Here is a 228109-nt window from a genome sequence, read left to right as displayed (position 1 = left end):
AGCGCACGCCCGAAGCGTAGTTCAGCACGTCCCCCACGCTGACGGCGGCCTGGTCCTCGATCTGGGCGCGGGTGACCACGGAAATGGCCTGGGGCGTCTCGGCCAGGGGCGTGTCGGTCTTGGCGCCGGTGAGGGACCGGGTGGGGCGGTACCCCGTGGTGGGACCGGTGGCGGTCTCCCGCACCTTGGAGCCCTTCACCTTCACTTCCGCGAGCACCGCCTCGGCGCCCGCCGGGCGCACCTGGAGGGTCCCGTCCACCACCCGGCCTTCCAGCCCGCTGTTCCGCAGCAGGGCCCCCAGCGCCGCCTGGACCTCCAGGGTCCCGCTCACCGCCGGCGCCCTGCGCCCCTGCAGGACCCCCGGGGCCACCGCCAGCCGAAGGCCCGCCGAGGCGGCCAGCGCCTCCAGGGACGTGGCCAGATCCTGGGCGGGAAGGTTCACCGGCAGCGCTGCGGGGGCGGGAGCTGCCACCAGGGCCGCCAGGGGAACCAGGAGCCCCCCCGGCGTGCGGGAGGCCGAAAGCAGGCGGAGAACGGACGTGGGCATGGATTTCCCTTTCAGGCAGAGGTTCCCCCGGGCCCGGCGGGGCCCTTCGGGGGATGGGATGGGTGGAGGGGCGGGCGAGGAGTCGTCCTGGTTCCAATTTACAGATATTGAGTCTAATTCTCAATATTAAATATTGACCCCGTCCTCTTTTGATTTGCCCGTCCCCCCGTTGGAAGAAACCGCGCCCCCCCCTGCCCTTTGGCCCCTCCGGTCAGTAGGGCGTCTCCCCCGCCACCAGGCCGAACCCCGAAGCCGGGGCGTGGACGCCGTTCACCGTGGTTCCTCCGTTGTGGATGGCGGGGAACATGGGCTGCATGGTGGCCGGGAACCCGAAGACGGGCGTGGTGAGCGCATCCAGCCGGGCGATTTCCCCGGGGGCCAGGGTCACGTCCAGGGCGCCCAGGTTGTCCTCCAGCTGCCCGAGGTGCCGGGCGCCGATGATGGTGGACGCCACCCCCGGGCGCCCCGCCACCCACGCCAGGGCCACCCGCGCCACCGTGGTGTCGTGGGCCCCGGCGATCTCCGCCATCACGTCCAGGAGGGCGTAGGTCTTCTCGTTGAGGAAGGGTTCCAGGAACGGGCCGCGGCTGCGGGCCTGGGAACCCGCGTTGGTGCGGGTGTATTTCCCACTCAGGGCGCCGCTCTTCAGCGGCGACCAGGGGGTGATGCCCAGGCCGAACTCCAGCGCCAGGGGCACCAGGTCCTGCTCCACGGTGCGCTCCAGGAGCGAATACTCGATCTGCAGGCCGATGAAGGCGGACCAGCCCCGGAACTGGGCCAGCATGTTGGCCTGGGCGATCTTCCAGGCGGGCGTGTCGGAGACGCCCAGGTACCGGACCTTGCCGGCCTGCACCAGGGCGTCCAGGGCCGCCATGGTCTCCTCGATGGGCGTGTGCACGTCCCAGTTGTGCAGCCAGTACAGGTCGATGTAGTCCGTCTGGAGCCGGCGGAGGGAGTTCTCGCAGGCGGAGATGATGGACTTCCGGCCCGAGCCGCCGCCGTTGGGGTCGCCCGGGTAGAGGTTGCCGCTGAACTTGGTCGCCAGCACCAGGCGGTCCCGCCGGGCCGGATGGCGCCCCAGGTGGTCCCCGATGATCTTCTCGGAATGGCTCTTGGTGTAGAGGTTGGCGGTGTCGATGAAGTTCCCGCCCCGTTCGATGAAGCGGTCCATGATCCGCCCGGATTCCTCCACGGTCGAACCCCATCCGAGGTCCTCCCCGAAGGTCATGGCCCCCAGGCACATGGGACTTACCCGCAGACCGGAATGGCCGAGCGTCACGTAGTGGTCGAGTTGCATGGCGTGTCCTCCTTGGTTGGCGGGCGGGTGGCGGAGGCCGCCATCCCCCCTGGGATAGCGGCCAGCATACGGCGCGGGGCCCCGGGAAGCGTGCTTTTTCCCAAAAGCCGCCCACGGCTCGGTTAAGATTCATGGCATTCCAATCCATTCCATCTCCCCGGAGGAGCGTCCATGGGACCCCGCAAGGCCAACCTTTTCCCGATCCTCATGGTGGTCCTGGGCTTTGCGCTTGGGTGCGGGGCCGGTTCGATCTTCTGGCTGTCCCGGAACGCCCGTCTGCTGGAGTTGGAGCAGTTCAACCAGGTGAATCACCAGGTGCGGCTCCTCAGGCAGGTTCGGGACGGAAAGGGGGAGGAGGTCCGCAGGGAACAGGAGGCGGAACTGGCTGGCGCCCTGACGTGCATTGCGGTCATGAAGAAAGGCAAGCCCCTGACGCCTTCGCAGCAAGCCACCGTGATCCGGGCCCGGAACTACCTTGCCGAATCACCGCTCGGGGCGTTTCACGGTGACATGGACGCGGATATCCAGAAGCTGCTCGGAACGGCCCGCTGAGGCGCGGGCCCCGTTGGCGGCAAGGGCCGCATTTCACGCCATCGCGGCCTGCGGGCCGCGCGTCCGGATCCCAACCCCAAGCGCCGCGCCCAGAAGGAGGACGGCCACGGCGAAGGTGCTTCGCATGCCCACGGAAACGGCGCCGGGGCTGCCGGTTGCGACGTTGGCCGCGCCGGACGCCAGGGCGAAGATGGCGCCCATCAGGGAGGCGCCCGTGATGAGGCCGAGGTTCCGGGAGAGGCTGAGCAGGCCCGAGACCACGCCTCGCTGGTCCGGCGGGATCGCCGTCATGACCGCGGTGGTGTTGGCGGCCTGGAACACGGCGTAGTGCGAGGTTGTGACGCCGATGGGCAGGAGGTACCCGGCCAGCCCGAATCGTGCGGGCGAAAGGGTCAGCAGGGCCGCGCCGAAGGCCATGCCCCCGAGACCCACCCAGGTCATGCGGGATCCGCCGAAGCGATCCACCAACCGTCCCGCAGGAATGCCGCTCAGGGCCGCCACCAGCGGGCCCACCGAGAGGGCCATCCCCACCTGCGCGGCGTCAAGGCCGAGGGTGCGGGAGAGGTAGAACGGACCCACCACCAGGGTGGACATCACGACGGTGGAAACCAGGGCGCTCATGGCCAGGCCCGCGCCCAGGCCCGGCTCCCGGAACAGGGCCCGGGGAACCAGCGGCGTCTCCGCCCTGCGCTCGGTGGCGAGGAAACCGGCCAGCCCCGCGCCGGCGCCGGCCAGAAGCAGGGCATTGGTGAGGCCGATCCGTCCGTGGCCCTGGGTCATGGCCAGGGCGTAGGCCCCCAGGGTCCAGGCCAGGAGGGCGGTGCTGCTCCCGGGAAACCCCGGACGGCGCGCGCCGGAAGGGGCCGGGTCCGCGGGAAGGAAGCGGGCCGACAGCACCAGGATCGCCAGGCCCAGGGGGACATTGACCAGGAACATGGACCGCCAGCCGAACGTGGCCGTCAGGATTCCGCCCAGGGAGGGCCCCAGCGTGGTGCCAATGGCGGACAGGGTCCCCAGCAGGCCCATGGCGCTTCCCGTCCGGTCCCTGGGAACGGTGTCGCCCACGAAGGCCACGGTGAGCGCCATCATGAAGGCTGCGCCGAGGCCCTGGGCCGCCCGGGCCGCCACCAGGGCGGACAGGGTGGGGGCCGCGCCACAGGCGAGGGAGGCCACGGTGAACAGGCCGACCCCGCCCAGCAGCAGCCGCTTCCGCCCCAGCCTGTCGGCCAACCGCCCAACGCTCACGATCAGGGTGGTGATCACCAGCAGGTAGGCGAGGACGATCCACTGCACGGCCTGGAAGGAGGCGCCGAAGGCCCTGGCCAGCGCCGGCAGCCCGGCATTGGCGATGCTGGTGTCGAGGGAACTCATCAGCATGGAGAGCCCCAGGCCGGCCAGGGCCCCGCGGGCGGAAGGCGTCCAGGCCGGGCGGGGCGGATTCGGGGGGGAGGCTGGGGATTTCGGGTTCATGGGGACCTCTCTGGGGCGTGCCCGGACGGGCCGGCCCCTTCAAGGTGGCCACCGGGATGGCATGGCGGAAGGTGCACTGTTTGCAATTGAATCGTGCGTACGACGCCATCCAGGCCCCCCCGGGTCCCCGATCCCGCCCTTCGGGAAGGCCCGAAAGTGCTATGGTCTGCGTATGATCCGGCCGGACCTGAACCTGCTTGTCACCCTGGACGTGGTCCTGGCGGAAGGGAATGTCGCGCGGGCCGCGAAACGCCTGAACCTGAGCCCCTCGGCCATGAGCCGGGCCCTGGCCCGCCTGCGGGAGACGACGGGAGATCCGCTGCTGGTCCGGGCGGGCCGGGGCCTGGTTCCCACGCCCCGGGCCCTGGAACTCCGGGAACAGGTGGCGAACCTTGTGGAGGCCGCGGAAACCGCGCTCCGGCCCGCCTCCCCGCCGGACCTGCGCCGCCTGGACCGGACCTTCACCCTCCGCACCAGCGACGGCTTCGTGGAGAACTTCGGCCCCAGCCTCATCCGGCGGGTCGCGCGGGAGGCGCCCGGGGTCCGGCTGAGGTTCATGCAGAAACCGGACAAGGAGAGCGGCGGCCTTCGCGACGGCACCGTGGACCTGGAGACGGGCGTCCTCGAAGGCATGATCGGCCCGGAAATCCGCGCCCAGGCGCTGTTCAGGGACACGCTCATCGCCGTCGTCCGCCCCGGACACCCCTTGGCCAAGGGGAGGATGACCCTCGACCGGTATGCCCGGGGCCGGCACGTCTCCGTGACCCGGCAGGGCGTGGAGCAGGGCCTGGTCGATGATGCCCTCGCGGCGTGCGGAACCTCCCGGACGATCGCCGCCGTGGTCACGGGATTCTCCGCGGCCATCGCCCTGGCCCGGGATTCGGACCTCATCGCAACCGTGCCCGGCCGGCACACGGAGAACCTCCGGAAGGGGCTCTTCAGCTTCCCCCTGCCCTTTCCCACGGAGGAGATCACCGTGTCCCTGCTATGGCATCCCCGGAACCAGGCCGACCCGGCCCACCGGTGGCTTCGCGCCTGCGTCCTGGAGGTCTGCTCAGGGGAAGGCGGCAATCGAATTGCGTCCATTTTTGATGGGAAATAAGACAATCTGGCCAATGCGGCGAATGGGACCTACAATCTCCGCATGATCAGCGGTGATTCCCCCTACATCTGGCAATCCGGCGCCTGGCCCCACTGGCGCTTCGACCTGTCGAACCTCGCTGAACCCATGGCCCTTGCCAGCCGGGCCCAAGGGGCTCTCCTGGGGCGCCTGGCCGAGGCCGGAATGGGGGATCGTGACCGGGCCAGCCTGGCAACCCTTTCCGAGGATGTCCTCAAGACCAGCGAAATCGAGGGCGAGCGCCTCGATGCGCATTCGGTCCGGTCCTCTGTCGCCCGCCGGCTGGGAGTCGACATCGGCGCGCTCGCACCGGCCGACCGCAAGGCGGAGGGCGTCGTGGACATGGTTCTTGACGCCACGTCCAACGGCCAGGCGCCCCTGACCCGGGAGCGGTTGTTCGGCTGGCATGCCGCCCTGTTTCCCACGGGGTACTCGGGCCTTTCCAGGCTCCAGGCGGGCGCCTGGCGTGATGACGCCAAGGGCCCCATGCAGGTCGTGTCCGGTCGTTTGGGCCGGGAGCGCGTTCATTTCGAAGCTCCCCCCGCGCTGCGGCTGGACGCGGAAATGGAGCGGTTCCTCGATTGGGTCAACGGCCCGTCCGTGGAACCCTCCCTGGTTCGAGCCGGACTTGGCCACCTGTGGTTCGTGACCTTGCATCCCTTCGAGGATGGCAATGGCCGCATCGCACGCGCCATCGGCGACCTGCTCCTGGCGCGCGCCGAGGGCAGCTCGCGGAGGTTCTACAGCCTTTCGGCCCAGATCCACCGGGAACGGAAGGCCTATTACGCCATCCTGGAAAAGACCCAGCGCGGATCCCTGGACGTGACGGAGTGGCTCGCCTGGTTCCTGGAGACCCTGCTGCGGGCCGTGACCCAGGCCCATGCCACCCTGGACGCCGTCCTGGCCAGAAGCCGCTTCTGGCGGCACTGGGCCTCCCTGCCCTTGAACGACCGGCAGGCAAGGATGCTCAATAAACTTCTCGAGGGTTTCGACGGGAACCTGACCACCACCAAGTGGGCCATCCTCGCCAAGTGCTCCCAGGACACGGCCCTGAGGGACATCAACGACCTGGTGGCGAGGGGGGTGCTCCGCAAGGAGGAGGCGGGGGGGCGAAGCACAAGCTATGCGCTCAACCAATCCGATTGAGATTTCCGGGGTTAAACCCGCTCCGGATTGGCGCGCACACGGCCCTCATGGGCGTCAAATCAAAAACAAGGACGCCCCACCCTCCCCCGACCGCCCCAGGTGTACCCTTGGGTTACGCCGTGCGTCTGCCCACTTGGACCCTCCATGCTGATCACCGCCACGCTTGAACCCGGAAGCCGCAAGGCATGGCGCGACTGGCTTGAGCGCCACCACGCCACCGCGAAGGAGATCTGGCTCATCTTCACCAAGCGGACTGCTGCCGGTCCGGCCATCAGCTACCGGGAGGCCCTCCTGGAGGCCCTCTGCTTCGGATGGATCGACGGTGTCCGCCAGCGATTGGACGACGAGAAGTACGTCCAGCGCTTTACACCGCGAACCCGGCATTCCACGTGGTCCTCGGTCAACCTCTCCCTGGCCAGGGAGTTGCAGGCCGCAGGTCTCCTGGCGCCCCCCGGCCTGGCATCCCTCGATCAAGCCAAGGAGCCTCCCGGGGAAGCCACCGAACCCTTCCCGCCTGGCTGGTTCATGGCCGCAATCCAGGTTGACCCGGCAGCATCGATGAACTTCGAGGGGCTGCCCCCCTCCCATCAGCGCCGGTATGTGGGTTGGGTTTCCGCCGCCAAGCGTGACGATACGCGCCAAAGGCGGATCGGTGAAGCCATCGCCCTCCTGAGGGAGAACAGGCGCTTGGGCCTTGGCCCAGGTGAAGTCCGGAAATGATTCCCGATATTGGTGGAGGTGGCGGGAGTTGAACCCGCGTCCAAGAAGCGAGACATGGAGGGTCGTTACAGGCTTGGTCCGGATCGCGTGACCTCTGCGGGGAACCGGACAACCCCGATCGAGGACGTGCCCCCCAATCTCGGCTGCCGTCAGGGGGCGTCGCGGCAACCTATCCTGTCCTGTCGTCCGGCAGACCGAAGTCACCCTTTCAACAGTTTAACGAGCCCGCTACCAGGAGATCACGGGGACTCGCTCGTCCGCCGGTTAGGCGGCGAGGGCCAATTCAAAGTTGTCGTTGGCGTTTTTGTTTTTTATCGGCTTGATAAGGGGGCCAACCGATAAACCCCCGCCTGCGCCTCTCACACCTGCGGCAACCTGTCGAAACCAGTCACCCCCGGGTGGTGCGTCCCCTGTCGCCTCGCCCCGCGAGGTGCGGCTGACCGGGGTCCTGAGTATGAGACCTCCGCCGGGGGACCACAAGCGGCTAAGATATTCCTTTGGAGCCACCCATTGATCGGTCATTCCGGGAACGTTTTCGTCCTGTCCGCCCCGTCGGGCACCGGGAAATCCACCTTGGCCAAGCGGCTGGTAAAGGAACTCCCTGATCTTGATTTTTCCATATCCTTCACCACCCGGGCCCCCAGGGCCGGGGAGACGGACGGCAAGGACTACTTCTACGTGTCCCCCGCCACCTTCGACGAGATGATCCGCACGGGCGGCCTCGTGGAGTGGGTGGAGGTCTACGGGCATAAGTATGGCACTGGCAAGGAATGGGTTACGACCCACCTGGCGGAGGGCAAGGACATCCTCCTGGACATCGAGACCCAGGGGGCCCGCAACGTCCACGAGGCCATTCCCGACGCGGTGATGATCTTCCTCATCCCCCCCTCGGCTGCGGAACTGTCCAACCGGCTGAGGAGCCGGGGGCGGGACCCCGAAGCGGAGATCCAGGTGCGCCTGGATTATGCCAAGCACGAACTGTGCGAGTACCCCGCATATGACTATCTTGTAGTGAACGACACGCTGGACCGGGCCTACCGGGATCTCGAATCCATCGTGCTCGCCACCCGCCTCCGGCGGGAGCGGATGGGTGACACGGCGCAACGGATACTCGAAGGATTCTGAAGGGGCGCGAACATGGCGCGTTGGTTCAAGAGCAGCTGGATCTGGATGGTCATCGCGGTCACCGCGGCGGTCTACGCCCCGCTCGCGGGGCGCACCGGGGAGGAGAAGGCCCGCCAGAGGTCCCTCGACACCCTCACGGAGATCATGGGCTTGGTGCAGAAGCAGGCCGTGGACCCCCCCGGCCCCAAGCAGGTCTCGCACGCCTCCATCTCGGGCATGCTCCACACCCTGGACCCCCACTCCTACTACATGGACGAGTCCGAGTTCCGCACCATGCGCGAGGACCAGCGGGGCTCCTTCTTCGGCATCGGCTCCATCATCCAGCAGCAGCCCGACGGCGTGGTGGTGGTGAGCACGGTGCGCGGCGGCCCCTCCGAGAAGGTGGGCATCCGCGCCGGGGACTTCATCCGCGAGGTGGACGGCAAGAGCACCGAGGGCCTCACCAGCACCGCCGTGGTCCAGAAGCTGCGGGGCGACAAGGGCACCGTGGTGGAGGTGGCCGTGCAGAGGGCGGGCTTCCCCGGCCTCATCCGCTTCCCCATCACCCGCAGCGAGATCCCCTCCAACAGCGTCCAGTACGCCTTCATGCTCACGCCCACCACGGGCCTCATCGCCATCAAGGACTTCGGGGAGACCACCTCGGAGGAGTTCGAGAAGGCCGTGAAGAACCTCAAGGCCCAGGGCATGACCGACCTCCTCCTGGACCTGCGCAACAACGGCGGCGGCATGCTGGACGCGGCCACGGGCATCTGTCGGCAGCTCCTGGGCTCGGGTGAGCTCATCGTCACCCAGAAGGGCCGCGACGGCCGGGACATGCAAGAGACCCGCACCCCCAAGGGTTCCGTGCTGGACAACTTCCCCATGGTCATCCTCATCAACCGCGGCACCGCCTCGGCCTCGGAGATCGTCACCGGCGCCGTGCAGGACCACGACCGCGGCGTGGTGGTGGGCCAGACCAGCTGGGGCAAGGGGCTCGTGCAGGCCGTCATGGCCATCAACCGCACCCGGGGCCTGGCGCTGACCACGGCCCGCTACTACACCCCCTCGGGCCGCTGCATCCAGCGCGACTACCAGCACGGCATCGACGACTACCTGCTGCCCGAGGACACCAAGGAGCCCCTGGGCGACAAGGGCCCGGTGTACAAGACCGACCTGGGCCGCACCGTCTACGGCGGAGGCGGCATCACCCCCGACTACACCGTCGAGCAGGCCAAGCTCACCGCCTTCGTGGGCAACCTCCGCTTCCGCACCAGCGCCTTCTTCAAGTTCGCCGTGATCGAGAAGGAGAAGCACGGCATCAAGCCCCAGCAGGTGCCCGACGAGGCCCTCATGAAGGCCTTCCACGCCTGGATGAAGGAGCAGAAGATCGAGTGCACCGACGCGGAGTGGAACGACCCCGCCAACCAGGCCGAGATGCGCGACCAGCTGGCCATGGAGATGCAGAACGTGGCCTATGGCATGGAAGCCGGGTTCAAGTACATCTCCGGCCGGGATCCCCAGGTGAAGAAGGCCCTGGAGGTCATGCCCGAGGCGGCGGCCATGCTCAAGAAGAAGGTGCTTTCCATGAAGGACGGCAAGGACTCCCCGCTGGTCGCACGCAACTGATGCCCAAGCCCCGGGCCTACTCCCCGCTGCTGGACTCCCTCGGCCGGAGCCTGCGCTTCTTCTACCTGCTCTGGGGCGGCATGCTCCTGGGGACCCTGGCGGCCTACAACCGGGTGCGCCTGCCGGCCTTCATCTGGGAGTGGCCGAAGGTGGCCAAGTTCTGGTTCACGCCCCTGGGCCGGGGGCTGATGCTGGGCATCGGCCTGGCCATGGCCATCGCCGCCCTCATCGAGGTGTGGGAACTGGTGGACCGGATCCTGGTGCGCTTCCTCCACGACCATGAGAGGGAACGCCCGTGACGTCCTTCGAGGCCTTCGTCGCCAACCGGTACCTCCATACCCGCAAGAAGGGCGCCTTCGTGCGCGTCATGGTGCGGTTCGCGCGCTGGGGCATCGCCCTGGGGGTGTTCGCCATGGTGGTGGCCCTGGCCATCGCCAACGGGCTCCTGGAGGAGATCCAGGCCAACCTCTTCTCGGCCACCGGGCACTTCACCGTGGCCCACCTGGAGGGGGAGATCCCCGACACCCAGGCCGCCCTGGCCCGCATCCGCCGGACCCCCGGCGTGGTGGCGGCCAGTCCCATGCGCATGGACCACGGCCTCATCCGGCCCACCAATTCCGACGCCCCCCCTTCCCCGCTGCTGCTCAAGGGCGTGGACCCGGCCTCGGCCCACGGCACGTCGCGGATCTTCGACTCCCTGGAGCCCGCCCCGGTGGAGAACCTCAAGGAGGGCGAGATCCTCCTGGGCGCCACCCTCGCCAAGGACCTGGGCATCCGCGTGGGCGACCCCGTGGCGGTGGTCTTCATGCGGCTGGACCTGGGCCTCTCGGGCCTCCAGCCCAAGATGGCCGCCTACAAGGTGGCGGGCATCTTCAACAGCCACATCGGCGAGTACGACAAGGCCTGGGGCTTCATCCACATCAACGACTCCATGCGCCTGGCCGGAAGCGAACAGGCCGAGTTCATCGAGGTGCGCGCCGCCAGCATCGACGCCATCGAGCGCACCAAGCCCGCCGTCCTGGGCGCCCTCAACGGCGGCGGCATGGGACCCTGGCTCGCCCAGGACCTGCGCGACACCAACCGGGCCCTCTTCGCCGTGCTGAAGGTGGAGAAGTGGATGAGTGCCGCGATCTTCTCGCTCATCGTGCTCATCGCCGTCTTCAACATCGTGGCCAGCCTGGTGCTGCTGGTGACGGAAAAGCGCCGGGACCTGGGCGTGCTGCTGGCCCTGGGCGCGACGCCCCGGCAGGTGCAGCGGCTCTTCGAGCTGCAGGGCATCCGCATCGGGGCCGTGGGCACCTTCTGGGGCCTGGCGGTGTCGGTGCCCCTGTGCCTGGTGGCGGACCACTGGAAGCTGATCCCGCTGCCCCCGGCGGCGTACGACTTCATCACCTACGTCCCCCTGCGCCTGAGCCTCCTGGACATCGCGGTGGTGGCGGTCTTCCCGCTGCTGGTGGCCTGGATCGCCTCGAGGTTCCCCGCGCGGCGGGCCTCGGGCGTGGACCCCGTGGACGCCCTGCGGGCCGAGTGAGGAACCATGAGCCAATCGCTGCTTTTCATCGACACCGAGACCGGCGGCCTGGACCCCCGGAAGCACAGCCTGCTGAGCGTGGCGCTGGTGGTGGGTGACGCCACCGGGGTCGCCAACAGCCTGGAGATCCTCGTCCGCCACGAGCCCTACGTGGTCTCCGCCGGGGGGATGAAGGTCAACCGCATCGACCTGGTCAAGCACACCGCGGGGGCCCTGGAGCCGGACATCGCCCTGGGGGTGATGAACGTCTTCCTGGACCAGCACTTCCCCCACATCTGCAAGCCCATCATCCTGGCGGGGCACAACGTCGGCTTCGACCAGGCCTTCCTGGGCGCCTTCCTGGACAGCCTGGGGCACAGCCTGGAGCCCCGCTTCAGCCACCGCGTGGTGGACACCCACAGCCTGGCCGCGGCCCTGCGGGACGCCGGCAAGCTGCCCGTGGAGAACCTGAGCTCCACCGCTCTCTTCGCCCATTTCGGCATCGACGTTCCCGAGGAGAAGCGCCACACCGCCCTGGGCGACGCCCTGGCCACCTTCGATCTCTACTGGAAGCTCGTGGGGCTCATGCGATGACGGGAATGGCCCTTTCCATCCGGGATCTGCACAAGACCTACCTGGGCGCCGAGCACCCCGTGTTCGACGGATTCTCCCTGGAGGTCGAGCCCGGCGAGCTCTGCGCCGTGGTGGGCGTCTCGGGCGTGGGCAAGACCACGCTGCTCAACTGCGTGGCCGGGCTCGACCACTGGGAGGGCGGCACCATCGAGGCCGGCGGCCACCAGGTCCCCACGGGCCAGCCCGAGGCCTCGGCCCTCTTCCGGCGCGCCCACGTGGGCCTGGCCTTCCAGCAGCCCCACCTGCTGCCCGAGTTCACGGTGGAGGAGAACCTCCTCATGCCCATCCGCATCGCCGGGGACATCACCCCCGCCCACGAGGCCTGGGTGCGCGAGCTCCTGGCCACCGTGGGCCTGGCGGACCTGGGAGGGCGCCTGCCCAGCACCCTCTCCGGGGGCCAGGCCGCACGGGTCGGTCTGGCGCGGGCCCTGGCGCGGCGCCCCGGCCTGTGGCTCCTGGACGAGCCCACCGGGAACCTGGATCCGGCGACGGCGCTGGAGGTGTTCGAATTCCTGCTGAGGCTCCACCAGGAGCTCAGGCCCACGACGCTGCTGGTCACCCACAACATGGCGCTGGCCGAAAGGTGCGGGCGGATCGTGCGGCTGGGGCCGAAGGTGGTCGAGGGAGTGCGGTAGAATGGAACTGGAATCGTGAACATGGATCGATCCAACTATCCCACCCGCCTGCTCCGGCTTGAAGAAGAGGATGGCGACTGCAGGGTTGCCGGCACTCCCGAGGAGCGCGTGGAAATGGTCTGGCCGCTGACGCTGGAGGCCTGGGAATTCGCCACATGGAACCAGCCCAAGGGGGACGAGGATGAACCGCGACTTCGCCGAGATATTGGGCGCGTTGTGCGATCAGCGGGCTGAGTTCCTGCTGGTGGGCGCCTATGCCATGGCCGCCCATGGGGTGGTCAGGGCCACGGGGGACATCGATATCTGGGTACGGCCGACCCCGGAAAACGCGGAACGCGTCTGGGCAGCCCTGGAGGCCTTCGGAGCTCCCACCTTCAACCTCGGGAAGGGGGACCTCAGCACGCCAGGGATCGTTTTCCAGATGGGCCTCCCCCCTCGAAGGATCGATCTCCTGACGAGCATTTCAGGTGTCGAGTTTGGCGAGGCCTGGACCGGACGTCTGGAAATGATGATCGAAGGCAGGACGATCCCGGTCCTGGGCAGGGCCGATCTCATCCAGAACAAACGCTGCACCGGCCGCCCCAAGGACCTCGGGGATGCAGAACAGCTGGAGAAACCCTAGATCTCGGCGCTCCCCACGGCCCGCCCCTTGGACTTCCGCGTCTCGATGAGATCCGCCAGCATCACCGCCGCCGCCGCCGCGTCCAGCCGGGCCTTGCGGTCCTTGGCCTTCACGCCCCGGGCCGCCAGGAGCCGGTCGGCCTCGACGCTGGTGAGGCGCTCGTCCCAGAACACCAGGGGCAGGCCGGTGAGGTCCCGCAGGGCCTCCCCGAAAGCCCGGGCCAGGGGGGCGGTGGCGCTCTCGGCGCCGTCCTTGTGCAGGGGCAGGCCCACCAGGAGGGCATGGACGCCCTCCTCCTTCGCGAGCTTCGCCAGCCGCGCCAGGGAGGCGTCGCCCTGGTTGGGCCACACCTCGAAGGGCGAGGCGAGGATCTCCAGGTCGTCCGTGAAGGCGATCCCGATGTTCTTCGTTCCGTGGTCGAGGCCCATCCAGCGCATATGTGCCATCCTACATGCATGGAGCGGTTCCTGGACTTCCCGACGGCCCTAGGGGTCTGCCGGCTGCGGTGGACGGACCGGGGCGTGCGCTCCCTGACATTGGGCGTGGAGCCGGAACCGGGGGATCCGCCTCCGCCCTGGGTGGCTGATGCGGTGCGGGCCCTCACGGCGCACCTGGCCGGGGAGGGGGTCTCCCTGGACGGGATCCGGCTCGACCTGGAGGGACTGCCCCCCTTCCGGCGGCGGGTGATGGAGGTGCTCCTGGCCACGCGGCCGGGGCAGACCCTCACCTACGGGGCCGTGGCCCTCCTGGCGGGGTCGCCGGGGGCGTCCCGGGCCGTGGGGCAGGCCGTGGCGCGCAACCCCCTGCCCATCCTCGTGCCCTGCCACCGGGTGCTGGCCGCCGACGGCCCCGGCGGGTTCTCGCTCTTCGGAAGCCTGGAGGCCAAGGCGCGGCTTCTGGCGCTCGAAGGGGTGCGGCTCCGGCATAATTGACGCATGAAGCCCTGGCCCGACGACCTCCTGGCGATCCCCCACAAGCGGGACGTGCCCTTCTCGAAGCTCACGACCCTGGGCGTGGGGGGGATCTGCCGGTGGCTCTTCGAGCCCGTGGACGAGGCCCAGGCCCAGGCCTTCGTGAGGGCCTGCCGCCGGGAGGGCCTCCCCTGGCGGGTCCTGGGCGGCGGCAGCAACCTGGTCGTCCTGGGGGACATCGAGACCCCGGTGGTGCGCCTCCGGTTCCCCGGCGAGGTGCGCCGCGAGGGCCTGGAGGTGCACGCCCCGGCGTCCTACGGCCACATCCGCCTCAGCGGCGACACGGCGGCCATGGGGCTCACGGGGATGGAGTACGCCTCGGGCATCCCGGGGTCCGTGGGGGGCGCCCTCCACATGAACGCCGGGGCCTACGGCCGGGAGACGGTGGACGTCCTGGCCCGGTTCCGGTTCCTCACGCCCGACGGCGACCTGGTGGAGAAGGCCCCGGAGCCGGGGGAGTTCCGCTACCGGTGGAGCTTCCTGGAGGGGGGCCACCTGGCCCTGGGCCTGGTGGTGCGCCTTGCCGAAGGGGATCCCGCGGCCATCCGCGCCCGGGTGGAGGAATGCCGGGCGAAGCGCGGCACCAGCCAGCCCCTGCACAAGCGCAACGCCGGGTGCGTGTTCAAGAACCCCCCGGGCCAGAGCGCGGGACGCCTCATCGACCTGGCCGGGCTCAAGGGCTTCCGGGTGGGCGACGCGGAAGTGAGCCCGGAGCACGGGAACTTCCTGGTGAACCTGGGGGGGGCCACGGCGGCGGAATTCGGCGAGCTCATGGCGAGGGTCCGGGAGAAAGTCCTGGACGTCCACGGTATTGAACTCGAACCTGAGGTCGAGATCTGGTACACCTGACACCCATGCCCATGATTCCCCGCACCCGCCCGAAGCGACCCTGGATGCCCTGGGCCCGGGTGGGCCTCGTGGGGCTGCTGGTGACGGGGGCGGGCTACGCGGCCCTGGAACTGGGGCACAAGTACCTGGGCCTCCAGAAGCTCACCATCGAGCAGATCACCATATCCGGCTGCCGGGGGGAGCGCCTGGAGCAGGCCCAGGCCATCGCCGACCAGGTCTGCCTGGGCAAGCCGTTGTTCTGGTTCGACGCGGAAAAACTGCGGGAATCCCTGGAATCCAAGCGCTGGGTGAAGGGGCTCCTCATCCGCAGGGACCCCCCGGACCGGCTCAGCCTGGTGCTGGAGGAGCGCAAGCCCATCCTCTGGCTCGTCCGCCCGGAAGGCGTCTTCCTGGTGTCCGACGACGGCATTGTGCTGGATCGGCTCAATCAAGTTGATTTAACGCCCATTCCCGTCGTGGCGGATCCCAAAAGCCAGCAGGACGGGCCGATGGTCCAGCTGATCCGCACCGCCACGAGCCTGCGCAACAAACAGAAGGAGTTTTACGACCGCCTCACGGAACTGCGGTGGAGCGACCGGGGCCCGGTGGCCTTCCTGGAGGGCCTGGACGCCCCCATCTACCTTTCGCGCCTGGAACCCACGAAAAACATCCCCAATTTCCAGATGCTGTTCCTGAACGAGCTGTCCAAGAGGGCGGACGCGGGCTCCCTGCGGTACATCGATCTGAGGTGGGACGACGAGATCGCCGTGGGCGAACCTTCCGATTCCACGCCGCCCAAGGCCGTGGCCCAGCCCCGCTGAATTTTCAACCCTGTAAATCCAGTTCCCGCGCGGTTATGCTTGGGGTCAAGGAAACAGGAATACTCATGGTGCAACCTGCCGTTCTGCTAGGACTGGATCTCGGAGCCAGCAAAGTTGTCGCAGTTGTTGCAGTTCAGGAGGAGAACGGGCTCCTGAACGTCACCGGCGCGAGCCAGGCGAACCCCGAGGGGGGCATCCGCCAGGGCGAGATCACCGACATCAACCTCACCGTCACGGCCGTCACGCGCGCCGTGGAGGAGGCCATGCGCACCTCGGGCCAGACGCGGCTCGACGGCATCCGCGTCACCGTGGACGGCATCCAGTTCAAGGGCGAGAACCTGCGGGACTCCATCACCATCGCGTCCTCGGACCGGGTCATCACGCCCGGCGACAAGGACCGCGTCATGGAGCAGGCCACCAACGGCTGCAAGCTCGCCAAGGAGGAGACGGTCCTGCACCGCATCCCCCAGATGTTCCACATCAAGGGCCAGCGCGACATCAAGAACCCCGTGAACATGATCGGCGACACCCTGGAAGCGGAGGTGCGCATCATCGTGGCGCCGGGCTCCGTGCTGGAGAACATCAACCGCGCCCTGCACCTCTCGGGCCTCCAGGACGCCGCCCTGATGTACTCCCCCCTGGCCTCGGCCGAGGCCGTACTGAGCCGCGAGGACGCGGAGAACGGCGCGGTCGTCGTGGACGTCGGCGAGCAGCTCACCCACATGGGCGTCTTCCTGCGCGGCACGCTCTTCCATTCCGCGGTGATCCCCATCGGCGGCATGCACTTCACCAAGGACCTGGAGATCACCAAACACCTGGGCGGCATCGGCATGGCCGAGCGCATCAAGCGCATCTACGGCACGGCCCTGCCCACCACGGTCCCCGCCGAGGAGCACATCGAGCTCGAGGAGGAGGGGCGCCAGGTTTCCCGCCGGGAGCTGGCTGACGTGCTCCACGCCCGGGCCATCGAGCTCCTGAACATGGTGCTGGCCGAGATCGGGCGCTCGGGGCTCATCCACGAGATCCACGGGGGCGTGCACCTGGTGGGCGGCGGTTCGCTGCTGCCCGGGATGCCCATCCTCGCGCAGAACATCCTGGGACGCCCGCGGGTCGTCCTGGGCCGCGTGATCGGCGTGCAGGGACTTTCCCACGCCATCGCCAACCCGCTCTACACCAATGCCCTGGGCGCCGTGAAGGCCCTGCACCGAAGCATGAACGAATCCACCGGACGTCCCCGCGGGGGCAGTGGCCTATTCGAGAGGATCAAGCGATGGATCTGATTGGCGACCCCATGAGCGGAATCCCCTTCCTCCCCAACCCGGTCCACCTGCCCGGCGCCAACATCAAGGTGGTGGGGGTGGGCGGTGCGGGATGCAACGCCATCGACCGCATGATCCAGAGCGGGGTCGGCGGTGTGCAGTTCATCGCCATGAACACCGACCAGCAGAGCCTCGCCCAGAGCAAGGCCCACGTGAAGATCCCCCTGGGCCCCCTGAGCATGCGCGGGCTGGGCGCCGGCGGCAACGCCGAGCGCGGCGCCGTGGCCGCCGAGGAGAGCCGTGACGAGATCCTCGCCCAGCTCCAGGGCGCGGACATGGTGTTCATCACGGGCGGCATGGGCGGCGGCACGGGCACCGGCGCGGCGCCCATCGTGGCCAGCTGCGCGCGCGAATTCGGCGCGCTGACGGTGGCCGTGGTGCTCACCCCCTTCCGCTGGGAGGGCGTGAACAAGTCCGACAAGGCCAGCCAGGGCCTGGAGAACCTGCGGAACACCGCCGACACGGTCATCGTGGTCTCCAACGAGAAGCTGCTCACCCTGTGCGACAAGGGCGTGAAGATCAAGGAGGCCTACCGGGTCGCCGACGGCGTGCTCATCCAGGGCGTGCGCGGCATCACCGACCTCATCCTGCGCCCGGGCACCCTCAACGGCGATTTCGCCGACGTGGAGGCCGTGCTGCGCAACGGCCGCGAGGCCCTCATCGGCACCGGCATCGGCCGGGGCGAGGAGGCGCTCCTGGACGCCCTGCAGCGCGCCCTGGACTGCCCCCTGCTGGAGCGCGACACCCGGGGATCGGCTTCCCAGGTCATCGTCTCCGTCATGGCCGACTGGGACCGCGTGGAACTCTCCGCAGTGGAGACGGCCATGGGCTTCCTCAGCCGCCACTACCACGGCCTGGCCGACATCAAGCTCTGCCAGGTGGAGGCCCCCGAGCTGGAGGACCGCGCGCTGGTCACCGTGCTGGCCTCGGGCTTCGTGGAGACCAGCCAGGACCTGGACGTGGACGTGGAGGAGGCCCCCCAGGAGATGCTCACCTTCTCCGAGGTGCCCCGCACCGCCAACGGCGACTCCGGACGCATCTACGGCGAGGTGCCCCAGAACCCCCTGGACGCGCCGGTCCTGACCCCCACGCGGCTGCTCCCCCAGGCGCCCACGCCCAGTGGCGAGATGGCCACCCTCACCGAGGACCTGCACGTGCCGGCCATCATCCGCATGACCCAGGGCCGGCTCGGCATCGAATAAAGTTTTAATTGATTCCTGAATTGCGGAGCGCCGTCCCGGCGATCGCAATTCGCGTGTCACCAAGCGGACATTTGCGTCACATGAACGGAAGGATCCCATGCGGATCCCGGAGCAATAAAGGAATCATCCTTTCTCCGCCCCCTTCCGGAGTGACCATGACCATCCCCACCTTCCGCTTGGCGCGCCTGGGCCTCCTCTGCGGGGCCACCGCCTTCCTGGCCGCCGAGGCGCCCCGCCTGGGCCTTACGGCCGGCGCCGCCTGGCCCACGGGCCCCACCCGCGACATCACCACCAGCGCGGGCTATTCACTGGGCGCCTTCGCCGACTGGGAGCAGCGGCCGGGCCACACCCTCCGCCTCGCCCTGGACGGCAACTTCCACCCCCGCACCCGGGACCGGAACGTCGCCGACGGGACCTCGAGCCGGTCCCAGAGCCAGTCCCTCACCCTCAACTACGTGTTCAAGCCCCGGCCCGATTTCCAGGGCTTCTACCTCGTGCTGGGCGCCGGCGGCATGAACTACCAGAACCGCAAGGGCGACATCCTCGGCGAGACCGGCGTGAAGCTGGCCTGGAACGCGGGTTTCGGCGTGGACATGAACGAGAACTGGGGGGTGCTGGCCCGGTACCATTCCGTCACCTCCGACGGCCACAGCTACGGCACGGTCACGGCGGGCCTGACCTACAGGTTCTAGACGGCCTCCGCTTCTCGGCCGGTTGGAATGGTGGAATTGTTTCGCCCGAATGGAATGGTGAGGGAGCTTCAGGTAAAGAACACGTACGCCGAGCACGCCGAGGCGCAGAGTTACGCAGAGGTGGCTTCGCGACCCGATGTGGCGACCCATTCCGCCCAGGCCCTGTCCGCTGCGCGGACCGCGCCGTGGCCGGCGCGCGGCAGGGTGCTCTGGTCGGGCCTGGGCTCAGCAATCGGTTGAAAGGTCAGGTCAGGGAACGTTCCGACGACTGCCTGGGAGCGGAAGCAGGAGCCTGGATGGTTCCACGACCTTGGTGGAGTCGTCTAGCTCCGGGCCCAGGATTCAAGCGTCGACCCCTTGCCACGCCGGAATCCGGCATCCGACGCGTCGAGCCCAGGCCCGTCCAAGGCAGGGTGCGCTGGTCATCCGCAGGCTTGCATGCGGAAGGACCAGCGCACCCTGCCTTGCGCCGCGTGAGCGGCGCAGCCCGCGACAGCGGGCAGGGCCTGGGCGGAATGGGTCGGTACGTCGGGGTGCGAAGCTGCCTCGGCGTAACTCTGCGCCTCGGCGTGCTCGGGTCGGGTAGGCCCGGGGCGTTGCCGCCCCAGGCCCCCCTCAGATCCGGACGTGCCCGATTAAGGCATCCGGCTCCTCAGATCACGTGAGTAGCTGCGGGCATGGGCGTCACTGTCCGCTTCAGCCTTGGGGGCGGGAGCGGGAACCGCTTCAACACCTTCTCCATGGCCTCCCAGGTCAGGACTGCCCTTTGGGATCTCCGGCCCAGCCACTTCTTCCAGAGGTGACTCACCTCCCGAGCGAAGTTCCTGATGGATCTGAAGTTCCCCGTAATCCCGTAGTAGTTGTAGTGTCCGATTAGCTTCTGGCGCAGGGTCTTGTGCTGGTCCGAGAGCCGGTTATGCCGGTTCTTCTTCAGCCAGTCCCCTGTGGCCTTGATGGCGCGGCTGAACCGTTTCTTCGAGGTCTTCCGCTTCACCACCCAAGCCCCCTTGAGGGACTTGCCCCAGTAATGGGTGAATCCCAGGAAGTCGAAGTTGCCGGGTCCCCCTCCGGGGTCCCGCGGTTCCTTCGGTTTCCGGAACTCCACCAGCCGGGTCTTGTCCGGGTGGATCCTCAGTCCGAACCTTTCGAAGCGCTTCGGCAGCACCTCCAGGACTCGCCGGGCATCTTCCTCAAGGGCAAAGCCCATCACGAAGTCGTCCGCGTAGCGGACCAGAAAGGCTTGACCCCGCAGACGGGGCTTCACTTCCCGCTCGAACCATACGTCCAGCACTTCGTGGAGGTAGATGTTGGCCAGGGTCGGGGAGATCACACCCCCCTGGGGAGTGCCCGTTTCCGGGTGCGTGATGCATCCTTGGTCGAGAACCCCCGCCTTCAGCCATTTGCCGATCAGACGCTTTACCACTCCGTCCCGCATCCGCTTGTCCAGGATTTCCCGCAGGCAGCCGTGGTCCAGCGTGTCGAAATACTGCCGGATATCCACGTCTAGCAGCCACCCACCGCTCAGGTTCATCGTCTGCTGCCAGATCGCCTGCAGTGCCTGGTGCGCCGACCTCCCGGGCCGGAATCCATACGAGCAGTCCAGAAAGTCCTGCTCATAGAGGGGTTCCAGGAGCATGACCACCGCCCTCTGGAGGACCTTGTCCTCGAAGGTGGGGATGCCCAGAGGACGCTGGGTTCCATCCGCTTTGGGGATGTATACCCTTCGCACCGGAGGGGCCTTGTAGGGGTCGCCGGCTTTGGCTCGGTTCAGCAGGGATTGGAGATTTGCCTCCAGATTCTCCGCGTATTCCTGGGCTGTTTGGCCATCCACCCCTACTGCCCCGTCCTTACGGGTTTGCCGGTAGGCTTCCTGAAGCCATTCGATGTCCATGTGGTGGGACAAGCTGCGAATTGCCGCCTCCGGCATTTGCCGGGACAGTTCCGCTATCCGTTGTTGTTTCGTGCAGACCGAGCTGGGAGTCGATATTCCCATGGTCTTTCCCTCCAACGATTCCGTGATCTGGCAGCCCCTTGGCTCCAGCGGGTCCCTCGGAACGGTTCCCCACCTTCATCGCTACTACGAGCTGCTCCGACTCCCTGCCGCCCTTCCCGCCGCCGTCATTTGGTTCCGGCTGGCGGTACCGCCTTCGCATCCGGTTGTTCGCTCCTGATCGGGTCGGTGCCCCCCGTCCAGGCCAGGGTTGTTTGGATCGTGGCGTCCCCAACCACGGGTCCAGGCGGAAACGACAGGGCCTCCCAGGTTCCTGGGGGACCCCCTGCGGACATGCCCTGCTCTGCGACCCCGGCGGGACCTTTGAGCCAGGCCGTTGCGGCTCTCAGGTGCGGCCTTCCGTTCGTACGAAAACGTCGGCTCCCACGGTAATAAGACTTTCGAGGCTCGATCACACGGCCTATACGCTCGCTGTCTACGCTTCGAAGGGTGGGTCACCCCACCACCACGCAAGACTCGCTTCTGGCTGCTGGCCAGCTTTGCCAGATGGGGTTGGCTACCCATCGGGTCCCATTGCGAGGTTTCAGGTGATTAGGTCATCCGTCCTCCTCGCCCAGGCTTTGCCTGGCGCACCGTACGGGTCCCTTAACCTAAGTCACCGGATCGTCAAATCCAGCGGAGAAGGTTCCGATATTCCCATCGGCTTCCATCAGCCTTCCACCCGGTTCCCGCCCTGGCGCTTGGCGAGGTACATCGCGCCGTCGGCCCTGCGGATGAGGGAATCCATGGACTCCCCCTGCTCCAGCACGGCCAGGCCCACGCTGAGGCCCACGGAGACGTGGGCGTCGGCGGCGGGCACCGTGAGGGCGGAGGCGGCCTTGCGCAGCTTCTCGGCCACCTCCAGGGCGCCGGGACGGGCGGTGCCGGGAAGCAGCACCAGGAACTCCTCGCCGCCCCACCGGGCGCAGACGTCGTAGCCTCGCAGGGTATCGCGCAGGGCGTGGGCCAGGGTCACCAGGACGCGGTCGCCGGTTTCGTGGCCGTAGGTGTCGTTCACGGCCTTGAAGCGGTCCACGTCGGCCATGAGCACGGCCAGGGTGCCCCCTTCGCGCGCGGTCCGGACCAGTTCGGCCCGGAGGTCTTCCATCATGGCCCGCCGGTTGGGGATGCCCGTGAGGGAGTCGGTGCGGGAGGCCTGCTGGAGCACCTCGTTCAGGGCCTTGAGCTGGCCCTGGAAGCCGTCGGAGATGCGGGTGATCTTCACCAGGCGCCGCAGCAGGCGCAGGTGGGCGTCGCCCAGGCGCTCCAGTTCCGGCAGGAGCGGGTTGTCCCGGTTGGCCGGGTCCGCCCGCAGGTTTTCGAGGCGGCTGCGAAGGCCGGCGGCGTCGGGGTCCCGGTAGGGGAGCGGCCGCGACGGCAGATCGCCGACCCGGGTGAGGCGGAATCGGGGGTTCCCTTCCGTGGTGGCCATGGCGATCATCCTTCCGAAGGCATGGGGACGATGTGGAACGGCAGGCTGAGATCCTCCCGGAATTCCTCCGCGAGGTCCAGGGCCCGGTCGTTCTCGGGATCGTAGAACCAGGTGACCGACACGGCCCGGCCCGAAAGGTGGGCCTCCTCCATGGCGTCGAGCAGGTCCATCATGCATTTGATGCTGCTGGTGTTCAGGTAGGTCAGGCGGAGTTCCACGCCCAGGGGCCGGTCGTCCCGGGCCAGGAAGTCCTCCACCCACGCGAGGATCGGCTGGAAGAACTCGAAGGAGTTCTCGGGGTAGGATTCCCCGGCGAGTTCCAGGAGCCCGGCCTCCGCGTCGCTCCGGACCCGGGGGCTGGAGGCGGTGGCGGCGAACGTCAGGGTTTCGAGGGTCATACGGTCACCGTGAGCGAGAAGAATTCCAGGCCGGCATCCTCGGCCGCCACCGAATAGGACAGGGGCTCGGAGGCGGTGCGGGCCATGCGGATGAGGCCCAGGCCCGCGCCCAGGGCGCCCGGGGGGACCTCGGCGTGCAGGCGCTCCTTGTAGAGCGCCTTGAGGTCCGCGGGGGCCATGCCCGCCAGGGCATCCAGCCTCGCCAGGAGCCCGGGGGCGTCCTGGCTGCGGATGTAGTTGCCGCACCGCACCAGGTAGCGGTCGCCGCGGCGCCCGATGACGAGGACGCCCGTCTCGGCCTGGGCGCGTTCGGGGCCGGTCCAGTGGCCCTGGGCGGCATAGGCGGCCACGTTCTGCGCGGCCTCGATGAAGACGGTGAAGACGTCGGCCATGGCCGACTTGCGGACGGCCTCGGCTTCAAGGTGCCTGCGCACCGCCTTGCCCAGCTCCTCGATGATGCTGTGCCGGAAGGGGCCGTTGAAGGACATGAGGATGCCCTCCGAGGCAAGGAAACGCCTTATCTGGTCCAGGTCGCCCATGGTCTACTCCTCGGCGGGGCCGCTGCGGAACCCCAGGATGGTGATGTCGTCCCGCTGGGGGTTGGCCCCCTGGTAATCGGCCAGGGCCTCCGCCAGGGCCTCGCCCTGGGCGGCCATGGGCAGGTCCCGCAGGTCCTGGAGGAGCCTGCCCAGGCGGCGCCGGCCGAAGCCGAAGCTGAACCTGCCGCCGTGCTGGTCGAGGATGCCGTCCGTGAAGAGGTACACCACCGTCCCCGGCGCCAGGGCCAGCTCCTGGTTCCGGAAGGGGTAGTCCTCCCGGGACCGGCGGTACCCCAGGCTGTGGGGATCTCCCGCGTGCACGGCCAGCTCCTCCTCCCCGGGCCCCAGGACCCAGAGCGGAAGGCGGGCGCCGGCGAACACCATGCGATCCGGCAGCACCCGCAGGAGCGCCAGGTCCAGGCCGTTGTCCATGTTCCCCCCGCGCGTGGCGGGCCTGTCGTCACCCTGATGGAGCAGGCGCTTCAGGGACCCGTTCATCTCCCGCAGGAGCAGGGCGGGGTCGGAGGTGCCGAGCTTGGCCACCAGCTGGTTGAGGATGGCGCCCGCGCTCATGCTCATGAAGGCCCCTGGCACCCCGTGACCGGTGCAGTCGCCCACGGCCAGGAGGAACCCGCGCGCGTCGGGAAGGCAGGCGTAGAAGTCGCCGCCCACGATGTCCCGGGGGCGGAACAACACGAAATGATCCGGGATGTGGCGGGAAAGGTCCCCGGGCTTGGGCAGCATGCTCTCCTGGATCAGGTGGGCGTAGGCCAGGCTGTCCATGATCTTGCGGTTGGACTGGGTCAGCGCCAGGGTGCGCTCCTCCACGAGGCCCTCGAGGTTGGCGGTGTACGCCTGGATGGTGGCGGCCATGTGGTTGAAGGTGCTGGTGAGCTTCCCGATCTCGTCGTCCCGGTCCACCTTCAGGGTGATTCCGTAGTTGCCCGCGGCGATCTCCCGGCCGGACCGGGTCAGGCGGGCCAGGGGCTCGAGCACCATGCGGTTCAGGAGCCAGGACACCAGCGCGATGGTCACCAGCAGGCTCAGGGCCAGGAGTCCCAGGATGGGGAGGAAGCTGCGCATGCCCATCACCTGTGAGGGATCCACCAGCGTGAGGGTCACCCAGCCGATCTCTCGGATGTAGAGCGCCGAGGCCAGGTAGCGCTTGCCCTCCACGGGGAGCTGGAAGGACTCCAGGGCTGAATCCCCCTTCACCAGGCGGTCCAGACGCTCCCGCAGGAGGGTCCGGCCGGCGTCCGTGTCCACCAGCTGGTAGAGCGTCATGCGGCGGGACTCGTCCTTCATGCGGGCGTTGAAGTCCATGTAGCGGGCGCTGGGGTGGGCCTGGAGGACGCCCTTGGGGTCGACCATGATCGTCAGGGCGCTGCGGTCCCCGCCCTGGACGAGGTCCTTCAGAAAGGCCGAGAGGTCCACCCCGGTGCCGGCGAGGCCCACCTTCCGGGCGCCGTCCTTCACCACGACGTTCACCCAGACCTTGAGCACCCCCAGGGGCACGCTGGAATCCACGTGCAGGGCGAAATCGTCCACCTTGTCCAGGGTCTCGAAGAACCACTGGTCGTTCACGGCCCCCGGTTCGAGGGTGTACCGGGGGACCCGGGCCGGGGATGCGGCGTCGCCGTAGTAGTAGTGGCGGCTCCCGGCCACCACGAAGAAGCAGCTGCGGTCGGAGAACGACCTGCGGAAGCCCTCCAGCTCGGCCAGCCCCGCGGCCCGGACCCCGGGATCCGCCTCGGACCGGCAGAAGGCACGCATGGTTTCCGAGTCCGCCAGCTTGCGGGCCAGGGCCACCTCGCGGCGCACGGGGCCCATGAGGCGTTCCTTCTCCAACTGTGCATTCTTCTCCGCGAAGCGCTGGCCGAAGGCCCCGGAAATGCCCCGGGCGGCCCAGAGGAAGGCGAGGACGGAGACGAAACCCACCGCCAGGTAGATGCCGAGGATCGTCAGGATGGAGCGGACCTTGAGGCTGCCGAGGTTCATGAGGACACTATAGCAACCTGATGAAGCCGCCCGAGGCCATCTGGACGACCAGGGCGACAGTCCGTTCCTCCACCGGTTCGGCTGTGGCCCCGAAGCGTTCCCGCACCGCCCCGCACACCTCCCGCACGGTGCGCACACCGTCCAGGGTCTCCCAGATGAAGGATCCCGTGGCGTCCAGCCTCACCCGGAATACGGGCCGGGGCAGGAGCTTCTGGAACCAGCCCAGGCGCGGGCTGAGGAACTTGGGCCGCAGGAGGACCACCCGGCCCTCCCCGGTCGTCTCGGATTCCACGGCCCGTTCCGGAACCTTGGCCATCAGCTCAGAGGTGGTCATGGCCCCCATGGGGTCCTCCCGGGGACGGCGCCCCTAACGGCCGCGGGCCCCGGAAACCGGGACCCGCGGGAAGGAAAGGTTAAGGCTAGAAGTTCGCGCTGGGGGGCGCGGGCTCGTCGGCGGCGCCGGCGTTGTTCATGGGCAGCTTCACCAGGTAGACGGCGATGGCGGCCAGGATGGCCAGGCTCACCAGGAAGGTGATGGCCGGGGGGTTGGCGAAGATGATGTACTTCACCTCGAAGAACGTCAGGCCCGCGAAGAGCAGGCCCACCAGGGCCTCGCCCGCGATGAGGCCCGCGGCCACCAGCACGCCGGAGTTCTCCACCCGGACCTTCTGGGCCGCGTTGAGGCCCCGCTTCTCGGCCACCATCTCCACGACGCCCTTGACGCACCCGCCCAGGAAGATGGCGAAGGTGGTGCCCAGGGGCAGATACATGCCCACGCTGACCAGCATGGGGCTGCGCACCTGCATGAGGATGAAGGCGAAGCCCATGAGCATGCCCACGATGATCAGCGGCCACGCCATCTTGCCTTCCACGATGCCCCGGCTGAGCATGGCCATCAGGCCGGCCTGGGGCGCGGGGATGTTGGGGCTGCCGAAGCCGGCGTCCAGCTGCATGACGACCTTCTTCTCGTCGGCGGGAAGCTGGCGGAGCTCGGCGACGCTGTAGGTCTTGCCGCCGTAGGTGACGGAGTCCACGTGCCGGGCCTCGAGCTGGACGATCTGGGTCTCGGCGGCCTTCTTGATGTCGCCTTCGTGGAGGATCATCAGGGGGAGGAAGAGGACGACCGCGGCCAGGCCCACGCCCAGGATGTCGCCCATCTGCATGCGCCAGGGCGTCCCGCCCAGGATGTAGCCCACCTTCAGGTCCTGCAGCATCTCGCCGGCCACGGCGGTGGCCACGCACGCGATGGCGGCCACGCCCAGCACCGCGGCGACGCCCGCGTTGCCCTTCACGCCCAGGGCCACCATCACCAGCGCCGTGACCACCAGGGCCGACAGCGTCAGGCCCGAGATGGGGTTGTTGCTGGAGCCCATGATGCCGACCAGGTAGCCGCTGATGGCCGAGAAGAAGAAGCCCACAATGATCATCACGAGGGCGGCCACGAAGGAGACCATGAAGTTGACGTGGAAGATCCGCCAGGTGATGAGGAAGGTGGCCACGGCGGCGAAGAGGATGCCCATCATGACGTAGGAGAAGGGCAGGTCCTGGTTGACGCGGTCGACGGTGTGGCCACCCGCGGCGGCCTTCTTGACGTCGGAAACCGAGCGCGCCAGGCCGGTGGTGAGGCTCTTGCGCATCTTGAAGAGGGTGAAGCCGGCGCCCATGAGCATGCCGCCGATGGCGATGGGCCGCACGATGAACTTCCACACGGCCGCGGACAGGGCGAACCAGTCTTCCATGGTGGCGCCGTCGGGCATTGAGTAGGGGGCGATGAAGTAGATGATCAGGGGGACCATGAGGCCCCAGGCCATGACGCCGCCGGCGAAGTTCAGGGCGCCCAGCTTGGGCCCGATGATGTAGCCCACGCCCATGTAGGCCGGGCTGATGCCGGGGGCCGTGAGGTAGAGCCCGCCCTTGGCCAGGGCGGCCTTGCCCTTGCCGATGAGCGCGAAGGAGTTCTCCTTGAAGTAGACGAACCACTGCCAGGTGCTGGCGAAGAGCTGGACCTGGACCAGGGCCTGGATGACCGCGCCCACGCCCATGGCGGTGAACAGGGTCTTGGTGCCACCGCCGCCCTGGGCGCCGGCCTTGTGGATTTCCGCGGCGGCCACGCTCTCGGGATAGGGCAGCTCGGCGTCCTCGACCATGACCCGCCGCAGGAGGGCCACGAACATGATGCCCAGCGTGCCGCCCACGAACATGATGGCGCTGGAAGTGAAGTAGTTGGTCATGGAGAAGAACGTGGGCCAGATGCCGGAGATCACGAAGGCCGGGATGGTGAAGATGGCGCCCGCGGCCACGGATTCCCCGATGCTGCCGACGGTCCGGCCCATGTTCTCCTCGAGGATCGTGCCCTTCATGAGCTTGATCAGGGCCATGGAAATGACCGCCGCCGGGTAGGTCGCGGCGATGGTCATGCCCGCCTTCAGGCCGAGGTACGCGTTGGCCGCGCCCAGGACCACGGCCAGGACCAGGCCGATGAGCACCGCCCGGAGGGAGAATTCCCTCAAGTTCTGCTCGGATGACACATAGGGTTGCATGAGTTTCTCCTCCACTGAGGCTTTCGACAGGCCGCTGGTACTCGGCACGACACATGGGACGATGGGTTAGATTCTGCCTTGTTCCTTTGAAGTGTCCTATGGATTCCTTCCGGCTAGGCTGTAAGGCATGGAAAAAGAGAACCTGATCACAAGCCGGGCCAACCCCAGGTTCAAGACGCTCCGGACCCTTCCCTCGGCCGGCGGAGCCCACCGCACCCACACCCTGCTGCTGGGCGCCAAGCTCATCGAGGCCTGGACGGAGGGCCCCGAAGCCGGCCGCCTGCGGCCCGTCACCTGGCTTCGCCTGGAGGGCGCCCGGCCCCACCCCCTGGAACGCACCCTGGGAGTGGAGACCTGCGTCCTGGGCGACACCCTCATGCGGGACCTGGCCGATGCCGGCAGCCCCCCCGACCATGCCCTCCTGGCCGCCCTGGAACCCGCCCCGGAAGGCCCCCTGCCCGACCGGGTCATCGTGCCCTGGGGCATCCAGGACCCCGGCAACCTGGGCGCCATCCTCCGCAGCGCCGCGGCCTTCGGCTTCCAGGCGGCCCTCCTCGGCCCCGGCTGCGCCGATCCCTTCGCCCCCCGGGCCCTGCGGGGCGGCATGGGCGCCGCCTTCCTGCTGCCCATGCGCCGGTGTGATGCCCTGGACCTGGACGGGGGCGCGTGGCTCGCCCTGGACGGCGCCCCCGGGGCCCTGCCCCTGGAGCGGGCGCCCCTGGCGGGCCGGGTGCGCATCCTGGTGGGCAACGAGGGCCACGGGTTCGACGGCGCCGAACTGCCCGAAGGGATCACCCGCGTGGCCATCCCCATCCGCGGGGTGGAAAGCCTCAACGCCGCGGTGGCCGCGGGCATCGCCTGCTTCGAGACGGCCCGCAGGGCGGGCCTCGGGCGATGAAGGACGCGCTCCTCATCGCCCTGGCCTACCTGGCGGCCAACCGCTTCCCCATGGCGTCCGGCCGGGGGTACCTGGAGGCCTTCGCCGCCTTCCTCCTGCCCGCGCTGGTGTTCGCGGCCATCGGCCGCGGCCGGCGCCTGGCCTGGGTGTACCTGGGCCTTCTGGCGGGCACCGTCGGCGGCTTCCATTGGGTGCCCGAGGTCATGCACTCCAAGGCCCCCATGCCCATGGCCGCGGCCCTCGGGGTGGCCACCCTCTTCTTCGCCTACGAGGCGCTGGGGATACTGGCCGTGGCCGCCCTGGCCCGCTGGGCCTGGCGGCGGCGCCCCCTGGCCGGGGCCCTGGCCGCGGGCCTGGGCATGGCCCTGTGGCAGACCTACGCCTTCCACATCTACGACCTGAGCTTCGCCTCCCCCCTGGGCGCCGTGCCGTGGATGGCCCGCGGCGCCGCCTTCCTGGGCGCGCAGGGCCTGGTGGCCCTCCTGTGGGGCCTGGGGGCCTGGACGGGATTCCAGGCCGCCCGGGGCGCCGGCCCCCGCAGGGTCCTGGCGGCCCCCGCCGCCCTGCTGCTCCTCCTGGGCGGCCTGGACGCCGCCTGGTACCTCCTTCCCCGGGGCCCCCGCCTGGCCCTGGACGTGGTGATGATCCAGCCCAACTACCCGCCTGGGGAGCGCATGCCCGGCATGGAAGCGGACATGTGGCGGCGCACGGACGCCGAGTTGAAGCGGTCCGGCCTGCCCCGCCCCGCCTACGCCACCCTGGTCCTCTGGCCCGAAAGCTCCGTGCTGGGCCGCAACGACCTGGCCCCCGGAGGCCGCCTCCCCCAGGAGGCCCGCGACCGCGGCGTGGCCTGGCTCTTCGGCACCGAGGGCGGGCGCTTCAACCTGGTGCGCGGCGAGGCCGCGGGCCAGCCCAGCTTCATCCAGGCCAAGGTGTTGCCCATGCCCTTCGGCGAGCGCATGCCCGGTCCCCGCCCGGTGCGGGACTTCCTGGACCGCCACCTGGGCTTCTATTCCGCCGAGGCCGGCACCCTGGGCCCCGGGTCCAGCTTCCGCTTCCCCACGCCCCAGGGCCCCCTCACCGCCCATCCCCTCATCTGCAGCGAGGCCCTGCTGGAGCAGCGCGTGGCCGAAGGCCTGGCCGTGGCCGGGGGCCAGCTCCTCACCAACCACACCAACGACGGCTGGTTCGACCGCAGCGTCGCCACGGACCTCCATGCGGTGCAGATCCGCCTGCGGGCGGTGGAGGCGGGCGTGCCGCTCCTGCGGGCCACCCTCACCGGCAAGTCCGGCGTCTTCCGGGAGGACGGAACCTGGGAGCTGTGGGGCCAGCCCATGACCGAAGCCTCCCGCAGCCTCCACCTCGCCTGGCGCCCGGTCTCGACGCCCGCGCGAAGCCCCCGGCTGGCCCCCGCCATCCTCGGCCTCCTGGCCCTGGCCCTGGTGGCCGCCGCCTGGAATAAAAGAGAAACGAGACTGAATTGATCCCACTGTCTATCCTGGTTCCATGATTCCCCCCTGGTACACGGCCCCCCTCTTCCGCTCCCTGCAACCCGCCCAGCGCGAGCGGGTTGGACGCCTCGTGACCACCCGGATCCTGGATCCCGAGACCATGCTCTTCCTGGAGAACGAGCCGTGCACGGGCTTCTACGTCCTGGTGGAGGGCGCCATCCAGCTCACCCGCAGCAGCGACACCCCCGGCGCGCACCCCACCCTGGCGGTGGTCACGCCCGTGAACAGCTTCGGCGAGGCCGCGATGTTCGGGGGCGAGCTCTTCCCCGCCACCGCCACGGCCGTCAAGCCCTCCCGGGTGTACCACGTCCCCAAGGGCCCGTTCCTGGCGGCCATGCGCGAGGACCCGGACCTGGCCCTGGCCATCATCCACGCCCAGAGCGTGTGGCTGCGCAAGCTCACGCGCAAGGTGGAGCAGCTCACGGGCTCGGACAGTTCGGACCGCCTGCGCACCTGGATCCGGGAAAATGTTCCCGCCGGGGGGTCATTGGTGCTCCCGGTCACAAAAAAGACCTTGGCCGCTCAATTGGGGATGACCCCCGAAACCCTCTCCAGGAGCCTCAGAGCGTTGCAGGACCAGGGCGTTCTCCAGGTGGACGGAACGACCCTCACCCGGAAATGGAATGTGTAACGTTTATTAATTCATTTGTTTTTTAAGAAGACAAGCCTATCCTTTATTGAATAAGGATACGCCATGCTCTTCTCCACGGCTAGCGGATATGCACTCAGGGCTCTGGCAGCGATGCCGGAGGATGGAACGTACAGTCTTGCGAAGGACCTGGCCTCGCTGCTGGACCTGCCCGGTCCCTACCTGGCCAAGATCCTCCAGTCCCTGGCCCAGGAAGGCATCCTGCACTCCGTGCGGGGCCCGCGGGGAGGCTTCCGCCTGGCCCGGCCCGCCCACCACATCACGGTCGGGGAGGTGGTGGCCGCCCTGGAGGGCATCGAGACCATGTCGGGCTGCGTGATGGGGTTCGCCCGCTGCGACAACGAGGACAACCCCTGCCCCCTCCACAAGGCCTGGAACGAGGTCAAGGCCCACATGGACGCGTCCATGACCCACGTGACCATCCGGGACCTGCAGATCCTCGACATGCAGCAGCGCCGGGAAGTGGCGGGCAGCCGCCACTGACGCCTCCGGGAAACGAAAAGCCCCCTCCGGCGACGGAGGGGGCTTTTTCCGTTTCAGTGCGCGGCGGCGCGGTTCCGGCGGTGGGCCAGGGTGGCCCAGACGAGGAACGCCGTCTCGACCAGGGCGGCCAGGACCATCCACTTGACCACGGGGGAGTCTCCCATGCCGTAGGAGTGCATGCCGGTGGACAGGACGAAGTTCACCCCCAGGTAGGTCATGAGGATGGTCTGGAAGGCCACGATGCTCACGGCGGCCACGCCGAACGTGCCGATCTGGCGGTCCAGCTTGGCGTGGAGGATCGCCATGTAGGCCAGGAAGGCCACCAGGGACCAGACCTCCTTGGGATCCCACCCCCAGTAGCGCCCCCAGGAGGAGGCCGCCCACACCGATCCGGTGATGATGCCGGTGATGAGCAGGATGTTGCCGATGAACATGTAGTTGTACAGGAGGTCGTAGAGGCGGCCGGGCAGCTCAACGTTGCGGGGCGCGAAGATGGCCGTGCCGATCTGCATGTGGGCCACCACCAGGCCCAGGGCCAGCACCGCGTAGCCCACCATGATGATGGGCACGTGGATGGCCAGCCAGGGGGTTCCCGCTAGCACCGGCGCGATGGGATGGATGAAGCGGTCGATGGGCAGCAGGTCCGTGAGGGCCATGGTCAGGGCCGCCATGAAGGCCGCGTTGAGCACCACGACCCGGTTGCGGATGAAGGCGTAGGCGATGACGGCGAAGAGCCCCACCCCCCAGGCCAGGAACAGCAGGGATTCGTACATGTTGGCCGCCGGGATGCGGCCGCCCACGGCCCAGCGCAGCTGGATGCCCCAGGTCATGAAGCCGAAGCCCCCCAGGAGCAGCACGAACGCCGCACGGTCCAGGAGCCGGCTCCCCCGGATCCAGCCCGCGAGGCAGACCCCCAGGGAGCCCAGCAGGATGATCCAGGACCAGCGCACCGGGTTCAGGCGGTTGTAGAAGACTTCCCGGTCCATGGCCGCCTCGGAGGGCCACCCCTCCAGGCGCGGACCGGCCATGAGGGCGGCGTAGGCCTCCTCGGGATTGCCCTGCACGCCATGCCATTTGGCCTTTTCGTCCCCGGCGACGGGAATGGGCAGGATGCCATCGTTGAGGATCAGGCCCTGCATGGCCAGGAGCCGGCGCTCCAGGGCCTCGGCCTCGGCCAGGACCCCCGTGCGGGGCCGGTCCTGCATCTCCGCCAGGTGGACTTCCCTGCGCAGCTGCAGGAAGGACGGGTTGCGGATCAGGTCCATGAAGGCGGCGTGGCCGGTGCCCGGGGGCAGTCCGATGGCCTGGGCCAGCTCCGGGGAACCCACCTTCACATGCGGGGCGATGGCGGCCTCCCGGGGCTGGGCGATCCAGCCCGCGACGAGGGTGGCGGGGTCCTGGCCCTGCCAGCGGTGGGAGCCGGTGACGGTCCACACCTGCTCCCGGGCCAGGGTGTCCAGGGGCATGGTCCGCCCGTCGTGCTGCACCGGCATGCGGCGCAGGCGCTCCACGGTGGGGTTGGAGGCGGACAGGGCCGCGGAGGAGAGCACCAGGAGGGCCAGGAGGGCGTTGGCGCCCGCGGCACGGGCCTGGCCGAAGCGGGTGAAGAGCACCACGATCATGCCCGCGATGAGGGCGGCGTAGCCCGCGAAGACGATGACCTCTCCTGGATCCCGGGAAACGGAGAGGACGGTGGCCTCCCGGCCCTCACGCTGCTGGTAGCTGGACTGGTACAGGGCGTAGCCCCGGTACCGCAGTTCGTGGTTCATCCAGATGCGGGCCGGGAACGAGCGGCCCGTGTCCCGGTCGGTGATGCGCACGTGGCTGGCGAATCCCGCCGGGCGCATGGTGCCCGGGTAGACATCCACGACGAAGTCGTCCAGGGTGACGTTGAAGGGCAGCTCATGGTGGCCGCCGGGCTGGCCCTGGGGCGCGGCCAGCTCCACGACGGCCCCGGTCTGGCCCTCCCACAGGGAGAGCCGGCCTTCCACCTTCCCGAAGTAGGTGATGCAGGCCCCCGCGAAGATGAGGAGCACGGATGCGTGGGTGAGGACGAAACCCACCCGCTTTTTCGACCAGGGGAAGAGGTCGGCCAGGGACATGGCCAGGTTGAGGGCCAGCAGGCCCTGCAGGCCCAGGAACCACCAGGCGTAGTACACGAGCCTGCCCGCGGCCTCGGCCCCGGCGCGGGTTTCCACGATGGTGCCGGCCGAAAGTCCCACCAGGACCAGGCACAGCAGGATGACGGCGAGCCTCAAGGAGGCCAGGAATGCGAACAGTTTCTTCATGGAACCTCTCGTAGGCCTGCGGGGAGGCGGTGAAACAGCGAGGGACGTCTCTCCCGTCGGTTCAGTGGAGATTGGGCCTCTGCTTGGCGGTCACGCGGTCCTTCAGGGTCGCGTACTGGGCCGCGTCCATGATGCCCCTGGTGACGAGGTTCGCCTTGCTGAGGATGGGGCGGGCCTTGATGATCTTGTCGGCCTGCTCGGCGCTGAGGCCGGGCAGGGTCATGAGCTTTTCCTTCGTGGCCCGGTTGAGGTCCACCAGGAGTTCGCCCATGCGGGCGGCAGTGCTGAGCTTGGCGTGGGGCGCGGGCGTCGCGGCCTTGGCCTTGCCGGCCTTGGGAGCCGGCTGGGCCTTCCTGGGCGTTTCCTGGGCCGAGGCGGCGGTGACGAGAAGAAAGGCGGAAAGGGCGGCGGATCGCAGGTGGGACATGGGAACCTCGAGGCTAACATTGTCCGGCTCCGGCCTCCGGGGTGTCAAACCCGCCCAAGGCCCGTCCGGGGTGGTCATTGAAAAGGCCCGGGCGTTTTTGCGCCCGGGCCTCGGCCGTGCCGGAGGGGATCCCCCCCGGCGTCTACGTTACTTGTGGACCTTGACGGGATCCAGTTCGGAACCGGCGCCATGGCAGACGGCGCAGGACTCGCCGGCTACGTTCAGGGCGGTGCGGGCCACGCCGATCTGGCCGCCGTTCAGGGTCATGTGGGCCTTGGCGGGCGTGCTCTGGTGGCAGCTCACGCAGGCGGCGGTGAACGGGGTGGTCAGGGTGTCGAAGGCGTTCACGGTGCCGAGGGAAGCCTTGGCGGCCGCGGTGGTGGTGAGGGACGCGGGAGCGACGTTGTTGGCCATCTCGCGGGTCGCCAGCAGGTTGCCGGTGGGAACGTTGTAGCCGTTGTAGGTGTGGCAGCCCTGGCAGGTCTTGAGGTTGCCGGGGTAGCCAATGTTGCCGCCGTCGATGACGTTCACGGCGCCGCCGGAGAGGCGGTCACGCACGATCTTGAAGGAGACGGCGCGTTCCTTGCCCATGTGGATGCCGTGGATCATGTCCTTGAGGTTGTTGGAAACCTGGGGCATCTTCAGGCCGACCTGGGCGCCGACGACAACGGGGTTGCCCGCGACGAAGTCGAGCCCGGTCCAGGCCTTGAGGCTGGCCTTCTCGGAGGCGGAGAACTTGTTGGCGGTGTAGTAGTCGCTCAGGGCTTGGTCGTCCATGCCGCGGCCGGAGGTGACCAGGCCGGGGTTGTGGCAGACGGCGCAGGTCTGGACGTCGTAGACCCGGTTGCCGCCGTGGCCTTCGAACCACTCGTGGCAGTTGAAGCACTTGGAGGAATCCGCGGCGATGCGGCGGGCGGTGTCGCCGGTCACGGTCTTGGTGACGGCGATGGCGTGCCGGGCGGCGGCGGGGGCGACCTGCGTGAAGTAGCCCTGCAGGCTGACGGTGCGCATCTTGGCGCCGGCGGGGAAGGCCTTGGCGGCGACGATGTTGGCGGTGTAGTAGCCGTCGGCGTCACGGGCGGACAGGGTGCCGGTGGTAGCCGAATTGTTGGTGTTCAGGAGGCTGGCGATGGAGATCGTCGGCGGCTGGTAGTTGGTGGAGGCCTGGGTGAAGTCGGCCTTCAGGTTGTTGAAGTCGATGGGAGCCGCCTGGCCCGTGGCTTCGGGCATGGCCCAGCCCAGCAGGAAGGTGGGGCTTCCGGTGAAGCCGGTGAGGGGGTTGGCCAGGCCGGCGGCGGCGTCCAGGAAGGTGACCGGGGTGCCGTCCTGCTTGATGCGGAACTTGATGGTCATCGCGCCGCCCGAGGTGGCCTGGGTGACGGTGGCCACTTCATAGGTGAAGTTGGCCAGGCCCGCGGCGACGACGGGGTTGTGCTTGGTGACGTTCTGGGTCATGTGGTAGACCTTGATGTCGTCAGCCTTGTGGCACAGGGAGCAGGTGGAGTCGTCCGTGAGGGCGCCGCTGCCCACGTGGGTGGCCCAGTCCACGTTGTCGTGGCAGGAGCCGCAGGCGATGCGGGAGGGCTTGGAGGCGTAGTTCTCGGCCTGGGGCGCGTTGGAGTGGCACTTGATGCACATCTTCTGGCCGTTGTCCAACATGGAGTAGCCCATGGCGTTGGGCGTGACGCCGGCGTAGTTGTAGCCGGTCTTGGTCAGGGAGGAACCCTGGTGGATGCGGTGGATCATGCGGGGCATGTCGCCCTCGGAGGCACCGTCGATCATGTAGGTGCTGCCGGTGTATCCGCCGGTGGCCGTGGTGGCTTCGGCGCGGTCCCACTTACGCTGGTCGGTGTGGCAGACCACGCAGTACCCAGCCTCCTGGCGGGAGCCGCCATGGAAGGTGAAGTTGTACTGGTGGCATTCCTGGCACTTGGCGGTGGCGACCACTTCGCGGGCGGTGGCGGCCGGGGTGACGGGGGCGCCGGTGGCGGGAATGAAGTCGTAGATGATGTTCTGGGGCTGCTTGAGGTTGACCGCGGCGGCGACGGTGGCGCCGTCGGCGGTGTTGCTGCCGGTGCCGCGGGCGGCGCCGGAGAACTGGAACACGATGCGGTGGGTGAGGTTGCCGTCGTAGGTCAGGTCGCCCAGGTCCGCCTTGCGCTTGGTGCCGCTGTCGGTGGTGGCGTCAATGATGCCCTTGATGGCCGTGATGTCGCGGTAGAAGGTGTAGCGGTAGGTGCCGTCGCCGTTGTCGACCAGGGTGCCCTGGTTGTCGGTGGAGGGACGGGTGGGGGCGGGGGTGGCGGCCACGGTGGTGACGCAGTAGTTCACCCACTTGCTGGGAGCCTTGGTGGTGGCGTCCTCGGGCACGAGCTTGGCGATGGTGAAGGCCAGGTTCGGGTAGCTGGCGGCGAAGGCGGTGGCGCTCTTGGAGGTGTATCCGAGGCCGGCGATGCCGCTGCCGTTGGCGTCCTTCACGCTGAAGTTGACCACGGGCTTGCCGTTGGTGACCGTCGCGCCGGTGATGGCGATGGCGGGCTTCAGGTCGGCCCACTGGTCGGGGGTCAGGGACGAGGCGTTGACGACGACGGTGCCGTTGGTACCGTTGGTGCCGTTGGTGCCGTTCGTGCCGTTGGTGCCGTTCGTGCCGTTGATGCCGGCCTGACCGCTAGCACCGCGGCACCCGATGAGGGCCAGGGCGATGGCCGCTGTGGCGACCAGGGTGCCCAACCCCTTGAAAGGTTTCATTTCCATGCTACTTCCTCCTTTTATTAGCAATGGCGCTGGTTTCATTGACTTGCCGATGGTGTTGATGGTCTTCAAGCTTGCAGATTTTCAAGTCGGGCACCTCCCATGGGGGTCTGACGGAACGGTTCACGGGGCTTCTTCACGATGGACGACAGGGAATCAGAAGGACTTGGTGTGGCAAAGGGTGCCGTTGAAGCAGCCCGGCGTGGTCCCCGCGGGCGCGGGCGGCTTGGGGGTGATGTCCGAATTTGCGCCGAGGGCATGGCACTTGGCGCATTCGGCCGCATTGGCCTCGTCCGTCTTGTCATGGTTGGGCTTCAGGGCCGAGGTGCGGTCGATCCAGGGCTTGACCCCGTGGGGGGCCTTGGCGTGGCAGGACGTGCAGGAGGGCGTCACGCCCACCGGGTTGGTGTATTCGCTGCCGTGACAGACGGTGCAGGAGGCGAAGCCCGTGCCCTGGAAGTAGGCGCCGGTGCCGGGAGCCAACTGGGCGCCCGCGCGGCCGTGCTGCAGGGGATCCGCCCAGCCGGCCGGGTGGTGGGGGCCGTTGGGGTGGTGGCAGCCGAAGCAGCTCACGCCGGAGGTCCCGCCCGCCGCCGCCCGGTCCGTGGTGGAGCCGTGGCAGGGCTTGCAGCCGTCGGGGTTCTTGAGGTACTCGGACCAGTGGGAGGTCTGCCAGGAGGCCGGGTGCGCGCCCGTGGTGGGGTTCAGGGTTGCCGCCTTGTCGGCCGCGGTGCTGGAGCAGCCGATGATGGCCAGGGCCGCCACAGCCGCGAAGAAGGTCCCTACAATCAATCGATTTTTCATGATCAGGCCTCTACTTGGACTTGTGGCAAGCTGAGCACTTTTCGTTGTTGGCGCGGCCATGGCACTTGAAGCAGCCCGTGGGGTCGACCTTCCCGTCGATGCGGTGCAGGGACAGGTAGCCGGTCCGGTGGGGCGACAGGCGGTCGGGCCGGTTGCCCAGCTTGGTCGAAGGCAGCATGGCGGTCTTGCCGCCATGGCAGTCGGAGCAGAAGGACTGGGCGTGGCAGGACGCGCAGGTGGCGCCGTCCTGGGTGGCCTGGACCTTGTGGTCCTTGACGAAGGTCGTGGTGTGGTTGAGGGAGGCGAACGTCTTCTGGGTGCTCTTCACCCGCTCGGTGCCGTGGCACTCGGAGCAGTTGGGGCGCCCGGCGGAGAGCTCCTGGGGGTGGGTGGGGGCGAAGCTCGCTTCAGGCGAGACCAGCGCGCAGGCGGTGAGGAGCCCGAGGCCGAGGGCCGCCGCGACGAGGGCGAATTTCTTGAACATCACTTGCCTCCTTTACCGGCGAAGCCGAAGCGGAAGTCGGCCCGGAGGAGCCCCATCACCTGCTTCTTGTAGAGGGGCGTGTCCGCGAAGCTCATGTCGCCGGAGATCTTGAAGTTCTTGGTGGCCTGGTAGCCGACGGAACCCACGATCTCGGACTCGATGGCCTTGTGGTTGAGGTTCGGGTCGGAGCCGGCGCCGCCGTAGTGGAGGCGGATGGCGTCCAGGCTGGCGGAGAAGTTGCCCTTCTCGTACATCGCCCAGCCGCGGATCTCGCTGTGGGAGACGCTGTAGGCGGGGGTCAGGGAATCCACGAGCTTGACCTTGAAGGCGTTCACCTTGTGGTAGCCGCCGCCCAGGACCAGGTGCTGCGCCGCGAAGGTGAGGCGCCCGTCCAGGCCGGCCCGGGTGGTGTTGCCGTACGTCTCGCGCTTGGTGGTGCGCAGGTCGGCGACCAGGTTCAGGATCGCCAGGGGGCTCCAGGAGACGGAGATGCCGTTGGAGCTGAACTTGCCCTTCTCGTTCTGGTTGAAGAGGCTGGGCAGGGTGGTGCCGGCGTAGTAGGCGTAGAAGTTCCGCTGAAGGTAGGAGCCCGTGACGGAGAGGTTGTCCAGGATCCGGCCGGTGGCCTTGTAGTCGTGCTCGGCGATGTTGGAGCGGTCCTGGCCGGGCAGCGCGTCGGGGTGCTTGGCCACGTCGAAGACCGTGCGGCCGCTGAAGTCCAGGAAGGCCGCCGGGGTCAGGGTGAGGTCGGCGCCCACCTGCCGGCGGGTGTAGTCGATGGGGCTGGGGACCGGGAGGTCCTTGGCGGCGGTGGTGCCGTCCTGCAGGTAGGAGACGCCGATCTCGCCGACCTTGGCCATGCGCCAGCCCAGGCGGGTGCCGACGATGAAGTCGCGCTGGAAGGAGGGCTCCATCTGGGGCAGGCCGCTGAGGTTCTTGTAAAGGACCGGCTGGCCGCCGAAGACGGAGACCGTGAAGCCGTGCACCAGGTCCGTGCGCATGGACACGCCGTCCACCATCTCGTTGCCGATGCCCTGGTTCACGACGATCCGGCCCGCCTTGATCTCGGCGTTGGCGCGGTCGAAGCTGTACTGCAGGTAGCCGTAGGTCAGGTCGCCGGCGTTCTTGCCGCCGTAGGCCGACTGGTCCTTCAGGTCCGTGCGGCCCCAGCCGTAGAGGTGCAGGGACAGGGCGTCAACCCCGAGGCGGGTGGCGTCGATGCCCAGGAATTCCGTGACGGGCATGAGGGTGGTCTTGTCGAAACCGGGGGTGTCCTGCTTCCAGGTCTGGGCCAGGGTGGTGCTGTAGACGTTGATGTCCTGGGCGAAAGCCGTGGCGGAGACCAGGGTGGCGAGCAGGGCCAGGCGGGTGTGGTGTCTCATGACTGGCCTCCCCCCGCAATTCGCCGCAGCGGTGCGGTCGCTTCGACCATGGATCGCGTGCGCATTGAGGACCTCCTCCACTGAAGATGGAACGACGTGTTTCGAAAGCATCTGATTGGTATTCGGAAAACCAGATGGCTGGGTCCGAAGATCTGTTTTGAGAAATGCTACGGAGTCCCCAAAGGGGCCGCAAGGAAAGAAAAACCCGACAGAATCGCTTTGTTATTTGAATTTCCGGCCGTTTCCCCACGCCATTATTGGAGTTCAATTCTCCCCGGGCCCCGCATTGAAAACAGATTCCATGGTCTTTATTGGTAAATAACCGTGATCACACAGGGGGGATTTCCTTTGAAAGCCAAATCGGGAAAAGTTCCCTAGCTCACAAAATTCTTTTTTACGATTGTTTGGCTTGCATTTTCGAAGGCGTGTCAAATGCAGTGCCAGTCGGCCTGTGCGTCGCTTCACCTGTTTATTTATTAAAGGGGACCGGAATCCAAATTCTCATGAATACTACATGAACCAACAGGCATACGCCCGCCCGGTGACCCCGGTCACGTTCGGAGGGGGCCCGCCACCCTACTTGTGGTAGCTGGTGCCCTTCAGGATGGAGAAGGCCCGGTAGAGCTGCTCCAGGAACAGCACCCGGCTCAGGTCATGGGGAAAGGTCATGGGGCTCAGGCTCAGGTGCTCCCGGACCTCGGCCTTGAGGGCCGGGTCGAAGCCGTGGCTGGACCCGATGGCGAAGGCCAGACTCTCGCCCCGGTCCATGCGGACGCCCAGCCACCGGGCGAAGGCTTCCGAGGTGCGCGGGGGGCCCTCCGCGCTCAGCAGGACCGGACAGCGGACGGTGAGGAGCTGGGAGCGGAGGCGCTCCGCCTCGTCCCTCAGCTGGCGGGCGCAATCGCCCCTGCCCTCGGCCAGTTCCTCCACCTCCAGGCGGGCGTAACCTTTGAGCAGGGTGCGGTAGTGCTGCTCCAGCTCCCGGAGGGGCCCGCCCTTGGGCCGCCCAATTGTTATTAGCCGAATCGGATACAAAGGAATCCCGCTGGAAAAGAGGATCGATACCTCCCATAATCTACCAGTTCCATTTGGAGGTTTCATGTTCCTGAAAAACGTCTGGATCCCCGCAATCGCAGGCATGGCGCTCCTCGTGGGATGCGAGTCCAAGCCCGCCGACACCATTCCCAAGACCGCCCCCATGGCCGCGAAGGAGCCCCACGAGCTGCTGGCGCACTTCAAGTACATCGCCGTGCGCAAGGACTTCGCGGACATCCCCGTGATCGCCCCCCAGGACCTCGCCGGCCTCTACGGCAACGCCTGGTGGTTCCATAACCATGCTGGCCAGATGGACCTGACCCTCACCGACGAGGAGATCAAGGGGCTGGGCGTGGAGGAGGCCAAGAACCTGGGCTACCTCGCCGCCGGCGTCAGCATGGCCGGGATGCAGCAGGCCATGGACAAGCTCTCCGCCAAGCAGATCCCCGCCCTGCCCGACGCCATGCGGGGCGTCGACCTGCTCAAGGTGGACAAGATGCCCGGTGAGAAGGACAACCCCAAGGCCTTCGCCACCATGAACGGCCCCCTGCTCCGCCCCATGTACAACGCGGGCATCTACCGCCTTCTCAAGGGCGTGCCCGCCGAGCTCTGGAACGAAGTGGCCCTCATGAAGGCCACCCCCAACCCCAAGAACAGCCTCGAGACCGCGCTGATCCTGGGCTTCCAGGGCAAGCCCATCATCGAGATGACCGCCCGCCAGAAGGCTGACAAGACCTACGGCATCATCTACATCCACTACCTCGTGCAGCCCAGGGCCCTGGCCAAGGCCGTCCCCCCCGCGAAGTAGCCGTCCGGTTACCGAGGGCCCGTTTGTCACAGGACCATGACGGTCCTGGCCAAACGGGCCCTTCGTGTGTACGCGCTTCCAGTGCCGAAAGTCACGTACTGCCTCCGACCCTCTTCCAGCCCCTGACAAGGGAGCTATAGTCACTGCGTTAGGCCGTCGCGCCTAGGAACCATGGGCCTGCAGGGCAGGCACGGAAACCAACACACCCTCCAAGGAGTCGCCTTATGGCCGAGAAAGCCTTCAACCCGTTCGAAATGGCCCAGAAGCAGTTCGATGCCGTGGCCGAGAAGCTGGGCCTGGACCAGGGTAGCCGCGACTTCCTGCGCACCCCCGCCCGGGAGTTCCACTTCAACATCCCCGTGCGCATGGACGACGGGTCCGTCAAGGTGTTCAAGGGCTTCCGCGTGCAGCACAGCGATGCCCGCGGCCCCGCGAAGGGCGGCATCCGCTTCCACCCCCACGAGACCGTCGACACCGTGCGCGCCCTGGCCACCTGGATGACCTGGAAGACCGCCGTGGTTGACATCCCCCTGGGCGGCGGCAAGGGCGGCGTGATCTGCGACCCCCGCGAGCTCTCCGACCGTGAGCAGGAACAGATCTGCCGCGGCTGGGTCCGCCAGGTCTCCCGCAACGTCGGCCCCCTGCAGGACGTCCCCGCTCCTGACGTCATGACGCACGGCCAGCACATGCTGTGGATGATGGACGAGTACGAAATGCTCAACGGCGGCCGGTTCCCCGGCATGATCACCGGCAAGCCCGTGGGCATGGGCGGCTCCCTGGGCCGCACCGAAGCCACCGGCTACGGCGTGATCTACACCGTGCGCGAAGCCATGAAGGAGCTGGGCCTGGACATCAAGGGCGCCACCGCCTCCATCCAGGGCGCCGGCAACGTGGCCCAGTACAGCCTCGACCTCTTCACCAAGTACGGCGGCAAGGTCATCGCCATCTCCTGCTGGGACAACACGGACAAGGTCCCCTACACCTACCGCTGCAAGGACGGCATCGCCTTCGACAAGCTGATGGCCTCCATCGACAAGTTCGGCACCATCGACCCCGCCAAGGCCAAGGCCAACGGCTGGGAGCAGCTGCCCGGCGATGCCTGGATCGAGCAGGACGTCACCGTCCTCATCCCCGCCGCCCAGGAGAACATGATCAACGCCGAGAACGTGGCCCGGATCCGCCCCTCCGTCAAGGTCATCGCCGAAGGCGCCAACGGCCCCACCACCCCCGAAGCCGACGCCGTCATCCAGCAGAAGGGCATCTTCCTGATCCCCGACTTCCTCTGCAACGCCGGCGGCGTGACCTGCTCCTACTTCGAGCAGGTGCAGTGCAACATGAACTACTTCTGGGAGAAGGAAGAGGTCCTCACCAAGCTCGACCAGAAGATGACCAACGGCTTCAAGGCCGTCAGCGCCCTGGCCCGCGAGAAGAAGGTCTACATGCGCGACGCCGCCTACATGATCAGCATCAAGCGCGTGGCCGAAGCCAGCCACCTGCGCGGCTGGGTGTAGTCCACAACCGCTCCGCAAGGAACAGACGGCCCGCTTCGGCGGGCCGTTTTCAATTCAAGCCTTCCCCAAGGCCCTTGCTTGTTATGCCAAAGTACTTACATTGTTCCTCAGGGGTTCGTGATGCTTACCAAGGCGCTTGTCAAAGTGGGTAACAGCTATGCGGTCGTCCTCGACCGGACGCTCATGGACCTGGTGGGCATCTCGCCGGATGTGCCCGTGAACCTCCAGGTGAATGGGAGGACCCTCACCGTTTCCTCCAGCGCAGCTCCCGTTGCCGTGGACCAGGCCATCGACAGGGTGTTCACCACGCACCAGGAAGCGCTTCGCCGGCTTTCCAAGTGAATCCCGTCTTCCTGACCACGGACATCGTCCTCCGGATCCATGCGCGGAGCCTCGCCGAATTCGGCGGGCCGGCGGGAATCCACGATCCCGGGGCGGTGGAGTCGGCCGTCATGGCCGTCCAGAACCACTTCAACTACACCGGTGGGGATATCTTCGATCTGGCCGGGGTTCTGCTCTGGCACCTGGTGCGCGACCACCCCTTCGCCGACGGCAACAAGAGGGCCGCCCTTGCCTCCGCCCTTGTCTTCCTGGCCATGAACGGCGTCGACCTCGCCCAGGACGATGACCTTTTCGAACACCTGACGCTTTCCGCCGCCCGGGGCGAGATGGGAAAGGACCAGGTCGCGGAGACGCTGCGCAAGGCGAAGTCCGCGTGAACATCCCCGGGACAGGTAAGATTGAAGCCAAGCCACGCGCTATCCTGGCCCTGATGGGGATGTGAACCTATGATCGAAAAGACCTTCGGCCAGTCCCGGGAGCTCCAGGCCATCTTCGCCATCGCCGCGCTCCTGGCCCGGGAGGACCTCTCCCTCACCCAGATCCTCCAGGTGGTGGCCGAGGCCCTGCCCAAGGGGTTCAAGTACGAGGAGGTCTGCCAGGCGCGCATCCATTTCTGGGGCGAGTGCTTCGAGACCAAGGGGTTCACGCCCAGCCCCTGGACCCTCCGGGCGCCCATCGTGGTGCGGGGGGAGACGCTGGGCGAGGTGGAGGTCGTGTACCTGGAGAACCGCTCCTCCCGGGCGCCGGGCAACCCCTTCCACCTGGACCAGAAGAAGCTGGTGGACCTCACGGCCCAGAAGCTGGGGCAGCTGGCGGAGGTTCGCATTGCCCAGCACGGCGGCGAGCAGGTGCCGGCGCCGGCGTCCCCCGGGCCCGCCCCCAAGCCCGAATGGCGCTACCTCCTGGACCTGCTCACCGAGATCGACCCGGCCCTGCACCACCGGCTGATCCGGCGGCTCATGAACCACGCGACCAAGGTGGGCGTGCCTGGCGTGCAGAAGATGATCGCGGTGTTCGACCCGGCCATCTACGCCCAGGGAGAGGCCTCCTCCCACGGCTCCAACGCCCCGCTGCCCAAGCGGGACATGGCCACCATGGTCAAGACCTTCCGGGAGATCGAGGACATCGCCTCCATCGTGTTCCAGGACGAGGACCTCACGGCCCTGCTCAAGCAGTGGATGCGCCAGGACAAGCTGGGATTCCTGGCCATCGCCACGGAGAAGCGCGACATCCCCCTGGTGGAGATCACCGAGATCGTGGACCGGTTCTGCCGCGAGACCAACGAGGCGGTCCCCGCCCTGGCCAGCCAGGACGACCAGAACGTGCGGGTGGCGCTCATCCGGAGGTTCCTCACCGAGAGCCTGAAGTTCATCGGCATCGCCAAGCGCCACCTCTCCGTCTACGACTTCGGCAAGATCCTCAACCACGTGGTGGGCCCCGCCCAGGGCAACGGCAAGCTCGGCGGCAAGGCCGCGGGCCTCATCCTGGGCGCGCGCATCCTCAAGCGCATGGGCAGCGGCAACCCCCTGGTGGAGTCGGTGAAGACCCCCAGGACCTGGTACATCACCTCCGACGGCATCTACAACTTCCTGCGCCACAACAGCCTCGAGGACCTGTGGAGCCTCAAGTTCAGCCCGGTGGAGGAGGTGCGCCAGACGTTCCCCTACCTGGAGCAGGCCTTCAAGAACTCCTTCTTCTCGCCCGAGATGTTCCAGCAGGTCCAGTTCGCCATGGACGACCTGGGCGAGGGCCCCCTCATCGTGCGCTCCTCCAGCCTGCTGGAGGACAGCGAAGGGATGGCCTTCTCCGGCAAGTACCGCAGCCTCTTCCTGGCCAACGTGGGCAGCCGCGAGGACCGCCTGGAGGCCCTCATGGACGCGGTGTGCGAGGTGTACGCCTCCGTCTTCGGGCCCGACCCCATCCAGTACCGCGCCGAGCGCGGCCTCCTGGACTTCGTGGAGGAGATGGGCATCATCATCCAGAAGGTGGTGGGGCGCCGGGTGGGCACCTACTTCTTCCCGGCCTTCGCCGGCGTGGCCTTCAGCCACAACGAGTACCGCTGGTCCCCGCGCCTCCGGCGCGAGGACGGCATCGTGCGCATGGTGGCGGGCCTGGGCACCCGGGCCGTGGACCGCATGGGCACGGACTTCCCCTTCATGCTGAGCCCCGGCCAGCCCAAGATCCGGGTGAACGTGACCCCCGAGCAGGTGACGCACTACGCCCAGAGCCACATGGACGTGATCAACCTGGAGACCGGCCGCTTCGAGACCCTCGCCGTGAAGGACCTGCTCCAGGAGGCCGGGGAGGACTACCCGCTGCTCGAACAGATCGTCTCGGTGCTCGAGGACGGCTTCCTGAAAAAGCCCATGAAGGGCATGGTCAGCGCCGCCAAGGACGACCTGGTGGTGACCTTCGCGGGGGTGGTGGAGCGCACGGACTTCGTGCCCCAGATCCGGGCCATCCTGGCCATCCTCCAGGAGGCCCTGGGCACGGCCGTGGACATGGAGTTCGCCCACGACGGCGACAACCTCTACCTCCTGCAGTGCCGCCCGCAGAGCCGCATGGAGGATGAGGGCCACATGCAGATGCCCACCAAGGTGCCCTTCGACCACAAGATCTTCTCGGCCTCCAAGTTCATCACCAACGGCTACGTGCCCGGCATCCGCTACATCGTCTACGTGGACCCCGAGGAGTACCGCAAGATCCCCGACCTGGCCGACCTGCTTTCCATCGCCGACGCCGTGAACCGCCTCAACGGCATCCTGCCGCGCCGGAAGTTCATCCTGATGGGCCCGGGCCGCTGGGGAAGCCGCGGGGACGTGACCCTGGGGGTGGGCATCACGTACTCGGGCATCAACAACACGTCCCTCCTTGTGGAGATCGCCCGGAAGAAGGGCAACTACGTCCCTGACCTCTCCTTCGGCACCCACTTCTTCCAGGACCTGGTCGAGGCGAAGATCCACTACCTGGCCCTCTACCCCGACGATGAGGGCAACCTTTTCAACGAGGATTTCCTGGTGAACAGCCCCAGCGTGCTCACGCAGCTCCTGCCCGAGCACGGGCGGCTCGAGAAGGCCGTGCGCGTCATCGACGTGGAGCAGGTGTGGCCGGGCTGCCACCTGGAGGTGGTGATGGACGGGAACACGGACCGGGCCCTGGGCTACATCCGGTCTGGCCACGAATAGAGAAATCGTGATATCTTCCTGCTGTTTTGCGTCGACCCGACCGTCGGCCATTCTTGCGGAGATACCCACGTGCTCTACCGTGCTCACCTGCTGAGCCCAGAGGCCCCTGCGCGTCTGAAGGAGTTCGCCGACGGCGGGCTGCTCGTGGACGAGGCGGGCGTCATCGCCGGCGCCGGGCCCTTCGAGGCCCTGCGCGCGGCCCACCCGGGCGCCGAGGTGAAGGACCTGCGCCCCCACTGGATCCTGCCCGGGCTCATCGACCTGCATTCCCACCTGCCCCAGTTCGAGTGCGTGGCCCTGGACGGCCTGGAGCTCCTGCCGTGGCTGGAGACCCACATCTTCCCCGCGGAGTCCCGGTTCCGGGATCCCGACGCGGCCTCCCGGGCGGCACGGGACTATTTCCGCAGCCAGCTGGCCCTGGGCACCACCACCTCGGTGGTCTACCTCACGGTGCACCAGGAAGCCGCCGACCGCGCCTTCCGGGAAGCCGAGCGCTGCGGCATCCGCGGCGTGCTGGGCAAGGTGATGATGGACCGCCACAGCCCCGATTCGCTGCTGGAGGACACCGGAACCTCCCTGGCCCAGAGCGAGGAGCTGTGCCAGACCTGGCACGGTCGCGACGGCGGGCGCCTGGCCTACGCGTTCACGCCCCGCTTCGCACCGGTGTGTTCGCGCGAGCTCATGGCGGGCCTGGCCCGGGCCGCGGAACGCCACGGCGCCTACATCCAGACCCACATCAGCGAGAGCGTCGGCGAGATCGAGCGGGTGCGGGAGCTGTTCCCCGAGGCCGCCGACTACACCGCCGTCTACGCCGCCGCGGGCATGCTGGGGCCCCGCACCCTGCTGGGGCACGGGATCCACCTTTCCCGCGCCGAGCGGGACGCGATCCGCGGGGCCGGCGCCACCGTCGTGCACTGCCCGCGCTCCAACGAGTTCATCAAGAGCGGCATCATGCCGCTGCGCCGGTGGCTCTCCGAGGGCCTGTCGGTGGGCCTGGCCACGGACGTGGGCGGCGGCCCGAAGCTCGACATGTGGGGCGAGATGGCCGCGGCCTGCAATGCCTCCAAGACCCGCTGGGCCCAGCAGCGGCTCCAGGCCCTCCGCCTGGACGGCCTGGATGGCATCGACGACGCTCTGCGCGCGCGCCTCGCCCGGGCCCTGGACCTGGAACCCGACGCCCCGGTGACCCCCGTCGAGGCCTTCCACCTGGCCACCCTCCACGGCGCCCGGGCCCTGGGCCAGGAGGCCCGCACCGGCAGCCTCGACCCCGGCAAGGAGGCCGATTTCGTGGTGGTGGACCCCCGCCGCGTGGACCCGGCCGCGGCCCGCCCCGCGGCGCCCGCCGACGAGGTGCTCTCCCGGCTCCTGTACCGCTCCGACCCCGCCATGATCCGCGCCACCTACGTGCGGGGCCGTCTCTGCCACGCACTGGATTGACCGGATCAGAAGGACAGGCTCCCGGGACGCACCGGGCGCGTTGACGGCGCCGCGGACGCGGGCCGGGATCCCTGGGCCCGTTCCGCCAGGTCGCGCCCCACGGCCTCGATCACCTCGCCCCACGCCCCCGGGGCGGGCTGCCGGTAGAGGCGCATGGACGGGTACCAGGGCGTCGTGTCCCCCTGGACCATCCAGCGCCAGTCGGGAACCGCGTCCAGGAGCAGCCACACCGGCACGCCCAGGGCCCCCGCCAGATGGGCCGGCATGGAATCCACGGAGAGGACCAGGTCCATGGTGGCGAGGGCCGCGGCCAGATCCTCCACGCGCCGGCACCGCGGGGCCAGGTCCGTCACGCCGTCGGCCCCGGCGTCCCTTCCCGCCCCCTGCTGGAAACTGTGGAACCGCACCCCCGGGATTCCGAGCAGGGGCGCCAGGGCCCCGTAGGGGCAACTGCGTTCCCGGTCGCGGCGATGACCGGGATTGCCCGCGTGGATGAGTCCCACGCGAAGGCCGTCGCCGGGCCCCCGCCCCTGGGCGAACCGGGCCATGCGGCTGGCGTCTGCCTGGAGGTAGGGCACCCGTGCCGGCACGTTGCCGGGGCGCGTGCCGAGAAGCCCGGGCAGCGATAGCAGGTGGACCTGGACGTCGCACCCCAGGCCCGCGGGAATCGGGGCGCGCAGGTCGCCCTCCAGGACCCGGGTCGCTCCCGCCACGGGCTGGAGAACCTCCCCCAGTCCGGGCTGGACCAGGAACACCACCTCGCCGGCCCCGGGAAGGGCGGAAAGGTACCGGCAGAACTGGAGGGTGTCGCCCAGGCCCTGCTCGGCCAGGACCAGGAGGCGGCGCCCGTCCAGGGCCGCGCCGTCCCACTCGGGGGCCACCGGATCCCGGGGCGGGCAGCAGTCGGTGGCCAGGCGGGCCCGGTAGGCCCGCCATCCTTCCTCCCACTGCCCCAGTCGGAGGAGGGCGGTGGCGAGGTTGAAGCGCATGTCGGCGGACCCGGGGTCCAGATCCACGGCCCGCCGGTAGGCGGCCGCCGCCTCCCCATGGGCCCCCGCGCTTTCCAGCACGGCGCCCAGCGTATTGTGGGCCGCGGCGTCCCCGGGGGCCAAGGCCACGGCCCGCCGGCCCATTTCCAGGGCCTCGGCCGGCTCGCGGGCATCCAGGTGAAGGCAGGCCAGGTTGATGGCGGCGTCCACCAGCCCGGGATCCAGGTCCAGGGCCTGCCGGAAACGAGCCCGGGCGCCCGGGGCATCGCCCGACGCCAGGCGCGCCACCCCCAGGTTGAAGCGCGTCTGGGCATGGGAGGGATCGATGTCCAGGGCGTTCAGGTAGGCCCGTTCCGCTTCCCGGGGCTGGCCGAGATCCAGCAGGGCCCGGCCCAGGTTCTGCCAGGCGCCCGCGAACCCCGGCCGGACCGCCAGGACCTTCTCGAACAGCCCCGCGGCGTCCCGGGCTTCACCCTTCCCCAGGAGAAGGTTGCCGAGGTTGTACAGGGCGGGGACGCACCGGGGATCCAGCGCGAGCGCGGCGCGCAGGGCCCGCTCCGCGCCTGGCGGATCCCCCCCGTCCAGGCATGCCTGGCCGGCCTGAAGCCAGTAGCTGGTGTCCCGGAGTGGGTTGCCCAAGCGGATCCTCGGTCAAGGCGGGCTGCCTTCCCGTAAGCATCGCATGGCCGGACCGGAAACCGTTCCGCGCGCGTTCAGAGAGCCCGCCCGGATCCGGAAACGCCCGGGGTGCCCTCCATCCCGGTGGGTGCGAGCAGGGCCTTCCTGAGGACCGCCCTGCTGGCGCCGTCCGCGAACCGCCAGGGCCTGGCCTGGTCAGCGGGGGTGGCGAAACCGATGCCCAGGCGCGGTCCCGCCAGGGTGGGTCCAGCGAACCCGCCAGGGCGCAATTCCAGGCCACCCGGCGCTAGGAGGTCGTGGCCGTCGAAGGTCCTGTCCAGCCCCAGGGCCTGGGCCACCTTGCCCGGCCCCGCGCAGAGCCGGGGGTCCGCGGCCCGGGCTTTCCGCCGCTCCAGCACCGTTTCCAGCCCGCCGACCACCTCGGCGGCCCGGATGAGGACCGCGGAGGGTACCCCCTGGGGCCCCGTCACCACGTTGAGCATCCAGTGCACGCCATAGCAGAAATAAAGATAGGCCCTTCCGGCGGGCCCCCACATGGCGGCGTTGCGCCGGGTGAGGCCATGGCGGGCATGGCTGGCGCTGTCCTCGGCTCCGCCGTACGCCTCCACTTCGGTGATGCGGAGAACCACGTCCCCGTTCACCAGGAGCTGCCCGAGCAGGGACGGCGCTGCGATGTCCGGCGGTGCGATCAGGTCCACGGATGCTCCCTTGCGGGGGCCGGCCCGCCGACCCCACCCAGGCCCTACTCTACTTCCAAGGCCGCGCCCCGGTGGCCGCCGTTCCCGCGGGACATTCACCGCCGGACCGGGCATCCGGATCGGAAAATCCCTTGTCCCGCATGGAAATCCATTCAATCCTGGAAGAATTGGAAATTCGGAGCTGCCATGACAAAGCCGGTGTTCAAGAAACGCTTCCCCTGGGGCTGGCTCCTCCTGGGCGCCCTGGCGGTGGTGGTCGTGTTCGGCATCGTCTCGGCCCGCAACGCCCCGATGAAGCTGGCGGTGACGGTGCCCACGGTGTACCAGGCCGGGGAGCGCAACCCCGTGCTCACGGCCAGCGGCTACCTGGTGGCCCGCCACCGGGCCACCCTCTCGGCCAAGGTTCCGGGCCGCATCGACTGGCTGGGGGTGGAGGAGGGCAGCCGCGTCACCAAGGGGCAGGTGATCGCCCGCCTGGAGGCGCCGGACCTGCGGGCCAGCCGGGACCAGGTGGACGCCCAGCTCAAGCAGGCCGAGCTGGACCGGGACCGGGGCGAGGCCCTGGCCCGGGAGGGCGTGCTGGACCGGGCCTCCCTGGACAAGCTTCGCACCGCCTGCACCACCCTCAAGGCCCAGCTGGCCTACCAGGACGCCCTGCTGGAGAACATGGTCCTGAGGGCCCCCTTCACGGGCACGGTCACCCAGAAGCTCTCGGAGGTGGGCGAGACCGTGAGCCCCGGCAGCGCGGGCGGGGCCAACGCCATCAATGCCGTGGCGGTCCTGGCGGACCTCGCCAGCCTGGAGCTGGAGGTGGAGGTGAACGAGACTGGCCTGCCCCGGCTGCGCAAGGGCATGCCCGCCGAGATCCGGGTGGACGCCCTGGACGCCGAGCCCGGAGCCAAGCCCCTGCGGGGCACCCTGCGGGAGATCTACCCCTCCTCCAACCGCCAGAAGGCCACCGTCCTGGTCCGCGTGGCCCTGGTGGACCGGCACCCCATCCTGGTGCCCGACATGGGCGCCAAGGTCACCTTCATGGGCGAGCCCTTCGCCGCCCAGACCCTCTTCCTGGGCCGCGAGCAGATCGTGCGCCGCCAGGGCGGGACCTTCGTGTGGACCCTGGAGGGCGGGCGCGCCGCGCTGCGGCCCGTGGAGCTGGGGGCGGAAAACCCCGTGGGATTCCTGGCCAAGGGCATCCCCGCCAACCTCCCGCTCCTGGTCGTGCCCCAGGAGGTCAAGCTCGAGCCCGGCAAGCGCGTGGTCCCGAAGGAGCGCTGAGATGGACGACGTCAGCGTCCGGCTCCGCAGCCTGGCCAAGAGCTACTGGCGGGGCTCCCTGGAGATCCCCGTGCTCACGGGCATCGACCTGGAGATCCCCAAGGGGGGCTACTACGCCCTCATGGGCCCCAGCGGCTCGGGCAAGACCACGCTCCTCAACCTCATCGCCGGCATCGACCGCCCCTCGGGCGGGGAGCTGGAGGTGTGCGGGCACAGCCTCAACGGGCTCAACGACGACGAATTGGCGGGGTGGCGCAGCCGGAACGTGGGCTTCATCTTCCAGAACTACAACCTCGTGCCCGTGCTCAACGCCTACGAGAACGTGGAGCTGCCCCTGCTGCTCCAGGACCTGGGCAGGGCCGAGCGCCGGGACCGGGTGCTCCATGCCCTGTCCCTGGTCAACCTCACCGACCGCATGCGCAACTACCCCCGCCAGCTTTCCGGGGGCCAGGAGCAGCGGGTGGCCATCGCCCGCGCCATCGTGCACGACCCCGAGCTGATCGTGGCCGACGAGCCCACCGGGGCCCTGGACGCGAAGAACGCCGAGGAGGCCCTCATCCTCCTGGAGCACCTGAACCAGGAGCTGGGCAAGACCATCGTCCTGGTCACCCACGACCCCAAGGCCGCCAGCCACGCGCGGTTCCAGATCCACCTGGAGAAGGGCGTCCTGGACCGCACGGTGGAGGTGCATGACCGGCCCGTCCTGCCCCGCCTCCTGTCATGAAGTTCCTCACCCTGGTGCTGCGCTCCCTGTTCCGCTCCAAGCGGCGGACCTTCCTGACGGTGCTGAGCCTCGCGGTGTCGGTGTTCCTCATCGCGCTGCTGCAGAGCCTCCTGGGCACCATGGACGCCCTCACCACCTCCACCGGCAGCGGCACGCGGTTCGTCGTGCAGGACAAGGCCTCCTTCACCAACGTTATCCCCCAGGCCTACACCAACTTCCTGCGACAGCAGCCGGAGGTGGAGCGGTTCACCGTCCTGCAGTGGTTCGGCGGCGAGTACAAGGATCCCAAGAACTTCTTCGCCAACTTCGGGGTGGACCCCGAGTCCTACCTCCAGGTGTACCGCGAGGAGACCAACCTTCCGACCCTTCCCCTGGAGCAGGTGCGGGACTTCCTGAGGGACGGCAACGGGTGCATGGTGGGCCGGGCCCTGGCCGACAAGTTCGGGTGGAGGGTGGGGGACGTGGTCCCCCTGAAGAGCAGCATCTTCAACCTCACCGTGCGCCTGAACATCCGGATCATCTTCACGGGGCTGCGCAAGTCCGACGAGATGGTCCTGGCCTTCAACATCAAGCAGCTCCAGGAGGCGGTGCCCTGGATGAAGGGCAGGGTGGGCGCCATCACCGTGCGCGCCAAGAACCCCGCCGACATTCCCAGGCTCTGCGAGCGCATCGACCACCACTTCGCCAACAGCGCCCAGGAGACCCTCTCCATCACCGAGAACGCCTTCAACCTGAACATGATGAAGCTGCTCGGGGACTACTCCACCATGGTGCACTCCATCTCCGCGGCCGTCCTGGTGGCCATCCTCATCGTCACGGCCAACACCATGGCCATGGCCATCCGGGAGCGCACCACCCAGATCTCGACCATGCGGGCCCTGGGTTTCCGGTCCGGGCAGATCCTTTCGCTCCTCATGGCCGAGGGGCTCCTGCTCTCCCTTCTGGGCAGCGGGCTGGGCATCGCGCTGGCCACGGGCGTGGCCTCGGCCGCGGCGAAGGTGGCCGGGCAGATCATCCCCTGGATGGCCGACTTCATCATCACCCCCGAGACCCTGCTCCTGTGCGTGCTGATCACCCTGGCCCTGGGACTGCTCTCCACCTTCATCCCCGCCTACCGCGCCAGCCGCAGGCCCATCACCGAAGGGCTGAGGGCGCTGTGATCTGGTACCTCTTCATCCCCCTCGCCCCGTACCTGCTGTGGCTGCTTTGGGCCGCGGCCTTCCACCCGCTGCCGCTCACCTACAACTGGCGCTCCATCTGGCAGCGGTGGGCGGGCACCCTGTCCACGGTGGGCGCCATCGCCATCGTGGTGATGGTCTTCGTGGTGGTGCTCTCCATGGCCCAGGGGGTCTCCAAGGCCTATGTGCGCAGCGGCCGGGACGACCAGGTGATCATCATGCGCCAGAACGCCCGGGTGGAGATGATGAGCTCCCTGAGCCTCGCCCAGGCCCGGCTCATCCTCACCCATCCGCTCATCGCCCAGGACGACGTGGGACCCCTGGCCACCGAGGACATCATCGTGAGCAAGCAGGTGGCGCTGGCCGACGGTTCAGGCGCCATGAGCGTGACGGTGCGGGGCACGACCCCCGCGGGGATCCGCATGCGCAGCCAGGTGCGGATGCTCCGGGGCCGCTGGTTCACCCCCGGCCTTTCCGAGGCCGTGGTCCCCCAGAAGATGCTCAAGCGCTTCACCGGGGTGGAGCTGGGCCAAAGCTTCGCCATGGCGGGGCGCAACTGGAAGGTGGTGGGCATCTTCGACGGGGATGGCAGCGTCTACGACTCCGAGATCTGGACGGAGGTGGGCGACCTGCGCCAGGCCTTCCGCCGCTACGGCAACGACTCCTCCATGGCGGTGCGCCTGCGCAGCGCCGCGGACGTGCCGGCCTTCATCCGGGACATGGAGCAGGACGTGCGCCTCAAGCTGGAGGCCAAGCCCGAGCCCGCCTACTTCGCGGACCTGGGCGACGCCGGACGGCCCATGCAGGTGCTGGGCCAGATCATCACCCTGATCCTCACCGTGGGGGCCGTGTTCGCCGCCATGAACACGATGTACGCCACCGTCGCGGGCCGCACCCCGGAGATCGGCACCCTCAGGGCCCTGGGCTTCCGCCGCCGGGAGATCCTGGCCAGCTTCCAGTGGGAGGCCATCCTCCTCACGGCCCTGGGGGGCCTGGCGGGTGCCGGCCTGTCGCTGCTCTTCAACGGCATCCGCACGGGCACCGTGAACATGAACACCTGGTCCGACGTGAGCTATGCCTTCTCGGTGACCCCGGACCTCATGGCCCAGGGGGTGGGCTTCAGCGTCCTGATGGGCATCGCCGGGGGCTTCCTGCCTGCCTGGCGGGCGAGCAGGATCCCCGTGACCGAAGCCATGCGGTCTTGAATCATTTATAAAAATCTTTTAGACTATTCCTTGCCGCGCGTTGACGACATCAGCTTGCGAGGTAAACTGATCACTAAACGGGAGGCCCTATGGACCGTGAACTGCTAAAGGGGAGCACGCCGCTTCTTCTGCTGTCTCTGCTCACGGACGGCCCCATGTACGGCTACCAGATCATCGAGACGGTCAAACAAAGGACCGACGGCAGCTACACCCTCAAGGAGGGTGCGCTCTACCCGGCCCTGCACAAGCTCGAGGCGGCGGAGTTCATCACGTCCTACTGGCAGACCCAGCCCAACGGGAGGGACCGCCGCTACTACGCCATCCAGCCCGCGGGCGCCTCCTTCCTGGCCGCCAAGAAACAGGAATGGGGCCAGTTCGTGGCCATGGTGGACGGCTTCGTGGGGCCCCGGCCGTGAACCAGGCGCTGGCCTCCTACCTCTCCGAAGTGGAGAGGGGATTGGGGGGGCTCACCTCCAGCCGCCGGCGGCTGATCATCCGCGAGCTCGCGGCGCATCTCCAGGACGAGGCCGAGGCCCGCGGGGTCCACACCGAGTCCCAGATGGACGAGCTTCTCTCCGAAAAGGAGCCGCCCCGGGAACTGGCCTCCGAGCTCTCCAACGGCGAGGGCACCGACGCCACCCACCGCAGCGAGACCTCCCTGCTGGCCGGAGGCCTCCTGGGCCTGGCCACGGGCGGCTACCTCTTCCTCCAGGGCGGCTGGCCCTGGCACCTCAGCCTGGCCTTCTGCATGGCCCACGGGCTGGCGGTGGGCGCGGGCATCTTCATGGTGCGCCGGCGCTGGCAGCGCCTGGGGACCCAGGCCAGGATCCTCACGTCCCTGGTCTTCGGCACGCTCATGGCCATCCCCCTGGGCTTCACCAGCCTGCGGGGCTTCAATTCCAGCCGCCTGCTCTACGGGGCCTTCACGGGCTACATGCTGGAACGGCACTCGGAGCCCCGACCGGCCTGGCAGGCGATCCTGGAGACCCTGGGGTTCACGGTGCTGGACTACCTGGCCTACACCTTCATCTTCACCCACCGCAGGCCCTACAGCTGGCTGCTGGAGCTGAGCTTCAACTTCACCCTGGCCCTGGCGGTCCTGGTGGCCCTCCACCTCAAGCGGCTCCTTTCGGGACGCTGGCTGCTGGCCCCCCAGTGATTCCCGGTTGAGTTCCAAGGCGATCCGGGCTACACTTTCTCCCTTGTGCGTGAACAAGCCGCGTGCCGTCATGGCATCCGGTCGGTTCCAGGAGGCCCCATGAAGGACAAGATCCATCCCCAGCTCTTCGACGTGAACGTCCATTGCGCGTGCGGCAATGAGTTCATGACCCGCTCCACCAAGAAGGAGCTCCGCGTGGAAGTGTGCGCGGCCTGCCACCCCTTCTTCACCGGCAAGCAGAAGCTCATGGATACCGCCGGCCGGGTGGAGAAATTCAACCGCAAGTATGCCAAGAAGGAAGTGGCGGCCCCCGTGGCCGAGGCCGCTCCCGAAGCTGAAGCTCCGGCCGAAGCCAACCAGTAGCGACGACCTTTCCAGGAACGGGCCGATCCTCGGCCCGTTCTTTTTTTGTGGATGGGGGTGACCCATGCTCGACCAGCTCGAATCCCTCGATGCCAAGTACCAGGAGATCGAAGCCCAGCTCCAGGACCCCGCCGTCGTCAGCGACATGAAGCGGCTCCGGGAGCTCACCAAGCTGCGCTCGGAGCTCGAGCCCGTGGTGGAGGCCTGGCACGTCCAGCGGAACCGGCTGCGCCAGCTGGAAGAGGCCGAGCAGATCCTCGCCGACAAGGCCCAGGACGCGGAGCTGCGCGAGATGGCCGCCATGGAGATCCCGGAACTCAAGGAGGCCATCCAGTCCGGCGAGGCGTCCCTGCGCCGCCTCCTGGTGCCCAAGGACCCCAAGGACGACCGCAACGTCATCCTGGAAGTGCGCGCGGGAACCGGGGGCGAGGAGGCCGCATTGTTCGCGGCGGAGATCTTCCGGATGTACGTGCGCTTCGCCGAGCGCCGCGGCTACCGGGTCTCGGTGCTCAGCGAGAGCGAAGCCGACCAGGGTGGCCTGCGCGAGGTGGTGGCCGAGGTGGAGGGGGCGGGAGCCTACTCCCTCTTCCGGTTCGAGAGCGGGGTGCACCGGGTGCAGCGGGTCCCCAAGACCGAGACCCAGGGCCGCATCCACACCTCCGCCTGCACCGTGGCCGTCATGCCCGAGGCCGACGAGGTGGACATCGAGGTGAAGAAGGAGGACCTTCGCATCGACACCTTCTGCTCCGGCGGCAAGGGCGGCCAGAGCGTGAACACGACTTATTCCGCCGTGCGCCTCACCCACCTGCCCACCAACACGGTGGTGCAGTGCCAGGACGAGCGCAGCCAGCTGAAGAACATGGCCAAGGCCATGACCGTGCTGCGCTCGCGCCTCCTGGAGAAGGCCCAGGCCGAGGTGGACCAGGCCGAGGCCAGCCTGCGCAAGACCCAGGTGGGCTCCGGCGACCGTTCCGAGAAGATCCGCACCTACAACTTCCCCCAGGGCCGGGTCACCGACCACCGGGTCAACGTCACCATCCACCAGCTGGATTCCTTCATGCAGGGCCTGATCGAGCCGATCCTGGAGCCCCTGCGCGCGGCCCACGAGGCCGAACGGCTCCAGCAGCTGGAGGCCTGAGGCCGGACGGAGCCCGGCCAGGAGCGGCATCCTATATATAGGGAAGCAGGGACCCCGGTTGCAGTTTTCCCCGGCTCGCCTCACGATAGCTGGAACCCCCCGGACGATCCCATGGCCTCCGCATCCGCCCAACGCCCCCTGGACACCCTCCTGCACGAGTGCCGGAAGGTGATCGTGGGCCAGCCCCAGCTGCTGAACCGGCTCCTCGTGGCCCTGCTGGTGCCCGGCCACGTGCTCCTGGAAGGCCTGCCTGGCCTGGCCAAGACCCGCACGGTCAAGGCCCTGGCCGCGGCGAGCCGCATGCACTTCCGGCGCATCCAGTTCACCCCGGACCTCCTGCCCTCGGACGTGGTGGGCACCCTGGTCTTCGACCCCCGGAACCTCACCTTCGCGCCCAGGAAGGGCCCCATCTTCGCGAACCTGCTCCTGGCCGACGAGATCAACCGCGCGCCCAGCAAGGTGCAGTCGGCCCTCCTGGAGGCCATGGAGGAGCGCCAGGTGACCCTGGGCGAGGAGAGCTTCTCCCTGCCGGACCCCTTCCTGGTGCTGGCCACCCAGAACCCCCTGGAGCAGGAAGGCACCTTCCCCCTGCCCGAGGCCCAGATGGACCGGTTCCTCTTCAAGCTGCGCATCGACTACCCCAGCCTCCAGGAGGAAGGGGAGGTGCTGCGCCGGGCCGACGGCCACGAGGAGCCCATCCTTCCCATGACCACCGCCGAGGAGATCCTCCAGGGGGGCCTCCAGGCCCGCAAGGTCCGGCTGGACGAAGCCATCCGCACCTACATCGTGCGCCTGGTCCAGGCCACCCGCCCCGGCCACGGCAAGGCCTGGAAGGGCCGGGAACTGCTCCGGTGCGGCGCCTCCCCCCGGGCCTCCCTGGCCCTCCAGGCCGCCTCCAAGGCCCTGGCCTACCTCTCCGGCCGGGACCACGTGCTCCCGGAGGACGTGGCGGCCCTGGCCCCGGACGTGCTCCGGCACCGGCTCCTGCTCACCTACGAGAGCGAGGCCGACGGGGTCACCACCGACGACGTCATCAAAGCCCTTTTGACAGCAACACCCAGGCCCTAAAAAACCGGGATCGTCCGGCATGTGACCAAGCTCACGAGCCGGCCAGCGATTCTTTATTGTCCTGTTTTCAATATTTTGGCAAAAATAGGTTTCCACCAAAAAAAAAGAAAACGCGGTTGGGGAACTTTCCCTCCCGTGCTAGCATGGGTCACCCTACTTAGGTCACCTGATATTTTCCAATAATGGGCCGGGGAAAGACCCTGACGTCTTTGAACCCCCGGAATTAACCCCAAAAGCGAAGTGATATAACCACTTATCGCTAACGCTAACCCCAACAGGAGGATGCTCATGCATCGTAGAATCGAAAACTTCGGCCGTATCGCCGCGCTGATCGTCGTGGGTTCCGTGACCCTCGCCGCCCAGGGCACGCAGACGTCCAGTGTCAGCGGCAGCCTCGTCGATCAGAACGGGGCCGCGGTCGTTGGCGCCACCGTCAACCTCACCTCCGCCAGCCTCCAGGGCCCCCGCGTCCTGCAGACGGATGAGAAGGGCCGGTTCATCACCCGCCTGCTGCCTCCCGGCCAGTACACCATCACCATCTCCAAGACCGGCTTCCAGACGATCAAGACGTCCGAGAGGATCGGCATCGACCAGACCTACCAGCCCCGGTTCACCATGGCCAAGACCGCCGCTGCGGTCGTGGAAGTGGTCGCCACCGCCGCCGCCGTTGACCGCACCGACGTCAAGACCGCTTCTAACTACTCCCTGGACGCCGTCGACGCCCTGCCCAACACCCGCACGATGGAAGGCGTCGCCCTCCTGACCCCCGGCGTCACCACCGGCGTCGGCGGCCGCGTCCAGATCCGCGGCGCCATGACCTCCGGCAACCTCTACCTGCTGGACGGCCAGAACATCTCCGACAACTCCTACAACAACCGTGGCGTTCGCCTGATCGATGACTCCATCGAAGAGGTGCAGGTCATCACCGGCGCCATCTCCGCCGAGTACGGCAGCGTTGACGGCGGCGTGCTGAACGCCATCACCCGCTCCGGCGGCAACGAGTTCACCGGCCAGCTGCGCTGGGAGCTCAGCGACCAGTCCTGGAACGCCTACAACCCCGGTGAAGTGCGCGGCTCCTTCGCCAACACGATGAACGAAGAGAAGACCGTGTCCCTCTCCGGCTTCATCATCAAGGACAAGCTGTGGTTCTCGGGCAGCTTCTTCACCACCGACCAGACCGGCAGCGGCAACATCACCTACGACCTGGGCAACCGCAACTCCACGACGCTCACCGACCCCAATCAGCCCTACAACGCCCAGACCAACCCCTACCGCACGATCAGCAACAACGGCCCCAACGGCCTGAACGCCCCCTACATCACGGGCCGCAAGGAAATCCGCCGCCAGATCAAGTTGACCTACGCCCTCAACCAGAACCACACCCTGGTGGCGTCCTTCAACAACTCCCGCATCGACGACGTGAACCGCAACTACAGCGCCGGCGAGCTGGCCTCCCTGGTTCCCCAGGTCAGCACCTCCGAGTTCCTGAACCTGCAGTGGCGCGCCATCTGGTCCAACACCATCACGTCTGAAGTGAAGGTCGGCCGCAAGAAGCAGATGCTGTCCGCCGGCGCCGATGTCGCCAACGGCAGCCCCGTCTACAACTACACCACCGGCGGCTACTTCAACAACGGCATCTTCAACAACAACGACGGCGGCGACAACCGCGACAACAAGACCTTCAACGCCAAGGTCAGCATGTTCTGGGACGCCATCGGCAGCCACACCACCGACATCGGCGTGGACTACTACAAGGGCACCGCCAAGGCCCGTAACGAGCAGACCGCCACGGGCTTCATCTTCGGCGTGGAAGACCTGTCCCTGAACGGCGGCAGCGACCTGCTCACCAGCCCCGGCACCGGCAGCTGGGGTCTCCCCTCCGACGTGTGGGAATTCTCCTCCGGCTCCGGCGAAGCCAACAACATTTCCTACGCCCTCTTCGTCAACGACAAGTGGACGATGGACAAGCACCTGAGCTTCAGCATCGGCGTGCGCTACGACAAGTTCAAGGCCGAGAACGAGAGCGGCAAGTCCACCGCGGCCGCCGACGGCATCTCCCCCCGCCTGGGCCTGAAGTATGACATCCTCGGCGACGGCAACTGGCTCTTCAGCGCCGCCTGGGCCCGCTACAACTCCAAGGTGCTCGAAGGCATCACCAACTCGGTCACCCGTCAGGGCAACCCCACCGAGATCGATCACCCCTGGGTCGGCGGCGCCGGCATGCGGTCCCTGGCCGACATCACCAACCTGGCCAACGTCCGCACCAACTTCGACTTCACCCAGATCGCCTATTACAACGATCCCACCCTGAACGTGAAGCTGTCCGACAACCTGAAGGCTCCCACGGTCGACGAGACCCAGATCGCCGCCCAGTACTTCTTCAACCACCCCGCGATTGGCGCCGGCTCCCTGAAGGTCACCGCCGTCAACAAGAAGTGGAAGAACCTCTTCGACTACACCGTCGGCAACTCCGGCCACGTGCTCGCCCCCTCGGGCGACGACCTCTACATGCGCGTGTGGGAGAACAGCGACATCGCGACCCGCGAGTACAAGGGCCTCGAATTCGAAGCCACCCTGCAGAAGGACGAGTGGAACCTGGCCTACACCTCCACCTGGAGCAGCCTGAAGGGCAACTACGAGGGTGAAGCCAGCAACAGCCCCGCCGCCGGCGCCGGCCTGAAGAACTTCACCGTGCAGGACGGGGTCAACATGTATGACTCCAGCATCAACACCCCCTACGGCTACCTGCAGGGCCACGTGGCCATCCGCATGCGCGGCACGGCTTCCCGTTCCTTCGCCAATGCCTACGGCAAGACCACCATCGGCCTCGTCTACCGCTTCGACACCGGCGCGCACTACAGCAAGTCCCGCGCGATCTCTCTCGCCCGCTTCGCCCGGACCATCCCCGGCGCCGGCCTGAGCAGCCAGTTCGGTTCCAGCACCACCCAGTACGAAGGTGGCCGCCGCATGGCGGGCGTCCTGCCCTCCGCCACCTACCTCGATCTGGCCGTCACCCACGAATTCCCGATCTTCAAGGTGGCTGGCAAGACCGTGACCGGCTTCTTCAAGGCCAACATCGGCAACTTCCTGAACCACCAGCAGGTCGTTGGTGTTGATACCAACTGGGCAGCCGCCACCTCCAACCTGGCCAACCCCGCCCTGGACGGCCTGAACTCCCCCTGGGTTCCCGCCTCCTCCACCTACGGCAAGGCTCGCCGCATCGCCGCCGACTACGGCACCGCCCGCACCATCGCCGTTTCCACCGGTTTCCGCTTCTAGTTCAAGCTGAACCCACGCAACACGAAAGGCGCCCGGGAAACCGGGCGCCTTTTTCATCTAGACTGGAAACCCGCCCCTTTTCCTGAGGTTGGTCCATGACATCGCGCACCGTCACCCTGATCCACACCGGAGGCACCCTGGGCATGGGCCCGGGGGAGGACGCCTCCCTGGCTCCCGGCCCCTCCCTGGACCGGATCCTGGACCAGGTGCCGGAGCTTCGCGAGCTTTGCGACCTCCGCATGGTCGTGGCCTTCAACCAGGACTCGGCCACCACGGAGCCCAGGGACATCCTCCTCCTGGCCCGCCTCATCCGGTCGGAGGCGGCGGTGAGCGACGGCGTCGTCCTGATCCACGGCACCGACACCATGGCCTACACCGCCTCGGTGCTGGGCTTCCTCCTGGCGGACCTGGGCAAGCCCGTGGTGCTCACGGGCAGCCAGCGACCCCTGGCCTACGTGCGTAGCGACGCCCGGGGCAACCTGGTGGACGCGGTGACCCTGGCCGCCCGGGGCGTGGCCGAGGTGGGCATCTGCTTCGGGGACCACTGGCTGCGCGGCGTGGCCGCGGACAAGGTGAGCGTGCACCGGTACGAGGCCTTCGAATCCCCCAACCTGCCGCCCCTGGCGGAGTTGGGGCTCCACGTGCAGATCCACCCCCACGCGGGCGCCTTCCCCCGCCAGGTTCCCCCGGCCATCGGCCCCGCCCTGGAATCGCGCCTGGCCGTGTACTCCCCCTTCCCGGGCATGCCCTGGCGCGTGCCGGACCCGGACTGCGCCGGCGTGCTCATCCGCGCCTATGGGGCCGGCAACCTCCCCATGGACCGGCCCGACCTGCGGGACCTCTTCCGGCACTGTGAGCGTCAGGGCCTGCCGGTGGTCGTCACCAGTCAGTGCGCCTCCGGCGGCGTGGACCTGGCCACCTACGACCTGGGCCGCCAGGCCCAGGCGCTGGGCGCCATCTCCGGCGGGCGGCACACGCCCTGGGCGGCGCTGGCCAAGCTCTCCCTGGCGCTGGGCGCGGGTTTCGCCACGGACGAGATCCGGCGCGCCTTCGAGGCCTCCTGGGCCGGAGAGCCCGTCTGATACACTGGTCCTCTACCCTTGAGGATCCGCCATGCTCGACGCCGCCCTTCTCCGCAACGACCTGGACACCGTGGTGCAGGGCCTGGCCAAGCGCGGCGTGACCTTCGACCAGGAGACCTACCAGGGCCTCGACGCGGCGCGCCGGCGCATCATCCAGGAAGCCGAGGCCCTCAAGGCCGAGCGCAACCGGGTTTCGGACGAGGTGGCCCGCCTCAAGCGCGCCAAGGAGGACGCCAGCCACCTCATCGCCGCCCAGGCCGAGGTGGGCCGGAACCTCAAGGCCCTGGAGACCGCCGAGAAGGAGGCCGAGGCCGCGTTCAAGGCCTTCATGGCCACGCTGCCCAACCTGCCCCACGAAAGCGTCCCCGTGGGCAGGGACGAGCACGCCAACATGGAGATCAAGCGCTGGGGCACCCCCGCGGCCATGGAGAAGCCCCTGGATCACGTGGACCTGGGCACGAAGCTGGGCATCCTGGACCTGGACCGCGCCGCCAAGCTCAGCGGAGCGCGCTTCTCCATCCTCAAGGGGCTGGGCGCCAAGCTGGAGCGCAGCCTGGTCTCGTTCATGGCGGACCTGCACGCCCAGGCCGGCTGGACCGAAGTGCTCCCGCCCTACCTGGTGCTGCCGGAGTGCATGTACGGCACCGGCCAGCTGCCCAAGTTCGAGCAGGACCTCTTCAAGACCCACCGGGGCGAGGATCCCCTGTACCTCATCCCCACCGCCGAGGTGCCCGTCACCAACATGTACCGGGACGAGATCCTCCCCGCCGAACAGCTCCCCATCCGCCACTTCGCCTTCACGCCCTGCTTCCGCAGCGAGGCCGGCAGCTACGGCAGGGACACCAAGGGCATCATCCGCCAGCACCAGTTCCACAAGGTGGAGCTGGTGGCCTTCGCCACGGCGGAGCAGGCCGCGGACGAACTGGAGAACCTCACCCGGCAGGCGGAGCGCATCCTGGAGGCCCTGGAACTGCCCTACCGCCGCATGCTGCTGTGCAGCGGCGACATGGGTTTCTCCAGCCGCAAGACGTTCGACCTGGAGGTGTGGCTGCCCAGCCAGGACACCTACCGGGAGATCAGCTCGTGCAGCTGGTTCGGGGACTTCCAGGCCCGGCGCGCCAACATCCGCGCCAAGGCGGCCGGCGGCAAGCCGCAGCCCCTGCACACCCTCAACGGCAGCGGCCTGGCCGTGGGCCGCACCTGGGTCGCCATCCTGGAGAACTACCAGCAGCCTGACGGCAGCGTTCGGATCCCCAAGGCCCTGCAGCCCTACATGGGCTGCGACGTGATCCGCTAGCCGAGTACGATTAGCGCGGTATCCGACGCCTCCCGCACGGCGTCGGGCAGGAAGAAGTCCGCCACCAGCGGCGTGCCGGGCACCACGGCGTAGGCGGAGAAGTCGGTCACCCCCTCCACCCGCAGCACCTCCTCGTCGATGAAGAAGTTCCCCGTGCAGGCCCGGGACGGGCGCTGCAGGATCACCGCCGCGGCGTCCGCCATGATCTCGGGCTTCCGGCTGGCGTTGGCCAGGTGCTCCCCGCCCAGGAGGTTGCGCACGGCGGCGGTGTCGATGGTCGTGAGGGGCCACAGGGAGTTCACGGCGATGCCGTCCTTGGCCAGTTCCTCGGCCATGCCCAGGGTGCACAGGCTCATGCCGTACTTCGCCATGGTGTAGGCCACGTGGGGGGCGAACCACTTGGCCCGCATGTCCAGGGGCGGCGAGAGGTTCAGGATGTGGGGGTTGGGGGCCTTCTCCAGGTGGGGCAGGCAGGCCTTGGAGCACAGGAAGGTGCCCCGGGCGTTCACCTGGTGCATGAGGTCCCACCGTTTCATTTCGGTGGCCGCGGTGCCCGTGAGGGAGATGGCGCTGGCGTTGTTCACCAGGATGTCGAGGCCCCCGAACGCCTCCACGGTGCGGGCCACGGCGGCCAGCACCTGCTCCTCGTTCCGCACGTCGCCCACGATGGGCAGGGCCTCGCCGCCCGCGGCCCGCACCGCGTCGGCGGCGGAGTACACGGTGCCCGGGAGCCGGGGATGGGCCTCGGCGGTCTTGCCCAGGAGGGCAACCCGCGCGCCGTCGCGGGCCGCGCGCAGCGCGATGGCGAGCCCGATGCCCCGGGTGGCGCCGGTGATGAGGAGGGTCTTTCCGCCAAGGCTCATGGGGGCTCCGGTGACTGGAGCCCCGAGTATGCCCCGGGAACGCGGGAAATTCTATTCGAAGTCGGGGGCGTCCGGGACGTCGCTGCTCATGCGCTTGAGGGCATCCTCGTTCTTCCAGATGCCGCCGTAGCGTCCGTAGAGGGAGCTGAAGCCGGGGCGCTTGCGTCCCTGTTCGGCCAGGGTCACCAGCTCGGCGGTGAGCAGCTTCTCGGCCACGCCGGTCTGGAGGGACTCCACCAGGGCGCGCCGGGCCTCGAAGGTGAGGGCGGCCGCGGGAGTGCGCTCCTTGATGCGGGCGATCCACAGCTTGCCGTCGGGGGTCCAGCAGGCGGGGGTGACCTTGCCCGCGGGGGTCTCCAGGAGGGCCTTGCGGATGGCGGGGTGCTGGCCCAGCTCGGCCAGGCTCTGGATGGTGACGCCGTCCTTGGCCTCGGGCGTGCCCAGGGCCTTCAGGTCACCCGCGGCCTTGTCGGCCTTGGCCCTGAGGGCGACGCGGGCCTCCTCCAGCTTCCAGGCATCCAGAACCTTGGCCCGGATGTCGGCCAGGGGGGGCACGGCGACGGGGAGCTCCTCCTGCACGCGGAAGACGACGTAGGAATCGCCGGCCATGCGGATCTTGGAAACCTGGCCCACTTCCAGGGCGAAGGCTTCCCCGGCCAGGCCCTGGCTGCCGGGCAGCCCTTCCAGGCCCGCGGCGTCGGTGGCGGAAAGGGGCTTGCTGGTGGCGACCTTCATGCCCAGGTTCCGGGCGGGGGCGGTGAGGTCGCCGCGGTCGCCGGCGCGCTTACGCAGCTGCTCCAGCTTGTCCTTGGCCTTGGCGGCGAAGGCGTCGCGGGCGATCTGGGCGCGCAGCTCCTCCTTGACGGACTCGAAGGGCTTCTCGCGCCGGCCTTCCAGGCGGATGAGATGCACGCCGAACTGGGTCTTCACGGGCTGGCTGATCTCGCCGGGCTTCAGGGCCGCCGCGGCGTCCGTGAAGGGCTTGACCATCTGGCCGGGGGCGAACCACCCCAGGTCCCCGCCCTTGCCCTTGGCGCTGGGATCCTCGCTGTAGGCCTCGGCGGCTTTGCCGAAATCCTGGCCGGCCATGAGCTTGGCGCGCAGCTCCCCGGCCTTCTTGAAGGCCTCCCCGGCCTGGGATTCCGAATCGGCCTTGAAGAGGATGTGGCTGGCCTTGAGCTCGGTGTACTGCGCCTTGCGGGCCTCGTACAGGGCCTTGACCTTGGCGTCGTCCACGGGCGGCAGGCCCAGGGAGGCCTGGTCCACGGCCACGTAGGCGATGACCCGGCGCGGACCCTCCTGGAAGCGGGCGCCGGAATCCTTGAGGAAGGCCTGCAGCCGGGCCTCGCCGGGGTCCGGGACCGCGGCGGGATCGGGGGAGGCGGTGACGGCTTCGTAGCTGATCTTCTCGTTGCGGACCCGGTTCTCCAGGTCCACCCACGCCTGGTCGACGGGGACACGGGAGGCGGCCTGGGCCACCAGCTTGCGCAGGCTGAGCTCGCTGGTCAACTCGGTCTCCCACTGCTTGAGGGAGGTGCCGTTCTCGCGCAGGACCGCGTTGATGTCGGCGGAGGGCTTCAGCTGGCCGTTGTCGTTCAGGAAGAGGGGGATGCTGCGCAGCCGGGCTTCCAGGGCCGCGCGCACCTCGGCGTCGGTGATGACGATGTCGTGGCGCTCGGCCAGCTCCAGGCGGAGCTGGTTGCTGATGAGGCCGTCCAGGGCCTGCCCCTGCAGCATGGGCATGATGGTCTCGATATTGGCCTGCTTGCCCATGCGCTTGACGTACTGGGCGATCATGGAATCCACGTCCCGCTTCAGCACGTCCCGCCCGTAGACCCGCGCCAGGACATTGTCCGGCGCGCCAGCGTTGGCGCCGCTGGGCGCGAGGTAGGCCACAAGGCCTAGCAGCACCACCATCATGACCACGGCCATGGGGGTCTGGTTGCCTTTGAACACTTGGCGGAAATTGCGAAGCATGGGTTCTCCATGGGCAGGCCATAGGCCAGGATCTTCTAGGTTATCAAAGGAATGCCGTTTGTCCTAAACTGATTGACCGAGGGTGTCATGGCCGTGCGACCAGTACTCACCTGGGGAGATCCCAGGTTGAAGGTAAATTCAAGTGACGTGGGGGATTGGACGCCCGAGCTGGATCAGCTGGTGGCCGATCTCTTCGAGACGACGTACCACGAGGAGGGGCTGGGCATCGCGGCCCCCCAGGTGGGGGTGAACCTCAACCTCGCCGTCATCGACACCTCCTGCGGCGCCGATCCCGCCGCCCGGATCGTCCTGATCAACCCTGAGGTGGTGCGGGAGGAGGGCTCCCAGGTGGGGCCCGAGGGCTGCCTTTCCATTCCCGGCATCCACGAGGTGCTGGAGCGGCCCATGAAGGTATGGGTCAGGAACCGCACCCCGCAGGGCGACTGGGTGGAACTGGAGGGCGAGGAGCTCCTGGCCCGGGCCTTCTGCCACGAGATCGACCACTTGCGGGGCCGGCTCTTCGTGGAATACTTCGGACCCGTCAAGCGCCAGATCATCCAGCGGAAGTACGCGAAGTCGAGGGCCTGACCCGTGCGCGCGGCCTTCCTGGGAACCCCCTCGGCCGCCGTGCCCGCGCTGCGGGCCCTGGCCGGCGCCCGGGGCGTGGCCGCGGTGTTCTGCAACCCCGACCGGCCCCAGGGCCGGGGCCGCCACCTGGAAGCCCCACCGGTCAAGCGGGCCACCCTGGAACTGGGCCTGCCGGTGCACCAGCCCCTTTCCTGGAAGGACCCCGCCACCCGGGAGACCTGGGAGGCGCTGGGCGTCGACCTGGCCGTGGTGGTGGCCTACGGGCACATCCTGCCCCGGTGGATGCTGGACGGCTGCCCCCTGGGCGCGTGGAATCTCCACTTCTCCCTCCTGCCCCGCTGGCGGGGGGCCGCCCCGGTGAACCACGCCATCCTCGCCGGCGACCCGGAGACGGGGGTGGGCCTCATGCGCATCACCCCCGGCCTGGATGAAGGCCCCGTGCTGGCCCAGACCCGGCGACCCATTGGACTGGCCGACACCGCCGACGCCCTCCTGGACGCCCTGGCCCAGGATGCCGCCGGCCTGCTCCTGGAGCACCTGCCCACCCTGGAGGCGGGCACCGCCCACCCCGTCCCCCAGGACGGCGCGGGCGCCACCACGGCCTCCAAGCTGCACAAGGGCATGGCGCCCCTGGACCCCGAACTGCCCGCCCTGCGCCTGCACCGCCAGGTGAGGGGCCTCCACCCCTGGCCCGGCGCCGAGCTCTCCTTCCGGGACACCACCCTCAAGGTCTGCGCCGTGGGGGGCCTGCGCCCGGACGGAGCCCCGGCGGGCACCCTGGTCTGGAACCGGGACGGCGCCTGGCTCACCGCCGGGGACGGCACGGCCCTGGAGCTCACCCTCCTGCAGCGCCCGGGCAAGCCGGTGCAGCCCGCGGCCCAGGCCCTGCAGCCCTGGGGCGCCTCGGGATCGGGCTCTACACGCCGAACGGTTTGACCGCCTCGTCGAAGCGGGCCGCGAGGGTGTGGTCCTTCTCCGTCACGTGCCCGGCGTCGTGGGTGGTGAGGGTGATGCGCACGTAGCCCCACCCGAAGGCGATGTCCGGATGGTGGTTCATGGCCTCGGCGGGGGCCACGAGGCGGCTCACGATGTTGAACGCCGTCATGAAATCGGGGGTGCGGATCTCCCGCACGAGGCTGTTGTCCTTCTCGGTCCAGGTCATGGATCCTCCGGGTCGTCGAGTTCTTGTGAGGCGGCGGGGGTGAGAAGTTCCTGCACCTCCTGGGCCAGGAGCCAGTCCCCGGGAAAGTCCGCCAGGGCCGTCTGGATCTCCCGCAGGCGCCCGGGGGGGGCCTCCCCGCGCGTGCGCATGGCCCGCACCTCCCCGTAGAGGGCGGCGAGCTCCGGGGGCAGGGTCCCGGCCTTGCGCTGCCGCGCCAGACGTTCGGCCTCCCCCGGGGGGCCGTCGCCGAAGTGCCGGTCCCAGGCTTCGGGATCGGCCGGACCGCCGGCCACGCTGGGAAGTTTGCCGGCCAGGAAAAGCAGCGCGCGGGAGGGAAGGTCCACGGGCCCGGCCGCGGTGGATCCCTTGAGGTCGATGGCCTCGTCCCCGCCCGGCCTGAACCCGCACAACCGCACCCCACCGGGCAGGTCCAGGGCGAAGGGCCCGGAATCGGGCAGCGCCCCGGCGCCGAAGGCCACCAGCGCCTGCCCCAGCCAGGGAGGCCCCAGGGCCTGCCCGCCCCGGGAGACCAGCACCGGTCCGTCCAGGCCCACGATGCCCGCCACCCGGCGTGCCACCCGCCCGGTGATCTCCAGGCCCGTGTCCAGCACCAGGTGGTTGACGGTGCCCGAGCGCAGGGCCTCCCGCAGCCCGTGGAGACCGCCGCGCTTCCAGCTGAGCGTGGCCTCGAAGGCGTCCAGCACCTCGAAGAGGTGCCCGAAATCCCGGGCCACGTAGAGCCGGGGCTGCATGGTGGTGATGTCGAAGTCCCGGTCCACGCAGTCCAGGGAGAGGGGGACCTTCTCCACCTCCGGGGTGAGGCAGTGCGCCGCCTCGCCCAGGGAGCTGAGGATGCCGGCGCCGTAGATGCGAGGGTCCTCCAGGCTCCCCACGAGGCCGTACTCCGCCGTCCACCAGTAGAGGCGGCTGGCGCGGGCGCTTTCGCTCACGTAGGTCCGGCTGGCCTGGGCCGCCTCCAGCCGGGCCTGGGCCAGGGCCTCGTCCCCGGGGGTGCTGGCGGGGTCCTCCTTCACGACGCTGAGGTGGCGCACCGCCTCGTACACGGCCTGGTCCTCCCGGCTGGCGATGGCCTTGAAGCCCGCCACGCCGCAGCGCTTGACGTAGGCCGCGTAGTGGGGGTCGGCGAGGATGGGCGCGTGGCCCGCGCTCTCATGGACGATGTCGGGGGCCGGGGTGTAGGCGATGTGGTCCGCGGAGCGGATGTCGGCCGCGATGGCCAGCACCCCCAGGGACTGCATCTCCGTGAAGACCGCCGGGGGGATGAACCCCCGCACCCCCACGGCGCGCCAGCCGATCCGGGAAAGCCGCGCGTCCATCTCCTCCAGGCTGGGGATGGTTTCCACGCCGATCCCCGCCGCCGCGAGCCCCTCCAGGTAGCTGGGGTGGGCGCGGTCCTTGAGGTGGGCCGTGAGCCGCGTGAGGATGTGGCGCCACACGGCCTGGTCCCGGGGGGTGTAGTCCCCGTAGTCCTGGGGCACGACGTAGCGCGCCAGGTGGGGGGGGAGGAGCGTTTCGGGAGTGGCCATTGAAGCCTCACACTCCCTAAAGATAGAGTCTCAGGCTCAGGTTCGGGCCGGATTTCTCACTGCATCATGCGGGCCACGTCCCGGTAGTCCGGGTCCAGCCCGGCCACGATGCGGAATTCATCGAGGGCCTCGTCCTTGTGCCCCTTCTCCAGGAGCAGGACGCCCAGGTCGTAGTGGAGTCCCAGGGCGTCCTCCGGCGGGAAGCCCGGGGCGTCGATGCCCTGGCGGAGCCAGGCCGCGGCGGCGTCGGCGTCGTTCTGGGCCAGTTCGCAGATGGCGAGCATGGAGCAGCACTCCAGGGTGCGCTCGGGGTCGCGCATGGCCTTCTTGAACTCCTCGATGGCGGGCTCCAGCAGGAGCATCTCCTTGTAGGCGATGCCCAGGTTGTAGTGGGTGTCGTAGTCGTCGCCCTTGACCTGCTGCTCCACCCCCTCGCGGAAGGCGTTGAACAGCTCGTCCACGCTCTGGATCTTCTCCACCACGTTGGTGGCGTCGTGCATCTCCTCGCCTTCGCCGGATTCCAGGAGGGCGTCGCCCAGCACGTCGGAAAGGTCGAAGAAGGAGTGCTCGAAATCCTTCTCGGACAGCACCTCGGCCCCGGCCTTCTTGCCAAGGCGCTGCAGGGCGGTCTCCGCCTGGTCCAGGCGGCTGAGCAGTTCGGGGTGGCGGGGGTGGATCTGGAGGGCGCACTCGATCTCGATCTTGGCTTCCTCCGGGCTCCCGTAGTCCAGCTGGAAGTCGATGTCGGAAAGGGACGCGGCCAGGTCCGCGCTCACCTCCACGGGCTCGGCGGGGGGCGGTTCCGTGGGGAACGGCAGGGGCTCCAGCTCCAGGGGAGGCAGCTCCTCGGCGCCGGCGGCGGTGATCTCGGACCACTCGTACTCGGGCTGGCTGGGGTAGGCTCCGGTGGTGGAGGCCGGAGGCTGGGGCTGGGACTGGGGCTCGGGCGGGGGCTCCAGGGCCTCCCAGGCGGGAATGTCGAAGCCCGCCAGGAAGGGCTCGGGGGCGGGCGGAAGCTCCAGGGCCTCGATGGGCTGCACGGGCTCGGGGACCACGGGCACGCCGGCCCGGTCCAGGTCCAGGGCGATGGGGATGATCTCCTGGATGGGCTCCAGCTCCAGGGGGAGCACCGGCAGCTCCTCCACCGGCGCCGGCAGCGCGATGGGCGGGGCCACCGGGCGGGGCTGGGCCTCCATGAGGCCGAGGTTGCGCCGGTACAGGCGGGTGGAGCCGGGGAAGATGGCTTCGGCCAGGTCCAGGAGCTCCACCGCCAGGGCCTTGTTCCCCAGCTCCGCAAGCTTCTCGGCCTGCTTGACGTAATGCATCTGGACCTTGCTCAGGACCCCGGTGCCCCGGTGGATCTCGGCGATGCGCACGATGGCGTTGTAGTTGGTCGGGTCCAGGTCGAGGATCCGGTTGTAGGTCTCCTGGGCCCGGTCCATGAAGCGGTTCTTCAGGGCATGCTCGGCGTCCCGTTCCAGCTGCTGGATCTGCATGCGCCGGGCCACGTCCACGTCCGAGTGCTCGGAGGGGGCCTCGGCGCCGGGGCCGTAGGTGGCCGTGGGCGGGGCCGTGGAGGTCATGACCGCGGGGGCCTCGTCCAGGTCCTTGATGCCCATGCCGGTGAGCTGGGCGCGGAGCTGGCCCGCCACCTCCTCGTCGTCCTTGGACAGGGCGAAGGCGTAGGCCCGGCGCAGGTGTTCCACCTGCTCGACCCGGTTCCCGGACTGGTGGGCGATGTCGGCCAGCTGGATCCAGGCCTCGGCGTTGAGGGCGCCGTGCAGCCCGCCCCGCAGGGCCTTGGCGGCGGCCTCGCCCAGGCCGCGCCGGCCGAATTCGCGCCCGATGGGCTTGAAGAGCTTCAGGGCCTCGGCGACGTTCCCGCCCCGCACCATCTCCCGCAGGGCGCGCTCGGCCAGGACCAGGGACTTCTCGGGAAGCTGGGGCACCTCGCAGAGGGCCTCCAGGGCCCGGTCCGGCGCCTTGGACTGCAGCTCCACCTCGGCCAGCGCGTCCAGGAGCTCCGGGGAGCGGGGGTTGGCCGCGAGGCCCTCCCGCAGGTGGGCGGCGGCGGCGGGGAGGTCCTTCTGGATCACCGAGAGGCGGGACTGGGTGAGGAACACCTGGGGGGTGGACACCATGGTCTTGGCCCGCTCCAGGATCTGGCCGGCCTCCACGTGCATCTGCTCCAGGGCCAGGGCCTCGGCTACCTCCAGGTAGATGGCCGCGGCCTTCTCGCGCATGCCCTCCTTGTTGTAGAGGTCGGCCAGCTTCACCTTGTTCTTGAGGTTCTTGGGGTCAAGGTCCACGACCTTGGCGAACTCCTCCAGGGCGCGCTTGAGCAGGCCCTTCTTGGTGAAGGATTCCGCCACCTCGATGTGGATCTGGATAGCGTCCTTGACCATGTTGGTCTGGCGGTACAACTCGGCCAGCCGCTCGCAGATGTCCAGGTCCTCGGGCGCGGTGCGGTGGGCCTTCTTGAACACGGCGCTGGCCTTGGCGTTGAAGCCGCCCCGCTCGAAGCCCATGCCCGCGCGCTTGAACATGTCGATGGCTTCGGGGACCTTGCCGGCCTGCAGGTAGGCATCCCCCACCCGGTTCATGAGGTTGAAGTCGTCGGGCTTGTCATCGATGAGCTTGAGGAACTCGTCAATGGCGCGATCGAGCCGGCCCTGGCCCATGAAGGTCTCGGCCTGCTTCTGGATCTTGGCTCGGTCAATGGCCATTGCGCGCCTCTGGAATGCGGACCGGAAGGAACTCCCGGTGGCTCAAGGATGGATCAAGCGTTGAGGTTGCGCACCGTGAAAGCGTGCGGCAGGAGGTCGGCCAGGCTGTGGAGGGTCCGGTGGTGGCGGTTCACCAGCAGGATGGGCAGGTCGTCGGCGAACTCCGCCAGCACCTGGCGGCAGGCGCCGCAAGGGGGGGTGAGGGTGGGGGCCTCGGTGACCACCACCAGGGCCTTCAGCTCCCCGGGCTTCATGCCCTGGGCCACCGCGGCGCAAATGGCGGTGCGCTCGGCGCAGAGGGAGGAGGGGTAGGCCGCGTTCTCGACGTTGCAGCCGGAGACGATCCCGCCTCCGGCGCGGAGGAGGGCCGCGCCCACGTGGAAATTGGAATAGGGGGCGTGGGCATGCTCCCAGCCCTTCCATGCCGCCTCCACCAGGGCGTCCCATGCGTGGGACTGGGGGTCGTTGAAGTACATGTCCACCTCGATGCGAATAGTCAATTCATCCTAGTCAAATTCCGGCCCCCTGCACAGGCCTCCCGCCTGGGCCCGGGCCAGGGCCCGCCAGCAGCGGGTCGGACCCTCCAGTTCCACCCGCCCGTCCCGGCCCCGGAGGTCCAGGAAGACCTGGCGACGCTGGAGGCGGGCCTGGAGGACGCTTCCCGAGAGCACCTCCAGCTCCTTCTCGAAGGCCTCCCCCGGCCCCCAGGCCTCCAGATCCAGCCCCAGCCGCACCCCGGCGGGCGCCTCGTCCTCGAAGGTGCGCACCCAGGGCGCCCCCCGCTGGGCGGTGCGCTTCCAGTGCACGCGGCTCAGGGGATCCCGTTCACGGAAGGGCCGGGCGCCGTCCGGGCTGGCCGACCCGGGCAGGGACCGGGGCCGGCTCCGGTCCCCCTCCGCATCCTGGCGCGGGGGGAGGGAGCGGGGATGGGGAAGGATGAGGATGCGCTGCTCCAGGGGAAACCGCCAGGCCTTCTCCAGGAACCCGAAGGGAAAGGCCGTGCGGAATTCCACGGAGCGCAGCGCCGCCCAGCCCCTGCGGGCGGCCTTGACGTGGAGGGTGGCCACGGCCTCCCGGGCTCCCTCGCCGCCGGCCAGGAACCCCGGCTCGACCCGGGCGTCCTCCAGGTCCAGGTGGATCTCCACGCCCCGCACCCGGGCCGGGGCGTCGTTCCGGAACCGCACCCGCACCCCGCCCCGCACGCGGGCGAAGACGTTGCCTTCCTCCACCCGCAGCAGGTGGAGGCCCTGGATGGCGCGCCGGCTCACCCACCCCGAGGCCAGGAACAGCCCCAGCATCAGCGAGAAGACCAGGTAGAGGAGGTTGTTGCCGGTATTCACCGCCGCCGCGCCCATGCCCGCCATGGCCACGAGGTACTGGAATCCCAGCCGTGTCACGGAGAGCCGCAGACGCTTGTCCCGCCACAGGTCCATTCAGGTCTTTCCCCACGTGCCGCGCTTTGCCATTACCATGAACCAAGCCCACCCCAATTCAAGAATGACGCCAGGACATTGACCATGCTGAAAAAACTTTTCCGCTCGAAGTCCCTCGAATCCCTCCGGGCCCAGGCGGATGAACCCGAGCACCAGCTCAAGAAGAACCTCGGCACCTTCGACCTGACCATGTTCGGCATCGGGGCCATCATCGGCGCGGGCATCTTCTCCAGCATCGGCACGGCCGCGGCCGGGAACCTCGCCGACGGGCGCTGGCCCGCGGGGCCCGCCCTGGTCGTCAGCATCCTCCTGGTGGCCGTGGGCTGCGGGTTCACGGCCCTGGCCTACGCGGAGTTGGCGTCCATGATCCCGGTCTCGGGCTCGGCCTACACCTACGCCTTCGCCACCATGGGCGAGCTCATGGCCTGGATCATCGGCTGGGACCTCCTCCTGGAATACGCCGTAAGCAACGTGGCCGTGGCCATCTCCTGGGGCGACTACGCCCGCAGCTTCCTGGCCAACGTCCTGAACATCCGCATCCCGGGCTGGCTCGCCATGGACCCCAGGAGCGCCCTGTCGCTGGTCCACGGGACGCCGCCGGCCTCGATCTCCCACAAGCTCGAGGTGCTGGCCCAGGCCCGGGCCGGCCACCTGGACGGGGCGGCCTACTTCGCCAACTGGGACGTCCTGAGGGACGCGCCCCTGGTCCACGGTTTCCCGGTCACCATCAACCTGCTGGCGGTGGTCATCACCGTCCTCGTCACCTACCTGGTGTACCTGGGCATCAAGGAGAGCGCCCGCGCCAACGCGGTCATGGTGGTGCTCAAGGTGGCCATCCTCCTGGCGGTGGTGGCCATCGGCTTCCGCTTCGTGCACCCGGAGAACTGGCATCCCTTCGCCCCCCACGGCTTCAAGGGCATCCAGGCGGGAGCCGCCATCATCTTCTTCGCCTTCATCGGCTTCGACGCCGTGAGCACCACGGCCGAGGAATGCAGGGACCCGGGCCGCAGCCTGCCCCGGGGCATCCTCTTCTCCCTGGGCATCTGCACGGTCATCTACGCCCTGGTGGCCCTGGTGGTCACGGGCATGCTGAAGTACACCCAGCTGGCCGGCAAGGCCGACCCGCTGGCCTACATCTTCACCCAGAACAACATGGCCGGCGTGGCGGGCGTGATCTCGTTCGGGGCGGTCATCGCCACCACCGCCGCCCTCCTCGTGTACCAGGTGGGCCAGCCCCGCATCTTCATGGCCATGAGCCGGGACGGGCTTCTCGGCCCCTGGTTCGGGAGACTCAGCCGCACCCACCGCACCCCGAGCAACGCCACCTTCCTCACCGGCGTGCTGGTGGCGGTGCCCGCGGCGCTGCTCAACATCGACGAGGTGGTCGAGCTCACCAACATCGGGACGCTCTTCGCGTTCTCCGTCGTGTGCGGCGCGGTCATGATCCTGCGCCTGCGCCGGCCCGAGGCCCCGCGGCGCTTCCGCATGCCCTGGATCTTCGTGCTGGCCCCCGCCGGCATCCTGGCCTGCGTCTGGATCGCCAAGGGCCTTCCCTGGGTCACCTGGGTCCGGTTCGTGGCGTGGCTCGCCATCGGCCTCGTGATCTATTTTGCCTATGGCCAGCGCAACAGCGTGCTGCAAACTGGAGCCGAGGAAGCCTAGCCATGTTCACCGGTCTCGTACGCCATCTCGGAACCCTGGAAGCCCGCCAGCCCCGCGCCGGGGGGGCCCGGCTCGTCATCGCCGCCGCCCCCGAGCTCCTGGAACGGGCCGAGGAAGGGGCCAGCATCTGCACCAACGGCGCCTGTCTCACGGCGGTGGGCCGGGACGCGCGCACCTGGCAGGCCGACCTTTCCGAGGAGACCCTCCTGAAGACCACCCTGGGGCGCCTGGCGCCCGGGGCCATGCTGCACCTGGAGCCCAGCCTGCGCGTGGGCGACCCCCTGGACGGGCACCTGGTCTCGGGCCACGTGGACGGCGTGGGCCGGCTCCTGGAGCGCACCCGCGGGGAGGGGCTGTGGCGCTTCTCCATGCCCGCGGACCTGGCCCCCATGACCGCGCCCAAGGGTTCCATCGCCGTGGACGGTCTTTCCCTGACGGTGGTGGACTGCGGCCCGGACTGGTTCACCGTCGCCCTCATCCCCGAGACCGTGCGCCGCACGCGCCTGGAGGGAATGGCCGAAGGCGCCGAGGTGAACCTCGAGGCCGATCCCGTGGGACGCTTCGTGGCGCGGGCCCTGGCCACGCGGGAGACCGAAGGCAGGCTCTCCCGGTTCGCCCGGGACGGGTGGGGCTAGGCCTCATGAAGGAACTCCCGCCCATCCGGCGCCTGGCCCAGTCCCTCTGGCTCCTGACGGTCGTGTCCGTGGCGGGGGCCGTGGGGTTCCACCTGCTGGACCACGCGCGGTGGCTGGACGGGTTCTACTTCGCCATCACCACCCTGGTGGGGTTCCGCGACGCGCACCCCGCGGGGCCCGGGCTCAAGATCTTCACCATGGTCTACCTCATCGCCGGGCTCGTGGTGGTGGGCATGGCCTTTTCCAATCTCCTGGCCCTCCTGCTGGAGGGGGACCTCAAGGGGTACTTCCTGGAGCGACGCATGCAGAGACGCCTCAACGCCCTCAAGGACCACATCATCGTGTGCGGGTTCGGCAAGACGGGCTTCCAGGCCGCCTGGGAGCTCAAGCAGGTGGGGGTCCCCTTCGTCCTCATCGAGAAGGACGAGAGCAAGAGCCACAACGCCCGGTTCGAGGGGGAACTCTTCCTGGTGGGCAACGCCATGGACGAGGTGATGCTGGAACGGGCCGGCATCACCCGGGCCCGGGGCCTGATCACCACGCTCCAGACCGATGCCGACAACGTGCTGGTGACCCTCACGGCCCGGCAGATGAACCCGGCGCTCTCCATCGTGGCCCGCTCCACCAAGCTGGGCACCGAGAACAAGCTCAAGGCCGCCGGCGCCGACCACATCGTGAGCCCCTACGAGATCGGGGGCCGGCGCATGGCCTCCCTCCTGCTGACGCCGGACCTTCTCAACTACGTGGACGTCATCCTCGACAAGAAGCAGATGGAAATGGCCATCGAACACATCCTCGTGCGGCCCGAGTCCTTCCTGGTGGGGAAGACCATGCGCGAGGTGCGCCTGCGGGATCGCACCGGCGCCCTGATCGTGGGCATCAACCGCCCCATGGAGGGCCTGCGCTTCAACCCCACCGGCGCCGAGGTGTTCGAGGCCGGGGACGTGCTCCTGGCCATGGGCAGCCATGAGTCCCTGGACGCCCTGGTGAAGGTTTCCCGTGGCGTCTGAAACGTAACCAGCCCTTGCCGCACCCCTGGAACATGGCGTCCAACCCGCACCTGCTGATCGTCGACCTGGCCACCGTCCTGGGCGTGGCGGCCCTCACCACCCTGCTTTTCCGCCGCCTGCGCCAGCCCGCGGTGCTGGGCTACCTCCTGGCGGGCCTCATCGTGGGACCCCACGTCCCGGTGCCCCTGGTGGCCCACGTGCAGAACGTCCAGACCCTGGCCGAGCTGGGCGTGATCCTGCTGATGTTCTCGGTGGGCCTGGAATTCGATTTCCGCAAGCTGGCCCGGGAGGGGATCCCGGCCGTGTTCCTGGGGGTGGTCCAGGTGGGCCTGACCACCTGGCTGGGCTTCCTCGCCGGCCGCGGCCTGGGCTGGGGCCAGCGGGAGAGCGCGCTCACCGCCGCCGCCCTGGCGGTGTCGAGCACCATGATCATCGCCAAGGTCTTTGAGGAGCACGGCACCCGGGGGCCCTTCCGGGACCTGGTGTTTTCGGTGCTGGTGGTGCAGGACCTCTTCGCCATCCTGCTCCTGGCCGGGCTGGACACCTCGTCGGCGGCCGCCGGGGGCGTGGGCTGGGCCCTGGCGCGGGTGGGGCTCTTCCTGGCCGGCCTGCTGGGGCTGGGCGGGCTGCTCCTGCCCCCTCTGCTGCGCTGGGCCGCGGACCACGGCCGGGACGAGACCCTGCTCGTGGCCGCGGTGGGGGCGTGCTTCACGTGCGCCGTGCTGGCCTCCAAGTTCGGCTGTTCCCCGGCCCTGGGGGCCTTCGCGGCCGGGATGCTGGCGGCCGGAAGCCGCCGGGTGCGTCCTATCGAGCGCCTGGTGCTGCCCGTGCGGGACCTCTTCGGCGCCATCTTCTTCGTGGCCGTGGGCATGCTCATGGACCCGCGGCTCCTGGCCGCCCAGGCGGGCCCCATCCTGCTCCTGTCGGCCGTGGTGCTCCTGGGCAGCGCCGCCGGCGGCGCCCTGGGCGCGGCCGCCGCGGGGATCCCCGCCCCTTCCGGCCTCCGGGTGGGCCTGACCCTGGCCCAGCCCGGCGAGCTCTCCTTCGTCCTGGTGGGGGTGGGCGCCGCGGCCGGCCTACGGTTTCCCCAGGCCCTGCCCGTGGTGGTGGGGGTGGCCTTCGTCACGGCCGTGGCGGGGCCGTTCTTCTTCCGCCGGGGGGAAGCCATCGCCCGGGGCTTCGACCGCCTCATCCCCGCCCCCGTACACCGGTCACTCGTTCGGATCCACGGCTGGACCCAGGGCCTCCGTGGGCGCTTGCCCGGCGCCACCCCCTACCCCGCCGTCGGCTACCTGTTCCTGGACGCCCTGCTCTTCAACGCCCTGGCCATCGGCGCCATCCAGGTGCGCCACCACCCCCTGGCCACGGCCCACCCCCTGGCGGCCGGGGCCCTGGCGGCCACGGGCCTGGCCTTCCTGGGCTGGGCCCTTTACCGCCGGACGGGCCAACTGGCCGGCACCCCCGCGCTCCAGGGCGCCCTGCTCCTGGCCCTGGCCACCCCGAGCCTCGCCGTCCTCCAGCCCCTCCTTCCCCAGGGCCCCGCCCTGGCCCTGGCGGCGGGCACCCTGGTGTGCGTGGCCATTCTCGGCCGGATCCCCAGGCGAAGCGCCACCCTCGGCTCCCAGTGGCTCCTGGAGAGCGTCCGGCGCCCCTGGCGGGAGGCGCCCCCCGAGGCGGACCGGATCCTGGCCGCCCTGCCCCTCGCCCCCGGGTGCCCCTTCGCCGGCCGCCCCCTGGGCGACCTGGAACTGGCCCTGGAACGGGCCCCCAGCCCCGCCCTGGTCGCCGTCGAACGCGCCGGCCAATGGCTCCCCGCCTCCCCGGGAATCAAGCTCCAGGCGGGCGACCGGATTGCCCTGAACGGCACCCCCGCCGCCCTGGCGGCAGCCGAGGGTCTGCTCCGGGGCGTCTAGTGCAGGCCGCCGGAAATACATGGAACCATCTGCAATTCCAGGCCCCTATAAGGGGGTGACAGAGTGGCGCATGCGGGGTGGGTTCCGGCCCCAAATAGGGGAGGCTTTGGATATCGGCAAGAACCCGTTGTCTCGGAAGCCGGGTGAAAAGACGTATCGCCGAGGCGATAAGCATTTTCTCAAAACCTTCGACCAGATTGGATTCTGCAGAGCCAAAGACCCCTTACGGGGCGCGATGTGGGGACCCGAACCCTAGGCCCCCCGCTGCTCCATCAGGGCTTCGGACTTGCGCATGGCCCGCTGGGTGCTCCAGAAGCCCCACAGGGCGCCCAGGGCGCCGGTGGCGGTTCCGATCAGGCCCATGAGGGCGACGTTGCCGGGGGAGAAGAAGCCGAGCCTCGCCAGTTCCACCAGGAGCGGCGACAGGCGGCCCACGCCGTGGGCCACGGGCCACCAGAGGCCCAGCAGGCCCAGGACGGCCACCATGCTGGCCAGGAGGCCCAGCACGCCGCCCTCCACCAGGAGGGGCGTCCGGATGAAACCTTCGGTGGCGCCCACGAGGCGCATGATGGTGATCTCCTCCTCCCGGGTCATGATGCACATGCGGATGACGTTGCCGGTGGCGAACCCCGCGGCCACCAGCAGGAGGACGCCGAAGGAACTCAGGGCCGAGCGCACGAGGCGGGCGGTTTTCTGGAGGCCCTCCAGGCGCTCCTGGTCCACCACCACGTCGCCCACCCCGGGCAGGGTGCGCAGGCTCTCGCCCACCTCAATGGCCCTCCGGGCGGCCAGCAGGTCCTGGCGCAGGCTCAGCTCCAGGGTCTCGGGAATGGGCTCGCCCAGGCTCTTGAGCATGAGGCCGGCGTCGCGGGTGGTTTCCAGGAAGCGCCGGGTGGTCTCCTGGGAGGAGATGCGCCGCACGGAGGCGAAGCGCGGGTCCCGCCGGAGCTGGCTTTCGGCCTGGTCCAGGCCGCCGCCCTCGTTGGCGAAGACGGTGATGCGGGCCAGGCCCTCCATGCGCGAGACCCAGCGGTCCAGGCCCTGCACCACCAGGAGGCCGCCGCCGGCCAGGAGGAGACCCGAGGCCAGGGTGAGCACCGCCAGGAAGTGCTGGCCCCGGTGGCGGAACAGATCGTTGATCACGTCGCGCGCCAGCAGGCCCAGAAGCCGCAGGAAGACCATCCTACTTGCTCCCGTCCAGGGCCAGGCCCCGGATTTCCACGCCGGTGGGCAGGCGGTAGCTCACCGAGGCCGCCTTGGACGAAGGGCCCTTCCACACCCGCAGGAGGTTGGTGCCGGTGCCCGAGTTGGTCGTGGAGGAGGTGAAGTCCGCCCCCACCATCCAGTCCTTGATGCGGGCATGGGCGATGACGCGCAGTGCGGCCAGGGCCGTGGCCGTGTCGGGCAGCGCGTCGTAAGGGGCCTGGTTCATGTTGCCCACCGTGAACTGGCCCTGGTTGATGGCCAGCACCGCCTTGCCGGAGGCGATGGGCCGGGCCACGTAGAGCCGGTTGAAGGTGGCGTCGTACGCCATGGAGGCGTAGGCGGGGGTGGTGGAGCCGTCCCACAGGAGGGTGTTGGGGCCCACGAGCACCTGGGTGTTGAACTGGAAGGCGCTGCCCGAGGAGAGGCGGAGGCGCGGCCCGGTGTTCTGCACGCCCAGGGTGTCGGGCACCACCGAACCGCTGCGGAAGAAGCCCACGAGGTTTCCCGATCCCGCCGCCGCGATGGCGGCGCCGCCGGTGTCCTGGGTGATGGTGCTGTCCATGTAGGTGCCCGGGGGGGCCACCCCGCCGGGGAGGATGGAGCCGGGGTTGGCGATGGTCCAGATGCGCCAGGCATTGCTCGAGCCCGTCTCCAGCACGTAGAGGGAACCGGTGGAGGTGTCCATGGCGGCCTGGGAGAACACGGACGACGCGAGGCGGTCGCTGCTGCTGTTGCCCAGGGTGAAGCTGGCCACGTCCAGGGTCGACGTGAGGGTGCCGTTCTGGGTGCTGGCGTTGTTCACGCGCACGACGTTGCCGTTCTCGTCCACGAGGTAGAGGGTGTTGGCGCTGGGGTTCAGGACCATCCCCCCCCAGGCCAGCGTGCCCAGGTTCGTGATGACGTCGGCCTTGATGACCCGGGCCGAGGACGGGACGGCGCTGTCGGCCGCGAGGTTGGCGATGGTGTTGATGTCGTCCCAGGCCAGGATCTGGTGGCCGGCGTTGTCGTAGACGTAGAGCGGCGTGGTGCCGGTGTCGCCGGGCTTGGGGTCCACGCACGCCAGGGCGCCCAGGAGCGCGGGGATGGCGAGAAGGACCGAGGCGGTGCGGGATCGTGTCATGCGGGCTTCCGGGGTTGCTACTTGGCGAACAGGGCCTTGAGGTGGGCGTTGAGGTTCTTGACGGTTTCGCCGTCGCACCCGGCGTCCACGGCTCCCCGCGAGACGGCCAGGGCCAGGTTCTTCACCGCTTCCGGACCTTCGCCGGCCACCAGCTGCTGGTTGGCCTTCGCCTGGAGGCGGTGCACCATCTCGTGGTGCTCGGGCGGCAGGGCGCCCTTGGCCGTCTGGACGATGCGCTGGGTGAAGTTGGTGAGCTTGGCCAGGCGCACGGGGTCCTGGGCGGGAACCATGGGCCGGGGCGCGGCGGCGGGGGGCCGCAGCTCCACGCGCACGGGCATTTCGGGCTCCGCGGGCAGCGCCGGGGATTCCGGGGCGAGACCCATGGGAACCGTGAGCGGCGTGGGCTCCGGAACCGGCAGGGGCTCATGGACCGGCGCGGCTTCCGGCACGGCCGCGGGCTGGACCGGCGGCGGCAGGGGCTTTTCCGCCGCGGGCGCGGGCTTGCCGGGAACGTCCGGACGCTTGCCGCTGCGCACGCCCTTGAGCACCACGTGGCCGCCCATGACGAGTCCGTACAGGTCCTTGGCGATGTTCAGGACCGGCTTTTCCAGCACCTCGGCCAGCTCGGCGACGGTGTAGTACCCGGTGGCCAGGGCCAGGAGCCGGGCCTCGCGGGGGTTCACGCCCGAGGGGGTCTCGCCGGGAAGCAGCGTGGTGTGGGGGTGCAGGTCCAGGGAGGGGATCTTCTGGCTGATGACACGCCACTCGTCCATGCGGCGGTGCATCTCCATGAGGATGGAAGGGTTCGGCTTGGTGATGGTCACCTCGACACCGCCGTCGCTCTCCTCGAAGTGGTAGTGCCCGTCCAGCCACAGGGCCACCTCGTAGATGGCGTCCAGGCCCTCGCAGTCGTTGGAGACGGCGTGGACGATGCGGCCGTCCTTCAGGTAGATGCGCGCCTTGTGCAGCTCCTCCGCGATGTGGAAGCAGCCCGTCTTCCCGCCCTGGCTCACGAGCTGGATGATATCCGGCAGGGGCGCCTCGCGCATGGAACCTTGGATAAGACCCTGGGACATGGAGATCCCCTCTCTCATAAGTGTATGCTTGGACAAAATCCTAGCACGATCCCACGCCGGGTGGTCCCGGACCTTTGATGCCGTGAGCGTTCCGCAGGTTCCCCGGGGCCGGGGTTCACTTCTGAAATACAATCAGGTTTTCGGGATCCGCCGTGACCACACCCTTCTCATCCATCGAAACGGCCATCGAGGCCATTCGCCAGGGCCGGATGGTCGTCGTGGTGGACGACGAGGACCGGGAGAACGAGGGGGACCTCACGCTCGCCGCCGAGCACGTCACGCCCGAAATCATCGCCTTCATGGCCACCCATGGCCGCGGGCTCATCTGCGCGACGCTGGAGGGGCCCCTCCTGGACCACCTGCACATCCCCCAGATGGTCCAGGACAACACCAGCCCCTTCGAGACGGCCTTCTGCGTGAGCGTGGAGGCCCGGGAGGGCACCTCCACGGGCATCTCCGCCCACGACCGCGCGCGCACCATCAAGGCCCTGGTCGCCCCGGGCGCCAAGCCTTCGGACTTCGTCAAGCCCGGGCACGTGTTCCCCCTGCGGGCCAAGCCCGGGGGCGTCCTGGCCCGCACCGGCCAGACCGAGGCGTCCGTGGACCTGGCCCGCCTGGCGGGCCTGCACCCCTCGGGCGTCATCTGCGAAATCATGAAGGACGACGGCACCATGGCCCGGGTGCCCGACCTGGTGCCCTTCTGCGAGCAGTTCAACCTTCCCCTGGTGACCGTGGCCGCCCTGGTGGCCCACCGGTTGCGGGTGGACCCCATCATCCGCCGGGTGGGCACCACGGTGCGCGAGACCGTCTGGGGCTCGCTCAAGGTGCACCGGTTCGAGAGCCTCCTGGACGGCAGCCAGCACTTCGCCTACGTCCTGGGCGAGGTGGAGGGCGGTCCCGCGCCCCTGGTGCGGGTGCACCAGGAGACCCTCCCCGACGACCTGGACGGCTTCGGCAAGCTCATGCCCACGCCCTTCCACGAAGCCATGGACGCCATCCGCTCCGAGGGCCGTGGCGTGCTGGTGTACCTCCGCCGGCCCGGAACCGACCCCGAGATCCCGCCCCAGGCCCCCCTGAGCGACCGGGATGTGGGTGTTGGAGCCCATATCCTTGTATCCCTTGGAGTTAAAGAAATGCGGCTCCTGAGCAGGGCGGAAAAGAAGTATATTGGTCTCCGTGGCTTCGGCCTCGACATCGTCGGCCACGTTCACCTGGACGCCCATTGACCCGAACCCAATTCCTCCGAGATTCTCCGTTGTTCAGGGACCTGGACGGGACGGAGCGCGCCCAGGTCCTCGACATCGGCCAGGTGCGAAGCTACCGGGCGGAGGAGGTCATCTTCCGGGAAGGGGACGCGGGGGATGGGCTGTACATCGTCATCGACGGCTCGGTGCGCATTTCCAAGCACACGGCCACCGGCGAGGAGGCCCTGGCCATCCTCGAACCCAACGCCTTCTTCGGCGAGATGGCCCTGGTGGACTTCTCCACCCGCGCCGCCGACGCCGTGGCCAACGTCCCCAGCGAAGCCTTCTTCATCCCGCTCCGGGAACTGCGGACCCTCATCGAGGCCAACCACGGCATCGCCTTGAAGGTCCTCTACGCCCTCTGCGAAGTCCTCACCCAGCGCCTGCGCGACACCAACGAACGGTACATGACGGTGTTCACGCTTGCCCAATGGGGGGGAGGCATGACCCAGGACAACCTGTTTCCCATTCCATGAGCCGGACTCGGCCGGCCGCTTCTTGAACCATGAAGGAGATCCATGTCAGACCTCGTTAAGCACATCACCGACGCAGACTTCCAGCAGACCGTCGCCACGGGCGTCACCCTCGTGGACTTCTGGGCCCCCTGGTGCGGCCCCTGCCGCATGATCGCCCCCATCCTTGACGAACTGGCGGGTGAGCTCCAGTCCCAGGCCCGCATCGTCAAGATCAACGTCGACGAGAACCCCGTGGTGGCCGGCCAGTTCGGCGTCATGTCCATTCCCACCCTCCTGCTCTTCAAGGACGGCAAGAAGGTCGACCAGAAGGTCGGCGGACAGGCCAAGCCCCAACTCAAGGCCTTCATACAGCAAGCACTCTAAGAACTGAACCGCGCTGACGGGGAGCCCCCGTCAGCGCGGTTCCTTCTTGTTCAGGACCAGGCGGATCTCGTTGCCCTTGGGGTTGTGCACCACCTGGTCCATGACCAGGAGGATCAGCGGGAGACCCCGGCCGCACTGCCTGTTCAGGTCCACGTCGGAAAGGGTGGAGACGGTGGTCACGTCGAATCCCGGACCGGCGTCCCGCACGGTCACCGTGAAGCTCTCGGGCGTGAGGACGCTCTCCACCTCGATGAGCCGGTTGGCGTAGTGCGGATCGGCCAGCCGCTTCTGGAGCTGGGAGGCGTAGGCGTCGGTCTCCGCGAAGATATCGCCCTTCAGCCCGGAATCCAGTTCCAGGCACCCGTGTTCCAGGGCGTTGACCAGCGCCTCGTGGAAGGCCATGGCGATGACGTCCACGTTGGCGGCCTTGGCGAAGCCCATGGGCACGAGGCGGTCCGTGAGATGGGAGACCAGGCTGGGGATGTCCAGCTCCCCGGCCCGGCTCTGGAAGGTGCGCCGTTCCTCGGTCATGCCCCGCAGGCCCGATTCCGCCAGGCGGATCTCCCGGTGGAGGTCCACCAGGTGGAAGACGCTGTTGACCAGCTCCCGGATGGTCAGGGGCTTCTGGAACAGGTTGGAGGCGCCCATGCGCATGGCCCGGATGGCGTAGTCCAGGCTGGCCTGGCCCGTCATGAGCACCACCGGCAGGCCCGGCCGGGTGGCCTTCACGCGGTTGATGACGTCGAAGCCGTCCATGCCCTCCATGTTGATGTCGGAGATGACCAGGTCGAACAGGGGGGAGGCCGGGTCCTCCAGCAGATGGAGCGCGCGGTCCCCCTCCGAGAAGGCGTGCACCTTCATCCCGAAGTGCGTCAGGGCGTCGCCCACCATCCCGAGCACGGCCACATCGTCATCGATCAGGAGGACATTGGGGGGAAGCGTGGTCATGGGCAGTGCTCCGGTAAAGCCGACAATACCCTATCGGGGCGGGGGTAGGCAATTCTTGAGAATTGAAACGGTTTTTTCTAAAGAGCCCGCAAGCCCTTCGGGATAGGGCACCGGCTTGCCGGATTCCGCGGGTCGCAGGCATGCGCCCTCCAGCAGCTCGGTCGTTCGTTCATTCAGTCGCTCCAACGGGACGACCTCCACCAGGCCCGCCTCCCGCAGGGGCTCCACCAGGTCCTCGAAATTGGTGTAGCCCGGCCCCACCAGGGTGGGCAGGCCCATGCGGACCGGCTCGAGGGGATTGTGGCCGCCGTGCCAGGCCCAGCCCCCGGCCACCAGGGCCAGCGTGCCCTCCCGGTAGGCCGAGGCCAGGTCCCCCAGGGTGTCCAGGAGGAGGATGTCGCAGCTTTCCCAGGCGTCGGCCGACGGGGGCCAGACCTCCGAGGCCCGGCGGAAGGCCCTGCCCGCGAGCATCGCCGCGGCCTCCGGGAAGCGCCGGGGCTGGCGCGGGGCCAGGATGAGGCGCAGGCGGGGATGGCGCGCCCGGGCGGCCTCCCAGGCCTCCAGGACCCGCGCCTCCTCGCCCTCCACGGTGTTGCCGGCCACCAGCACCGGGCTGCCCGCCCAGGCCCGGCGCAGGTGCGCCCACCCCCCGTGCAGGGGGCGCGGCTGCGGCAGGTCGGCCTTGAGGTTGCCGCCCAGTTCCACCCGGGGCGCCCCCAGTTCCCGGAACAGCGCGGCGCTGGCCGCGTCCCGGGCGGCCACCACCGTCAGGCGCGAAGCGGCCCGGGCCATCCAGGGCCCGCCCCGGTCCAGACTGCGGCGGGTCAGCCTGCCGTTGACCACGCACCTGGGCACGCCCAGGGCCTCCAATTCCCGCAGGAGGTTGGGCCAGATCTCCGTCTCCAGGCTCACGAAGGCGCCGGGCGGAACCTTCAGGAAGGGAGCCAGGCCCTCCGGATCGTCCAGGGGGAAGGCGCCGCCCGTCACGCGGCCCGTGCCGGCGTCCCACCCCGGCAGGCGCCTCGCCAGGAGGGCCATGCCGTTGGCGGTGCCGGTGGTGACGTGCACGTGGTGCCCGCGCTCCCGGAGCACCGAGAGGATGCCCTCCGCCAGCACCAGCTCGCCCACGCTCACGGCGTGGAGCCAGAGCCAGCCTTCGGGAAGGTCGTCCGGCACCGTGGCCTCCAGGCGCAGGCGCCAGTCCGGGGGCAGGCCCCGGGAAAGCGCCCGGGCCGCGGCGCCCGCGAGGGCCACGGCCCCCAGATAGCTGCTGTCCACCAGGTCCATGGCTCCAGTCTGCCATGATTGACGCTGGCAACGAAAAGGTCGCAGATGCTCGAAGTCCTACTGGTCACAGGCCCCCTCGGTTCGGGAAAGACAACCGCCGTGAACCGGCTCCTCAAGGCCGAGCTCGCGCGAGGCGGCAGGGTCGCGGTGCTCATCAACGAGTTCGGCTCGGTGAGCGTCGACGGGATCCTCCTGGATGCCGCCCGGCCCGAACTGGCCGACATCGCCAACCTCGTGGACGGCTGCGCGTGCTGCAGCCTGAAGGCCGACGTGGTCAAGGTGCTGGCGGACTGGGCGGCCCTGCCCGAGGAGCGCCGCCCCGGGCGCGTGGTGCTGGAGACCACGGGCCTGGCCGATCCCACGGACCTGGTGGACCTGGAGGAGGATCCGGCCCTGGGGGGGATCCGCCTCGTGGGCTGCCTCACGGTGGTTTCCGCCCTGGCCCCCCTGGCGGACCTGGAGCGCAAGGCCCTCCTCCGGCGCCAGGCCGCGCTGGCGAGCCTGGTCTACGTGAGCAAGGCCGACGCGGACCCCAGCATGGCCGTGGCCTGGGAGAGCCAGCTCCGCGCCGCCTTTCCGGGCCACGCCATCGTGCGCACCCGCATGGGGGAGGCCCCCGCGGGCAGCCCCGACCCCTGGGAAGGCGTCATCCCCGGCGCCCAGGAACCCTCCACCGGACCCAGCTTCGCCCAGGCCCGGGCCCTCACCCTGCGCTGGGACCACCCGGTGGACCCCGAGGCCCTGGAAGCCCTCTTCCTGCGCCCCCCGGACCGGGGAGAGGTGCTCCGGGCCAAGGGGGTGTGCGTCTTCCAGGGCTGGCCCGCGCGCAACGACGGGAGCGACCGCTGGGCCTTCCAGCTCGCCGACGGGCGCCTGGAGATCACCCCCCTACCCGCCCTTGCCGGCGGAGCCCTCGCCCCCGCGGCCGCCGTGGTGATCGGCCTGGACCTGGACCATGCGGACTGGAGGCAGCGGTTGCGGGCCCTGGAACGCCCTCCCGCCGGCGCGCGGCGGAAGGTCGTCCTTTAGCCCCGGCGAACCGGCCCTTGCCCCGGGGGTCCCGGCTCGCGGAGAATGGACGCAGCCCATGTCCCGCCTCGCCCTCCACCTCACGCGTGCCCTGGCCTTCCTGGCCGCGGCGGGGGTGATGGCCGCCATCGCCAACCGCTTCGCACCGCCCAGCCGGAAGCTGGACTGGCTGGGCCAGGTCCCCGCCGTGTCCCTGGTCCCGGAGGCGGCCGCGGCGCCTGAAACTGCGCCGGATGCGAAACCGGAAGCGACGCCGGAACCGGCCACGTCCACGGTCCCTCCCGCGAAATCCCCCGCGCCGGCCCCGCAACCCGCACCCAGGACCCTGGACCCCTTCCAGCCGTCCTCCACCGCGGTGGTGCGCCAGATCGGCTCCGACGACGCCTGGGCCGCCTACCGCCGGCGGATCCCCTTCGTGGACGCGCGGCGCACCGCGGACTTCGAGGAGGGGCACGTGGCCGGGGCCTGGAGCGCCCCGGTGTGGGAATCCGACTGCGACCGGCGCATCACGGAATTCGAGGCCCGGGCCAACCCCGGAATGAAGGACCCCATCGTGCTCTACTGCGCCGCCGGCTGCGAGGATTCCAAGCTCCTGGCCGCCAAGCTCCAGGGGCTGGGCTACCGGAACCTCCTGGTCTACAACGAAGGCTTCCCGGACTGGACCGCCAAGGCCCGTCCCGTGGCCCGGGGGGCCCGGCCATGAGGCGAAGGCTCTTCCACCCCTGGCTCACGGTGAGGGTCCAGATCGCCCTGGGTGCCGTCTTCGTGGCCGCGGCCCTGCCCAAGATCGCCGACCCGCCCGGCTTCGCCAAGGCCATCTGGAACTACCAGCTCTTCCCCGCCTGGAGCGTGCAACCCTCGGCCCTGCTGCTGCCCTGGCTGGAGCTCCTGTGCGGCCTGGCCCTGTGCCTGGGCCTGTGGACCCGGGCCGCGGCGGCCTGGGTGGGGGCGCTGCTCCTGGCCTTCACCGTGGCCCTGTCGATCAACCTGGCCCGGAACCACCCCGTGGACTGCGGCTGCTTCACCACCCAGGCCGCGGCCCGCACCGTGGACGAGCGCGTGGCCGACATGCGCTGGGCCATCCTGAGGGACATCGGACTCCTGCTCCTGGCCGCGCACGCGCTGGCGGCGGGGGGCCGAAGGAACCAAAGCTCGTGAAGCTGGGGAAACCCTGATAGAATATAGGGTTCTGGGGGAAACATGCTCGGTGCCCAAAACGTGACCATGCGCTTCGGCGCGAGGATCCTGTTCGAAGACGTGACCACGACGTTCCAGCCGGGGCGCCGCTACGGCCTCACCGGCCCCAACGGAAGCGGAAAGTCCACGTTCATCAAGTTGTTCACCGGCGAGATGGAGCCGACCACCGGCATGATCCAGCGCCCCCGGAAGATGGGCGTCCTGGCCCAGGACCAGTTCGCCTTCGACGCCTTCCGCGTCATCGACACCGTCATCATGGGCAACAAGCCCCTGTGGGAGGCCCTGCAGGAGCGGGACCGCATCTACGAGAAGGCCGACATGACCGACGCCGACGGCATGCGCCTGGGCGAGCTCGAGGGCATCGTGGCCGACGAGGACGGCTACACCGCCGAGGCCGACGCGGCCATCCTCCTGGACGGCCTGGGCGTCCCCGAGGAATTCCACGAGCGCACCATGGGCGAGATCCAGGGCGGCCAGAAGGTGCGCGTCCTGCTGGCCCAGTCCCTGTTCGGGAACCCCGAGGCCCTGCTGCTGGACGAGCCCACCAACCACCTGGACCTGGACTCCATCCACTGGCTGGAGAACTTCCTGTCGCGCTACAAGGGGTCGCTGGTGGTCATCTCCCACGACCGCCACTTCCTCAACGCCATCTGCACCCACATCGCCGACATCGACTACCAGACCATCATCCAGTACACCGGCGGCTACGACGACATGGTCCTGCAGAAGATGCAGATCCGCTCCCGCCTGGAGTCCGAGAACACCCAGCGCGAGAAGAAGATCGCCCAGCTCAACGACTTCATCCAGCGGTTCGCCGCCGGCACCCGGTCGAGCCAGGTGAACTCCCGCCGCAAGGAGGTGGAGCGCCTGACCCCCAACGACCTGGCCCGCAGCAACATTCAGCGCCCCTACATCATGTTCGGCCAGAACAAGCCCGGGGGCAGGCACGCCCTGGAATTCGAGGACGTCTGCAAGGGCTACGACCAGGAGGATGGCCGCCAGGAGGTGATCCGCAACTTCACCGCCAACGTCGCCCGGGGCGAGAAGATCGCCCTGGTGGGCCGCAACGGCGCCGGGAAATCCACGCTCCTGAAGGCGCTGCTCGCCAACGCCCCCCAGGTCACGGAAGCGGACCGCGCCATCGACTCGGGCACCGTCAAGTGGGGCCACGAGGTGAACGTGGGCTACTTCGCCCAGGACTTCCGGGAATCCATCCCCGGGGGCTACGCCCTGGTGGACTGGCTGCGGCAGTTCGATCCCGACGCCCTCGTCGAGCAGATCCGCGGCGTCCTGGGGCAGATGCTCTTCCGGGGCGAGGAGGGGATGAAGCGCACCGAGGTCCTCTCCGGCGGCGAGGGCTGCCGGCTCATGTTCTGCAAGCTCATGCTCCAGAAGCCCAACTTCCTGGTGCTGGACGAGCCCACCAACCACCTGGACCTGGAAGCCGTCATCGCCCTCAACACCGCCCTGCAGCGCTACGAGGGCACCGTCATCCTGGTCACGCACGACGAGGACCTCATCGACGAGGTGGCCACCCGCATCTGGAACGTCACCGATGACGGCATCGAGGACTTCCAGGGCACCTACGCCGAGTTCCAGGCCAAGCACAGCTAGAGAGACGGAGATCCGACATGTGTGGAATCGTATCCATCTGCTATGGGGCCGAGAACCCCTGCCTGGGCCAGGAGGGCGGAGAGCTCCTCAAGCGCCTGGAGTACCGCGGCTATGATTCCACCGGCGGCGCCTTCGTGGACGCCGGCGGCGCCATCCGCCTCCTCAAGAAGGTCGGCGCGCCCAGCCGCGTGGTGGTGGACCTGGGCATGGACCGGGAGATGGGCCAGCGCTTCATCGGCCAGGTGCGCTGGGCCACCTACGGCGCGGTCACGGACGTCAACAGCCAGCCCCACCACGTGGCCTGCAAGGTCGAGATGGTGGGCGCCCACAACGGGAACATCTCCAACACCGACGCCCTGAAGACCTGGCTCGCCGAGCGCGGGCACCGGGTGGTCTCCGACAACGACGGGGAGATGATCACCCACGTGGTGGAGGAGTTCTACGCCGAAGCCCTGGCCGGGCCGGGCCCCGGCGGCGCCGGCGCCGTGCCGGAGGCCGCCGTGCGCCTCGTGGAGGCCGTGCGCAAGGCCGACGCCAAGGGCGAAGGCTCGTACGCCGCGGCCTTCTGCGACCCCCGGGTGCCGGGCGTGGTGGCCGTGAAGTCCGGCTCGTCGCTCTACGCGGGCCTGGGCACGGACGCCTTCGGGGAGTTCGTGGTGGTCTCCAGCGACCTCACCTCGGTGCTCAGCAAGACGCGCATGCTCATCCCCCTTGCCGAGGGGGAGGGCCTCTGGTTCACGGAACGGACCTACGCGGTCTTTCCCCTGGCGGGGCCCCTGGCCTTCTCCACGCCGCGCCCCAGGCGCTCCAAGCTCAACGTCCGGGACACGGGCCTGCGGGCCCCCTTCCGGTATTTCATGGACCAGGAGATCGCCTCCTCCCCGGAGAACCTGGAGGGGATCCTCCGCTACTACTTCACGGATCCGGCCACCGAAGGGCTCTTCCACGCCTTCGAGGAGCGCCTGGACCTGGGCAAGGCCCTGCTGGCCAAGGTGGGCGCCCTGCACGAGGCCGCGGACGAGACCGCCCTGGTGGCGGCCTTCCGGCGCCTGCGCGAGGACCCCGTGCACCAGGAGCTGTCCGCCTGGGTCCGGCCCCACCGGGCCACCCTCGCCCCCGCCGAACCGGTGTCCGACGAGCGCGCCCTGCTGGCCGACCTCCTGCGCCTGGAGCCCGGCGCCGGCGAGGACCTGGCCCTCTACGACCACCTGGTGGTGTGGAAGAAGCAGCGCCGGGTGACCCGCCACCTGCAGGACCTGGTCCACGCCATCCGCACCGCCACCGGGCGCGTCTTCCTGGTGGCCTCGGGCACCTCCCACCACGCCTCCCTCGTGGCGGCCTATTTCTTCAACAACCTCTCCGGCATCGGGGTGTTCCCCGTGAACCCCGGCACCTTCCGGTCCATGTACCTGAACACCCTGGCCCCCGGGGACCTGCTCATCGGCATCACCCAGTCCGGCGAGACCAAGGACCTGGTGGACATCTTCCAGGACGTGCAGGCCCGCATCCCCTCCCTGCGGCGCATCGCCCTGGTCAACAACGAGAACAGCCGGATCCCCCAGGAGCTCGTGGAGTTCTACCTTCCCATCCTCTGCGGCCCCGAGATCGCCGTGGCCGCCACCAAGAGCTTCCTCAACCAGATCGCCGTCCTCTACGTGATCGCCGCGTCCTTCTCCATGACCGATCGCAAGATCGCCGCCAAGCTCAAGGCCGCCGCCGACCTGGTGACCCGCACGCTGGAGACCTGCGGCCCCGCCGTGGAGGAGGCCGCCCGGCGCCTGCACCTGGAACCGTCCCTGCACATCCTGGGCACCGGCCTCATCGGCCTGGCCCGGGAGGGCGCCCTCAAGATACGCGAAGTGGTCCTGAACCACGCCGAAGGCTACGACGCCGCGGAGTTCAAGCACGGCCCCAACACCATCCTGGGCAAGAACACCCTGTTCTCCATCGGCGACCTGGCCGGCCTCCTGGAAGGCTACGAGGCCAAGCGCGACGGCAGCCCCTTCACCGGCGGCATGGCGGCCCTGCGCACCTGGCCCGAACTGGTGGAGGCCCATTTCTCCAACTACCCCCTCCTGTTCGTGTGCCCTTCGGACGAACGGGACGTGCGCATCACCATCAGCCAGATCCACACCCACAAGATCCGGGGCGCGGACATCCTCCTGATCGCCGAGAAGAACCCCGAACTGGCCATGGCCGTGGCGGGCAGGCCCTCCGGACAGGACCGCTACTGGTCCCAGTACCTGGAGGTGCCCGCCTCCTCAGACGCCAACCTGTTCGTCTTCGCCGCCTCGATCATCCTCCAGCGCCTGGCCTTCAGGATGTCGGTCCTGAAGATGGACTACCTGGACGAGCTGAAGGTGGTGGACCACGGTGTTCACCCCGACAGTCCCAAGAACGTATCGAAGTCCATCACAGTCGACTGATCAGTGCGTGTGCTGCTCGGCCTTCGGCTTGTCGCAGCAGGTCTTGCAGCCGGCCTTCTCGCAGGCCTTGTCGCAGTGGTGGTCGCAGGGTTTGTCGGCCTTGCAGCAGGTGGCCGAACAACACGTCTTCTTGGGGGCGTCGGACGCGGCGGCGGCGGTAAGGGTCAAGGTGCCCAGAACCAGGGATATGAGTAGTTTTGTCATCGTTGCTCCTAAGGGCCTTCTGGCCATGTGGGTTAGATGGGTGGAATCCGGTTTTATTCCCTGATTCCAATAGATGAATGCACGGCACCTTGCTTTCATAGGGATGTGACGGGGGTCATCAATCCCGCTCTCCACGCGGTCCCAGCCTTGACGGAGCGCTCGCCGAAGGGTGACCATCCCTCAAGAAGTCCTTACCCTTATAGGTGTGGAATGATCGAGAAGCTGGACTATCAATCGGCGGGATTGATCTCGGGCCTGGAGGTGCACCAGCAGCTCCTGACGGCCCACAAGCTGTTCTGCCGCTGCCCGGCCGGCCTCTACACCGAAACCCATGACGGGGAAGTGCTGCGCCATATGCGTCCCACCCTGAGCGAGCTGGGGGAGTATGACGGCACGGCCCTCATGGAGTTCAAGACCAAGAAGGAGATCATCTACCTCCTGAACCACCTCAACGTCTGCACCTACGAGATGGACGACACCCCGCCCTTCCTGGTGAACCAGGAGGCCATCGACGTGGCCATCGAGCTGTGCCTGGCCATGGGCATGGACATCATCGACGAGGTGCACATCGCGCGTAAGCAGTACCTGGACGGCTCCATCCCCACGGGCTTCCAGCGCACGGCCATCGTGGGCATGAACGGCGGGCTCCCCTTCAAGGGGCGGAACCTCACGGTGACCCACCTTTCCATCGAGGAGGACTCCTGCCGCGAGGTGAGCGACAAGGGCCACCGCATCGTCTGGCGCACGGACCGGCTGGGCATGCCCCTCACCGAGACCGTCACGGGCCCGGACCTGCGCTCCCCCGAGGAGGTGCGCGACGCCATCACCCTCTGCGGCCTGGTGGCCCGCAGCACGGGGCGGGTCCGCACGGGACTGGGCGCCAGCCGGCAGGACATCAACGTCAGCGTCCGGGGCGGCAACCGCGTGGAGATCAAGGGCGTGCCCAAGGCGGGGTACGCCGTCAAGCTCGTGCACAACGAAGGGGTGCGCCAGGTGAACCTCCTGCGCTTCCGGGACGAACTGCACCGCCGGGGCATGCGCGAGCCCTCGGACATCCGCACCTCCGCCTTCGACGTCACCGAGGTGTTCCAGGGCGTGGACCTGGGGTTCATGCAGCGGGCCATCCGCGGCGGCGGCCGCATCTTCGCCATCAAGCTCGAGGGCGGCCTGGGCCTGGCCCAGTTCCCCACCCAGCCCGACACCACCTTCCTGGACGAGCTGAGCGGGCGCATCCGCGTCATCGCCTGCCTGGACGAGGCGCCCGTGGTGCTCAGCGGCCAGCACCTGCCGGAATTCCCGGCCAAGCACCGGGTCCTGGACCGCCTGCGCCGCAAGCTGCGCATGGCCGAGAACGACGACTACTACATCGTCTGCGGCCCCGAGGCCGACTGCCGCACCGCGGCCGAGGAGATCCGCCTGCGCTACATCGACGCCCTCAAGGGCGTCCCCCAGGAGACCCGCCAGGCCATGGTGGGCGGCTTCACCACCTTCGAGCGGATCCTGCCCGGCCCGGACCGCATGTATCCCGACACGGACTCGCCGCCGACCCGCATCACGTCCGAGCGCGTGGAGGCCGCCCGCGCCCGCATGAAGCCCACCCCCTGGGAGCGCTTCCACCAGTTCGGCGCCTGGCGCGTGCCCCCCGAGACCACGGAATACCTCATCCGCAGGGGCGGCGTCGCCATCGTCGACGCCGTGGTGCGCCTCACGGGCGTGGACGGCCTGGTGGCCGCCGTGGAGATCGGCCAGCGGGCCAAGGCCCTCAAGCGCCGGGGCATCCCCATGGAGCGCCTGGGCGTGGGCGAATGGGTGCAGATCTTCGACCTCCTCACCAACGGCCAGATCTCACGGGAGGCCATCCCCGCCCTGGCCACCCACATGGCCAAGCACCCCGGCACCGGCGCCGAGGCCGCCATGGCGGCCCTGGGCTTCGGCGTCCAGCCCCGGGAGGTGTGGAGCCGCCAGATCTCCGGCCTGTCCATGGAGGACTACCGCATCGACCTGGGCGACTCGGACGGCAAGCGCCTGCGCTTCCTGGCCGGGCGCGCCATGAAGGACCTGCTGGGCAAGGCCCCCGCCCGGGACGTGGCGGACTACTTGAGGACCCGACTCACCCAGGAGGCCTCCCGATGAGCGTCAACGAACGGGACGACCGCTACCAGGGCTACCGCGGCCCCGCCCGCGCCGCCCTCGAGCAGTACGGCATCGGCGTGTGGAGCGAGGTGGAGGTCGTGAACGACCGGGGCTCGGCCTTCAAGGGCGTGATCCTGCCCCGCAGCGAGACCTTCGACGATCTCCACATCGTCATCAAGCTCGTCAACGGCTACAACGTGGGCGTGGTGGCCTCCCGCATCGCCTCCGCCCGGGAGCTGGGGTACAAGAAGGCCGTGTACAAGATCCCGGAGAAGGCCTTCCCGGTGGATTCCCGGAAGAAGAACGTCACGCTCCTGGGCACCGGCGGCACCATCGCCTCCCGCCTGGACTACCGCACCGGCGCCGTGATCCCCGCCTTCACCCCCGGCGAGCTGTACGGCGCCGTGCCCGAGCTGGCCGACATCGCCAACATGGACACCAAGAAGCTCTTCGGGGTCTTCAGCGAGAACATGGGCCCCGAGCAGTACATCGCCCTGGCCAAGGCCATCGGCGAGGAGATCAAGCGCGGGGTGGACGGCATCGTCATCGGCCACGGCACCGACACCATGAGCCACACCGGGGCCATCCTGAGCTTCATGGTCCAGAACTCCCCCGTGCCCATCGTCCTGGTGGGAAGCCAGCGCAGCTCGGACCGGCCCTCCTCGGACGCCGCGCTCAACCTCATGAACGCCGTGCGCACCGCCGCCGAGTGCGACATCGCCGAGGTGATGCTCTGCATGTTCGGGCCCACCTCGGACAACTACGACCTCCTGCACCGCGGCACGCGGTGCCGCAAGATGCACTCCAGCTACCGCAGCACCTTCCGCACCATCGGCGCCACCCCCCTGGCCACGGTGGCCCGGGAGCGCGGCGAGAACGGCCAGTATTTCAAGTACCTCACCGACGACTTCCTCAAGCGCGACAAGACCCGGGTCCCGATCATCAACCCGAGTTTCGAGGAGAAGGTGACCATCCAGTACTACTACCCCAACTTCAACCCCGACATCATCGACGGCCTGTCCAGTATGGGCTACCGGGGCATGGTCATCGCCGGCACCGGCCTGGGCCACATCAACAAGCCCCTGTACCCCGCCGTCAAGCGCGCCATCGAGAAGGGCATGACCGTGGTCATGACCGTCCAGACCATCTGGGGCTACGCCCAGATGTACGTCTACGACACCGGCCGCGACCTCCTGAACCTGGGCATCATCCCCATGGACAACATGCTGCCCGAGACCGCCTACATGAAGCTGGCCTGGGTGCTGGGCCAGACCGACGATCCCGCGGAGATCCGGCGCATGCTGCTGGCCCCGGTGAACCACGAGATCACGCCCCGGGAGCCCCACAACGGCTACCTGGTCCTCCAGGGCGGCCTGCCCGAGGTGGAGGCATTCATCGGCCAGCACTGGAAATAGCCGGGCAAGGTCAGCCACCAGATCAAAGGCCCGCCGAAGCGGGCCTTTGATCTGGTGGCGTTTCCCGGCGGGGCTACTGCGGGCCCTCGGCCGCACGCCAGGCGGGGTCGATGGTGGTGACGACCTGGGCCTTGGCATCCTTCATGAGGTTCTGGCTGGCGTCCTTGAGCTGCTCGCGCTTCCAGGCGCTGGGCAGCTGGGGCTTGGCCTGCTCGTAGGTGGGGAAGCCCTGGTCCTGGCCGGCGGCCTTGGCGCTGGCGGCCACCTTGTCGTAGAACGCCTTGAGCTGGGCCTCGGTGGGCTCGATCTTGGCGATGGCCTTCTCCATGAGGATCTGGCCGTAGGCGTTGGACCGGGCGGCCTCGATGAGGAGCCGGGCCTTGGCGTCCTTGTCAAGTCCCTGCTTCTCGGCGTACTTGATCATGACCTTCTGGTCCACGAATTCGGCCAGGAAGCGGTTCCGCTGTTCCTTCAGCGCGGGGCTGGTGAGGACCTCGTTCGCCTTGGCCTCGTCGCCCACGAGGGTGCGCACGGCATCGGAAAAGGCCTTCTCGGTGACCTTCTCGCCGCCCACGTTGGCCAGGACCTTGGAGGTGTCCTTGGAGACCTTGGAGCAGCCCAGGGCCGCGACCAGCAGCCCGCACATTCCCATCATTCGCGCCAGGCGCATATCCATGCTTTTCTCCTAAACATTTCAGTTCCAGAATGACATCGAAGGCATACCCTGCCTAGCGAGGATGCGACATGTCCCCCGGTGAATCACTCAAAGATATGAAACTCGAAGTATATACCGCCGCATGGTGCCCCGATTGCCGCCGCCTGGACCGGTGGCTGGACCAGGCCGGCGTGGCCCACGCCACCGTGGACATCGAGACCGTGCCCGGGGCCGCCGAACGGCTGGAGAGAGAGACGGGCAAGCGAGCGATCCCCTTCATCCTGGTGGACGGCACCACCTGGGTGCGCGGCTACCACCGCGAGCTCCCCCAGCGCCTGGACCCCGATCTTCTGGTCCGGGAGCTATTGGAGGCGGCGAAAGGTTGAAATCCATGCCAATCTAGAGGATTCCGTTGGAGTGATCAGTGCCTACCCCCTTCTCGAGTCAATTCTGGTCCAATTTGTTCACGTCGGATCTGGCCATCGACCTGGGCACCGCCTCGGTGCTGGTGTACACCCGCCAGGCCGGTCGGATTGTCGTTTACGAGCCTTCCATAGTGGCCCTCAACACCCAGACCCACGAAGTGGAGGCCGTGGGTGACGAGGCCAAGCAGCTCCTGGGCCGCACGCCCCAGGGGGTGCAGACCATCCGCCCCATGAAGGACGGGATGATCTTCGAGGTGGACGCCGCCGAGCGGATGCTGGCCGCCTTCATCAAGAAGGCCCGCCCCAACCGGGGCATCGCCCGCACGCGGATCGTGGTGAGCGTCCCCCCCCGGGCCCATCAGGTGGCCCGCAGGGCCGTCAAGCAGGTGTGCTACGACGCCAAGGCCGGGGAGGTCTTCCTCGTGGACCAGACCATGGTGGCCGCCATCGGCGCCGGCCTGGCCATCAACGAGAAGCGGGGCTGCATGATCGTCGATATCGGCGGCGGCACCACCGACGTGGCGGTCATCTCCTACAACGGAAAGGTCTTCGCGGATTCCATCCTGGTCGCCGGCGACGAGATGGATGAAGCAATCATCAAATACATCCGCGAGAAGTACAACGTGCTCATCTCCGAGGCCGCCGCCGAGGAAGTGAAGTGGAGCCTGGGCTCGGCCTACACCTCCGACAAGACCCGCACCATGAGCATCTCCGGCCGGGACCAGTTCGAGGGCCTGCCCAAGACCCTCACCCTCAACGACACCGAGATCCGCGAGGCGCTGGCCGAACCCATCAGCGCCATCATCGACCTGGTGCGCAAGGCCCTGAACGAGACCCCGCCCCAGCTGGCCGCGGACCTCATCGACCGGGGCATCTGCCTCACCGGCGGCGGTTCCAAGATCCAGGGCCTGGACGTGCGCCTCAGCAAGGAGACCCACCTCCCCTGCTACCGCGCGGAGAACCCCGAGACCGCGGTGGTGCGCGGGACGGCCATGCTCCTGGAGGACATCCCCTTCCTGAGGCGCATTCAAATCCTCGACTAGCATGTATCGCAGCGCCTGGGGCTGGAACCCGACCGGACGCAGGCGCTGGGCCATCGTCGCCCTCCTGCTGGGGCACGTCCTCTGGATCGCCCTGGGCCGGGGAACCTCCAACCGCTGGCGGCACCTGCTGGACCTGCTGTCGGCGCCCTCCCGGGCCGTATCCGCCCGGCTGGAAGTGTGGAAGGACAACCGCCGCCAGAAGGTGTCCACCTACCGGGAGGCCGTGGCCGAGGTGGAGCGCCTGCGGGCCCAGGTCGCCGCCTTCCGGGCCGAACGGGACGCCGCCGCCCCGCGCCTGGCCGAGGCGGAGGAGGCCACCCGGCTCCTGGGGCTCCGGAAGCTCCTGCCCCTGACCTTCCGCGCCGCCCGCATCATCTCCAACGTCCGCCGCGCCCCCTTCGGGGGCATGATCCTGGACCAGGGCGTGGACGGCGGTCTCCAGCCCGACCAGGGCGTCATCTGCCCCGAAGGGGTCGTGGGCCGCGTATGGGACGTGGGGCCCACCCAGGCCAGCCTCCTGCCCCTGGACGCCTACAACGCCTCCACGGGGGTCATGCTGGCCCGCAGCCGCGCCACGGGCGTCCTGCAGGGCCTGGGGCCCGGCAAGGCGGCCCTGCGCTACATTGGAAGCCAGGAGGTCGTGCAGGTGGGTGAGCCCGTGTACACGTCGGGTCTCGACCGCAACTTCCCCCGGGGACTCCTGGTGGGCTACGTGACCTCCGTGCGGCCCCGGGACACGGAGCTGCAGGTGGAGGTGGCCCTGTCGGCCCCCCTGGACCGGGTCTCGCTGGTGCTGATCCTGCCCCCGCGTCCCCAGCTGGAGCTCCAGCCGCCCGCGCCCGCGCCCCAGGACGCCAAGCCCGTGCGTAAATCCAAGGGGGCGAAATGAATCCGGCCGCCCCCATGCTGCGCAGGCACGCCATCGCCCTGGCCGCCCTGGCCGGCATCCACTTCACCGCCCCCTGGCCGGGCATCCAGACCATCTTCCACGTGTTCCTCGTGCTGGGCCTGGCCCCCGGATTCCCGACGCCCCTCCAGGGCCTCGGCTGGGCCCTGGCGGGTGGGTGGGTCCTGGAGGGGACCCTGCGCATCTACCCGCACCTGGGCGGCACCCCCCTGGCCAACATGCTGATCTGCCTCCTGGCCTACGGGCTCCTCCTGCAGTGGCCGCCCCATTCCCGCAACCCCTTCTGGGGCCGCATGGCGGCCCTGGCCATGCTCCACTGGCTGCTGGTCAACCTCCTGGTGCGCTTCGCGGCGGGCCCCCACGCCTGGGGCTTCGGATGGATCTGGGCCCTGGTCTCCATCCCCCTGTGGGCGACCCTCGCACTGAAGCTCCAACCCCCCATCCACCGGAGGTGAGCGGTGGAGATCCTGAACCGAACCCTCATCCACCGCCGCATCGCCGTGATGCGCACCGTCACCCTCTGCATGATCCTGGGCCTGGTGCTGGCCTACGGCTGGGTGCAGCTGGGCATGCGCCGGGAGATGCAGCGCCTGGCCTTCTCCCAGGCGGTGAAGACCCGCACCACCCCGGCCCCCCGGGGCATCATCTTCGACCGCAACGGCAACAAGATCGTGGACAACCGCCGGGCCCTGCACCTGGTCATCCAGCACGAGGACCTGCCCACCGACCCCGCCCAGATCGACGCCCTGGCCCAGAACCTCCAGATGGAGCCCGAGCAGCTGCGGCGGCGGATCCAGGCCATCCGCCAGGCCGCGGGCAACCGCATGCTCACCCTCGTGGACAACCTGGACGATTCGGCCCTGGCCCGGGCCGAGGTGCTGCGCGCGCGGTTCCCCTTCCTCAGCATCGAGGTCGCCCCCCGGCGCGTGTACCTGGGCCAGGAACTGGCCGGCCACGCCCTGGGCTACGTGGGTGAGGTCACCCCCGCGGAGCTGGAGAAGAACCCCGACCGCTACCAGCTGGGCGAGATCATCGGCCGCTCCGGGTTCGAGGCCTCGCGCAACGAGCGCCTGCGGGGCGTGGACGGCCAGCGGAAGATCCTCGTGGACTACCTGGGCCGCGAAGTGGCCGTGTTCGGCCTGAACGAGGCCAAGCCCGGACGCAGCGTCTACCTCACCCTGGACGCCGGCCTCCAGCAGACCCTCAAGGAGGCCCTGGGGGAGAACAACGGCGCCGGCGTGGTGCTGGACCTGCGGGACGGCGGCATCCTGGCCATGTACTCCAGCCCTTCCTACGACCCCAACATCTTCCTCAACCGGCTGACCCAGGAACAGGTGGACCAGTACTGGAACAACCCCGAGCGCCCCATGCTGGACCGGGTCACCCAGGGCCGCTACGCCCCCGGCTCCACCTACAAGCTCCTGGTGGCCCTCTGCGCCCTGGAGAAGGGGATCGTCACCCCCGAGACCACCTACCATTGCGCCGGCCACAAGGTCTTCTACAACCGCGACTTCCGCTGCGACGCCACCCACGGGACCCTGAACCTCGTCCAGGCCATCGCCCGCAGCTGCGACGTCTACTTCTACGAGCTGGGCATGCGCCTGGACGTCGACGACATCTACAACACCGCCGTCAAGTACGGCCTCACCGTCCCCACCGGCGTGGACCTGCCGCACGAGGCCACCTCCCGGGTGCCCAGCCGGGAGTGGAAGAAGCGCGTGAAGAAAGAGAAGTGGTGGCCCGGCGAAACGATCAGCGTCAGCATCGGCCAGGGCGCCAACAGCCTCACCCCCATCGCGCTGGCCAGGTTCTACGCCATGCTGGCCACCCGGGGCAAGCTGCTGACCCCCCACCTGCTCTACGGCATCCAGACCGGGGACAACCGGCCCATGGAGCTCTTCACCCCGCCCCCGCCCAAGGACACGGGCCTGGACCCGAAGATCCACGCCATCCTGGACGAGGGCCTCTACGAGGTGGTCCATTCGGGCACCGCCGCCTCCTCCGCCCTGCCGGGCGTGACGATGGTGGGCAAGACCGGCACCAGCCAGGTCACCACCTTCGTGGACAAGAGCCACTACGCCAAGCTCGCCAAGAAGTTCAAGGACAACGCCCTCTTCGCGGGCTACGCGCCCCGGGAGAACCCCCAGATCGCCTTCGTGGTGGTGGCCGAGAACGCGGGCTTCGGCGCCTCCAGCGCCGCCCCGGTGGCCCGGAAGCTCGTGGAGTACTGGTTCATCGACCGCCTCAAGAAACCCCTGCCGCCCCCCAGCGCGAAGATCCCCGACGAATTCACCCCGCCCCAGGCCCAGGAAGCCGTGGAGGAGCCATGAAGGAGCGCCTGCGGGCCCTGGACACCGCCCTCCTGTGGCCCATGGTCCTGCTCGTGGTCATGGGCACGCTCACGGTCTTCTCCGCGGGCCGCGGCACGGGCCAGGCCGGCCTCTGGGCCAAGCAGAGCCTCTGGAACCTCATGGGCTTCGCGGCCATGGCCTTCCTGGCCAGCGTCAATCCCAAGCGCATCTTCCGCAGCGGGTTCGCGCTGTACGTCCTGGGCATCCTGTCCCTGGCCCTGGTGCTGGTGGCCGGCCACCGCATCGGCGGCTCCCAGCGCTGGATCGTCCTGGCCGGCCTCACCTTCCAGCCCAGCGAACTCATGAAGTGGCTGACCCTGCTGTTCGTGGCCCACCGCCTGGGAACCCGCCAGCCCCAGGACCTCACCGCCTGGGACCTGGCCGGGATCTCCGCCCTGGTGTTCTTCCCCATGCTCCTGGTGCTCAAGCAGCCCGACCTGGGCATGGCCGTGAGCTTCCTGCCCATCCTGGTGCTGATCCCCGTCCTGAAGGGCCTCAAGGCCCGGTGGGTGCTCGTGACGGTGCTCCTGGCCTCCCTGGTGGGCTTCGGCGCCTGGCACAAGGTGCTCAAGCCCTACCAGAAGCAGCGCGTCCTGACCTTCCTGGACCCCAGCGCCGACCTCAAGGGCAAGGGCTACCAGATCAACCAGAGCCGCATCGCCATCGGCGCCGGCGGCCTCACCGGCCAGGGCTTCACCTCCGGCAGCCAGACCCAGCTCAACTTCCTGCCGGTGAAGACCACGGACTTCGTGTTCTCCGTCTGGGCCGAGGAGCGCGGATTCCTGGGGGTCCTGATGGCCCTGGGCCTCTTCGGGCTGGTGCTCGCGCGCATCCTCGACACCGCCATGGCGGCCCGCAGCGCCTCGGAGACCTACTTCTGCGTGGGCGCCGCGGGCATCATCGCCCTGCACCTCCTGGTGAACGTGGGCATGGTCATCGGGGTGCTGCCCAACAAGGGCATCGTACTGCCCTTCTTCAGCGCCGGGGGCAGCAGCACCCTGAGCTACTTCCTGGGCCTCGGGGTGGTGATGGCGGTGCGGCACCGGGCGCAGGTGAAATAGCCTAGAATTCAGCCATGACCGCCGATCCGCAGACCCGCATGAAGGAACTGGCCGCCCAGGTGCTGGAGCACCGCCGCCGCTATTTCGTCCTGGACCAGCCCGTGCTCTCCGACGCGGAGTACGACGCCCTCGAACGGGAGCTGCGCGACCTGGAGGCGCGGCATCCCCTGTTCGCCGACCCCAACAGCCCCACCCAGCGCGTGGGCGCCGCCCCCCTGGATTCGTTCCGCAAGGCCACGCACCGCACCCCCATGCTCAGCCTGGACAACACCTATTCCGCGGAGGATCTCGGGGAGTGGGAGGTGCGGGTACGGAAGGGCCTCGCCGGCCTCGAACCGCGCTACTCGGCCGAGCTGAAGGTGGACGGGCTCTCGCTTTCGCTCCTCTACGAGGACCGCGCCCTGGTCCGCGCCGTCACCCGGGGCAACGGGGACGAGGGCGAGGACGTCACGGAGAACGCCCGCACCATCGCCGACATCCCCCTCACGCTGCCCGGGGACGCGCCCGGCACCCTGGAGGTCCGGGGCGAGGTGTTCCTGTCCCGCCGCCGGTGGGAGGAGCTCAACCGCGAGCGGGACGCCCGGGGCGAGGCCCGCTTCGCCAACCCCCGCAACGCAGCCGCCGGCACCATGAAGCAGCTGGACAGCCGCATCACCGCCGAGCGCCGGCTCTCCTTCCTCCCCTGGCAGTTCCCGGGGGCGGCCCACCACAGCCGGGGCATGGACCAGCTCGCGGCCTGGGGGTTCAACCGCATGCCCGCCCACGCCGAGGGGACCTTCCAGGAGATGCTGGCGTTCATCGAGAGCCAGGCCCAGGCCCGGCTCCTGCTGCCCTTCGACACCGACGGAGTGGTCCTGAAGGTGGACGCGCTGGAGCTGCAGGAGCGCCTGGGCACCACGGACCGGGTGCCCCGGTGGGCCATCGCCTTCAAGTACCCCGGGCTCCAGGCCACCACCACCCTCCTGGGCATCACCTGGCAGGTGAGCCGCGCCGGCAAGCTCACGCCGGTGGCGGAGCTGGAAGCCGTGGAGGTGGCCGGATCCACGGTGCGCAGGGCCACCCTCCACAACGCCGATGAGCTCGCGCGCCTGGGGGTGCGGGTGGGCTGCCGGGTCTTCGTGGAAAAGGGGGGCGAGGTCATCCCCAAGGTGGTGGCCGTGGTGCCCGGCACGCTGCCCGAAGGCGCCCCCGAGCCCCAGGTGCCCGCGGCCTGCCCCGTGTGCGCGGGCGCGGTGGGCAAGGACTCCGACGAGGAGGTCGCCTGGCGCTGCCAGAACCCCGAATGCCCCGCCAAGATCACCGCCCGGCTCCAGCACCTGGGCAGCCGCGCCGCCCTGGACATCGAGGGCCTGGGCGACGCGCTGGTGGAACAGCTGGCCCCCCGCTTCGCCCAGCCCTGGGACGTGTTCACGCTCCTGGACGACCCCCAGCAGGGCCTGGCGTACCTGGCCGGGCTGGACCGCATGGGCGAGAAGAGCGCCCGCAACGTGCTGGAGGCCCTGGGAGCCGCGCGCACCAAGCCCCTTTCCCGCTGGATCCACGCCCTGGGCATCCCCATGGTGGGGGCCCGCACCGCCGAGCTCCTCGCCGAGGCCTTCCCCACCCTCGCGGACCTGTGGGGCGCCGAGGAGCAGCGCCTCCTGGCGGTGGAGGAGGTGGGACCCAAGGTCGCCGCGGCCCTCAAGGCCTTCGCCGCCCTGCATCCCGCGCTGCCCGCCCAGTTCGCGGCGCTGGGCATCGCCCCGGCCCCCAGCGCCCCCCGGGAGACCGCCGGGCTGCCCCTGGCCGGCGAAGTGGCGGTGGTCACCGGAACCCTGCCCACCCTGGGCCGGGAGGAGGCCGAGACCCTCCTCAAGCGCCTGGGCGCCAAGGTCACCTCCGCCGTCTCCCCCAAGACCACCCTGCTCATCGCCGGCGAGAAGGCCGGTTCCAAGCTCGCCAAGGCCCTGGCCCTGGGCATTCCCGTCCATGACGAAGCGTGGCTCCTGGACCATGCGACCATGGAACCCTGAGGCAGCCATGACGAACACCCCCCGCCGCATAGGCAAATTCGAAATCCTGGAAAGCCTTGGCGAAGGCGCCACGGGCGAGGTCTTCCTGGCCCGGGACAGCCTGCTGGGGCGGGAGGTGGCCATCAAGATCCTCCGCGCCGCCCCCGCCTCCCCCGACGCCCGGGACCGGTTCTTCCGGGAGGCCGAGGCCGCGGGCCGCCTCCACCACCCCAACCTCGTCGCCATCCACGAGTACGGCGAGGAGCAGGGCGCGCTCTTCATGGTCATGGAACACGTGCCCGGCGACGACCTGGGCAGGCTCATGGCTTCCGGAGAACTGCCCCCCCGGGAACTGCTGGAGATCCTGGCCCAGGTGTGCGACGGCCTGGCCTTCGCCCACCAGCGCGGCGTGCTCCACCGGGCCATCAACCCCGCCAATATCCGCCTGACGCGCTTCGCGGGCCGCCTCACCGCCAAGATCCTGGACTTCGGCATTCCGCGCCTGGCCGGAAGCGACCCCGCCGCCGGCGCCCTGCCGGGCAGCCTCGGCTACCTGGCCCCCGAGTGCGTCCAGTCCGGCAAGCCCGACGCCCGGTCCGACCTCTTCGCCGTGGGGGCGATCCTGTACGAGGCCCTGGCGGGCTACCCGCCCTTCGGGGGCGAGACCACCGCCACGGTGCTCCACCGCATCGTCAACGAGGAGCCCGCCCCCCTGGACCCGGAACGCCTCGCGGGCATCAGCCCCGCCATCGCGGGCGTCGCGGCCCGGGCCCTGGCCAAGGACCCCACCGCGCGCTACCCCGGCGCCGAGGCCCTGGCTGAGGCCCTGCGCGCGGCCCGGGACCCCTGGTGGAACCCTGCGGAGGACAAGGCCGTCAAGGACGCCAACACCCGCCTGCTGCCCATGCCCGAGAAGGCCCGGAAGCCCGCCCAGGGGCCGGAGGCGCCCGCCTCCCACACCTGGCTCTACCTGGGCGTGGCCGCGGTCACGGCGGCCCTGGTCGCCGGCGGAGGCTGGCTCTGGCTCCGCCACCGCCGCCACCGCCCGGCCCCCGTGGTGATCCAGCCGGTGGCGCCGCCTCCCGTGGCCCCCCCGGTGCAGCCCCCGCCCGAACCTCCGGCCACGGACCCGGCCACGGCCGAGACGGCCCCGGCCGAGCCCCCCAAGACCGAACCCGCCCCGCCCCCGGCCAAGGGCGGGTCCTACGCCACCCTGGACCAGGCCGACCGGGCCCTGGACACGGATCCCAAGGGAGCCCTGGCCTTCCTGGACGCCCTGGTGAAGCGGCAACCGGAGAACGAGCGCGCCGTCGCCCTGCGCATCGCGGCGCTCTACGAGGCCGGCGACTACCGGGGCTGCTCCCTCGCCATCCGGGAGTCCCGGCAGGCCGGGCACGAGCTCTGGCCCATGGCGCTCAGGCATCCCCGCCTGCGCAAGGCGCTGGAGCAGGAGAAGACCACCCCCCACCTATCCAGGCGCAAAGAGGCTCAGTAGTCCCACTGGGCTTCCCGCACCAGCCAGGCCCCGTCCCGCAGCTCCCAGCGCAGGGTGAGGCCCCTGCGCGCCCGGTCTCCGGGAATCAGCTCGCCCCCCGCCCGGCCCGTGAGGACCAGCTGCAGGGACTGCACGGCCCGCGTGCCCTGCACCTCCACCTTCTGCGACAGCACGGTGACCCCCACCTTCTCCCGGCCCAGCACCCCGGCCAGCAGGAGCCGCGCCCCGGCCCGGTCCATGCCCTCGGGCCCCGCGAACCTGGGCGACAGGACCGCGGCCGCGCCGGCGGCGTCCCCGGCCTCCACGGCGCCCCGGGCGCCCTCGAAGGCCTTGCGGATCCGGCCCTCCGGCCCCTCCCGGGAACAGGCCGCCAGGAGCGCCAGGAGGACCGCCCCCAGGGCCCTCACGCCAGCTCCTGGAAAAGCGTCACGTAGCTTCGCGGCTCCACCTGGGCCTCCTCCAGGCCCAGCAGGCCCATGGCCTCGCGGATGGCTTCGGGTGTTCCCTCCAGCTCCAGGTAGCACCCGAAGGACGTTTCGTCCAGGCAGGCCTCCAGCGGCCCCCGGCGCCACACCGACCGGCTCTTGCGCATCTCGAAGGCCGGGCTGAAGCCCAGCTGCGCCAGGATCCCTTCCATGGCCAGGGGGTCAGCCACCGCCGTCTCCAGTTCGGGGCGGATCTTCAGCAGCGGGTCCGGGACCCGCGGCCCCTTCCAGGTGAGCGCGGCCCGCCCGCCGTAGCGGCGGAGGCGGAGCGCGCAGCCCTTCCCGCGCAACTCCCCGTCCCGGTCCCACAGGACGCTCACCTCCCCGCCCTGGGCGTGGACCGGAGCGAACCCGCAGGCCTCCATGCGCAGCCGCGCGGGCTCCAGGGCGGGAATGCGGAACTTCATCTCGATTTCAACGTGCTCGGCATGTTTCATGGCGGGCCATCCACAAATGATTGCATCATGTGCAAGGAGGTTTGACCTAGCGGTGATCCCGAAACGGTACCTATTCGCCAGCATGTTCATCGCTGCGATGCTCATGCTCCTGGCCATCGTACAGGCTCCTCGCACCACGCGCGAGGGCGGCGCCGTGGTGGCGGCCGAGGCGGTGGAACAGACCCTGGACACCTTCGAGACCCTCGCCGAGTGCCGCCTCCGGGACGGCTGGACCCCGCGCTTCCAGGGCGCCCAGGACCCCGACCAGGAGCAGCCCTGGCCCTACGGCGGCGGGTTCGGGACGCCCTGGGAGCCCGCCTCGGCCTACCTGGCCGACCAGGGCCTCGCCCTCAACGGACCCGGCGGCCACAGCGAGGTGACGCTCTGGCGCGGCCTGGAATGGCGCCACTACCGCTTCGACGCCCCCATCGCCAGCGCGCGCCTGGACCCCGCCAAGGGCACCCGGCTCCTGGTGACCCTCACCCTGGGCCAGGGCCGCTTCGAGACCCGCCTGATGGAGATCCCCGAAGGCCGGGTGCTGTGGGCCACCGAAAGCGGCCCCTGGAGCCGTTTCAGCTGGGACGGCCGCGCCGTGCTCCTGGGCCTGCGCCCCCCGCAGCCCGAGGCCGCGCTGCTGCTGGCCTCGCTTCCCGCGGAGGCCGAGCGTCCCGCGGGCACCCTGGCCCCCTGGGACGAGAAGGCCCTGCCCCCGCCGCCCCGGGGCTGGTCAACCCGCGCGGAGCAGCTCTGGGACGACGGCCAGGACCTGCCCGGCGCGCGGCTCCTCACGCCCTGGCAGCCCGGCTCCCGCCTGTGGTTCCCCGCCTGGGACCGCCTCTGGGTTTCCGGCGGCGGGCAGTGGACCCTCTGGACCCTCGCGGACGGCGTCTGGCACCGGGAGGCCACCGGCCCGGGCCAGCTCCAGGCCCACCCCCCCCTGCGCATGGCCCTGGAAGTCCCCGGCCGCAAGGGCGAGCCCGCCCAGCGCAAGACGTCCCCCCTCGACCGCGCCGACTGGACCGAAGTGCCCGCGGACACCCCGCCCTGGCCGGACTACGACCCCGCCTGGACCTGGTGGCGGGAGGACCTGGCCGCCACCACCTGGGACCTGCGCTGGGGCAAGGACACCGCGTCGCTCCGGCCGGAACGCCAGCGCCAGGCCCTCCTGCGCGCCTACCGCCCGGAGTGGATGACAGCCAAGGGACTGCGGGCCTCGGTCAAGGGCTGGATCCCCGACGGCCCCGAGATCGCCCTGAGGGAATTCACCGGATCCGCCTGGGTCTGGGTCGGCGAGCGGGCCCTGCTGGTGCGCCTCCAGCCCACGTCGAGACTGAAGTCCGTGAAGACCGCATTGAAACGTTAGATACCATGTTCCATGGTCTCTGTTAGTGTAAGCGCAGCCACCTCCCCGCAATCCGGCATCCCGAGGTTCCCTATGCCCCGTCTTCTCCTCGTGGACGACAACCAGCGAATCCACCAGATCGTCGAGACGCTCCTGACCGCCACGGACATCGAGCTGACCTGCGCCTCCTCGGGGGCCGAGGCCCTGGACCTGCTGGCCACGGGCGTTTCCTTCGACGTGGCCCTCCTCGACACGACCATGCAGGGCATGGACGGCTGGGAGCTCCTGGACCGCCTGCGCAAGTACGGCGCCACCGCCACCATGCCCATCGCCATGATGGCCGGCGTGCTGGACGTGGTGGACCCCGAGACCGTGCGCAAGGCCCCCATCCAGGGCTTCCTGAAGAAGCCCGTGGAACTCCGCGACCTCGCCGACCGGGTCCGGACCCTCATGGCCACCCCCGTGGAGCCCCCCCCGCCCGAACCGGCCCCCGAGGCCACCACCGGGACCTTCGAGACCCTTCCCTACCTCAAGCTCTCCGACCACCCCCTGCCCGAGACCGACCTGCTCCTGCTGGAACCCTCCGACCTCTTCGTGGAGGAGGCCCCCTCCCCCGAAGCCCCCATGGAGTCGCTGGAACTGGAGGAACTGGACCTGGAGAGCCTCAAGGGCCTGGGCGCCCCCCCGGAAACCCCGGAGGCCGAGGAACCCGCCGTCCTGGACGCCGGAGCCATCCCTGAACTGGCGCCGGAGGACGCCTACGGCAGCGGCATCCTCGAGCTGGGCGTGATCACCGACGAACTGCCCGACCTGGGGCCCACCGCGGAACAGGCCGAGCCCTCCCCCCTTCCCGAACCCGTCCATGCCCCCGCGCCGGACCTGCCCGCGGACTGGGCCGACGAAAGCGAGACGCTCCTGGCCTTCGCCCAGAAGCCCGCCCGCACCGGGGACGCCCTGGCCGCCGCGGCCATGGAAGCCCACAGCGACTTCGACCCCGACAGTTTCCTGGACCAGGATCAGGGCCCCTCCCCCACCCCCGCCTTCCTGCCGGAAGTCCCCGAGTACGTGACCCCCACGCGCCTCACCCAGGTGTCGGAGGCCGACGTGCTGGGCGACATCGGCGACGTGCCGGACCTGGAGGACCTCGCCGTCCTGGACGATGCGCCCCTGGCGGCGGGCAAGGCGACCGTGCCCCCCTGGGCCACCACCGTCAGCCTCCTGGACCGGGTGCAGCCCACCGAGGCGGAGCCCGAGCCTGTGCACGCCCCCGAAGCCACCCAGGAGGCCATTCCCGAAGCCGTTCCTGAAGCCATTGCCGAAGCCATCCCCGAAGCCATTCCTGAAGCCGTTCACGAAGCCATCCCCGAAGCCGTTCCCGAAGCCGTTCCCCAAGCCATCCCGGTCGCCGCGGCACCCGAACCGCTGGCCGCGGGCGCCGCCGATCCCCTCGCGGCCCTGCTGGCGGACCCGGTCCTCATGGACCGCCTGGCCAAGGCCGTGGTCGCCCGGTTGGGCGACCAGGCCCTCCGGGAAATCGCCTGGGAGGTCATGCCCGAGCTGGCGGACCGGCTCCACCGGGGCTGACGCGATGATCACCGGCTACAACACCGACGTCCGCCACGGCAACCGCGTCTTCCACGTGCAGACCGAGGACAAGGGCCTGGCCAACCCCAAGATCGAGACCCTCATCTACGTGGGCGGCGAGATCCTGGACAGCTACCGGGGCACCTACGAGGACCTGCTGGCCGAGGTCCCCCTGCAGGAGAGCGCCATCCAGGCCCGCATGGACGACCAGCACAAGTCGGTCATCCGCGACATCAAGAACGGCAAGTACGACGCCACCCCCAACGACCCCCTCCTCGCCGAGCGCAGCGTCTTCAACGACAAGCCCCTGGACCAGGCCATCCTGGAGTACCTCCAGCAGGAAGGCGACACCGACACCCTCGAGATGGTGCTGGACGAGCCCATGCTCCCGAAGTTCGGGGGCCTGTTCCAGATCCGCATCCGCGCCCGGCTCTGCGTGAGCCAGAACCCCGTGCCCGGCGCCGACGTGACGGTCCGCCTCATCTCCAGCCTCAAGAAGGCCACCACCCTCACCACCGGCAGGACCGACGCCGAGGGCCAGTTCCTCACCAAGGTGGAACTCCCCCCCAGCCAGCCCGGCCACTGCGCCGTGGTGATCGCGTGCGCCTCCGAGTTCGGGAACGACGAGGTGCGCGCGCTGATCACCGCCTAGGAAAAGGGCCGCCCGAAGGCGGCCCTTTCCGGGAGGCGGAGACGTCCTAGACGTTTTCCAGGACGGCCACCAGGAGCTTCCAGAAGTTGCCCACGGAGGCGATGCTCACGCTCTCGTCGGGGGTGTGCACGTCCCACATGCTGGGCCCGAAGGAGACCATCTGCATGCCGGGATACTTCTCGCCGATCAGGCCGCACTCCAGGCCCGCGTGGATGGCCTTGATGGCCATGGGCTTGCCGAAGGTCTTCTCGTGCACGGCGTTGACCACCTTGACCAGGGCGGCCTTGGGGTCGGGCTTCCAGCCGGGGTAGCCGTCGCCGCGCTTGGCGGTGAAGCCCGCGAGCTCGCAGGAGGCGGAGATGCGGTTGGCCATGTCCAGCTTGGCGCTGGCGATGGAGCTGCGCTGGCTGGTGGAGATCTCGATGGTGTCGCCCTTGGTGGAGATGATGGCGAGGTTCGTGGAAGTCTGGACCAGGCCCTCGATGTCGGGGCTGTTGGATTCGACGCCGTGGGCGACGGTGTAGAGGAAGTTCACCACGGCGCGGGCGTCGCGGTCCTCCATGACCTGGGCCGGGGCGTCGGCCTTGGGCTCGACCTCCATGGCCAGGCCCGGATCGAAGGCGCCCAGGGCGGAGCGGTAGTCCTGCTCCAGGCCCTTGACCGCCGCCTGGAACTCGGCGAGGCGGGCCGCGTCCATGTGGAAGACCGCGGAGGCCTCGCGGGGGATCGCGTTGCGCTTGTTGCCGCCGGCCAGGGACACCAGCTCCATGCCGAAGCGGGGCGCCAGGGTCCAGAGGACGCCGGCCAGGATGCGCAGCGCGTTGCCGCGGCCCTGGTGGATCTCCACGCCGGAGTGGCCGCCCTTGAGGCCCAGGACCTTCAGCCGGTAGGCGGTCTTGCCCGCGGTGGCCGGACGCAGCGCGACCTTGCGGGTGGCCATGGTGTCCACGCCGCCGGCGCAGCCGATGGTGAGGTCCCCTTCCTCCTCGCTGTCGAGGTTCAGGAGGTACTTGGCCTTGAGGACGCCCTCGGCGAGGCCGCCAGCGCCGGTGAGGCCGGTCTCCTCGTCGATGGTCACGAGCACTTCCAGGGGCCCGTGCTTGATGGTGGTGGATTCCAGCACGGCCAGGGCCGCCGCCACGCCCACGCCGTTGTCCGCGCCCAGGGTGGTGCCCGTGGCCATCAGGCGGTCGCCGTCCCGCCGCAGGGCGATGGGGTCCTTGAGGAAATCGTGCTGCGTGGCCTCGTTCTTCTCGCAGACCATGTCCACGTGGGCCTGCAGGGCCGTCATGGGCGCCCCTTCGCGGCCGGGGGTGGCCTTCTTGCTGATGATGACGTTGCCCACGGCGTCGCGGACCACGGTGCAGCCCAGGGCCTTGGCCTGGTCAGCCACCCACTGGGCCGCGGCCGCCTCGTTCTTGGACCCCCGGGGGATCTTCGACAGGGCCAGGAAGTACTTCCAGAGGCCGGCGGGTTCGAGGGTCCCAAGGTCCGCCTGGGCCTTGGCTTCCATGACGTTTTCCATGACTTGCCTCCGTGGGTTGCAGCCGTTGGGGACCTTCGGTCCACCGCTGTTTCGATTTCAACCAAAGGGTAGCAAACAAAGGCCGTGACCAAACTCATTTCGTCCGCTTTTCGCTTATGGGGCGCCGGGGCGCCCCTCCAGTTCCGATACACTGGAGCCCGAGGTACCACCCAGGAGCCCCCGATGCCCCAAGCGAACGCCCCATGCCTGCTGGACGCGAAGCAGATGGAGGTCCACCTTCAGCGCCTGTGCCGCGAGATCTCCGCCCTGTTCGGGAGCGACGACGCCATCGCCCTCCTGGGCATCCGCACCCGGGGCCTGTACCTGGCCGAGCGCCTCCAGGCCATGCTGGAATCCAACCTCCAGAAGGAGATCCCCCTGGGGGTCCTGGACATCACCCTGTACCGGGACGACCTGTCCGAACTGGCGGGAAGCCCCATCGTCCGCCCCACGGAGATCCCCTTCAGCCTCAAGGACCGTTCCGTGATCCTGGTGGACGACGTGCTCTTCACCGGGCGCACCATCCGGGCCGCCCTGGACGCCCTGCTGGACCACGGCCGCCCCAAGCGGGTGTGGCTGGCGGTCCTGGTGGACCGGGGGGGCCGCGAGCTGCCCATCCAGGCCGAGTTCGTGGGCATCAAGATGGACGTGCCCATGACCAGCCGGGTGTCGGTGCACATGAAGGACGTGGACGGCGAGGACGCCGTCCTCCTCGAGAGCCGGAACTAGCCATGCCCCAGACCTACCGCTTCCCCCACCGCCACCTGCTGGGCATCGAGCCCCTGAGCCCCCAGGACATCACCGCCATCCTCGACCAGGCCCGGGCCTTCGAGGAGGTCTGCGAGCGCCCCGAGATCAAGATCGTCCCGGCCCTGCGCAAGCGCCTGATCGTCAACCTCTTCTTCGAGAACTCCACGCGCACCCGCAACAGCTTCGAGATCGCCGAGAAGCGCCTGTCCGCGGAGATCATCAACTTCGACGCCGACACCAGCTCCCTCAGCAAGGGCGAGACCCTGGTGGACACCGCGCTCAACCTCCAGGCCATGCACCCCGACCTGATCGTCATGCGCCACTCCGCCCCCGGGGCCCATGCCCTGCTGGCGCGCCACATGAAGGCCAGCATCGTCAACGCCGGCGACGGCGCCCACGAGCACCCCACCCAGGCCCTGCTGGACGCCTACACCCTGCGCAAGCGCTTCGGCAGGCTCGACGGCCTGCGGGTGGCCATCGTGGGCGACATCCGCAACAGCCGGGTGGTCCGCTCCAACCTCTGGCTCCTCACCAAGATGGGCGCCCACGTGACCCTGGTCGGCCCCCCCACCCTCGTGCCGGCGGAGCTCAAGGAGACCTGGCCCGGCATCGAGATCGTCCACGAGCTCGAGCCCATCCTGCCCCACCAGGACGCCGTCATGATGCTGCGCTGCCAGTTCGAGCGGGGCACCGGCGCCTTCATCCCCGGCCAGGGCGAATACGTCCGCTTCTACCAGCTCAACGCCCAGCGCCTCAGGCTCTGCCGCCCCGACGTGGCCGTGCTCCACCCCGGCCCCATCAACCGCGGCGTGGAGATCACCTCCGAAGTGGCCGACGGCCCCAACAACCTCATCCTCGACCAGGTCACCAACGGCGTTCCCGTGCGCATGGCGGTCCTGTTCCTCCTCTGCAACCCCCACGGGGAGCAGGTGCCCTGATCCCACCGCGGGGGGACCGCGCGCGAACGGCGTTCGCGCTCCGTCCCCCCACACCCCCACTTCAGGCCCAGGCGGAGCCTGGGCCTGAAGTCCAGCAAGGAACCCCGATGATCCAAGGTCCAGTCACCCTCCTCATCCTCGACGGCTTCGGGGATGGTCCCCGCAACGCCTTCGACGCCACCTTCGTCGCGGGCATGGCCAACCTGTCCGACCTGCGCCGGCGCTTCGCGGCCACCCAGCTCAACGCCGGGGGCGAGGCCGTGGGCCTTCCCGAGGGCCAGTTCGGCAACTCCGAAGTGGGCCACATGAACCTGGGCGCCGGCCGCGTGGTGTGGCAGGAGCTCACGCGCATCGACGCCGCCATCCGCAAGGGCACCTTCCGCGAGAACCCCGCCATGGGCGGGCTGCTGGCCTCCCTCAAGGCCTCCGGCAAGCGCCTCCACCTCCTGGGCCTGGTGTCCGACGGCGGCGTGCACAGCCACCAGAACCACCTGGTGGCCCTGGCCCAGTGGGCCCAGGCGGAAGGGGTCCCCACCGTCATCCACGCGTTCCTGGACGGCCGCGACACGGAGCAGAAGAGCGCCGACGGCTACCTCCAGTGGCTGGCCTTCCAGCTGCGCAACTGCCCCCTGGTGCAGATCGGCTCCCTCATGGGCCGCTACGTCGTCATGGACCGCGACAAGCGCTGGGAGCGCGTGGCGCGCGCCTGGAAGCTCCTGGCGGAGGGCGTGGGCGAATTCCAGGCCGGCGACGCCCAGGAGGCCATCAAGGCCGCCTACGACCGGGGGGAGACCGACGAGTTCGTCAGCCCCACGCGCCTCGCGGGCTTCGAGCCCCTGCAGGACGGCGACGGCGCCATCTTCTTCAACTTCCGGGCCGACCGCGCCCGGGAGTTCAGCCACGCCCTGGTGGATCCCGCCTTCGACGGCTTCCCCCGCCCGGTCTGGCCCAAGGTGAGCCTCGTCACCTTCACCGCCTACGAGACCGACCTCGCACCCCTGGTCGAGGTGGCCTACCCGCCCCAGAACCTCACCCGCATCCTGGGGGAGCTGGTGGCCGAACGCGGCTGGAAGCAGCTTCGCACCGCCGAGACCGAGAAGTACGCCCACGTCACCTACTTCTTCAACGGCGGACGGGAGGAGCCCTTCCCGGGCGAGGAGCGCGTCCTGGTGCCCAGCCCCAAGGTGGCCACCTACGAGCTACAGCCGGAGATGAGCGCCCACGAGGTGGTGCGCGGCCTCGTGAAGGCCATCGAGGCCGGCCAGCACCGCCTCCTGGTGTGCAACCTGGCCAACCCCGACATGGTGGGCCACACCGGCGACCTCAACGCCGCCAGCGCCGCCTGCGCCGTGGTGGACGACGCCATCCGCCAGATCGCCGCCGCCACCCTGGCCAAGGACGGCGCCCTCCTCGTCACCGCCGACCACGGCAACTGCGAATGCATGCGCGACGAGAAGGGCAACCCCCACACCGCGCACACCACCAACCCCGTCCCCGCCGTCCTGGTGGCCAAGGGCTTCGAGGCCCGTCAGTTGCGCGCCGGCGGCGCCCTCTCCGACGTGGCCCCCACCCTGCTCAAGCTCCTGGGCATGGACCAGCCCGCGGAAATGGACGGCGTCAGCCTCTTCTAAATCTCGTCCAACGGGCTCGTCACGCCCCGGCCCCCGCGGTTCAGCACGTGGGTGTAGATCATGGTCGTCTCCACGTCCTTGTGCCCCAGGAGCTCCTGGATGGTGCGGATGTCCTGCCCCGCGTGGAGCAGGTGGGTGGCGAAGGAATGGCGCAGCGTGTGGGGCGTCACCGGCTTGACCAGACCCGCCCGCTGCCCCGCGATGCGGAAGGCCTTCTGGACGCTCTCCGGGTGGATGTGGTGCCGCCGGAGGGCCTCCCCCCGCGGATCCCTGGACCGCACCGGCGAAGGGAACACCCACTGCCACCCCCAGGAGGTCGCCGCCATGGGGCATTTCTCCGCCAGCGCATCCGGAAGCCAGACCCCCGCCACCCCCTCCTCCAGATCCAGGGCATGGAGCCCCTCCGCCACCAGCAGCTGCCGCTTCAGCGCCCCCTTCAGGGATTCCGGCAACACCGTCACCCGGTCCTTGCCCCCCTTCCCTTCCCGCACGACGATCTCCCCCCGCTCGAACTCCAGATCCTTGACCCGCAGCCGGAGCCCCTCCATCAGCCGCATCCCGGTCCCGTACAGCAGGCGCCCCACCAGGGCCGCGATCCCGTCCAGGTTGCCAAGGAGCACCCGGACCTCCCCCGGCGTCAGCACCACGGGAAGCCGCCGCGGCACCTTCGCCTGCACCACCCCCGAAAGCCAAGGCAGGTCCATGCCCAGGACATGCTTGTAGAGGAACAGCAACGCGGCCTTCGCCTGATTCTGCGTGGCCGCCGCCACCCCCCTTCCGCTCGCAAGGAAGGACAGGAACGCCTCCACCTCCACCGCCCCCATGTCCGCCGGATGCCGCTTCCCATGGAAGAGGATGAACCTCCGCGCCCACGCGACGTACGTTTCCTCCGTCCGCAGGCTGTAATGTCGCACCCGGATCTCCGCCCGCATCCGGTCCAGCAGTTTGGGAGCCTTCCCTGGAGCCTGGGCCTTTTCCATCCCGGGATTCTAGGCGACGAACCCCCGAAGCAAAATGCTAAATTCTTTATCTTGTTATCTTCCTTTCATTCCTTAAACCGCCGGGGTTCACCATTTCGACCTGGCACCGGGGGGGACCCATTGGCCGTGGTGGAACTGGGCGAGATAATCTTGATCCGAACGTTTTTGGTACGCCAAAGCCCGCACCACTAGCTAGAATTCAAGGCATATCAGCGTCTACCCAACCCCCTTCACGGTTAGGCCAACCAGGATCACTTTTCAAGGTTGGCCCAATTTAAGTTAGGGCCTTGGGGGCGCAGGAACCCATGGGCCCAGTTGTGCGCCGCGTCATGAGGCGGCTCCCCGCAAAGCCAGGGTGGGAGGGCTTCTCCGCGCCAATCTCAGTGAGCGTCACCGAACCGGTTAACATCACCAAGCGTTACGGTACCCTTCGGATCAATCGGCGCCCTTCTCCTTCGGGCGTTTCAACTGAACGCCCATCCCACCGCGCCGTCCCAACGAGGTAATATTCGCGCGCCGGTCCTAACCCAGCGTTCGAGGTCGGACCCCAACCTGACCTTCTCCCTTTGAGGTAACATCTTTCCAATCCACCTTCTCCTCCGTTCGCGCCGCCAGGTTGGGGCCGACTCAACTTCGGCGTTAGGGCATGGGGCGCGATGAAACCCAGGGCCCAGGAGTGCGCCGCGTCCTTCAGCGCCTCCCCCGAAAGCCGCGGTATGCGGGCCTCTTCGCATCGGCCTCAGTGGGCGAAAAGCCCAGAGCTACACCACCAGGGCAAACCGCAACTCGATGGGCAATCAGCGCCCTTCTCCTCCGAGCGCTTCAACTGAACGCCCATCCCACCGCGCCGTCCCAACGAGGTAATATTCGCGCGCCGGTCCTAACCCAGCGTTCGAGGTCGGACCCCAACCTGACCTTCTCCCTTTGAGGTAGCATCTATCCAATCGTCCTTCCCCCCCGTCCGCGCCGCCAGGTTGGGGCCGACTCAACTTCAGCGTTAGGCCACCACCCCAGTGAGGCGATCCATGCCTATTCCCTCTAACTTCGTTCGTCAATTTTTACTTCTGAGTTCCCTTGTCGCAACCACGGTGGTGATGGGGCATTCCCTTTCTCCGAACTCTCATATCAAGCTCCACGGTTGTTGGCATTCAATTCCGTCCGTAGCCCAAGACCCAGTTGAAATCGAATTCACACCCAACGGTGAAATGTTCTATTCCTTCGAATCCAATCATCACTGGAGCATCATCAAGCTTACTTACAAAATAGAAAAGAACATCATCATTAGCGATCAACCCTCTCATCCCCGAGAACAACGCACCAACTTCAAAATCGAGAAAGATGGCACTTTGGTTTTAGAACTTAATGGTGAAACGACACGGTACCGTCGCGGTCCAAAACGTGCGCCCAACTGATCTCCCATCCAAAGGCGCCGTCCCAACGAGGTAATATTGGCGCGCCGGTCCTAACCCAGCGTTCGAGGTCGGACCCCAACCTGACCTTCTCCCTTTGAGGTAACATCATTCCAATCTTCCTTCTCCTCCGTTCGCGCCGCCAGGTTGGGGCCGACTCAACTTCGGCGTTAGGCATCCGCGATGTATTCCGACGATTCTTTGTGGACGTACGACCAGGCTCTCCGATTTGCGAAGGATGGGACAAGGTGGCACTTTGTCAGAAGGGACATCAACGGTGAGCCCTTTTCGGAACACCCTCTGGAACTGTTTTTTCGAAACGATGCTCGAACGGTCTTTGGCGTAATCCACTTCGAAAGGGCAAGGGATTTCCCGTTCAAACGTTACGAATCCCTTGTTGGAAAAATTATGAACAATCCTGAATACAGGAATGGATTCGTTGCGCCAGAATCCCAATCAATCTGGCTGAAATCTTGGAAGTAGCGAATTCCAATCGCGCCGTCCCAACGAGGTAATATTGGCGCGCCGGTCCTAACCCAGCGTTCGAGGTCGGACCCCAACCTGACCTTCTCCCTTTGAGGTAACATCTTTCCAATCCTCCTTCTCCCCCGTTCGCGCCGCCAGGTTGGGGCCGACTCAACTTCGGCGTTAGGGCATGGGGCGCGAAGAACCCCGGGGCCCAGCGTCGCGCCGCGTCCTTCTGCGGCTCTCCGCGACGTCAATTAGGAATGTGCGCCGCACACGGGTAATTGTCGTCGCGGAGCGGCTCCCCCGAAGGCCACGGTAGGCGGGTTTCCCCGCGCCGGCCTCAGTGGGCGAAAAGCCCAGATCTACATCACCAGGGCAAGCCGCAGCCCGATGGGCAATCAGCGCCCTTCTCCTCCGGGCGCTTCAACTGAACGCCCATCCCACCGTGCCGTCTCAACGAGGTAATGTTGGCGCGCCGGTCCTAACCCAGCGTTCGAGGTCGGACCCCAACCTGACCTTCTCCCTTTGAGGTACCATCTATCCAATCCTCCTTCTCCCCCGTTCGCGCCGCCAGGTTGGGGCCGACTCAACTTCGGCGTTAGGAATCCATGGCCCGCAAACTCATTGCCATCCTCCTTTCCCTGTGGGGCTGGCTTTGCCTTTACGGGGTTTTCTACTACACATGGCTTTACTACCGCAGTCCGGCAAACCCGCTCCGCGAGGAATGCTGGGGGGGGGTTGGGCTCGCTTGGGGGTTTGGCCTGATTACTTGGATTGGCCTGCCGATCATCTCGGCATTCTCAGCAAAGCAGTTTGGGCGCCTACTTCTCTATGGCCTTAACCTTCCCGTAGCAATCGCGCTTGTTTACTTTTGTTGGTACTGGGCACCAGCACCGATACGCTCCTTGTTCCATCGCTCTTCGCTCGAATCAAATATCATCCACCGCACACCCGCCTAGACCCCTCAAACCACCGCGTCGTCCCAACGAGGTAATATTGGCGCGCCGGTCCTAACCCAGCGTTCGAGGTCGGACCCCAACCTGACCTTCTCCCTTTGAGGTAGCATCAATCCAATCCTCCTTCTCCACCGTTCGCGCCGCCAGGTTGGGGCCGACTCAACTTCGGCGTTAGGCATCTCAAGGCACCATTCTCCAATGCCGTCCAAACCCCATTAGGCATCCAATGAACCCAACGATACGTGGTCTCACCCTGATACTTGCGTGCGTCTCTGCGGCCTCTGCAGAGGAATCAAAAGCCGGGCGACCGAATTCATCTCAGGCCCTCCCAACCATCCGCCCAGTATTGCCTCCACAAGCACTCAAAGATCCGACTGATCTGCTTCCACATCTGAAACGGCTCGTCCTGGGCAAAGACCTTCGCGAACTCCAAATTCTCACCCCTAGTGATCTCTCAGACTTCTACGGAAATACATGGTGGTTCCACAACCACGCTGGGCAACTCGACGTGACCCTCAGCTCTGAGGAAATTCAGGTGCTGGGAGTTGAAGAGGTCGCAAGCCTCGGCTACCTGGCCCCTGAAGTGAGTCTTCACGCGCTTGAAAAACGAACCCAGGATATCGAGAAGGGCGTACCTCCACCCATTGATGACCCAATAGCCAAATTCAATCCGGCCTTGATTGACAAGATGCCCGGCAATAAGGACGCGGCGTTCCTCCAAGACTATGAAACTATCAGCGGCCGTTTGCACCGAAACACTTACGGCGCAGGCCTATACCGTCTATTCAAGGCTATCCCGCCCAGCCTCTGGGAATCCTTGCAAATCCAGAAGGTCAATCCAAGCTCAAGCAATCCTAAAGACACCCACATAGTTATTGGCATCGGTGAGATTCCAGTCGTGGAATTGACAACCAGGAGTGGCCCAAATGGTTCTATAGCCTTAATCTATGTCCACTACCTCATTTGGCCGTCGAAATTGAGAAAGTTTGCAGAATCACTTTCTCCTTCTATTACATAATGCGCCGATGCTTCGTTCACACCATCCAACGTCCGTCTGCATAACCCCGCGCTCGACCCTGGACCTCAAAGTGCCTTCATCCCACCTTCTATCCTCGAACCCCATCCACCTTCCTCGCCGACCGCGCCGCCACTTTGAGTCCGGTCAGCTGTGCCGTTAGGTAGCTTGTTCCGCGCTGACCAGCGAGCCCAGTGGACGCGCCGTCGGTGAGTTCAAGCCTTGCATCCGCCAGTGAGCGCTACTGAACCTTCATCATCATCACCCAAGGGACCCGGCACCTGCCGGTAAGGAGCCAGCTCTTCAGACCAATTGCAGTCCAGTCGTTCAGCCCGGTCCAAAGGCGCCGTCACAGCGCGGCTTGATTGGCGCGCCGCTCCTAACCTAGCGTTCGAGGTCGGACCCCAACCTGCCTCTCGCCTCTGGTGGTATCGTCATTCCAATCTCCCTTCTCCCTCGTTCGCGCCGCCAGGTTGGGGCCGACTCAACTTCGGCGTTAGGGATGAGGCGCGAAGAGTTTCAGGGCCCAGCAGTGCGCCGCGTCCTGCAGCGGCTCCCACCAAAACCACGGTAGGCGGGCTTCTCCGCGCCGGCCTCAGTGGGCGTCACCGAGCCGGTTAACATCACCAAGCGTTGCGGTACCCTTCGGATCAATCGGCGCCCTTCTCCCCCGGGCGCTTCAACTGAACGCCCATCCCACCGCGCCGTCCCAACGAGGTAATATTCACGCGCCGGTCCTAACCCAGCGTTCGAGGTCGGACCCCAACCTGACCTTCTCCCTTTGAGGTAACATCTTTCCAATCCTCCTTCTCCTCCGTTCGCGCCGCCAGGTTGGGGCCGACTCAACTTCGGCGTTAGGCATCCACTGTGCACCTACCCGTTTGGTACCGCGCAATCGTCATAATTTTTACGACCTTAGCGTTCCCAACAATACTCGGCCTTATCACAAGTCGGATGAGCCCATCCACATCGGTGAAGCAGGGATTCTTCATCTTCCTGCCATCCGGCATCGTCTGGGCAATTTCCAATTGGCTAGCTTGGTCCTTTCCCGGTATCCCTACCGACGTAATGAGGGCTACTGCCCCATGCCTCGGCCCTTGGCTGACTGTCAGATTTCTCCCCATTTCCTACTTCCGACCACGCAGTGAACTAAAGAAATAGTTGGGCGGTCTGCGGCCGACACCACCGAGCGTTTCAACTGAACGCCCATTCCACCGCGCCGTCCCAACGAGGTAATATTCACGCGCCGGTCCTAACCCAGCGTTCGAGGTCGGACCCCAACCTGACCTTCTCCCTTTGAGGTAACATCTTTCCAATCCTCCTTCTCCTCCGTTCGCGCCGCCAGGTTGGGGCCGACTCAACTTCGGCGTTAGGGCCTTGGGGGCGCAGGAACCCATGGGCCCAGTTGTGCGCCGCGTCATGAGGCGGCTCCCCGCAAAGCCAGGGTGGGAGGGCTTCTCCGCGCCAATCTCAGTGAGCGTCACCGAACCGGTTAACATCACCAAGCGTTACGGTACCCTTCGGATCAATCGGCGCCCTTCTCCTTCGGGCGTTTCAACTGAACGCCCATCCCACCGCGCCGTCCCAACGAGGTAATATTCGCGCGCCGGTCCTAACCCAGCGTTCGAGGTCGGACCCCAACCTGACCTTCTCCCTTTGAGGTAACATCTTTCCAATCCACCTTCTCCTCCGTTCGCGCCGCCAGGTTGGGGCCGACTCAACTTCGGCGTTAGGCCATACCCACACCGCATCAACACTGCGTAAGAGGACATTGAATTGAGCATTCGAATTCATAAGCTTGAAATCGCGAGACGCCAATTCGAAGTCGCTGCTGAAATATTCTTCGCGGGTGGGGACCACTTGGCTGTGGTTACGCTGGCAGGCGCCGCAGAAGAAATCCTCGGCTCCTTGGTCAGGCGTACAGGCAAGGGCGCAATCTTTGATCACCTAGTTGAATTAGACAAAGGACTCACAGGGGGTCGTGACTTAGCCACGGTGAATAGGGAAATCAATGGCGTTAGAAATGCGCTCAAACATGCCAGTGATCCTAAGGAAGATGAAATCGAATTCGAAGCAGACGATGCAATTGCTATGTTGGGGCGGGCGGTCGCAAATTTTTCAAGCCTCGATGTAGAACCAACGCCAAATATGATCAAGGTATACCGATACCTAAAAACTCTTCACCCTGGTGGTAACCATGGTTCCACATCGTGCTAGAACCAAGGAAAGTGGGCGCCGCCCCAACGAGGTAATATTCACGCGCCGGCCCTAACCCAGCGTTCGAGGTCGGACCCCAACCTGCACTTCTCCCCTTGGTGGTATCGTCTTTCCAATCCTCCTTCTCCCGCGTTCGCGCCGCCAGGTTGGGGCCGACTCAACTTCGGCGTTAGGCCACACTCAAAATGGAAATCCCAAGCTCTCAGCTCAAAGCGCCTACAGAAATTCTGTCCGATCTCTCGAGTACGGATTTAGACGTAACAACTGTGTCGGTCTATGGGAATGCGGCCCACTTCAATCGACTTCTAGAGTTCAATCAGCTGAAATTCCTATGGCTCTCCGGGGCGAATGCCAAATCGATGGCTACAGTTGCCAAGCTTTCTAACCTCCGAACTCTCGTCATCCATGATTATCGATTGCCAGACTTGTCTAACCTAGGTGGGCTTCTCTTACTTCATTCCTTATCTATTGCAGGTAGCCCCCGCATAAAATCTATTTCAGGACTTGAAAAGTTGAGGCAGCTACAAACGCTCATCCTGTTCGATTGCGCCGGATTCCAGGATTTGGCTCCGCTTGCCAAGCTATCCAACCTTCACACACTGTGCCTTGAGGGTGGTTTTTCTAAGTCTCTTTCAATCGATTCGCTTGCGCCCATTTCTGGGCTTACCTCCTTACATTCACTTCGGCTTGCAAGCCTTCGCACTTCAGATAAAAGCCTTACTCCACTTCGTGGCCTTCAAAACCTCCGCACTACTTTCATCTGCAATGCTTTTCCAAGTTCTGAATTCGCCAAGCTCGCAACTGACTTACCATTAGCACGCGGTGAATTTCTTGACTCGTTCCGGTGATGGCCTAACCCTCCGCTCAACTCGGACCCCGCCTGCATTGCCTTCCGTTCTCTCTCAGCATCTCGCTATCCCGGCTCCGCTCATCTTCTCGGTGCAGGCGCGGCCGGTTAGCTTCATTCGTTAGGCATCTCCAAGCCCGCATCAATTCTGCGTTAGGCATCCACAATGGCAAACAGCCGCCTTCTTCCACTCCTGGCCCTGTCCTTGGTAGTCCCTCTTGAGGCCAAACGAGCTTCCCCTAAGCCAGTCCCACCGCTAGAAAACCAAGGCATAAGGTTCACAGCACCGATTGATGACGGTCGGCGTGGCTATATTGTCGCCGTTGATTGCCACACGGGCGAACCTCTATGGTCTGTTACGATTTTCCAAAATCACGTGGATCCCGATTTCGAATTTGATGTCCAAATGGTCTACGTCAAAGCAATCTCTATGGCGGGCGATTCTCTTGTCATTACCGATGAATGGGCAGGGGTCTACCGTCTGAACCTGACTACAAAGAAGGTCACTCAAATTGCCAAGAGGAAATACAAACTCCACCGTTAGTGGCATTGCCTCGGCACGCCGCGCCAAGAGGCGGCTCCCCAGAAGGCCCCGTTAGGCGGGCTTCTCCGCGCCGGCCTCAGTGATCTAAAAGCCCAGAGCTACATCACCAGGGCAAACCGCAGCTCGATGGGCAATCAGCGCCCTTCCCCTCCAACCGTTTCAACTGAACGCCCATCCCACCGCGCCGTCCCATCGAGGTAATATTGGCGCGCCGGTCCTAACCCAGCGTTCGAGGTCGGACCCCAACCTGACCTTCTCCCTTTGAGGTAACATCTTTCCAATCCCCCTTCCCCTCCGTTCGCGCCGCCAGGTTGGGGCCGACTCAACTTCAGCGTTAGGCCACCACCCCAGTGAGGCGATCCATGCCTATTCCCTCTAACTTCGTTCGTCAATTTTTACTTCTGAGTTCCCTTGTCGCAACCACGGTGGTGATGGGGCATTCCCTTTCTCCGAACTCTCATATCAAGCTCCACGGTTGTTGGCATTCAATTCCGTCCGTAGCCCAAGACCCAGTTGAAATCGAATTCACACCCAACGGTGAAATGTTCTATTCCTTCGAATCCAATCATCACTGGAGCATCATCAAGCTTACTTACAAAATAGAAAAGAACATCATCATTAGCGATCAACCCTCTCATCCCCGAGAACAACGCACCAACTTCAAAATCGAGAAAGATGGCACTTTGGTTTTAGAACTTAATGGTGAAACGACACGGTACCGTCGCGGTCCAAAACGTGCGCCCAACTGATCTCCCATCCAAAGGCGCCGTCCCAACGAGGTAATATTGGCGCGCCGGTCCTAACCCAGCGTTCGAGGTCGGACCCCAACCTGACCTTCTCCCTTTGAGGTAACATCATTCCAATCTTCCTTCTCCTCCGTTCGCGCCGCCAGGTTGGGGCCGACTCAACTTCGGCGTTAGGGCATGGGGCGCGAAGAACCCCGGGGCCCAGCGTCGCGCCGCGTCCTTCTGCGGCTCTCCGCGACGTCAATTAGGAATGTGCGCCGCACACGGGTAATTGTCGTCGCGGAGCGGCTCCCCCGAAGGCCACGGTAGGCGGGTTTCCCCGCGCCGGCCTCAGTGGGCGAAAAGCCCAGATCTACATCACCAGGGCAAGCCGCAGCCCGATGGGCAATCAGCGCCCTTCTCCTCCGGGCGCTTCAACTGAACGCCCATCCCACCGTGCCGTCTCAACGAGGTAATGTTGGCGCGCCGGTCCTAACCCAGCGTTCGAGGTCGGACCCCAACCTGACCTTCTCCCTTTGAGGTACCATCTATCCAATCCTCCTTCTCCCCCGTTCGCGCCGCCAGGTTGGGGCCGACTCAACTTCGGCGTTAGGGCATGGGGCGCGATGAAACCCAGGGCCCAGGAGTGCGCCGCGTCCTTCAGCGCCTCCCCCGAAAGCCGCGGTATGCGGGCCTCTTCGCATCGGCCTCAGTGGGCGAAAAGCCCAGAGCTACACCACCAGGGCAAACCGCAACTCGATGGGCAATCAGCGCCCTTCTCCTCCGAGCGCTTCAACTGAACGCCCATCCCACCGCGCCGTCCCAACGAGGTAATATTCGCGCGCCGGTCCTAACCCAGCGTTCGAGGTCGGACCCCAACCTGACCTTCTCCCTTTGAGGTAGCATCTATCCAATCGTCCTTCCCCCCCGTCCGCGCCGCCAGGTTGGGGCCGACTCAACTTCAGCGTTAGGGCTCCCCATGTCAGTCGAGATTCCTGTCTTCCTAGAGCGATTGAATTTGCCTTCACCAAAACAATGGGCGGAGGCCATCTCACATTCAGGGTTCCCAACTGAAATCAGCACTGAATTTCAATTTGAAACTCACTCGGGGTTTCTTCCCGCCACATTCGATGCCAACGCTGCTGGATTTGAGCTGTTTCTTTCCGCCCCAACCAGAGAAGAAATCAAAGGTTTTGCCCTCAGCATGAATGATCCAGTCTGCGTTCGCCTTGTAACCCACGCTGACCTTATCGAATTCCTATCTTCCATCACAGCTGCCGCAGTGCTCTGTTCTATTAGCAGTGGAACTTTAGTCGACCCAGATGAAGGGCGACCAGTAGCCAGTTCTTCCGCCATAGAATGGGCCAAACAGTGGCTCACTCAACCCCAAGAGTTGCCGCAGCCCTCACCGGCAAAACCATGGTGGAAACGGTGGTAGCCCTCACCCTCCGCTCAACTCTGACCCAACGCCAGCGCCTAGGTCCTTCGCCCTGGTAATGCAATTTCTTCGACTCTGCTAATAGTTTCGGCCACCGCTGGGTCGGTCACCCCACCGCGCCGTCCCAGCGAGGGAATATTCGCGCGCCGGTCCTAACCCAGCGTTCGAGGTCGGACCCCAACCTGACCTTCTCCCTTTGAGGTAACATCTTTCCAATCCTCCTTCTCCCCCGTTCGCGCCGCCAGGTTGGGGCCGACTCAACTTCGGCGTTAGGGCCTTTGGGGCGCAGGAACCCATTGGCCCAGGTGTGCGCCGCGTCATGAGGTGGCTCCCCGCAAAGCCACGGTAGGCGGTCTTCTCCACGCCGGCCTCAGTGGTCGTCACCGAACCGGTTAACATCACCAAACGTTGCGGTACCCTTCGGATCAATCGGCGTCCTTCTCCCCCGGGCGATTCAACTGAACGCCAATCCCACCACGCCGTCCCAACGGGGTAATATTCACGCGCCGGTCCTAACCCAGCGTTCGAGGTCGGACCCCAACCTGCACTTCTCCCCTTGGTGGTATCGTCTTTCCAATCCTCCTTCTCCCCCGTTCGCGCCGCCAGGTTGGGGCCGACTCAACTTCGGCGTTAGGGCATGAGGCGCGAAGAACCCCAGGGCCCAGCAGTGCGCCGCGTCCTGCCGCGGATCCCCCGAAAGCCTCGGTAGGCGGGCTTCTACGCGCCGGCCTCAGTGAACGAAAAGCCTAGAGCTACATCACCAGGGCAAACCGCAGCCCGATGGGCAATCAGCGCCCTTCCCCCCCGGGCGCTTCAACTGAACCCCAGTCCCATCGCGCCGTCCCAACGAGGTAATATTCACGCGCCGGTCCTAACCCAGCGTTCGAGGTCGGACCCCAACCTGACCTTCTCCCTTTGAGGTACCATCCATCCAATCCTCCTTCTCCCCCGTTCGCGCCGCCAGGTTGGGGCCGACTCAACTTCGGCGTTAGGTATTCCCGGTGTTGTCATGAAGGTCAATCGGCCAACCAAAGCATCCACCCGGAATTGGATCTTGGCGTTTGTTTCAATTTCAACGGCATCCTTCGCCCTTTATATCAGTGGCCAACTTGGTTACGCCGCCCTTGGGTTTGGCGGTATCGATTCTGCTCAATGGGAGTTTGCCATTCCAAGCACATTGGCTCTCCTGGTCGTGGCTGCTCTCCTAGGTCGCTTTGCTTACCGACGGGCGCCAACAAAGGCTGCAGCATGGACAATCGCGCTCATCTTGTTTGCAAATATTGCACCATGGGCTGTTATCGCCTATAAACTTCATTTGATTGTTTGACTAGGGATCAAATCTCAACGAACCAATCCACCCGCAATTTTCAACCTTGAGGCCCGCCCCTTGAATACCGTCCCAACGAGGCAATATTCACGCGCCGGTCCTAACCCACCGTTCGAGGTCGGACCCCAACCTGACCTCCTCCCTTTGAGGTAGCATCTATCCAATCCTCCTTCTCCCCCGCTCGCGCCGCCAGGTTGGGGCCGACTCAACTTCGGCGTTAGGGCATAGGGCGCGAAGAAACCCAGGGCCCAACGGTGCGCCGCGTCCTGCGGTGGCTCCCCCGAAAGCCACGGTAGGCGAGCTTCTCCGCGCCGGCCTCAGTGGGCGAAAAGCCCAGAGCTACATCACCAGGGCAAGCCGCAGCCCGATGGGCAATCAGCTCCCTTCTCCTCCGAGCGCTTGAACTGAACGCCCATCCCACCGCGCCGTCCCAACGAGGTAATATTCACGCGCCGGTCCTAACCCAGCGTTCGAGGTCGGACCCCAACCTGACCTTCTCCCTTTGAGGTAACATCTTTCCAATCCTCCTTCTCCTCCGTTCGCGCCGCCAGGTTGGGGCCGACTCAACTTCGGCGTTAGGGCCTTGGGGGCGCAGGAACCCATGGGCCCAGGTGTGCGCCGCGTCATGAGGCGGATCCCCGCAAAGCCACGTTATGCGGGCTTCTCCGCACCGGCATCAGTGGGCGTCACCGAACCGGTTAAAATCACCAAGCGTTGCGGTACCCTTCGGAGCGATCAGCGCCTTTCTCCCCCGGGCGATTCAACTGAACGCCCATCCCACCGCGCCGTCCCAACGAGGTAATATTGGCGCGCCGGTCCTAACCCAGCGTTCGAGGTCGGACCCCAACCTGACCTTCTCCCTTTGAGGTAGCATCTATCCAATCCCCCTTCTCCCCCGTTCGCGCCGCCAGGTTGGGGCCGACTCAACTTCGGCGTTAGGCTCCCCAGAGGAAGCATGAACAGATTTGCCGCGACAACTTTCACCCTAGCCTTAATGCTCGCATGCAAACCGCCTGCATCCCAGTTTGGTCCTGAAGGGAAGGCGAGTCCTGGGGAGCGGCTTGACCACGAAATGGAAAATTCGCTGGGCATCTCGATAGATGAATTTTGGAGAATCCGAAATTTCAATCTGATCAATGGGCGTGCAAAAGGGTGGTCTTCCCGTTTCGGAACGGGGTTCAGTTTGTGGCGGAAAGTAGCAGCCATTGAAGTAATTTATGTCCCGACAGGTACTACAAATTCCAAAGAGGCCCTAATAATTTCGGCTCCAAATGATGCAGAACACTTTCAGGTAGATTACGCAAATGGAATGATCGATGTCTATCAAGCAATTGGAATTGAACGCTTGACCAAAATCGATAAAAATAATGCACTCCTTCTCAAAGCACGCATCAAAGCGCTATTGTCTGAATACTCAAACATCACCAATCCCGCTCCATAAACCCTCAAGCAATGACCAATCTTTCCGCCCAGCCTAACCCCGCGCTCGAGGCAGACCCCACCGCGCCGTCCCAACGAGGTAATATTCACGCGCCGGTCCTAACCCAGCGTTCGAGGTCGGACCCCAACCTGACCTTCTCCCTTTGAGGTAACATCATTCCAATCCTCCTTCTCCCCCGTTCGCGCCGCCAGGTTGGGGCCGACTCAACTTCGGCGTTAGGGCCTTGGGGGCGCAGGAACCCATGGGCCCAGTTGTGCGCCGCGTCATGAGGCGGCTCCCCGCAAAGCCAGGGTGGGAGGGCTTCTCCGCGCCAATCTCAGTGAGCGTCACCGAACCGGTTAACATCACCAAGCGTTACGGTACCCTTCGGATCAATCGGCGCCCTTCTCCTTCGGGCGTTTCAACTGAACGCCCATCCCACCGCGCCGTCCCAACGAGGTAATATTCGCGCGCCGGTCCTAACCCAGCGTTCGAGGTCGGACCCCAACCTGACCTTCTCCCTTTGAGGTAACATCTTTCCAATCCACCTTCTCCTCCGTTCGCGCCGCCAGGTTGGGGCCGACTCAACTTCGGCGTTAGGGCATGGGGCGCGATGAAACCCAGGGGCCCAGGGTTGCGCCGCGTCCTGCAACGGCTCCTCCGAAGGCCACGGTAGGCGGGCTTCTCCGCGCCGGCCTCAGTGAGCGTCACCGAACCAGTTAACATCACCAAGCGTTGCGGTACCCTTCGGATCAATCGGCGCCCTTCTCCTCCGGGCGATTCAACTGAACGCCAATCCCACCGCGCCGTCCCAACGAGGTAATATTCGCGCGCCGGTCCTAACCCAGCGTTCGAGGTCGGACCCCAACCTGACCTTCTCCCTTTGAGGTAACATCTTTCCAATCCTCCCTCTCCCCCGTTCGCGCCGCCAGGTTGGGGCCGACTCAACTTCGGCGTTAGGCATCCACCGAATGAGACCCTAGATAATGGCCACTTCTACAACCCTCGCCGAATACGCTTTCCCTCTCCCCCCAACCAGGGCGAAGTGGAGTTTCATAATCGGTTTTGCGTTCTCGCTAACCCTTGTGGTCATCATGCTTCTCGATCACAAAAACGTTTCCCCTGGCGAGTGGTTTGCCCGGGTTGGCCTTTTCTTATGGAGTACCTTTGATGCGACCAGATCAGCAAGGGCGTTCTCCCTTCGGGGAGACTACTTCATCTCAGTTAGGGTCCCGTACGGAACCATCCTGACTGCCCGGCTTGATTCCTCCGGTTGGGTGTTTTGGGAATACCCCAATGGAGAGCGCGTTTTCACGGACCCTACGGACGATAAACTCGCCTGGCATCTCACGCAAAAGCGCCCCTTCCCTGGGGACCCTAAGGGCGATGTCAAGTAACTGTATCTAACAGTTTCAAGAGTTCACGTTACGGGGGCAGCCCAGGAGAGCTTCTCCGCGCCGACCACAGTGGGCGAAAACCCCAGAGCTACATCACCAGGGCAAAGCGCAGCCCGATGGGCGATCAGCGCCCTTCTCCTCCGAGCGTTTCAACTGAACGCCCATCCCACTGCGCCGTCCCAACGAGGTAATATTGGCGCGCCGGTCCTAACCCAGCGTTCGAGGTCGGACCCCAACCTGACTTTCTCTCTTTGAGGTAACATCTTTCCAATCTCCCTTCTCCTCCGTTCGCGCCGCCAGGTTGGGGCCGACTCAACTTCGGCGTTAGGCGCCTCCAAGCACGCAATAATCCAGCGTGATGAAAACACTTGGAACATAAAATCACCCAAAGGAGAAATCATGCGTAAGATATCCTCCTTAGTATTCAGCGGAATCTTATTGCTTTCTGCGCTGCAGGCTAAAGCTGACGCCTGGGTAGGCGCTGGCTACCTCATCAAAACAGAGGCACTATTGAATCTCATCCAGAAGTACGGTTCCGTTGCCAAAATTCAAAGAAATTTTTTTGAAACCGAGGCAGATGCAATTTTTTACCTTTCAGGAATATCTCAACGCCATTACTCCTTTTATTCAAAAGAATGTTCTTTTTACTTCAACGCTGGTTCTGCCATTTCTCCTCCGGGTCCAAATGGATTTCATTTCAAAGCTACTTTCAAAAGTTCGCAAGGAGAGATATCGATCGAGGGGGATTTGATCCATGCCGATGCCATGCTTCGGTTCGAATCCCCAATCCCAAGTCCAGAAACAACAATACCCGAAGCCAGCGTCATGATTAATGCTGGATGGCGAGAAAAACCATATGCGCTAATGATTTATTCGATAAACGCAAAACACTAAGTTTGACTTACAAACCATAGCGCCGAACACTCAGCGAATTGTCCCAAGGCGCCGACCGCCTAACCCTTCGTTCGAGCGCAGACCCCAACCCGTAGCAAACCAATGTTATGCTCAGCGCATTCCATCGTCTGTTCTCCCACTTCCGCGCCGCTAGGTTGGGGCAGCTCAACTCCAGCGTTAGGGCCTTAAGGGCGCAGGAACCTATGGGCCCAGTTGTGCGCCGCGTCATGAGGCGGCTCCCCGCAAAGCCACGGTAGGCGGTCTTCTCCGCGCCGGCCTCAGTTGGCGTCACCGAACCGGTTAACATCACCAAGCGTTGCGGTACCCTTCGGATCAATCGGCGCCCTTCTCCCCCGGGCGATTCAACTGAACGCCAATCCCACCGCGCCGTCCCAACGAGGTAATATTCGCGCGCCGGTCCTAACCCAGCGTTCGAGGTCGGACCCCAACCTGACCTTCTCCCTTTGAGGTAACATCTTTCCAATCTCCCTTCTCCTCCGTTCGCGCCGCCAGGTTGGGGCCGACTCAACTTCAGCGTTAGGGATGAGGCGCGAAGAGTTTCAGGGCCCAGCAGTGCGCCGCGTCCTGCAGCGACTCCCACCAAAGCCACGGTAGGCGGGCTTCTCATCGCCGGCCTCAGTGGGCGTCACCGAACCGGTTAACATCACCAAGCGTTGCGGTACCCTTCGGATCCATCGGCGCCCTTCTCCCCCGGGCGATTAAACTGAACGCCAATCCCACCGCGCCGTCCCAACGAGGTAATATTCGCGCGCCGGTCCTAACCCAGCGTTCGAGGTCGGACCCCAACCTGACCTTCTCCCTTTGAGGTATCATCTTTCCAATCTCCCTTCTCCTCCGTTCGCGCCGCCAGGTTGGGGCCGACTCAACTTGTGCGTTAGGCATCCGCGATGTATTCCGACGATTCTTTGTGGACGTACGACCAGGCTCTCCGATTTGCGAAGGATGGGACAAGGTGGCACTTTGTCAGAAGGGACATCAACGGTGAGCCCTTTTCGGAACACCCTCTGGAACTGTTTTTTCGAAACGATGCTCGAACGGTCTTTGGCGTAATCCACTTCGAAAGGGCAAGGGATTTCCCGTTCAAACGTTACGAATCCCTTGTTGGAAAAATTATGAACAATCCTGAATACAGGAATGGATTCGTTGCGCCAGAATCCCAATCAATCTGGCTGAAATCTTGGAAGTAGCGAATTCCAATCGCGCCGTCCCAACGAGGTAATATTGGCGCGCCGGTCCTAACCCAGCGTTCGAGGTCGGACCCCAACCTGACCTTCTCCCTTTGAGGTAACATCTTTCCAATCCTCCTTCTCCCCCGTTCGCGCCGCCAGGTTGGGGCCGACTCAACTTCGGCGTTAGGGCATGAGGCGCGAAGAACCCCAGGGCCCAGCAGTGCGCCGCGTCCTGCCGCGGATCCCCCGAAAGCCTCGGTAGGCGGGCTTCTACGCGCCGGCCTCAGTGAACGAAAAGCCTAGAGCTACATCACCAGGGCAAACCGCAGCCCGATGGGCAATCAGCGCCCTTCCCCCCCGGGCGCTTCAACTGAACCCCAGTCCCATCGCGCCGTCCCAACGAGGTAATATTCACGCGCCGGTCCTAACCCAGCGTTCGAGGTCGGACCCCAACCTGACCTTCTCCCTTTGAGGTACCATCCATCCAATCCTCCTTCTCCCCCGTTCGCGCCGCCAGGTTGGGGCCGACTCAACTTCGGCGTTAGGGATGAGGCGCGAAGAGTTTCAGGGCCCAGCAGTGCGCCGCGTCCTGCAGCGGCTCCCACCAAAACCACGGTAGGCGGGCTTCTCCGCGCCGGCCTCAGTGGGCGTCACCGAGCCGGTTAACATCACCAAGCGTTGCGGTACCCTTCGGATCAATCGGCGCCCTTCTCCCCCGGGCGCTTCAACTGAACGCCCATCCCACCGCGCCGTCCCAACGAGGTAATATTCACGCGCCGGTCCTAACCCAGCGTTCGAGGTCGGACCCCAACCTGACCTTCTCCCTTTGAGGTAACATCTTTCCAATCCTCCTTCTCCTCCGTTCGCGCCGCCAGGTTGGGGCCGACTCAACTTCGGCGTTAGGCATCAACGAAGAACAAAAACCCCGTCCACCATCTGCCTCTACCGGCCCCCGGGAGGATCATGAAACCAATCATTAAGGTCGCCTTTCTTTCAGTCATTCTCTTTACGGGGATGAGCCTACGGGCCACAGGCCAAGAGCCCGATTACCTCATCATCAAGGGGAAAAGGGTTTGTATCCAAACCAATCCACTTGAGACATTTCTAAGCAGCCATCCAGACCGAAAGTTAAAGAAACCTACCCTCATAACCTCCTGCTGGCGTGGCTACATAGCAACTTTTGAAATTATTGAAAACAAGCTGTTTGTCCAAAAAATCGTTACACGGCAAATGTCAATTGACGAAAAGACCAAACAGGTTTCAGAGAATGAAACCGATGTAACCGGCGAGCTAATTTACAAGCCCGAAGAGCGGTTCTGTAGCTGGTACACCGCTGTGTTGATTCTGCCCGAGGGGGAGTTGGTTCATTATGTCCACATGGGGTATGCATCAAGTTACGAACGCTATACGTTAATATGGATTCGCGATGGAATTCTGATTGCCGAAAAGCACCTATCATTGAATGAGTTCAACGATTATAGGATCAAAAAGTTTTCCGCCTTCAAGGAAACACAGGAATACAAGGACGCTTTGGCTGATTCTGTCAAAGATGGGTTCACAGCCAAACAAGCCGAAGGGTTTCTTTCCGAATTCTTCACCGAGAAATACTTATCCCAGCCATGACTATGATCTGCCTAACATTGCGCTCGACCCGGACCCCAACGTGAACTACACCGCCATCACAAAGCCAATCCCACCGAACTTCTCCGCCGACTGCGCCGCCACGTTGGGTCCGGTTAGCTTGGCCGTTAGGGTTCCTTTGGACCTTTCCATGAGAACGATCAGGCTCGTGCTCGTCTCCGTTTTTGCCGCCACCCCAGTGGTGAGCCATGCACAGGAGACCCCGCCTCGCCTACACCCAATCGTAATAGAGATGCAGGTTCCAACTTGCCCCGCCTTGATACGCGTATCCGGAATCAGCGGAACCGCCATATTCGCGGTTAAAACCGATGGCCACCGAATCGTTCAGATTGTTGATTCTCTAGGGCCCCCAATGCTTGTGAAGCAGCTTCCCAAACAACTCCTCACCTGGCGTTTTGAAGACCACCAGCCGATAGAATTCGAAATCACATTTAAGGTAAACGTGATGCATAAAAATCCGTGCGACCCGCCTCGCCCTGATGACATACACATGGTCCTTCCATCGCTCGTCGAGATCACTTCCTATTCAGTTGGCGAGTGCGACCCAGTTGTTCCAGTTCAACCCGAAAAATAGTCCCGCCGACCCAACGAGAGAATATTTGCGCGCCGGCCCTAACCCAGCGTTGAGGTCGGACCCCAACCTGCACTTCTCCCCTTGGTGGTATCGTCTTTCCAATCTCCCCTCTCCCCCGTTCGCGCCGCCAGGTTGGGGCCGACTCAACTTCGGCGTTAGGATTCCCCGTGATCATTCGGAAGCTCTGCGATATCGGATTAATGACCTTCCTTGGAATTGGAATCACTCTTGGTGCCCAAAACCCAATAGCTATTGATCAAGGGAAAGTCGACGAGCTGCTTGCCTATGGTGAATTGGCTTTCAGTCATCGGCCCAAGAACCCGATCAAACGAACAATCAGGAAGCTGAAAAGCGACAATGATCCATCTCTGATCAACACCTGGATTAAGGAATCCTATGATGGGCTGACCGTTGTTTACCTTCAAAATGATCCAACAAGTGAACCCATCCTAAGCCAGTTAGTCGTTTCGAAGGCCCAAATTCAACTTCCGCTCTCTATTCATCTCGGGGAGCCAAAATCATCTGTCCAAGAAAAGGTGGGGGCTAGAGGAAGAAGCAGTCGCAACCAGCTTACCTACACCAACAGAGGGGATGGCTACCCTAACACTGTCTCTTTCAAATTTTTTTCAGGCAGATTAATGAAGGTCGAATGGGATTTCATTATTGATTGACCCTTTGCGACCCTCGCCCTCCTCGACGCTATGCCTCAACGGAATAGCCTTCAGTCCTTCATCCACGTCCTTGGATTGGACCTCCGGTACTTTTACCATTACCGATCTTTCCCGTTTCCTTTGGGTTGATCGGCACCCTCCTCCTCCGAGCGCTTCAATGGACGCCCATTCCACTGCGCCGTCCCAACGAGGTAATATTCGCGCGCCGGTCCTAACCCAGCGTTCGAGGTCGGACCCCAACCTGACCTTCTCCCTTTGAGGTAACATCTTTCCAATCCTCCTTCTCCTCCGTTCGCGCCGCCAGGTTGGGGCCGACTCAACTTCAGCGTTAGGGCATGGGGCGCGCTGAACCCCAGGGGCCCAGCATTGCGCCGCGTCATGAGGCGGCTCCCCCGAAGGCCACGGAAGGCGGGCTTCTCTGCGCCGGCCTCAGTGGGCGAAAAGCCCAGAGCTACATCTCCAGGGCAAGCCGCGGCCCGACGAACAATCAGCGCCCTTCTCCTCCGAGCGCTTCAACTGAACGCCCATCCCACCGCGCCGTCCCAACGAGGTAATATTCGGTTCCTCGCTGAAGCGAGTGGGTAGCGACCGGTTATAACCGGGCGGTTTGCCAGGCTGGGGTCAGATCGAACTTCAGCTTGCCGGCGATGAGGTAGGCCATCGTCACCAGGTTGCGGATGGTCCGGTAGCCCCGGGCTTTGGACTTGGCGGCCTGGAGCAGCGAGTTGATGCCTTCCAGCAGCCCATTGGCCAGGCCGCTCTTGAACCAGCGCAGAACCCCAGCCATGTGGTCCTTGAGCGTGTCGGCAGCTTTGACCATGGGTTGGATGCCGGACTCTCTGACCATCGTGATCCACTCTTTCAGGAACATCCCGGCCGCTTGTGGATTCGCCTGCTCATAGAAGTCCTGGAGGGTGAGTTTCATTCGGTAGGCCTCAGCCGTCAGCAGGTTCGCGCCCCGCAGTTCCTGGAGTCTCCCAGCCTGGGTCGCCCTGAGGTTAGAGGGGTTCTTCAGCCAGATGTAGCGGGTCTTCTTGAGCTCGGGCCGATCCTTGGCCTCTCCGCGCCGCACGTCGTCCACGGCCCTGTTGATCATCTGCATGACATGGAAGCGGTCGAAGGTCAGGTGCGCCTTCGGGAAATGCGCTCTCAGCCCCTTGATGAACGAGGGAGACATGTCCAGGCAGGCCTCCTCGATCCTCTCTGGGTCACCCATGTGGGCCACGAGGTCGGCCTTGAAGGCCTGCACGGTCTCATGGCTTCGCCCGGCCACACCGAACAGGACCTTCTTCTCCTCCATGTCCATGACCAGGGTGATGTAGTTGTGCCCGCGCTTGGCGGCGGTCTCGTCAATGCCGATCCGGGTGACGGTGGACATGTCCACCTTTGCCCGGGCCTCATCCACGTGGTGATGTACCAACCGCCAGAGCTTGGTATCGTGCTCGCCGACCAGCTTGGCGACTGTGGCTACCGGCATGGCCTGGACCAAGGTCATGATCAAGGCTTCGAACAGGAGGGTGAAACCTGATCCGGGTCGAGCCCAGGGGACCTGGACTTGCTTGACCCCGTCCACATCGCACTTGCAGCGAGGCACCCGGGCCGTCAGGTAAGCGGCGTGCTGAAAGAAGTCCAGGTGCCGCCAGGTCTTCTCCTCGGTGTCGTGGACCTTGGCGGGCTGGCCGCAGACCGGGCATGGAAAGTCAGCCCCACGGGTGAAATCGATCGTGATGTCCAACCGCTTGGCCTCCTCGTCGAACTGGAGATTCTTGACCTCCCAAGGGGCCTGGAGGCCGAGTGCCATGGTGAACAGGGTGTTGGTGTCCATGGCCCCATTGTCCATGGAACAGGCGCGCCGACCCACCCTCTGTGGCCGGTGCTCGGGAATGGAAAGCCCGCCGGATTCCGCTCCGCGGAACGGCCTATGGCCGCCCTTCGGGTCCGCGTCCTTCCCACACCCTCGGGCTCCGCCTGGAAAACGCTGGCGCGTTTCCCACACCGCCCACAGCGACCGTCAGCAGCAGCATGGTTTTGAGCCTCTACTTTCCCGGAATCCGAGTCCTGGCTTCACCGTTCCAGGAAACCTTTCGGAGCTGGGCCACAGCACGAAACAGGTCGGCGCTTTATGCGCTGGTCACCCACACGAAACAGCGACGGGCCTAATATTCACGCGCCGGTCCTAACCCAGCGTTCGAGGTCGGACCCCAACCTGACCTTCTCCCTTTGAGGTAACATCTTTCCAATCCTCCTTCTCCTCCGTTCGCGCCGCCAGGTTGGGGCCGACTCAACTTCGGCGTTAGGTATATCCCATGCGAATCAACCCCAGAATTACCGTCCCAATCCTCACTGGCATTCTCGGCATCCTGATTGGCGGTATAGGCATGGGCCTGATCGCCGGAAGGTACGTTCTTGACGACATTGGCCTGAGAACCCGTCTGTCTGTGTACGAGCGTGTCCGGCTACTCAACGAAATCCGGAAGGAGAAAGGGCAGGCAGCAATCACGGAGCAGGAAATCCTTCTTGCTGGAGACGTCGCAACTCTTTGCCATCTATGCAAGCAGCGAAAATCCCATCGCGAGGAATCCAAGGAGGCTCTTATACGGGTGTCAAACTATATAGAAAATTTCCCAAACGCTTTTGAGTTCCAGGATCTGCGGAACCAGGTGAATCAATCTCTCGCTTCCGCCCGGGGACAATCTCCCTTTGGCTGCCACACACACTTACGGTTCACCTAGTGTTCATCAGCGCCACCCACCATCGATCATTCCAAGGAGAAGGCCTATCCCATCGTACTATCCCAACGAGGTAATATTCACGCGCCGGTCCTAACCCAGCGTTCGAGGTCGGACCCCAACCTGACCTTCTCCCTTTGAGGAAACATCCTTCCAATCCTCCTTCTCCTCCGTTCGCGCCGCCAGGTTGGGGCCGACTCAACTTCGGCGTTAGGCGTCACCTGCCTCCCAGGAACTCCGACTCCCTTCATTCCATGATCCCAATGCTCGTCACCTCACGTTCATAACCCACTATTGGCAAGGAGGAAGCATGCACTTCTTTGTACCAGAAGCAGAAAATTCTGAAGACGAGCAGAAAATTTATTCTATGCTTCGGGAAAACCTCGAGAATTGGGGGCAGGCGAGCCTGTCACCCAAAAGGATCCATTCGATCCATTACCGCCACAACGGTAAAGACTTGTTTGCAGTAGTTGGGGAAAATGATCCCATTCAAATGGAAATCGTGATTGCAATTCTTTATGAACCCGGACGACGTTTATTTCACGTTTGCACCCTTAATCGCGGCCTTTTGGCAGGCCCGGCTATATTGGTCGGCGAGGGTGATGTCCATGAGTGTATTGATTTCGATTAATAGTGGGTATGTTTCAAATCTCCACCGCGATGGCCTGAGTGGGCGTGACATCACCAAGCGTAGCGGTACCCTTCGCAGCGATCAGCGCACTTCTCCTTCAAACACTTCAACTGAACGCCCATCCCACCGCGCCGTCCCAACGAGGTAATATTCATGCGCCGGTCCTAACCCTAATACCGTTCACTTAAGCCTTGACGCCCTGCCCATGCTGCCTAACTTATAAGTAGGGCACTCCATGGCCAGAACAGCGGCAACACTGGAAGGCGGGACACGCATATCGGACTACATTACGCTCGGGTGCGTTGCCCGGGCTTTTCCCCGTGACCGGGTGGAAACCACCCTGCGCTCCACTGGGAAGGCCAGCCAGCGCCAGCGCGATCTTCCCGCTCACGTGGTGGTCTACTACGTCATCGCCTTGGCCCTGTTCACACAGGCCTCCTGCAGGGAGGTGCTTCGCTGCCTTCTGGAGGGCCTCCGTTGGCTCAAGGAAGCCGATGCCACCCTCAAGATCACGGGCAAGTCCGGCATCTCCCAGGCCCGTTCCCGGCTCGGATGGGAGCCGCTCCAGCGGTTGCATGACGACCTGGTCAAGCCCATTGCCACTCCAGCAACCCGCGGGGCCTGGTACAAGCGTTGGCGTGTGGTCAGCCTCGATGGCAGCACCCTCGATCTTCCCGACGATCCAGCCATCGAGGCGGAATTCGGCAGGCCGGCAGCCTCTCGGGGCGAAAGCGGCTTTCCCCAACTCCGCTTCGTCTCACTGGTAGAGAGCGGAACTCACGTGCTCTTCGGATCCCGGATGGGGTCCTTTGCCACCAGCGAACGGGTCCTGGCCGAGGAAGCGCTCCGGCGCCTGGAGCCCGGGATGCTCTGCCTGGCCGATCGTGGCTTCTATGGCTTCGAGTTTTGGGAGAAGGCCCGGGCCACGTGCGCGGACCTGGCCTGGCGGGTCAACGCCAAACTGGGCCTGCCTCGGGAAGTGGAGCTTGAGGACGGCTCTTACTTGTCCCGGGTTTGGGACATCAAGGACCGGTGGCGCCGACGCTCGGAAGGGGTCACAGTCCGCGTCGTGGAATACACGCTCGACGGCGTGCGGGATCCCAGGCTGCCCGCGGCCCCAGAAGGCGAGCATGCCTACCGAATCATCACCACCATCCTAGATCCCAAGGCCGCTCCAGCCCAAGAACTGGCCGCCCTCTACCCCGAGCGCTGGGAGATCGAGTCTGCCTTCGACGAGCTCAAGACCCACCTCCGCGGCCGCCAAACCCTTCTGCGCAGCAAGACGCCCGATCTGGTCCGCCAGGAATTCTACGGTCTCCTTCTCGCCCATTTTGCGGTGCGAGGACTGATGCATGAGGCCGCCTTGCAGGCGACGGTGGATCCGGATCGCCTATCCTTCGTCCATGCCGTCAGGGTGGTCCGCCGGACACTGCCGCACTTCGCGGCTCTCTCCCCCCAAGCCAACGCCTGAAGGCCCATGCCGCGGTGCTGAAGGAGCTCCTGGACGAGATGGTGAGTTCCAGCAGGCGCCGCTGCAATCCACGGGGCGTGAAGCGTAAGATGAGTGGCTGGACCGTCCGCAACCGAACCTTGAAATGCAACGCACGCACCAACCCCGTGGTCCACGTCGTTGGCCTTAAGTGAACCGTATTGGTCCTAACCCTAATACCGTTCACTTAAGCCTTGACGCCCTGCCCATGCTGCCTAACTTATAAGTAGGGCACTCCATGGCCAGAACAGCGGCAACACTGGAAGGCGGGACACGCATATCGGACTACATTACGCTCGGGTGCGTTGCCCGGGCTTTTCCCCGTGACCGGGTGGAAACCACCCTGCGCTCCACTGGGAAGGCCAGCCAGCGCCAGCGCGATCTTCCCGCTCACGTGGTGGTCTACTACGTCATCGCCTTGGCCCTGTTCACACAGGCCTCCTGCAGGGAGGTGCTTCGCTGCCTTCTGGAGGGCCTCCGTTGGCTCAAGGAAGCCGATGCCACCCTCAAGATCACGGGCAAGTCCGGCATCTCCCAGGCCCGTTCCCGGCTCGGATGGGAGCCGCTCCAGCGGTTGCATGACGACCTGGTCAAGCCCATTGCCACTCCAGCAACCCGCGGGGCCTGGTACAAGCGTTGGCGTGTGGTCAGCCTCGATGGCAGCACCCTCGATCTTCCCGACGATCCAGCCATCGAGGCGGAATTCGGCAGGCCGGCAGCCTCTCGGGGCGAAAGCGGCTTTCCCCAACTCCGCTTCGTCTCACTGGTAGAGAGCGGAACTCACGTGCTCTTCGGATCCCGGATGGGGTCCTTTGCCACCAGCGAACGGGTCCTGGCCGAGGAAGCGCTCCGGCGCCTGGAGCCCGGGATGCTCTGCCTGGCCGATCGTGGCTTCTATGGCTTCGAGTTTTGGGAGAAGGCCCGGGCCACGTGCGCGGACCTGGCCTGGCGGGTCAACGCCAAACTGGGCCTGCCTCGGGAAGTGGAGCTTGAGGACGGCTCTTACTTGTCCCGGGTTTGGGACATCAAGGACCGGTGGCGCCGACGCTCGGAAGGGGTCACAGTCCGCGTCGTGGAATACACGCTCGACGGCGTGCGGGATCCCAGGCTGCCCGCGGCCCCAGAAGGCGAGCATGCCTACCGAATCATCACCACCATCCTAGATCCCAAGGCCGCTCCAGCCCAAGAACTGGCCGCCCTCTACCCCGAGCGCTGGGAGATCGAGTCTGCCTTCGACGAGCTCAAGACCCACCTCCGCGGCCGCCAAACCCTTCTGCGCAGCAAGACGCCCGATCTGGTCCGCCAGGAATTCTACGGTCTCCTTCTCGCCCATTTTGCGGTGCGAGGACTGATGCATGAGGCCGCCTTGCAGGCGACGGTGGATCCGGATCGCCTATCCTTCGTCCATGCCGTCAGGGTGGTCCGCCGGACACTGCCGCACTTCGCGGCTCTCTCCCCCCAAGCCAACGCCTGAAGGCCCATGCCGCGGTGCTGAAGGAGCTCCTGGACGAGATGGTGAGTTCCAGCAGGCGCCGCTGCAATCCACGGGGCGTGAAGCGTAAGATGAGTGGCTGGACCGTCCGCAACCGAACCTTGAAATGCAACGCACGCACCAACCCCGTGGTCCACGTCGTTGGCCTTAAGTGAACCGTATTGGTCCTAACCCAGCGTTCGAGGTCGGACCCCAACCTTCACTTCTCCCCTTGGTGGTATCGTCTTTCCAACCTCCCTCCCCCTCCACTCGCGCCGCCAGGTTGGGGCCGACTCAACTTCGGAGTTAGACATCTCCCGGCACAGACCCTTCTTGGCATTCCATGAAATTTTCGGCAGCAGTGCTTCTGTCCTATTTCGCCGCGGCCACGCTCGCCGGCGAGACTCCGCTCTCTGCCATCCGAGCTGCAAGCGCAAGGATGGCTGTTGCCGCAAAATTAGCGGGTGTTTCCTTTCCTTTTAAGGCCCTTGAGGTTCGGGTTCTAAAGCACGCTCATCGGCTTGAATTTTGGGCAGAAGGCAGGCACGTCAAGAGCTTCAGGGTTGGCCTGAGCAATCGAGGTCTTAAGATCAAGCAAATTTCAGGAGATCACCTCACACCAGAAGGGCGCTTCTATATTTGCTCGAAGAGTTCCCAAAGCGCCTACCACCTTTTCCTTGGGATTAGCTACCCGGACGCAGCTGATGCCGACCGCGGGTTAAAAGCTGGGCTCATCACTAAATATGACTATGCTAATATCATTGGGGCCAAAACGAAAAAGGGCTGTCCCCCCTGGGGAACTGGTCTAGGCGGAACCGTGGGAATCCACGGCCATGGGGGTTCTTCAGATTGGACTTGGGGTTGCATCGCCCTTGAAGACTACGAGGTCGATGAGGTTTGGGCATCCTGCGCAATTGGCACCCCCGTCGTGATCACACCTTAGCCCTTTCAAAACCAATGGCCCCGCGCCATGCAGGGAAATATTCAGGGGCGTGTCTGCCTAACATCGCGTTCGACCCCGGACCCCAGCCTGCAATGCTCGTGCTATGACTTCTGCAACTTCCTTCTCCCTACTCCTCAAACCGCGCCGCCTGGCTGGGGCCGGTCAACTCCAGCGTTAGGCATCACCCACCATCCTTCAACCCAGCCTTAGGCACCACCCACAACCGAGTGCAACGCCTTTCGGCCGTCTAGCTTGGATCAAAATGAGCAAGGTGCTATTCCAATCCGCAATCTCGTTGCCATTCCTGGCTATTGGTGTTTTCTACCTTTGGCAAGCAATACGGGCAATTCGACCAGAGAGATCTGGTGGCAAGCAATTCCAAATCCTCCCCTCCCGAGATCCACGGCTACTTCGCATCTACGTTCGTGTGAGGATTTTTAGTGGCTCTTTACTCGTGGCTACATCGATCTGCTTGGCCTACTATTCCAGGTACTAAGCCACCTTCATCTTTACCGAACCGCCTGGTGAGTTTATGCATCCTGAACCAGGCCTTGCTTCATTCACCTAGGTCGCTCTCCCTCAAGGCGCGCAGAATGCTGCTTGGTTGTTCGCCATCGTTCCCCTCGCCGCTGTTCCAACCAGCGGCATTGCTCCAACGTGCCGCGTCTCGGGTCCCATCACCAAATGCCCGTCTGCCTAACCATTTCTTCGACCCGGACCCCAGCCCTGTATCGCTCCAACCAGGTCTTCGGTGTCCTTTCGGCAGGCGTGCGTGAACTCGTAGCTTGATGGCCGGTAGGCTCATGGGTCGCTGGAGATCACCCATGGCCCACCCCAGGAAAGCGCCATCGCCGGAGGATTTGGCCCTGCTTCGCAGAAAGATCGAGATCTGGCGTAAGACGCGCCCCAGCCGCGGCGAGACCCCGGCGGATATTTGGGAGAGCGCAGTGGCCTTGGCCCGGATCTACGGTGTTTGCCAAATCGCCCGCGCCGTCGGGCTCGACTACAAGGCTCTCCGAACCCGGGTGTCCAAGGCTCCGGTAAAGCCCGGCCTGGTCAAACCCACCTTCGTTGAACTGCCGGCTACCCTGGCGGCGGAACCTGTGCCGACCCCTCTCCCCGGGACCTCCATCGAGATCACGTCTCCCAATGGTTCCCGCATGCGGATCACTCTGGAAGCCGGACGAGGCCTGGAGGCCGCCGGGATCGTCGCCGCCTTCCTGGGGAGCCGGGGTTGATCCAGATCACCCCGCAAATGAGGGTTCTGGTTGCGGTAGAGCCGGTGGACTTCCGCCGGGGGATCGACGGCCTGGTCAGCCTCTGCCGGGAGAAACTCAGCAGCGACCCCTTTTCGGGAACGGTGTTCGTGTTTCGCAGCCGCGGGAACCAGGCCATCAAACTCCTGGTCTATGACGGGCAGGGTTTCTGGCTCTGTCACAAGCGCCTGTCCCAGGGCCGGTTCCGGCATTGGCCCCAGGGACGGGAAGTAGCAACAGAACTGCTCGCCCACGAGCTGCAGGTTCTGCTTTGCTGCGGTAATCCGTCGGCCACCGGCATCCCCCCTGCCTGGCGCACCGTGGGGCCCTCGGGCTCGGCCCTGAAATGAGGACTTGTACTTTCCTTTCGAGGCTGGCAGGCTCGTACCATGGGGCGCTCGAAACCACACACCTCAAAGACCGGAAAAGGCCAGTCGCCGTCGGCTCTGGTGAATCCGGAGATCCTGAAGCTGACCCCGGAGCAGGTCACGGCCTTCATCGAGCGCATGCGAGTGGTGGTCACCGACGAGCAGGATTTCCTGATCATCCAGGGCAGTCTGGCCACCCTCGGTTTCATGGCCCAGGAGCTCAAATCCAAGCGCACCTCCATCCATAGGCTTGCCAAGATGCTGTTCGGGGACGCCACAGAGGCCATGGTGAACCTATTCCCGCCCACCACCCCGAGGCCCAAGCCGAAGCCAAAGGAGCCCCGGAAGGGGCATGGCAGGGCCGGGGCGGGCAGTTATCCGGGGGCCCAGCGCGTCAAGGTCCCCCATGAGAGCCTGAAGCCAGGGGATGAGTGCCCGGAATGCCCCAATGGCCGGGTCTACCCGATGGCCCAACCCGCCGTCATGGTCCGAATCGTGGGCCTGTCCCCCCTCCAGGCCAAAGTGATCGAACGAGAGCGCCTGCGCTGCAATGCCTGCGGCGAAGTGTTCACGGCCAAGGCCCCCGAGGGGACAGGGCGGGAGAAGTTCGATGCTTCCGCCGCGGCCATGGTGGCCCTGCTGAAGTACGGCACCGGCGCCCCCTTCCACCGCCTGGCCCGGCTGCAGGCCAACCTGGGCATCCCCCTCCCGGCCTCCACCCAATGGGAGCTGGTCCAGAAGCAAGCCGGCCTCCTCGACCCGGTGCTGGACGAACTGGCACGCCTCGCGGCCCAGGCGGATGTGGTGTTCAACGACGACACCACCATGAAGCTCATCGACCGTCCGGATCTCCGATTCGACCGGAAGGAGCGGAAGGGGGTCTACACCTCCGGGATCGTGGCCCGGCTCCAGCATTCGGGGCCCGGCCGGGCCCGGGGGGTCGTCCTGTTCCGTACCGGGCACCACCATGCCGGGGAGAACCTGGCCGAGATTCTCCGTTCCCGGAGCCAGGACCTGCCGCCCCCAATCCAGATGTGCGATGCGTTGGCGGCCAACACCAAGGGACCTTTCGAGACTCTGGTCGCCCACTGCCTGGCCCACGCCCGCCGCAGGTTCGTGGAGGTGGTGGACGACTTCCCCGAGGAGTGCAGGCACCTGCTGGAGGCCCTGCGGGACGTCTACCATCACGACAGCCAAGCCAAGGCCCTGACTCCCCAGGAGCGACTCCAGTTCCACAAGGACCACAGTGGCCCGGTCATGGGGGCCCTGAAAGGCTGGCTGGAGAGCCAGATGGAGGCCAGGAAGGTCGAGCCCAACTCCGGTCTGGGCAAGGCCATCACCTACATGCTCAAGCACTGGACGGCCCTGACCCTGTTCCTCCGCGAACCCGGCGCGCCCCTGGACAACAATGTCTGCGAACGAGCCCTGAAGCGCGCCATCCTCCACCGCAAGAACAGCCTGTTCTACAAGACCGAAGAGGGTGCCAGGGTCGGCGATATCTACATGAGCCTGATCCACACGGCGGAGATAAACGACGTGAACCCGTTCGACTACCTCGTGGCCGTCCAGAGGAACCACGTGCTCGCCGAGGAAAACCCCGAGGAATGGATGCCCTGGAGCTACCAAGCCACGCTGAAGGTGCTGGAAGCCCAATAGTCCTCAGAAGGTTGGGTGCTTTGGTTCCAGGTGAGTCCCTACGACTCAACCAAAGGCATACCCAATTGGGAACCAAGTGGCATTGCGCACGTCCGCCGAAAGCTCACGGTCTTCGTCATCTCCAATCGCACTTCTCCGCCGACGGCGCCGCCAGGGCTATGGCCGGTCAAGCCGGGCGTTAGGCATCTCGAGACTCCAAGACTCAGCGTCTAGGCTCAGTCGGACAAAGCTCAATTGGAACTCTGCCCCATGACCAAAAGTCACCAAGACAACCACGTTCTGCGCACCCCGAGGCGACCTGCCGTCGTTGCTGGGCTAATCGCAGGCGCAACCATGATTCTGTTTCTCCTTCTGGCACCCTTTGTCATCCCGGCTCAAAGAGATCCAACCCGCTTCTGGCTTTACGTTTACATCTGGAGCTTCCCGGTTCTTTTACCTTCCCTCTTCAGCCTCCTCTATTTGGATTTCTGCCAGATCAACTGGACAAACAATCACCTGATTTGCCATAGAACGATTTCTCGCATCAGCAAACTTCTAGGCGGCAGGGTAAAGTTCGGCGAGCGAATGTCCCTTCGTTTTGAAATCAATGAAGTCTCCCTCGTATGGGAAGGAAGGCGCCTCCTGCTTTACTGCGATGGTCTAGGTGCGGGCATTTACTTGGGTCGGGGCGGCAAGGCCAAGGAGCGATTAACCTGGCTTCTCGAAAAGGGCTTAACCCCTCCCTTCGAGATTTAGCGAGGCGTAGTATCTTCAAGTCCAATTGCGCTGAATGACAAGCCACATCATCTGATTTCCGTCTGCCTAACCATGCGCTCGGCCTCGGACCCCAAAGTGCCTTCATCCCACCGTCATTCCTTGAACCCCGTCGTCCTCCTCCGCCAACCGCGCCGCCACTTTGGGGCCGGTCAGCTTGAGCGTTAGGCATCTCCCAGCACCCAGCAATTCAGCGTCAGGCAGATCCATTGGCGGTTTGTTGCTAGGCTATTCCCACCCCCTTCAGTCGGAAGTGCGATGCGAAAAATTCTCTATTTCATTCTGTTGATTGGCCCTCTCTCAGCATCATACGTTTTGGCGGGTTCTTACGGCATGTACGAGGCCAAGCGAATCCTGGTTTCGCCCGACAAAGTCGCTGACAAGAAGCCCGGCATCGATCTCCGGTACGTAGACCAAATGCTTGATGACCTGGGCAATCATGCTGCCAATTACCCCACTCAGTTTGATTCTCTAGACGACCGCATGCGTGCAGTTCGCGATGTTCAGATGCTTTCAAAGGTCTTTGATGTCCTCGTCGATGGGCCAAATTCCCCTCCAGAAATTTTCAGAAGAGCCGGGTTTCTATACAGCATTGGCCACAATCTCGATATTCAGGGCTCAGCAGAAAAGGCCTATGCGACCTTCACCAAGCTACTTTCCATTGCCCCCAAGGATGCACAAGGGAACTTCATGTTTGGCGTCTTTCTAGGCGGCTCCGGAAGGGCCAAGGAATCCATAAGCCATCTTGAATTGGCCTTGCAAGGCGGAGTGACTGCAGCCAATTACTCTCTTGGTATGTCTTACCTGGCACTTGGTGACAAAGAAAAGGCCTTGGCCTGCCTCGAGAATTACAGGGTCACCAATCCAGCCGATAAGTCTATCGACGAGCTCATCAAGCACATTAAATCAGGCAATTTCGGCGTCAAGAACGTTACAAACTGACCAGCTCGAGAGGTCACCATTGCTCCCAAAGTCCTCGTTCCAACCAGCGGCAGTGCCCCATCGCGCCGCGTCTCGGGTCTCATCACCAAACGTCCGTCTGTCTAACCATCGCTTCGACCCGGACCCCAAAGTGCCTTCATCCCAACGAGGTTCCTCGAACCCCACCAGCCTTCTCCGCCGGCCGCGCCGCCACTTTGGGGCCGGTCAAGCGGCGCGTTAGGATCCCCAGAGCCCAAGACCGAACCTTCGTCAAGACTCAAAGCACCTAATATCCGAAGGTTCCTAAGGGTGTATCTATGCTCGACTTTCTTGAAACCATTGGCCTCATTGGAATGACCGTTTGTGATTTCATCCAAATCTTTAGTTGGCTACGGCGGAGGCATTGACGTCCCTCCGCCACGCCATGATTAACGCCAACGTCCCAACGCCGGGAATGTGTTCGCGCCGAACCTAACCCAGCGTTCGAGGTCGGCCCCAACCTGCCCGTTTCCTTGGTGGTATCGTCATTCCAACCTCCCTTCTCCTCCACCCGCGCCGCCAGGTTGCGGTCGACTCAACTTCGACGTTAAGCATCTCCCCCAGACCGCAATGATTCAGCGTTAATGGATCACCCTGTAGGAATAGAAACGTGGTCCGAGCCAAGGTCGTCAAAACAACGTTCTGGTCGCTTTCGGCTAGCCTGCTACTTCTTTACCTTCTTGGGCTAATCGGCCATTGGCCAGGGTGGTGCGAGAACGCTCTTCAATTCGTTGGCTTTCCCTGGTCCCTTCTGACATTCGATATTAGTCTGTGGCTTGAGGTCCGCTTAGGGTTTGGGTGGATCTGCTTTGCTAGCCAGACAACGTTGTTTTCAATACTCCCAGCGGCTCTTGATTCAATGCTGGTGAATTACCTTCTGCGTTACCTGGAAATCCGTCGGGTGAAATCCAGCACCATTCCTCCGTCCGCCTAAACATAGCTTCGACCCGGACTCCAAAGTGCCTACATCCCACCAAGGTTCCTCGAACTCCAACATTCTTCTCCGCCGGTCGCGCCGCCACTTTGGGTCCGGCCAAGCCGGGCGTTAGGCATTAAGTTGAGGAATATTCGGATGGCTACATTCTGTAACAATTAGATGGAATGATTCGATGTCCGAACAACATCTAACCCAGGGCAAAGTGGCTTTGCTGTTTCGGCGAGGGATCATCCTATTACTTGCCGGACTTCTGATATTTTACCATACCTATACCCTCTTCGATTTGTATTTGGGTGCCGGCACGAGTGTCCATACAAAATATGAATATCTGCAGTCGACTCTTCGCGTGGGCATCACGCTAAGCTTGCTTCTGGTCGTCTTTGGCAGCCGTCGAGCTTTGTGGGGAATGTGGATCGCGATTACCGGTTTGATTATCACTCACTATTGGGCCCATTTTGGAAATCTTCCCGTTGATTTCACTCAAGGCAGGCACCCCCTCTCCTATCTAAAAGGGTTTATTATTCCGACCATCATTACGCTGGCGTTCCATTCTTCAAACCATTCCACCGATTCGAAAACGAAAGCTTAAAATCATTCAATCTGATACGCAATCTCGGCCCAACCCTCCGCTCAACTCTGACCCCGCCTACATTGCCTTCCGTTCTCTCTCAACTCCCTGCGTCTTCGGCTTCGCCCCTCGTCTCGATCCAGGCGTGGCCGGTTAGCTTCATTCGTTAGGCATCACCCAAAGGAGGCAACAACATGCGTCGAACTGTATCTCTTGTCTGCTTGGTCTTGGCGGCTTGCCTTGCAATCAAACCTCTAAGTGCTCAGGACGCCCTCAACCTTAAAGTCAATGAGCTTGCTACTCATCCGATTCAAGCCAACGGTCTCTTCATCACCATCACAAAGCTCAATGGAAATCAGCTTATTGCTTCAAATACCAAATGGTCTGGGCGTGCTCACGTGAAAATTGACTTTCAGAACAAGAGCACTTCATTCCATGCGTTCTCTCCTACGGATGTTTCCTTTGTCGGTGCCGATGGGGTTCAGGCCTTACCCATTTATGAAATCAACAAGGCCGATGACACGACTCCACTTGCCTTCCGTCTCGCCCCATCGGCTCGATTGAGCACAGAGTATGTGTTGACAGGTCGCCTCACTTTCCCGGTCAAGATCTACCTTGGGGATCGCCTCGTGGCGCAGGTCACCGAGTAGGAGGCGATGCCTATCCCTCCGCTCAACTCGGACCCCGCCTGAATTGCCTCCCGCTCTCTCCCATCTGCTTCGCTCATCGCCTCAGGGCAGGCGGGGCCGTTTAGCTGGTTTCGCGGGGCATCACCCACCACCTACCAATCGAGCCGAACAGAGCACCCAAGGAATTTGAAAGGGGTAAAATACCACTGGCGTCTGGTTCCCTAACGCATCTTTCTGAAAAGCGCCTGTAATTTCAACGCGATCCCGGCGCAAAACCTTGGTGTCGATTTGAAACGGCGTTTGCGCAGTGCCCCCAGGATGGTGTAGAGGGGGTCGCCGATGAATTCGGGCAAGACGCTTTTCGCCCAACTGATGGCCTGGGTGCCATGGACCAGCTTCGACCGAATCGTTCGGCGACACCAGGGAGACTACGGCGTTCGCACCTTCCCGTGCACCGAGCAGTTCCGGGCCATGGCCTTCGTGCAGCTCACCTGGCGCGAAAGCCTGCGCGACCTGGAGGCATGCCTGGCCGCCCATCCCAACAAACTCTATGGCATGGGCTTCCGCCAGCCAGTTCGCCGCTCCACGCTGGCGGATGCGCTTGAACAGCGCGACTGGCGAATATGGGCGGAACTGGCCCAGCTCCTCATCAACAAGGCCCGCAAGCTCTACGCCGGGGATGACCTGGGCCTGGACCTCGAAGCCACGGTCTACGCCCTGGATTCCACCACGATCGACCTGTGCATGACGCTCTTCCCCTGGGCCCACTTCCGCAGCACGAAGTCGGCCGTGAAGCTCCACACAATGATTGACTTGCGTGGCTCGATCCCGACTTTCATCCACATCAGCACGGGCAAGATGGCCGATGTGCGGGTCCTGGACATCCTTCCCGTCGAGCCGGGTGCCTTCTATGTCATGGATCGAGGCTACATCGATTTCGCCCGCCTCCATCGGTTCCAAGCGAGCGGCGCGTTCTTCGTGACACGCGCCAAGGTGGGCATGGATGCCCGGCGCCTGCGTTCTGCGCCCTCCGACCGGGAACAGGGCGTGATCTGCGACCAACACATCGCGCTGAACGGCCATTACGCCTCGCGGGGTTATCCCGAGCCACTGCGCCGCGTGCGCTTTCGAGACCCGGAGACGGGCAAGACGCTGGTCTTCCTGACCAACAACATGGCCCTCCCAGCCCTGACGATTTGCGCCCTCTACAAGAAACGGTGGATGGTGGAGCTGTTCTTCAAGTGGATCAAGCAGCACCTGCGGATCAAGCGGTTCCTGGGCACTAGCGAGAACGCCGTCAAGTCGCAGGTTTGGTGCGCCGTGGCCACCTATGCCCTGATCGCTATCGCCAAGAAGGAACTGCAAATCGAGGCCTCCATGTACACTTTGCTCCAGGTCTTTTCAGTTTCCGTCTTCGAGAAAACCGAGCTTCGGCGCGCCTTTGCGGAGCCCGAACCCCAAAACGACAATGGGTGGATCTCTAAACCATTGTTTCCGCTGGAGATCTAACCGGACACTAGTGGTAAAATACGGGTACTCAAAGGAGAGACCTATGAAACCCGCCCACGTTATCCTCGGCATCCATGTCACCGACCGCCTCAAGGACGCGGTGACGGTCCAAAAGGTGTTCACTGAATTCGGCAGCCTCGTAAAGACCCGCCTCGGCCTCCACGAGATCGGGAATTCTCCCGAGGGTATCGTCCTTCTGGAGATTGTGGGTGGGCAAGACGCTTGGAAGGCAATGGTAGTTAAGCTCCAATCCATTGAGGGCATTGAAGTCAAGGAGATGGTGTTTTCTCACTGACCTGTGCCGTCTTCAATGCCTGGAGCTCCAACCAGCGCTCCGCCAGGTAGGGGACCGCCTAGCGCCAGCGTTAGGCATCACCCACCACGCATCGATCCAGCTTCAGGCACCCACCACCCCCCGGTTCAACCGCAGGCGCTACCCACGGAGGCCATGTGCAGATCTCCGCTACCCCTTTTGGAATCACCGACTGGACCCTGGTCGAACCCACAGAGCATGTGGGGGAAACAGGTGCTGCCTATTGGCGAACGAAGACTTTTGATGGCATCCGGGTGCGAATGGTTGAATACTCTCCCGGCTATAAGGCAGACCATTGGTGCAGAAAGGGGCACATTCTGCTTTGTGTTGAAGGCGAGCTCCTCACCGAGCTCGAAGATGGCCGATCCTTTGTTTTGAAGCCTGGCATGAGCTATCAGGTCGCAGACGATGCTGAAGCTCACCGATCGTCCACGAACGGCGGTGCCAAGCTCTTCATTGTCGATTGAATCCTCTGGCCGCACGGGTTCCAGTTGCTCCGGAGGACGTCAGGGCCGCTCAACACCAGCGTCAGGCATCACCCAAGCCTACCTCTTCAGCTTCCAGGAGCCTTCGTTGAGAGAAAATCCTCCCACCATGGTGCTTTCCGACGAATCCCCCGAAGGCGTGGTCTTCCGGTTCAAAGGAAATCAATGGGCCGTAGCGACGTTGATACCAGGGGTCGCTCTCCTGTGGATCGTCGGCAAACTCCACTTCGCCGGACAGTCCCAGAACTGGCCTTTGGCCGTGGTTGGAATATTTGGGATACTCCTTGTTTATTCAAGCATATACAGCGCCACTGCAGACCAATGGCTAGCTGTATCCACGTGTCGAAAATCGATCACATTTCATAAAAAGAACTTATACGGTCTCGTGCATTGGGAAAGGCTCCCCCAGGAATTTAAATGTCTCCGGGTAGGGCGCGCTGGAAAATCTTCCAGTTGGCATATCGCCTTAATCTGCGCTGATGGATTAGAATTAAATCTCGCAGAAAATGTATTTGGGGCATTTACTTACGAAAGGGCCCTGGATTTAGCCACGAAGGTAAGCGACCGAACAGGCATCAACATCGAGTCTCCCAGTCGTGCCCACCAGCTCCCTGAATTGCGCTGATTCATGCTGTGACATCAACTATCGTCCGGTTTAATATTCCGGAATGGCCGAAGCTGAACCGACAATCATCCGCCCCCTAACCCGTTCAGACCATGCCCAATGGCGAACCCTCTGGGATGGCTACAACGCCTTCTACGGCCGCAGCGGAGCCACCGCCCTGCCCGAGGAAATCACGGCGTCCACGTGGGGCAGGTTTTTCGATCCGGCGGAACCCGTGCATGCGCTGGTGGCCGAGGAAGCTGGCCAGATCGTCGGGCTGGTTCATTACCTGTTTCACCGCAGCACAACACGCTTGAACGACGTCTGCTACCTGCAGGACCTGTTCACTTCCGAGTCGTGCCGGGGCCGGGGTATTGCTGGGCAACTCATCCGCGCGGTGTATGCTGCCGCAGCCTCGGCTGGAAGTTCCAGGGTCTACTGGCAAACCCACGACACCAACCGTTCCGGTCGAGCGGCCTACGACAAATTAGCCGAGCACCGGGGCTTCATCGTCTACACCCACGAACTTTGACCTGATGCCCACCGGCTGCGGCCAGGCATTCGTCGTTGCGTGGCGTTTCAGGGCCAGGGCATGAACAACCTTGGCGATGATTCACGGCCGCACAAGGTCGAACGAGATCTCCACGGCCGTTTCCCTGCCCCGGTTCTCCAACCAGTGGAGCGTGTTCCGGTCCTCCGGCCAGCCCAGGCCAGGTCCGTAATCCTTGGCGCCCCCCTCGCGGTGGTCGGTGATGGTTCCTTGCAGGATGAAGACCGTTCCTGGCCTTCCCTTATGGTCGTGGAGGGGCCCAAAGACACCGCCAGGTTCGATCGTCACCCTGCGCATGCGAAGCTGCCAGCCCGCCATTCCCTCGATTTCGGGCCCCAGGTCGACCGTTGAAAGCACTTCGACCTTCACCCCCTTCGTTTCCGGTGCTGCCTGATCCTTGCCCACGTTCCCCTCCCGAATGGATGTCCAGGGCCCGATGGAGAGCAGGCCATCAGCCCTGCGCGACGTATTTTACGCATGTTTGGCAAGCCTCCATCGCATCCTTTCCGGCCACCTTCCCTGCCCATTGAAGGTGGTAGGCTGTTGGCATCCTTTCTCAAGCGCCGCGTTTCCCACCAGGAGGTATCCTCCAATGGCAAAGGTGCCCCAGGCCATCTCGGAATTTCTTTCGGGTAAACGCATTGCCGTCGTCGGCGTCTCCCGATCCGGTTCCGCTCCGGCCAATGCGATCCTCAAGAAGCTCCGGAGATCCGGTTACGAGGTCATTCCCGTCAACCCGAACGCGGTTCAGTTGGAAGGCCAGGAATGCTTTCCGGACGTCCTCGCGGTGCCGGGCAAGGTTGATGGCGTAATCATCGCCACGCACCCGGACGTTTCCGCAAAGGTCGCCCTTGAAGCCCTCCAAAAGGGCATCAGGCATATCTGGTTCCACCGGTCGTTCGGCCAGGGCAGCGTGTCAAGCGAGGCCCTTCGGGCCTGCCGCGAACACGGGGTCGAGCCCATTGAAGGCGGCTGCCCGCTCATGTTTTGCCAGCCCGTGGATTTCGGTCATCGGCTCTTCCGCTGGTGGCTGAGCCGAAGCCACCGCGTTCCGACATAGGGTCTGGCATTGCCCAGGCGGCGCCGCGCATGCATGATCATCCTCCAACGGCCGGCTGCCCCCAGGAGACTGCGATGAAGACCCAGTACTACACGGCCTCAAGCCTCGATGGTTTCATCGCCACGGAAGACGATTCCCTCGACTGGCTGTTCCCCCTCGGCGACATCAACGTGACCAGCTATCCGGACTTCATCAAGGAGGTCGGCGCGCTGGCCATGGGCGCCTCCACCTATGCATGGATGCTCCGCCATGTCGTCGACCCGGAAACCGGGGCCCGGGCTCCCTGGCCCTACGCGCAGCCGACGTGGGTTTTCTCGTCGCGAACCCTCGAGCCCTTTCCGGGGGCCGACATCCGGTTCGTGCGCGGCGGGGTTCGACCTGTCCACGAGGAGATGAAGGAGGCGGCCCGCGGCAAGAACCTTTGGATCGTGGGCGGCGGCGACCTGGTTGGGCAGTTCCATGACGCCGGGCTCCTGGATGAAATCATTGTTCAAATAGGTTCGGTCACCCTGGGAAGGGGAAAGCCGCTGCTGCCCCGTCGGATCATCGGCGCCTCCGCGCTGCGGCTCACCTCCGTTCAACGGTTCGGGCCGGGGTTCGCGGAGCTCCGGTACGAGGTGAAAGGGCCATGACGGATCCATCCCGGGGGCGATCCGCCTTGGGGAAGGGTTCCTGGTAAGCTTTCCAGATCTTCCTTCTGCGTGCTCCTTCCCCTTAACGGCCACGCCGGGACGAGGCAAATGCCGGCATCATGAGTTCATTCCATCCACCCTTTCCAAGGATCCACCCATGAGAATGTTCGCGACCCTCTGCTTCACCCTGGCTGTCTGCTCAAGCGCGTTTCCCATGCAGGCACCTCCGCACCGCCCTGGCGGTTCAGCCCAGGAGAACGATCCGGCCGTGCAGGCCGCACTGGAAGCCGTTTCGAAAACCAAGGCCGATGTCGCCAAGGCCCAGGATTCCCTGAATGCCGCGAAGAAGGCGCAGCGTGAGGCGGTTCGCAATGCGAAAATGGCGGTCCGGCAATCCAGGAAGGCACGCAGGGATGCGGAACTGGCCAAGGTCGCCTCGGGCCGCAGCGCCGATGCTGCGCGGCAGGCCAAGGCCGCGAGCGATGCCGCAGTGAAGGCCGCGAGGATGACGCCGCGGTCCGGGAAGCCGAAAAAAGCAGCGCCCCCGGCGACCGATCCGGTTGGCCCGTCGCTGTTTCGTGTGGGTAACCAGCGCATAAACCGCCGACCTGTTCCGTGCTGTGGCCCAGTTCCGCAAGGTTTCCTGGAACGGTGAAACCAGGACTCGGATCCCAGGAAAGAAGTGGCTCAAAACCATGCTGCTGCTGACCGTCGCTGTGGGCGGTGTGGGAAACGCGTCAGCGTTTTCCAGGCGGAGCCCGAGGGTGTGGGAAGGACGCGGACCCGAAGGGCGGCCATAGGCCGTTCCGCGGAGCGGAATCCGCCGGGCTTTCCATTCCCGAGCACCGGCCACAGAGGGTGGGTCGGCGCGCCTGTTCCATGGACAATGGGGCCATGGACACCAACACCCTGTTCACCATGGCACTCGGCCTCCAGGCCCCTTGGGAGGTCAAGAATCTCCAGTTCGACGAGGAGGCCAAGCGGTTGGACATCACGATCGATTTCACCCGTGGGGCTGACTTTCCATGCCCGGTCTGCGGCCAGCCCGCCAAGGTCCACGACACCGAGGAGAAGACCTGGCGGCACCTGGACTTCTTTCAGCACGCCGCTTACCTGACGGCCCGGGTGCCTCGCTGCAAGTGCGATGTGGACGGGGTCAAGCAAGTCCAGGTCCCCTGGGCTCGACCCGGATCAGGTTTCACCCTCCTGTTCGAAGCCTTGATCATGACCTTGGTCCAGGCCATGCCGGTAGCCACAGTCGCCAAGCTGGTCGGCGAGCACGATACCAAGCTCTGGCGGTTGGTACATCACCACGTGGATGAGGCCCGGGCAAAGGTGGACATGTCCACCGTCACCCGGATCGGCATTGACGAGACCGCCGCCAAGCGCGGGCACAACTACATCACCCTGGTCATGGACATGGAGGAGAAGAAGGTCCTGTTCGGTGTGGCCGGGCGAAGCCATGAGACCGTGCAGGCCTTCAAGGCCGACCTCGTGGCCCACATGGGTGACCCAGAGAGGATCGAGGAGGCCTGCCTGGACATGTCTCCCTCGTTCATCAAGGGGCTGAGAGCGCATTTCCCGAAGGCGCACCTGACCTTCGACCGCTTCCATGTCATGCAGATGATCAACAGGGCCGTGGACGACGTGCGGCGCGGAGAGGCCAAGGATCGGCCCGAGCTCAAGAAGACCCGCTACATCTGGCTGAAGAACCCCTCGAACCTCAGGGCGACCCAGGCTGGGAGGCTCCAGGAGCTGCGGGGCGCGAACCTGCTGACGGCTGAGGCCTACCGAATGAAACTCACCCTCCAGGACTTCTATGAGCAGGCGAATCCACAAGCGGCTGGGATGTTCCTGAAAGAGTGGATCACGATGGTCCGGGAGTCCGGCATCCAACCCATGGTCAAAGCCGCCGACACGCTCAAGGACCACATGGCTGGGGTTCTGCGCTGGTTCAAGAGCGGCCTGGCCAATGGGCTGCTGGAAGGCATCAACTCGCTGCTCCAGGCCGCCAAGTCCAAAGCCCGGGGCTACCGGACCATCCGCAACCTGGTGACGATGGCCTACCTCATCGCCGGCAAGCTGAAGTTCGATCTGACCCCAGCCTGGCAAACCGCCCGGTTATAACCGGTCGCTACCCACTCGATTCAGCGAGGAACCATCCGGTTCCCACCCCCGCCCAGGAACCGGCGCCTTCCCAGGAGCCGAAATCCTAGCCGCGACACGTGCACCCCTGTGCCCATCGCAGTCGAACCCTTCAACGGCATTGCCCACGGGAGTCCCCATGACCGGAAACAAGGAGATCGTAAGGCGCTTCAACCTCGAAATCATTCAGAACGGGAACCTGGACGTCTTCACCGACCTGGTCTCTCCGGATTTCGTGAACCGCACGGCTGCGCCTGGAACGCCCAATGGAGCGGAAGGCTTCCGGGCCTTCTTCACGGACGTTCTGCGCAAGGCCTTCACGGATATCCAAGTGGTGATCCACGATCAGATCGAGGAGAACAGCAAGGTCGTCACCCGGAAGACCATAAACGGTACCCATTCCGGGCCGTTCCTGGGTCACGCGCCCACGGGGAGGCGGATCTCCATTCCCATCACGGACATCGTTCGGATCGAGGACAACAGGTACGCGGAACACTGGGGCAGCGCGGATATCCATGGCGCCTTGCTGCAGATGAAATCGAACTAAGGGCCTTGCCACCTCCAGGAGTCGCGCATGAGAAGGGTTACGGGCATCGGCGGCATCTTCTTCAAGGCCAAGGATCCAGCCGCCCTCCGGGCCTGGTACCAGGAGCACCTCGGCATCGACGTCCAGGCCTGGGGCGGGACGGCGTTCAACTGGACCGACGCCGAGGGCCATCCCACGGGGGGGAGCACGATCTGGAGCATCGCGGGCGAGGACGGGGATACGTACGGCCCGGGCGGGGCTTCCTTCATGATCAACTATCGGGTCGAGAACGTCCGGGCCCTGGTGGAGGCCCTGCGGGCGGAGGGCTGCGACGTGCTGGACAAGGTGGAGGCCTCGGAATTCGGAACGTTCGCCTGGGTCATCGACCCCGAAGGCCACAAGGTGGAATTGTGGGAACCCCCCGCCGGCTCGTGAGCCCCGCGGCCTTCCCTCTGCGATAATCCCGGGGGAGAAGACCATGAGCGAGAACAACGGCCGTACGGTCATCGGGTTCATCGGGGGCAGCGGGATCTACGACCTGGAAGGGCTTTCCGACCAGCGGTGGGAGAAGGTGGCGTCGCCCTTCGGGGAGCCTTCGGACGAGCTTCTGTTCGGGACCCTCGGGGGGCAGCCCCTGGTGTTCCTGCCCCGCCATGGCCGGGGGCACCGGATCTCGCCCTCGATGATCAACTACCGCGCCAACATCGACGCCCTGAAGCGGGCCGGCGTCACGGACCTGGTTTCCATGAGCGCGGTGGGCTCCCTGAGGGAGGACCTGCGGCCGGGCACCTTCGTCATCGCCGACCAGTTCATCGACCGCACCTTCGCCCGGGAGAAGAGCTTCTTCGGCCGCGGGCTCGTGGCCCACATCTCCATGGCCCACCCGGTATGCCACCGCCTGGGCGACCATCTGGAGGCGGCCGCGGCGGAGGCGGGCATCGAAGCGGTGCGGGGCGGCACCTACCTGGTGATGGAAGGTCCCCAGTTCTCCACGCTGGCGGAGTCCCGGATGTACCGGTCCTGGGGCTGCGACGTGATCGGGATGACCAACATGCCCGAAGCCAAGTTGGCCCGGGAGGCCGAGATGTGCTACGCCACCGTGGCCATGGTGACGGACTACGACTGCTGGCACCCGGACCACGACCACGTGACGGTGGACGCCGTCGTCAAGGTGATGGTGGCCAACGCCGACCGGGCCCGCTCCCTGGCCGGAAAGGTGGTGCCCCGCATCCGGGCCGACGCCGCGGCGCCGGCCTGCGCCTGCCGCACCGCCCTGGAACAAGCCCTCATCACCGCCCCCGGCCACCGGGACCCGGACACGCTGCGCCACCTGGACGCGGTGGCCGGGCGGGTGCTGGGCCGGGCCTGACGGTCAGGGCTGGCGCGAGTCGGCGATGTAGGTGGGGCCCAAGGTCAAGGGCTGGGGCGGGCCGAGGACGACGATCGGATTGATTCCCAGCGCCTTCATGGCGGGAGCCACGGACTGCAGGTGCTGGCGCGCGGCGCGGACGGTGGGGAACGGGCCGCTGCGCACCAGCTGGAAGGGACGCCCGGACCGGCGGTTGCGCACCAGCAGGGTGGACGGGGTGGCGGCGGTGCGCAGGAGGCTCCGCTGGAGCCGGGCGGCCCCGCGGGTGCTGACGGTGGCGGCGTACTGGATCCACACCGTGCGCGATCCCGGGCGGTGCGCGGCGGCGTCCGCCAGGGGCAGCGCCACCCGGAGGACGGGGGCCGGGGTGGACGGGACGGTGGGCAGGGCGGCCAGCCTGGGCCGCTCCGGCGGCGTCAGGGACGGAAGCGCGGATGGCGCCTGGGGAAGGGGCTGGATGGAGGGGACCGGCGCTGGCGGGGGGACAGGGGCCTCGGGCAGGACGTCCACCACCAGAGGCGTGCTCTGCCCGCCAGCCCCGTTGGTGACGTGGAGCCAATAGACGGTGCGGCCGGTGACCAGGTGGGTGAGTTCGCCCTTGGCGGGCAGGATCAGGCCCAGGGGGTCCAGGCGGACCTGGTCAACGCCCGTGGCGGACCAGCGCAGGGTCACGGAGCCGCCCCGGGCGACGGCCTTGGCCGTGGCCTGGAAGGCGTCGATGTGGGCCGGCACGGTCTGGGCCGCCAGGAGGCAGGGCAGGAGCGGAAGGAGGAAGCGTTTCATGGGAAAGCCCGTGGAAGACCCCTCATTCTGGGCGGATGGGATGCAAAATCCAACCTGTTTGCTTCAGTCCGGGGCGGAGCATTCCCGTTCCGGGTCGTCTTCCAGTTCCCAGGAGGCGTTCCAGACCCAGGCAAGGGCGTGGCCGTACCGTTCGCTCAGCCGGTAAACACCGTAGGTGATGGAATACCCCGCGATGATATCGATCGAATAGTGGAGATGGGCCAGCAGCACCACGGCCAGGGTGAACAGGTTCAGGGCCAGGAAGACGCGGCTGGCCTTGCCGAAGCGCCGGGAGAAGAGGTAGAGGAGGAAGGTCGTGGCGATGTGGCCGCTGAAGAAGAGGTCCTTGGTGAGGTAGACGCCCGCGGCGTTCTCCCCGATGGCCTTCAGGGGATTGAGGATGGAAAGGAAGGCCGGCCACACCGCGAAGGGGTGGAGGGCGTTGATGTCGGCCCCGAGCACCGGGCCGATGCCCGTGAGGGGGATCATGAGGCCGCGCAGCAGGGAGAGGGCACCGTCCGTGACCACCAGGCGCACGAACAGCTGGCGGTCCTGCCGCCCGATCCAAAGGGCGGAGGGGATGTAGCAGAGGAGCCACAGCACGTAGTTCCACCGGGCCAGGGCCGGCATGTAGGGCATGTGGCCCAGGAGCAGGTCGGGCAGCGGCGCTCCGGGTCGCATCTCCCCGGGCAGGATCAGAAGCAGGGCAACGGCATGGCACAGGTACCGGAAGGCGAGCAAGCCCAGCAGGATCAGCCACAGAGGCCGAGGTCTGGTTTCAATCTTGTCCATGGTCCGTCCCGGGGGTCCGCTGGGAGGCCTGGGCCTTGCGGGGCCGGAACGGCGGACGCCAGGGCCATTCTATCCCAGGTCGCCGAACGGGGCGCCCTCCCCGGCGTGGAAGACCCGCACGGCGTAGCGGTCCAGTTCCCGGGTGGCTTCTCCGCACCGGCTTCCGTGGGCGAAATGTCCAGAGGTACATCACCGGGGCAAGCCGCGGCCCGATGGGCTATCAGCACCGGTCCCAACCCAGCGTTCGAGGGCGGGCCCCAGGCTGTGGCCCAGGCGATAACCTTTGTCAAATATTTATAATAATTCGAAATCTGAAAATACCGGTTATTAATTGGAATAATATACACAGATTATTCTAAAACCGCATTGACGGATTTGGAATATGGACGATTTTCTTGCAAGGAGGTGCACCCATGCACAACTACTTTAAATGGGTAATGATGCTGGCTATCTGCCAATCAGGCTTCACGCCTGCTTGGCCTTGTTCGCCTGGAGTGAATTGTTCACCGTATGACAGAACAGGCTGTCCGGTAAGGCTTGTTTTCACCGGGAGCACGTGCCTTAATGCCTTGACACACTGCCAGAGCGACGGCAGAAGAACGATCTGCTATTGCAGGGTAGGTCATGGGTTTGATCCTTCATTGTTCTATTAATAAATGGAGCCGCCATGCCAGCCGGACGAATCGCCCTGGGAACCCTTTTCGCCTTCATTGGAATGGCCTCTGCCTATGCCCAGGATGGAACAATGTCGGGGCCTACGTTCCGGTGGGAAATCCCTCACCAGGGCAAGATCCTGAGGTGGGACGGGGCCAAACGGATTTGGGAGCTGCCGCTCGTTCCACCCTTCTCATCCTCTGAACGGCCAATGGATGACAGTTATTACTTATGGGGTGAGGAAACGCTATGCCGGTTCCGAAGTCCGGGAGGGCTCGCTTGCTGGACCCAGGTTGGGCGATTGGCGAGGGATCCTGACGGGGCTGGGCGATGGGTCTGGTCCTCCTGGGTCCAGCTGCCGCCCAGGTCCACGCCCCTTTGCGCCCTGGGCGGGAAGCTCCTGATCGAGGTTGCCGAACAAAAGAAATTGGCTGGGAAGGTCACGCGCAAGCGCACGCTCACGCAGGTGAACGTGGAGACCCAGGGACGGGGCGTGCTCCAGGCCCGACAGCCCCGGTTGGGGCAGTGCTACCAGAGCACGGCCATTCAGCGCGACGGAAAGGGATACGTTTTCCTCAACACGGGCCGCGTCCTGGTCTGGGATCCGTCCGGAAGCGGTCGCGTGAAGACCTTGACGGAATATTTCTTCAAACCCATCAAGGACAAGCGGCACCCGATCCGGGCGGACGGTGCGACGCCCTACCCTGTCTTCCCCTCGGACCCCTTCTTCGACCAGGATGGACGCATCCTCTTCACGGTCACAACCCTGGTGGAGGCCGACAGGACCCATCTGCAACACCATGTGGACGCGGTCGAGTCCATCGAAGAGAGCGCATACCGGGGCTTCCCGAAGTCGATTCCAGACGGATTCGTCACCACGGAACATGCGAAGACGTTCTTCCTCTCGCTGGATCCAGAAACCGGATCGGTCGAGAGCCTGGACGGTGACAGGGTGGCGCATCTCTTTCGTCCGGATCCAGGCGCTCCCTTGTGTGCCCTGCGGTCCGGGACGGAAGGTTGCCGCTTCTGGGTTAACGGAAGGGGGAACATCCTCCCGCTTGACCTGGAGGGTGCCCTGAAATCCGCCGTGGCCGTAAAGCAGGGCGACTAGGACTCCCCGGCATGGAAGACCAGCAGGGCGTCGCCGTCCAGCTCCCAGGCGGCGTAGACGGGGGCCTGGAAGGGGCACACCAGAGCGAGGTGCTCGCGCTGGCCGGGGCCCACCGCGTCGACGATGTAGACGGAACGAGGGCCGAGAACGCACAGGTGGCCGCTGGCGGGCAGGACCTGGAGACCGGTGATGGGGCCCACGCCGGGGGAGAAGAGGCCGACCTCCCCGGTGAGGGTGTCCAGCACGTAGACCCGGTCGTCGCGCCCGGCCAGGTAGAGGTTGTAGCCCCGGGGACCGGCGGCCACCCGGTGCGCCCGCGCGCCGGGGGCGCACCGTCGCAGGGCATGGGCGGCGTCCACGGCGGGGCCGGGCGCCAGTTCCAGCTGCACCAGGGCGCCGGTGGCCAGGGTGGCGTACAGGGTGGGGTGCTCGCCGTGGAACGCCAGGCTCTCCACCTGGGCCTCGAAGGCGCCCGATCGCAGGGGCGTGGGATCGCCGGGGCCCAGCAGCCACGTTCGGATGGCCCCGGTCCCGGTGCCGGCGGCCAGGAAGCGGCCGTCGCCGCTGTAGGCCAGGGCGGTGACCCCCTGGATGGGCAGGCCGGCGAGGCGGCTACCCGCCTTGAGGTCGAAGCGGGCGATCTCGGGCGTGTCCGGGGCGCCGACGATGGCCAGTTCCGTGGAGGCGGCGTTCGGCTGGCCGGGACGGAAGGCGATCATCCGGGCGCAGGTGAGGCCGCCCAGGTCGACCCGGCCGAGGGTGAGGCGGTTGGACACCTCCAGGGCCGTGCCGTCCCGGATGGTGGCCAGGTGGACCCGCTCGGGGCACAGGTGGATGGCCGTGACCTCCCGGGCGGATCCCTTCAGGAACGGCACCCCGAAGAACCGGGCCACCGGCTGGACGGGGGGGAGCGAGGGCGGCTCCAGGGCGGCAGCGCGGACAGGCGTCCCGGGCGCCCCGGGCACGGGAGGGCCGGGGAGGGTCGCCAGCTTCGGAAGGTTTCGGGTGGGCTTGGACATCGGCCGTTCCTCAACCTGGAAGCATAGGCCGGGATTTCGGAAAGGCCGGTCCGAAAGAGTAATAATTTATAAATTCGGGTGCGCCGGGGCAACCGGTTACCATCCTGCATGGTCCCCGTGCTGATGCTCTTCCTGCTCCCGGTCGGCGGCGGGATTCCCGCCGGGGTGCTGCTGGCCCGGTCCCAGGGGCTGCCCTGGCCCGTGACGGCGGGCCTCTACTTCGTGTCGGACCTGATCCTGGCCCTGGTGTTCGAGCCGGTCCTGCTCCTGCTGGTGGAACTGGGCGCGAGGGTCCCCTTCCTGTTCCGCCTGGGCATGGCCATGAAGCTCACCATGGCCCGGGGCGCGCGGCAGGTGAGCGGCACGGGGGCCGGGCCCATCGGGCTGCTCCTGGTGGCTTTCGGGGTGGACCCCATGACGGGGCGGGCCGCGGCCATGGCGGCGGGCCACGGGTTCGTGGCGGGGTGGGCCTTCGCCATCGCCGGGGACATGCTCTACTACGCCGTCATCGCGGTGACGACGCTCCGGCTCAATGCGTACCTGGGCAACCCCACCCTGGCCATGGGAATCGTGCTGGGGGGGATGGTCCTGGTTCCGGTCCTGGTGCGCCGCGGCCGCTCCGCCCTGGGAGGAACCCCATGAACGACCTCTTCGACCTTCCGGCCTACCTGGAGCGCATCGGCTTCGCGGGCGTGCCCGGGCCGACGCCGGCGGCCCTGGAGGCCCTGCACGCGGCCCACACCCGCGCCATTCCCTTCGAGAACCTGGACATCCACCTGGGGCGGCCCATCCGGCTGGACCTGGCCTCCCTGCAGGCCAAGCTGGTGGCGGGGCGACGGGGGGGCTACTGCTTCGAGCAGAACTCGCTCTTCGCGGCGGCGCTGGGGGCCCTGGGGTTCACGGTGCGGCTGCGGGAGGCCCGGGTGCGGCGGGGCGCGGACGCCGCGGCCGGACCCATGGCCCGCTCGCACCTAGCCCTGGAGGTGGCCCTGGAAGACGGGCCCTGGCTGGCGGACGTGGGGTTCGGGGGGGACGGGATCCTGGGTCCGGTGCCCCTGGACGGGCGGGAGGTGGAACGCGCGGACGACCGGAACCGCGTGGTGCCCGAAGGCGCCCGGCAGGTGCTCCAGGCCTGGCGGGACGGGGAATGGAAGGACCTCTATGCCCTGGAGCCCGGCGAGGTCTTCCCGGTGGACCTGAAGGTGGCCAACCACTACACCAGCACCCACCCGGACTCGAAGTTCACCCAGGTGATCACGGTCCAGCGGTGCGCCCAGGGGGACCGGGCCTGGCTGCGGGGGCTGACCTTCACGAGGGGGGGCGTCACCCGGGAGCTGGAACCCGACGGGCTCCTGGGCGTCCTGGATTCGGCCTTCGGCCTGCGGTTTCCCCCGGGGACGCGGTTCTCAGCCCCCCAGGATCCTGCCTGGAAGCAGGAAGACGCCCCGCACCAGGGATAGGGCCCCCTCCACCGCGAAGCCCAGGATGCGCAGGGGCAGGAGCAGGAGCCACACCAGGGGGAAGAGGACGAGCAGGAGCAGGGCCAGGGGCCAGCAGATGACCAGCAGGATGAACCACAGCAGGACCTTGACCATGGAAACGCCTCCGGGACGAGGATAGGTCCCGTCCGGGAGGCGTTCCAGGGGTTGATCGGCCAGCGCAGGCCAGGGATCGGCGAACGCTAGACGTTGGCCAGGGCCTGGTCCAGGTCGGCGATGAGGTCCTCCACGTCCTCGATGCCCACGGCGTAGCGCACAAGGCCGTCGGTGACGCCGCCTTCCAGCCGGGCTTCGCGGCCCATGCTGGCGTGGGTCATGGAGGCGGGGTGGCAGATGAGGGTCTCCACGCCGCCCAGGGAAACGGCGAGGGCGGCCAGCTTGACGCTGTCCATGAGCCGGGCGCCGGCTTCGACGCCGCCCTTGACCTCGAAGGAGATCATGGCGCCGGGACCCGCCATCTGGCGCTTGGCGAGGTCGTGCTGCGGGTGGCTGGGCAGGCCCAGGTAGCTCACCCACTCCACCTTGGGGTGCTTCTCCAGCCAGAGGGCGATCTGCATGGCGTTGGCCTGGGCGCGCTCCATGCGGATGGAAAGGGTCTTGAGGCCGCGGCTGACCAGGGAGGCCTGGTGGGGGTCCATGCAGGGGCCCATGATCACGACCATGGCCCGGAGCTTCTTGTGGAGCTCCTCGGTCCGGGCGACGATGACGCCGCCCACCACGTCGGCGTGGCCGTTGATGAACTTGGTGATGGAATGCAGGACCACGTCGGCGCCCATGTCCAGGGGCTTCTGGAGGCAGGGGCTGGCGAAGGTGTTGTCCACCACGAGCAGGGCGCCGGCCTCGTGGGCGACGGCGGCCGCGGCGGCGATGTCGGTGACGATCATGGAGGGGTTGGAGGGGGACTCCACGTAGACGACCTTGGTGTTGGGCCGGATGGCGGCCTTGAGGGCGGCCAGGTCGTTGGTGTCCAGGTAGGTGGACTCCACCCCGAAGCGGCTCATGTGCTTGTCCATGAGCACCCGGGAGGGGCCGTACACGCCGGCGGTGGACACCATGTGGTCGCCCTGGTTCAGGAGGGCCATGTACACGGTGGACACGGCGCCCATGCCCGAGGCGGTGGCGGTGCAGCCGAAGCCGTTCTCCAGCTGGGCGACGTTCTCCTCCAGGGCGCAGACGGTGGGGTTGCCGATGCGGCTGTAGATGAAGCCGGGGACCTTGCCCGCGAAGCGGTCGGCGCCCTGCTGGGCGTTGCGGAAGGCGAAGGTCGAGGTCTGGTAGACGGGGGTGGCGACGCTGCCCGTGGGATCGTCGGGAATGCCCGCATGGACCAACTTGGTATTGAAACCCATTTTCCTGGTGTCCAAGGTTATGCTCCTTTGCCTTGATTTTGACCGGGCCGCCTCCGTTGGTCCAATTTCCGGTATCAGGGTTGACCGGTTCATCGGGGGGGGGCATTCTGCCTTAAGAGGATTTATCCGGAAAGGAGGTATCGATGCTGAACGTGAACCCCATCGAAGAACCTCCTTTGTGCCGCCGCTGACGCGAAAACGTAGCACGCAGGCGACACACGTATGCAAGGATGCGGGAGCGGCGGGTGCCGCCCTGCGCCACTCCGCTCCGGATCTCCCATGCTCAACCGCATCATCGACACCGTCTGGGGTCAGGCCAATTCCCTCTTCTATCCGTTCCGGCGGCGCCGGTGGGTGGACCTGGTCGTCATCCTGACGGGGTGCGCCCTGCTCTTCGGGCTGGTGCAGCTCGGCCAGCAGTGGACCGGGGCCAAGAGGCCCGTGGTGGAGATCGACCTGTCCCCGGCGTCCCTGCCCCTCTACACCTTCTTCTCCATGATGCGGGGCCTGGCGGCCTACGTGATCTCCCTGGGCTTCACCCTGGTCTACGCCTACTGGGCCGCCAAGGACAGCCGCGCGGAAAAGCTCCTGGTGCCCCTGCTCGACATCCTGCAGAGCATCCCGGTGCTGGGCTTCATGCCGGGCCTGGTGCTGGCCCTGGTGGCGGTCTTCCCCCACAGCAACCTGGGGCTGGAACTGGCGGCGGTCCTCATGATCTTCACCGGCCAGGCCTGGAACATGACGTTCAGCTTCTACCATTCCCTCAAGTCCGTGCCCCAGGACCTCCAGGAGGCCGCCACGGTCTACGGGTTCACCTGGTGGGAACGGCTGAAGTGGGTGGAACTGCCCTACGGCACCTCGGGCCTGGTGTGGAACAGCATGATGAGCATGGCCGGGGGCTGGTTCTTCCTCATGATCACCGAAGCCTTCAAGCTGGGCGACCAGGACTTCCGCCTGCCGGGCCTGGGGTCCTACATGAGCGTGGCCGTGGAGAAGGGCGACACCACGGCCATGGTCGCGGCCATCGTGGCCATGGTGTGCATGATCGTGTTCCTGGACCAGGTGCTGTGGCGGCCGGTGGTGGTGTGGGCGCAGCGGTTCCGGGTGGAGGAGACGGCCCAGGGCGAGCAGCCCCGCAGCTGGCTCCTGAGGCTCCTGCGCCGGTCGCGGCTGGTGCGGTGGCTGGAGGTCCGCCGGGCCCACCGGCGCCACCTGGGGCTGGCCAAGGTGAGGACGGCGCCCCGGCCCCACGTAAAACGGCGCGTCAACACGATCCAGCGGACCGTGGCCAACGTCGCCCTCCTGTGCCTGCTGGCCGTCGTGGTTTGGGCGGCGGTGAGCCTCGTGCACTACCTTTCGGCCATCCCGGCCCGCCAGTGGGCCTGGCTCACCAAGGCCGGCGGGCTCACCCTGGTGCGGGTGCTGGCGTCCACGGCCCTGGGCACGCTCTGGGCGGTGCCCGCGGGGCTGGCCATCGGCCTCTCGCCGCGGCTCAGCCGGATCCTCCAGCCGGTGGTCCAGGTGGCGGCGAGCTTCCCGGCCCCCATGCTCTTCCCCGTGGTGATCGCGACCCTGGCCCGCTTCCACATCGGGCTCAACTACGGTTGCGTCCTGCTGATGCTCCTGGGCACCCAGTGGTACATCCTGTTCAACGTCATCGCGGGCTCCATGGCCATCCCCGGCGACCTCAAGGAGGCCGCCACCAGCTTCCGGCTCTCGTGGTGGCAGCGCTTCAAGGCCCTCTACCTGCCGGCCACCTTCCCCTACCTGGTCACGGGCTGGGTGACGGCCGCCGGCGGCGCCTGGAACGCCAGCATCGTGGCCGAGTACTATTCCTTCCACGGCGAGACCCTGAAGACCTTCGGCCTGGGGGCCACCGTGAGCCAGGCCGCCTACGAGCGCAACCTGACCCTGCTGGCCGCGGGCGTCCTGCTCATGTCCGCCATCGTGGTGGTCTTCAACCGCCTGGTGTGGAAGCCCACCTACCAGCTTGCCCACACCCGCTATTCCCTGACGAAGTGAGGTCGACCATGGCCCTCGATCCCAACGCCCAGCCCATCCTCGAACTCCGGGGCATCCAGAAATCCTTCGACCGGGGCACCGGCGTGCCCCTGCGCGTGCTGGAGGACATCAACCTGGACATCCGCCCCAACGAAGTCATCTGCCTGATCGGGCCTTCGGGGTGCGGGAAGTCCACCATCATGCGGATCTTCGCGGGGCTCATCGAGCCCACCCAGGGGCAGGTGCGCTACCGGGGCCAGAAGCAGGCCGGACTGAATTCCAACGTGGCCATCGTGTTCCAGGGCTTCGCGCTCTACCCGTGGATGACGGTGGAGGCCAACGTGGAGAACGTGCTCATCGCCAAGGGCCTGGACCGGGCCGAGATCCGGGAGCGCACCAACCGCGCCATCCGGATGGTGGGCCTGGAGGGCTTCGAGGAGGCCTACCCGCGCGAGCTCTCCGGCGGGATGAAGCAGCGCGTGGGAATGGCCCGGGCCCTTTCGGTGAACCCCGAGATCCTCTTCATGGACGAGCCCTTCAGCCAGGTGGACGCCCTCACCGCCGAGGGCCTCCGGGCCGAGATCCTCGACATCTGGGACGACGTGGACCGCAACCCGTCGTCCATCCTCATGGTGAGCCACGACATCAAGGAAGTGGCCTACATGGCCGACCGCATCGTGGTGCTTTCGGCCAACCCCGGGCGCATCCGCACCATCGTGGAGAACACGCTCCCCCGGCCCCGGGACACCCGCAGCCCGGACTTCACGCGGCTGGTGGACCAGCTCCACGACATCATCACCAGCGCGGAACTGCCCGACATCCAGGTGAGCACCGTGGAGCCCTCCGTGGAGGCCGACATCGTCGAGCCGCTGCCCGGGGCCCAGAACGCCGACATGCTGGGCCTCCTGGAGCTCCTGGACACGCTGGGCGGAACCTGCGACCTGTTCCAGGTGGTCGCCCACACCCACGTGCCCTTCGAGAAGGTGCTCACCACCGTCAAGGGCTGCGAGATGCTGGAATTCGTGGACACGCCCAAGCGGCAGGTGATTCTGACGGCCCTGGGGCGGCGGTTCGTGCAGGGCGGCATGGACGAGCGCAAGCTCATCTGGCGGGACCAGCTCATGGAGCTCAAGCTCTTCCGGGTGGTGCAGGACATGCTGGAGCTGCGGGAGGGGTCCCTGGCCCGGGAGGAGCTGATCCGCGAGATCGCCAGCCGCCTGCCCATGGAGGATCCCGAACTCACCTTCGAGACCATCGTGGCCTGGGGGCGATTCGGAGAGCTCTTCGCCTACCGCAAGGAGCCCGGGGTCCTCACGTTCGAATAACCAAGGCGTCCGCCACGGCCTGGCCCAGGGCCCCGGGGTCCACGGGCTTGAAGAGCACCTCGTCCACCCCCAGGTTCTTCAGGCGCTCCACCACCTCCTCGTCGTGGTGGGCCGTGAGGACGAGGGTGCCCATGGCCTTGAGCTCGGCGTCGTCGCCCACGACCTTGGCCAGGCTCGTGCCGGGGCAGTTGGGCATGAGGAAGTCCATGATGAGCAGGTCGGGCTTGAGCTCCCGGAGGACCTTGACCACGTCGAAGATGCTGGTGGGCTCCACCACCTCCACCTCGTGGCCGAGCTTTTCCAGGCACTTGGCGGTGAAGGTACGGGCCAGCCGGCTGTCGTCAACGATCACGATCCTGGCCATGCCGCCCCCTTTGCACCTCCTCCAATGTAGCGCACTTCCTATAATCGATTTAAAGGTGACCCCATGAACCGGTTGTTCTCCCCCCTCTCCCTGCGCGGCGTCACCTTTCCCAACCGCATCGCGGTCTCACCCATGTGCCAGTACAGCGCCGTGGACGGCTTCGCCAACGACTGGCACCTGGTGCACCTGGGCGGGCTGGCCCAGGGCGGGGCCGGGCTCGTGCTCTCCGAGGCCACGTCCGTGACGCCGGAAGGGCGCATCAGCGCCGAGGACCTGGGCCTCTGGGACGACGCCCAGATCAGCCCGCTCGCTCGTATCACCGCCTTCATCCGGTCCCAGGGCGCGGTGCCGGGCGTCCAGCTGGCCCATGCGGGCCGCAAGGCCGGGTCGGGCGCGCCCTGGAAGGGCGGCAACGTCCCTCCGGCCACCTGGCCGTCGGTGGGGCCCAGCCCCCTGCCCTTCGACGAAGGCTGGCCGGCGCCGGCGGCCCTGGACGAGGCCGGGCTGAAGCGGGTGGTCTCGGCGTTCGCGTCGGCCGCGGCGCGGGCCCTGGAGGCCGGGTTCCAGGTGGCCGAGATCCATGCGGCCCACGGGTACCTGCTCCACCAGTTCCTGTCGCCCCTGGCCAACCATCGCGGGGACGCCTACGGCGGCTCCCTGGAGAACCGCTCGCGCCTCCTGCGGGAGGTGGTGGAGGCGGTGCGCGGCGTCTGGCCCGCGAATCTGCCCCTCCTGGTGCGCCTTTCCTGCACCGACTGGATCCCGGACGGCTGGGACGCCGACGGCAGCGTGGAACTGGCCCGCATGCTGCGGCCCCTGGGCGTGGACCTGGTGGACTGTTCCTCCGGGGGCATGGCGCCCCGGGCGGCCATTCCCGTGGGCCCGGGCTACCAGGTGGACTTCGCCGCCCGCATCCGCCGGGAGGCGGGCATCCCCACCGGGGCCGTGGGGCTCATCACCGGCCCGGCCCAGGCCGAGGAGATCCTGGCCAAGGGCGAAGCGGATCTGGTGCTGCTGGGCCGCGAACTGCTGCGGGATCCCCGGTGGCCGCTGCGGGCCGCCCACAAGCTGGGCGCGGCCACGGCGTGGCCCGCGCCCTACGCCCGCGGGTCCCGGGAACCGGTGCCCTTCAGAGATCCGCTGCCAGAGCCTGGCGCGTGGCCCCGGTGAAGTCGGCCCGGACCGCCAGGTCCGGGTGCTCCACCACCACGGCCGCGGGACGGGCCCCGTCGCCCACCGCGAAAAGGAGGAACTGCACCGAGCTGAGCTTGCCTTCGCTGATCTGGGAGGCGTCCCACCGCGCCGGCACCTTGCGGCCGTCCTCCAGGACCAGGGAGATGCGCTCGGGCAGGTCCACCCAGCGCCGGAGCAGCTCGGCGCGTTCAGCTTCGTCCTCGATCTCGATGAGCAGCGTGGCGCCCAGGTCGCCGGGGGCGCCCAGGAGGGCGTTGTAGGTATCGAGCTCGTGCACGATGTCGGCCTCGCGCACCAGGTGCTCGGCCCGCACCATCTCCAGGATCTGGTAGCGGACCGTCTCCCGGTTCTCGAACAGGAAGGTCAGGTGGGGGCCGGCGTGGACGCGGCGGAGGTCCTTGGCGGCCATGGCCGAGGCGCGGATGGGCTCACGCCCCTCGGTGTAGGTGACGTAGTCGAGGATCTCGTCGCGGGTGACGCGCTTCATTTGGACTCCACGGGGTTGGGAAAGCCGTCCTTGCGGTAGGCCCGGGCCAGGATGGTCATGGGGTGCAGGGCCCTGCGGCCCGCGTGCTGCTCGAACTGGATGCCGGCCAGGGGGCATTCCGTGGCCCACACTTCGGCGGCGGGCTCGGCCTTCATGCCCTCGAAGGCCTTGGTCCCGATGCGCCGGCTGTCCTCGAAGGTCTCGGACTTCATGGCGTAGGTGCCGTCGTGGCCGCAGCATTCCATGACGGTGTTGATGGAGACGCCGGGGATCTTCCTCAGGAGGTCCCGGCCCTTGAAGCCCACGGCCTGGGCCCGGAGATGGCACGGGGCGTGGTAGGAGACGGGGCCCGGGCTGGAGAGGAACTCCCAGCGGGCGCGCTCCTCGTTGCGGATGCTCCAGAGGAATTCGCCGGTGTCGCGCACGGCGGCGGCGAGCTTCTTGGCCCGCTCGCGGTCCTCGCCCTCCAGCAGTTCGGGGTACTCCCGGCGCAGCATCATGGCGCAGGTGGGGTTGATGACCACCACCTTGGAGCCGGCCTCCACGTGGGGCATGAGCACGTCCAGGTTCTGGCGCGCCTGGCGGCGCACGCTGTCCAGGTCGCCGTGCTCCCAGGCCGGCATGCCGCAGCACACCAGGCCGCCCACGCATCGGGCCTGGCAGCCGTTCTTCTCGAGCACCTCGAGGGTGTCCTTGCCGATCTGCGGATCGTTGTTCTGGATGTAGCAGGTCTGGAAGAGCACCACCTCGGCGCCGGGCTCGGCGGCCATCTTCCCGCTCTTTTCCGCCCAGGCCTCGAAGGTGGCGGAGGCGAACTCAGGGAGGTGGGCCTTGGGATGCACGCCCAGGGCCTTGTCCAGGAACCAGCGGTGGATGGCCACCCGGTTCATGGCGTTGGCCAGGCCGAAGCTCTTGCGGGCCAGGGAGGCCGCCAGATCGGGATCGCCCAGCACGCGGTCCCGGAGGGTGAAGCCTTCCTTGCGCTTGCGCACGGCCTGGTAGCGGTGCACCAGCTTGGGGAAGTCCAGGGCGAATTCGTGGCCCTCCCGCGGGGTGTAAGGGCACTGCACTTCGCAGAGCTTGCACTGGAAGCAGTCGTCCATGACGCCGTCCCGCTCCTCCACGGTCAGGGCGCGCACGTCGCCCTGGCGCTTTTCGTCCAGCAGGGAGAACAGGCCGGGGAAGGAGTCGCAGTACTTGAAGCAGAGGCGGCAGCCGTGGCAGATCTCGAAGGCCCGCTCCACCTCTTCCTTGAGCAACGCCTCGTCCCAGTAGCGGGGATCGGAGGGGTCGTACACCGTGGACGGTCCGGCCACATAACTGATTCGGTGGCCCGGGGTGGTCTCCGGCTTCTCGTGGTCCAGGGGGGCGTGCTCGGACATGGCGGCTCCTGTAAGGGCCGCCGCGGGGGGCGCCCGCGGCGGCGGCGAACGCTAGCTGATGCTCTCGAGCATCTTCTGGAAGCGGCCCGCGTGGCTCTTCTCGGCCTTGGCGAGGGTCTCGAACCAGTCGGCGATCTCCTTGAAGCCCTCTTCCCGGGCGGCCTTGGCCATGCCGGGGTACATGTCGGTGTACTCGTGGGTCTCGCCGGCGATGGCGGCCTTGAGGTTCAGGGCGGTGTCGCCGATGGGGAGGTCGGTGGCGGGGTCGCCGACGGCCTTGAGGTAGTCCAGGTGGCCGTGGGCGTGACCGGTCTCGCCGTCGGCGGTTTCCTTGAAGTTGCCCGCCACCTCGGGATAGCCCTCGATGTCGGCGACCTTGGCGAAGTAGAGGTAGCGGCGGTTGGCCTGGGACTCGCCCGCGAAGGCGGCCTTCAGGTTGGCGTGGGTCTTGGAGCCCTTGAGCGCTGTCATTGTTCTCTCCTCAGGAACGGGGGCCACGGGCCCTCGACGTTCAATCCATGGCAAGGGGAGTGCCACAAGTTTAAATCCCTGGAAGTCCTGGGGTAGCACAATCGCGGCGGGCGCCGGAAAACCGATATATCGGTGTTTGCACCGAAATTATCAAATTTCACCGAAATGACGGTAGACTTTCGACCCGGAGGTCCCATGCCCAACGCGACCCTCGATCTGGCCCAGGCCCTGAAGGAACTCGCCCTGGTGGCCGGAAGGCTGCCCCAGGGGGAGTCCTTCCTGCCCGCGGCCCTGGACGCCCTGGCGGGCATCGTGCCCTTCGACCTGGCCGCGGTGCTGCGCCTGGAGAAGGGGCGGCTGCGGGTGGTGTGCGCGCGGGGGCCGCTGGCGGGGGATCCCGTGCGCGGCCACACCCTGGACCTGGCGCGCTTCCCCAGCATCGGCGAGGCCATGCGCACGGGGCGCACCCGGGTCATGGACGCCCACGACCACGCCGAGGGCGACGGCGATCCCTACGACGGGGTGCTGGACCTGCCCCACGGCCACGCCTGCATGGTGGTGCCGCTCCTGGGCGGGGGGCGGATGCTGGGGGCGCTCACCTTCGACCGGGCCACCTGCGGCACCTTCGAGCCGTTCACCGTGAGCCTGGCCACGATCTACGGCCAGCTCATCGCGCTGACCTGGATGGCCCAGGAGCAGAGCGCGGACCAGCGGGAGCGCCTGGAGGCCGAGAACCGCCTGCTGCGCAGCGAGGTGGTGGGCGCCGACGACGCGGGCGCCCTCATGGAGCGCAGCCTGAGCCCGGCGTTCCGCCAGCTGGCGGGCCTGGCCCGGCAGGTGGCGGCTTCGGAAAGCGCGGTGCTCATCACGGGGGAGACGGGCACGGGCAAGGAGGTGCTGGCCCGCGCCATCCACGGGTGGAGCCGGCGCGCGGAACGCCCCTTCCTGCGCCTGAACTGCGCGGCCCTGCCCGAGCACCTGGTGGAGAGCGAGCTCTTCGGCCACACCCGCGGGGCCTTCAGCGGGGCCAGCCACGCCCGGCCGGGGCGCTTCCAGGTGGCCGACGGGGGCACCCTCCTGCTGGACGAGATCGGGGACCTGCCGCTGGCCATGCAGTCCAAGCTCCTGCGGGTGCTCCAGGAGGGCACCTTCGAGCCGCTGGGTTCGGACCGCAGCGTCACCGTGGACGTCCGGATCCTCGCGGCCACCAACGTGGACCTGGACCTCGCGGTGGCCGAGGGCCGCTTCCGGGCCGACCTCTACTACCGCCTCAACGTCTTTCCCCTGCGCCTGCCCCCCCTGCGGGAGCGCCGGGAGGACATCCTCCTGCTGGCCGAGGACTGGCTCTACCGCCAGGCCCGGCGCACGGGCCAGGGGCCCTGGCGCATCCCGCCCGGGGACGCGGCGCGCCTGGAGGCCCATGCCTGGACGGGCAACGTGCGCGAGCTCATCAACGTCCTGGAGCGGGCCACGATCCTCACGCCCCAGGGAGACCTGGACCTGGAGGCGGCGCTGCGCACCCCCGCGGGCGCCCCCCGGCCGGAGGCGCCCGGGGAGGACCTCCGGAGCGTCGAGCGGGATGCGATCCTGCGGGCGCTGTGCCAGTGCTCGGGACGGATCTACGGGGCCGGGGGCGCGGCCCTGCGCCTGGGGCTGAAACCCACCACGCTGCAGAGCCGCATGAAGAAGCTGGGGATCTCCCGGACCACCCTTATTTCGTGATCCCCATCTGCCGGAGCATCCAGGCGTATTCGAAGGCCTTGTCCCGCAGCCGGTCGTAACGGCCCGAGGCGCCGCCGTGGCCGCCGGGCTCCAGCTTCATCTTCAGGAGCAGCTCGTTGCCGTCGGTCTTCAGGGTGCGCAGCTTCGCCACGTACTTCGCGGGCTCCCAGTAGCCCACCTGGCTGTCGTTGAGGCTGCTGGTGACGAGGATGGCGGGGTAGGCCTTGCGCTCGAGGTTGTCGTAGGGGCTGTAGGAGCGCATGTAGTCGTAGGCGGCCTTCTCGTTGGGATTGCCCCATTCCAGGTACTCGCCGACGGTGAGGGGGAGGGTGGGGTCCAGCATGGTGTTCATGACGTCCACGAAGGGCACGGCGGAGTGCACGGCCTTGAAGAGGTCCGGGGCCATGTTGGTGACGGCGCCCATGAGGAGCCCGCCGGCGCTGCCGCCCTCGATGACGAGGCGGTCGCTGGAGGTCCACTTGCCGGCGATGAGGCTCCCGGCGCAGTCGATGAAGTCGGTGAACGTGTTCTTCTTCTTCATGAGCATGCCGTCGCGGTGCCAGGCTTCGCCCAGCTCGTCCCCGCCACGGATGTGGGCCACGGCGAACACCACGCCGCGGTCCAGGAGGCTGACGCGGTTGGAGTCGAAGGACGCGGGCTGCCCGTAGCCGTAGGAGCCGTAGGCGTAGAGGTACATGGGTGCCTTGCCGTCGCGCTTCAGGCCCTTTTGGTAGACGAGGCTCACGGGGACCTTCACGCCGTCCCTCGCGGTGGCCCACACCCGCTCGGACCGGTACTGGGAGGGGTCGTAGCCCAGCACCTCCTGGCGCTTGAGGAGGGTCTTCTCACGCTTGGCCATGTGGTAGTCGAACGTGGTGGGCGGCGTCACCTGGGACTGGTAGTGGAACCGGAACTGCGCGGAATCGTATTCGGGGGTGGAGCCGCCGGAGGCGAAATAGACGGGCTCGGACTGGCCGATCTCGTGCCACTTCCCGGTGGCGAAGTCCAGCACCCGGAAGACCACGAGGCCCTCGCGCTTCTCCCGCACGACCGCGAAATCCTTGAAGAGCTCCAGCCCCTCCACCAGCACGCCGTCCCGGGCGGCCACGAAGGGCTTCCAGTCCCGGGTGCCGGGGTCCTTCACGGGGACGGTGACGATCCGGAAATCCAACGCGTCCTTGTTGGTGCGCAGGTAGAAGAGGCCCTCCCGGTGGTCCACGGCGTACTTGTGGCCCTTCTCCCGGGGCAGCAGGACGCGGAAGGCGGCCTTGGGGTCGGCGGCGTCCAGGTAGCTGCATTCCCAGGTATCGGTGCTGTCCGCGCTCATGATCACGAACTTGTGGTCCTTGGTGCGGTACAGGCCCACGCGGTACAGTTCGTCCTTTTCCTCGTAGAGGCGGTCGGCCTTGCCGTCCAGGCCCATGCGCCAGACGGTGTCGCTGCGCTTGGTGACGGGGTCTTCCGTGGTGAAGTAGAAGGTGCGGTCGTCGGCGGCCCACTCCACGGACGTGACCCGCTGGGCGGTGGGCGCCAGCACCTTGCCGGTGCGGAGGTCCTTCAGGTGGAGGTCGTACTGGCGGTAGCCGGTCGTGTCGGTGCAGTAGAGGAGCAGGTTGCCGTCGTCGCTCACGGAGACGTCGGCCACCCCCAGGAAGGCCAGGCCCTTGGCCATCTCGTTGAGGTCCAGGAGCACCTCCTCGGCCGCCGCGGCGTCGAAGGCCATCCCGGGGCCCGCGGCCTTGCGGCAGTGCACCGGGTACTGCTTGCCCTCCTGGGTGCGCGTGTAGTAGTAGAACCGGCCCCGGCGCACGGGCACCGACAGGTCGGTCTGCTTGATGCGTCCCAGCATCTCCTTGTAGAGGGTCTCCCGCAGCGGCTTCTGGTCCGCGGTGAGCCGCTCGGTGTAGGCGTTCTCCGCCTCCAGGTACCGGATGACCTCGGGGTTCGTCTTGTTGCGCAGCCAGGCGTAGGGGTCGGCGATGGACTGCCCGAACCTCACGTCCACGTGGGGGACCGTGGGGGCGATGGGCGCCGCGGGCGCCGATCCGTGGGCCTGCGCCGCCAGCGTGAGGGCCAGCGCGAGAATGGGGAACCGGAACGACCTCATGACGTCCTCCTGCATGGCAGGATGCCTCACCTTGTGATGCTGCGCAACGGGCAATCACTGGATGTAGAGGATGGAGATGCCGTAGAAGGCGCCGGCCAGGGCGGGCCAGAAGGCCAGCTTGACGATGCGGTTGTCCTCCCGGAGCAGGAACGTGTCTCCGCCGAAGGCCACCACCAGGGAGTTCACGGCGACCAGGAGGATCATGCAGTAGATGACGAAGTAGTGGTATTCCACCAGGAGAAGGCCCTCGGTCAGGACGTTGTTGCGCAGGTTGATCTGGGAGACCACCACGGGGAAGAAGAGGGAGATGACCGAGCGCAGGATGTTGACGGCGTTGTAGCCGGTGGCCGCCACCCGTTCCTTGAGGCGGGTCGTCGTGAGGACCAGGGTGAAGAGGAGCCCGGCCACCACCAGGATGGGCAGGAAGGTGGCGATGAAGGGGCTGGTGAAGCTCCGCTGGAGGGTGAGGGTGTACACCAGTTCTGGGGAATCCTGCTGGCCGTTGTAGTCCTGGATGCCGAAGTTGGTGTTGTATCGCTGGTTGAAGAAGGAGAAGTGGCTCGACTCCAGGTCCCAGCCCGCCAGGCCCAGCCCCCTGTCGATGCCGGGAAGGGTGGAGGGGATCAGGAGCGTATAGGCCTCCAGGTCCGGCGTCAGGACGATGTTGGAGAAGGTGAGCCGGGGCCACACCCGGAGGCGCACGGAGCTCTGGTCGAAGGGGTAGTCCACGATGCTTCCCAGTTCCATGGGAAACACGCCCCGGAAGGGGTACACGTGGACCTCGGTGTCGCCTTCGTCCTTGACGATGCCCGGGCCCACGTCGCAGTTGGCTCCCTCGGGGAACGTGACGCCCCGGCCCTCCCGGGACGCGCCCTTTGGGAACTTCTGCCACACCTGCCCCGAGACCTTCATGCGCCCCGACCCGGCCGTCTCCAGCTGCTGGATGAAGATCCCCGTGGGGACGAACTCGGCCTGGACCTCCCGCAGGCCCGTGCCGAGCCTGGCGTACGCCTTCAGGAAGTCGTCCCGGCTCGCCTCGCTCATGACCGGCACCTCGTGGGTCCTGGGGCCCTTGGGGTCCACGTAGGTGAAGTGCCAGAGAAGCCCGGTGCCCGAGGCCAGCAGGATCGCGACCCCCGCCGAGAACACCCACAGCCGCCCGCCCTCGCGGGTGGGCAGGCCCAGGGCCAGGAACAGGGCGGTTGCGGCCGTCCCCAGGGCCAGGCTCACCAGGGCGACCAGGGTCCGGTTCAGGCCCGGCGGGGACAGGTCCAGCTCGGCCTTGAGGATCTGGAACCCGAGGCTCCAATCCGCCGCGGGCACCGGCTCCAGGAAGATCCAGGTGGCCTGCCCGGTGACGCTGCTGACGCTCTCGGCGAAGCCGGCCCTGCGCGCGGCGGCCGCCTGGGCGATGTGGAGACGCCCGGCATCCCCCATGCGCCGGGCCACGTCCTCCAGGGTCTCGCCGTTCCGCACCCGGGCATCCAGGGGATCGGCCAGGTAGGTGCCTTTGCCTGAAAGGAGGAATCCGTAGCCCTTGGTGCCCGGCCCAAGGCTCGCCACGCGTTTCTGAATCTCCTTGAGGCTCACTTCCAGCCGGACGATGCCCGCGGCCCCGGCAACCCCCGGAAGGCGCACCGGCCCGGAGCAGTGGACCCACAGGTCGCCGGTGTCCGGGTCCCGGCGGGGCTCGCCCCAGGCGGGCTGGGCCGAATCCCCGCCGGGGCGGGCCCATGCCAGGTCGTCGGCGGCGGCGGCGTACTCGAACGCCCGGATACCGCCGGGCCCCCGTTCCACGAAGGGGCCGCGCAGGCTCCCGGCGGGCCCGGGGCGCCGGAGGAGGACCCCCATGCGGGTGGCGCTCCGAGGAACCGCGGCCAGGGCCTTCCGCAGGCGGGCCCGCAGGTCCCGGGGGTCCAGGGCGCCGGTGGCCAGGTCCCGGCTGAGGGCGCTCACCTGTTCCCGCATGGGGACCAGGTCTTCCTGGATCTCCTGGGCGGCGGCCCGGGCCTGGGTCCGGCACGCATCCAGGGCGGCGGCCTTCGTCTCCCGGTCGTTGCGCTGGAAGCGCAACAACGACAAGGAAAGGGAGCCGCCCAGGCCGAACAGGCAAAGCCATGCAAACAACCGAACCGTTCCGCGGCCCACAGCGCCTCCACCCCATTGGGAAATCAAGACGCTTATATTAATAATCTATATTTTAGGCCGCGCCAGTCATTCCGGGTCCGATTCGGCCAGGGCCTCGTCCCCCAGGTCGGGGTCCACGCCCTGCCACCGCGCCCGGGCCTGGAAGGCGGGATCCTCCAGCCGGGCCAGGAAGGCCACCATCCGCTTGCCCCAACCCGAGGCGGCCGCGCTGCCGGGAGGCGTATGGACGAGCAGGTCCGCGGGCGCCTCCTCCAGACACAGTTGCACCAGGATTAGCTGTTGTTGAAAACTGCCGCCCACGGGGAGGAGGTTGGCGGAAAGGGTGTCCAGGATCTCGGCCAGGGGACCGTCGGTCCGGGCCGCCAGGGCGTCCAGGGCTTCGGAAGCCTGGTGGCAGGCCAGGGTGAGCTTCCGGTGGTGGCGCTCCAGTTCGGCGGGACCGGCCCCGGTGGCCAGGGCGTGGGCCACGTCCTCCAGGTGGGGGTGCAGTTTCTTGAAGAGCAGTTGAAGGGCCAGTTCGGCGGGCGTTGAATTTTCCATGGGCGAAGTTTGAATGACTTCAACATGTCTTGGGTGGAAAAAGTGATATACGATGTCCCACCACCCAACCTGCCCCCATCCAGGAGACGCCATGGCTCAGCTCCCCGAAGGCGAGTCCCATCCCTCCAGCGAGAGCTACCCGCCTCCGGAGAACCTGAAGCAGCGCGCCCACATCGCCTCCATGGACGAGTACCGGAAGATGTACGACCGCAGCATCCGGGACCCGGAAGGCTTCTGGGAGGAACAGGCCCTCAAGGAGATCGACTGGTTCCACCCCTTCGGCAAGGTGCGGGAGTTCGACTGGGAGTGGGGCCAGGCCCAGTGGTTCCTCAACGGCCGGCTCAACGTGTGCCACAACTGCGTGGACCGCCACGCCTCCACCCGCGGGTCCCAGACCGCCATCATCTGGGAGTCCGACACCCCGGGCGAAGGCCGCAGCATCGACTACCGGGAGCTCCAGCGCGAGGTGTGCCGGCTGGCCAACGTCCTTCGCCACCACGGCATCAAGAAGGGGGACCGGGTCGCCATCTACATGCCCATGATCCCCGAGGCGGCCTACGCCATGCTGGCCTGCGCCCGCATCGGGGCGGTCCACAACGTGGTCTTCGCCGGGTTCTCGGCGGAGAGCCTCCGCGACCGCATCAACGACGCCCGCTGCAAGGCCGTCATCACCGCCGACGAGGGCCTCCGGGGCGGCAAGATCATCCCGCTCAAGCGCACGGTGGACGAGGCCGTCATGGCCTGCCCCACGGTGAAGTTCGTCTTCGTCGCCCAGCGCACCGGCAACAAGATCCCCTTCTACCCCCAGCGGGACGTTTGGCTCCGGCCCGCCATGGACAACGAGCGCCCCTTCTGTCCCATCGAGCACATGGACAGCGAGGACACGCTCTTCCTCCTCTACACCTCGGGCAGCACGGGCAAGCCCAAGGGCGTGGCCCACACCACGGGCGGCTACCTGCTCCACGCCGCCCTCTCCCACCGGTACGTCTTCGACTACCACCCCGGAGACGTGTACGCGTGCGTGGCCGACATCGGCTGGATCACGGGGCACACCTACGTGCTCTACGGGCCCCTGTGCAACGGGGCCACGACGGTGCTCTTCGAATCCATCCCCAACTTCCCGGACGCCGGCCGCTACTGGGACATGGTGCAGCGCCTGGGAATTACCCAGTTCTACACCTCCCCCACCGCCATCCGCGCCGTGGCCCGCGAGGGCAGGACCTTCGTGGACAAGTACGACCGCTCCAGCCTTCGCATCCTGGGCAGCGTGGGCGAGCCCATCAATCCCGAGGCCTGGCGCTGGTACTACGAGGTGGTCGGCGAGAGCCGGTGCCCGGTGGTGGACACCTGGTGGCAGACCGAGACCGGCGGCATCATGATCAGCCCGCTGCCGGGCTGCACGGCCCTGAAGCCCGGCTCGGCCACCCTGCCCTTCTTCGGGGTGGATCCGGTGGTGCTGGACGAGACGGGCAAGGAGATCGAGGGCAACGGCGTATCGGGGCTGCTGGCCATCCGGAGCCCCTGGCCGGGCATGGCCCGCACCATCCAGAGCGACCACCAGCGCTTCGTCCAGACCTACCTGCGCCCCTTCCTGGGCTACTACATGACCGGCGACGGCTGCCGCCGCGACGAGGACGGCTACTACTGGATCACCGGCCGCGTGGATGACGTCATCAACGTCTCCGGCCACCGCATGGGCACCGCCGAGGTGGAGAGCGCCCTGGTGACCCACCCGGCCTGCGCCGAGGCCGCCGTGGTCGGCTACCCCCACGACATCAAGGGCCAGGGCATTTTCGCCTACGTGATCCTCACGGCGGGCTGGGAGGAATCCCAGGAGCTCATCGGCGAGCTCAAGAACGAGGTGCGCCACCACATCGGCCCCTTCGCCACCCCCGACATCATCTGCATCACCCCGGGCCTGCCCAAGACCCGGTCCGGCAAGATCATGCGCCGCATCCTGCGCAAGATCGCGTCGGAGGAATACACGGAGCTGGGCGACATCACCACCCTGGCCGACCCCACGGTGGTGGAGGACCTCATAGCCAAGCGGAAGACGCTCTGACCCATGGCCTGCATCCTCGCCCTGGACCAGGGCACCACCAGCAGCCGCGCGCTCCTCTTCGACGAGGGGGGCGTGGTGCTGGGGGTGGCCCAGAAGGAGTTCACCCAGTTCTTCCCGGAACCCGGCCAGGTGGAGCACGACGCCCTGGAGATCTGGGCCACGCAGCTGGAGGTGGCCCGGGAAGTGGTGGCCAGGGCGGGGAATCCCGCCGTCGCCGCCATCGGCATCACCAACCAGCGGGAGACCACCGTGCTGTGGGACCGGGCCACGGGCGTGCCCCTGGCCCCGGCGATCGTGTGGCAGGACCGGCGCACCGCGGGCCTCTGCGACGAGCTGCGGGCCCAGGGCCTGGCCCACTTCTTCCAGGAGCGCACCGGGCTGGTCCTCGACGCCTACTTCTCCGGCACCAAGCTCCAATGGCTGCTGGACACGATTCCCGGCGCCCGGGATCGCGCCGCCAGGGGCGAACTGGCCTTCGGAACCGTCGACACCTGGCTCACCTGGAAGCTCACCGGCGCCCACGTCACCGACCCGGGCAACGCGTCCCGCACCCTGCTCTTCAACATCCACACCGGGGCCTGGGACGAGGAGCTCCTGGCGGCCCTGCGGATCCCCGGGGAGGTGCTGCCCCGGGTGGTGGACTCCAGCGGCGTCGTGGGCACCACGCGGCTCCTGGGGGGCGAGATCGCCGTGGCCGGCATCGCCGGGGACCAGCAGGCCGCCACCTTCGGCCAGGCCTGCCTTGCCCCGGGCATGGCCAAGAACACGTACGGCACCGGCTGCTTCCTGCTCCTCAACACCGGCGACCGCCCCACCACGAGCCGGAACCGCCTGCTCACCACCACCCTCTGGAAGGTGGGGGACCGCACTTCCTACGCCCTGGAAGGCAGCGTCTTCATGGCCGGCGCGGCGGTCCAGTGGCTGCGGGACGGCCTGGGCATCATCGCGTCCTCGGCCGAGGTGGAACCCCTCGCCCGCAGCGTGCCCGGCAACGGCGGGGTCTACCACGTGCCCGCCTTCGTGGGCCTGGGCGCGCCCTGGTGGGACGCCACCGCCCGGGGCGCGTTCTTCGGCCTGACGCGGGGCAGCGGACGCGGGCACCTCGCCCGGGCCGTCCTGGAATCCATCGCCTACCAGACCGCTGACGTGATCGGCGCCATGGAGGCTGACTCGGGCCTGCGGCTGACGGAATTGAGGGTGGACGGCGGGGCCTCGCGCAACGACCTGCTCATGCAGTTCCAGGCGGACATCCTCGACGTGGCCGTGGTGCGCCCCCAGGTGACCGAGACCACCGCCCTGGGCGCGGCCTACCTGGCCGGGCTCGCCGTGGGCTTCTGGACGGACACCGGCCAGATCATCCGCAACTGGAAGCCCGGGGCCCGCTTCGAACCCGCCATGGCCGCCGGGGAACGGTCCGCGTTGCTGGGGGAGTGGCACAAGGCCGTGGAACGCACCCGGGGCTGGGGGGGCTGAGAGGGTGCCTTGCCGGGGCGTGGCTCCCGGAAGCCGGGAATGCTTTTCATCTCTTTTCCTATCCCCGTCCATCCCCGTTTATCCCCGGCAATTTCAATCGTTTAATGCAGCCGGGGCCTTGGTTCGAAGCCGAACCCGATGGCGCCGACCCACACCAGCCAAAAGACGTTTGCCGGGGACTTTTGCCTCAGATAGAGCAGGGCTCTATCTGTTGCAAAAGTGGGATGGACGGGGATAAAAATAAGATATTAATAGAATCAAGTCTTGCCATTCCCATCTCGCCTCGCCACATGGCGAACGAGTTTGGACGAAATTGTGATATTGGGCGCTGGGGATGACCCTGGAAATTTCGGCTGGAAACCTTGCAGGATTAAATTAATAGTATATATTTCCTTTGATCTTCATTAAAGGATTTATATTCTATGCCACCCCGTCCCGGCCCCAACCTCCCCAAATCCAAGATCCCCCCCTGGGAGCGCCGCCGCGGCCCGCAGTCGTGGAAATGGAACGGCGAACGCAAGGGCGATCCCCGCCTTCCCCGCCTGGACCCCTCACGGGATGTGCAGTCCTGGCGGGTTCTCATCTACGCCATGGCGGGGGCCCTCATCGGGGTGGGGATTCTTTTCCTGGCTTTGCACTGAATTTCATTGCGCCGGAGGTGGGGGGAGCGTAATTTGGTGTTTGAACATCTATTCTGGGCGGAGCGGTCTCCGTCCCCGGAGGTTCAGACGCCATGGTCACGCAGCCCGTCCTCTTCGTCTCCCACGGTTCTCCCATGCTGGCCCTTGGAGGTTCCGCCTATGCCCGCGCCCTGGGCGCCTTCGCGGCGGGGCTTCCGGAGCGGCCCCGGGCCGTGCTGGTGGTCTCGGCGCACTGGCAGACCCCGGACGTGCGGGTGACCTCCAGCCCAAGGCCGGGGGTCCTCCACGACTTCGGCGGGTTCCCCCGGGAGCTCTATGCCCTGGACTACCCCGCCCCGGGCGACCCCGCGCTGGCGGGGCGGGCGGCGGCGGTCCTGGGTGCGGGGGAGGACCCGCTCCGTCCCCTGGACCACGGGGCCTGGGCGGTGCTGCGCCACCTGTTCCCCGAAGCCGATGTGCCCGTGGTCCAGGTGAGCCTGCCCAGGGCCGCCCCGGCGGAGCTCCTGGCCATGGGGGCGAGCCTGCGCGCCTTCCGGGAGGAGGGCATCCTCATCCTGGCCAGCGGCGGCCTGGTGCACAACCTGGGCCTGGTGGAATGGGACGCGCCCGATGGTCAGGCCGAGGCCTGGGCCCTGGACGCGGAGCGCTGGTTCCTGGAGCGGCTCGCCGACGGCCGCCGGGAGGAACTGCTGGACCACCGCCGGGCCTGGCCCCAGAGCCGCAGGGCCGCGGCCACCACGGAGCACCTGGACCCCGTCTTCGTGGCCATGGGCGCGGGGGACGGGCCGGTGCGCACCGTCTTCGACGGGTGGCAGATGGGGACCATGAGCCTGAGGTGCCTGGCCTGGAGCTAACCCCCCAGCAACTCCTCCACGAGCTCCGGCACCAGGACCGTGGCGGGCCCCAGGCGCCGTTCGGCGAACCGCGAGCTGACGTTCGAGGCTTCCAGGTTCAGTTCCAGGGTCCGGGCCCCGGGCGGCACCTGCTCCACGAAGCCCGCGGCGGGGTACACGTTGCCCGAGGTGCCCACGGCCACGAACAGGCCGCAGCGTTCCAGGGCCTCCCCGATGCGGTCCATCTCCAGGGGCATCTCCCCGAACCATACGATGTGGGGCCGGATGGCCCCGCTCCGGCCGCAGGCGGGACAGGGGGTCTCCTGGGAGGCATCCCCTTCCCGGCGGTGCACGGCGCCGCACCGGCCGCAGCGCACCTTCAGCAGCTCGCCGTGCATGTGGATGAGGTTCCGGGTGCCGGCGCGGTCATGGAGGTCGTCCACGTTCTGGGTGACCACCAGCACCTCGGCGGGCCACGCCCGTTCCAGGCGCACCAGGGCGGCGTGGGCGGCGTTGGGCTGGGCCTCCTTCAACTGGGCGCGGCGCTGGTTGTAGAAGGCGTGCACCAGGGCGGGATTCCGCCGGTACCCCTCGGGGGTCGCCACGTCTTCCACCCGGTGGTTCTCCCAGAGCCCGCCGGCGGCCCGGAACGTCCCCAGGCCGCTCTCGGCGGAGATGCCGGCACCGGTGAGGATGACGATGGAAGGCTGGGTGGGCGGGCGCATGGGAGGGGGGATCAGAGGGCCTTGTTGACGGTGCAGCGGATGGCGCCCTTCCGGATGGCGGCGAAGCAGGCCATGCATTCCAGGCAGGGCTCGATTTCCGCGTCCCGGCCGGCCAGGAGCTTTTCCGCCACGCGGAAGTCCGCGATGAGGGGCCGGGCCAGGGCCACCAGGTCGGCCTGACCCGCGTCCAGGACGCCCTGGGCCAGGCCGGGGCCGGAGAGCTTGCCCACGGTGATGACGGGGATCCCCACCGCGTGGCGGATGCGCCGGGCGGAGGCGGCGAACCCGCCTCCCGGGGAGCCCTTGGGGGGCACCGAACTGGTGTTCAGGTAGGGCTGGCCCTCCCAGTCGCCCAGGCTGGACTGGCCGATGCCCGAGGCGTCGATGACGTCCACGCCGGCGGCTTCCAGGGCCTGGGCGAACCGGACGGCTTCGTCGGTGCCGAGCCCGCCTTCCACGTTCTCCACCCCGTGCATGCGGCAGAAGACGAGGCAGTCGGGGCCCACGGCGGCGCGCACCGCCTTGGCCACCTCGACGCCCATGCGGAAGCGGTTCTCCTCGTTCCCCCCCCACCGGTCGGTGCGGTGGTTGGTGCGGGGCGATACGAACTGGGAGAGGAGGTAGTAGTGGGCGGCATGGATCTCCACGCCGTCGAACCCGGCGCGCCGGGCCCGGGCGGCGCCTTCGGCGAAGGCGCGGATGACGTCCTGGATCTCGGCCTCGGTCATTTCCCGGGGCGCGGGCCCGGGCAGGAGCGCCACGGGGGAGGGCGCGATGCGTTCCACGGCGAGGTCGGCCCGCACGGAGCGGCCTCCGCCGTGCACCAGCTGGATGACGGCCGCGGCCCCTCCGGCCTTGATGGCCCCGGCGATGGCGGCCAGGCCGGGGATATGGGCATCGTCCCAGATGCCGAGGTTCCGGGGCAGGATGATGCCGTCGGGCAGGACGGCGGTGGCCTCCACGACCACGAGGCCCACGCTGGCACGCGCGTGCTGGCGGTACCAGTCGATCTGCGCCTCGGTGGCCCGGTGGTCCTCGGCCATGCCGGTGGCCATGGGGGCCATCACCAGGCGATTGCCCAGCCGAAGGCCTTTGTATTGGAATGGATCGGTTAGCGCAGGCATCGTGGTCCTCTGCAGGGGGAACCTCCATTTCACCATGGCCGGCGGGGAAACTTTCAGGAGTTTCCCATCGACTATCGTGAGATTGCGTCTAGGATCGGGGTCGCTTTCCACCCAAGGAGAAGGGCCATGGCCACCGGACCCCGTGATGACCTTCACGCCGCGGCGCAGTTGAGCGAATCCCAGCAGGCTGCGATCCAGCGCCTGCAGCGGGACGAGAACGTCATCCCCGCGCCCATCTGGCTCTCCCGCCAGGCCCACCTCGCCAACGACGCGGTGGAGCGCGCCCATGCCCAGACCGACCCCGACGGGTTCTGGGCGGACCGGGCCAAGCTCGTGGACTGGATGGAGCCCTACACCGCCGTCAGCCGCTTCAGCCCGCCCGCGCACCAGTGGTTCGTGGGCGGCAAGCTCAACGTGACGGTGAACTGCATCGACCGCCACGTGTATTCCGAGCGCCGGAACAAGGCGGCCCTCATCTGGGTGGGCGAGGACGGGGAGGAGCACGCCTACACCTACGGGCGGCTCTACCGGGAGGTGAACCGCTTCGCCAACACCCTCAAGAACATGGGCGTCAAGAAGGGCGACCGGGTCATCATCTACATGCCCCTGTGCCCCGAAGGCATCATCACCATGCTGGCCTGCGCCCGCATCGGCGCCATCCATTCCGTCGTCTACGCGGGCATGGGCACTCAGGCCCTGCGCGCGCGCATCGAGGACTGCCAGGCCAAGGTGGTGGTGTGCTCGGACTTCACGTTCCGGCGCGGCAAGAAGGTCCCCCTCAAGCCCACGGTGGACGAGGCGGTGCGCGACCTGTTCAGCGTGGGCCACGTCATCGTCCACCGCCGGGGCTCCCGGCCCGGGGACGAGCCCTTCGCCTTCGAGTCCGAGCGCGAGCACGACTTCTACGACTGCCAGGAGGCCCACAGCATCCACTGCGCGCCCGAACCCATGGACGCCGAGGACCCGCTGTTCATCCTGTACACCTCCGGCACCACCGGCAAGCCCAAGGGCGTCGTGCACGCCACCGGCGGGTACCTGGTGGGGGTGACCTACCTGGCCCGGGCCTTCTTCCAGATCACCGACCGGGACATCTACTGGAGCACCTCGGACATCGGCTGGATCGTGGGGCACTCCTTCATCGTCTACGGACCCCTTTCCTGCGGCGCCACCGTGTTCTGCCGCGAAGGGGTGCCGGACTACCCCAGCCCCGAGGTCACCTGGGAGCTGTGCGAGCGGTACGGCGTGAACCTGATGTTCACGGCCCCCACGGCCATCCGCATGTGGATGAGCCACGGGCCCGCGGCCCCCGCCAAGTACGACCTCTCCCGCCTGCGCCTCATCGCGTGCGCCGGCGAGCCCCTCAACCCCGAGGCCCACCACTGGGCCCAGAAGCACCTGGCGGGTCAGAGCAACGGGATGGTGGTGGACAACTGGTGGCAGACCGAGATCGCCGCGCCGGTGCTGGGCACGCTCCCGACCTTCGAGGCCCGGCCGGGAAAGGTGGGCAAGGCCATGCCCGGCGTCGCCGCGGAGGTGGTGGACGCCGACGGGAACCCGGTGCCCGCCGGATCCGGCGGCCTCCTCATCCTGAGAAAGCCCCTGCCCTACATGATGCGCACCGTGTGGGGCGACCATCCCCGGTACGAGCGCTACTGGAACCAGGTTCCGGGCGGCGTCTACACCGCCGGCGACATCGCCGTGAAGGACGCCGACGGCTACTTCGCCGTGCTGGGGCGCTCCGACGACGTGATGAACGTGGCCGGACACCGCATCGGCACCGCCGACGTGGAGGGCGCGCTGGTGCGCCACCCGGCCGTGGCGGAAGCCGCCGTCATCGGGCTGCCCGACGCCGTCAAGGGCGAGCGGATCAAGGCCTTCGTGGTGCTGCGCGTGGGCGTCGAGCAGGGTCCCGGCCTCATCGCGTCCCTCAAGGACCACGTGCGCCAGGACCTGGGCCCCATCGCGACGCCGTCCGAGATCGAGGTGCGCGCGACGCTGCCCAAGACCCGTTCCGGGAAGATCGTCCGCCGCTACCTCAAGGCCATCGAGATGGGCGAGGACCCCGGAGACCTGTCCACGCTGGCGGACTGACCCGCCCGCCGTCCTGCGCCCATCCGCGGCGAGGTCGCAAATTCGAGGCATTCATAAAATCATGGTCAGCCCCCGGCGGCCCCTAAACCCGGTCCCGCTTCGCCCGGTAAACTCCTCAGGAAACCTTCCATAAGGAGAGACTAATGCGTACGTTGACCTGGTTGACGGTACCGATGGTGCTGGCGGCGGGGGTTTCGGCCCAGGCTCAGATCGATGCAAGGCTAATGCGGTATCCCGACATCTCGGCCAGCCGGATCGCCTTCACCTACGCATCGGACATCTGGGTCGTGAACAAGACCGGTGGCCTCGCCCAAAGGCTTTCCACCCCCAAGGGGGAGGAGGTCTTCGCCCGGTTCTCGCCCGACGGCAAGGAGATCGCCTTCTCCGCAAATTATGATGGAAACATGGATGTCTACGTCATGCCCGTGGGCGGCGGGGTGCCGGTGCGCGTGACCCACAACCCGGCCGCGGACCGGGTGGTGGGCTGGACCCCGGACGGCAAGTCCATCCTCTTCGCGTCGGGCATGGAATCGGGGCGGGACCGGTTCAGCAAGCTCTTCACCGTGCCCAAGGAAGGCGGCATCCCCCAGGCGCTGCCCGTGCCCTACGGCGAGTTCGGCGCCCTCAGCCCCGACGGGAAGACCCTGGCGTACCTGCCCATCTCCACCGACTTCCGCACCTGGAAGCGCTACCGGGGCGGCATGGCCTCGGAGATCTGGTTCTACGACCTGGAGAAGAAGACCTCCATGCGTCTGCCCAGCGAGGGCGGGTCCAACGACTCCATGCCCATGTGGCACGGCGACACCCTGTATTTCCTTTCGGACCGCGACGCCGCCAAGCGCGGCAACGTCTGGTCCTACAACCTCGCCACCAAGGCCTTCAAGCAGATCACCTTCTTCAAGGAATACGACGTCCACTTCCCGGCCATCGGACCCAGCGAGATCGTCCTGGAAGCCGGGGGCCGGCTCCACCGCATCGACCTGGCCACGGGCACCCTCTCCGAGGTGAAGGTGGAGGCCGTCACGGACCGCGCCGCCCTCAAGCCCCGCGCCGAAAACGCCTCCAAGCTCATCCGCAGCGCCTCCCCGTCGCCCCAGGGCAAGCGGGCCGTGTTCGAGGCCCGGGGCGAGGTGTTCTCGGTGCCCGCGGAACGGGGCTTCGTCATGAACCTCAGCCACACCCCCGGCGTCGCCGAGCGGTTCCCCGCGCTGTCCCCCGACGGCAAGCAGGTGGCCTACTTCAGCGACCGCAGCGGCGAATACGAGCTGTGCCTCAAGGCCGCGGACGGCTCCGGCGAGGAGCGCCAGGTCACCCACATGGGACCCGGGTTCCGCTACAACATCCTGTGGTCCCCCGACGGCAAGCGCGTCGTCTTCGGCGACCAGGCCATGCGCATCCACGTCTGCGAACTGGAGACGGGCAAGGTCACGGCCATCGACAAGGGCTTTTTCATGATGGACGGCGCCATGGAGCAGTTCCGCGGCAGCTGGTCCTCGGACAGCCGCTGGTTCGGGTACGTCATCGACTCCGCCCGGCGCAACGGCGTGGTCAAGCTCTACGACACCCGGGACGGGAAGGTGACCCAGGCCACCTCCGCGTACTACAACGCCGGCGACGTGGCCTTCGATCCCGAAGGGAAGTACCTCTTCCTGACCACGGGCCAGAACTTCAGCCCGACCTACAGCGACATGGACCCCACCTGGATCTACGCGAACTCCACGCGTCTGGCGGCCATCCCCCTGCGCAAGGACGTGGCCTCCCCCGTGGCGGCACGCAACGACGCCGATGCCGAAAAGAAGGAAGAGAAGAAGGAAGACAAGAAGGAGGACAAGAAGGACGCGAAGAAGGCCGAAAAGCCCGCCCCCAAGTCCGTCGACATCGACCTGGACGGCCTCGAGGGCCGGATGGTCCTCCTGCCTCCCCCCGCCGGGAACATCTCGGACCTCGCCGCCGTGAAGGGCAAGGTGGTGTACCGGCGCATCCCCCAGATGAACCCCGAAGGGGAATCCAAGGGCAACCTCCAGTACTACGACCTGGAGGAGCGGGAGGAGAAGACGATCCTGGCCGACGTGGACGGCGCGGCCGTTGCGGCCGAGGGCGGCAAGGTCCTCGTGCGGCGCAAGGACGCCTATGCCTTCCTGGACATCAAGGCCGACCAGAAGCTGGACAAGAAGCTCCCCACGGCAGACCTGCCCATGGAGGTGGACCCCGCCGCGGAATGGCGCCAGATCTTCAACGACACCTGGCGGCTGGAACGGGACATGTTCTACGATCCGGGCATGCACGGGGTCGACTGGAAGGTCATGAAGGCCCGCTACGGCAAGCTCCTGGACGACTGCGCCACCCGCGAGGACGTGAACTTCGTCATCGGCGAGCTGATCTCCGAGCTGAACGCCTCCCACGCCTACCGGGGCGGCGGTGACGTGGAGATCCCCCAGCGGCGCGCCGTGGGGCTCCTGGGGGCGGACTTCGCCCTCGAGAACGGCCAGTTCCGCATCAAGAAGATCCTCCGCGGCGCCTCCTGGGATGCCGCCGCCAAGGCCCCCCTGGCCCAGCCCGGCCTCAATGTGAAGGAAGGCGACTACCTCCTGGCGGTCAACCACGTGCCCATGGACACCCGGAAGGACCCCTGGGCCGCCTTCCAGGGCCTGGCGGGCAAAACGGTGCTTCTCACCGTCAACGACAAGCCCGGCAAGGAAGGCGCCCGGGACATCATGGTGGACGCCATCGGCAACGAAGGCTCCCTGCGCTACCAGGCCTGGGTCGAGGCCAAGCGCGCCTACGTGGACAAGGCCTCGGGCGGGCGCATCGGCTACATCTACGTGCCCGACACCGGCATCGGCGGCCAGACCGACCTGGTGCGCCAGTTCCAGGGCCAGTGGGACAAGGACGGGCTGGTCATCGACGAGCGCTTCAACAGCGGCGGCCAAATCCCCGACCGCTTCACCGAGCTGCTGGGCCGCAAGGTCCTCAACTACTGGGGCGTGCGCGACGGCAAGGACTGGCAGTGGCCCGTGACCGCCCACAACGGCCCCATGGCCATGCTCATCAACGGCTGGAGCGGATCGGGCGGCGACTGCTTCCCCTTCTACTTCCGCCAGGCCGGCCTGGGCCCCCTCATCGGGCGGCGCACCTGGGGCGGGCTCATCGGCATCAGCGGCGCCCCCGGCCTCATCGACGGCGGCAACATCACCGTTCCCACCTTCGGCATCTACTCCACCGACGGCAAGTGGATGATCGAGGGCCACGGGGTTGACCCAGACATCGAGGTGATCGACGATCCCGCCCTCACGGCCCAGGGCAAGGATCCCCAGCTGGACCGGGCCATCAAGGAAGTGGAGGACGCCCTGAAGAAGAATCCTCCCAAGCATCCCGCGAAGCCCGCCTATCCCAACAAGGCCGGATTCTAGGATCGTTCGGACCTGACGCCGGGGCCCCTGGGCCCCGGCGTTTCCGCGTTCAGAGCGAGGTCGCCTCCTGCCAGCCGGCGTTCTTGCGCACGTCGGTGAGCAGTTTCGTCAGGTGCTCGTAGAGCTCCTTCTGGGCGGGCGGCACGAGGATGACCCGCTCGAATTCCAGGAAGGACTTGTTGGACTGGTAGAAGTTGCCCGGGATGTCCAGGCGCAGCTGGGCATACATGAGGGTCCACTCGCTCACGATGGTCACGTCGGCCTTGCCCCCGGCCACCGCCTGGAGGGCCAGGATCTCGGAGCCGAAGTCCAGGCGCTGGATGCGGCCCGCCTTCACGGCCTCGGTGAGGGCGGGGTAGGCGTAGCCGCCGACGCCCGCGAGCTTCAGGCCCGCCAGGGACTCGGGGCCGGCGTACTCGACCTTCTTCCCGTCCAGGGACACCACCAGGTTGCGGTCCCAGAGGATGGCGGGGGTCCACAGGTTGGCGGCCCGCACCGGTTCCGGGAACCAGACCTTGTTCACGCCCAGCAGGACGCCCTTGAGTTCGCCCTTTTCCACCATGGCCTTGGCCTCGGGGGCCGTGACCACCTTGAGGGTGAACCGGTGGGTTTTGCTCTCCTTGGTCAGCCACTGGCAGAGGCGGTACTCGAGGCCGTCCTGCTTGGCCTTGTCCACCACGAAGGGGGGCCGGTCGTTGTAGGTGTAGACGGTGACGTCGGTCTGGGCCTGCGCGAGGGCGCAGGCGGCCAGGACGAGGACGGTCCGGAGCGCATCGAGGAACTTCATGGCTACCCCCTTGGCGATTGGATGGAATAGCTTACCTTCAATATTTCAAACGCCATTGGATAAGTGTTGCATGAAGCCCGAAACGCGAACGGCCCCCGCGAGGGGGCCGTTGCGCCGTACCGGACCTCCTACTTGAGGAAGCGGCTCTCCAGGGTGGCCCAGGAGAGTTCCTGGCCGTTGTTCTCGGCCTTGAGCTCGCGCAGGCGCTTGATCTCCTCGCCGTACCACTCGGCCACGGGGCGCCCGATGCGCAGGGCGCCCAGTTCGGAAGCCAGGTCCACGGGCTTGATGCGGCAGACCCAGCCGTCCTTGTAGGGGCTGTCGGCCACCAGGCTGGGCTCGGCCTTGAGCCGGGCGTTGTCCTCCACCACCTTGCCGGTGACGGGGGCGCAGAACCGGATCTCCTCGTCGCCGCGCTTGAAGGAGAAGAGGACGTCGCCCACCTTGCAGGACGTGCCAGGATCCGGGAGGACCACTTCGCTCACCTCGCCCAGGGCCTTGTGGGCGAAGTCGTCGACGCCAACCCGCACCTGTCCGTCGGGCTCGATGCGGACCCAGGCGTGGCCGGGAGAGACGAAGGATCCGCCGGGAACGCAGTACTCGCCAGCGGGGGCGCCTTCGGCCTGGGTGGGCGAGACGATGCGGACGGTGGGTTCCTTCTGGCTCTCGAGACGGGACTGGCGCTTGATCAGCAGGCGGTTGACGAACTCCGAGAGCTCCTCGGCGGTGAAGGGCTTCTGGACGTATTCGGAGGCGCCGTGCTTCATGGTCTCCACGGCGGTCTCGATGGTGGCGTAGCCGGTGATGACGACCACGTCCACGTCGGGGCGCAGGTGCTTGACGGCCTTCACGACCTCGACGCCGTCCATGATGGGCATCTTGAGATCGGTGAAGACGAAGTCATAGTCGTGGCGCTGCACGAGGTTGAGGGCCTCGGGGCCGTTCTCGACGGTGTCGACGTTGTAGCCTTCCAGGACGAGAATCCGCCGGAACGAATCCAGCACGATGCCTTCGTCGTCCACGGCGAGGATGCGGGCGCGGGGCTCGGGCACTTCGATGCGCTTGAGGGTCTTGACCTCGCCGGCGATGTCCAGCCGGACCGCGACATTGAGGATCTCCTCGCGGGCGGCCCGCTGGCGCTTCTCCCGCATGCGCCGCGTGGTCTCGCGCACCAGGTAGTCGATGCCCACAAAGGCGAGCAGCATGATTATTACGAGCAGCACGGTCATGGCATTGGCTCCTATCAGGATGGGGAGATTCCGGCTTCGGGGTTGAGGGTGGGAATTCGGATCGAGAAAGTGGTGCCCTGGCCCAGTTCGGTCTGGACGTCGATCGAGCCGCCGTGACTCTCCACGATACCCCAGGTCACCGCGAGGCCGAGGCCCGTGCCGCGGTTCCCCTTGGTGGAGAAGAAGGGCTCGAAGAGGTGGGGCAGGTCCTCGGGCTCGATGCCCGAACCGTTGTCGGTGACCTGGATCTCCACGAAGGCGTCGTCGAAGACCTTGGTGGCCATGGTGATCTGGCCCGTTCCGGGCTCCACCACGTCCGCGGCGTTGAGCAGGAGGTTCACGACGACCTGCTGCATCTGGTTCCCGTCGGCGTAGGCCGCGGGCAGGTCCTGGGTCAGGTCCAGGGCCAGATTGATGTGATTGAGACTCAGCTGGTTCATCACCACGGCCAGGGAATGGCGCGCCACCTCGTTGAGGTCGGTGGACCTGCGGGTGGGGGGTGCGGGACGGGCGAAGTCGAGGAGTTCCTTGATGATGGACCGGCAGCGCTTGGTCTCGCGGATGATGACGTCCACGTCCTCGCCGTTGGGGTCCCCTTCGGGAAGGCGCTTGGCCATGAGGGAGGCGTAGGTGAGGACGCCCGTGAGGGGGTTGTTGATCTCGTGGGCAATGCCCGCCGCGAGGCGGCCCACGGAGGCGAGCTTGTCGGCCTGGGTGAGCTGGAGCCGGGTTTCGGATATCTGGCTCGTCATCGTGTTGAAGGCTTGGGCCAGGTGGCTGAGCTCATGGTGCCCCTCCACCTTGATGGCCGTCGTCAGGTCGCCGTTGGCCACCCGCCGCGTGCCTTCCATGAGGGCCTCCACCGGCCGCACCACGAGCTTGCGGTTGAGCCACCAGATGATGAGGCTGCTGCAGGCGATGGCCAGCACCGCGAAGCTGGCCATCACCTTGCGGCCCCTCGCCATCTCCCGGTCGGCCTCGGCCATGGAGACGTTCACGTCCAGCACGCCCAGCACGCGCTGGGAGGCCGAATGGGCGTGGCAGTCGGCGGTATAGCAGGAGGGCTCGTTGGGGATGGGGTTGATGATCCCCAGCACCCGGGTTCCGTCGGCGTCCTTGTAGACGCGGGCCCGGGCGTTCACGTCCAGCTTCTCCAGGGGCTGACCCTCGGCATGGCAGGCGTAGCAGGCCTCGCCGCGCTTGTTCACGGTGGTGCCGATCTCCTGGCTGTCCGAGGAGAACATGATCCGGCCTTCCTTGTTGAAGAGCCGGACCTTGCGGATGCCCTCCCCGCGCAGGGCGCCCATCGTCCGGATCTGCCTGTGGAGGCCGTCCCGGCGGTTCTCGAGCATGTCGTAGTGCGTGCTGCTCTTGATGGTCTCACCCAGCTGGTTGGCGTTGCGCGTGAGCTGGGAGACCAGGCCCTCGTTGTGGGAGCGCATGATCAGGCCCGCCATGAGCCCGATGGCCAGGGCCGAAACCAGGCCGGCCCCCAGGATCAGGCGTGTGCCGATGCGCGTGCCCATGTCAGTCCCCCTCGATGGCCGGGCTGAGGCTGGAGAACGGGTGCTCGTCGGGCTCGGGCGGCGCCACGTCCGGGAAGATGGGGAGGTAGCGCGCGATGAGCGTGAAGGCTGTGAACCCGATGGCCGCGATGCCGGTCATGACGAGCACTTCCAGCAGGGACGGGAAGTAGGTGCGGGCGGGGTACTGCTCCAGGCCGGTCACGGCCACGTTCATGCGGTTGGCCGCGAAGCCCGCCAGCACCATGATGGTGGTGACGTAGAGGCCGCGCCGGGAATGGCGGATGCGGTTGGACAGGAGGAGGATGAGGGGCACCACGAAGCCGACGATGATCTCGAACCAGAATGCGAGGCTGTGGTAGGTCAGGTGCTTCAGCTCAACAATGGAGCCCCGGGAGAACATGTCCTGGAACCGGACCACGAGGTACACGGCCAGCGCGACCGCCGTGATCTTGGCGAGGTTGGCCCGCAGCTCCGGCGGAAGCAGGGTCCGGCCCTTGCGGGAGAGGACCAGGGTCTCCAGGATCACCATGGAGACGCCCGAGGCGATGCAGGAGATGAAGAAGAGGATGGGCAGCAGGGGCGTGTACCAGAGCGGGTGAAGCCGGTTGGGAACGATCAGGTAGAGCGATCCGAAGGAGGACTGGTGGAGGGTGGAAAGCAGCACGCCCAGGATCATCAGGGGCAGGGAGACACTGTGGATCCACTTGATGGGGGTGTGGAGGTTGAACTTCTCCAGCACGATCGGCGCGAACTCGGCCGAAAGGACCGTGGTGTAGAGGATGACGCACCAGGTGATCTCGAACATCACGGAATGATGGTTCCACATGACCAGGGGATGCCAGAAGTGGTCGGGGCGGCCCAGGTCGATGACGAGCACCAGGACCACCAGGAGGTAGCCGATGAAGGCGGTGAGGATCGCCGGGCGCACGATGGGCTCGTAGTCCTTGGCGTGGAAGAGGTGCACCGCCGCCACGATGGTGAAGCCGGCCGCGGCCAGGCCGATGCCCAGGAAGTCGAAGCCGATCCAGAGCCCCCAGGGGAACTCGTCGGAAAGGTTCGTGGTGGCGCCCAGGCCCAGGGTGAACCGCGCGATGGCGGCGCCGACGCCCAGGACGATCAGGGTCGTGGCGACCACGCCCCAGAAGGTGATGCGGGGAAATTTGAAGGTTTTCATGCTTAACCCCGATTCTTATGGTTGGAGTCCTGCTTCTTCGAGCCTTCCTCGCGGGCGACGTCCTCGCGGCGGTTCGTGATCCACCAGATGCCCGCAAGCATGACGCTCCCGACGCCCACGACGTTGGGCACCTTGGATAGGGCATTCATGGTCAGGATGGGCATGGGCTCCTGGCCCAGGCGGGTGTCAAAGCCCAGCTTCTCGAAGGGCACCGGGCTGATGTAGAGGACGGAGGTGCCGCCCACGTCGTTCTTGCCGTAGATCTTGGGCACGTACTTGCCGGAATCGGCGGTGATGCGGTTCGTGGCCTCGATGAGCAAGTCGTTGCGATCCCCAAACTTGGTGGCGCCGGTGGGGCAGGCCTCGGAGCAGGCGGTGGGCAGGCCCTTCTCCAGGCGGGGGGCGCACAGGATGCACTTCTTGATGCCCGGCCGGGTGCTCTTCCACTCGTAGCGGGGAATGTGGAAGGGGCAGGCCTGCATGCAATAGCGGCAACCAATGCACTTATCGGCACTGTAAAGGACAGGTCCGTCCGCCCGCTTCTCCAACGCTGCGACCGGACAAGCGGACACGCAGGTAGGAATATCGCAGTGCTGGCACATGTTCCTCACGAAGAGACCGTCATGCTCGCTCAGGGCGGTGAAGGCACTGAGGGAGAGGGTCTTCTCGTCACCTTCGGGCAGGCCGTTCTCCGCCTTGCAGGCGGCCTGGCAGGCGTTGCAGCCCACGCAGAGCGAGATGTCTATCAACAGTGCTTTTTTCTGACCCATGGATGTCTCCAAATGAAGAAAGCCGAACCTTTGCTAGGTCTTCCATCGGGCGGCAGAGGCGGAAGCTCGGGCCTATGTCGCTGGATTCCCAAATATTACTCCTTTCACGACAAAGAGGTCGTTTTATGTGATGGCGGTCACCCATTTCAGGCCGACCCGGTGTGAACGCGCCCAAAATCCGCTCGACAAAAGGGATAAGATGGTCCGGAACCAATTCCAGGCAGGAGACCCACCATGAAGACGTTCGCCTTCAAGATCGACCCCATGACGGGCGAGGCCTATTACGAGGTGTACGCCCGGGGTCGCCAACTGCTCAACGACCCTCACCTCAACAAGGCCGCCAGCTTCACCCGGGAGGAGCGCCTGGCCCTCGGGCTGGAGGGTCTCGTGCGCTCCGCGGTCCAGCCCCTGGAGCACCAGGTGAGCCGGGCCTATGAAGCGTTTCAGCACAAACCGGACGACCTTGAGAAATACATCTTCCTGGTGGCCCTGCAGGACCGGAGCGAGGTGATCTTCTACAAGCTGGTCACCGAGCACCTGAAGGAGATGGTGCCCATCGTCTACACGCCCACGGTGGGAACGGCCTGCCTGCAGATGAGCAGCATCCAGCGCCGGTTCCGGGGCGTGTACATCACGCCCGAGAACATCGACACCATCGACGAGGTGTTCCGGAACATCACCCTGCCCACCGTGAACCTCATCGTGGTCACCGACGGCGAGCGCATCCTGGGCCTGGGCGACCTGGGCTCGGACGGGATGGGCATCCCCGTGGGCAAGGTGAGCCTCTACGTGGCCGCCGGCGGCCTGCATCCCCACGTGTGCCTCCCGGTGTGCCTGGACGTGGGCACCAACAACCAGCGCCTCCTGGACGACCCCTACTACCTGGGCTACCGCCAGCCCCGCCTGCGTGGCGACGCCTACGAGAAGATCGTCGAGACCTTCGTGATGGCCGTTAAGCGCCATTTCCCCGACGCCCTCCTGCAGTGGGAGGACTTCGGGAAATCCACGGCCTTCAAGAACCTCGAGCGGTACAAGGACCGGATCCTCTCGTTCAACGACGACATCCAGGGCACCGGATCCACGTCCCTGGCCGCGCTCATGACGGCCATGCGCATCAAGAAGAGCCGCTTCTCCGACGAGCGGTACATGATCGTGGGCATGGGCCAGGCCGGCACCGGCATCTCCATGAACATCCTGTCGGCCCTCAAGGCCGAGGGCCTCTCCGACGAGGAGGCCCGGGCCCGGGTCTTCTGCATCGACATGCAGGGCCTCCTGGTGGAGGACGATCCGCTCCTCGAGGAGCCCCAGCGCCCCATGGCCCAGCGCCGCGCGTCGGTGGCCGGGTGGAAGCTGGACGCCCCCGGGAAGATCGGCATGCTCGACGTGGTGCGCAACGGACGCCCCTCGGTGCTCGTGGGCGTCACCGCCCAGACCGGCCTGTTCAGCGAAGCCATCCTCCAGGAGGTGGCCAAGGTCACGGAGCGGCCCATCGTGTTCGCCCTGAGCAACCCCACCTCCAAGTGCGAGGCCACGCCCGAGCAGGTGTGGAAGGCCACGGACGGCAAGGGCCTGGTGGCCTGCGGCAGCCCCTTCCCTCCCATGGAATGGAAGGGCAAGGTCCTGCGGTCCTCCCAGTGCAACAACATGTACATCTTCCCCGGCGTCGGCCTGGGGGCGCTGGTGGCCAAGGCGTCCCGCATCACCGACAGCATGCTCCTGGCCGCGAGCCGCGCCATCAGCGAGATGGTCACCCCCGAGCAGGAGGCCCAGGGCATGATGCTTCCGGAGATGGAGGACATCCGCCGGGTCTCCACCGCCGTGGCCGTCGCCGTGGCCCGCCAGGCCCGCGAGGAGGGCCTGGGCCGCATCATGGACGACGAAGCCATCGAGCAGGCCGTGGCCCGCGCGCAGTGGGATCCCCACTTCACGCCGTACCGCGCGGGCTAGGGTACGTCGATCAGAATAGTGGAACCATCACGACCCACTCCTGTGGTTCTGTTTGATCATCTCATCCGAATCGGAAACCCCGGCAGCGTCGGGTGAAGAACACGTACGCCGAGCACGCTGAGGCGCGGAGTTACGCAGAGGAGGCTTCGCAACCAGGCACGCCAACCCATCCCGCCCAGGCCCTGCCCGCTAACGCGGGCCGCACAGCTACGCTGCGCGCGGCAGGGGGCGCTGGTCCTTCCCCATGCAAGCCTGTGGGGGCCCAGCGCCCCCTGCCTTGGTAGGGCCTGGGCTTGGAGAATGGGGGTGAAACCTTCCACGGTCTATGAATCCAAAACCACCGTACCGTCCACCAAAAGATCGACCCGTTGTGACTCGGGGACAAGAAGACCCTCGAAAGCGGTGTCCAGTTCGACCTCCATCCAATGGATTCCTGAACCTCCTGGAAAGTGCCCAGCCCCGGTGGTTGCCCGGAAGCTGAGCCCAGGCCCGACCAAGGCTGGGGGCGCTGGTCACCCACAGGCTTGCATGCGGAAGGACCAGCGCCCCCTGCCTAGCGCAGCCTGGCTGCGCGGCCCGCGATAGCGGGCAGGGCCTGGGCGGCTTGGGTCGGCATGCGTGATCGCGAAGCGACCTCGGCGAAACTCTGCGCCTCCGCGTGCTCGGCGTACCTGTTCTTTACCCGAAGCTTCCTCAACCTTCCATTTGGGCGAAATGATTCCGCTAATTCAATCGGACCACACAAGCTTTTCAGTCGCTCCACGCGTGCCCGATGAATTCGGGCCGGCAGGGGCTCAGGACGTGGCGGAGGACGCTGCCGGTGTGGGATTCCTGGAAGAGGGGCTTCATCACTTCCTCGAACCGCGTCAGGGTGGTGCCCTTGGCCACGTCCTCGTCGAAAAGGAGCGCGGGACCCTGGCGGAATCCGGCCAGGTGGGCCAGGTCGCTCGGGGCCAGGATGGGGTCCTGGTCGTTGCGCTTGAACATGGAGAAGCGCACGAAATACAGGGGGGCGCCCACCAGGTTGGCGAACACCAGTCCCGACATGATCGACCCATGGGCCGCGCCCACCACCACCGCCGGCCGGAACGACGCCGTCACCGCGTCGGCCAGGCTCCGGATCCACCTGGGGTTGGAGGCCCGCCAGGTGTACTTGTCCTTGGCGTTGGCGTAGACGAACCCGCGGAGGACTTCGGGCAGGCCCTTGCGGAAGCGCCGGAGGGCCGCGGGGGCGTCGTCCGTGAGGGCGTACAGGGCGCGGGCCGTGGCGATGGAGTCCACGAAGATCCGGTTGGCGTGCTCGACCATGAGGGGCGGGTAGTGGGCCTGGAAGCGGCTCCGCTCGGACACCTCGAAGTAGTACGTGGGGTGCAGGGGCAGGCCCTGCTCCACGCAGATCTTGTAGTTGAGGGCCACGTTCACCAGGGCCGGCGTGAGGAGGTAGAGCTTCATGCAGGCGTCCCAGAACGGGGCCGGGACGGTGGCGGGGTTGGCCAGGGCGGCGTCCCGCCCTTCCAGGACCCCGGGCAGGAGGGTGCGGATCTCCGCCAGCACCTCCTCGTACGGGGCCTCGAAGTCCATGGCGTCCGGGGGGTTCTCCCAGTCGGCGTAGACGAGCCTGTGGAGCATCAGGCCTTGGCCTTGAGGGCCTTGAGAATGGCGGGGAGGCGGTTCAGGGCGGCCTGGCATTCCAGCCATTGCCGGTGGGGCCGGGCCAGGTAGCCGGACATGAAGCTGTTGTCGGGCACGTCCTTGCCCACCATGGTGTTGCCGGTGAGGGTGCTGCCGCGGCCGATGTGGATATGCCCGGCGGTGCCAACCTTGCCGGCCAGGGTGACGTGGTCGCCCAGGGTGGTGCTGCCCGAGATGCCGGTCATGGAGGCCAGGACGCAATGTTCGCCCACCTGGACGTTGTGGGCCACCTGGCAGAGGTTGTCGATCTTGGTGCCGGCGCCGATGCGCGTGGGGCCAAGCGCCCCGCGGTCCACGGTGCTGGCCGCGCCGATCTCCACGTCGTCGCCCACCTCCACCCAGCCCACCTGGGGGATCTTCCGGTGGACGCCCTGCACCGGCACATAGCCGAAGCCATCCGAGCCCAGCACGGAGTTGGCGTGGATGCGCACCCGGGCGCCCAGCACCGTCCGGCGGTAGAGCACGACGCCGGGGAAGAGCTCGCAGCCGTCACCCACCACGCAGTCCTCGGCGATGTGGACGCCGGGGTGGATGCGGACGCCGTCGCCCACCACGGTGCGGGCGCCGATGGTAGAACCGAAGGCCACCTTGCAGTCCCGGCCCAGCTTCGCGCTGGGATGCACGGGGCCGTCGCACCATTCGGGTTCGGGCTCGGGGTTCAGCAGGGCCAGCGCCTGGGCGAAGCCCCAATAGGCGTTCTTCATGACCAGCCGGGGACGGTCCCCCAGGTCGGTGCCGGGGTCCACCAGGATGAGCCCGGCCGCGCTCTGCAGGGCGCGGGCGTGGTACTTGGGGTTGGCCAGGAAGCTCACGGCGCCGGGGCCGGCCTGGTCCAGGGGCATCACCTCGCCCAGGACCCGGTCCCCCGGGCAGTCCTGGAGGTCGCCCCCCAGGCGTTCGGCGAGTTCCGCTGCGGTTATACGGGTGGTGGGCATCGGTTCGTCCTTTGGGATCCACCGCCATTATCCGGCCAAAGCTCCGGAATGTCATACGCCATGTCCGGGCCCCGCCCGGGCGGGGCTCAATCCACCGAGCGGCGCTGGGAGGCGAAGAGGTTGTAGAAGGCGGGCACGACGAAGAGGGTGAAGACCGTCCCGATGGAGAGCCCCGTGAAGATCACCAGGCCCATGGCCCGCCTCCCGGCGGCGCCCGCGCCGCTGGCGATGACCAGGGGGAAGACCCCCAGCACCATGGCGGCCGTGGTCATGAGGATGGGGCGGAGCCGGATGGCGGAGGCCTCGGCGATGGCCTCCAGGCGCGAGCGCCCCGCGGCCTGCAGCTCGTTGGCGAACTGAACGATGAGGATGCCGTGCTTGCTGATGAGCCCCATGAGGGTCACCAGGCCCACCTGGGTGTAGATGTTCAGGGAGGCCAGGCCCAGGTTGATGAAGATCAGGGCCCCGAAGAGCGCCATGGGCACCGACACGAGGATGATCATGGGGTCGCGCAGGCTGTTGAACTGGGCGGCCAGGGCCAGGAAGACGATGATGACCGCGAAGCCCAGGGTGATCACGAAGCCTCCGGCTTCCTGCATGTACTGCCTGGAGACGCCCGAGTAGTCGGCCTGGTAGCCCGGAGGGGCGCTATCCCGCAGGGCCTTGCGGAAGAAGTCCAGCACCTGCTCCTGGGAGAAGTTGGGGCCGTAGACGCCCGAGATGGTGGCGGAATTCAGCTGCTGGAACCGCCGGATCGCCTGGGGCGCCACGGAGTCCTTCAGGGTGGCCACGGTGGAGGCGGGGAAGAGGGCCCCTTCCCCGTTGCGCAGGTGGAAGTCGAGCACCTGGTCGGAATTGAGCCGGTCCACCTGCAGCACCTGCGGAATGACCCGGTAGGACCGGCCGCCGATGGCGAAGTAGTTGACGTAGTTCCCGCCCAGGGCGTCGGTGAGGGCCCCGCCCACGTCCTGCTGGGTCAGGCCCAGGGAGGCCACCATGTCCCGGTTCACCACGAGAGTGCTCTGGGGCTTGTCGATCTTCAGGTCGGTGTCCACGAAGTAGAACATGCCGCTGGCGCGGGCCTTGTCCAGGACGGCCCGGGAGACCTCGTCGAGGCGTTCGAAGGGTTCGGTGGTCTTGATGACGAACTGCACCGGGAGGCCCGAGGCCCCGGGCAGGGAGGGCGGCTGGAAGGTGGCCACCTGGGCCCCGGCGATGCCCGAGGTCTCCCCCTGGAAGACCTGCTGCACCGTCTCGCCGGAGCGGGTGCGCTGGTCCCAGGGCTTGAGGATCAGGCCCGCGAAGGCGCTGCCGGCGTTGGTGAACTGGAACATGGCCTGGTATTCGGGGTAGGCCTTGGCGATGCCGTGGACCTGGTCCGCGTAGGTCTGCATCTGCTGCACGGTGGCGTTGGGGGGGCCGGTGATGCTGGCCATGATGAAGCCCTGGTCCTCCTGGGGCGCCAGCTCGGACTTGGAGGTGGCGAAGAGCAGCCCCGTGGCCAGGAGGATCAGCACGCCCATGACCGCCGGCACCGCAGAGGTGGCCAGGACGCTGCGCAGCAGGCGCAGGTAGTGCCCGTGGAACCACTCGAACTGTCCGTCGATGAATTTCACGAAGCGGTTGGCGTCCTGTTCGGCCTTGAAGAACTTGGCGCACATCATGGGCGACAGGGTCAGGGCCACCACGGCGGAGACCGCCACGGCGCCCGCCAGGGTGAAGGCGAACTCGGTGAACAGGCTGCCCGTGAGGCCCCCCTGGAAGCCGATGGGCACGTACACCGCCACCAGCACGACGGTCATGGCGAGGATGGGCCCGCCCAGCTCCCGGGCGGCGAGGATGGCGGCCTCCAGGGGGCTCTTGCCTTCCCGCATGTGGCGGTCGGCGTTCTCCACCACGATGATGGCGTCGTCCACCACCAGGCCGATGCCCAGCACCAGGGCCAGGAGGGTCAGGAGGTTGATGGTGTAGCCCAGGGCCAGCATCACCACGAAGGTGCCCACCAGCGAAAGGGGCATGGCGATGACCGGCACCGCCACGGCCCGCAGGGTGCCCAGGAAGAGGAAGATCACCACCGTGACGATGAGCAGGGCTTCCACCAGGGTCTCGATCACCTCCTTGATGGAGGTGTTGATGAAGTGGGTGCCGTCGTAGACGATCTGGCCGGAGAGCCCCGTGGGCAGCTGGGCCTGGATCTCGGGGAAGGCGTCGCGCACGCGCTTGGCCACCTCGAGGATGTTGGCCTCGGGGGCCACCTTGATGCCGATGAAGACCGACTGGCGCCCATCAAAGGAGACATTGAAGGAATAGTCGTCGGCGCCCAGGCTCACGGTCGCCACGTCCTCCAGGCGGACGATGGCGCCCCCGCCCTGCCGCACGGCGAGCTTGCGGAACTCCTCCACGGTGTGGAGGTCCGTGGCCGCCAGCAGGTCCACGGTGACCATCTGGCCCTTGGTGCTGCCCAGGGCCGAGAGGACGTTGTTGTTCTGGATGGCCTTGCTCACGTCGGTGGCGGTGACGCCGTGGGCGGCCATGCGCACCGGGTCCAGCCACGCCCGCAGGGCGAAGTTGCGGGCGCCCAGGATCTCGGCGGTCTGCACCCCGGAGATGGAGTCGAGCCGCGGCTTGACCACCCGGGACAGGTAGTCGGTGATGTTGTTGGTGGGCAGGACCTCGCTGTAGAAGCCCATGTACATGGCGTCGGTGTTGTCGCTCATCTCCACCGTGATCACCGGCTGCTGCGCGGCCGGCGGCAGCTGGTTCTTCACCGCGTTCACCCGGGTGGTGATCTCGGTGAGGGCCTTGTTGGCGCTGTAGTTCAGGCGCAGGGTGGCGACGATGGTCGAAAGCCCGTTGACGCTGGTGGAGGAGAGGTAGTCGATGCCCTGGGCCTGGGCGATGCTGGATTCCAGGGGCTGTGTGATGAAGCCGCCCACCGTGCCTGAATCCGCGCCGTAGTAGGAGGTGTTGACCGTCACCACCGCGTGCTCGGTCTTGGGGTACTGGTTGATGGGCAGGTTGAAGATGGAGCGGAGCCCCAGCACGAGGATGAGCGCGCTCACCACCGTGGCCAAGACGGGCTTGCGGATGAAGACGTCCGTGAAGTTCATGCGCGCGGCCTCACTTTTCCTGGGGGGCCGGGCTGGGGTCGTTGGCGGGCTTGACCCGGTTGTCCACCTTGATGGGCGTGCCGTTGCGCAGCTTCATTCCGCCGCTGGTCACCACCTGGGCCCCCGGTTCAAGCCCCTTCAGGATGGCCACCTGGTCGCCCCGGGTGGGGCCGGTGGTCACGAAGGCCTGCTGGGCCTGGAGCCCGTCCTTGCCCTGCACGGCGAGGAAGACCACCGAGCCGTAGGGGTTGTAGGTCACCGCGGTCTGGGGGAGCGTGAGGTACGAGGCCGGCGCCCCCTCCTCCAGGGTGACGGCGGCAAACATCCCGGGCACCAGGGCCTGGCCCGGGTTGGCGAAGGTGGCCTCCACCTGGACGTTGCGGGTGCCGCCGTCCACCTTGGGGTTGACGGTGGTCACGCGGCCCGTGAAGGTGCGGCCCGGGAAGGCGTCCAGGGCCAGGGCAACCTTCTGGCCCGTCTTCACGCGGCCCATGTCCCGCTGGGGAAGGGTGAAGTCCACGAAGACCTGGTCCAGCTGCTGCAGGGTCACCACGGGGGTCCCCGGCGTGACGTAGGCGCCCGGGCTGGTGGTGATGATGCCCACGCGCCCCGAGAAGGGCGCGGCCAGGCGCTTCTTGGCGGCGGCGGCCTTCAGGGCCTGGGCGGAGGCCTCCTTGGCCTTGAGGTCGGCCTCGATGGAATCGTAGTCGGCCTGACTGATGATGCGGGACTGCATCTGCTCCTTGGCGCGCCGGAAGGTGACCTTGGCCAGGTCCGCGGCGGCCTGGAGGGCGCGGTACTGGGCCTGTTCGGCCTCGTCGCCCAGGGCCACCAGCAGCTGCCCTTCCCGGGCGGTGGCGCCCGGGGTCGTCTCCACCTTCACCACCACGCCGGGCACCTCGAAGGCCAGGTCGGCGCCGCGGATCGCCCGCACCGTTCCCACCGCGCTGAGGGCCGGCTGCCAACGTTCCAGGCGGGCCTCCGCGGTGGTCACGCTCTGGGGGGGCTCGTGGCCGCCCTGCAGACTGCGCCCGATCATGACGTTCCGGAACAGGTTGAACCCAGCCAGGAGCCCAAGCAGGAGCCCCAGGACCAGGAGCATGATCACCATCCGCCTGCGGGTGCTGGGTGGGGCATCCATCGTTGTGTCGGTCGCCATGTAGGGTCTCCTGGGTGCGAAAGAGCGGGCCGGGCAGGTCGTTCCCCCGGCGGTTGACCATTGTAGGTGATTCAATCAGTCGGATAAATGTTAATAACCACCCTCCATACATGAGGTAATGTTCCCTTCATGACGGAGCCCAACCGGGGATACGCGGGGATAGCACCCCAGGCTTATCAATAGGTCTATTCCAATTCTGAAAGAACCCGGGAATTCATTGGGGGTCGGGGCGGGTCTCGTCTATTCCTGGAAGATGGAACGCCCTCCCCAGCCATCCGACTCCGCTTCCTCTTCCACCTCAGCCAGGGTGGAGCTCCCCGGCGCACAGATCATCTGGCGGTGCCTGGAGCGCGAAGGGGTGGAGGTGGTCTTCGGCTACCCGGGGGGCACCATCCTCCCCACCTACGACGCCATGGTGGACGCGAAGGTGCGCCACGTCCTGGCCCGCCACGAGCAGGGCGCGACCCACATGGCCGACGGCTACGCCCGCGCCTCGGGGCGCACCGGCGTGGTGATCGCCACGTCGGGGCCCGGCGCCACGAACCTGGTGACGGGGCTCGCCACGGCCATGATGGACTCGGTGCCCCTGGTGGCCATCACGGGTCAGGTGCCGTCGCCCCTGCTGGGCACGGATGCCTTCCAGGAGGTGGACGTCACCGGCGTGACCATCCCCATCACCAAGCACAACTACCTGGTGCGCGACCCCAGGGACATCGCCCCGGCCCTGCGCGAAGCCTTCGCCCTGGCCCGTTCGGGCCGGCCCGGCCCCGTCCTGGTGGACATCACCAAGGACGCCCAGACCCGCGCTGCGGTCTTCGACTGGGAGGCCGCGGCCCCCCGCCGCCACCTGCGCCACGTGCCCCCGCCCGTGCCCGATGACCTGCTGGCCAAGGCCGCGGCCATGATCCAGGGCAGCCGGCGGCCGCTGATCCTCGCCGGCCACGGCATCACCCTCAGCGGCGCCCACCGCGCCCTCGCCGCCTTCGCGGAGAAGGCCGGGATCCCCGTGGCCGCCACCCTCCTGGGCCTGGACGCCTTCCCCCCGGGCCACCCCCTCTTCCTGGGCTTCATGGGCATGCACGGGTCGCCCTGGACGAACCTCGCCATCCAGGAGGCGGACCTGCTCATCGCCCTGGGCATGCGCTTCGACGACCGCGTCACCGGGGACCCCGCCACCTTCGCGCCCCACGCCCGCAAGATCCACGTGGAGATCGACGCCACCGAGGTGGGCAAGAACATCCCCGTGGACCTGGCCCTCCTGGGCGACCTCAAGGACGTCCTGGACCGCCTGGAGCCCCGCACCCCCAGCCTGGAGACGGGCGCCTGGCTCAAGGACCTGGACGGCATGAAGGCCCTGTTCGACGCCCCCACCTGGCCCCGGGTCCGCAAGGGGGAGGGCATGAGCCCCGTGGACGTGCTCAAGGAGCTGCAGACCCAGGCCCCGGGCGCCGTGATGGTCTCGGACGTGGGCCAGCACCAGATGTGGGAGGCGCAGGTCATGCGCCACCAGCGGCCCCGCACCCTGATCACCTCCGGCGGCCTGGGCACCATGGGCTTCGCCCTTCCCGCGGCCATCGGCGCCAAGATCGCCTGCCCCGACGCGGAGGTGTGGGCGGTGGCCGGCGACGGCGGCATCCAGATGAACTCCCAGGAGCTCATGACCCTCACCCAGGAGGGCCTGAAGATCGGCATCGCCGTGCTCAACAACTTCAACCTGGGCATGGTCCGCCAGTGGCAGACGCACTTCTACGGCGACCGGCGCTCGGCCTCGACGCTCACCATCAGCCCCGATTTCCCCATGCTGGCGCGGGCCTACGGCCTGCGCGGCGCCCTGGCGCGCACCCCGGAGGAGGCAGCCGAGGCCATCCGGGAGGCCCGGGCCGCCGACGCCTCCACGCTCATCGAGTTCCAGGTGGACCCGGAGGCCAGCGTCTACCCGCTCATCCCCCCCGGAGCGCGCATCCAGGACATGATCCACGAACCCCCGAGCCAGGAGGCCCCATGCTGAGGATCTTCATCGCCATCACCGACAACGAGCCCGGGGTCCTGGACCGCCTGGCCTCCACCTTCCGGCGCCGGGGCTTCAACATCCACAGCCTCACCGTCAGCCCGACCCTGGACCCGGCGGTGAGCCGCTTCACCCTGGTCACGGACCTGGACGACAAGGCCGCCCGGGCCGCCAAGAACTTCCTGGAGCGCCTGGTGAACATCCACGACGTCACGGACGTCACCGGCACCACGCCCCTGCTGCGCGACACCGTCCTCCTGCGAGTGGCGGCCACCGGGGCCACCCAGGCCGGGCTCTTCCAGATCGCCAACCTCTTCCAGGCCGAAGTCCTCGACGTGGGCGCCGACAGCATGGTGCTGGCCGGTTCGGGGAGCCCCGAACGCATCGAGGCCTTCATGACCGCCCTGCGTCCCTACGGCCTGCTTGAAATGGGCCGCACCGGGGCCGTCGCCATGCAGCGGTGCGCAGCCGCCGCCTCCCTCGAGACCGCCGTCTCCTTCTGAAAGGAATCCGCCATGGCCAAGCTCCACTACGACGACGACGCCGATCTCGGCCTGATCCGCGGCAAGCGGATCGCGGTCCTGGGCTACGGGTCCCAGGGCCACGCCCACGCCCAGAACCTCCGCGACAGCGGCGCCCAGGTGCGCATCGGCCTGCCCCCGGGGTCGGCCAGCCGCGCCAAGGCCACCCGGGACGGCTTCGAGGTGCCCGGGCCCGCCGAGGCCTGCGCCTGGGCCGAGGTCATCATGGTGCTCACCCCGGACACGGGCCAGGCCGCGCTCTACGCCGAGGCCATCCGCCCCGCCCTCGCCCCCGGCAAGACGCTCATGTTCGCCCACGGCTTCAACATCCGCTACGGGCTCATCGTTCCCCCCGAAGGGGTGGACGTGAGCATGATCGCGCCCAAGGGCCCCGGCCACCGGGTGCGGGAGGTCTTCGTGGAGGGGGGCGGCGTCCCCGCCCTGGTGGCGGTGCACCAGGACGCCTCGGGCCAGGCCAAGGCCTTCGCCCTGGCCTACGCCAAGGCCCTGGGCGCCACCCGCGCTGGGGTCCTGGAGACCACCTTCACCGAGGAGACCGAGACGGATCTCTTCGGCGAGAAGGCCGTGCTCTGCGGCGGGGTCTCCGCCCTGGTGAAGGCCGGCTTCAAGACCCTGGTGGACGCCGGCTACCAGCCCGAGATCGCCTACTTCGAGTGCTTCCACGAGCTCAAGCTCATCGTGGACCTCATGTACCGGGGCGGCCTGACCTACATGCGCCACTCCATCAGCGACACCGCCGAATACGGCGACTACACCGGCGGCCCCCGGATCATCAACGACCAGGCCCGGGAGGAGATGCGGCGGATCCTCGCGGAGATCCAGGACGGGTCCTACGCCGAGGGCTGGATCCGGGAGAACCGCACCGGCCGCGCCTGGTTCGAGGCGCAGCGGGCCTCGGAGCGGGAGGAGCCCATCGAGAAGGTGGGCCGCGAGCTCCGCAAGGCCATGCCCTTCCTCGACCCGGTGGATATGCTCGCTCCCTCGGAGGCAACGGTATAACCTAGGCCCTTGGGGAGGACGCAGGAACCGATGGATTTTCCCGAACTGGAGGTGCTGATCAGCCTGGCGCAGGAAGGGAGCTTTTCCCGGGCCGCGGAAAAGCTGAACCGCTCCCAGCCCGCGGTGAGCCAGGCCCTGCGCCGCCTCGAGGACGAGCTGGACGCCCCCCTCCTGGACCGGTCGAGCCGGAAGGTCACCCTCACCGCCGCCGGCGCGGCGCTCCTGGACTATGCCCTGCGCATGGCCCAGCTGCGCAAGGACGCCTTCCACACCCTGGAGAACCTGCGCCACTTCAAGCGCGGGGTGCTTCGCCTCGCCGCCAACGAGAGCGTCAGCGGCTACGTGCTGCCCCCCCTGGTCCGGGCCTTCCGGAGGGCCTACCAGTCCATCAAGATCGAGGTGGCCCACTGCCCCTCCTCCGGGATCCCCGCCCTGCTCATGGACCAGGACGTGGACTTCGGGTTCCTTTCCTACGCCCCGGTGCACAAGGACCTCACCACCCGGCTCCTCTTCCGGGACGAGCTGGCCCTGGTGCTGTTTCCCGGGCACCCCCTGGCCTCGCACAAGGTGGTGGACCTGGAGCAGCTGGGCCGTGAGAGCTTCATCGCCCACCACGCCCAGACGCCCACCCGCACCCACCTTCTGGACTTCTTCGCCCGGGAGCGGGTGCCGCTGCGCATCGTCATGGAGCTTTCCAACCTGGAGACCATCAAGGACTTCGTCAAGGCCGGGGAGGGCATCGCCCTCATCCCCCGCATGAGCGTCCGGCAGGAACTGGCTTCCGGCGAGCTGGTGTCCCCGCCCGTGAAGGGCATGGCCATCGGCCGGGACGTGCGCATCGTCTACCGCACGTCCCGGACCCATTCCATCGCGGGCAAGGCCTTCCTGGACATGGTGGGCAGGGAGTTCCCGGAGGCCCAGTAAACGGGGGGGGAAATAGGGCGTAACCCGCCTGATTCCCCTGGATGTGGCCCCGTGAACCTTTTATCAATCTGCCTGCTGTGCGGCCTCCTCGCCCTTCCCGCCCTGGGGGCCGCGCCCGAACTCCGACCGGTGCGCCTGGACCACGGCCCCGTGCTCACCGGGGACCTGAGCGACCCCGCCTGGGCCAAGGCCCGGCTGCCCACGGGGGCCTTCGGCACCTACAACCCCATGCGCGGCAGCCCCATGCCCCAGGACACGGAGATCTACATGGCCTACGACGCCCAGGCGCTGTACGTGGGCTTCCGCTGCCGCGACACGGAACCCGACCGCATCAAGGCCAGCCTCAGCAAGCGGGACGACCTGTGGAACGACGACTGGGTGGGCTTTTCCCTGGACACCTTCGGCACCGGGCACAACGCCCTCCACATCTTCGTGAACCCCCTGGGCATCCAGGCCGATGCCCTGGATTCCGTGAACGGCAGCGAGGATCCCTCCCCGGACTGGGTCTGGGAATCCCGCGCCATGCGGCAGCCCGACGGCTACACCGTGGAGATCCGGCTTCCCCTCAAGAGCATCCGCTACCAGAGCGGCACCGACGTGCGCATGGGGGTGCTGTTCTGGCGACGCATCAGCCGCCTGGGCCTGAGCGGGTCCTGGCCGGCCATGGCCCCGGGGCAGTGGGTGTACCAGACCCACGCCCCCCTGCGCTTCGCCTCCCTGGAGGCGCCGCTGCGCCTGGAGGTGCTGCCCTCGCTCACCCACAGCCGCTCCGAGCAGCAGACGCGCCCCGGGCAGTGGGCCCGCACCGATACCACCAATCTGGGCATCGGGGTGAAGGCGGGCCTCACGTCGTCCGTGACGGCCGACCTCACCTGGAAGCCGGATTTCAGCCAGGTGGAATCCGACGCCTTCCAGTCCGAGGTGAACCTGCGCTACCCCGCCTTCTACTCAGAAAAGCGGCCCTTCTTCATGGAATCCATGGGGATCTTCAGCCTCGCCGGGGCGGGCAACAACGACGCCAACATGCAGGTGCCGGTGCACACCCGGCGCATCGTGGACCCCCTCTGGGGCGCCAAGGTCACGGGCGACACGGGCCCGGTCTCCTTCGGCGTGCTGGCCGCGGGCGACCGCGCTCCGGGGGCGGCCTGGGACGGCGAAGTGAACCCCGACCAGGGACGCAAGGCGGTCTTCTCCATCGGCCGCGCCCTCTATGGCTTCGGACGCGGCTCCTACGTGGGGGGCATCTACAGCGGCCGGGAGTTCGCGGGAACCTACAACCGGGTCGGCGGCCTGGATTTCTCCTGGCAGGTGGCGGACCGCCACACCTTCGCGGGCAACCTGCTCCAGACCTGGTCCACGGACCCCGGGACGAGGCTCCCGAGGCAGGGGGAGGGCCACCTGCTCTCCTACAACTACAGCACGCGTCCCCTGGACTTCTCCGTGACCTCGGAGCACTACGGGGCGGATTTCCGCATGGACACCGCCTTCTACAACCGGGTCGGCATCGACCAGGAGACCGCCTACCTGGGCCCCAACTTCCACCCGAAATGGGCCTGGGCCCCGTGGCTCATCAAGGTCAACCCGTTCATCTACACCATCATCACCCGGGACAACGTCACGGGCCTCACCGACCAGCTCTACCTGGCGGCCCTGCGCCTGAACACCACCCGGGCCGGCTCCCTCCGCCTGGATGTGCAGCGGTGGCGGGAAGGCTGGATGGGCCGCTACTTCCACAAGACCGTCCTCCGGGTCCAGGGTTCCGTCCAGGCCACCTCCTGGCTCAACCTGGGCGGCAGCCTCCGGACCGCCGACGACATCTGGTACGCCTCGCCCACGCCCTACCAGGGCCGGGTGGCCAGCGCCAGCCTGGACACCGTCCTTCAGCCCACCGACGAGCTGCGGCTGACCGTGAACCTCGTGCGGACCCGCATGACCGACCCGGGCACCGGCGCGCAGGTGTTCGACGTGCGCACCACCAACACCCAGTTCACCTACCAGTTCAACAAGTCCTTCTTCCTCAGGGCCGTCGCCCGCACCGACACCTTCCGCAACCGCATGCTCACCGACTACCTGGCCTCCTTCACCCTCGTGCCCGGGACGGTGCTCTTCCTGGGCTACGGGGAGGTGCGGGACAAGATGGAGTGGCGCGAGGAGCGGTGGCAGCCGGGCGGATCCCGCTACGAGATCCTGAACCGGGGGCTCTTCTTCAAGGTCAGCTACCTCTGGCAGAGCTGAGCTACTTGCGCTTCCACCGCGGAGGCTCGGTCTCGCCCCGCTCCACCTGCCCGATCCAGGTCTCCAGGCGCGCGCGGTAACCGGGGCTCTTCTCCCGGGCGAGGATGGACCGCAGGGCGGCCAGATGGGCCACCTTCAGGGCCTCGGCGGCTGGAGCCGCCACGTCGGGCTTGACCCCGACGTGTTCCCAGTTGGTGCGGGTCACCGGGTTGATGGCGCGCCCGGAGGGGATGAAGGCCACGAAGCCGTGGGCCAGCGCCACCACGCTTCCCGGATTGGCGCCGCCGCCGGTGACCTCGCCCACCAGCGTGGCGCGCTTTTGCGCCTGGAGGTCGTAGGCGCATTCCTCCCCACCGGAGAAGGTGAAGGCGCTGGTAAGGACATACAGGGGCCTGGTGTAGCGGGGCGAGGCGGTGGGCGACGTCCAGAACTGGCGAGTCGTGTCCCTGGGACGGCTGTAGATGGAGTTGAGGTGCCTGCCGTCCCCTTCGGCGAAGAAGTGGCTGACCAGGAAGGCCACCGCCTCGGGGTCGCCGCCGCCGTTCTGGCGCAGGTCCAGGATCAGGGCCTCGGTGCCTGAAACCAGCTGCATCGCGGCGGAAAGGGCCGTCCCCACGAATTCGGCGGGGCCGAAGCCGCGCAGGTCCAGGTAGCCGATGTTCCCCTGGAGCTGCTCCACCCGGGCGATCCCGAAGGCCCGCTGCTGGACGTCGGTCCGGAGTTGGGCCAGGGCCTCCGGGGTGGGTGCCTTGTCCTCGTCGCCCGGGTCCGCGGGCTTGAGGTCGGGGGCGTAGCGTACCCGGAAATGCCCGTCCTCGCCCAGCGTCCGGAGGTCCCGATGAAGGGCCTCGGCGAAGGCCTGAGCCGTGCCCTGGGCATCGTAGGCCCCCTGGGCGGCCTTTTCCGCCAGCGACCTGGCGACGCGGTCGCCCACGTCGGGGAAGACATAGCGGGCCTTCAGGGCAGCCCCGAGGGCCTCCACCACGGCGCTGCGCTGGGCGGGTGTCACGGGCGGGGCCGGGGCTGGAGCCTGGGCGGCGAGCATGGAGCAGAGAAAGGGCATGACGGCCCGGCAACGCATGGGCACCTCCGGCTAGGGTTCCAGGCGGCTCGTCAGGAGCCAGCCCGGGGACGATTCAAGGAAGGGGGTCCCCGCCTCGTCCGCGGCGGGGGCATCCGGCACGAAGCCCGCCTCCCGCAGGAGGCGGGCCGCGGTTTCCGGGCGGGCGCGGCGATGCCGCACCAGGCTCGTGACCGGTTCTCCGGAGGCCGGGGTGAAGCGGGTCTCGAAGGTGGCCAGGGTGTCGGAGACCACCGTGCGGCGGCGCTCCAGGACACCGGCGGCGCAGCGCAGGACGGGCAGTTCCCGGACCCCGGTGGCCGCATCGTGGACCGCCTGGATGACGAAGCGGCCCCCGGGCTCCAGGATGCCCGCCACCTGCCGGAAGAAGTCCAGCCACTCGGCCTCCTCCAGAAGGTGGGGCAGCGTCTGGCCCAGGCAGGTGACGAGCCCGAAGCGCGCGGGACCCACGGCGCGCGCCGCGTCCAGCATGCCGGCCTCGTGCCAGACGGCCTCCAGGCCCGACGCCTGGGCCCGGCGGCGGGCCACGTCCAGGAAGGCGGGTTCCAGGTCAAGGCCGTGGGCGAGGCGGCCCCGGGCGGCCAGGGCCCGCACGAGGCTTCCCGTGGCGCAGCCCACGTCCAGCGTCCGGGTCCCTTCCGGGGCCAGGGCCAGGGCGAGATCCACCCGGGGCTGGCGAAGGGGGAACAGTTCCTCCCAGCTGGAGGCAAGCAGGGCCCAGGGGGGGAGGTCGCCGTCGCTCATGGGACAACTCTAACCTAGAGCCAGGCGGACGTTGCCTTTCTCCGGGCCTCGAAGGCCTCGATAGCGGGCAGGCGGCGAAGGGTGGCCTCGATCTCGTCCAGGCCCTCCAGGAGGGCGCTGCGGCCCCAGGGTTCGCAGGTGAAGGGATAGGAGCGCCCGTCCTGGGTGAGGGTGAGGGCCTCCAGGTCGACGGTGATGGCCCCGGGGGCGGCCGCCAGGGCCTCCAGGGCGGCGGGTTCCACCACGGCGGGGAGCAGGCCGTTCTTGAAGGCGTTGGTGCGGAAGATGTCCGCGAAGGAGGGGGCCAGGACGGCCCGGAAGCCGAAGTCCATGAGCGCCCAGGGGGCATGCTCGCGACTGGAGCCGCAGCCGAAGTTGGCGCCGCCCAGGAGGAGGGTGGCGGACCGTCCCGGCTCCCGGTTCAGCACGAAGGCCGGGTCCTCGGCGCCGTCCTCGCGGTAGCGGAGGTCGTGGAAGAGGTGCCTGCCCAGCCCGCTCCGGAGGATGGTGGTGAGGAACTGCTTGGGGATGATGAGGTCGGTGTCGATGTTCTCGCGGATGAAGGCGGCGGCCTTCCCGGTGTGGCGGATGAACGGGATCATGGCAGCCTCACAGGAACTCGCGCACGTCGGCCAGCCGTCCCCGCACCGCGGCGGCGGCGGCCATGGCGGGCGAGACGAGATGGGTGCGCCCCAGCCGGCCCTGGCGGCCTTCGAAGTTTCGGTTGCTGGTGCTCGCGCACCGTTGGCCGGGCTGGAGCCGGTCGTCGTTCATGGCCAGGCACATGGAGCAGCCGGGTTCGCGCCACTCGCATCCCGCCTCCCGGAAGACCCGGTCCAGCCCCTCGGCCTCGGCCTGGGCCTTCACGAGCCCGCTGCCGGGCACCACTAGCACCTGCACGCCGGGGGCGGCCCTGCGGCCCCGGAGCACCTGGGCGGCCTCCCGCAGGTCCGAAAGGCGCCCGTTGGTGCAGGAACCGATGAACACCACGTCCACGGCTAGGTCCTGGAGGGCCTGGCCGGGACGGATGCCCATGTACGCCAGGGCGCTTTCCGCGCGCCGCCCCTTCTCCTCCGTGGCGGCCTCCCCGGGCCTGGGGGCGCGGCCGGTGATGGCCGCCACCTGCTCGGGGCTGGTGCCCCAGGTGACCTGGGGCTCCAGGTTCGACACGTCCACCCGGTGCTCCCGGTCGAAGACGGCGCCGGGATCGGAGGGGAGGGCGCGCCAGGCGCGCAGGGCCTCCTCCCACAGGGCGCCGGCGGGGGCCATGGGCCGGCCCGCGAGGTAGGCGAAGGTGGTCGCGTCGGGGGCCACCAGGCCGGTGCGGGCGCCGGCCTCGATGGCCATGTTGCAGAGCGTCATGCGCCCTTCCATGCCGAGCCCGCGCACGGCCTCCCCGGCGAACTCCAGGGCGAAGCCGGTGCCCCCGGCCATGCCGATGTCGCCGATGATGCGCAGGATCAGGTCCTTGGCCCCGGTGCCCCGGGGCAGGGCGCCCTCGACCTGGATGCGGAAGTTGCGGGCCCGCTTCTGCACCAGGGTCTGGGTGGCCAGGACGTGCTCCACCTCGCTGGTGCCGATGCCGAAGGCCATGGCCCCGAAGGCCCCGTGGGTGCTGGTGTGGCTGTCCCCGCACACGACGGTGCTGCCGGGAAGGGTGAACCCCTGTTCGGGGCCGATGATGTGGACGATGCCCTGGCGGGGGTCCAGGAGGGGGATGTAGGGGATGGGACAGGTGGCCATGTTGGCCTCGAGGGTTTCCACCTGGAGGCGGCTGGTGGGGTCCTGGATGCCGGCGATGCCCGAGGCCCTGTGGCGGGTGGGGACGTTGTGGTCGGCCACCGCCAGGGCCGCCCCGGGGCGGCGCACGGCGCGGCCGGCCATGCGCAGGCCCTCGAAGGCCTGGGGGCTCGTGACCTCATGGACCAGGTGCCGGTCGATGTAGAGAAGGGCGGTGCCGTCGCCCAGCTCCTCCACCACGTGGCTTTCCCAGAGCTTGTCGTAGAGCGTCTTCATGCGGGGGACCCCAGCAGCATGTGGCCGGCGTTCAGGCGCACCATCTCCCCCAGCCCGCGGGTGGACATGGTGTTGCGCTCGCACTTGAGGTCCGGGGTGCCGTAGCCCCCGTCCAGGGTGCGGCCCACCGCCGCCTCCAGGACGGCGGCCTCCGCCTCCAGGCCCAGGCTGTGGCGCAGCAGCATGGCCGCGCTGAGGATGGAGCCCAGGGGGTTGGCGACGCCCTTGCCCTTGATGTCCGGGGCCGAACCGTGGACGGGTTCGTACAGGCCGACCTTCCCCCCCAGGCTGGCGCTGGGCAGCATGCCGAGGCTCCCGGTGAGCACGGAGGCCTCGTCGCTGAGGATGTCCCCGAACAGGTTGTCCGTGACCACCACGTCGAAGGAGGTGGGCCGGGTGACGATGGCCATGGCGCAGGCGTCCACGTACTGGTGCTCCAGGGTGACATCCGGGTAGGCCTGGGCCACCTCCCGCACCACCGCCCGCCACAACTGGCTCGATTCCAGGACGTTGGCCTTGTCCACGCTGGTCACCTTGCGCCGCCGGCCCCGGGCCAGCTCGAAGGCCACCTTGGCGATGCGCTCCACCTCGAAGCGGGAGTAGGCGAGGGTGTTGGTGCCGGTGTCGGCCGTGAGGCTCCGGGGCTCGCCGAAGTACAGCCCCCCGGCCAGTTCGCGCACGATGACCAGGTCGGTGCCGCGCACGACCTCGGGCCGCAGGGGCGAGGCCCCCGTCAGGGCCGGGTGCAGGAAGGCCGGGCGGATGTTGGCGAAGGCGCCCAGGCCCTTGCGCAGGGCCAGGAGGCCCTTCTCCGGTTTCTCCGCCGCCGGCAGGGCGTCGTGGCGGGGGTCGCCCACCGCCCCCAGGAACACGGCGTCCGAGGCGAGGCAGCCCTCCAGGGTCGCGGCCGGCAGCGGCGTTCCGCAGGCGTCGATGGCCGCGCTGCCGATGGGCAGTTCCAGGAACTGGAAGGTGTGCCCGGCGAAGGTCGCCACCTGCTCAAGGCAGGCCACGGCCTCCCGGGCGACTTCGGGGCCGATGCCGTCCCCGGGCAAAACTGCGATGCGGGCGCGCATGGGCTCTCCTGGTCAGGCGTTGGTGCCGGTCATGGCTTCCCGGCACGTGCGCGCCAGGAGCACCTTGTTGATGGCGTCCAGGTAGGCCTGGGCGCTGCCGTGCACGATGTCCGTGCTGGCCGCCCTGCCCGTGAAGACCCCTTCCGGGAACCTCACCCGCACGTGGACCTCGCCCTGGGCGTCGGCGCCGCGGGTGACGGAATGCAGGCGGAAGTCCTGGATCTCGCCCTGGAGGCCGGTGATGCGGTTGATGGCCTCGCACACGGCGTTCACGGGGCCGTCCCCCGAGGCCGTCTCCGTGGTCTCGCCGCCGGCGCAGGCCAGGGTGACCAGGGCCGTGGCGATGGAGTGGGTGCCCGCGCTGGCCTGCACCGCCACCAGGCGGCAGGTCTGGGGGTCCTCGGTGATGCCGTCGTAGAGGAGGGCGATGAGGTCCTCGTCGAAGATCTCCCGCTTGTGGTCGGCCAGGTCCGTGAAGAGCCGGTAGACCCCTTCGAGGGTGTCCTTCTCCAGGGGATAGCCCAGTTCCTCGTAGCGCTGCTTCAGGGCGTGGCGGCCGCTGTGCTTGCCCAGCACCAGGCTGCTGGTCTTAACCCCCACGCTTTCGGGCGTCATGATCTCGTAGGTCATGGGGTTGGCCAGCATGCCGTGCTGGTGGATGCCGGACTCGTGGGCGAAGGCGTTCCTGCCCACGATGGCCTTGTTGGGCTGGACCTGGACGCCGGTGATGTTGGAGAGGATCTGGCTGGTGCGGAAGAGCTCCTGGGTGACGACGCCGGTCTCGAAGGGGAAGTGCTCCCCGCGCACCCGCAGGGCCATGACCACCTCCTCCAGGGAGGCGTTGCCGGCGCGCTCGCCGATGCCGTTGACGGTGCACTCCACCTGCCGGGCCCCGGCCTCCAGGGCCGCGAGGGTGTTGGCGACCGCCAGGCCCAGGTCGTTGTGGCAGTGGACGCTGATGATGGCCTTCTCCAGGGCGGGGACCCGCTCCCGCAGGGAGAGGATGAGGTTGCGGTACTCCTCCGGGAAGGTGTAGCCCACGGTGTCGGGGATGTTGATGACGGTGGCGCCCTCCTCCAGGGCCAAGGCCACCACGTCGGCCAGGAAGGACGGGTCGCTGCGGCTGGCGTCCTCGGCGCTGAATTCCACGTCGGGGCAGAGGCCCGCGGCGCGGCGGACGCCCTCCCGGGTCATGGCCAGCACCTCGGCCCGGGTCTTCTGGAGCTTGTGGACCATGTGCAGGTCGGAGGTGGAGACGAAGGTGTGGATGCGGGGGCGTTCGGCCTCCCGGAGGGCGGCCCAGGCGCGGTCGATGTCCAGGGGCAGGGCCCGGCAGAGCGCGGCGATGACGGGCCCCTTGACCCGCCGGGCCACGAGGCTCACCGCGGCGAAGTCCTCCTCGCTGGCCACGGGGAACCCGGCCTCGATGACGTCCACCTTGAGCGCGGCGAGCTGGAGGGCCATGCGAAGCTTCTCCTGGGGCTGCATGCTGCAGCCGGGGCTCTGCTCCCCGTCCCTCAGGGTGGTGTCGAAGATGGCGATGTGCTGGCGCGTCATGGGACCTTCCGGTCTAGGAAAATTCCATTACGCGTCCAGGCCCTCCCCGCGTCCACCAGTATTCGGATTCCTTGGGTTCCAATAACTCAATTCAATGGCGGGAACCGGACCCCAGAAGGTCCCACGCCTCGCCGCACTGGCCCATGAAGGCCAGGGAATAGCCCCGGAAGAACACCGCCACCGGCAGGAACACCACGGCGCTGACGTAGGGCAGCCCCGCCAGGCAGCAGGTGAGGCACGTCCCCACGAAGATGGCCGCCCCCGCCGCCATGGCCAGCAGCAGCTTGAGCAGGTAGAAGAGCACGAAGCTGCCGCCGTTGCCCGGCACGAGCTCGCGCCACCAGACGCCGAAGCCCTCGGTGACGGTCACGCCGCGCAGGTACATCACGGGCACCACGAAGTCCCTGAGGATCTGCCCCGCGAGCATGGCCACGAACCCCAGGGGGAGGATGATGGCCAGCGCCGTGAAGATGCCCTTGACGGCCTGGAGACCGAAATGGAAGTCGGCGGCGTCGGGGCCCGCCACGCGCCATCCCGCGTAGAGCCCGAGGGCCGCCACGGCGAGACCGGCGGCCTGGAGGACCACCATGAACCCGAAGACCCGGTTGCCGTGCTGCCGGAACCGCTTCCAGGGGTCGGCCACCAGGCCCCGGCCATGCACCACGTTGTCCAGGAACATGAACTGCCCGCGGGAACCCAGCCAGGTCAGGAGGACCACGAAGGCCAGGGCCACCACCCCCAGGGCCACCACCAGCCCGAGGTGGGCCAGGAACCAGGCCCGCACCTCGTCCACGCCCCCCAGGGGGGACACGTTCCTCGCGGTGGACCCGAAGCCCCGGAACGGCCTTCCGGAGGGCACGTTCATGCCCGCCCCGCTGAGGAAGGACGCCAGGAAGGAGGTGAAGCCCATGGCGCACCACGTCCCCAGGGAGAAGGGGTTGAACAGGATCTTGCGCATCCAATCGAAGGACCGCTGGATGGAATCGGTGGCCGAGATCATCGGTAGCCTCGCCTTTCTGGAATTTCGTTTCTCCGATTGTGACAGAACCCGGGGTTGGATCTAGAATCGGGGGCCGCCGGGGTATTCCAGGGAGCCGCCATGCCAACCAGGGATCCAAGGGACGCGTTCCAACTCAAGGTCCTCCTGGCCGACACCCGGCCCCCGGTGTGGCGCCGGCTCCTGGTTCCGGCCTCGCTCAGCCTGGCCCGGCTCCACCGCGCCATCCAGGCCGCCTTCGGATGGGAGGACGACCACGGCCACGTCTTCCGCATCCGGGGCGGCGAATACGGGCGCAGCGGCTCGGAGGAGGCCTTCGACCTCCAGGGCGAGCGCGTCTCCCTGGCGGGCCTGGGGCTCGGGGAGGGGGAGACCTTCCACTACGAATACGATTTCGAGGATTCCTGGACCCACGTGGTCACGGTGGAGGCGCGCCTGCTGGCGGACGCCCCCCTGCGGGGCCCGTCGTGCCTGGGGGGGCGCCGGGCCTGCCCTCCGGAGGGCTCCGGGGGCCCCTTCGCCTTCCAGGCGTCCCTGGCCGCGGCCCAGGACCCCAGCCACCCGGACCATGGCCAGGCCCTCGCCGTCTTCCCCCGGGGCTGGGCGGCGGACGCCTTCGACCTCAAGGCCGCCAGGCAGGCCCTGAAAGCGGTCTGAACCGCCCGGATTTCACCTGGAAATTCCCGGGATTCAACCTTTCGGCCCTGAAACCGTCCAGAATGGGGAGCACCCTGCGAGGCCCCATGACCCGACCCCTGCCCTTCCGTTCCGCCCTCCTCGCCCTGGCCCTGCTGCCGGCCTGGGCCCAGGGGCCCACCACCCGGCTCATCCAGTCGATTCCCAAGGAGACCCCCCTGGCCCACCCGGACCTGGCCTTCGCCCGGGACGCCTGGATCGAGGTCATCCGTGGCGCCAAGACCCGCCTGGACTTCGCGGAGTTCTACATCGCCCAGGAGCCCGGCGGGGCGCTGGAGGACGTGTTGCGGGAACTGGAGCGCGCCGGGGAGCGCGGCGTGAAGATCCGCTTCATCCTGAGCGCCGGACGCATGCTGGACCAGGACCCCGCCTCCGTGGCGCGGCTTCGCAGGATCCGGAACCTTGAGCTCAGGACCTTCGACCTCAAGGGGGTCTCCACCGGAATCCTCCACGCCAAGTACTTCCTCTCCGACGGCCGGGAAGGGGTGCTGGGCAGCCAGAACTTCGACTGGCGGGCCCTGGAGCACATCCACGAACTGGGCATCCGCACCACCGATCCCGCCCTGGTGGACCGGCTGCAGGAGGTCTTCGAGGTGGACTGGCGCTTCGCGGGCGACAAGAGCCTGCCTCCCGCCCCCAGGCCCGTCACCGTCGCCCAGGGTCCCGCCGAACTGGTGGCGAGCCCCCCCTTCCTGTCCCCGGGCACCGTGCGCCCGGCCCTGGACGCCCTGGTCCAGCTCCTGGGCCAGGCCCGCTCCAGCATCCGCATCCAGCTCCTCACCTACTCCCCCGTCGCCCGCGGGCACTACTGGCCCGCCCTGGACGGGGCCCTGCGGGCCGCGGCGGTGCGCGGCGTGAAGGTCGACCTGCTGGTCTCGGACTGGGTGTTCAAGAGCCGCGGCCTGGACCACCTCAAGTCCCTCGCCCTGATCCCCAACATCGACGTGCGCATCGCCTCCATCCCCGAGGCCTCCACCGGCCACATCCCCTTCGCCCGCACCATCCACAGCAAGTACGTGGTCCTGGACGGCGCGACCCTCTGGGTGGGCACCAGCAACTGGGAGGAGGACTACTTCGAAGCCTCCCGCAACGTGGAGGCCATCCTTCGCCAGCCGGCCCTGGCCAAACAGGGCGGCGAGATCTTCCAGAAACTGTGGACCAGCCCCTACGTGAAGAAGCTTGAACCCATGAAGGCCTACACCCCCCGGAAGGTGGACTGACCCAGGTTGTAGCCTTCGTGCCACGCAATGAAGGCCGCGAGGGCGCCGCATTTCGCCCAAATGGAACATTGGGGAAGCTTCGGGTAAAGAACCCGTACGCCGAGCACGCGGAGGCGCTGAGTTACGCAGAGGTGGCTTCGCGATCTAGAACGCCGACCCATGCCGCCCAGGCCCTGACCGCTGTCGCGGTCCGCGCCGCTGCCGCGGCGCGTGGCAGGGTGCGCAGGTCCTTCCGCATGCGAGCCTGTGGAAGGACCTGCGCACCCTGCCATGAACGGGCCTGGCCTCGGCTTTCGGTTCAGAAGTCAGGTCAGGGAACGTTCCTGGGGGACGAGGAACTCTCCCGGAAGGAGGTCTGGCGGGACCTCTTTCCCCGGTGGATTCCGTCATCCGGCGCGTCAAGCCCAGGCCCGTTCGAGGCGGGGGGCGCTGGCCCGCCACAGGCTCGCATGCGGAAGGGCAAGCGCACCCCGCCGCGCGCCGCGGCAGCGGCGCGGACCGCGATAGCGGTCAGGGCCAGGGCGGCATGGGTCGGCGCATCGGGTTGCGAAGGCTCCTCTGCGAGACTCAGCGCCTCAGCGTGCTCCGGTCGGGTAGGCCCGGGGCGTTGCCGCCCCAGACCCCCCTCAGATCCGGACATGCCCGATTAAGGCATCCGGCTCCTCAGATCACGTGAGTAGCTGCGGGCATGAGCGTCACTGTCCGCTTCAGCCTTGGGGGCGGGAGCGGGAACCGCTTCAACACCTTCTCCATGGCCTCCCAGGTCAGGACTGCCCTTTGGGATCTCCGGCCCAGCCACTTCTTCCAGAGGTGACTCACCTCCCGAGCGAAGTTCCTGATGGATCTGAAGTTCCCCGTAATCCCGTAGTAGTTGTAGTGTCCGATTAGCTTCTGGCGCAGGGTCTTGTGCTGGTCCGAGAGCCGGTTATGCCGGTTCTTCTTCAGCCAGTCCCCTGTGGCCTTGATGGCGCGGCTGAACCGTTTCTTCGAGGTCTTCCGCTTCACCACCCAAGCCCCCTTGAGGGACTTGCCCCAGTAATGGGTGAATCCCAGGAAGTCGAAGTTGCCGGGTCCCCCTCCGGGGTCCCGCGGTTCCTTCGGTTTCCGGAACTCCACCAGCCGGGTCTTGTCCGGGTGGATCCTCAGTCCGAACCTTTCGAAGCGCTTCGGCAGCACCTCCAGGACTCGCCGGGCATCTTCCTCAAGGGCAAAGCCCATCACGAAGTCGTCCGCGTAGCGGACCAGAAAGGCTTGACCCCGCAGACGGGGCTTCACTTCCCGCTCGAACCATACGTCCAGCACTTCGTGGAGGTAGATGTTGGCCAGGGTCGGGGAGATCACACCCCCCTGGGGAGTGCCCGTTTCCGGGTGCGTGATGCATCCTTGGTCGAGAACCCCCGCCTTCAGCCATTTGCCGATCAGACGCTTTACCACTCCGTCCCGCATCCGCTTGTCCAGGATTTCCCGCAGGCAGCCGTGGTCCAGCGTGTCGAAATACTGCCGGATATCCACGTCTAGCAGCCACCCACCGCTCAGGTTCATCGTCTGCTGCCAGATCGCCTGCAGTGCCTGGTGCGCCGACCTCCCGGGCCGGAATCCATACGAGCAGTCCAGAAAGTCCTGCTCATAGAGGGGTTCCAGGAGCATGACCACCGCCCTCTGGAGGACCTTGTCCTCGAAGGTGGGGATGCCCAGAGGACGCTGGGTTCCATCCGCTTTGGGGATGTATACCCTTCGCACCGGAGGGGCCTTGTAGGGGTCGCCGGCTTTGGCTCGGTTCAGCAGGGATTGGAGATTTGCCTCCAGATTCTCCGCGTATTCCTGGGCTGTTTGGCCATCCACCCCTACTGCCCCGTCCTTACGGGTTTGCCGGTAGGCTTCCTGAAGCCATTCGATGTCCATGTGGTGGGACAAGCTGCGAATTGCCGCCTCCGGCATTTGCCGGGACAGTTCCGCTATCCGTTGTTGTTTCGTGCAGACCGAGCTGGGAGTCGATATTCCCATGGTCTTTCCCTCCAACGATTCCGTGATCTGGCAGCCCCTTGGCTCCAGCGGGTCCCTCGGAACGGTTCCCCACCTTCATCGCTACTACGAGCTGCTCCGACTCCCTGCCGCCCTTCCCGCCGCCGTCATTTGGTTCCGGCTGGCGGTACCGCCTTCGCATCCGGTTGTTCGCTCCTGATCGGGTCGGTGCCCCCCGTCCAGGCCAGGGTTGTTTGGATCGTGGCGTCCCCAACCACGGGTCCAGGCGGAAACGACAGGGCCTCCCAGGTTCCTGGGGGACCCCCTGCGGACATGCCCTGCTCTGCGACCCCGGCGGGACCTTTGAGCCAGGCCGTTGCGGCTCTCAGGTGCGGCCTTCCGTTCGTACGAAAACGTCGGCTCCCACGGTAATAAGACTTTCGAGGCTCGATCACACGGCCTATACGCTCGCTGTCTACGCTTCGAAGGGTGGGTCACCCCACCACCACGCAAGACTCGCTTCTGGCTGCTGGCCAGCTTTGCCAGATGGGGTTGGCTACCCATCGGGTCCCATTGCGAGGTTTCAGGTAATTAGGTCATCCATCCTCCTCGCCCAGGCTTTGCCTGGCGCACCGTACGGGTCCTTTGCCCGAAGACACCGAATCTTTATGTTGGGCCACCCTAGTTCGCGCCCCCCAGCCGGAACTTCCCGGTGAGGCGGTGGAGATCCCCGGCCTGCCGGGCCAGGTCCTCGATGGTGCGCGAGGTCTCGTGGAGGCTCGAGGCGAGTTCCACCGTGGCCGAGGCGTTCTGCTCGGTGAGCTGGGACGTGGTGCTCACGGCCTCCACCACCTCGTTGCAGGAGATGGTCTGCTCCTCCACGGAGGAGGTCACCCGGGCCGCGCCCTTGGACAGGTTGCGGATGTTGGCCTCCATGGCCACCAGGATCTCGCGCACCGCGGCGGTGGAGACGGCGCCGTCCTTGACCCGCTCGGTGCTCTCCTGGATGAGCTGACTGATCTCCTTGGCCGCGCCGGCGCTGCGCTCGGCCAGCTTGCGGATCTCCTCGGCGACCACGGCGAAGCCCTTGCCCTGGGCCCCGGCCTTGGCGGCCTCGATGGCGGCGTTCAGGGAGAGCAGGTTGGTCTGCCGGGCGATGTCCGCGATGACGGTGGTGATCCGGCCGACCTTGGCCGAGCTTTCCTCGATGGCCTCCATGGCCTGGGAGGAGCCCTTGGCGCAATCCAGGCCCCGGGCGCTCATGGCCAGGGACTCCTGGGAGAACCGGTCCGTCTCGTGCGCGGTGCCGCGCACGTCCGTGATGGAGCTGGCCACGTCGTTGAGCGCCGAGGTGGACCGCTCCATGGCCGCGCGCTGGTGTTCGGCCCCCTTGCTGATCTCCTGGGTGGCGCCGTTGAGCTGGTCGGTGGTGGCTGCCAGTTCCGTGGTGCCGCTGGCGACGCGCTCGGCGATGCCCGCGAGGGAGGAGATGTCCTGGCGCAGCCCCCGGGTCAGATCGTCCAGGCTCCCGGCGATCTCGGCGAATTCGTCGTGGGTGTCCACCTTCGGCGAGGCGGTCAGGTCGCCCCCGCCCACGGCCACCAGGGCGGTGCGGATCGCCGTGACCGCGGCGCCCACCTGCCTCCCGACCACCACGGTCATCACGATGCCCGCGAGGATGGCCACCAGGCTACCCCCCAGGAGCCAGAGCTGCATGCGGCCCGCGAAGCCCGAGGTGAGGCCGATGTCCTCCCGGGTGCGCGTGTCGATGGCGGCAAGGGTCTTCTCGAAGCCCTCGCGCCCCAGGCGCTGGTCCTGCACGTTGGCCTCCATGAGCGCAGGATCGAACTTCACGGCCGCCTTGGCCTTGGCCAGGGCCTCGGGGAACCCGGCGTCGTACTTGCGGATCGAGGCGATGCCCTGGGTCACCAGCGCCTTCTCCCCGGGCCCCCAGGCCACGGTCTCCAGGGCGGCCAGCTTGGCGCCGGCCTTCTGCTGCAGGTCCTTGAGGCGCTCGCCCCGCTTGGCCTGGTAGGCCTCGTCCTTGGCCGCGGCGATGAGTGACACGTGGACGGTGCGAATCGTGTTCACATCGTTGAGGGCGCTGGAGAGCATCCGGGCCTTGTCCAGGTCCGCCCCGGACACCTCCAGGCGGTTCACGACCCGGTTGATGGTGAAGGCCCCGGTCAGCGCCACCACCGCAAGGAGGATCACCTGGCCCAGGAACAGCGCCGCGAATTTCCCGCGGATTCTCAGACGCCCGAAGAACAGATTGAAAATGCCCATGATTGGCTCCTGGAATTGAACGGATCGAGGGGAGTTGAGGATACCCTTATCCATTAAACCGTGCATTCGTGTTTATCATTGGTTACACATGATCAAGACCATCGGAAAGTACGAGATCATCCGGCTCCTCGGCAGGGGCAACATGGGCGAGGTGTACCTCGGCCGGGACCCGGTCCTGGACCGGCTCGTGGCCGTCAAGACGATCCGGCCCGGCACGGCCTTCGAGGGGGAGGGGCAGGCCCGCTTCGAACGGGAGGCCCGGGCCACGGCGGCCCTCAACCACCCCAATATCATCACCATTTATGACTTCGGCATGGTGGAGGAGGTCTGCTACCTCGCCATGGAATTCCACGAAGGGGAGGATCTGGCCACCCTCATCCAGCGCGGCTCCCATTCCCGGGCCGACCTGCTGGAGGCCCTGGCCCAGGCCTGCGACGGCCTGGGCTTCGCCCACGCCCGGGGCATCGTCCACCGGGACGTCAAGCCCGCCAACATCCTCGTGGGCGG

196 protein-coding genes, 1 other RNA gene and 1 pseudogene (2 of these 198 running past the window's edge) are annotated in these 228109 nt (G+C 67.0%); 125 read left to right on the top strand and 73 right to left on the bottom strand.

What is annotated here, in order from left to right:
• Together ACZ5LB_RS18275 and ACZ5LB_RS18270 are read right to left on the bottom strand one after the other, a co-directional pair.
• A protein-coding gene (locus tag ACZ5LB_RS18275; RefSeq protein ID WP_464603635.1) for a TonB-dependent siderophore receptor crosses the window boundary here: on the bottom strand, nt 1-547 show its 5' portion. 1787 nt of this gene lie to the left of the window's left edge; only the first 547 of its 2334 coding nucleotides appear in the window; the start codon lies at nt 545-547; the stop codon falls past the left edge of the window.
• 211 nt (nt 548-758) lie between these two features.
• Nucleotides 759-1844 carry an aldo/keto reductase gene (locus ACZ5LB_RS18270; RefSeq protein WP_464603634.1) on the bottom strand — a complete coding sequence of 362 codons (1086 nt, stop codon included), beginning with the start codon at nt 1842-1844 and terminating at the stop codon, nt 759-761.
• A 171-nt stretch (nt 1845-2015) separates the two neighbouring features.
• Here ACZ5LB_RS18270 and ACZ5LB_RS18265 point away from each other — a divergent pair, with 171 nt between their 5' ends.
• Nucleotides 2016-2396 (top strand): hypothetical protein, encoded by a 381-nt coding sequence (locus tag ACZ5LB_RS18265; RefSeq protein ID WP_464603633.1) that lies wholly within the window; start codon nt 2016-2018, stop codon nt 2394-2396.
• A 33-nt stretch (nt 2397-2429) separates the two neighbouring features.
• Here ACZ5LB_RS18265 and ACZ5LB_RS18260 read toward each other — a convergent pair whose 3' ends face one another.
• Complete coding sequence (locus tag ACZ5LB_RS18260; RefSeq protein ID WP_464603632.1) at nt 2430-3866, bottom strand: MFS transporter; 1437 nt, start codon at nt 3864-3866, stop codon at nt 2430-2432.
• Between the two features lie 172 nt (nt 3867-4038).
• Here ACZ5LB_RS18260 and ACZ5LB_RS18255 point away from each other — a divergent pair, with 172 nt between their 5' ends.
• The 3 genes from ACZ5LB_RS18255 to ACZ5LB_RS18245 all read left to right on the top strand — a co-directional run bounded on the left by ACZ5LB_RS18255 (nt 4039) and on the right by ACZ5LB_RS18245 (nt 6852).
• A complete protein-coding gene (locus ACZ5LB_RS18255; RefSeq protein WP_464603631.1) occupies nt 4039-4968 on the top strand; it encodes a LysR family transcriptional regulator in 930 nt (309 codons plus the stop codon).
• 42 nt (nt 4969-5010) lie between these two features.
• Nucleotides 5011-6132 carry a Fic family protein gene (locus tag ACZ5LB_RS18250; protein ID WP_464603630.1) on the top strand — a complete coding sequence of 374 codons (1122 nt, stop codon included), beginning with the start codon at nt 5011-5013 and terminating at the stop codon, nt 6130-6132.
• A gap of 144 nt (nt 6133-6276) precedes the next feature.
• On the top strand, nt 6277-6852 hold the full coding sequence (locus ACZ5LB_RS18245; RefSeq protein ID WP_464603629.1) for a YdeI/OmpD-associated family protein: 576 nt from the start codon (nt 6277-6279) through the stop codon (nt 6850-6852).
• A gap of 10 nt (nt 6853-6862) precedes the next feature.
• Here ACZ5LB_RS18245 and ssrA read toward each other — a convergent pair.
• Nucleotides 6863-7248: a transfer-messenger RNA gene (gene ssrA / locus ACZ5LB_RS18240) on the bottom strand.
• Nucleotides 7249-7425: 177 nt separating this feature from the next.
• Here ssrA and gmk point away from each other — a divergent pair.
• The 7 genes from gmk (at nt 7426) to ACZ5LB_RS18205 (ending at nt 12982) form a co-directional block, all read left to right on the top strand.
• Nucleotides 7426-7977, top strand: a complete 552-nt coding sequence (gene gmk, locus ACZ5LB_RS18235; protein WP_464603628.1) for a guanylate kinase — start codon at nt 7426-7428, stop codon at nt 7975-7977.
• Between the two features lie 12 nt (nt 7978-7989).
• Nucleotides 7990-9582 (top strand): S41 family peptidase, encoded by a 1593-nt coding sequence (locus tag ACZ5LB_RS18230; RefSeq protein WP_464603627.1) that lies wholly within the window; start codon nt 7990-7992, stop codon nt 9580-9582.
• Entirely contained in the window at nt 9582-9881 is a 300-nt protein-coding gene (locus ACZ5LB_RS18225; protein ID WP_464603626.1) for a hypothetical protein, read from the top strand. The genes ACZ5LB_RS18230 and ACZ5LB_RS18225 overlap by 1 nt, the downstream gene beginning before the upstream one ends.
• Nucleotides 9878-11113, top strand: a complete 1236-nt coding sequence (locus ACZ5LB_RS18220) for an ABC transporter permease (RefSeq protein ID WP_464603625.1) — start codon at nt 9878-9880, stop codon at nt 11111-11113. The genes ACZ5LB_RS18225 and ACZ5LB_RS18220 overlap by 4 nt, the downstream gene beginning before the upstream one ends.
• 6 nt (nt 11114-11119) lie before the next feature.
• On the top strand, nt 11120-11686 hold the full coding sequence (locus tag ACZ5LB_RS18215) for a 3'-5' exonuclease (RefSeq protein WP_464603624.1): 567 nt from the start codon (nt 11120-11122) through the stop codon (nt 11684-11686).
• Nucleotides 11687-11691: 5 nt separating this feature from the next.
• A complete protein-coding gene (locus tag ACZ5LB_RS18210; RefSeq protein WP_464603623.1) occupies nt 11692-12360 on the top strand; it encodes an ABC transporter ATP-binding protein in 669 nt (222 codons plus the stop codon).
• 181 nt (nt 12361-12541) lie between these two features.
• Nucleotides 12542-12982 carry a hypothetical protein gene (locus ACZ5LB_RS18205; protein WP_464603622.1) on the top strand — a complete coding sequence of 147 codons (441 nt, stop codon included), beginning with the start codon at nt 12542-12544 and terminating at the stop codon, nt 12980-12982.
• Here ACZ5LB_RS18205 and ruvX read toward each other — a convergent pair.
• Nucleotides 12979-13419 (bottom strand): Holliday junction resolvase RuvX, encoded by a 441-nt coding sequence (gene ruvX / locus ACZ5LB_RS18200; RefSeq protein WP_464603621.1) that lies wholly within the window; start codon nt 13417-13419, stop codon nt 12979-12981. The genes ACZ5LB_RS18205 and ruvX overlap by 4 nt on opposite strands.
• Here ruvX and ACZ5LB_RS18195 point away from each other — a divergent pair, their 5' ends adjacent.
• The 6 genes from ACZ5LB_RS18195 to ACZ5LB_RS18170 all read left to right on the top strand — a co-directional run bounded on the left by ACZ5LB_RS18195 (nt 13420) and on the right by ACZ5LB_RS18170 (nt 18815).
• Nucleotides 13420-13914: a methylated-DNA--[protein]-cysteine S-methyltransferase gene (locus ACZ5LB_RS18195; protein WP_464603620.1), complete on the top strand. Its 495-nt coding sequence runs from the start codon at nt 13420-13422 to the stop codon at nt 13912-13914.
• A gap of 3 nt (nt 13915-13917) precedes the next feature.
• The gene (murB, locus tag ACZ5LB_RS18190; protein ID WP_464603619.1) at nt 13918-14802 is read left to right on the top strand and encodes a UDP-N-acetylmuramate dehydrogenase; all 885 of its coding nucleotides are present in this window, start codon (nt 13918-13920) and stop codon (nt 14800-14802) included.
• Between the two features lie 5 nt (nt 14803-14807).
• On the top strand, nt 14808-15602 hold the full coding sequence (locus ACZ5LB_RS18185) for a cell division protein FtsQ/DivIB (protein WP_464603618.1): 795 nt from the start codon (nt 14808-14810) through the stop codon (nt 15600-15602).
• 65 nt (nt 15603-15667) lie between these two features.
• Entirely contained in the window at nt 15668-16882 is a 1215-nt protein-coding gene (ftsA, locus tag ACZ5LB_RS18180; protein ID WP_464603617.1) for a cell division protein FtsA, read from the top strand.
• Entirely contained in the window at nt 16873-18123 is a 1251-nt protein-coding gene (ftsZ, locus tag ACZ5LB_RS18175) for a cell division protein FtsZ (protein ID WP_464603616.1), read from the top strand. The genes ftsA and ftsZ overlap by 10 nt, the downstream gene beginning before the upstream one ends.
• Before the next feature lie 155 nt (nt 18124-18278).
• A complete protein-coding gene (locus tag ACZ5LB_RS18170) occupies nt 18279-18815 on the top strand; it encodes an outer membrane beta-barrel protein (RefSeq protein WP_464603615.1) in 537 nt (178 codons plus the stop codon).
• Nucleotides 18816-19467: 652 nt separating this feature from the next.
• Here ACZ5LB_RS18170 and ltrA (ACZ5LB_RS18165) read toward each other — a convergent pair.
• The 7 genes from ltrA (ACZ5LB_RS18165) to ACZ5LB_RS18135 all read right to left on the bottom strand — a co-directional run bounded on the left by ltrA (ACZ5LB_RS18165) (nt 19468) and on the right by ACZ5LB_RS18135 (nt 27712).
• Nucleotides 19468-20718 carry a group II intron reverse transcriptase/maturase gene (gene ltrA / locus ACZ5LB_RS18165; protein WP_464603614.1) on the bottom strand — a complete coding sequence of 417 codons (1251 nt, stop codon included), beginning with the start codon at nt 20716-20718 and terminating at the stop codon, nt 19468-19470.
• 757 nt (nt 20719-21475) lie between these two features.
• Nucleotides 21476-22237 (bottom strand): diguanylate cyclase, encoded by a 762-nt coding sequence (locus ACZ5LB_RS18160; RefSeq protein WP_464603613.1) that lies wholly within the window; start codon nt 22235-22237, stop codon nt 21476-21478.
• A gap of 5 nt (nt 22238-22242) precedes the next feature.
• Nucleotides 22243-22635, bottom strand: coding sequence for a biofilm regulation phosphoprotein SiaC (gene siaC / locus ACZ5LB_RS18155; protein ID WP_464603612.1), 393 nt, complete (start codon nt 22633-22635; stop codon nt 22243-22245).
• Entirely contained in the window at nt 22632-23174 is a 543-nt protein-coding gene (locus ACZ5LB_RS18150) for a SiaB family protein kinase (protein WP_464603611.1), read from the bottom strand. Before ACZ5LB_RS18150 ends, siaC begins: the two co-directional genes overlap by 4 nt.
• 3 nt (nt 23175-23177) lie before the next feature.
• On the bottom strand, nt 23178-25172 hold the full coding sequence (locus ACZ5LB_RS18145; RefSeq protein ID WP_464603610.1) for a SpoIIE family protein phosphatase: 1995 nt from the start codon (nt 25170-25172) through the stop codon (nt 23178-23180).
• Nucleotides 25173-25179: 7 nt separating this feature from the next.
• Nucleotides 25180-25506 carry a PqqD family protein gene (locus ACZ5LB_RS18140; RefSeq protein WP_464603609.1) on the bottom strand — a complete coding sequence of 109 codons (327 nt, stop codon included), beginning with the start codon at nt 25504-25506 and terminating at the stop codon, nt 25180-25182.
• Nucleotides 25507-25591: 85 nt separating this feature from the next.
• Nucleotides 25592-27712, bottom strand: coding sequence for an OPT family oligopeptide transporter (locus tag ACZ5LB_RS18135; protein ID WP_464603608.1), 2121 nt, complete (start codon nt 27710-27712; stop codon nt 25592-25594).
• Nucleotides 27713-27839: 127 nt separating this feature from the next.
• Here ACZ5LB_RS18135 and ACZ5LB_RS18130 point away from each other — a divergent pair, with 127 nt between their 5' ends.
• The 4 genes from ACZ5LB_RS18130 to ACZ5LB_RS18115 all read left to right on the top strand — a co-directional run bounded on the left by ACZ5LB_RS18130 (nt 27840) and on the right by ACZ5LB_RS18115 (nt 31253).
• Entirely contained in the window at nt 27840-28610 is a 771-nt protein-coding gene (locus ACZ5LB_RS18130) for a TrmH family RNA methyltransferase (protein WP_464603607.1), read from the top strand.
• Entirely contained in the window at nt 28607-30094 is a 1488-nt protein-coding gene (locus ACZ5LB_RS18125) for a nitrilase-related carbon-nitrogen hydrolase (RefSeq protein ID WP_464603606.1), read from the top strand. Before ACZ5LB_RS18130 ends, ACZ5LB_RS18125 begins: the two co-directional genes overlap by 4 nt.
• A gap of 22 nt (nt 30095-30116) precedes the next feature.
• On the top strand, nt 30117-30752 hold the full coding sequence (locus ACZ5LB_RS18120) for a Crp/Fnr family transcriptional regulator (protein WP_464603605.1): 636 nt from the start codon (nt 30117-30119) through the stop codon (nt 30750-30752).
• Between the two features lie 63 nt (nt 30753-30815).
• Nucleotides 30816-31253: an RrF2 family transcriptional regulator gene (locus tag ACZ5LB_RS18115; protein WP_464603604.1), complete on the top strand. Its 438-nt coding sequence runs from the start codon at nt 30816-30818 to the stop codon at nt 31251-31253.
• Nucleotides 31254-31306: 53 nt separating this feature from the next.
• Here ACZ5LB_RS18115 and ccsA read toward each other — a convergent pair whose 3' ends face one another.
• The 7 genes from ccsA to ACZ5LB_RS18080 form a co-directional block, all read right to left on the bottom strand.
• Nucleotides 31307-33541, bottom strand: coding sequence for a cytochrome c biogenesis protein CcsA (ccsA, locus tag ACZ5LB_RS18110; RefSeq protein ID WP_464603603.1), 2235 nt, complete (start codon nt 33539-33541; stop codon nt 31307-31309).
• Between the two features lie 61 nt (nt 33542-33602).
• Entirely contained in the window at nt 33603-33968 is a 366-nt protein-coding gene (locus ACZ5LB_RS18105; protein ID WP_464603602.1) for a ComEA family DNA-binding protein, read from the bottom strand.
• Between the two features lie 147 nt (nt 33969-34115).
• The gene (locus ACZ5LB_RS18100) at nt 34116-36722 is read right to left on the bottom strand and encodes an OmcA/MtrC family decaheme c-type cytochrome (RefSeq protein ID WP_464603601.1); all 2607 of its coding nucleotides are present in this window, start codon (nt 36720-36722) and stop codon (nt 34116-34118) included.
• Nucleotides 36723-36875: 153 nt separating this feature from the next.
• Nucleotides 36876-37523: a hypothetical protein gene (locus tag ACZ5LB_RS18095; RefSeq protein WP_464603600.1), complete on the bottom strand. Its 648-nt coding sequence runs from the start codon at nt 37521-37523 to the stop codon at nt 36876-36878.
• Between the two features lie 10 nt (nt 37524-37533).
• Nucleotides 37534-38007: a cytochrome C gene (locus ACZ5LB_RS18090; RefSeq protein ID WP_464603599.1), complete on the bottom strand. Its 474-nt coding sequence runs from the start codon at nt 38005-38007 to the stop codon at nt 37534-37536.
• Nucleotides 38007-39389, bottom strand: coding sequence for a hypothetical protein (locus ACZ5LB_RS18085; RefSeq protein WP_464603598.1), 1383 nt, complete (start codon nt 39387-39389; stop codon nt 38007-38009). The genes ACZ5LB_RS18090 and ACZ5LB_RS18085 overlap by 1 nt, the downstream gene beginning before the upstream one ends.
• A 576-nt stretch (nt 39390-39965) precedes the next feature.
• Nucleotides 39966-40424, bottom strand: a complete 459-nt coding sequence (locus ACZ5LB_RS18080; protein WP_464603597.1) for a 23S rRNA (pseudouridine(1915)-N(3))-methyltransferase RlmH — start codon at nt 40422-40424, stop codon at nt 39966-39968.
• A 64-nt stretch (nt 40425-40488) separates the two neighbouring features.
• Here ACZ5LB_RS18080 and ACZ5LB_RS18075 point away from each other — a divergent pair, with 64 nt between their 5' ends.
• The 6 genes from ACZ5LB_RS18075 (at nt 40489) to guaD (ending at nt 47707) form a co-directional block, all read left to right on the top strand.
• A complete protein-coding gene (locus ACZ5LB_RS18075) occupies nt 40489-41232 on the top strand; it encodes a hypothetical protein (protein WP_464603596.1) in 744 nt (247 codons plus the stop codon).
• Nucleotides 41233-41456: 224 nt separating this feature from the next.
• Nucleotides 41457-42743 (top strand): Glu/Leu/Phe/Val family dehydrogenase, encoded by a 1287-nt coding sequence (locus ACZ5LB_RS18070; protein ID WP_464603595.1) that lies wholly within the window; start codon nt 41457-41459, stop codon nt 42741-42743.
• 120 nt (nt 42744-42863) lie between these two features.
• Nucleotides 42864-43085, top strand: coding sequence for an AbrB/MazE/SpoVT family DNA-binding domain-containing protein (locus tag ACZ5LB_RS18065; protein WP_464603594.1), 222 nt, complete (start codon nt 42864-42866; stop codon nt 43083-43085).
• The gene (locus ACZ5LB_RS18060; RefSeq protein WP_464603593.1) at nt 43082-43462 is read left to right on the top strand and encodes a type II toxin-antitoxin system death-on-curing family toxin; all 381 of its coding nucleotides are present in this window, start codon (nt 43082-43084) and stop codon (nt 43460-43462) included. The genes ACZ5LB_RS18065 and ACZ5LB_RS18060 overlap by 4 nt, the downstream gene beginning before the upstream one ends.
• A 69-nt stretch (nt 43463-43531) precedes the next feature.
• On the top strand, nt 43532-46270 hold the full coding sequence (locus ACZ5LB_RS18055; RefSeq protein ID WP_464603592.1) for a PEP/pyruvate-binding domain-containing protein: 2739 nt from the start codon (nt 43532-43534) through the stop codon (nt 46268-46270).
• Between the two features lie 69 nt (nt 46271-46339).
• On the top strand, nt 46340-47707 hold the full coding sequence (gene guaD / locus ACZ5LB_RS18050; RefSeq protein ID WP_464603591.1) for a guanine deaminase: 1368 nt from the start codon (nt 46340-46342) through the stop codon (nt 47705-47707).
• 5 nt (nt 47708-47712) lie between these two features.
• On the opposite strand, the gene ACZ5LB_RS18045 is transcribed toward guaD, so the two are convergent.
• On the bottom strand, nt 47713-49335 hold the full coding sequence (locus ACZ5LB_RS18045; RefSeq protein WP_464603590.1) for a tetratricopeptide repeat protein: 1623 nt from the start codon (nt 49333-49335) through the stop codon (nt 47713-47715).
• Between the two features lie 74 nt (nt 49336-49409).
• Entirely contained in the window at nt 49410-50033 is a 624-nt protein-coding gene (locus tag ACZ5LB_RS18040; protein ID WP_464603589.1) for a DNA-3-methyladenine glycosylase, read from the bottom strand.
• Between the two features lie 186 nt (nt 50034-50219).
• Here ACZ5LB_RS18040 and ACZ5LB_RS18035 point away from each other — a divergent pair, with 186 nt between their 5' ends.
• The 12 genes and pseudogenes from ACZ5LB_RS18035 (at nt 50220) to serS (ending at nt 63801) form a co-directional block, all read left to right on the top strand.
• Complete coding sequence (locus tag ACZ5LB_RS18035) at nt 50220-51308, top strand: efflux RND transporter periplasmic adaptor subunit (RefSeq protein ID WP_464603588.1); 1089 nt, start codon at nt 50220-50222, stop codon at nt 51306-51308.
• A gap of 1 nt (nt 51309) precedes the next feature.
• Nucleotides 51310-52032: an ABC transporter ATP-binding protein gene (locus tag ACZ5LB_RS18030; RefSeq protein ID WP_464603587.1), complete on the top strand. Its 723-nt coding sequence runs from the start codon at nt 51310-51312 to the stop codon at nt 52030-52032.
• On the top strand, nt 52029-53192 hold the full coding sequence (locus ACZ5LB_RS18025) for an ABC transporter permease (protein WP_464603586.1): 1164 nt from the start codon (nt 52029-52031) through the stop codon (nt 53190-53192). The genes ACZ5LB_RS18030 and ACZ5LB_RS18025 overlap by 4 nt, the downstream gene beginning before the upstream one ends.
• The gene (locus tag ACZ5LB_RS18020; protein ID WP_464603585.1) at nt 53189-54415 is read left to right on the top strand and encodes an ABC transporter permease; all 1227 of its coding nucleotides are present in this window, start codon (nt 53189-53191) and stop codon (nt 54413-54415) included. The genes ACZ5LB_RS18025 and ACZ5LB_RS18020 overlap by 4 nt, the downstream gene beginning before the upstream one ends.
• Nucleotides 54416-54504: 89 nt before the next feature.
• Nucleotides 54505-54831, top strand: coding sequence for a PadR family transcriptional regulator (locus ACZ5LB_RS18015; protein WP_306599005.1), 327 nt, complete (start codon nt 54505-54507; stop codon nt 54829-54831).
• The gene (locus ACZ5LB_RS18010; RefSeq protein ID WP_464603584.1) at nt 54828-55574 is read left to right on the top strand and encodes a hypothetical protein; all 747 of its coding nucleotides are present in this window, start codon (nt 54828-54830) and stop codon (nt 55572-55574) included. The genes ACZ5LB_RS18015 and ACZ5LB_RS18010 overlap by 4 nt, the downstream gene beginning before the upstream one ends.
• 99 nt (nt 55575-55673) lie before the next feature.
• A pseudogene (rpmE, locus tag ACZ5LB_RS18005) lies at nt 55674-55862 on the top strand (50S ribosomal protein L31); the annotation flags it as partial.
• A gap of 139 nt (nt 55863-56001) precedes the next feature.
• On the top strand, nt 56002-57075 hold the full coding sequence (gene prfA / locus ACZ5LB_RS18000; RefSeq protein ID WP_464603583.1) for a peptide chain release factor 1: 1074 nt from the start codon (nt 56002-56004) through the stop codon (nt 57073-57075).
• Between the two features lie 111 nt (nt 57076-57186).
• On the top strand, nt 57187-58143 hold the full coding sequence (locus ACZ5LB_RS17995; RefSeq protein WP_464603582.1) for an AAA family ATPase: 957 nt from the start codon (nt 57187-57189) through the stop codon (nt 58141-58143).
• A 288-nt stretch (nt 58144-58431) separates the two neighbouring features.
• On the top strand, nt 58432-61422 hold the full coding sequence (locus ACZ5LB_RS17990; protein ID WP_464603581.1) for a TonB-dependent receptor: 2991 nt from the start codon (nt 58432-58434) through the stop codon (nt 61420-61422).
• A 95-nt stretch (nt 61423-61517) separates the two neighbouring features.
• Entirely contained in the window at nt 61518-62504 is a 987-nt protein-coding gene (locus ACZ5LB_RS17985) for an asparaginase (protein WP_464603580.1), read from the top strand.
• A 31-nt stretch (nt 62505-62535) separates the two neighbouring features.
• Nucleotides 62536-63801 (top strand): serine--tRNA ligase, encoded by a 1266-nt coding sequence (serS, locus tag ACZ5LB_RS17980; protein ID WP_464603579.1) that lies wholly within the window; start codon nt 62536-62538, stop codon nt 63799-63801.
• Here serS and ACZ5LB_RS17975 read toward each other — a convergent pair.
• A complete protein-coding gene (locus ACZ5LB_RS17975; protein ID WP_464603578.1) occupies nt 63798-64664 on the bottom strand; it encodes an SDR family oxidoreductase in 867 nt (288 codons plus the stop codon). The genes serS and ACZ5LB_RS17975 overlap by 4 nt on opposite strands.
• Before the next feature lie 51 nt (nt 64665-64715).
• Entirely contained in the window at nt 64716-66641 is a 1926-nt protein-coding gene (locus tag ACZ5LB_RS17970) for a peptidylprolyl isomerase (protein ID WP_464603577.1), read from the bottom strand.
• Nucleotides 66642-66728: 87 nt separating this feature from the next.
• Between ACZ5LB_RS17970 and def the strand changes: the two genes are divergently transcribed.
• Together def and ACZ5LB_RS17960 are read left to right on the top strand one after the other, a co-directional pair.
• Complete coding sequence (gene def / locus ACZ5LB_RS17965) at nt 66729-67229, top strand: peptide deformylase (protein ID WP_464603576.1); 501 nt, start codon at nt 66729-66731, stop codon at nt 67227-67229.
• A gap of 3 nt (nt 67230-67232) precedes the next feature.
• On the top strand, nt 67233-68165 hold the full coding sequence (locus tag ACZ5LB_RS17960) for a methionyl-tRNA formyltransferase (protein ID WP_464603575.1): 933 nt from the start codon (nt 67233-67235) through the stop codon (nt 68163-68165).
• Here ACZ5LB_RS17960 and ACZ5LB_RS17955 read toward each other — a convergent pair.
• From ACZ5LB_RS17955 to ACZ5LB_RS17935, 5 genes are read right to left on the bottom strand one after another with little or no spacing between them, the layout of a single operon-like run.
• Nucleotides 68146-68391 (bottom strand): 4a-hydroxytetrahydrobiopterin dehydratase, encoded by a 246-nt coding sequence (locus ACZ5LB_RS17955; protein ID WP_464603574.1) that lies wholly within the window; start codon nt 68389-68391, stop codon nt 68146-68148. The two genes, ACZ5LB_RS17960 and ACZ5LB_RS17955, sit on opposite strands and share 20 nt — an antisense overlap.
• Entirely contained in the window at nt 68388-69938 is a 1551-nt protein-coding gene (locus ACZ5LB_RS17950; RefSeq protein ID WP_464603573.1) for an aromatic amino acid hydroxylase, read from the bottom strand. The genes ACZ5LB_RS17955 and ACZ5LB_RS17950 overlap by 4 nt, the downstream gene beginning before the upstream one ends.
• 56 nt (nt 69939-69994) lie before the next feature.
• Nucleotides 69995-72664, bottom strand: a complete 2670-nt coding sequence (locus ACZ5LB_RS17945) for a tetratricopeptide repeat protein (RefSeq protein WP_464603572.1) — start codon at nt 72662-72664, stop codon at nt 69995-69997.
• A gap of 53 nt (nt 72665-72717) precedes the next feature.
• Nucleotides 72718-73164 carry a cytidine deaminase gene (locus tag ACZ5LB_RS17940; RefSeq protein WP_464603571.1) on the bottom strand — a complete coding sequence of 149 codons (447 nt, stop codon included), beginning with the start codon at nt 73162-73164 and terminating at the stop codon, nt 72718-72720.
• Between the two features lie 6 nt (nt 73165-73170).
• A complete protein-coding gene (locus tag ACZ5LB_RS17935) occupies nt 73171-74097 on the bottom strand; it encodes a DUF58 domain-containing protein (RefSeq protein WP_464603570.1) in 927 nt (308 codons plus the stop codon).
• An 84-nt stretch (nt 74098-74181) separates the two neighbouring features.
• On the opposite strand from ACZ5LB_RS17935, the gene ACZ5LB_RS17930 reads away from it, so the two are divergent.
• Genes ACZ5LB_RS17930 through ACZ5LB_RS17915 form a run of 4 tightly spaced genes read left to right on the top strand, consistent with a single transcriptional unit; the run spans nt 74182 to nt 79317 of the window.
• A complete protein-coding gene (locus tag ACZ5LB_RS17930; protein ID WP_464603569.1) occupies nt 74182-75759 on the top strand; it encodes an amino acid permease in 1578 nt (525 codons plus the stop codon).
• Nucleotides 75760-75761: 2 nt separating this feature from the next.
• Entirely contained in the window at nt 75762-76394 is a 633-nt protein-coding gene (locus ACZ5LB_RS17925; protein WP_464603568.1) for a riboflavin synthase, read from the top strand.
• Between the two features lie 5 nt (nt 76395-76399).
• Entirely contained in the window at nt 76400-77404 is a 1005-nt protein-coding gene (locus ACZ5LB_RS17920) for a potassium channel family protein (protein ID WP_464603567.1), read from the top strand.
• Between the two features lie 32 nt (nt 77405-77436).
• Nucleotides 77437-79317 carry a cation:proton antiporter domain-containing protein gene (locus ACZ5LB_RS17915; RefSeq protein WP_464603566.1) on the top strand — a complete coding sequence of 627 codons (1881 nt, stop codon included), beginning with the start codon at nt 77437-77439 and terminating at the stop codon, nt 79315-79317.
• A 252-nt stretch (nt 79318-79569) separates the two neighbouring features.
• Here the strand turns inward: ACZ5LB_RS17915 and ACZ5LB_RS17910 are convergent, their stop codons facing one another.
• From ACZ5LB_RS17910 to ACZ5LB_RS17900, 3 genes are read right to left on the bottom strand one after another with little or no spacing between them, the layout of a single operon-like run.
• Nucleotides 79570-80499 carry a cell division protein FtsX gene (locus ACZ5LB_RS17910; RefSeq protein WP_464603565.1) on the bottom strand — a complete coding sequence of 310 codons (930 nt, stop codon included), beginning with the start codon at nt 80497-80499 and terminating at the stop codon, nt 79570-79572.
• A gap of 1 nt (nt 80500) precedes the next feature.
• On the bottom strand, nt 80501-81643 hold the full coding sequence (locus tag ACZ5LB_RS17905) for a hypothetical protein (RefSeq protein ID WP_464603564.1): 1143 nt from the start codon (nt 81641-81643) through the stop codon (nt 80501-80503).
• A gap of 17 nt (nt 81644-81660) precedes the next feature.
• Nucleotides 81661-82719 carry a DUF4388 domain-containing protein gene (locus tag ACZ5LB_RS17900; RefSeq protein WP_464603563.1) on the bottom strand — a complete coding sequence of 353 codons (1059 nt, stop codon included), beginning with the start codon at nt 82717-82719 and terminating at the stop codon, nt 81661-81663.
• 152 nt (nt 82720-82871) lie between these two features.
• Between ACZ5LB_RS17900 and ribB the strand changes: the two genes are divergently transcribed.
• From ribB to trxA, 3 genes are read left to right on the top strand one after another with little or no spacing between them, the layout of a single operon-like run.
• Nucleotides 82872-83945 (top strand): 3,4-dihydroxy-2-butanone-4-phosphate synthase, encoded by a 1074-nt coding sequence (ribB, locus tag ACZ5LB_RS17895; protein WP_464603562.1) that lies wholly within the window; start codon nt 82872-82874, stop codon nt 83943-83945.
• 29 nt (nt 83946-83974) lie between these two features.
• Entirely contained in the window at nt 83975-84439 is a 465-nt protein-coding gene (locus ACZ5LB_RS17890; RefSeq protein ID WP_464603561.1) for a Crp/Fnr family transcriptional regulator, read from the top strand.
• Between the two features lie 42 nt (nt 84440-84481).
• Nucleotides 84482-84802: a thioredoxin gene (gene trxA, locus ACZ5LB_RS17885; RefSeq protein ID WP_316413095.1), complete on the top strand. Its 321-nt coding sequence runs from the start codon at nt 84482-84484 to the stop codon at nt 84800-84802.
• A 30-nt stretch (nt 84803-84832) separates the two neighbouring features.
• On the opposite strand, the gene ACZ5LB_RS17880 is transcribed toward trxA, so the two are convergent.
• Nucleotides 84833-85750 carry an ATP-binding protein gene (locus ACZ5LB_RS17880; protein WP_464603560.1) on the bottom strand — a complete coding sequence of 306 codons (918 nt, stop codon included), beginning with the start codon at nt 85748-85750 and terminating at the stop codon, nt 84833-84835.
• A gap of 30 nt (nt 85751-85780) precedes the next feature.
• Nucleotides 85781-87037: a 3-deoxy-D-manno-octulosonic acid transferase gene (locus ACZ5LB_RS17875; RefSeq protein ID WP_464603559.1), complete on the bottom strand. Its 1257-nt coding sequence runs from the start codon at nt 87035-87037 to the stop codon at nt 85781-85783.
• A 45-nt stretch (nt 87038-87082) separates the two neighbouring features.
• Here ACZ5LB_RS17875 and ACZ5LB_RS17870 point away from each other — a divergent pair, with 45 nt between their 5' ends.
• From ACZ5LB_RS17870 to ACZ5LB_RS17850, 5 genes are read left to right on the top strand one after another with little or no spacing between them, the layout of a single operon-like run.
• On the top strand, nt 87083-88066 hold the full coding sequence (locus tag ACZ5LB_RS17870) for a CobW family GTP-binding protein (protein ID WP_464603558.1): 984 nt from the start codon (nt 87083-87085) through the stop codon (nt 88064-88066).
• A 58-nt stretch (nt 88067-88124) separates the two neighbouring features.
• Complete coding sequence (locus tag ACZ5LB_RS17865) at nt 88125-88769, top strand: rhodanese-like domain-containing protein (protein WP_464603557.1); 645 nt, start codon at nt 88125-88127, stop codon at nt 88767-88769.
• The gene (locus tag ACZ5LB_RS17860) at nt 88766-89224 is read left to right on the top strand and encodes a MauE/DoxX family redox-associated membrane protein (protein ID WP_464603556.1); all 459 of its coding nucleotides are present in this window, start codon (nt 88766-88768) and stop codon (nt 89222-89224) included. The genes ACZ5LB_RS17865 and ACZ5LB_RS17860 overlap by 4 nt, the downstream gene beginning before the upstream one ends.
• Nucleotides 89225-89266: 42 nt before the next feature.
• Nucleotides 89267-90877: an ABC-F family ATP-binding cassette domain-containing protein gene (locus ACZ5LB_RS17855; protein ID WP_464603555.1), complete on the top strand. Its 1611-nt coding sequence runs from the start codon at nt 89267-89269 to the stop codon at nt 90875-90877.
• Nucleotides 90878-90894: 17 nt separating this feature from the next.
• Nucleotides 90895-93303 (top strand): SIS domain-containing protein, encoded by a 2409-nt coding sequence (locus ACZ5LB_RS17850; protein ID WP_464603554.1) that lies wholly within the window; start codon nt 90895-90897, stop codon nt 93301-93303.
• Here the strand turns inward: ACZ5LB_RS17850 and ACZ5LB_RS17845 are convergent, their stop codons facing one another.
• Complete coding sequence (locus ACZ5LB_RS17845) at nt 93304-93507, bottom strand: hypothetical protein (protein ID WP_464603553.1); 204 nt, start codon at nt 93505-93507, stop codon at nt 93304-93306. It abuts the gene before it with no gap.
• A 210-nt stretch (nt 93508-93717) separates the two neighbouring features.
• On the opposite strand from ACZ5LB_RS17845, the gene gatE reads away from it, so the two are divergent.
• Nucleotides 93718-95640, top strand: coding sequence for a Glu-tRNA(Gln) amidotransferase subunit GatE (gene gatE / locus ACZ5LB_RS17840; protein ID WP_464603552.1), 1923 nt, complete (start codon nt 93718-93720; stop codon nt 95638-95640).
• Nucleotides 95637-97055 (top strand): Glu-tRNA(Gln) amidotransferase subunit GatD, encoded by a 1419-nt coding sequence (gatD, locus tag ACZ5LB_RS17835; protein WP_464603551.1) that lies wholly within the window; start codon nt 95637-95639, stop codon nt 97053-97055. The genes gatE and gatD overlap by 4 nt, the downstream gene beginning before the upstream one ends.
• 73 nt (nt 97056-97128) lie before the next feature.
• Here gatD and ACZ5LB_RS17830 read toward each other — a convergent pair whose 3' ends face one another.
• A complete protein-coding gene (locus tag ACZ5LB_RS17830) occupies nt 97129-97731 on the bottom strand; it encodes a SurA N-terminal domain-containing protein (protein ID WP_464603550.1) in 603 nt (200 codons plus the stop codon).
• 95 nt (nt 97732-97826) lie between these two features.
• Here ACZ5LB_RS17830 and ACZ5LB_RS17825 point away from each other — a divergent pair, with 95 nt between their 5' ends.
• From ACZ5LB_RS17825 to ACZ5LB_RS17790, 8 genes are read left to right on the top strand one after another with little or no spacing between them, the layout of a single operon-like run.
• On the top strand, nt 97827-98096 hold the full coding sequence (locus tag ACZ5LB_RS17825; protein ID WP_464603549.1) for a glutaredoxin family protein: 270 nt from the start codon (nt 97827-97829) through the stop codon (nt 98094-98096).
• 38 nt (nt 98097-98134) lie between these two features.
• A complete protein-coding gene (gene mreB, locus ACZ5LB_RS17820; RefSeq protein ID WP_464603548.1) occupies nt 98135-99178 on the top strand; it encodes a rod shape-determining protein MreB in 1044 nt (347 codons plus the stop codon).
• 1 nt (nt 99179) lies between these two features.
• The gene (gene mreC, locus ACZ5LB_RS17815) at nt 99180-100067 is read left to right on the top strand and encodes a rod shape-determining protein MreC (RefSeq protein ID WP_464603547.1); all 888 of its coding nucleotides are present in this window, start codon (nt 99180-99182) and stop codon (nt 100065-100067) included.
• Nucleotides 100064-100540, top strand: coding sequence for a hypothetical protein (locus ACZ5LB_RS17810; RefSeq protein WP_464603546.1), 477 nt, complete (start codon nt 100064-100066; stop codon nt 100538-100540). The genes mreC and ACZ5LB_RS17810 overlap by 4 nt, the downstream gene beginning before the upstream one ends.
• Nucleotides 100541-100543: 3 nt before the next feature.
• Nucleotides 100544-102415 carry a penicillin-binding protein 2 gene (gene mrdA / locus ACZ5LB_RS17805; protein WP_464603545.1) on the top strand — a complete coding sequence of 624 codons (1872 nt, stop codon included), beginning with the start codon at nt 100544-100546 and terminating at the stop codon, nt 102413-102415.
• Complete coding sequence (gene rodA, locus ACZ5LB_RS17800; protein WP_464603544.1) at nt 102412-103497, top strand: rod shape-determining protein RodA; 1086 nt, start codon at nt 102412-102414, stop codon at nt 103495-103497. Before mrdA ends, rodA begins: the two co-directional genes overlap by 4 nt.
• 14 nt (nt 103498-103511) lie before the next feature.
• Nucleotides 103512-105509: an NAD-dependent DNA ligase LigA gene (ligA, locus tag ACZ5LB_RS17795; protein WP_464603543.1), complete on the top strand. Its 1998-nt coding sequence runs from the start codon at nt 103512-103514 to the stop codon at nt 105507-105509.
• A gap of 7 nt (nt 105510-105516) precedes the next feature.
• Nucleotides 105517-106983 (top strand): serine/threonine-protein kinase, encoded by a 1467-nt coding sequence (locus ACZ5LB_RS17790; protein ID WP_464603542.1) that lies wholly within the window; start codon nt 105517-105519, stop codon nt 106981-106983.
• Here ACZ5LB_RS17790 and ACZ5LB_RS17785 read toward each other — a convergent pair.
• Entirely contained in the window at nt 106977-107390 is a 414-nt protein-coding gene (locus ACZ5LB_RS17785) for a nuclear transport factor 2 family protein (protein ID WP_464603541.1), read from the bottom strand. The two genes, ACZ5LB_RS17790 and ACZ5LB_RS17785, sit on opposite strands and share 7 nt — an antisense overlap.
• Nucleotides 107387-107905, bottom strand: coding sequence for a class IV adenylate cyclase (locus ACZ5LB_RS17780; RefSeq protein WP_464603540.1), 519 nt, complete (start codon nt 107903-107905; stop codon nt 107387-107389). The genes ACZ5LB_RS17785 and ACZ5LB_RS17780 overlap by 4 nt, the downstream gene beginning before the upstream one ends.
• A gap of 82 nt (nt 107906-107987) precedes the next feature.
• Here ACZ5LB_RS17780 and ACZ5LB_RS17775 point away from each other — a divergent pair, with 82 nt between their 5' ends.
• From ACZ5LB_RS17775 to ACZ5LB_RS17765, 3 genes are all read left to right on the top strand, one after another.
• A complete protein-coding gene (locus ACZ5LB_RS17775) occupies nt 107988-109268 on the top strand; it encodes a hypothetical protein (protein ID WP_464603539.1) in 1281 nt (426 codons plus the stop codon).
• 72 nt (nt 109269-109340) lie between these two features.
• Entirely contained in the window at nt 109341-110831 is a 1491-nt protein-coding gene (locus tag ACZ5LB_RS17770) for a response regulator (protein WP_464603538.1), read from the top strand.
• Nucleotides 110832-110835: 4 nt separating this feature from the next.
• Nucleotides 110836-111483 (top strand): hypothetical protein, encoded by a 648-nt coding sequence (locus ACZ5LB_RS17765; RefSeq protein ID WP_464603537.1) that lies wholly within the window; start codon nt 110836-110838, stop codon nt 111481-111483.
• Between the two features lie 46 nt (nt 111484-111529).
• On the opposite strand, the gene ACZ5LB_RS17760 is transcribed toward ACZ5LB_RS17765, so the two are convergent.
• A complete protein-coding gene (locus tag ACZ5LB_RS17760; protein WP_464603536.1) occupies nt 111530-113008 on the bottom strand; it encodes an aminoacyl-histidine dipeptidase in 1479 nt (492 codons plus the stop codon).
• Between the two features lie 183 nt (nt 113009-113191).
• On the opposite strand from ACZ5LB_RS17760, the gene pyrR reads away from it, so the two are divergent.
• The 3 genes from pyrR (at nt 113192) to gpmI (ending at nt 116327) form a co-directional block, all read left to right on the top strand.
• On the top strand, nt 113192-113737 hold the full coding sequence (gene pyrR / locus ACZ5LB_RS17755; protein WP_464603535.1) for a bifunctional pyr operon transcriptional regulator/uracil phosphoribosyltransferase PyrR: 546 nt from the start codon (nt 113192-113194) through the stop codon (nt 113735-113737).
• A gap of 2 nt (nt 113738-113739) precedes the next feature.
• On the top strand, nt 113740-114696 hold the full coding sequence (locus ACZ5LB_RS17750) for an aspartate carbamoyltransferase catalytic subunit (protein ID WP_464603534.1): 957 nt from the start codon (nt 113740-113742) through the stop codon (nt 114694-114696).
• 107 nt (nt 114697-114803) lie between these two features.
• Complete coding sequence (gpmI, locus tag ACZ5LB_RS17745) at nt 114804-116327, top strand: 2,3-bisphosphoglycerate-independent phosphoglycerate mutase (RefSeq protein ID WP_464603533.1); 1524 nt, start codon at nt 114804-114806, stop codon at nt 116325-116327.
• Here gpmI and ACZ5LB_RS17740 read toward each other — a convergent pair.
• Entirely contained in the window at nt 116324-117307 is a 984-nt protein-coding gene (locus tag ACZ5LB_RS17740) for an integron integrase (protein WP_464603532.1), read from the bottom strand. The two genes, gpmI and ACZ5LB_RS17740, sit on opposite strands and share 4 nt — an antisense overlap.
• 1025 nt (nt 117308-118332) lie before the next feature.
• On the opposite strand from ACZ5LB_RS17740, the gene ACZ5LB_RS17735 reads away from it, so the two are divergent.
• The 11 genes from ACZ5LB_RS17735 (at nt 118333) to ACZ5LB_RS17685 (ending at nt 136040) form a co-directional block, all read left to right on the top strand.
• Complete coding sequence (locus ACZ5LB_RS17735; RefSeq protein WP_464603529.1) at nt 118333-118719, top strand: hypothetical protein; 387 nt, start codon at nt 118333-118335, stop codon at nt 118717-118719.
• A 1647-nt stretch (nt 118720-120366) separates the two neighbouring features.
• The gene (locus tag ACZ5LB_RS17730) at nt 120367-121158 is read left to right on the top strand and encodes a hypothetical protein (protein ID WP_464603531.1); all 792 of its coding nucleotides are present in this window, start codon (nt 120367-120369) and stop codon (nt 121156-121158) included.
• 1773 nt (nt 121159-122931) lie between these two features.
• A complete protein-coding gene (locus tag ACZ5LB_RS17725; protein WP_464603530.1) occupies nt 122932-123372 on the top strand; it encodes a hypothetical protein in 441 nt (146 codons plus the stop codon).
• 1753 nt (nt 123373-125125) lie between these two features.
• Nucleotides 125126-125512 (top strand): hypothetical protein, encoded by a 387-nt coding sequence (locus tag ACZ5LB_RS17720; RefSeq protein WP_464603529.1) that lies wholly within the window; start codon nt 125126-125128, stop codon nt 125510-125512.
• Nucleotides 125513-126467: 955 nt separating this feature from the next.
• Nucleotides 126468-126926, top strand: coding sequence for a hypothetical protein (locus ACZ5LB_RS17715; protein ID WP_464603528.1), 459 nt, complete (start codon nt 126468-126470; stop codon nt 126924-126926).
• 1009 nt (nt 126927-127935) lie between these two features.
• Nucleotides 127936-128253 (top strand): hypothetical protein, encoded by a 318-nt coding sequence (locus ACZ5LB_RS17710; RefSeq protein ID WP_464603527.1) that lies wholly within the window; start codon nt 127936-127938, stop codon nt 128251-128253.
• A gap of 955 nt (nt 128254-129208) precedes the next feature.
• A complete protein-coding gene (locus ACZ5LB_RS17705) occupies nt 129209-129694 on the top strand; it encodes a hypothetical protein (RefSeq protein WP_464603526.1) in 486 nt (161 codons plus the stop codon).
• Nucleotides 129695-131469: 1775 nt separating this feature from the next.
• Nucleotides 131470-131964 carry a hypothetical protein gene (locus ACZ5LB_RS17700; protein WP_464603525.1) on the top strand — a complete coding sequence of 165 codons (495 nt, stop codon included), beginning with the start codon at nt 131470-131472 and terminating at the stop codon, nt 131962-131964.
• A gap of 2153 nt (nt 131965-134117) precedes the next feature.
• A complete protein-coding gene (locus tag ACZ5LB_RS17695; RefSeq protein WP_464603524.1) occupies nt 134118-134777 on the top strand; it encodes a hypothetical protein in 660 nt (219 codons plus the stop codon).
• A 40-nt stretch (nt 134778-134817) separates the two neighbouring features.
• Nucleotides 134818-135369 (top strand): hypothetical protein, encoded by a 552-nt coding sequence (locus ACZ5LB_RS17690; protein ID WP_464603523.1) that lies wholly within the window; start codon nt 134818-134820, stop codon nt 135367-135369.
• 167 nt (nt 135370-135536) lie between these two features.
• Complete coding sequence (locus ACZ5LB_RS17685; protein WP_464603522.1) at nt 135537-136040, top strand: hypothetical protein; 504 nt, start codon at nt 135537-135539, stop codon at nt 136038-136040.
• A gap of 592 nt (nt 136041-136632) precedes the next feature.
• Here ACZ5LB_RS17685 and ACZ5LB_RS17680 read toward each other — a convergent pair.
• Nucleotides 136633-137880, bottom strand: a complete 1248-nt coding sequence (locus tag ACZ5LB_RS17680) for an ISL3 family transposase (protein ID WP_464602215.1) — start codon at nt 137878-137880, stop codon at nt 136633-136635.
• A 466-nt stretch (nt 137881-138346) separates the two neighbouring features.
• On the opposite strand from ACZ5LB_RS17680, the gene ACZ5LB_RS17675 reads away from it, so the two are divergent.
• The 16 genes from ACZ5LB_RS17675 to ACZ5LB_RS17600 all read left to right on the top strand — a co-directional run bounded on the left by ACZ5LB_RS17675 (nt 138347) and on the right by ACZ5LB_RS17600 (nt 153873).
• Entirely contained in the window at nt 138347-138772 is a 426-nt protein-coding gene (locus ACZ5LB_RS17675; protein WP_464603521.1) for a hypothetical protein, read from the top strand.
• A 307-nt stretch (nt 138773-139079) separates the two neighbouring features.
• Nucleotides 139080-139400 (top strand): hypothetical protein, encoded by a 321-nt coding sequence (locus ACZ5LB_RS17670; RefSeq protein ID WP_464603520.1) that lies wholly within the window; start codon nt 139080-139082, stop codon nt 139398-139400.
• 235 nt (nt 139401-139635) lie between these two features.
• Nucleotides 139636-140871, top strand: coding sequence for an IS4 family transposase (locus ACZ5LB_RS17665; protein WP_464603519.1), 1236 nt, complete (start codon nt 139636-139638; stop codon nt 140869-140871).
• A 256-nt stretch (nt 140872-141127) separates the two neighbouring features.
• A complete protein-coding gene (locus ACZ5LB_RS17660) occupies nt 141128-142363 on the top strand; it encodes an IS4 family transposase (RefSeq protein ID WP_464603519.1) in 1236 nt (411 codons plus the stop codon).
• A gap of 340 nt (nt 142364-142703) precedes the next feature.
• The gene (locus tag ACZ5LB_RS17655; protein WP_464603518.1) at nt 142704-143303 is read left to right on the top strand and encodes a L,D-transpeptidase family protein; all 600 of its coding nucleotides are present in this window, start codon (nt 142704-142706) and stop codon (nt 143301-143303) included.
• A gap of 824 nt (nt 143304-144127) precedes the next feature.
• A complete protein-coding gene (locus ACZ5LB_RS17650) occupies nt 144128-144541 on the top strand; it encodes a hypothetical protein (RefSeq protein ID WP_464603517.1) in 414 nt (137 codons plus the stop codon).
• A complete protein-coding gene (gene tnpB, locus ACZ5LB_RS17645; protein ID WP_464603516.1) occupies nt 144538-144909 on the top strand; it encodes an IS66 family insertion sequence element accessory protein TnpB in 372 nt (123 codons plus the stop codon). Before ACZ5LB_RS17650 ends, tnpB begins: the two co-directional genes overlap by 4 nt.
• Before the next feature lie 99 nt (nt 144910-145008).
• Nucleotides 145009-146583, top strand: coding sequence for an IS66 family transposase (gene tnpC / locus ACZ5LB_RS17640; protein ID WP_464603515.1), 1575 nt, complete (start codon nt 145009-145011; stop codon nt 146581-146583).
• Nucleotides 146584-146832: 249 nt separating this feature from the next.
• The gene (locus tag ACZ5LB_RS17635) at nt 146833-147318 is read left to right on the top strand and encodes a hypothetical protein (RefSeq protein WP_464603514.1); all 486 of its coding nucleotides are present in this window, start codon (nt 146833-146835) and stop codon (nt 147316-147318) included.
• Nucleotides 147319-147594: 276 nt separating this feature from the next.
• The gene (locus ACZ5LB_RS17630; protein WP_464603513.1) at nt 147595-148278 is read left to right on the top strand and encodes a tetratricopeptide repeat protein; all 684 of its coding nucleotides are present in this window, start codon (nt 147595-147597) and stop codon (nt 148276-148278) included.
• Nucleotides 148279-149405: 1127 nt separating this feature from the next.
• Nucleotides 149406-149822, top strand: coding sequence for a hypothetical protein (locus ACZ5LB_RS17625; RefSeq protein ID WP_464603512.1), 417 nt, complete (start codon nt 149406-149408; stop codon nt 149820-149822).
• A gap of 173 nt (nt 149823-149995) precedes the next feature.
• Entirely contained in the window at nt 149996-150451 is a 456-nt protein-coding gene (locus ACZ5LB_RS17620) for a hypothetical protein (protein ID WP_464603511.1), read from the top strand.
• Nucleotides 150452-150769: 318 nt separating this feature from the next.
• On the top strand, nt 150770-151939 hold the full coding sequence (locus ACZ5LB_RS17615) for an IS4 family transposase (protein ID WP_464602275.1): 1170 nt from the start codon (nt 150770-150772) through the stop codon (nt 151937-151939).
• Nucleotides 151940-151982: 43 nt separating this feature from the next.
• Nucleotides 151983-152234: a hypothetical protein gene (locus ACZ5LB_RS17610; RefSeq protein ID WP_464603510.1), complete on the top strand. Its 252-nt coding sequence runs from the start codon at nt 151983-151985 to the stop codon at nt 152232-152234.
• Nucleotides 152235-152389: 155 nt separating this feature from the next.
• A complete protein-coding gene (locus ACZ5LB_RS17605) occupies nt 152390-152719 on the top strand; it encodes a DHCW motif cupin fold protein (RefSeq protein WP_464603509.1) in 330 nt (109 codons plus the stop codon).
• Between the two features lie 686 nt (nt 152720-153405).
• Nucleotides 153406-153873 carry an N-acetyltransferase family protein gene (locus tag ACZ5LB_RS17600; protein WP_464603508.1) on the top strand — a complete coding sequence of 156 codons (468 nt, stop codon included), beginning with the start codon at nt 153406-153408 and terminating at the stop codon, nt 153871-153873.
• A gap of 81 nt (nt 153874-153954) precedes the next feature.
• On the opposite strand, the gene ACZ5LB_RS17595 is transcribed toward ACZ5LB_RS17600, so the two are convergent.
• Entirely contained in the window at nt 153955-154296 is a 342-nt protein-coding gene (locus ACZ5LB_RS17595; RefSeq protein ID WP_464603507.1) for a cupin domain-containing protein, read from the bottom strand.
• A 187-nt stretch (nt 154297-154483) separates the two neighbouring features.
• Between ACZ5LB_RS17595 and ACZ5LB_RS17590 the strand changes: the two genes are divergently transcribed.
• From ACZ5LB_RS17590 to ACZ5LB_RS17560, 7 genes are all read left to right on the top strand, one after another.
• On the top strand, nt 154484-154951 hold the full coding sequence (locus ACZ5LB_RS17590) for a CoA-binding protein (RefSeq protein ID WP_464603506.1): 468 nt from the start codon (nt 154484-154486) through the stop codon (nt 154949-154951).
• A gap of 74 nt (nt 154952-155025) precedes the next feature.
• Nucleotides 155026-155583 (top strand): dihydrofolate reductase family protein, encoded by a 558-nt coding sequence (locus ACZ5LB_RS17585; protein WP_464603505.1) that lies wholly within the window; start codon nt 155026-155028, stop codon nt 155581-155583.
• 157 nt (nt 155584-155740) lie between these two features.
• Nucleotides 155741-156238: a hypothetical protein gene (locus tag ACZ5LB_RS17580; RefSeq protein WP_464603504.1), complete on the top strand. Its 498-nt coding sequence runs from the start codon at nt 155741-155743 to the stop codon at nt 156236-156238.
• Between the two features lie 224 nt (nt 156239-156462).
• Entirely contained in the window at nt 156463-157710 is a 1248-nt protein-coding gene (locus ACZ5LB_RS17575; protein ID WP_464602215.1) for an ISL3 family transposase, read from the top strand.
• 157 nt (nt 157711-157867) lie between these two features.
• Complete coding sequence (locus ACZ5LB_RS17570; protein ID WP_464603503.1) at nt 157868-158275, top strand: ester cyclase; 408 nt, start codon at nt 157868-157870, stop codon at nt 158273-158275.
• A gap of 27 nt (nt 158276-158302) precedes the next feature.
• Nucleotides 158303-158689 (top strand): VOC family protein, encoded by a 387-nt coding sequence (locus ACZ5LB_RS17565; RefSeq protein ID WP_464603502.1) that lies wholly within the window; start codon nt 158303-158305, stop codon nt 158687-158689.
• A 43-nt stretch (nt 158690-158732) separates the two neighbouring features.
• Nucleotides 158733-159623, top strand: coding sequence for an S-methyl-5'-thioadenosine phosphorylase (locus ACZ5LB_RS17560; protein ID WP_464603501.1), 891 nt, complete (start codon nt 158733-158735; stop codon nt 159621-159623).
• A gap of 3 nt (nt 159624-159626) precedes the next feature.
• Here the strand turns inward: ACZ5LB_RS17560 and ACZ5LB_RS17555 are convergent, their stop codons facing one another.
• A complete protein-coding gene (locus tag ACZ5LB_RS17555; protein WP_464603500.1) occupies nt 159627-160406 on the bottom strand; it encodes an SPOR domain-containing protein in 780 nt (259 codons plus the stop codon).
• A 63-nt stretch (nt 160407-160469) separates the two neighbouring features.
• Nucleotides 160470-161198, bottom strand: coding sequence for a phosphatase PAP2-related protein (locus ACZ5LB_RS17550; RefSeq protein WP_464603499.1), 729 nt, complete (start codon nt 161196-161198; stop codon nt 160470-160472).
• 1276 nt (nt 161199-162474) lie between these two features.
• On the opposite strand from ACZ5LB_RS17550, the gene ACZ5LB_RS17545 reads away from it, so the two are divergent.
• Entirely contained in the window at nt 162475-162963 is a 489-nt protein-coding gene (locus ACZ5LB_RS17545) for a hypothetical protein (protein WP_464603498.1), read from the top strand.
• Here ACZ5LB_RS17545 and ACZ5LB_RS17540 read toward each other — a convergent pair.
• Nucleotides 162960-163982, bottom strand: coding sequence for a WD40 repeat domain-containing protein (locus ACZ5LB_RS17540; protein WP_464603497.1), 1023 nt, complete (start codon nt 163980-163982; stop codon nt 162960-162962). The genes ACZ5LB_RS17545 and ACZ5LB_RS17540 overlap by 4 nt on opposite strands.
• A 108-nt stretch (nt 163983-164090) precedes the next feature.
• Between ACZ5LB_RS17540 and ACZ5LB_RS17535 the strand changes: the two genes are divergently transcribed.
• Both ACZ5LB_RS17535 and ACZ5LB_RS17530 read left to right on the top strand, forming a co-directional pair.
• A complete protein-coding gene (locus ACZ5LB_RS17535) occupies nt 164091-164624 on the top strand; it encodes a hypothetical protein (protein WP_464603496.1) in 534 nt (177 codons plus the stop codon).
• On the top strand, nt 164621-165442 hold the full coding sequence (locus ACZ5LB_RS17530) for an arylamine N-acetyltransferase family protein (protein ID WP_464603495.1): 822 nt from the start codon (nt 164621-164623) through the stop codon (nt 165440-165442). The genes ACZ5LB_RS17535 and ACZ5LB_RS17530 overlap by 4 nt, the downstream gene beginning before the upstream one ends.
• Here the strand turns inward: ACZ5LB_RS17530 and ACZ5LB_RS17525 are convergent.
• Nucleotides 165389-165577: a hypothetical protein gene (locus ACZ5LB_RS17525; RefSeq protein ID WP_464603494.1), complete on the bottom strand. Its 189-nt coding sequence runs from the start codon at nt 165575-165577 to the stop codon at nt 165389-165391. The two genes, ACZ5LB_RS17530 and ACZ5LB_RS17525, sit on opposite strands and share 54 nt — an antisense overlap.
• 86 nt (nt 165578-165663) lie before the next feature.
• The gene (locus ACZ5LB_RS17520; protein WP_464606332.1) at nt 165664-166830 is read right to left on the bottom strand and encodes a trans-sulfuration enzyme family protein; all 1167 of its coding nucleotides are present in this window, start codon (nt 166828-166830) and stop codon (nt 165664-165666) included.
• 279 nt (nt 166831-167109) lie between these two features.
• Between ACZ5LB_RS17520 and ACZ5LB_RS17515 the strand changes: the two genes are divergently transcribed.
• Nucleotides 167110-168852: an ABC transporter permease gene (locus ACZ5LB_RS17515; protein WP_464603493.1), complete on the top strand. Its 1743-nt coding sequence runs from the start codon at nt 167110-167112 to the stop codon at nt 168850-168852.
• Between the two features lie 8 nt (nt 168853-168860).
• Nucleotides 168861-170156 (top strand): ABC transporter ATP-binding protein, encoded by a 1296-nt coding sequence (locus tag ACZ5LB_RS17510; protein WP_464603492.1) that lies wholly within the window; start codon nt 168861-168863, stop codon nt 170154-170156.
• Here ACZ5LB_RS17510 and ACZ5LB_RS17505 read toward each other — a convergent pair.
• The gene (locus ACZ5LB_RS17505) at nt 170143-170520 is read right to left on the bottom strand and encodes a response regulator (protein ID WP_464603491.1); all 378 of its coding nucleotides are present in this window, start codon (nt 170518-170520) and stop codon (nt 170143-170145) included. The two genes, ACZ5LB_RS17510 and ACZ5LB_RS17505, sit on opposite strands and share 14 nt — an antisense overlap.
• Before the next feature lie 63 nt (nt 170521-170583).
• Here ACZ5LB_RS17505 and ACZ5LB_RS17500 point away from each other — a divergent pair, with 63 nt between their 5' ends.
• On the top strand, nt 170584-171690 hold the full coding sequence (locus ACZ5LB_RS17500; protein WP_464603490.1) for an NADH:flavin oxidoreductase/NADH oxidase: 1107 nt from the start codon (nt 170584-170586) through the stop codon (nt 171688-171690).
• On the opposite strand, the gene ACZ5LB_RS17495 is transcribed toward ACZ5LB_RS17500, so the two are convergent.
• Genes ACZ5LB_RS17495 through ACZ5LB_RS17485 form a run of 3 tightly spaced genes read right to left on the bottom strand, consistent with a single transcriptional unit; the run spans nt 171650 to nt 174054 of the window.
• Nucleotides 171650-172201, bottom strand: coding sequence for a DUF3501 family protein (locus tag ACZ5LB_RS17495; protein WP_464603489.1), 552 nt, complete (start codon nt 172199-172201; stop codon nt 171650-171652). The two genes, ACZ5LB_RS17500 and ACZ5LB_RS17495, sit on opposite strands and share 41 nt — an antisense overlap.
• Nucleotides 172198-173583, bottom strand: coding sequence for a heterodisulfide reductase-related iron-sulfur binding cluster (locus tag ACZ5LB_RS17490; protein WP_464603488.1), 1386 nt, complete (start codon nt 173581-173583; stop codon nt 172198-172200). The genes ACZ5LB_RS17495 and ACZ5LB_RS17490 overlap by 4 nt, the downstream gene beginning before the upstream one ends.
• 51 nt (nt 173584-173634) lie before the next feature.
• Nucleotides 173635-174054: a rubrerythrin family protein gene (locus tag ACZ5LB_RS17485; RefSeq protein ID WP_316413139.1), complete on the bottom strand. Its 420-nt coding sequence runs from the start codon at nt 174052-174054 to the stop codon at nt 173635-173637.
• A gap of 195 nt (nt 174055-174249) precedes the next feature.
• Between ACZ5LB_RS17485 and ACZ5LB_RS17480 the strand changes: the two genes are divergently transcribed.
• A complete protein-coding gene (locus ACZ5LB_RS17480; RefSeq protein ID WP_464603487.1) occupies nt 174250-175776 on the top strand; it encodes a sigma-54-dependent Fis family transcriptional regulator in 1527 nt (508 codons plus the stop codon).
• Here ACZ5LB_RS17480 and ACZ5LB_RS17475 read toward each other — a convergent pair.
• From ACZ5LB_RS17475 to ACZ5LB_RS17465, 3 genes are all read right to left on the bottom strand, one after another.
• On the bottom strand, nt 175766-177883 hold the full coding sequence (locus tag ACZ5LB_RS17475; protein WP_464603486.1) for a S9 family peptidase: 2118 nt from the start codon (nt 177881-177883) through the stop codon (nt 175766-175768). The two genes, ACZ5LB_RS17480 and ACZ5LB_RS17475, sit on opposite strands and share 11 nt — an antisense overlap.
• Nucleotides 177884-177937: 54 nt before the next feature.
• Nucleotides 177938-180010 (bottom strand): PDC sensor domain-containing protein, encoded by a 2073-nt coding sequence (locus ACZ5LB_RS17470; protein ID WP_464603485.1) that lies wholly within the window; start codon nt 180008-180010, stop codon nt 177938-177940.
• Between the two features lie 87 nt (nt 180011-180097).
• Nucleotides 180098-180571, bottom strand: coding sequence for a hypothetical protein (locus tag ACZ5LB_RS17465; RefSeq protein WP_464603484.1), 474 nt, complete (start codon nt 180569-180571; stop codon nt 180098-180100).
• Nucleotides 180572-180662: 91 nt separating this feature from the next.
• Between ACZ5LB_RS17465 and acs (ACZ5LB_RS17460) the strand changes: the two genes are divergently transcribed.
• The 4 genes from acs (ACZ5LB_RS17460) (at nt 180663) to ACZ5LB_RS17445 (ending at nt 185601) form a co-directional block, all read left to right on the top strand.
• Nucleotides 180663-182633, top strand: coding sequence for an acetate--CoA ligase (acs, locus tag ACZ5LB_RS17460; protein WP_464603483.1), 1971 nt, complete (start codon nt 180663-180665; stop codon nt 182631-182633).
• 3 nt (nt 182634-182636) lie between these two features.
• The gene (glpK, locus tag ACZ5LB_RS17455) at nt 182637-184106 is read left to right on the top strand and encodes a glycerol kinase GlpK (RefSeq protein ID WP_464603482.1); all 1470 of its coding nucleotides are present in this window, start codon (nt 182637-182639) and stop codon (nt 184104-184106) included.
• A gap of 422 nt (nt 184107-184528) precedes the next feature.
• Entirely contained in the window at nt 184529-184747 is a 219-nt protein-coding gene (locus ACZ5LB_RS17450) for a hypothetical protein (protein WP_464603481.1), read from the top strand.
• A gap of 92 nt (nt 184748-184839) precedes the next feature.
• Complete coding sequence (locus ACZ5LB_RS17445) at nt 184840-185601, top strand: DODA-type extradiol aromatic ring-opening family dioxygenase (protein ID WP_464603480.1); 762 nt, start codon at nt 184840-184842, stop codon at nt 185599-185601.
• On the opposite strand, the gene cobB is transcribed toward ACZ5LB_RS17445, so the two are convergent.
• Both cobB and ACZ5LB_RS17435 read right to left on the bottom strand, forming a co-directional pair.
• On the bottom strand, nt 185598-186305 hold the full coding sequence (cobB, locus tag ACZ5LB_RS17440) for a Sir2 family NAD+-dependent deacetylase (protein ID WP_464603479.1): 708 nt from the start codon (nt 186303-186305) through the stop codon (nt 185598-185600). The two genes, ACZ5LB_RS17445 and cobB, sit on opposite strands and share 4 nt — an antisense overlap.
• Before the next feature lie 11 nt (nt 186306-186316).
• Nucleotides 186317-187360 carry an oxidoreductase gene (locus ACZ5LB_RS17435; RefSeq protein WP_464603478.1) on the bottom strand — a complete coding sequence of 348 codons (1044 nt, stop codon included), beginning with the start codon at nt 187358-187360 and terminating at the stop codon, nt 186317-186319.
• Nucleotides 187361-187555: 195 nt separating this feature from the next.
• Between ACZ5LB_RS17435 and acs (ACZ5LB_RS17430) the strand changes: the two genes are divergently transcribed.
• Together acs (ACZ5LB_RS17430) and ACZ5LB_RS17425 are read left to right on the top strand one after the other, a co-directional pair.
• On the top strand, nt 187556-189520 hold the full coding sequence (acs, locus tag ACZ5LB_RS17430; RefSeq protein WP_464603477.1) for an acetate--CoA ligase: 1965 nt from the start codon (nt 187556-187558) through the stop codon (nt 189518-189520).
• Nucleotides 189521-189663: 143 nt separating this feature from the next.
• Nucleotides 189664-192930: a S41 family peptidase gene (locus tag ACZ5LB_RS17425; protein ID WP_464603476.1), complete on the top strand. Its 3267-nt coding sequence runs from the start codon at nt 189664-189666 to the stop codon at nt 192928-192930.
• Nucleotides 192931-192979: 49 nt separating this feature from the next.
• Here the strand turns inward: ACZ5LB_RS17425 and ACZ5LB_RS17420 are convergent, their stop codons facing one another.
• The 5 genes from ACZ5LB_RS17420 to ACZ5LB_RS17400 form a co-directional block, all read right to left on the bottom strand.
• Complete coding sequence (locus ACZ5LB_RS17420) at nt 192980-193717, bottom strand: substrate-binding periplasmic protein (RefSeq protein ID WP_464603475.1); 738 nt, start codon at nt 193715-193717, stop codon at nt 192980-192982.
• Between the two features lie 128 nt (nt 193718-193845).
• Nucleotides 193846-194946, bottom strand: a complete 1101-nt coding sequence (locus ACZ5LB_RS17415; RefSeq protein WP_464603474.1) for a glycine cleavage system protein H — start codon at nt 194944-194946, stop codon at nt 193846-193848.
• A 14-nt stretch (nt 194947-194960) separates the two neighbouring features.
• The gene (locus tag ACZ5LB_RS17410; protein ID WP_464603473.1) at nt 194961-196472 is read right to left on the bottom strand and encodes a sensor histidine kinase; all 1512 of its coding nucleotides are present in this window, start codon (nt 196470-196472) and stop codon (nt 194961-194963) included.
• A 1-nt stretch (nt 196473) separates the two neighbouring features.
• Nucleotides 196474-197646 carry an NrfD/PsrC family molybdoenzyme membrane anchor subunit gene (gene nrfD / locus ACZ5LB_RS17405; protein WP_464603472.1) on the bottom strand — a complete coding sequence of 391 codons (1173 nt, stop codon included), beginning with the start codon at nt 197644-197646 and terminating at the stop codon, nt 196474-196476.
• Between the two features lie 2 nt (nt 197647-197648).
• Nucleotides 197649-198416: a 4Fe-4S dicluster domain-containing protein gene (locus ACZ5LB_RS17400; RefSeq protein WP_464603471.1), complete on the bottom strand. Its 768-nt coding sequence runs from the start codon at nt 198414-198416 to the stop codon at nt 197649-197651.
• Nucleotides 198417-198650: 234 nt separating this feature from the next.
• On the opposite strand from ACZ5LB_RS17400, the gene ACZ5LB_RS17395 reads away from it, so the two are divergent.
• Nucleotides 198651-200363, top strand: coding sequence for an NAD-dependent malic enzyme (locus tag ACZ5LB_RS17395; RefSeq protein ID WP_464603470.1), 1713 nt, complete (start codon nt 198651-198653; stop codon nt 200361-200363).
• Between the two features lie 750 nt (nt 200364-201113).
• Here ACZ5LB_RS17395 and ACZ5LB_RS17390 read toward each other — a convergent pair.
• From ACZ5LB_RS17390 to ACZ5LB_RS17375, 4 genes are all read right to left on the bottom strand, one after another.
• Nucleotides 201114-201992 (bottom strand): hypothetical protein, encoded by an 879-nt coding sequence (locus tag ACZ5LB_RS17390; protein ID WP_464603469.1) that lies wholly within the window; start codon nt 201990-201992, stop codon nt 201114-201116.
• Entirely contained in the window at nt 201992-202990 is a 999-nt protein-coding gene (lpxD, locus tag ACZ5LB_RS17385) for a UDP-3-O-(3-hydroxymyristoyl)glucosamine N-acyltransferase (RefSeq protein WP_464603468.1), read from the bottom strand. Before lpxD ends, ACZ5LB_RS17390 begins: the two co-directional genes overlap by 1 nt.
• 86 nt (nt 202991-203076) lie before the next feature.
• Nucleotides 203077-206100 carry an efflux RND transporter permease subunit gene (locus ACZ5LB_RS17380; RefSeq protein ID WP_464603467.1) on the bottom strand — a complete coding sequence of 1008 codons (3024 nt, stop codon included), beginning with the start codon at nt 206098-206100 and terminating at the stop codon, nt 203077-203079.
• A 10-nt stretch (nt 206101-206110) separates the two neighbouring features.
• Entirely contained in the window at nt 206111-207259 is a 1149-nt protein-coding gene (locus ACZ5LB_RS17375; protein ID WP_464603466.1) for an efflux RND transporter periplasmic adaptor subunit, read from the bottom strand.
• Nucleotides 207260-207512: 253 nt separating this feature from the next.
• Here ACZ5LB_RS17375 and ilvB point away from each other — a divergent pair, with 253 nt between their 5' ends.
• The 5 genes from ilvB to ACZ5LB_RS17350 are packed head-to-tail and all read left to right on the top strand — an operon-like array spanning nt 207513 to nt 213967.
• Nucleotides 207513-209267: a biosynthetic-type acetolactate synthase large subunit gene (gene ilvB, locus ACZ5LB_RS17370; protein WP_464603465.1), complete on the top strand. Its 1755-nt coding sequence runs from the start codon at nt 207513-207515 to the stop codon at nt 209265-209267.
• Entirely contained in the window at nt 209261-209770 is a 510-nt protein-coding gene (ilvN, locus tag ACZ5LB_RS17365) for an acetolactate synthase small subunit (RefSeq protein ID WP_464603464.1), read from the top strand. Before ilvB ends, ilvN begins: the two co-directional genes overlap by 7 nt.
• Nucleotides 209771-209782: 12 nt before the next feature.
• Nucleotides 209783-210808, top strand: a complete 1026-nt coding sequence (gene ilvC / locus ACZ5LB_RS17360) for a ketol-acid reductoisomerase (protein ID WP_464603462.1) — start codon at nt 209783-209785, stop codon at nt 210806-210808.
• 30 nt (nt 210809-210838) lie between these two features.
• Nucleotides 210839-211732 (top strand): LysR family transcriptional regulator, encoded by an 894-nt coding sequence (locus ACZ5LB_RS17355; protein ID WP_464603461.1) that lies wholly within the window; start codon nt 210839-210841, stop codon nt 211730-211732.
• A gap of 51 nt (nt 211733-211783) precedes the next feature.
• On the top strand, nt 211784-213967 hold the full coding sequence (locus ACZ5LB_RS17350; protein ID WP_464603460.1) for a DUF5916 domain-containing protein: 2184 nt from the start codon (nt 211784-211786) through the stop codon (nt 213965-213967).
• 1 nt (nt 213968) lies between these two features.
• Here the strand turns inward: ACZ5LB_RS17350 and ACZ5LB_RS17345 are convergent, their stop codons facing one another.
• The 7 genes from ACZ5LB_RS17345 to ACZ5LB_RS17315 form a co-directional block, all read right to left on the bottom strand.
• Nucleotides 213969-215048 carry a S41 family peptidase gene (locus ACZ5LB_RS17345; RefSeq protein WP_464603459.1) on the bottom strand — a complete coding sequence of 360 codons (1080 nt, stop codon included), beginning with the start codon at nt 215046-215048 and terminating at the stop codon, nt 213969-213971.
• A gap of 12 nt (nt 215049-215060) precedes the next feature.
• Complete coding sequence (locus ACZ5LB_RS17340; protein ID WP_464603458.1) at nt 215061-215792, bottom strand: class I SAM-dependent methyltransferase; 732 nt, start codon at nt 215790-215792, stop codon at nt 215061-215063.
• 14 nt (nt 215793-215806) lie between these two features.
• Entirely contained in the window at nt 215807-216394 is a 588-nt protein-coding gene (leuD, locus tag ACZ5LB_RS17335; RefSeq protein ID WP_464603457.1) for a 3-isopropylmalate dehydratase small subunit, read from the bottom strand.
• Between the two features lie 7 nt (nt 216395-216401).
• Complete coding sequence (gene leuC, locus ACZ5LB_RS17330) at nt 216402-217808, bottom strand: 3-isopropylmalate dehydratase large subunit (protein ID WP_464603456.1); 1407 nt, start codon at nt 217806-217808, stop codon at nt 216402-216404.
• The gene (gene leuB, locus ACZ5LB_RS17325; RefSeq protein WP_464603455.1) at nt 217805-218884 is read right to left on the bottom strand and encodes a 3-isopropylmalate dehydrogenase; all 1080 of its coding nucleotides are present in this window, start codon (nt 218882-218884) and stop codon (nt 217805-217807) included. Before leuB ends, leuC begins: the two co-directional genes overlap by 4 nt.
• Nucleotides 218885-218896: 12 nt before the next feature.
• Nucleotides 218897-220441 (bottom strand): 2-isopropylmalate synthase, encoded by a 1545-nt coding sequence (locus ACZ5LB_RS17320; protein ID WP_464603454.1) that lies wholly within the window; start codon nt 220439-220441, stop codon nt 218897-218899.
• A gap of 91 nt (nt 220442-220532) precedes the next feature.
• Nucleotides 220533-221441 carry a DUF7544 domain-containing protein gene (locus tag ACZ5LB_RS17315; RefSeq protein WP_464603453.1) on the bottom strand — a complete coding sequence of 303 codons (909 nt, stop codon included), beginning with the start codon at nt 221439-221441 and terminating at the stop codon, nt 220533-220535.
• A gap of 99 nt (nt 221442-221540) precedes the next feature.
• Between ACZ5LB_RS17315 and ACZ5LB_RS17310 the strand changes: the two genes are divergently transcribed.
• The gene (locus tag ACZ5LB_RS17310) at nt 221541-222095 is read left to right on the top strand and encodes a plasmid pRiA4b ORF-3 family protein (RefSeq protein WP_464603452.1); all 555 of its coding nucleotides are present in this window, start codon (nt 221541-221543) and stop codon (nt 222093-222095) included.
• An 86-nt stretch (nt 222096-222181) separates the two neighbouring features.
• Nucleotides 222182-223354, top strand: a complete 1173-nt coding sequence (locus tag ACZ5LB_RS17305) for a phospholipase D-like domain-containing protein (RefSeq protein ID WP_464603451.1) — start codon at nt 222182-222184, stop codon at nt 223352-223354.
• Between the two features lie 663 nt (nt 223355-224017).
• On the opposite strand, the gene ltrA (ACZ5LB_RS17300) is transcribed toward ACZ5LB_RS17305, so the two are convergent.
• Nucleotides 224018-225268, bottom strand: coding sequence for a group II intron reverse transcriptase/maturase (ltrA, locus tag ACZ5LB_RS17300; RefSeq protein WP_464602178.1), 1251 nt, complete (start codon nt 225266-225268; stop codon nt 224018-224020).
• A gap of 729 nt (nt 225269-225997) precedes the next feature.
• Entirely contained in the window at nt 225998-227602 is a 1605-nt protein-coding gene (locus tag ACZ5LB_RS17295; RefSeq protein ID WP_464603450.1) for a methyl-accepting chemotaxis protein, read from the bottom strand.
• Nucleotides 227603-227690: 88 nt separating this feature from the next.
• Between ACZ5LB_RS17295 and ACZ5LB_RS17290 the strand changes: the two genes are divergently transcribed.
• Nucleotides 227691-228109 carry the 5' portion of a protein kinase domain-containing protein gene (locus tag ACZ5LB_RS17290; RefSeq protein ID WP_464603449.1) on the top strand. Its footprint extends 1312 nt past the window's final position, so the window shows 419 of its 1731 coding nt (coding positions 1-419); the start codon lies at nt 227691-227693; its stop codon lies off the right edge, out of view.

The sequence above is a fragment of the Mesoterricola sp. MK458 genome (assembly GCF_055384935.1).
The sequence above is the reverse complement of the archived record's forward strand: the minus strand, read 5'-3'. Positions and strand labels throughout refer to the sequence as shown.

Coding starts and splice junctions, on each gene's coding strand:
- murB (WP_464603619.1), top strand. CDS start 13,918: ATGAAGCCCTGGCCCGACGACCTCCTGGCGATCCCCCACAAGCGGGAC.
- ACZ5LB_RS17735 (WP_464603529.1), top strand. CDS start 118,333: ATGCCTATTCCCTCTAACTTCGTTCGTCAATTTTTACTTCTGAGTTCC.
- lpxD (WP_464603468.1), bottom strand. CDS start 202,990: ATGCCCACCACCCGTATAACCGCAGCGGAACTCGCCGAACGCCTGGGG.
- ACZ5LB_RS17670 (WP_464603520.1), top strand. CDS start 139,080: ATGCACTTCTTTGTACCAGAAGCAGAAAATTCTGAAGACGAGCAGAAA.
- ACZ5LB_RS18130 (WP_464603607.1), top strand. CDS start 27,840: ATGGAAAAAGAGAACCTGATCACAAGCCGGGCCAACCCCAGGTTCAAG.
- ACZ5LB_RS17900 (WP_464603563.1), bottom strand. CDS start 82,719: ATGTCCCAGGGTCTTATCCAAGGTTCCATGCGCGAGGCGCCCCTGCCG.
- ACZ5LB_RS17625 (WP_464603512.1), top strand. CDS start 149,406: ATGTCCGAACAACATCTAACCCAGGGCAAAGTGGCTTTGCTGTTTCGG.
- ACZ5LB_RS17315 (WP_464603453.1), bottom strand. CDS start 221,441: ATGATCTCGGCCACCGATTCCATCCAGCGGTCCTTCGATTGGATGCGC.
- ACZ5LB_RS17855 (WP_464603555.1), top strand. CDS start 89,267: ATGCTCGGTGCCCAAAACGTGACCATGCGCTTCGGCGCGAGGATCCTG.
- ACZ5LB_RS17780 (WP_464603540.1), bottom strand. CDS start 107,905: ATGAAACATGCCGAGCACGTTGAAATCGAGATGAAGTTCCGCATTCCC.
- ACZ5LB_RS17825 (WP_464603549.1), top strand. CDS start 97,827: ATGAAACTCGAAGTATATACCGCCGCATGGTGCCCCGATTGCCGCCGC.
- ACZ5LB_RS17345 (WP_464603459.1), bottom strand. CDS start 215,048: ATGCGTTGCCGGGCCGTCATGCCCTTTCTCTGCTCCATGCTCGCCGCC.
- ACZ5LB_RS18070 (WP_464603595.1), top strand. CDS start 41,457: ATGGCCGAGAAAGCCTTCAACCCGTTCGAAATGGCCCAGAAGCAGTTC.
- ACZ5LB_RS17660 (WP_464603519.1), top strand. CDS start 141,128: ATGGCCAGAACAGCGGCAACACTGGAAGGCGGGACACGCATATCGGAC.
- ACZ5LB_RS17970 (WP_464603577.1), bottom strand. CDS start 66,641: ATGCTTCGCAATTTCCGCCAAGTGTTCAAAGGCAACCAGACCCCCATG.
- ACZ5LB_RS17955 (WP_464603574.1), bottom strand. CDS start 68,391: ATGACCTGGACCGAGAAGGACAACAGCCTCGTGCGGGAGATCCGCACC.
- ACZ5LB_RS17705 (WP_464603526.1), top strand. CDS start 129,209: ATGAACAGATTTGCCGCGACAACTTTCACCCTAGCCTTAATGCTCGCA.
- ACZ5LB_RS17395 (WP_464603470.1), top strand. CDS start 198,651: ATGAAGACGTTCGCCTTCAAGATCGACCCCATGACGGGCGAGGCCTAT.
- ACZ5LB_RS17710 (WP_464603527.1), top strand. CDS start 127,936: ATGAAGGTCAATCGGCCAACCAAAGCATCCACCCGGAATTGGATCTTG.
- ACZ5LB_RS17515 (WP_464603493.1), top strand. CDS start 167,110: ATGCTCAACCGCATCATCGACACCGTCTGGGGTCAGGCCAATTCCCTC.
- ACZ5LB_RS17530 (WP_464603495.1), top strand. CDS start 164,621: ATGAACGACCTCTTCGACCTTCCGGCCTACCTGGAGCGCATCGGCTTC.
- serS (WP_464603579.1), top strand. CDS start 62,536: ATGCTCGACGCCGCCCTTCTCCGCAACGACCTGGACACCGTGGTGCAG.
- ligA (WP_464603543.1), top strand. CDS start 103,512: ATGACCGCCGATCCGCAGACCCGCATGAAGGAACTGGCCGCCCAGGTG.
- ACZ5LB_RS17450 (WP_464603481.1), top strand. CDS start 184,529: ATGCCACCCCGTCCCGGCCCCAACCTCCCCAAATCCAAGATCCCCCCC.
- ACZ5LB_RS17860 (WP_464603556.1), top strand. CDS start 88,766: ATGAGGCGAAGGCTCTTCCACCCCTGGCTCACGGTGAGGGTCCAGATC.
- ftsZ (WP_464603616.1), top strand. CDS start 16,873: ATGGATCTGATTGGCGACCCCATGAGCGGAATCCCCTTCCTCCCCAAC.
- trxA (WP_316413095.1), top strand. CDS start 84,482: ATGTCAGACCTCGTTAAGCACATCACCGACGCAGACTTCCAGCAGACC.
- ACZ5LB_RS18120 (WP_464603605.1), top strand. CDS start 30,117: ATGATTCCCCCCTGGTACACGGCCCCCCTCTTCCGCTCCCTGCAACCC.
- leuB (WP_464603455.1), bottom strand. CDS start 218,884: ATGCGCGCCCGCATCGCAGTTTTGCCCGGGGACGGCATCGGCCCCGAA.
- ACZ5LB_RS17310 (WP_464603452.1), top strand. CDS start 221,541: ATGCCAACCAGGGATCCAAGGGACGCGTTCCAACTCAAGGTCCTCCTG.
- ACZ5LB_RS17490 (WP_464603488.1), bottom strand. CDS start 173,583: ATGTCCGAGCACGCCCCCCTGGACCACGAGAAGCCGGAGACCACCCCG.
- ACZ5LB_RS17730 (WP_464603531.1), top strand. CDS start 120,367: ATGAACCCAACGATACGTGGTCTCACCCTGATACTTGCGTGCGTCTCT.
- ACZ5LB_RS17425 (WP_464603476.1), top strand. CDS start 189,664: ATGCGTACGTTGACCTGGTTGACGGTACCGATGGTGCTGGCGGCGGGG.
- ACZ5LB_RS17905 (WP_464603564.1), bottom strand. CDS start 81,643: ATGACACGATCCCGCACCGCCTCGGTCCTTCTCGCCATCCCCGCGCTC.
- ACZ5LB_RS18225 (WP_464603626.1), top strand. CDS start 9,582: ATGCCCAAGCCCCGGGCCTACTCCCCGCTGCTGGACTCCCTCGGCCGG.
- ACZ5LB_RS17560 (WP_464603501.1), top strand. CDS start 158,733: ATGAGCGAGAACAACGGCCGTACGGTCATCGGGTTCATCGGGGGCAGC.
- ACZ5LB_RS17485 (WP_316413139.1), bottom strand. CDS start 174,054: ATGACAGCGCTCAAGGGCTCCAAGACCCACGCCAACCTGAAGGCCGCC.
- ACZ5LB_RS17635 (WP_464603514.1), top strand. CDS start 146,833: ATGACCAAAAGTCACCAAGACAACCACGTTCTGCGCACCCCGAGGCGA.
- rodA (WP_464603544.1), top strand. CDS start 102,412: ATGAAGGAGCGCCTGCGGGCCCTGGACACCGCCCTCCTGTGGCCCATG.
- ACZ5LB_RS17740 (WP_464603532.1), bottom strand. CDS start 117,307: ATGGAAAAGGCCCAGGCTCCAGGGAAGGCTCCCAAACTGCTGGACCGG.
- ACZ5LB_RS17945 (WP_464603572.1), bottom strand. CDS start 72,664: ATGGCCATTGACCGAGCCAAGATCCAGAAGCAGGCCGAGACCTTCATG.
- mreC (WP_464603547.1), top strand. CDS start 99,180: ATGTATCGCAGCGCCTGGGGCTGGAACCCGACCGGACGCAGGCGCTGG.
- ACZ5LB_RS17390 (WP_464603469.1), bottom strand. CDS start 201,992: ATGCTCCACAGGCTCGTCTACGCCGACTGGGAGAACCCCCCGGACGCC.
- ACZ5LB_RS17445 (WP_464603480.1), top strand. CDS start 184,840: ATGGTCACGCAGCCCGTCCTCTTCGTCTCCCACGGTTCTCCCATGCTG.
- ACZ5LB_RS17585 (WP_464603505.1), top strand. CDS start 155,026: ATGAAGACCCAGTACTACACGGCCTCAAGCCTCGATGGTTTCATCGCC.
- ACZ5LB_RS18115 (WP_464603604.1), top strand. CDS start 30,816: ATGCTCTTCTCCACGGCTAGCGGATATGCACTCAGGGCTCTGGCAGCG.
- ACZ5LB_RS17535 (WP_464603496.1), top strand. CDS start 164,091: ATGGTCCCCGTGCTGATGCTCTTCCTGCTCCCGGTCGGCGGCGGGATT.
- ACZ5LB_RS18075 (WP_464603596.1), top strand. CDS start 40,489: ATGTTCCTGAAAAACGTCTGGATCCCCGCAATCGCAGGCATGGCGCTC.
- ACZ5LB_RS17845 (WP_464603553.1), bottom strand. CDS start 93,507: ATGACAAAACTACTCATATCCCTGGTTCTGGGCACCTTGACCCTTACC.
- acs (WP_464603477.1), top strand. CDS start 187,556: ATGGCCACCGGACCCCGTGATGACCTTCACGCCGCGGCGCAGTTGAGC.
- ACZ5LB_RS17935 (WP_464603570.1), bottom strand. CDS start 74,097: ATGGACCTGTGGCGGGACAAGCGTCTGCGGCTCTCCGTGACACGGCTG.
- ACZ5LB_RS17420 (WP_464603475.1), bottom strand. CDS start 193,717: ATGAAGTTCCTCGATGCGCTCCGGACCGTCCTCGTCCTGGCCGCCTGC.
- ACZ5LB_RS17870 (WP_464603558.1), top strand. CDS start 87,083: ATGCTCGAAGTCCTACTGGTCACAGGCCCCCTCGGTTCGGGAAAGACA.
- ACZ5LB_RS17930 (WP_464603569.1), top strand. CDS start 74,182: ATGCTGAAAAAACTTTTCCGCTCGAAGTCCCTCGAATCCCTCCGGGCC.
- ACZ5LB_RS18025 (WP_464603586.1), top strand. CDS start 52,029: ATGAAGTTCCTCACCCTGGTGCTGCGCTCCCTGTTCCGCTCCAAGCGG.
- ACZ5LB_RS17400 (WP_464603471.1), bottom strand. CDS start 198,416: ATGGGTCAGAAAAAAGCACTGTTGATAGACATCTCGCTCTGCGTGGGC.
- ACZ5LB_RS17665 (WP_464603519.1), top strand. CDS start 139,636: ATGGCCAGAACAGCGGCAACACTGGAAGGCGGGACACGCATATCGGAC.
- nrfD (WP_464603472.1), bottom strand. CDS start 197,646: ATGAAAACCTTCAAATTTCCCCGCATCACCTTCTGGGGCGTGGTCGCC.
- ftsA (WP_464603617.1), top strand. CDS start 15,668: ATGGTGCAACCTGCCGTTCTGCTAGGACTGGATCTCGGAGCCAGCAAA.
- ACZ5LB_RS17555 (WP_464603500.1), bottom strand. CDS start 160,406: ATGAAACGCTTCCTCCTTCCGCTCCTGCCCTGCCTCCTGGCGGCCCAG.
- ACZ5LB_RS17340 (WP_464603458.1), bottom strand. CDS start 215,792: ATGAGCGACGGCGACCTCCCCCCCTGGGCCCTGCTTGCCTCCAGCTGG.
- ACZ5LB_RS17695 (WP_464603524.1), top strand. CDS start 134,118: ATGAAACCAATCATTAAGGTCGCCTTTCTTTCAGTCATTCTCTTTACG.
- ACZ5LB_RS18215 (WP_464603624.1), top strand. CDS start 11,120: ATGAGCCAATCGCTGCTTTTCATCGACACCGAGACCGGCGGCCTGGAC.
- ACZ5LB_RS17655 (WP_464603518.1), top strand. CDS start 142,704: ATGAAATTTTCGGCAGCAGTGCTTCTGTCCTATTTCGCCGCGGCCACG.
- gatD (WP_464603551.1), top strand. CDS start 95,637: ATGAGCGTCAACGAACGGGACGACCGCTACCAGGGCTACCGCGGCCCC.
- ccsA (WP_464603603.1), bottom strand. CDS start 33,541: ATGAAGAAACTGTTCGCATTCCTGGCCTCCTTGAGGCTCGCCGTCATC.
- ACZ5LB_RS17295 (WP_464603450.1), bottom strand. CDS start 227,602: ATGGGCATTTTCAATCTGTTCTTCGGGCGTCTGAGAATCCGCGGGAAA.
- ACZ5LB_RS18260 (WP_464603632.1), bottom strand. CDS start 3,866: ATGAACCCGAAATCCCCAGCCTCCCCCCCGAATCCGCCCCGCCCGGCC.
- ACZ5LB_RS17375 (WP_464603466.1), bottom strand. CDS start 207,259: ATGGCGACCGACACAACGATGGATGCCCCACCCAGCACCCGCAGGCGG.
- ACZ5LB_RS18135 (WP_464603608.1), bottom strand. CDS start 27,712: ATGCAACCCTATGTGTCATCCGAGCAGAACTTGAGGGAATTCTCCCTC.
- ACZ5LB_RS18195 (WP_464603620.1), top strand. CDS start 13,420: ATGTGCCATCCTACATGCATGGAGCGGTTCCTGGACTTCCCGACGGCC.
- glpK (WP_464603482.1), top strand. CDS start 182,637: ATGGCCTGCATCCTCGCCCTGGACCAGGGCACCACCAGCAGCCGCGCG.
- ACZ5LB_RS17580 (WP_464603504.1), top strand. CDS start 155,741: ATGAGAATGTTCGCGACCCTCTGCTTCACCCTGGCTGTCTGCTCAAGC.
- ACZ5LB_RS17760 (WP_464603536.1), bottom strand. CDS start 113,008: ATGGAAAACGTCATGGAAGCCAAGGCCCAGGCGGACCTTGGGACCCTC.
- ACZ5LB_RS17500 (WP_464603490.1), top strand. CDS start 170,584: ATGAACCGGTTGTTCTCCCCCCTCTCCCTGCGCGGCGTCACCTTTCCC.
- ACZ5LB_RS17475 (WP_464603486.1), bottom strand. CDS start 177,883: ATGAGGTCGTTCCGGTTCCCCATTCTCGCGCTGGCCCTCACGCTGGCG.
- ACZ5LB_RS18095 (WP_464603600.1), bottom strand. CDS start 37,523: ATGAAAAATCGATTGATTGTAGGGACCTTCTTCGCGGCTGTGGCGGCC.
- ACZ5LB_RS18145 (WP_464603610.1), bottom strand. CDS start 25,172: ATGAACCTCGGCAGCCTCAAGGTCCGCTCCATCCTGACGATCCTCGGC.
- ACZ5LB_RS17715 (WP_464603528.1), top strand. CDS start 126,468: ATGTCAGTCGAGATTCCTGTCTTCCTAGAGCGATTGAATTTGCCTTCA.
- ACZ5LB_RS18270 (WP_464603634.1), bottom strand. CDS start 1,844: ATGCAACTCGACCACTACGTGACGCTCGGCCATTCCGGTCTGCGGGTA.
- ACZ5LB_RS17505 (WP_464603491.1), bottom strand. CDS start 170,520: ATGGCCAGGATCGTGATCGTTGACGACAGCCGGCTGGCCCGTACCTTC.
- ACZ5LB_RS17880 (WP_464603560.1), bottom strand. CDS start 85,750: ATGACCACGCTTCCCCCCAATGTCCTCCTGATCGATGACGATGTGGCC.
- ACZ5LB_RS17830 (WP_464603550.1), bottom strand. CDS start 97,731: ATGGATATGCGCCTGGCGCGAATGATGGGAATGTGCGGGCTGCTGGTC.
- ACZ5LB_RS17480 (WP_464603487.1), top strand. CDS start 174,250: ATGCCCAACGCGACCCTCGATCTGGCCCAGGCCCTGAAGGAACTCGCC.
- ACZ5LB_RS17985 (WP_464603580.1), top strand. CDS start 61,518: ATGACATCGCGCACCGTCACCCTGATCCACACCGGAGGCACCCTGGGC.
- ACZ5LB_RS18150 (WP_464603611.1), bottom strand. CDS start 23,174: ATGGGCGACCTGGACCAGATAAGGCGTTTCCTTGCCTCGGAGGGCATC.
- ACZ5LB_RS17790 (WP_464603542.1), top strand. CDS start 105,517: ATGACGAACACCCCCCGCCGCATAGGCAAATTCGAAATCCTGGAAAGC.
- ilvN (WP_464603464.1), top strand. CDS start 209,261: ATGCTGAGGATCTTCATCGCCATCACCGACAACGAGCCCGGGGTCCTG.
- pyrR (WP_464603535.1), top strand. CDS start 113,192: ATGCCCCAAGCGAACGCCCCATGCCTGCTGGACGCGAAGCAGATGGAG.
- ACZ5LB_RS17975 (WP_464603578.1), bottom strand. CDS start 64,664: ATGAGCCTTGGCGGAAAGACCCTCCTCATCACCGGCGCCACCCGGGGC.
- ACZ5LB_RS17675 (WP_464603521.1), top strand. CDS start 138,347: ATGCGAATCAACCCCAGAATTACCGTCCCAATCCTCACTGGCATTCTC.
- ACZ5LB_RS17590 (WP_464603506.1), top strand. CDS start 154,484: ATGGCAAAGGTGCCCCAGGCCATCTCGGAATTTCTTTCGGGTAAACGC.
- ACZ5LB_RS17720 (WP_464603529.1), top strand. CDS start 125,126: ATGCCTATTCCCTCTAACTTCGTTCGTCAATTTTTACTTCTGAGTTCC.
- ilvC (WP_464603462.1), top strand. CDS start 209,783: ATGGCCAAGCTCCACTACGACGACGACGCCGATCTCGGCCTGATCCGC.
- ACZ5LB_RS18065 (WP_464603594.1), top strand. CDS start 42,864: ATGCTTACCAAGGCGCTTGTCAAAGTGGGTAACAGCTATGCGGTCGTC.
- ACZ5LB_RS18230 (WP_464603627.1), top strand. CDS start 7,990: ATGGCGCGTTGGTTCAAGAGCAGCTGGATCTGGATGGTCATCGCGGTC.
- ACZ5LB_RS17565 (WP_464603502.1), top strand. CDS start 158,303: ATGAGAAGGGTTACGGGCATCGGCGGCATCTTCTTCAAGGCCAAGGAT.
- ACZ5LB_RS17610 (WP_464603510.1), top strand. CDS start 151,983: ATGAAACCCGCCCACGTTATCCTCGGCATCCATGTCACCGACCGCCTC.
- ACZ5LB_RS17465 (WP_464603484.1), bottom strand. CDS start 180,571: ATGGAAAATTCAACGCCCGCCGAACTGGCCCTTCAACTGCTCTTCAAG.
- ACZ5LB_RS17600 (WP_464603508.1), top strand. CDS start 153,406: ATGGCCGAAGCTGAACCGACAATCATCCGCCCCCTAACCCGTTCAGAC.
- ACZ5LB_RS17775 (WP_464603539.1), top strand. CDS start 107,988: ATGTTCATCGCTGCGATGCTCATGCTCCTGGCCATCGTACAGGCTCCT.
- ACZ5LB_RS17520 (WP_464606332.1), bottom strand. CDS start 166,830: ATGGGTTTCAATACCAAGTTGGTCCATGCGGGCATTCCCGACGATCCC.
- acs (WP_464603483.1), top strand. CDS start 180,663: ATGGCTCAGCTCCCCGAAGGCGAGTCCCATCCCTCCAGCGAGAGCTAC.
- ruvX (WP_464603621.1), bottom strand. CDS start 13,419: ATGCGCTGGATGGGCCTCGACCACGGAACGAAGAACATCGGGATCGCC.
- ACZ5LB_RS17550 (WP_464603499.1), bottom strand. CDS start 161,198: ATGGACAAGATTGAAACCAGACCTCGGCCTCTGTGGCTGATCCTGCTG.
- ACZ5LB_RS17575 (WP_464602215.1), top strand. CDS start 156,463: ATGGACAATGGGGCCATGGACACCAACACCCTGTTCACCATGGCACTC.
- ACZ5LB_RS18265 (WP_464603633.1), top strand. CDS start 2,016: ATGGGACCCCGCAAGGCCAACCTTTTCCCGATCCTCATGGTGGTCCTG.
- siaC (WP_464603612.1), bottom strand. CDS start 22,635: ATGACCCTCGAAACCCTGACGTTCGCCGCCACCGCCTCCAGCCCCCGG.
- ACZ5LB_RS17920 (WP_464603567.1), top strand. CDS start 76,400: ATGAAGGAACTCCCGCCCATCCGGCGCCTGGCCCAGTCCCTCTGGCTC.
- gpmI (WP_464603533.1), top strand. CDS start 114,804: ATGATCCAAGGTCCAGTCACCCTCCTCATCCTCGACGGCTTCGGGGAT.
- ACZ5LB_RS17495 (WP_464603489.1), bottom strand. CDS start 172,201: ATGAAGCGCGTCACCCGCGACGAGATCCTCGACTACGTCACCTACACC.
- ACZ5LB_RS18185 (WP_464603618.1), top strand. CDS start 14,808: ATGCCCATGATTCCCCGCACCCGCCCGAAGCGACCCTGGATGCCCTGG.
- ACZ5LB_RS17615 (WP_464602275.1), top strand. CDS start 150,770: ATGAATTCGGGCAAGACGCTTTTCGCCCAACTGATGGCCTGGGTGCCA.
- ACZ5LB_RS18250 (WP_464603630.1), top strand. CDS start 5,011: ATGATCAGCGGTGATTCCCCCTACATCTGGCAATCCGGCGCCTGGCCC.
- ilvB (WP_464603465.1), top strand. CDS start 207,513: ATGGAACGCCCTCCCCAGCCATCCGACTCCGCTTCCTCTTCCACCTCA.
- ACZ5LB_RS17750 (WP_464603534.1), top strand. CDS start 113,740: ATGCCCCAGACCTACCGCTTCCCCCACCGCCACCTGCTGGGCATCGAG.
- leuD (WP_464603457.1), bottom strand. CDS start 216,394: ATGATCCCGTTCATCCGCCACACCGGGAAGGCCGCCGCCTTCATCCGC.
- ACZ5LB_RS17525 (WP_464603494.1), bottom strand. CDS start 165,577: ATGGTCAAGGTCCTGCTGTGGTTCATCCTGCTGGTCATCTGCTGGCCC.
- ACZ5LB_RS17865 (WP_464603557.1), top strand. CDS start 88,125: ATGTCCCGCCTCGCCCTCCACCTCACGCGTGCCCTGGCCTTCCTGGCC.
- ACZ5LB_RS17680 (WP_464602215.1), bottom strand. CDS start 137,880: ATGGACAATGGGGCCATGGACACCAACACCCTGTTCACCATGGCACTC.
- prfA (WP_464603583.1), top strand. CDS start 56,002: ATGCTCGACCAGCTCGAATCCCTCGATGCCAAGTACCAGGAGATCGAA.
- ACZ5LB_RS17910 (WP_464603565.1), bottom strand. CDS start 80,499: ATGGTCTTCCTGCGGCTTCTGGGCCTGCTGGCGCGCGACGTGATCAAC.
- ACZ5LB_RS18035 (WP_464603588.1), top strand. CDS start 50,220: ATGACAAAGCCGGTGTTCAAGAAACGCTTCCCCTGGGGCTGGCTCCTC.
- def (WP_464603576.1), top strand. CDS start 66,729: ATGGCCGTGCGACCAGTACTCACCTGGGGAGATCCCAGGTTGAAGGTA.
- ACZ5LB_RS17850 (WP_464603554.1), top strand. CDS start 90,895: ATGTGTGGAATCGTATCCATCTGCTATGGGGCCGAGAACCCCTGCCTG.
- ACZ5LB_RS17915 (WP_464603566.1), top strand. CDS start 77,437: ATGGCGTCCAACCCGCACCTGCTGATCGTCGACCTGGCCACCGTCCTG.
- ACZ5LB_RS17435 (WP_464603478.1), bottom strand. CDS start 187,360: ATGGCCACCGGCATGGCCGAGGACCACCGGGCCACCGAGGCGCAGATC.
- ACZ5LB_RS17410 (WP_464603473.1), bottom strand. CDS start 196,472: ATGGGCACGCGCATCGGCACACGCCTGATCCTGGGGGCCGGCCTGGTT.
- ACZ5LB_RS17810 (WP_464603546.1), top strand. CDS start 100,064: ATGAATCCGGCCGCCCCCATGCTGCGCAGGCACGCCATCGCCCTGGCC.
- ACZ5LB_RS17510 (WP_464603492.1), top strand. CDS start 168,861: ATGGCCCTCGATCCCAACGCCCAGCCCATCCTCGAACTCCGGGGCATC.
- ACZ5LB_RS17630 (WP_464603513.1), top strand. CDS start 147,595: ATGCGAAAAATTCTCTATTTCATTCTGTTGATTGGCCCTCTCTCAGCA.
- ACZ5LB_RS18210 (WP_464603623.1), top strand. CDS start 11,692: ATGGCCCTTTCCATCCGGGATCTGCACAAGACCTACCTGGGCGCCGAG.
- ACZ5LB_RS17320 (WP_464603454.1), bottom strand. CDS start 220,441: ATGACGCGCCAGCACATCGCCATCTTCGACACCACCCTGAGGGACGGG.
- gatE (WP_464603552.1), top strand. CDS start 93,718: ATGATCGAGAAGCTGGACTATCAATCGGCGGGATTGATCTCGGGCCTG.
- ACZ5LB_RS18085 (WP_464603598.1), bottom strand. CDS start 39,389: ATGAGACACCACACCCGCCTGGCCCTGCTCGCCACCCTGGTCTCCGCC.
- ACZ5LB_RS17355 (WP_464603461.1), top strand. CDS start 210,839: ATGGATTTTCCCGAACTGGAGGTGCTGATCAGCCTGGCGCAGGAAGGG.
- ACZ5LB_RS18125 (WP_464603606.1), top strand. CDS start 28,607: ATGAAGGACGCGCTCCTCATCGCCCTGGCCTACCTGGCGGCCAACCGC.
- ACZ5LB_RS18245 (WP_464603629.1), top strand. CDS start 6,277: ATGCTGATCACCGCCACGCTTGAACCCGGAAGCCGCAAGGCATGGCGC.
- ACZ5LB_RS17765 (WP_464603537.1), top strand. CDS start 110,836: ATGATCACCGGCTACAACACCGACGTCCGCCACGGCAACCGCGTCTTC.
- ACZ5LB_RS17570 (WP_464603503.1), top strand. CDS start 157,868: ATGACCGGAAACAAGGAGATCGTAAGGCGCTTCAACCTCGAAATCATT.
- cobB (WP_464603479.1), bottom strand. CDS start 186,305: ATGCGCCCGCCCACCCAGCCTTCCATCGTCATCCTCACCGGTGCCGGC.
- ACZ5LB_RS18140 (WP_464603609.1), bottom strand. CDS start 25,506: ATGACCACCTCTGAGCTGATGGCCAAGGTTCCGGAACGGGCCGTGGAA.
- ACZ5LB_RS17620 (WP_464603511.1), top strand. CDS start 149,996: ATGCGTCGAACTGTATCTCTTGTCTGCTTGGTCTTGGCGGCTTGCCTT.
- ACZ5LB_RS17875 (WP_464603559.1), bottom strand. CDS start 87,037: ATGGACCTGGTGGACAGCAGCTATCTGGGGGCCGTGGCCCTCGCGGGC.
- ACZ5LB_RS17650 (WP_464603517.1), top strand. CDS start 144,128: ATGGCCCACCCCAGGAAAGCGCCATCGCCGGAGGATTTGGCCCTGCTT.
- ACZ5LB_RS17305 (WP_464603451.1), top strand. CDS start 222,182: ATGACCCGACCCCTGCCCTTCCGTTCCGCCCTCCTCGCCCTGGCCCTG.
- ACZ5LB_RS17415 (WP_464603474.1), bottom strand. CDS start 194,946: ATGACCGTGCTGCTCGTAATAATCATGCTGCTCGCCTTTGTGGGCATC.
- ACZ5LB_RS18170 (WP_464603615.1), top strand. CDS start 18,279: ATGACCATCCCCACCTTCCGCTTGGCGCGCCTGGGCCTCCTCTGCGGG.
- ACZ5LB_RS18255 (WP_464603631.1), top strand. CDS start 4,039: ATGATCCGGCCGGACCTGAACCTGCTTGTCACCCTGGACGTGGTCCTG.
- ACZ5LB_RS17770 (WP_464603538.1), top strand. CDS start 109,341: ATGCCCCGTCTTCTCCTCGTGGACGACAACCAGCGAATCCACCAGATC.
- ACZ5LB_RS18205 (WP_464603622.1), top strand. CDS start 12,542: ATGAACCGCGACTTCGCCGAGATATTGGGCGCGTTGTGCGATCAGCGG.
- ACZ5LB_RS17950 (WP_464603573.1), bottom strand. CDS start 69,938: ATGGCCACTCCCGAAACGCTCCTCCCCCCCCACCTGGCGCGCTACGTC.
- ACZ5LB_RS17540 (WP_464603497.1), bottom strand. CDS start 163,982: ATGTCCAAGCCCACCCGAAACCTTCCGAAGCTGGCGACCCTCCCCGGC.
- ACZ5LB_RS18100 (WP_464603601.1), bottom strand. CDS start 36,722: ATGGAAATGAAACCTTTCAAGGGGTTGGGCACCCTGGTCGCCACAGCG.
- leuC (WP_464603456.1), bottom strand. CDS start 217,808: ATGAAGACGCTCTACGACAAGCTCTGGGAAAGCCACGTGGTGGAGGAG.
- ACZ5LB_RS18030 (WP_464603587.1), top strand. CDS start 51,310: ATGGACGACGTCAGCGTCCGGCTCCGCAGCCTGGCCAAGAGCTACTGG.
- ACZ5LB_RS17925 (WP_464603568.1), top strand. CDS start 75,762: ATGTTCACCGGTCTCGTACGCCATCTCGGAACCCTGGAAGCCCGCCAG.
- ACZ5LB_RS18090 (WP_464603599.1), bottom strand. CDS start 38,007: ATGTTCAAGAAATTCGCCCTCGTCGCGGCGGCCCTCGGCCTCGGGCTC.
- ACZ5LB_RS18015 (WP_306599005.1), top strand. CDS start 54,505: ATGGACCGTGAACTGCTAAAGGGGAGCACGCCGCTTCTTCTGCTGTCT.
- ACZ5LB_RS17990 (WP_464603581.1), top strand. CDS start 58,432: ATGCATCGTAGAATCGAAAACTTCGGCCGTATCGCCGCGCTGATCGTC.
- ACZ5LB_RS18055 (WP_464603592.1), top strand. CDS start 43,532: ATGATCGAAAAGACCTTCGGCCAGTCCCGGGAGCTCCAGGCCATCTTC.
- ACZ5LB_RS17380 (WP_464603467.1), bottom strand. CDS start 206,100: ATGAACTTCACGGACGTCTTCATCCGCAAGCCCGTCTTGGCCACGGTG.
- ACZ5LB_RS18160 (WP_464603613.1), bottom strand. CDS start 22,237: ATGGCCACCACGGAAGGGAACCCCCGATTCCGCCTCACCCGGGTCGGC.
- ACZ5LB_RS18105 (WP_464603602.1), bottom strand. CDS start 33,968: ATGTCCCACCTGCGATCCGCCGCCCTTTCCGCCTTTCTTCTCGTCACC.
- ACZ5LB_RS17700 (WP_464603525.1), top strand. CDS start 131,470: ATGCGTAAGATATCCTCCTTAGTATTCAGCGGAATCTTATTGCTTTCT.
- ACZ5LB_RS17995 (WP_464603582.1), top strand. CDS start 57,187: ATGGCCTCCGCATCCGCCCAACGCCCCCTGGACACCCTCCTGCACGAG.